Source organism: Dyadobacter sp. CECT 9275, assembly GCF_907164905.1.
GTDB classification, from domain to species: Bacteria; Bacteroidota; Bacteroidia; order Cytophagales; family Spirosomataceae; genus Dyadobacter; species Dyadobacter helix.
The window spans coordinates 403701-634386 of the sequence record NZ_CAJRAF010000004.1 but is presented as its reverse complement, the minus strand read 5'-3'; the positions used below and the strand labels follow the sequence as shown (position 1 = coordinate 634386).

Here is a 230686-nt window from a genome sequence, read left to right as displayed (position 1 = left end):
GCAAGTGCTACAGATGGGAAAAACGCCCATTTATTTCCCTCCGAAAGCTGTGAGGCCCCGTCGGAACGCCCGGTGACGGTCAGTAAATATTTGTCGTTGTATGAATAATTGACACGCCCCATGAAGGAAAGCAGCGAGCGCTCCACAAGCGAACTACTAATGGATGTAATGGTACCGGTGTTTAATGCGTACCAGTCCGAATTATAAGGCAGGTCTTTTACGGCAGTCATGTAAGCCTCGTTGCGCTGGTAAAACGTACTTTGTAATGCCGTTATGCCAAACTTGTGTTTTCCAAAACCTCCATTGTAGGTAATGATGTTATCCAGAGTGTAGTTACCCTGCGTCTTGTTGTCATACTGCGCGCGTGGTTTATTACCTATCTGCGATTTGGACCAGGTTCCCCGGTAATCACCTATCCTGTCGGAACCAAAGGAAGCCGATAGAGATGAACGGATGCTGAGCCCTTTCAGCGGAATGTACTCAACATAGGCATTTCCCATCACCGTCTGGCTGTTGGTCTGCAGTTTGGAGTTACTTGGATCCACATCCGCCAGGGGATTAGGTACCTGCTTGTCGTTAATACCCATCCAGATAGCCAGCCCGTTGACGTTGAGATCCTGATTTTCGGATGGATTGGCGAGGTCAGTATAGTAGGGTACTCCTGATGGGCGGGCACGATAAGCACCCCTCAATGATTCCATGGATCCGACATTCTGGCTGCTATAAGTTGCATAGGAAGTGAACCCCACCTTAAAATGCTCTCCGAGTTTGCTGTCCAGCCCTGCATTGAGGTTATATCTCTTAAAACCGGTGTAAAGTACATTTCCGTTTTCGTTCAGGTAACCAGCCGAAAAACGATAGGTTGTTTTGTCAGTTCCTCCTGAAACACTTACGTTGTGGCTCATCTGTAATGCGGGATCCGTGATGAGATCCACCCAGTCCGTCGATTTACCCGAATTAATTATCTCCATTTCGGCAGCGGTAAACGTTGCCCCCACGGCACCTTCCAGAATCCTGTCGGTATACGTGTTTTTATAAAACTGCTGGGCATTCATCAGTTTGGGTAAATGGGCCGGTACTTTATAACCCACATAAGCGTCGTAACTCACTCTTGGCTTCCCTGAAAGACCTTTTTTTGTGGTCACAATGATCACACCGTTTGCTCCCCTCGATCCGTAAATGGCGGTAGATGAGGCATCTTTCAATACGTCCATGGATTGTATGTCATTGGGGTTCAGGTTGTTAAGGTTCCCGCCCATCAGTCCGTCAATGACCACAAGAGGCTCCGTGGAGTTATTGACCGTGTTTTCCCCGCGGATGGTAATGTTATACGGTGCACCGGGTTTGTTGCTCGACTTGGTGACCGTGGCCCCTGCGATCTGCCCCTGGATCGCCTTTGTCGCCATTACCGGGTTGGCACGAGTAATATCCTGGGTTTGGATGGAAGCCACTGCGCCGGTAACATCTGTCTTTTTTATTTCGCCATAACCTACCACCACAATCTCATTCAGCGACATGTCATCAGCTTTGAGGATAATATTAAAAGAGGTACGGTTGCCGACAGGGATTTCTTGTTTTACATGTCCTATGAAGCTGAATATCAGAACACTGTTTTCGTCAGGAGCCTCAATTTGAAAATTTCCGTTTTCATCAGTCGAAGTACCGCGCTGCGTCCCTTTCACTACCACGTTTACGCCTGGAAGTTTCTCCCCCGACTCGCTGCTGACCGAACCCGTTACCTTGATGTCAGCCACTTTGCGTACTACATTTTCCGTGATCATATTGCTGAGCCGGGCGGTCAGATCTGCCGGGCGCTCCGCGGACGGGCCGCCGGAAGAACCCGCAGGCTCGACATCGTGCAGCGATGTTTTTTTCTGCAGTGCTTTTTCCGACAAGATTACAAACGTTACCTGATTCACTTTTTTCGCTTTCAGGCCAAATGGTTTTAATATCTGGGACAGGCTTTTTTCTGCATTATTGCCAAACAGGAGCGCTGTGGGAGCAACAGTGATGCCTTCCAATAGTTTTTCTTCGTATAAGATATCCAGGTCGTAGTGCTTTTTGTATTTTACAAGCGCTTCCCGCAATGTGATTTTGGACGGCTCGTACTGGGCCGAAGGATTGGTTCCCACGGGCAGGTGCGAGACACTCGCCAGCACCGAAGGGCACGGAGCTGCGAGTAGTACGGCTGCGACACTTACAGACAGTAGTGATAAACGTAACGGTTGTTTCATAATTAATGAGGGGTTAAGATTTAGTAGGTTAGGGTATATGTTTCCGGAGTTTTACCGGTGCCGGGGATGATTCTGACTCCAAGGATATCGGACATGACCTGCAAAAAGTCGTCGGCGGTCTCCGCTTTGAATGTTCCACCCAGGGTACGTTTTGACAGAGACGAATCGGCAATGATGATCCGGACTCCAAAGGTTTCATTCAACTGGTCGGCAATCTGGGAAACGGGGGTGTCCTGAAACGTAAAGTGGTGGTCTTTCCATCCTGCATGCGCCGCTACCGACTGATTGTGGCTGAGCGTAAGGCTTCCCTGTTTGGATACCGTCACCACATCTCCCGGGCTGATTACCAGTGGTTTTGTGTCCTTGTTCTTTAGTGAGCGCAGCTGTACGCTGCCTTTATTCAATACCACCTTACTTCCTCTCGCCCGGCTGTAAACCATAAACTCGGTTCCCAAAACCTGTACTTCCAACTGGTCTGGTGTGCGAACAATGAAGCGGCGGTTATTGGGCAGGTGTGTGACCGAAAACTCGGCTTCTCCGGATAATTGTACCTCACGGGATTTCTTTCCAAAGTCAAACCGGGGAACTGTGAGTGTTGAATTGGCATTTAAAACGACGCGGCTGCCATCCTGTAAAACCAAACTTTTGAGCTCACCATAAGCTGTGGTGTACTTTTTGTGTAAAATGGAATCCCTGAACAGGTATCCTGTTACCACCAGTAAAAAAGTTACGGAGGCGGCAATACCCATCAGCCAAAACCAGTTACGAGGGGTGGCGGGAGGGGTTGGGGTATGAGATTCAGGGGCTATGGATTTTCCAATAAGCCGAAAATAGGCCGGATCGGTGTCTGCAATGATCTGGGGATTTTGAAGTTCCCATTCTTCCAGCCACAAAAAATACAATTCCTGGTTTTCCGGAACCGACAGGAAATCCAGGATCATAGATTTCTGCGGAGCGGTGGCACGGCCTTCAAACAAAGCCCTGACCGTCTGTTTATATATTGTCTCATTCATCGTTGAAAATTTTAGGAATAAAAGATGCCTGACCTCAGGGTTTAGATAAGGAAAGTGCCTAGCAGCGTAGAAAGCATACCATAGTTGCGTAAGGATTGCCTTAGGAGGGCAAGCACTTTGGTAATATGGCCCTCCACCGTTTTGGTGGAAAGGTTCAGTTCCTCAGCAATTACAGGGTTTTTCTTGCCTTCAAACCGGCTCATGACAAAAACCTTTTGGCCCTGAGGAGAGGCAGAGCGGATTACCTCTTCAATCTTTACGTATAGCTCGTGGAACTGCAGCAGTTGTTGGGGGGTATCAGGCCCGGGTGTACCATTGGTTTCCACGAGAAATTCAGACGGTTTTTCCCGGCTGAATTCCGCACGCAGGTAGGCATAGGCTGCATGCCGTACCGTGGTAAAGAGGTAGGCACGGTAGGAGGTTTGAATTCCTAAATGCAGATTCTTCTGCCAGAACTGGCTAAAAATCTCCATTACAAGGTCCTCAGCAACTTCTTTGGAATAAACAAACCGCACCGCATGGCTGCAAAGCGGCTGGTAATATCGTTTGAAAAGCAACTCGTATCCCTTTTCCCGGTCTACCTCGAAGTTTTTCCGGATCAGTTTTTCCGAATCTATCATCCCCGAAGACTTCACATCCGACAGCAGATTAAGATGACTTACCTGATCTGTTGGTAGGAAATTCGATTCTTTGACGCCCATAGGTGACAGGATATTATAGAATAATTATTATATATTTTATTTAAAAAGTAAGAGAAGTTTTTTGGCTTTTACCCTTGCCATTTTTGTGATTATTTCAATAAATTTTGAAATCATAACACAAAATGTATCCTGGCTGCCGTACCACCACCTGTAATAGTACACCCGAGCCCTTCGAATTGGCCTGGTTTTGAATAGATTATTTCTTTGCTACACTTTGAATGCATCTGCCGGGCGGGTATTGCCTGGTGCCTGCTTTTGGCCAAGTATGGCAAAAGGGGAGATTAGGTGAGAAAAGTAAATCATAGCCCGAAGGCAGGGCAGGGGATGGGATGGTTGATGTACCTGTTGGGTTGAAGGAATATTCAATCCGTTGCATTCCTCCATTTCTGTGGGGTAACACCAAATTCCTGTTTGAAAATTCTGGCAAAGTATCCTGGGTCCTCATAGCCGCAATCCATGGCAACCGATGCAACACTGTTGGCTGGATCCCGTAACAACGCCTTTGCTTTTTCAAGGCGGATCATCCGGATAAATCTGTTGGGAGAACATCCTGTGAGCGCATCCAGTTTTCGATGTAGTTGGGAATGGCTCATGAAAACCAGCTTGCTGAGTTTCTCGACGGTAAAGTCCGCGTCGGTTAGGTTTTGCTCTATGGATTCCCTTACTTTTTTGACAAAACGGTCCTCCATGGCCTGACTGCCCATTTTATCTTCAGGGCCCGCTATTTCCGGGAATGTCTGATTCTGCAAGCCTGCTTTTCTGAGGTAATACTGTTGCAGGTTTTTACGCATTTCCAGCAATTTCCTGATCCTTACCCGCAGTTCTTCGGCGTTAAATGGTTTTTCCAGATATGCGTCAGCACCCTGCTGCAATCCTTCTATTTTACTGGAGACATCGGCTTTTGCCGTCAGCATGATCATGGGGATGTGGCTGGTGCTTTCGCTTTGGCGTAATTTTTGCACCAGTTCAAAGCCATCCATGAAGGGCATCATTACATCGGTGATGATCAGGTCGGGAATCATTTCCAGGGCTATTTCATAACCTTCCCGGCCGTCCTTGCCAACGGCAAGCTGGTAGTTGGGCAGGCAGGAGGCCAGGTAGGCCACCACGTCTGCATTGTCCTCCACCAGCAATATCAAAGGGACAGTGGAACTCGTTTTTGTAGTCTCAGCTAACGGGAGCTGCGGTTCAGGGTATACTTCTGAGGTACTTTGTGTTTCAAAATTGGCAGATGAATTTTCTGATGCAGTATATACTTTCTTTACCGGCAATGTTACCGCAAACTCACTCCCTTTGAGCGCACCTGCCGGTGGACTTTTAACGGTAATTTCCCCTTTCATTAATTTAACCAGCTCTTTTGTAAGCGCCAGGCCAATGCCCGTGCCTTCCATTTTGCGGGTATGGCTATTGTCCAGCTGGTAAAACCGGTCGAAAACAAACTGCAGCTGATCTTCCGGGATACCGATTCCCGTATCTTTTACTTTAATTGTTAGCAGAGAGTAGTCGTTGAATGCTGTATTTTCAGCTACACTGATATAAATGTTCCCTTTTGCTAGGGTGAATTTGATGGCATTGGAGAGCAGGTTGGAAACAATCTGTTTGATTTTTTCCTGGTCGTATTCGATAAACAGTGTATCCAGCTCTGTCAGAAAATGAAGTTGCTTTTGCTGGCTTTCCGCCAGGGAATGAAAGGATTCAACCAGGTAACGGAGAAAGTGTATTACATTGCCGTGTGATACGTGCAACTGCATTTTACCGGTTTCCAGTTTGGAGAGATCCAGCAGCTCGTTCACAAGGTTCAGCAGACTTTTGCCATTGCGTACGATCATATCCATCCGGGTTTCAAACTGTTCTCCCGGTTTTTCGATCACCTGCTGTGCTATTCCCATGATCACCGTCAACGGAGTGCGGAATTCATGGGTAATATTGGTATAAAGCCGCGTCTTGACGGTATTCAGCTCTTTCACCCTTTTAGCTTCCAGTTGCTCAAATGCTAACTGTGATTGCAGTTTGGCCTTGTTAATGTTAAATTTCAGAAATGTCCTGAAAACGAGTATCAGCAGCAAAGCATAGATCCCATAAGCCCACCAGGTTCTCCACCAGGGGGGCAGTACTTCTATTTTTAGCTCGGCGATATGATCGCTCCATATACCCTGGCTGTTGCTTCCCTGTACCATGAACACGTAATTTCCGGCTGGCAAATGCAGGTAGGTGGCCGTTCGGCGGTTACCACTCTCTACCCATTCACGATCTATGCCCACCAACTGGTACCGATATTTGTTCTGCTGCGGAGCGGTAAAATCAAGGGATGAAAGTTCAAGTGTTACCACATCCTGCAGATGACTTAGCGTAATGGATTTCGTCTGTTCAATGGTTGCTCGCAACACGCCGGTAGTATCACCGGGCATCAGGGTTTTGTTTCCGATCTGAATGCCTGTGATATAGACATGGGGTGTAAAACTGGAAGCCAGGACCTTTTTTGGGTCAAATATGTTAAGGCCGTTCACACCTCCGAATACCAGATCGCCAGTAGTTAGCTTTGCAAATGCATTGGTGTTGAATTCATCTGCCTGCAGCCCGTCGCTGGTACTGAACATCTTGATAACGGACTCACCATTACTTTTTCTCCCCTTGGCTAACATACAAAATAGTCCCCGGTTGGTACTGCCCCATATATTTCCTTCTGTATCTGCCAGCGTTCCGTATACCACATCATTAGGCAAACCCTGCCTTGTTGTGAAATGAACGAAGCTACCGGTTGATTTCTGCATGCGGTTCACGCCCCCGCCTTTGGTACTGATCCATAAATAGTCAGGGTCGGAAGGGTCGTCCATAAACCAGGAAACGTAGTTATAGTTCAGTGACCGGGCGTTTCCCGGTTCGTTTTTAAACCATTGCACATCCGGCGGAGTTACATCGTTTTTAAAGGTCAGCCGGGCAAAGCCGTGTTCGGTACCGATCCAGAAAACACCTGATTTGTCCTCGTAAAATGCGGTTGTCTGAATAGTGGTCGCACTGCCTGCCCGTGGTTGGGTATTTAATATAAACCTGGACAACCTGCCGGTGACAGGGTCAATTCTTGCCAGAGATCCATTGGCTCCACAAAGCCATATCCTACGTCTGCTGTCCTGGATCAGGGGCTGTAACTGCTCGGTAAGCGTCGGGTTCACTGGCTCCTGATAACTGGCTTTTAGTTTGAGTCCCTCGGAATATCGCTTCAATTTCAATTGCCCAGGGAAATATACCCAGTAATCCCTGTCATCAATGGCCTGCAGTAAGATGATGGGAGGATTGCTGCTCACCAGATGACCCAGGGGATTGGCACATGCGATACCGTTTGATGATACCGCAGTCTGCGAACGCCAGCCCTGCACATATACCTTGCCGTTATTTAACGTGGTAATCCGTTGTATACTCAGTTTAGGCAGGGTAGTGGTGAACCTGTTTCCGCCGAGGCGGTATTTATAAAGTCCATATCCCAGCATTCCCACCCACAACATGCCAGACCTGTCCAGCAACATGCATTTGATGGCCAGCACCCTGCCCGCCTTTGTTAAAAAGTAACCTTTCGCCTTGTCAATCGGATCGCCTGCCTTCAGGAAGCTGAAATCATAAAATGTGCTGCCCTCTGCTCCTGTTTTAAAAGTGAAACGATTGGCGATCAGCAGGTTTCCGTCTATCCCGTTGCGGATGATACCCGGGTGCATCCGGCCGGTTGAATCCTGAAGTTCGATCACGTTGAGTGGGAAAGGCTTGGAAATGAATAACTGATAAATTCGGGTGGATATGTGAGTGCCGACTCTCTCGATAAGCCCGGTGAACCTATGGCCGTCGGTCAGCATTTCGAACGACCCGGAAGATGGGGTATATATATAAATACTTCCGTCGGTACATCCCACCCATATATACCCCTTGTCATCTTTTTCCACGCCCAGTACTTCCCGGTCTCCGGGCAGCCGAAGCTGGGTTACGAATGGCTTGGAGGCCAGGTTGCTACCAAGTGAGACGATATTGAGTGGGGCACCCTGCGGGCAAATGAGTATTTGGTTATTGGGAAGTTCTATCATCGACGATACGATCCGGTTGCCGGAGAGGCAGGACTGGCTGCCGGGCTGGTGCGAGATCCGGAAGAAACGACCTGATATTTTATCGTACACATTCAGACCTGCGTCGTGTGTCCCTATCCAAAGCCTTCCCTTGCTGTCTTCCAGTAAATTGCTGACCGAATTACTGCTGATGGAACTGGAATCCTGCGGATCGGTCGTAAAGGTTTTGAATGTGTAACCGTCGTATCTGTTGAGCCCGCCCTTCGTAGCTATCCAGATAAAGCCCTCGCGGTCCTGCACCATATCATTAATAAGTCCCTGAGAGAGCCCCTGGGCAGTGGATATGAACTCATAATCAGAACCTGCCTGTCCGAAAACCAGATTTCTGAAAACGAAAAGAAGGAGTAAAAGAGTGGAATAACGGAGTTGAGTCATCCCTATAAAGATAATCTTCCGGGATAACTATATCATTACGAGCCAGGGTCTTTTTCATTAATGGCAGGCAAAAAGCTGAATTTCTCCGGATGCTGCGCAATTTGTCCGGTTTTAAAACGAGAATGTGGTAAACAATGCGGTAAATCTCCTCACAGAAGCACTGCTTTAAATGGGAACTTTGAGGTCTTGATGCACTGGTTTTATAAACTAAATTTAAAAACAACGGATATGAAAAAATTGTTACTGCTCCTTATTACCGTATCGGGTGTTACAACTGCATTTGCGCAGAAAAAGGCAAACGGAACCGTGTACATAGAGCACCCTGCTATTACCCTGGTAGACGAATTTATTAAGGCTACCGTCAGCGGGGATTCTGCCAAAATTGCGGGTTATCTGACTGACGACTTTAAATCCTACAACGGTACCACGGCAACCTATAACGATAAGGGAACTGACAAGGCGGCCTTTCTTAGCCTCGCGCTCCGTTACAAACGGGAGCTGGATTATTATGCCATTGAGCCTTATCCTGAGTCTTACCCTGACGCGGTGGAATATAAGAAAGATAATAAGGATGAGGTGGTTTGGGTGCAAACCTGGAGCGTTCTGAAAGGTGTGCATAAAAAAACGGGTGTAAAGCTGAACGCCGCAGCGCATCGCTTGTACAAACTCACCAAAGACAATAAAATCAAAACCATTATCAATTATAGCAACGGGCGTGTAATTGATGAAATAGGGGCAAGCTATGCTGAACGTACCAACGGTAAGATCTATAATCATCATGAAAATATCAATACCGTACGCAAATCGATGTACGCTTTTGAAATGGGGGATCTTGACAAAGCTTTAAGCTTCTTTAGTGACGACGCGAGTTTCACAAATATCAATAATGAACTTGGCAAGTCTGCCACCAAAGCAGAAATAAAGGGAAGCTGGCAAAAATTCCTCGATACCTATGAAATCAAAAGTATTGATCTATTCGGCTATCCCGATTATCTGGAATACGAAATGGATAACGGACGCGAGGTGCTGTCATGGTGGAAGTATAACCTGGTGCGCAGGTCAGACAAAAAGGCAATTGCGCTTCCTGTGCATATCAGCAACAGTTTTGATGAGAATGGAAAAATTACCGCCGAGATGGTTTATTATAGCGAGTTGCTGTTGACCAAATAGCATAAGGCTGGTATCTCTTTAAACTCTGAATTACGCCCGTCGCCTGGTATCCAACTTGGCACTAATTTCAGATTGCTCCGTATTTGGTGGTTCACAACCGGGTTCTGGCAGGTTCACTGCCTGGCTCGGTTGTTGCTGTGTTCCAGGTTACACAACAAAAATAGGCTGTTCAGGGAGCATTAATGACCGACGGGAATAGTGAAGGCCGGTTTGAACTACCATCCGGATGTCGTTTAGCAGCTTTTGGCTCGTAAATGAGGTAACTTCCAATGCTTCCGGTAGCTTGGTAATTTTTTTCGATTGAGGATACCACGGCAGGGCTGTAACGTGCCGCATGCATGAGTGGAGTGGTCACAATCAGGCTGAAATAACTGCTTTCAAAGAGTCGCAGGTAAGGACGCTCGTCCCAACCGTTGGCCATTGTTAAAAAGCTAAGGGTAGCTGGCTCGGCCTCTATTTTGCGGCCAGCTTTGGTGAGGAGCAGCATATTATCAGACAAAATGGGTCCTGGTGCTGCACGTATCAAATGGACCAACTGAGCCTCTTCTTTAATTTGTCTGCTGAAATCTTCAGTGACAGTTGAAATAACCCATCTGCTTGGAACAAACAAAAGGATGAGCGATGATAACAGAATGAGCCGGTAACCTTTTTTGCGGGGATGATCTGCATGCCAGGTGGCCAGCAGACGAAACAAATAGAGCGTGGCCAGCAAACAAAGCGACACGTCCCAGGCAAGAAAAAAATTGTAAATGGATCCCATCTTTCCAATGGATATGGCCAGTAAACCAGCAAGTGCCGCATTTATAGTGCCAATCAAAATGGCGCGGGAATAGGGCTTCGAGGATTTCAAAAGAATAAATTGCTTCCAACCGTTTCGTCTGATGCTTTTTGCATTGTATAAGGCGGCCAGGGAAGTTAGGGAAAGCAACAACTTGAGTGAGATGTTCAGGCGCAGATGACTGGAAAATTGTGCAAACACGATTTCCCACGAAAATGGGTTCAAATTGTAATTGAGTATATTTTTCAGAAAACCGCCATTTGTCAGCCAGTAACAAATACAAAGCCCGGCAAGCCCGAGCAGCAACGCGAAGCTGTACACACGGATTGTTGTTCGGGGATAGGCAAAAAGGCCAAAAATTAAACAGGCAAGAGGTGCACTCAGTAGGGTTTGTTTGGTGAAAACAGCCATAACAAACAAAATTGCCGAAAAATATTGTCCTGACCTTTTTTTGCCGGAGCGGATATAAACGGCCAGGCCTGCATACATCAACATTATGCCGAGCATATCTACCCGCATCAGACTGGCCCAGCCAATTACACTGGCTGTAGAAAATACCAGTGAAGTAGCTAAGCCGCCGCTGGCCAGACGCCATAATCGCGAAAATGAGCGTGGAATGCTTTGAAAAACCAGCAGTCCTATCAAGGCGGCAAGCCCGCAGGTACTTACCAGCGAAACAATACGGCCGCTAAGCAGTAAGTCACCAATCCCCAGGCTGACTATCTTTGAAGCAATCAGATATAAAGGTGGATAAGGAAAAATGACATAGGGGAGCCCGTCAAGCGGCCTGTAGGCGATGGTCAGGTTGGTGATTTGCTGCGACATCCAGAGCGTATGCCCCTCCCCGTAGTCCCGAAGTACCTCAACCCGCATTAACCGGAGCTGAATGGCAAAAAACAACAGGCTGCTCAGCAATGAGCCCGCAATAAGACAAAAACAAATAATTGACCGGAGGTCATTTAGAGGCTGCTTTTTCAATGTACAAGAATTTTTGCTGCGAGCATTCTCGCCCTGCTGATAGCCTGATCCATGTCATAATACCGGTATTCTCCCAGCCGTCCACAAATAAGTGTATCTGCTTCGCGCTCTGCCAGCTGTGCATATTGTTTGAATAAGGCCCGGTTCTCTGCATCTGGAAAGGGATATTCGTAATGATCCGGCAAGGTAGGTGTAATTGTCTTTTCTCTGGTGAGCAACGTACCGGAAATTTGTCGAGATATGTGCGATGGAAGCATGTGCTTCCATTCCAGCGTTCGGATATGGAGGCCATTGTGCAGCTGCGGATTGTTAACCTGCGGGCAGGGGTGTGCATAGTCAACATTTGGTAAATACTGGTGCGTGCGGACTTGTCCGCGGTACTGGAGCTTTCCTAGACGGAATCCAAAAAATTCATCAATGGGCCCTGTAAATACCAGCATACGTCGTGCCCGAAATACTTCTCGATTTTTCAAATAGTCTACATTTAGCTTCGTTGGTATTCCTTTCAGCATATTGGCCATCCAATTTGCGTAACCGTCTGTCGGAAGGCCCTGGTGCTTATGACGGCTAAACCGGGGGGCATCATCTGACCGCACGTCGAAACGCCTTGCAAGGTCCGCCGAAAGCAGGTGGGCCGGTACGCCCCATTGTTTTTCACTATACCCCTTTACGAATTTTTCATAGATTACCCGTGGCATCATAGCTAGTGAGGCCTCCTCAAAGTTTCGGGCGATACCCCGATGAGCCGGTTGCCAGGCCATGCCGACCGCCTTCCGGATATAGGCTTCGTCTACGGGCCATTGCTCATAAGCATTATCAACCCAGGACCTAACCTGTGCTTCAAATCTGTAGAATGATCCAAACCGATTTACGTAAGCCCAAAGTTCATCAGAATTTGTCCGAAAATAGTGGGGCCCGTAGGTATGCATAGGTATACCGCTCGGGTGTATCTCGTCGTGCACGTTGCCACCCCCGTGCGTGCGCCGGTCAATCACCATCACCTCCCGGTTGTTGTCGGCCAGATGCCGCGCAATGGTGGCTCCCGTCAGCCCTGAGCCAATGATCAGATAATCGACTTTCATTGGATGCTTTTAGCCTGGTTAGTCAGCATGGTTTGGATATTGCGGTACAATTCAATGGCCTTTCTTCCGAAAAGCGGCAGTTTTACGCTGGGCTCGCCGCCATACCGCTCTCTAAAACCGATCGGAACATAGGAATGTGTAACAGATTTGTCGCGTCGAAGCAAAACGGCGAGTGCCACATTGGCGAGATGAAAATCCTCAGGAATTCGAAGAATCGCACTTTGTATCGCTTCTGTTTGCATCAGCCGGTACGGAACATTAGCATCCGGGCAATCCACCCTGAATGCTAGCAGTAACATGAGTCGCAGCGTTTTTGTAACGATGATACGTTTCCAGCCATCGTCGCGGCTCGTCCTGACTCCTGAAATTACGAACGCCCGGTTACGGATTTGCCAGAAAGCAGGAAAATAGCGAGGATCACATTGCCAGTCGGAGTCAATCTGAAAAACAAAGCGGGCGCCTAATTTACCGGCGTAGTGATATCCTTCCAGGCAGGTTTGCCCATGCCCCCGGTTTGGACGGGTTATGATAACCAGGCGCTTTCCAAACTGCTCTTGCAACTGATATAATATTGCCAGCGAATGATCACGGGAGCCATCATCGATAGCCAGTACAACAAAATTCGAGCACCATTTTTCTAACTCCGGGATCCATTCCCCGATTACTTTCTGTATGGAATCCTGCTCATTGAAAACCGGAATTACCACCGCTAGTTCTGGTGGTGTAGGGTTTTGTTCACCAGTTTGGAAATCAAAATTCATTAAAATATCGTTCTGTTTGAGAAGGTATCTGGTGACATGCCTGGCAACTGGTATTTACGATGAAAGAAACCAGTAGTTGTGGTTTTAATTAAATATTGAAATAATTATATATTCATCCTTAACTGAGTAGTTGCTTTCAACAACGGGAACTATGAAAAACGGTTCAAAGTTCACCCTAAATATTGCGTTATTTAATGACAATACAACGTTATTGTTATTCACCGGTAGGAACCAGGTATTATACGGTGATCAAGTCGGTGCAATAGAGTACTATTAACTGGACGGATATAGTATTGGAAAAAGGCAATTTTTGCTGAATTAAAGAATTTTTGTTCTCTCCTGATCGTTCACAAAGTACCGTTAGATAAATGGGTTGTTGGAAATGCTAAAAAAATCACCTGTAAATGTAGGGGAAGGTTATCTTTACAAGTCGTTTGGGCAGACAAGCGCAATAGAACCGGCATTGTTAGTGCATCACTTAAGTGTAAAGATTTTATCAGAATGGGTATAGGGAGGGAGCGTTATTTGGGAAGAAAAAAGGAATACATTAAGAACTGGGGCTGGCTTCTGACGATCTGTTTCATAGCAATGACTTTTATTCCAAGGTCCTTTGACAACGTGTTATTCATGGATGGGCTGGCCTATGCCGCAATTGCCAGAAACATGGCTATAGGTCAGGGTACCATTTGGGAACCCCACTTTGCCGATTCGTTTTGGCTCCCTTACAATTATTGTTCTTTTTTTTGTGAGCATCCACCCTTGATGTTTTTTCTGGAATCTCTTCTATTCAGGATGTTGGGAGATACCACGGCAGTCGAAAATATCTACGATACGATTATTCTACTCGTAAGTATATGGCTGATCGTCTGCGTCTGGAGAAAGCTATTTGAACAGAACAGCCAGATCAGAGAACAAGCGTGGTGGCCAATTTTGTTGTGGTACGGTCTTAGAATGGTATGGTGGAGCATGCCAAACAATCTGTTGGATACAACAATGGCCGTTTTTTGTTTAGGAGCCTGTTATTTCCAATTACTGGCCATAACCAGTGGTAAATTCAGAGTTTTCTACTGGGTGGCTTCTGGTGTCCTGATCGTTTTTGCGTGTTTGACAAAGGGGCCCGTCGGGATTTACCCACTGGCGTTCCCGGCTATTTATTCTTTTATTTATGGCAGGAGTTTTTATAAAATTGCGTTAAAAGGTACTGTAACAGCGTTTGCGGTTTTGCTGTCCCTGATGTTCCTGCTTATGCAGTATTCACCTGCGAGTTATTTTCTTACAAACTATTTCCAGGGGCAGGTTATGGCAGCGCTCTTAAAGAAAAGGGAGAAGGTTGCTGATGACTGGACAGCGCACTTTCATCTCCTTAAGCTTTTGTTATTTAACATCATACCTCACCTTGTGATGCTTACAGCACTTTTTGCCGCAAACTTTTACCTGAGAGGTAAGCCATACATTTCTTCTCAATCGAAAAAAGTATGCTTTCTGACATTCCTGCTGACAGCTTCGGTGATCCTTCCCATGTTGATTAGTGTAAAGCAGGGAGACCATTATCTGCTGCCGGCTCTCCCTTTCGTTGGACTGTTTTTTGCAGCATGCTCGATTGAACTGCTCTTGCCAGTAGTATTAAATTTTTACGCTGGAACCCGTATATTATTTGTGATTTTGTCGGCCATATCGCTAAGCATGATGACATACAAACTCGTATACCCAGAACCGGATTCTATGTTTGACTTATCCAGAAGGCTTTCCGCATATGTGCCCACCGATTCTAAAGTTTATTTGCCAAATAAAATCTCAAATTGTCCGGAAATTCAAACCTCTTTTCAAAGATACAGCCGACTGTCTGTAGCCTATGATCCAAAAAGTACCAGATATCTGTTTTTTGATGACATTCATGACAACGTACTGGATTCCGTTAAACGAACGGGTGTCTATCAGATTGTCGATCTGGGGCTAAATGCTACCCTGGCAATTCACAAGTGATAGGGGTAAATCGCGGTTGTTTGCGACGAGGGGTTGAAAGAAGAGGAGTAACCCAATTTCCTTCGCGGGCCGTAGTCTGCGGAAAGTGTAACCAGTCTTGCAGCGGAAAGCGCCAAAACTTCCGGGCTGTTTCTTTGTTACTTCATTTTATTATGCGGAATTTTAGCGGCATCAATCAGATTGAAGAACTAAAAAAGTTGACCATCACGGTCTATGTTCGTAAAAGTGAACAGCTTTTAAATCAACCGGCTACCAAAGCGTTAATGTCCGGAACGCAACATCCTGAGAAAGAATTAAGGCGGAGAGAAAGACTATGGAAACAAATAAGGACGCAAAATCAATTGAGAATATTGAGCTGGTTTTTCTGAAACCGGAAGATTACGAGGAGATCAAAGAAATGATGATCGAGACCTATTCCAGTATGCCGGATGCCTATTGGAAAGAACATCACATCAGAACACTGACTACCATCTTTCATGAGGGGCAGGTGGGGATAAGGGTCGATAATGAACTGGCAGGCTGTGCCTTATCCATTATTGTTGACTACGAGAAAGTTGACACGAAACATACGTACAGACAAATAACTGGAAATTATAGTTTTAATACCCACACCAAGAAGGGAGATGTATTATATGGAATTGATGTTTTTATCAGGCCCAAGTTTCGCGGCCTGCGCCTGGGAAGGCGTTTGTATGATTACCGAAAAGAACTGTGTGAGAAACTAAATCTGAAAGGAATTATTTTTGGCGGGCGTATCCCCAATTACCATCAGTATGCTGATACGATCACCCCGAAAGAGTACATTGAAAAAGTACGGAACAAGGATATCCACGATCCTGTACTGAACTTTCAATTGTCAAATGACTTTCACCCTGCCAGAATATTGCAAGGTTATCTGGAAGGGGATAAAGATTCCAACGAATATGCGGTGCTGCTTGAATGGGATAATGTATACTATGAGAAAAGCTCTGATCGGGCCGCCTTCACAAAGTCAATCATCAGATTGGGCCTGATTCAGTGGCAGATGAGGCTATACAACGACTTTGACGAGCTCATGCAGCAGGTGGAGTATTTTGTGGATGCGGTTTCGGGGTACCGGTGTGATTTTGCGCTGTTTCCTGAGTTCTTCAATGCCCCGTTGATGTCTGATTACAATCACCTCGCAGAAGCGGAGGCGATCAGGAAGTTGGCCGAGTATACAGAGAAAATCGTGAATCGCTTTTCGGAGCTTGCCATCTCCTATAACATTAATATCATCACCGGAAGTATGCCTGAGGTTGTAGATAACAGTCTTTACAATGTAGGTTATTTATGCAAGAGAGATGGGGGAATTGAACGATTTGAGAAGTTACATGTCACACCGGACGAAGCAAAGGTATGGGGGATGCAGGGCGGCAGTACGTTAAAAACCTTCAATACAGACTGCGGAAAAATAGGTATCCTGATTTGTTACGATGTTGAATTTCCCGAATTAAGCCGCATTCTGGCCGATGAGGGAATGAATATACTATTTGTGCCCTTTCTGACCGACACCCAAAATGGTTATTCAAGAGTAAGGAACTGTGCGCAGGCGAGGGCCATTGAAAATGAATGTTATGTAGCTATCGCCGGGAGTGTGGGCAACCTGCCGAAAGTCCACAATATGGATATTCAATATGCCCAATCTATGGTTTTTACCCCATGCGATTTTTCGTTTCCCACCAATGGAATAAAAGCCGAAGCTACGCCCAATACAGAAATGATTTTAATTGCCGATGTGGACATTGACATGTTAAGGGAATTAAACCAATTTGGAAGTGTCCGGAACTTAAAAGACAGACGAACGGATATTTATTCAATAATACGTAAAACCGGGCGGAAAGATAAAATCTGACCATTGACTGGCAGCCCCGGCAGGCTGTTGATTGAAAACTTTTTACAAAAAAGCCTCCGTGCCCAAAAACGGGCGCGGAGGCTTTTTTGTCAGTATCCGGGATTTTGGACTAACGCCGGGTTAAGTAAAAGAGCAGAATTAGGAATAGGGAAAATGCGTCTGGTAACGTCACTGTTGGTTTTGTATCCCCATTTGTTTTCAAATTTTCCGTATCGGATCATATCGTTTCTGTGCCACATCTCCGAAGCAAATTCCCGCGCTCTTTCCTCGTAAATGGATTCGAGCGTCACCGCTGTGAAAGCAGTGGCCTGCCTTGCGGTTCTGATTGAGTTCACAAGAGACAAAGCAGTTGCACCCAGCGTAGGGGCGCCTCCTCTCTGAATAGCCTCTGCTTTCATCAGGATGGCGTCGGAATAACGGAAAATAGGCACATCGTTATTTTGATTTCGGTTCAAAGAAGTAGCATCCGGATGGAACTTGATATTTCTGTAACCCATGTTCCAGGCAAGTTCATCATTTCCTACATCAAAAGAGGCTACATCCTGTCTCAGCGTAACTTCCGGCGTGATATTAATCTGATAAGTGAATGGCGCCGAAGGATCAGAGCCGGAATAAAACTGGTCATATCCTTTTTTAGTGGTCGTAACCGTTACCGGTGTTCCATCGTCGTAAAACTGCAAACCGGTGAGCCATTCCTTATTCCGGATATCATTGGGATCGTTGAAATATTGATAGAATTCGGGTAAAGTGCTCACGGCGGCGTCAGGTGTAAAGGGCATTTTGTACTTCGCAACCAGCCCTCTCGGAATATCATAACGAGAATGCAGGTTGGTAGCCCTGAACGGGAAAGTGTTGGATGCCGTTGCGTCAAAAGGAATAGCGAAGATGAATTCCTTCATCTGTGGCCCGTTGTTGGGATAAAACATCTGCAGATACGAAGCCGCAGGTTCAAGGGAGAATTTTCCCGAACTGATGATCGCATCACAGGCGGCGATACAATCGGCGTAACGGGCCGTCCCCGTATATACCTCGGCGTTCAGATACATCTTTGCAAGCAAAGCCTGCGCCATATATTGGGTCGGGCGGCCGTAGGTGGTGATGTCCATCACGGTACTCAGATCGGGTAGGGCGGCTTTGATTTCCGTTTCAATAAAGGTGAAAACTTCTGCCCTTTTTACATTGGGATGAGCACTGTAATCACCATACGTGGTGATAATCGGTACGTTTCCAAAACTGTCCATCATCCAGAAATAGGCCAGCGCACGCACCATTTTCAGCTCTGCAAGGCTTTGCTTTTTGGTCGTTCCGTCCGGCATATTTGTTTCCAGGATAGAAAGAGACTGGTTTACGGTTCCGATAATGGTACTCAGCCAGGTCCAGTTTCCGGTTACTGTGCTGTGGTCTTTTGTCCAGCTGTGCAGGTGCAGATCCTTGAATTCTGCTCCGTTATACCAGTTTCCACCTTTGGCAGGGAAAATCGCTTCGTCGGTACTCAGGGTTTGCAGGTGGAAAAATTCAACTGAAATATTCCCGCGTAACGCTACATAGGCCGGTCCCGCTGCGCTGATAAACTGGGAAGCATCGGTAGGAAAAACATCGGGCGTGAGCTCCGAGGTTACCGGTACGTCCAGATCGTGACAGGAAAACAAGGTACCCATCAGAACTGCTGATAAAACTGTTTTTATATATGACTTTCTCATGATATCTAAATTTTAAAGATCAGAATGACACATTCACTCCCAAAAGGAAAGTTCTTGTTTTAGGATAAAAGTTGTTGGAATCCACGCCCGGCGCCAAGCCTCCCTGGTTGATCTCCGGATCCACACCGGTGTATTTGGTGATCACGAAAAGATTGTTCACAGAAGTGTAAATACGCAGTGTTTTGATTCCGGAACCGAGGTTTTTGAAATTATAGCCGAGGGTAGCATTGTCAAATCTCAGGTAACTACCGTTTTCCACAAAACGGGACGAATACTGGTAAGAGTTGAAATCTGCCATGGATTCATTTCCTGCATCGGCCAGGATATTGGTATACTGGGCCGTGTTCGGACGGAAAAGATCGGCCCGGGTTGCGTTGAAGATCTTATTCCCAAAGGCGCCACGCAGGAAAACGTTCAGGTCAAAATTCCGGTAACGGAAACTGTTGGACCAGCCGGCAAGTAATTTTGGCTGTGCATTTCCGATGTATTTGTAATCCACGCCAATGGAAGGCGTCGTTGTCAGCTGACCGTCGCCACCCACAAACTGAGAAACACCATCGGCATTTTTGCCTGCATATTGCAGGGAGAAAAACTGCCCGAGGGGTTTGCCCGCTTTCAGGATTTCGAGAGAGTGACTGGATTGTCCCAAGCCTTCGGGATAGGCAAGCAGTACGGAGTCACCACCGGCAAAAAGCGGGTTTGAAAGGCTGGTAACCGTATTTTTATTGTGTGCAAGATTCAGTCCCGTGGTCCAGTGAAAGGGCCCTTTGTCAAAAACCGTGGCGCTCAAACTCAGTTCCACGCCTTTGTTATTGATACTACCCCCATTGGTGGTTATTTTACCGGTTGGTACCAGTATAGGATCCACACTGTAGGAGTAAATCATACCCGTTGTGTTTTTATTGTAGAGTTCTAAAGTACCGCTCAGCTTACCGTTTAAGACAGCAAAATCAAGTCCGATATTGGTGGTTGCCGTTTTTTCCCATTTCAGATCCGCATTTGCAGCCTGTGTGGGTCCTAGAGCTGCCGTAAGTATTCCGTTGTAATAATAGGTACCCAGGCTTCCCGACAAAAACTGTGTGGTATAAGCCCCAAAACCGGTGGCGTTACCCGTTACACCATAACTCCCGCGCAGTTTCAGGTCGCTGAAGGTTTTTTGACCAGCCATGAACTCTTCCTCACTGATCCTCCAGGCAGCGCCTACAGAAGGAAAGTATCCCCACTGATTATTTTTCCCGAAAACAGAGCTGCCGTCTCTTCTGATCGATCCCTGTAACAAATATTTGTTTTTGAAATTATAATTAAAACGGGCAAAATCAGAGATCAGACGTGTTTGCTGGTATATTCCGTCGGGTCCAAAGCCGATCTGAAAACCGGAAATACCGTACGGATTGCTCAGTGCCAGGTTGTTGTAGCTGATGTTGTCAACCGGTAAATTACTTGTTGTCACCTGAAAACCCTCTCCGATGATATAATCCTGCCATGAATAGCCAGCTACCACATTCAGGGAGTGATCACCGAATTCCTTGTTCCATGTTAAAAACGTTTCAAGGATTTTGCTCGAATTGCGGTAGGAAGTTCTGTTGGCCTGGCCGTTGGCGCCGAATGACTGTTGTGAATGATAGCCCAATCCCGGCTCAGGATTGTCATACATGTTGTTATAATGATCGGTAAAATATTTGTTATAGTAGGTTCCTCCAAGAGATGTGGTGTTCAGATACGACAGGTTCAGGTTGTAAGTCAATCCAAATGGCAGTTTTAGTTCTGTCGTCAAGCTTCCTGTCAAATTATTCGTTTTTGTACTGTTTTCGCTGTTGTGGATCATCGAAACCGGGTTGTAATAATCGGTGTGGTCCAGATTTTCGAAATAACTGCCATCTGCGTTTTTAATCGGGGAAACCGGCAGGTGCAGCGCGGATTGAAGTAATACCGTGTTACGGTAGGGAATATCTTTGCCGGTACTGTTGGCATTGGTAACCGTCAGCCCGAATTTCAGCTTGTCCTTGAAAGCATATTGCTGGAGGGACAAACGGCCGATAAAACGTTGCAAAGAGCTGTTTAGCATAATACCTTCTTTCTTTACATAATTCAGGCTGGCGCTGTAGGTGGTGCGGTCGGTTCCGCCGCTGAACGACAGGTTATGGTTTGTGGAGATCGCCGTTTTTTTCTGAACAGCAGACTGCCAGTCGGTATCTGCGCCCAGGTCATCTTTGGGTGAAAGTCCTACGCCGTTTTTGTCAAGAAATTCGCGGAGCTGGGCACCGGTCATCATGTCCAGTTTGTTGGAAACTTTTTCTATTCCTACAAAACCGTTGTAATTGATTTTTGACTCCCCCCTTTTTCCTTTTTTCGTTGTAACCATGATCACCCCGTTGGCAGCCCTGTTACCATAGATGGCAGTTGCGGCAGCATCTTTCAGAATATCAATGGTGGCAATGTCGTCCGGAGCAATTGTGGCTATGTCAGCACCCGGCACGTTGTCGATCACATAAAACGGCCCTTGCGAACTGTTGATGGTAGACGCGCCACGAAGTACAACCGCGGCAGGTTTGTTGGGATCACCGTTAGCGGTGATATTCAATCCCGGTACTTTGCCCTGCAGGAGCTGGCCCACATCGGTGATCGCACCTTTGTTCATATCTTCGGATTTTACCGTACTCACAGCGCTGGTCAGGGTTTTTCTGGATTGCGTTCCATACCCGATCACCGCCACTTCGCCCAGTGTTGCATTACTTTCCGCCAGGGAAATCGTGATGCTGCTTTGCTTGCCAACCAAAACTTCCTTTGTAACAAAACCGATGTAGGAAAAAACGAGTATGTCTGTCTCCGTGGCATTGATCGTGAAATTCCCGTCAGCGTCCGTAGTTGTGCCCATTTTGCTTGCTTTCACGAGTACCGTCACACCGATCAACGGTTTGCCGTCCGGGCCCAGTACCTGGCCTTTTATCATTTCCAGGATCTGTTTTAAGGGCTCCACAGGTTTAACCTGTTTTTTGGCCTGCAGTACAACCGTCTGATCTACAATGGAATATTCAATCGGTTGATTCAGGAGGCATTTGGTCAGCGCCTCCTGGAGGCTGTTATCTTTCAGGGAAAGTGTTATCCTTTCCGATTTCTGTATCAGTTCGGTTTTGTACCAGAAGGAATAGCCGCTCTGCCTCTCAATGTCTTTTAATACTTTTTCCAGAGGAGCATTCCGTACGATCAGCGTAATTTTTTGTGCCGATGAGTGAGCGCTCACCTGCAGGCAAAAAAACACGGATAAAATAAGGATCAGTTTCATAACCAAAATGGTTCGCGTTGGAAGGAGACCGATGTGACTGTGTAGTATATACGACAGCGCCCGTCTCTTTTGGATAAAAGAGTTGTGATTCATACTTTTGTTGTTGGGTTGGTAAAAAAACGGTTTGAGCAAATTGTTTAAAAATGCTGGCTCTTTGAAGAGCGGGAGCGGTTGCAACGTTCCCGTTCTTTTTTGCATAGCTGCGAGGCAACACCAGAAAACGGAGTGATGTAAAGGTGTTTATTTCGTCATAGGCACGGTATGGTTCATGGTGTTATAATGATTGATTTTCCTTCGATCCTGTACTTTATTCCACTGAGCGACAAAATTTTCAGGACTTTTGATACATTGGTGTTTCTTGGCAGTCGTCCCGTGAAATGGTCTTTGCCCATGCTTCCTTCGTAAGTGACCTCCACGTCATACCAGCGAGATACCTGCCGCATGATACTTTCCAGGTTGTCATCTTCAAATTCAAAAAAACCTGTTTTCCAGGCTACTTCCTTGTTGATATTGATATCATCCAAAACGCGGATTGCTGGTGACAGTTCAGAAATCCGCGCCTGCTGTCCCGGTGTCAGCATTACGGATTTTCCCGCTTTGCTGACTTTTACAGATCCTTCCAGCAAAGTGGTTTTTATTGCTTTTTCGTCCGGGTAGGCCATCACATTGAAATGTGTTCCCAATACCGTTATTTCTGTTTCCAGCGTTTTTACAACGAAGGGCATTTTGGGGTTATGCGCTATTTCAAAATATACCTCGCCGGTGATGTCCACCCTGCGTTCTGTGCCGGTGAAGGCTGTCGGGAATCTAAGACTTGAGGCGGCATTCAGCCACACTTTGGAGCCATCGGGCAGAACGATGTGGTATTGGCCTCCTTTTGGCGTACTAACTGTATTATAAACTATGGCCTCCGCAGGCTTATTCCCGGCTATGTAAATCAACTCACCATTGGCTGATTTCGTAATGTTTGTATTTCCCTGACTGGCCAGACTGCCGTTTCCGGCACTGTCTAAGACAATCGTTGAACCGTCGCCAAGCGTCAGTACTGCCTTATTGCCCCCCGGAGGCAAATCGGTATCCTTTATTTCCGCCCGGCTGGCTGCTACCGGGGTTGTTGTGTTTGCCTTGCCCGACCACCACCAGTACAGGCCCACGGAGAGGAGTACCGCGGCTGCGGCAGCAATTTTTGGCCAAAACCACCTCCCGGGCCTTCTTTCTTCATCTTCCGTTACTAGTGGTCTGATTTTATGAGAAAAAACAGTTTGTAAGATACGTTCAGAAGCGCCTTCCGGCAGGGGTTGTTCATCCGTGAAAGTAAGCCAGGCATTTTCCAAGACCTCCGCAATTGCATCATCTGGATTCTGTTTCACCCACACAGCAAGTTCTTCCATTTCGTCGTCCGTGCAGGCACGTCTGAAAAACTTCTCTACCAGATCATCAATTCGGCCCGAGTGCATATTATACTGTCAGTTTCAATTTTACGTGTGTTTATTATTGGTATTATTCAAATTATAAATTCTAAAATATGCCAATTTGTAGTAAGACAAACGAGAGGAAAAAGGGGACTAGAAGAAATGTAAAAAAATATGATTTATTTTTTCATAGTTAGCAACAGGCTGATCATCAGCATAGTATCTGTGTGCTTCCGAAGTTGGGTGCGGACGGCAGACATAGCCTGCACGATATGGTTTTTAACGGTATTCGGGGATATTTTGAGCAGGTTGGCAATTTCATCATGCGTTTTGCCTTCGTCCCGGCTGAGATGATATACTGCTTTTTGCTGAGGTGTGAGCTGGTCCAGTACGCTCAGAAGCGCTTTTTCAACATCTTTGAGTACCATCAGTTCGTGGGTTTCATTATAACCTGGCAGCTTATGATGGAATATTTCGGCGACGATCAGGGTTTCATGAGCCGTGCGTTTAAAATGATTGGTAGCATCATTTTTTGCCATACGGAAAATGTACCTGTCAAAACTGTCTATACCCGCCAGAAGGTCAGGATCTTCCCAGAGCTTGAGGAAAACATTCTGGACAATATCTTCTGCCAGCATTTCCGACTCGGTCAGCCGTAAAAGATAGGTGAATAATTTGTTTTTATATCGATGGAAAAGCAGGGTAAACGCATCCTGATCGGCCTGGGAAGCAAGCCGTAGCAACTCTTTTTCTTCATAGTCCGACTGTTCGGTCAATTTCTTCACTTTAAGTTGCTTAAATCAGAGCCCTGCCAAAATATTGTTTGGCTTATTTTGTAACCGTCTAAAAAAAATCAATGCAAAGATAATATCTATTCGATTTTTATTTGGGTTATTTTTTTAATAGCTGTGATGTTCAATGCTCTGTGTCACCGAATCGAGGTAATTGGGGGCCTAAGTAGAAGTCAGCTTCCATGTCCCGCGAAGTAGGAACGGCAAGGTTGGTAGATGATACTTAATTATTATTTGGCCTTTCCGGTATATCGCACTACGTTCTTTTTTACCGTTAACTAAAAAAGGGTGAATTTCCCTGATTGTCAGTTTTTTACCCGTAAATATTTCGGAAAATATTGTTAATCTTTGGATAATATCTAAGTAAACCACTGCCACTATGAAATCAGGGCAAGTTTTGAAAAGAGCAGTTTTATGAGAAATCGTATTCAAAAAGATGGGCTGACCATCAACGCCATTGCAGGAACCTATGTGGTGTTTCTGGGCCTCGATCTTGATCAACAGAAATCCAAACAGTTTCGTGGCTTTGCCATTAAACGACTGGATCACTTGGACGGTGAAATAACCTGGCTTCGTGGAATGAAGACTTTTGAAAAAACCGAACCTCATCCGGCACCAGGCGAAACCTTCTCTTCGCTTCGGCACCCCATTCAGGGATTTCAGTGGGCAGACTACAGTGCCAAACCCGGCATCGATTATACCTATTACGTGCACTGTATGTACGGAAATCCTGAAAGTCTTGAATCAAGGATCGATGCCGAAATTTCAGTTACGACCGAAGTAGAAACCGGGCCTACACATTCTGTTTTCTTTAACCGTGGATCCGTTGCCACACAGGAATATGCACGTAGGTTCCAGAATAAAATACCCAAGATAGCAGGGCCGGGTGCTTATGAATGGCTTTCGCGCGGACTGATCGAGGCTTTGATCAAATTCATCGGACGTGCCCAATCGGGATATGCTCTTCATGGTGCCGTTTATGAATTTCAATATCCCGCAGTTCTCGATGCGATCCGGGAGGCTTCCTTGAGAGGTGCCGAGATCAGTATCCTTTTTGATGATGTAGAAGCCCATGATAAGGAAGGTAAACCAACGGGCCCGTGGGTGAGAAACAGGGAGGAGATTAAAAAAGCGGGTATCGAAGATTTATGTTCAGGAAGGAAACAGGCAAAACTGATGCACAATAAATTCTTCGTGCTCAGCAAAGGAAAAAAGAAGATCGCAGTCTGGACGGGATCAACCAACCTTACCGAGAACGGTATCTTCGGGCACTCTAACCTGGGGCATATAGTTGAAGATGAAGATGTTGCAAATTCTTTTATGCAATATTGGGAAAGACTGTCCGCTGATCCGCTTGTAGCTAAACCTTATCGGGATGAAAATATGAAGGCATCTCCCGTTCCGAAAGTTTTGAATAATGGTACGGTGACCATTTTTTCACCAAGGGGTACCGGGCTGGACTCATTAGAGTGGTATGCAAAGATCGCTGCTCAGGCAAAAAACGGACTTTTTATGACATTTGCCTTTGGCATGCATGAAAAGTTTAAGGAGGTGTTCCGCACGAAAGACGAGATGCTCCGGATGGCGTTGCTGGAAAAAGCATTTGCAAGTCCCAACGTAAAGGAACGTGACGAAAAGGATGTTCAGCAAATCCGTAATCTGCCCAATGTTGTGGTCGCGCTCGGTAACAGAATTGTGACCAACGCTTTTGATAGATGGTTAAAAGAAATGTACACAGTTGATGGCCGGGGAAAACATGTTTACTGGATACACACCAAATATATGCTGGTAGATCCTTTGGGAGATGAGCCCATCGTGGTGAGCGGGAGTGCCAATTTTAGCAAGGCAAGTACAGATACCAACGACGAAAATATGCTCATCATTATGGGGGATAAACGGATTGCCGATATCTACTTCGGAGAGTATATCAGGTTGTTTTCGCATTATAGTTTTCGGGAAGCAGTAAAGTGGGCCATGGAAAAGAAAAAACTTGGAAAGCCTGAACTTTGGACTCCGCAATTTCTTGATACTAATGATGCCTGGATGGAGGACTATTATGACCAGAAAGGCAGGCAACCGGAGCGGTATTATAGGCGTGTTTATTTTTCGGGGCCCATGGCCATTTAGGGGAATCCTTTGAGCCGGCCATAAAATGTTTTTTTAATGAAGATTGCGGGAAACGGCGATCCTTGAAAATGAATTTTGACCAACTATCAGTCACTGCTTACCCAGGCAAATTCACCCGTTTTCAGGCATTTCTGCGACAAATTGTACCGACTCAGTGTTATTGCATTCGGATACTTCCTGTTTAAAGGACAATATAAATGGAGTAGACTGCAATTTATGAACCGTTTCAATGCATTGCCAGAGGGTTTCAGCCAGAACGACCAGCTGCCGATCCGGATCGTTTCGCCTGATTTTGGTCATTTGTCCAGGCAGGCTTTGGATCAATATGGGCTTAGCCGTCGGTTGCCTTATTATTTCCTCCTTTTCGTGATGGAAGGCAGTAGTGTTCACGGTGTGGATCTGGATGAGGTAGAGGTCGGAAAGCATGAGCTGCTGTTCTTTCTGCCGCATCAGATTCAGCGGCTTCCCGCCACCGCGCATGGCAGTGATTATTACAAACTGGGGTTTGATGAAGTATGTTTGTCGAGACTGCCCAGGCAATACCCTTTTTTGCTCAATCCGCTTAACAGGCAAAAAATAAGTTTTTCGTCCGCCGCCGCAAGCAGGCTTCGCGCGGTTTTCGAGATATTAAAAGCACTGTTGAGCACATCTGATACCGCCCCAGACCTGATCCTGGCTCACCTGAACAGCCTGCTGACCGAAATTAATACAGCCTATTTTGCGGAAGAAGGAAAACCTGCGCACGACAGGATCGCCAAATTTATTGGGTTCAAGGTATTTGTTGAAAATAATCTAACGGATCATCCCACGATCCGTGTTATCGCTGAGGCCCTCGCAGTTAGCGAGGATAGCCTGTATCAGATCGTCAAACAATATTCCGGACTTTCACCAAAGGAGTTTATGACCCACCGGCTCATACTCGAGGCCAGGCGTCGTATGTATTACGGCGAACGGACTTCTGTCAAGGAACTGGCTTTCGAGCTCGGATTTAATGATCCCGACTACTTCTCTCGCCTCTTCAAAAAAGTAACCGGGAAAACCGTTGCCCGCTTTTTTCAGGATTTGTCCTGAACCCCTCGGCTTTCGTCCGGCCGTTTTAAAATCCATCTTCGGAGCTTTGTTCATCACTTTAATATATCAGATATGAACAAACAACCGGAAAAAATATTGATTACAGGTACCACAGGCCTGGTTGGCACGCGTCTGCTTCCCAGGCTGGTGCAAGCAGGATGGGATTGCAGTGCATTGGTGCGTGGCGAAAAACAGGTTCAGACAGGAGTGACGGCCGTGTTGGGCGATCTGTTTGATACAGAATCGCTTGGCGAAGCCGTAAAGGGCGTGTCCGCAGTCGTTCATCTGGCTGCTTTATTCCGCACACAGGACACTGATCTGATCTGGAAAAGCAATCTCGAGGGGACGCAGCATCTTCTGGAGGCAACGAAAAAGTATGCACCCGATGCCCGGTTCATGCTGGCCAGCACCGCCCATGTCTATCATTCTGACAGCCCACATCCCGGCCGTGAGGACGACGACCTCAGCCCGCAGCATGCCTATCCGGCGAGCAAGCTGGCGGCAGAAAAAGCGTTGCAGAACAGCGGCCTCCGGTGGTCGGTACTGAGGTTTCCATTTGTTTACGGTGATGGTGACGGCCATTTGGAAATGCTTCCACAGCATGTTTTGGGAAAATGGCATCCGGCGGCGAGAATGAGCGTCATTCATCATCTGGATATTGCCAATGCGGTAAAAATGGCTTTAGCAGGGAAATTTGATGGCCGGGTTGTTAATATTTCCGACGAAGCACCTATGTCCGTTTACGAGTTGTTGCGGCTGACAGGCACAGGCATGGAATCTTCATCGGAACCGCTGACCAATCCGTGGTACCTTCAGGTGGATAGTGCGCTGTCGCGTAGCCTGGGCTTCCAGCCCGAAGTACGGACCGTTTACCAGGCAATGCAGGAGAATTTATTGTGAGGAAATAGGGCAGGGGCAAGTTCAGTCAATATCCATCCGCGGTAGCAAATTCATTTTTATTAAAATCAAATCGTACCTCCATCCGCACTGGGTAAAGGTCTCCTTCGCTGTTGCGTTCACTCCCCCTGCTGAGTGGTGACCTGGTAAAAGCCGAGCTCATATCAATATGATTCAGTAAAAATATTGGAGGCATACATACTGCGGGCAAACCGCCGGGCGGGGCCTTTTACCGAGCTGGGACTATGGTGGTAATTGATTGCCGATAGAAAATTCTACCTTTGCGGCTGTAAATAAATAAAACAAAATGACAGAAAGTATACCTTGCCCGCAGTGCAAATCGGGCTACACCTATGAGATGGACAATTTGCTGGTATGTCCAGAGTGTGGCTTTGAATGGGATCCCAATGAAAATACCGAAAGCAATGATTCCTTCATTGTGAAGGATTGCAATGGAAATATCCTTAAAGATGGCGACGCCGTAGTAACGATAAAAAACCTGCCGGTGAAAGGGTCTTCACAAAGCATCAAGGCTGGAACAAAGGTCCGTAATATCCGCCTGGTAGACAGCGACCATAACATAGACTGCAAGATCGACGGCTTTGGCGCTATGGCACTCAAATCCGAATTTGTGAAGAAGGCGTAACCGGGAAACGCCGGGAATCGGAATAGCCAGCGGCTGAACTCTTAATTCTTTGGCGGATTCGGAACAGCGATTGCCAATGATCACTTCGATCCGTAGGGTAGAAGACCAAGGTGATTCCTGAAAATCACCTACAGTAAATAAGTTACAGAAAAGCCGGTCCCGCTTGAATGGAAGATGGGACCGGCTTTAAATATCTGGGCGTTTATACTTTCCATAAACAGGCAAGGCATCAGGCAGGTTTGGAATTAGTATTTGGTATGCCCGGAATCACAGCTAACAGATTAAATTCAGCCTTTTACCTGAAAGAACTGCTTTTGACTTTTCAAGGCCTCGTCCAGTGATTTTTGAATATAGGCAATTCCCTTCACCGCTTCCGGAGTAGAGGCTCTTCGTCCAACCTCCTCGGGTTTAGTGAAATCAATTTCCTCGATGCGTTGATTTATCCACCAAAGGTTTCCAAAAGGGTCCAGAATTCTACAAACCTTTTCTCCAAACCAAAGAGTTGTAATGTTGGTGACGGATGTAGCTCCAAGTGTTATCGCCTTTTGATATACCTGTTCAACGTCTTTCACATACAGGTTCAGGAAACTTGGAGTAGGTGCCCAGTCGTCCCTTGCATCAAAGAGCATTACCAGCGCATTGCCAATTTTAACCACTACGTGGATGATTTTACCATCCTCATTTACGATTCTGCTGTTGGGGACTTCTTCCGCATGAAAGGCAGCGTGTAAAAAAGCGATTAAGTCCGCTGACGATCGGGATATTATCCACGGCGTCACAGACGTGTAATTGTCTGGTACAACTTTAATTTTTTGTGCTTCGTGATTTTGCATGATTGTATTCTTAGATTGTGGAGCGAAGCTAAAAATGGTGTGTGACAGCCTTATGTCAGGAGTATCAAAATTTATTTTTCCTATGCATACTCTAAATATTCCTAAAGGCTGATGTTATGAGGAATGAACGTTGTGTTTCATGGAAAATGAGACCGGAAAATGCATGAACTGTACGGTCAGTAACCGCCGCGATGGATCGCATACTCAGTTTGAGGAAACCTTGTGTTGCTGTTTTCTTTGCACTGATACACGGGCTTTTGCACGGCCTCATAGCTATTGAGTCATGCAATATTTTTTTCTATTTTGCCGTGCTCAGCATGATGGCTTACATCCTTTTCATGGCGATTGGCTCTGGTGTCTACAGATGACTACCGCTTTTGGAAGTTTTCCCGCGCAATGTACCTGGCGTGAGAATGAGTAGTAGTTCACTGGCACAATTGGGTTTTAATGCCATTATCGCTTAGACATTTCTCAAACTGGTTAATGCCGTCGGAGTTGATGTGACGTAAACCAAAGAACCTTTAACTTATATTTTAAATACAATAACATGAAAAAGCTTATCCACATCATCATGCTGGTGGCACTGTGCAACTTTGTTTACGCGCAATCGGATGTGTACTATAATCCTAAAATCCAGTCAACCAAAAATTTGCAATACTGGAAGCCCAAAGGTAACCTGTTTGTTGGTGATTGTATGCCGTTTTCGCATAACGGGACATTTTACAATTACTGGCTTCTCGATTCCGCCCACCACGCGAGCCTGAACGGGCTCGGGGGGCATCAATGGGCATTGAGCACAAGCACCGACCTGAAAACCTGGAAGCAGTATCCGGTCGTGTTAGGTATCGACGAGCAATGGGAAAAGTCAATTTGTACCGGTTCGATCGTCGTTTACAAGGGCAAATTTTACGCGTTTTATGCTACCCGGCTTATTGATAAAGAGGGTAAAACCAACGAACAGCTGAGTTATGCGATCAGCAACGACGGGATCCATTTTGAGAAACAAAAACCAAATCCTTTTTACACATCGGCACCGGGTTACAGCAAAAGGGAATTTCGGGATCCGAAGGTTTTTGTGGACGAAAAGACAGGCGAATTCCATCTTTTTGTATCCAGCTGGCAGGAAAACCCAGTCATGGCGGATTTCGGCGGAACTTTGGTTCATCTGACATCAAAAGATTTAAAGGACTGGAAGCTGCAGGAACCGGTACTTTCCGGACAAAATTCGACGCCAGAATGTCCGGACTATTTCAAATGGAATGATTGGTATTATTTGATTTATGGCATCGGTGGCGATACTTACTATGTCAAATCAAAGTCACCCTATGGTCCCTGGGAGGAACCTGCTACACAAGCTTTGGTTGAAGGCTGGGTTAACGTAGCCAAAACGGCTAATTTCAAAGATAACCGGCGTATCGTTTCGGGATGGATTCCTTCCAGGCGTGACGACAAGGACGAAAATGGCGAATCTTTTGGGGGGAATCAGGTTTTCAGGGAGTTAACGCAGCTTGCCGACGGAACACTGTCCTCAAAATTCCCGGCAGAACTTATCCCACCAACCGGCCCTGCACTTCCGATAAAAATCTCCGCTGATCTGAATGCAGCGCTCGAAGCAAATAATATAGTTTCGATTAATTCGCCCAATGGAACCGGGGCCGCCCACCTGGCCGGAATCCCACGTCGGTGCAGGATTACGATGGAAATCGAGCCGACAGGACGGAACGAAGAATACGGTTTTGTTGCCAGGTCGGACGAGAAGGCCGACAAAGGTTACAGGATCACTTTCTCAGCCATCAACAAAATGGTACAATTGGGCGATACCGAAATCAAAGCTGTCGACGGATTGGATAAACCCATGAAAATAGACCTGATCCTGCATGACGATATCATTGATTTGAACATTGATGGTAAAAGATGTATCGTAAACCGGACGGTGGAGCAAAAAGGCGGCTACTTTTGGCTATATGCAAAACACGGTCAGGTTAAATTCAAAAATGTAAAAATAAGTCCGATTATTTCAGAATAATGAAGTCGGTGGGTAGTTGCCCGGATGAGGGATATGGTTGATACAAAACTTGCGGTAGTCATCGGGAAATTGAATGAACAGAACAGAATTGACCTAAAGGGCAAGCGGGCACTGCGGACTGACAAACTGTTTACGAATTGATCTTATTTGTGAAAGTACAATGTGCTTTGGAAGTTATACCTGCAGGTGTATTGAAATTTTACCACCAGCCCCTGAATCAGGCTAATGGTTTCGTGTCACCTCTTAGATCACTATCTGGGCTTGGACTTTGCTCAGCCTGACAACTCCCCCAGTGTTATCGAGCAACGCCCGCTGACTTTGTTTTTTATGAACAAAGGTCACCCTCTCAGCCTAGTATTAACACGTGCCCACCTACTCATCTTTCTGTAATCTAATACTAAACAACAAGCCCGCACATAGGAGCATGGCCAGTGCGGAAAGGCGAAACATGATGCTGAGATCGATGTTTCCGTCACGCAGAAATCCTGCGGCATATAGCCCTATGCCACCGATGATGCAACTGCAGAAATTGAGAATGCCATAACCCGTAGCCCGATAACGAGGGTCGGCAATGAGACAGAGTATGGGCATCATGTTGGCATCACTGAATGCTTTCATGAATGCATAGATCATAAAACAGCCAATAGCTATGGTAAGATCCGGGGTAGTGCTTCCCAGGAATACACAGGGAGCGGAGACAAGCATACCCAGGGCTGGAACGAGCAGCCTCGCCCTCGGATTTGTGCTGCTCCATTGATCGGCCAGCCAACCGCCTGCGAGTACTCCAGCCAAACCCACGGTATGTATGTAGCCCGTTGCGTACAGCCCGGCTTTGCTTTGGCTCAGGTTAAAGTGTTCTTTATAAAATGTCGGGAGCCAGCCAACGATCATCCATCCGGCTACACCGAGAAGTCCCCAGAAACCAAGTGCTCTGCGGAATGCAGCACTGCGGAAAAGATTGGCCAGTCCGTCCATCAGGTTTACCGATGCCTCCGGGCCAGAATCTGACGCATCAGATCTCTCCGGTGCGTCTTTCAGCACGGGTGCGAGTATGAGCGTATACACGATCCCGACAATTCCGAATAAACTGAATGCATAGTTCCAACTGTGGTTCTCAGCAAGCATTCCACCGATAAACCCCAGACTTTGTCCGGCCATAATCCCGGTCATGTGCAGGCCTGTTGCGAGTGAGCGGGTTGAACCCCGGTGGTAGTCCGAGATCAGCGCCAGCGCGGCCGGAATATAACACGCCTCGCTGATACCCATGAGTACCCGCGTGGCCAGTAATTCGGGGAATGTACTTGCATGTGCAGTCAGCCATGTTACCACCGACCAGATGAGCAGGCTGAACACAATGACTCTGCTTCGGTTAAACCTGTCGGCCATATATCCTGCAAAAGGACTCAGGAGTCCGTAGACCCAGAGGAAGGCCGATGTGAGCAGCCCGAATTGCCCGTCAGTCATCGGGATGGATTCGACGATGGAACTCCGCATCGTGGTGATCATGATGCGGTCCAGGTAGTTGAGGCAGCCCACGAGGCACAGCATGGCTACAAAAAGCCATGCACGTGCGGTGGGTTTATTTTCAGCCGTTGTGATTTCAGATTTGAGATCTGTCATTCTTGTAAGCTTTGTCTCGTCAGTGGATTAGTAGCCGGGATTCTGCGTGATATTCGGCGTATTGTCCCGTACCGATTGCGGGATTGGGTAAAGGTATTGATCTCTGCTTTTGACATTGGCAGCCATCCCAAACTTGCCCAGATACGTTTTCATCACATCCAGCGCCCGATCCGTCCTTACCAAATCGAACCAGCGAAGGTTCTCAAAACACAATTCGCTGCGCCGCTCAGCCTCCATCCACAGCCGGTATGCCGCCTGAGAAGGTACATCCGAAGCAGTTTTTGCCGCAAGGCCTGCTCTTTTCCGTACATCGTTCAGGATTTTGAAGGCTTCTCCGTTACTTTCATAGCCAATCTCGTTCAATGTTTCTGCATACATCATCAGCACGTCCGTGTAGCTGAGTGCAATCCAGTCTATGTCCCAGTCGTTGCCTGCTACCACCGTTCCGTTCTGATATTTCTGGCAAGTGGGCAATGTGGTGATTACCTGTCCCGATTTATGAAGCCATTGCGACCGGATAGCAACGCTTTTCCTGACATCTCCTTTTTCGAAACTGTCGGTCAGGTCTGCAGTAAGAAAGAGGTTGAATGGGGAGCCTCCGAATGGGAGGCCACCTGCTTCTACGGTAACCGGCGCAATGTCGTTAGAGGCATTTCTTGTGGGAAAGGGATTGCCGTTTCCGCTGGCACCAGCCTTAAACTGGATGGAAAAGACCTGCTGTTTTCCGCCTTCCTTCGCGAAGCTGTATATGTCGCTATAACTCGCAAAAAACTCAAACTGCCCAGATGAAATCACTTCTGAAAACGCCTGCCGGGCCTTTGCCCATTCCTGCTTTTTAAGCGGATAGCCGCTTCGGAAAAGGTACACTTTCCCCAGGTAACCCTTTGCTGCCCATTTGGTAGCACGGCCTTTATTTGTATTATCGTAACTTTCCGGAAGGAGCGCCGCCGCCTCGGTAAGGTCGGTCACGATCTGATCGTATATTTCCTCCGCAGTGGCCCGGTTGGTCTTGTAGCTTTCATCGATGGAAAGTGAACGTGTGACTTTTGGCACGCCGCCAAACAGCCTTACCAGGTCGAAGTAAAACAAGGCTCTGGTAAACTTGGCTTCACCTTCATATTGCTTACGCTTTGTGTCTTCCATGGTAACGTTCGGCAGGGCTTCCAGTATCCGGTTCGAGCGCGTGATATTGGAATAATAGGCTGCCCAGGCCGTAGACAGCACGGGCAGGGTAGGTGTTACCTCGAACCTGGAGATGGGGCCATCGTCATAGGCCGTTCCCTGGAAGGCATTATCGCTTCTTGCTTCCGTGAGCATATAAGACGATTGTGCATTGACCCAGACGTTGCGCAGCCCATTGTACGCACCCAGAACAGCCTGGTTGATGTGGGTTTCGGTTTTGTAAAATCCTTCCACGCTTTTATCGGAAACGGGAATGAGATCAAGGCTGCTGCATCCGGAGAGCAGGCAGGCCAGGACGGCATATATTTTTGTTTTCATGGGTTTAGAATTTCACGTTTAAACCAAATGTATATGTCCTCGCAAGCGGATAGGTCGCATCGAAATCTCCGCCCGGAATGGTATTGCTGTTGGAATAGGTTCCGGTCTGCGGGTTTTTATTGTAATGATCATGCATGAATACATTATCAATGCTGGAATAGATGCGCAGGCCGCTGATACCCCGTACTTTTTTCAGGATCTTTTCAGGCACTTTATAGCCCAGGGATATGGTACGGATCCGCCAGTATTCAGCACTTCTGAGCCAGAAGGACGAGGGTGTGGTAAGATTGGCCGTAACAGCAGCACGCGGCACCCAGCCATTTCCCGGCTGCTCCGGAGAGCGCCAGCGGTCGCGCCAGTAGCCGTCAACATTCCCGCGCGACTGACCATGCTGGCCTACGGCGAGGTTCAGTAGTTTATTTCCCCACTGTCCGTCTGCCGATGCGGTTAGATCAAAATTGGCATAGGAAAAGCTATGCTGCATGCCCCAGAATACCTTAGGACTATTGTTTCCGATGATCGTACGGTCGTTTTCGTTGATCACACCATCGCCGTTGATGTCCTTGTATTTGATATCGCCCACGTTCTGCACCTTGTAGTGAGGGTACGCATCCAGTTCGGCCTGGTTCTCAAAGATACCATCCTGTACAAAAGCGAAATAACTACCGATCGGCGACCCAATCTTGGTGATCGTGGTGAAGCCGTCCGTAGTAGCATAGATCGGCTCACCGCCAGGGCCGAGCTCAATGACTTTGTTCTTATTATGAGAAATATTGAAAGATGAGCTCCATTTGAATTTCCCGGTGAGGTTCAAAGTGTTCAATTCCAATTCCACACCTTCATTGCGGATGGCGCCGATATTCATACGTGTCGACGAAAAGCCGGAGATGGCCGGGATCTGAACGTTCATGAGCAGATCGCGCGTGTCGGAGCGGTAAAAGTCGACGCCGAGCAGGATCCTGTTTTTGAAAACACCGAGATCAACCCCCGCATCGAATGTGTAGGTTCGTTCCCAACCCAATTCACGGTTGCTGAACGATCCTGGACTGAACCCGGAAATGACTGTCTGGCTTGATCCGAGAACGTAGTTAGTCCCCGACAGTGTACCGATCGCAGAATAGTCGCCGATGTTATTGTTCCCTGCCACGCCGTAGCTGGCGCGGAGTTTTAGCTCAGAAATCTGTTCGGTATTGCGGAGGAATTCTTCCTGGGAAAGACGCCATCCAACCGATGCCGCAGGAAACCATCCCCAACGGTTATCGGTCCCGAATCTGGAACTTCCGTCCCGGCGTATGCTGGCAGAAACCATGTACTTATCCTGCCACGAGGCATTTACCCTACCTAAAAACGACATCAGGCTCCATTCCGTCTCGCTGGATGACCCGGCGCTGAGCACCGTACCCATATTCAGTGTTTTGATCTCATCGTCGGGAAACCCGGTTTTGGACAAAGAAGTATTCACTAGTCTGTCCTGCTGATAGGTGAATCCGGCCAGCGCGTTGATACTCCATTTTTCCTTGTTGAGATCGTAGGTAAGCGTGTTTTCATTGAGGTAATTTTCCCTTGTAGCCGTGGCTGCCGAGCCCACGTGACCTGTGCCGCGGTTGATGTTGTTGGGTTTGAAATACTGATTGAGGTCGGACAGATAATCGGTGCCGAAAGAGGTACGGAAGCGGAGGTTTTTGGCAATGTCGACCGTTGAATACAGGTTCGCGCGTACGTTACGGCTGTTGGTTTTATTCGTGAGCTGGGTCGCCAGCGCAATCGGGTTCAGGTAAAATGCGGCATGATAAGTGTAGTATCCGCCGTCCTGCGTTTGCTGGTTCAGCCCCACAATGGGTGCCACCCGGGCCGACCTGCTCACGGGTCCCTGGTTTCCGTCACCATCCGAATCATTTTTTGTCATCGATGCGGCCGACAAATTCAGGCCCATGTTAACTCGGCGTCCAAGCTTGCTTTCAACGTTAGCCCGGAAAGCAAGCCGGGAATAATCTGATCCCAGTATGATCCCCTTCTGGTTAAAATAATTTCCCGAGACATAGTATTTAACCATTTCATTGGCGCCCGATGCCGAAAGCTGGTAATTCTGAACAGGGGCCGCCCTTGAAATCAGTTCCTGCCAGTCATTGTCGGGAAAAGATTTGGGATCTGTAAGCCACTTAGGGTCTATCCAGTAATTGGCGTTTGTCCTTTTTTCGTTCGGGTCTGTTGCTTTTCCTCCCTGAAGCACCCAGGTATTGTTACGCTCCTCAATGGCAAAATCGATGTATTCGTCGCGGTTGAGCACATCCACTTTGCTGAAACGTTTTTGAATGGCGTAATAGGTGTCAAACTGAATAGATGGTTTGCCGGTTTTTCCGGATTTGGTGGTGACGAGCACAACACCATTGGATCCCCGTGAGCCGTAAATGGATGCTGAAGCGGCATCTTTCAGTACTTCAATGGATTCGATTTCGCCCGGGTTGATATTATCCAGGCCTGAGTTGATGGGGAAGCCGTCCACCACGTAAAGCGGTGCGTTTGAATTGTTGATTGAATTGACACCACGGACACGTACTGCCAGGCTTTTGCCGGGACTTCCGCTGACTTCCTGCACGCGCACACCGGCCAACTTACCTGCCATGGCATGATCCAGGCGGCTGGTCGGACGTTCGTCCAGGTCGTCGGCCTTGATTTTGGCAATAGCGCTGGTAACGGCAGAGCTTTTCTGTGTACCATAACCGATCACGACCACTTCTCCCAGGCTCTGCGCAGTTTCTTCCAGAGATATGGAAAGCACGGTCTGATTGCCTACGACAATTTCCTGGGTAGTAAACCCGATAAAGGAAAAGACCAGTGTTGCGCCAGACTGCACAGTCAGTGTAAATTCTCCGTTGACATCGGTCACGGTTCCGTTTGTGGTTCCCTTTTGCATGATGCTTACGCCGGGCAGCGTTCCTCCGTTTTTACTGCTGGTAACTTTTCCTTTTACGGTTAAGTCTGCTGCGGAAAAGGCAGGTGTCCCTTTTGCGCTGGCCGCAACCGGAAGCGCAGCCATAACGAAAATCAGACAAATCATCAGCAGCCTGCTCTGGCCTGCCCACGATCGGGCAAACCAGGCGCTGGTGTTAAAAATTTTCATATTTTTGAAGGTTATTGGTGAGAATTCAAGGCACTTATAGCACTTTTCAAAAAGGGGTTGTTCGAGCAACTCCTTTTTTATTGACCCTCAAAACGTAGCTTAAAGCTTGCTTTTCAGGTCCTTCATCGGAATCACAGCCAGATAAATACTGGTTTTTCCTTCGTGGGACGAATAGTAGGACACCCAAAGCTTTTTATCGTAAATGACCAATCCCGGGTAACTGTTATCACCGCTGGATGGGAAATGATAAATCTCTTTAAACGTCCCGGCCGCTTCTCTTGTAAATAAACCAGTGTAGACGTTTGTCCCGTACACCCTTGTTCCGGCGATGATGTGACCATCGTTGGTGAAAATAAAATTGGGTCCGCCTAATCGTACGTTCATTTTTGTGAATTTCCAATCCGCAAACGGCGCTTTGCTGGTTGCCCAGGTTCCCATCATATCTTCCAGCTCCCTTCGCACCATTACGTGCATTGTTCCGCTTTTGTCGAAACGGATGGTGGCCTCGTTCGGAAATCCGTCGATCTCTAGTTTCGATACTTTTTTAAACGCCTTTCCGTCTTTCGTTGCTACAAGATACATGGCTGAAGGTCCTCTTCGCTCTTCCGGTCCGATCTGATAGTCAATGGCATAGCCGGTTCCCTTGTACCAGGTTACGCGCCAGTACCAGCTGCCCCAGGAGGCGATGCCCGGATCCGTGATCACCTTTTCGGGCTCGCTGAATGTTGTGCCGGTTTTATCGGAAAAAGATACGTGGGGATTTCTGCCCAGCAGCTTGCGGTCTTTGTAAATGGAACCACCGATTATAATCATCAGTCTGCCGTCGGGCGTGATTGACAATTTAGGGTCTCTTAGGTCTACGCCTTCTTTTTTCAAAAGAGCCGCACTTTCCCACTTGATGCCATCGGCAGATTTCAGTATCCTTACGGTACCGTCCACATTCTCGGCACCCGGTACATGACCCGATCCTTCCCGAAACGAGCAGTAAAAATTGTTTTTGAAGCGGATCAGGTCTGTAAAGGCGCTATGCTGCGCTCCATCCCAGATTTTTACGGGCTTTATTTCCTCGGAGGTTTGTGCCCGGACCATGTTACTCATGATCAGGCACACAAGGAATATCCATTGTGCCGTTCTCGTACAGTTTTTCATTTTAACGAATTTATATGGTTTAGTAATCAGTTACTTATTGTTGTTTTTTTATACGCAATATGCCGTATGCAGCGGCTATCTGTACGTCCTCGTTCGCCGCATCAGCTTCACTTTGACTTCCCCCCGGCAGTGGGCGAAGGGGAACCCTTACGTGGAGCAAATTGAGCAGCAGTGGCAAATCTGACCGGTCCGGCCGGGCGGCCAGGGCACGGCAGAGTTCTATCCGGGAGGATTTGTCCTGTGTTTCTTTGAGCCCAAGCAATTTTGTTTTGACACACTTGGCCAATTCAGTCTTGTTGTTTGAACGGTTTAGTGTGTACGCTGCACCCAACAGGTATGGATAAGCTACGGAAGTCTCAGGTTCCTTTAACGCCTTCATTGCCACGGGCGGCCACTTCGCCGTGGGAAAACCAGGTACGAATCCAAGGCTGTATGCTGTGATTTTTCGGAAAGCAGGATTTTCCTGTTCCAACCCGGAAAGCAATTGGTCAAAATTCGCATGTGCACCACGATGTTTTGGCAGGCAATATCCCCAAAAGGTAAAAGCTGCAAGGTCCGTGTTGCTTTTCAAATCACTCTCAACCAGTTTGCTGTCAAGGTTTTGTAACGAAAAGCCCAGTTTGGAGAGCGTTTCCGCAGCATGAATACGCTCCGGGCCGCCGATGTCTAGGTACGCGTTCCTGATTTTGTTCAGCCATTTTTCGCGCGTCTTTTCTGAGTCCGAAAGCCGGTATTTACATCTCCAGAACCCAATCCTGTTTTGCGGGGTCTGCTCGAAGGCAGCGAGCTGATCTTCAGTGTAGCGCATGGCTTCCTCCCGATAATCAAGTTCGATGAGAAACTCAATAGCATGAACCTTTACCCAGAAAGCAGGCGATAATACGGCCTTACGCAACACAGAAAGGCTTTCCCGTTCCGTGGCGTCTGCTGCTGCGCCAGGGAGAGCATAGCTCATAGCAAACAATAGGGCCGATATCCGCACGCGTAGTTTCATACGTTCAACAACCTGAATTCGTCAAGCATTTCAAAATATCCTTCCTGGACAAGGTCATTTCTTAGCGCAGCCATTTCCTGCTCGCTTAGGTTTCTGAGTGGTGTCCGGCAGGGGCCGCAGTCGATGCCGCTCAGTTTCAGGATCGCCTTGCCGCCTACAATGGCGTTGACATATTTCAGCATCACCATCACAATCTTTATCGATTTCATCTGATACATACGTGCGGTCTCGAAATCGCCACTGTCGTAGGCATCAATGATCTTCTGGTAAATTTCCGGAATGAAGTTGAAAGTGGTTCCGATGGCTCCTTTAACTCCCAGAATCAGTCCGTTGATGAGGATTTCATCGTGCCCGTGCAGTACGTCAAAGCGCCCGTCCTGCAAAGCAATACACTGGTGCATATCCATAAAGTCGGTATTGGTGAACTTCACTCCAACCAGGTTTGGGATGGATTTTGAACCCAACTCAAGGAGTTGATTTACTTTGATATGCGCACCAGTGGCCACCGGTAAGTGATAATAATAAAAGGGAAGTTCGGGAGCTGAAAGCGCCACCTCCCGGCAGTAGCCAGCGATGACATTGACATCGGAAGAAGAGAAAAATGATGGTGCCATACAGGCAATGGCATCAGCACCAATGGATTGCCCATGTGCCGCAAGCTCCTGCGAAATCTTTACGCTGGTACTTCCGACATGAATGATGACCCGGAAATTGTCGTCCTGAAAGGGCATCCAGGCTTCGGCCATTTCCTTCCGTTCGGAAACGGAAAGCATCATCCCTTCACCGGACGAACCGTTTACGAAAACGCCCGCGACACCTTGCTGTTTGAGCCGTGCAGCGTAACTGGGAACGGTGGACGGGTTGATTTCCCCGGCTTCAGTAAAGGGGGTAAAAACGGCAGCAATCAGACCGTTGAGTGGTTTGAAGTTTTTCATAAAACCTGATTAGAATTTATTTTTTCCGGTTTTCCCGGTTTCATTAAAGTGGTTGATATAGTCAATGTAAGCGCTCAGGTGATCCTCAACGGCGTTGCGGTATCCCTCAATATCGCGTGCCTCAAGATAGGGGATGAGATCGCGGTGGCGCACATAACGCCTGTTGGAAGAGCCAGCCTTGTTGAATTTGTCAAAATAGTCGAAGTTTTCGTTGACGTATTTGAACACAGGAATAATAATGTTAAGAAAATCCAGCATGACCCTGTTTTTGGAAATTGCGTAGATTTTGGAATGGAAGGCACGCTCCATTTCTATATTCACCTTGAGGCTATCGATGACGTCTTCTTTTGCAACAATCTGTTTTAGTTCTTCAATGTCCTGATCGGTAATGTTATGGATGATGATCTTGGCGCATCCTATTTCCAGGGAAACCCGCATGCCGAGAAGATCAAGGATGGTTTCCTTGCTCAGCATGTGCGGATTAATTACTTTCTGAAAGCCGTACATTACGTTGGGCTCGGCAATGACCATTCCCCGGCGTTTGCGACTCTCGATAATACCCAGCATACGAAGCCTGCTGAGTGCCTCCCTTACTACATTGCGTCCTACATCATATTTTTCGGCCAGTTCAAGTTCGTTAGGGATTTCTGTACCCGATTTCATCTCATTTTCACGGATGTCTTTAATAATCAGGCTCTCAACCCAGTCAACCAGTGTGGTGTTTTTTGGAGGTGCAATCATGTTTAAAAGTAGTATATGTCCTATATGTCCTACAAATATAAAACTTGATTTATATTTTCCGATTTCATTGGGAATATTTTTTTAACATTCGGTGATATGTTTGGAAGTTATGGAGAATTTCCAAACGCAATGAAGGGAGGTTTTGAGCCTCAACTTAAGTAGTGTAAGATCGGTTGCTTTATCGGCGCCGACTGCACTGGCAGCATAACTGCGTCTGTCAGCAAGAATAGTTTTAATACTTTCCGCGGTGTTTTTGACATGATAATTCGTAACTATATATCCATCGTTACTGAAATGCTGCCAGTATAAATCGTTTTCATTAACTGATTTTTAGAGTTTGTGCCACCAAATAATTGATTGCAGCGATCTAATAAAATTAGATGGTAGAGCTGGTCAGGAAGATGACTCAGGTCAGGAGCCGAAATGATAATACTTTGATGTAGCGCTTGATATTAATGTGCTTAAGCAATATTTATGTCATCTTTTCAAATGATCCGGCTCATACCCTGGTATGGTCAGATGTAGTTGATTTGCCTGAACAACTAAATCTAAAAATGGAACTTCAAACGAAAACACAGACCTTGCTTTCCCTTTGGAAAGAAGCGAGAACACGTTTCTCCAACCAATTAAAAAGCCTTCAACCCCAGGACCTGCTCCGGAAATTGCCTCTGACGCAAAATAGTGTTGGCTTTCTGATCCGGCATGTGGGAGACGTAGAATTGTTATTTGCAAAGAATGTTTTTGGCAGCAAGCTCTCTGTGAGTGCAAAAACATTGATTGCACAGCATGATACAGGAGAATGGACGGATCTTTCCAGCTTGCTTGAATATGTGTCTCATTCGGCCGAAGCATTGGAAATCGCTATTGGTCTGCAAAGTGATCAGGATTGGGATACTGAGATTGTGACCAAAGAGTTTGGAGTGAAAACAAAAGCGGAATCGCTCGGCCGGATCATATCCCATACTGCACACCACGGCGGTCAACTGGCCATTATACTCAAATATGCAGATCACGAGAAATAGCAGCCCTGAATATCAATTAATGTCAATTACCTGCTCGCTGCAATATTGAGATTTACCTTGCGACCAGATCAGTTGTGCCAGCCATTGACCTTTTTCTAAAATCTTGGTCGAAATGGCATATACTGGTTTGTTGCTTGGATTGACTTTGAAAGAGATATTTTCAAGGCTTGTAGAAGATTTGGAGAATACAATTTCTGCTTTCGTAAAATACATGGGCAAAACGAAAGTTACCTGTTGGGAATTGGGTTGGTAAGTCATATCGCAGAATGGTAAATGTTGGATAGAAATTGAATTTGATCCTGATTATCAGCAGAACAATATTATAGCTGTTCCCGATAATGTCTCATGATCTTGGTAGTGGGCATACATGATATTTCTCAGAAAACCGGTTTCAGATTAAAGTGTTCCACCTTTTTATAAATCATGATTGTGATCAGGCTGAGGGCAGTTTAATGTCATTATCCATTCGCTGTATTGAAGCTAATTTTGTGAATCAATTATCTGATTTAGAAGGATATGGATCGACTTGTGTATCTTTTGGTAATCCTTGCAACTGCATGTAGCCCTGAAATCCAGACCTACTCTGCTTATGACAAAAACATCAATGTAGCACAGTTTCAAACCTATCAATGGTCAAAGCCTGTGCAGACAGACGGTGAGCGGTACCCTTTTTACTACAATGAGATTAACGAGAAAAGAATCAAAGCAGCGGTAAATGACTTGTTGGCAGTCCGGGGTTATGTGCTGACTGACAGCAGCGCTGAGCTTAGACTGGATTACACAATCACTGTTGAAGATCGATCTGTATTCTTGCCCGATCCTTACGGATATATGTATTGGGGGCATTATATGCGACCTCGACCCGACATCTTTAACTATCGGGAGGCTACCCTGGCAATCGATGTTTTAGATTCGTCCAACGGGCACTTGCTGTGGCGTGGGTGGGCGGTAGGCGCCTTGGAAGTTGTTATCTATGAAGGTAGTGATATCGATGTGGTAATCAAATCTGCTATTGCCAAGATTTTCAAGGACTTTCCAATGTCAGCAAAGAGAGAAAATATAAAGATGACCATCAAGGTACATTAATATACACGGATGGAATGTTGTTAGCTGTCATTTCGAGTTTGGACAAATCATGAAACGGGCTAGCTAAAATTTCTACCTGTCCCTATATACGCACTGAACTCTTTGACTCAGTCTTAAAATCCGCCGTCCTATGGCTATTTTTTGATCCGAGTCTTCCCCTTGCTTTTTGTTCGGTTAACTATGCTACCGGACGTTGGCGGCAAGTTCCTGACCACATCGGTATAGACCAACGTCCAGTATTTTCGGGTTGTGCATCAAGTTTCTAAGCAGTTCGGCTGCAGCGTAGGACGCAGACCAAACGCCATACCGCAATGCCGTCAGAAATACTCCTTCATCAGGAGCATTAGCTGTTGGGCTTCCGTGTTATTTAGCGTGAATAGCCTCCTGACGGGCGTTGGAGCATTGCGGTAGGAGAGGCTTACTGCCTTGAATAGATCAGGCATCGGCAATTTTCATCACAACGCGTCCCTGAATTTCACCTGTCTTCATATCAGCAAAAACATCATTAATATCTTCCAAACGGGCTGTAGATACGGTGGCTTTTACTTTACCATCCAGAGCGAAGTCTATCGCTTCATGCATATCCTTTCTTGTACCCACAATGGAACCGCGAATAGTAAAGCGGTTAAGTACTGTTTCGAAAATGGGCAGGTCAAATCCACCCGGGGGCAAGCCGTTCAATGCAAGAGTTCCTTTTCTTCTCATCACAGAAATTCCTTGTTTGAATGCGATGGGGGATACTGCCGTAACCAATACACCATGCATCCCGCCGGTTTCTTTCTTTAAGTACTCGCCCGGTTCATTTTCTAATGCATTGACAGTCAAATCAGCTCCAAGACTTTTTGCCAGGTCCAGTTTATCATCCGCAATATCAATGGCGGCTACGTGCATGCCCATGGCTTTGGCGTATTGTACCGCAAGGTGTCCAAGACCTCCAATACCGGAGATTGCAATCCATTCCCCTGCTTTTGTTTCGGTTTCTTTAATTCCTTTGTATACAGTCACACCTGCACAGAGAATTGGCGCCATCGCGATCATGTCTGTTCCGGCGGGTAATTGCGCGACATACCGGGCATCGGCCAATACGTATTCAGCATAACCGCCGTCAACACTATACCCCCCGTTTTGCTGGGTCTCGCACAGGGTTTCCCAGCCTGTGGTGCAATAGTCGCAGCACCCGCATGCACTATATAACCAAGGAACGCCGACGATATCACCTTCTTTTACATTGGTAACTTCCGCGCCCACTGCGGCCACGTAACCTATGCCTTCATGTCCCGGGATCAAAGGAAGCTTAGGTTTGACAGGCCAATCGCCATCCGCTGCGTGCAGGTCGGTATGACAAACGCCACTGGCAACGACTTTCACAAGGATTTGGTAATTACCGGGTGTTTTAACCGGCATTTCTTCAATTTGCAGGGGTTTTCCGAACTCACGGACAACCGCGGCTTTCATGGTTTTTGGGAGCATCGCAACAGGAATTTAGAATCCGACTTACTTTGAGGTGGTAAATTTCAGTTCTTAATACTCTTATTGTCAGGAGGACAGTCATTCAGGAAACTGACTTTTGTCAGTTTGGGGTACCACGAGGGCTAATTCCGAATACTCATTAACTTCTCATGTTCAAAGACAGTTATTAAACTCCCTTTGATATTCGGTAAGGTACTCTTCTTTAAAATCCGATAAGTTACGAATTACAGTTTGCGTTGCTGTGCCGTAACGGCCTGAACTACTCTTTTCCGCACGGAAGTATAAGCCAGGTTCAGCCACTGGTGTTTCCTGTCCTTTATCCTGGGTTTGAAGGATCATATTGGGCAGAAAGCGCATCCATAAATTGTTCCAGGGAAGTCATCATTTTGAAGCGATAGCTGCTTAGATCGAAACAAATCAAGATGAAATTATTTTAAGAGCCAGGTTATCAGGCAGGACTCACGAGAGTCGAGTTCCGGAAACCTGCTTTGCTCATAACACTCTCATCTCATGATTCTGGGTAGTTCGCTTTTGAGGTTTGATCCTTGGAACCCTTCTGGATCAAATGCAGTTCCGGATTGCACACCAGCTTATTTCTAAATTCATCGAACTTATCTTGCGTTTCACGTTTAAAATCTTCAAACGAATCTTCGACGGTTTGCTGAAGATCTTCGAAGATGTCCTCACCCAAATGCAAAATTTTCCTTCGGGTTCTGGCTCCGCTGTTGGGAGCCAGCAATACACCAACAATCAGCCCCGCTCCTGCGGCAACCAAAACACTGAGCAGCACACTTGTCTTTTTCATAATATGATTAGTTAATCTATACGTGGAACTGAGTTCAAGGTTAATTATATGCCAATTTACGGCAGCGTCCAGAATTGGCTACCAACGTAATTGATCCATTACATTTCTGTGAATTTCAAGATCCGTTTTCATTTTAAAAAATTGTCTAAGTTTAATATCGGCCTTAGCACTTGCCTTATTTCAAAACTATCTTGTTTATGGTTGTGAGGGAATGACACTAATCAGCTACTCCACTGACTCTTATCCGGTATGGGTGTGGTTAAGCTAGACGGTCAACCCAGGATCACCATCGGGGCTTTGAGCTCGATTTCAACCCTCTCTTTGTGGTAAACCAGCAGAGGAACCCGGGTATCCACCGTTAATTTCTTTGTCATCGAAGGGTTGAGGAGCTTTTCAAGAAAGCCTCTGCGCTGGTTGGATACGATCAGTAAATCTGCCTTGACCTGATCGCAATAATTTTCCAGCCGGTCCATGACATAGTCGCTATTTAGTATCGTAATCTCACCACGACCAATACCAAGTTCACGCTCGATTTCATCAATATACTGCCCGTCTGGCTGGATGTTGAGCTGCTCATCGGAATTGACCTTTACGAGTCGGAGCTTACTTTTTAGCTGTTTAGTCAGAGCGATGACATCGAGCAATATATCTCTCTCATCAAATTCAAGTTGAGTAGCATAAACAAACTGATCGAACTGAATCACCTCATTGCTTGGCGGTATAATGAGAACCGGGCAATGTGCATGCAGTGCAATACCGGTAGCAGCGCTTCCTATCAATCTGTCGAGAAACGCTGCATGACCAGTTCTTCCGACTACGATCAGATCGGCGGAGGTTTCTTTTGCTTGTTTGAGTACAGCCGTTTCTACGCTGCCGATTTCCCATATGCCATCCGCCCGATAGCCTTCCCGTTGAGCCCGGGACACTCGTTCTTTTAAATTTGCACGGTAATCGTCTTCCAACTGCTGATAGATCGGCGCAGTAACGATGGATTCAGGGATCATAAAATCTCCTACATAAGGCTGGTAGGCGTACATGATCAGGAGCTTCGCACCGGTCTTGGCTGCGATTTGCTTGGCTGCCTCTAGTGCCTTGTCGGCGTTTTGAGAAAAGTCAATTGGTACTAAAATCGTTTTCATAGGATATATTGGTTTTAATGGAAAGCTCTGATTCAATGTATTACAAAGTTCGTCGCGGCGGGTCCGCATAAGAATGACGAACGTCATATCGTTTCAGAAGCGTGGTCAGTCGCATATACTCTGTTGACCGATAGCTTTGCCTTTCTAAGTATAAGCTGGTATATATGAGCGGAAACAATACAGTCAATTCCATTTTTGACATCGATTTGTCACCTAAGCCGGGTAAAACCTACTGGGCTGATGGTAACCGGGAATGGCGTGAGAAATTTATTTACTTTCTTCTCATAGACCGCTTTCATGATGATCTTGAAAGAGCGCCTGAGGAAAAACCCAATAGACAAACCGGTTTTGGGAATGCAGATCAGCTTCAGAGAATTTGTGGCGGGACGCTCAGCGGGATAACCCGTCACCTGGACTATATCCGGGACCTGGGTTGTACGGCATTATGGCTGAGCCCGGTGTTTCAGAATAATGCCTTTTCTTACCACGGATATGCCGTGGAGAATTACCTGGAAGTCAACCGGCGATTTGGAACGAAAAAGGATCTTGAAGAGCTCGTAGAAAAAGCACATGATTATGATATCAAGGTCTTTTTGGATATCGTCTTGCACCATTCTGGGGATAACTGGACTTATCCCGGCGATGAAAAGTATTACTATTATCAGGGTGCAGTATTTCCATTTGAGTCTTGGCGCTCCCAGAATCTCCCTGTCCCGATTGAATTGAGAAATCCGGAGCTTTACTGGCGAAAAGGGCAAATCCGAAACTTTGATGCCTATCCCGAAACGCGCGAAGGCGATTTTGCCAATCTTAAGAGCTATAAAAATGACGCTTCACCAGAGGCTTTGCTGGTGCAGCAGATTCTGACCAAGATACATTGTTACTGGATCAGGGAAACAGACATCGACGGTTTCCGGATTGACGCAGTTAAGCATATGGGAGAGGAAACCGTCAGTCAGTTTTGTTCACACGTACGGGAATACGCCTACAAGTTAGGGAAACGTAATTTTTTCTTTTTCGGAGAGTTTGTCGGTCCCGAAGAGATGTATAACCGGTATATCGGCCCGAAAACTTCTGTGATGGTAGAAGATAAGGCCATTTATTTCGGGCTCAATTCTGTCCTGGATTTTCCACTTTACCATATTTTGGCAGATGTGATTCGTGGGGTATCTAAACCACAAAAGCTCGTCGAACGTTACGAATCGCTCCGCCAAGGTGCAATGGGCAGAGGTGAGTTTGGTGAGTTCCTGGTAACCTTTATCGATAACCACGATCAGCTGGGGCAGGTAATAAAGCGGCGATTCGGTAAAGAGACCTCTGAGAATCAAGTTATTGCGGGGATTGGTTTTTTGCTGTGCGCACTGGGTACGCCCTGTATTTACTATGGCACCGAACAAGGGTTTGACGGCTCTGGTGAAAAGGATTTCAATGTTCGTGAAGCGATGTTCAGCTTAGAGGACCCAAAAGTAAATGCCTTAAACAAGTCCTGCCGGATTTACCAGCAGATCGCTGCTTTGGCCAGGCTCAGAAAAGAAAATGCGGCCCTCAGGTTCGGACGCATGTATATGCGCAAACTTTCGGTGGATGGCAAAAATTTCATGCTTCCCACATTTGAAAAATGCTTGCTGGCATTCTCAAGAGTCCTTTATGACGAAGAAATTGTGGTTGCTTACAACAGCTCTCAGGATGAGTATGATGAAGAGTACATCCGGGTAGACCCTCTGCTGAACCCGCAGGGAAGCTCACTTAATTTTATTTACGGGCAGCACGGAAGCGTGAATGTACTTTTGAATGAAGAGGGAAACAAGCATTTTATTAAACTGAAACTGGAACCCGGTCAATTCGTTGTCCTGACTAATAAAGCTAGCAGCTTATGATGGTATGCTATTTTGATTGACATATACTCTGTGAAATCTTCAATATGGGAAAACAGAAATCTGGTTTGGTTATCATTGTCTCAGGACTGCCTGGCTCCGGTAAGAGCTATTTTGCCCACAGATTAGCCGAAGTGCTTAAAGCGGTGTATTTAAACAGCGATAAGATTAGAATTTCGCTTCAGGCCAGAGGGAAGTATACACTGGATGACAAAATGTATATATACCAGGCTATGTCGAAGCTGACTGAAAGGCATCTGAGCAGGGGCGAAACGGTGATAGCAGACGCCACTTTTTATCATCACGCCATGCGAGACTTGTTCTCTGGTATTGCCTTAAAACATAATTGCAGGATTGTTTTTATTTTGGTCATAGCCAGTGAGGAGCTGGTGCGTGAGCGGTTGGCTATGCCAAGAGCGGAAAGCGAAGCAGATCTCGGGGTATATCAGAGTATGAAAGGACTCTTTGAACCTTACCTCAATGAACACCTGATACTTCATTCTGGTACTGACAATATCTCAGAGATGCTCACACTAGCAACTAGTTACCTGCGGCAATATGAATGAGCGAGAGATTCAAATATTGGCCGAAAAGGGCATTTATAACGGAAAACCACTTTGTGCACAATTGGAAGAAACGCACATATCCTGGATCCTGCTTTCTGATACATTCGCGTTCAAGATCAAAAAGCCGGTTAAGCTTTCCTTTCTGGATTTTTCGGAATTATCGGTAAGAAAGACACTCTGCGAAAAGGAACTGAATCTGAATAAACGATTTTCGCCCATTTATCTGAAAGTACTGCCAGTCAATCACGGTGAAAATGGATATGAGATTGGTGGAGGACACGGAAACCCAGTTGACTATGCGGTGATGATGGAGCGGCTACCAGCCGAAAAGAGAATGGATCGCCAGCTTTCCGCAGGAAAAGTAGGTAGTAATGAAATGATAGCATTGGCTGAGACAATTGCGCAAATGCATCGTGACGCTCCGGTAGTGTACCTGTCGTTTGACCCATGGACACAAATTGCGACATTCAACGACATCGCCGGCATACGGCCCTTTATCTTAAAGCACTCCAGCCCGGGCTACCTGGAAATCATTGATCATGCGATTGCATTTAGTAACGCATTCATTCATCAATATGAGGGCAGGATCAGGGAACGGCAAAGGCTTGGATTTGTAAGGGATATTCACGGCGATTTGCACAGTGGCAACATCTTTATTAGCGACAAACCGATCATTTTCGACTGCATTGAATACAATGATGCTTTCCGGCACATTGATGTGCTGAGCGATATCGCTTTCTTGTGCATGGACCTGGAAGCTTTTGGCCATGATGCGCTATCTGAAATCTTCCTTTCTGTCTATTGCGACCGTTTTCCTATCTTTCAAACGGCTGCCGATAACCTCATCTTCCTTTATTATAAATGCCTGCGCGCAAACATACGGGCGAAAGTAAATGCGTTAAGTGCCATGGAATCAGAAGATATCGCCGGTTTTCAGAGACACCTTGAAGCGGCAGAAAAATATCTTCGTGTGATGAATGATAATTTACTTCAAATGCAAGAATAGGCTGATCATTCTCATAGAACAGACTGGTTAGGCTCATATTTCTGGACTTTTGTGGTTGCTACTTTTGTTATAAAAGTTTGATTTTTCGATTGTTGACAGTTTAGGTTGGAATCATTTCAACATCTTATCCCAAGTCTTATGAGAACAAGCCAAAACAATTTGTTAAAAGTGGTTGCCGGTTTTTTTGTCAAAGCACAGCAGAAACCCCAAACTGGTGTTCTTGGGAAATCTGAGGACTTTGACACATTCTTCACCCGGATCAAAGCGAATAGCCAAAGAATCAAGTCAGCATAAAATGGGAACCACAAGTATTTACCCTCAAGTCGCGTCGACTTTAAGAGAAAAGCGGACTTTTTCCGTTACGTTCAAAGTCACGATTGCAATAGCTGCACTACTTTGTTTTATCTATTTAACGGGCCGCTTATACCTTTACCTTAAATTCACTGATGAGGTAGCAGAGCTATTCAGTCACTCAAAAGACATATCATCCAGCAAGTTTGCAGCCAAGCAGCTTGCCGGACTTCCTCGGCCGGTTGAGAATTATTTCCGACATGTGCTTAAAGAAGGTCAGCCGTATATTAGCAATGTTCATCTGGTTCATGATGGTTTGTTCAAAACCGATCTAAAAAAGGATTGGATAGCCATCTCAGGGGAGGAATATTTTACCGCTGATAAGCCCGGGTTTATCTGGAAAGGAAAAACGACATCCTTCACTGCGAGGGATATGTTCATTAAGGGCAGGGGTAGGCTGGTAGTCTCCTTATTTTCACTGTTTACGATTGAAAACCAAACTGGTGAGAAGTTTGACACAGGGGAGCTCATGCGTTGGCTTGGGGAAAGTGTTTGCTTTCCAACCAATTTACTGCCAAGTCAAAATTTGAGATGGCTGCCTATCGATGACAATTCCGCTAAACTTGAATTCGAGTATGGGAATTTATCCGCTTCTTTCACCGTCATCTTTGACGCCAGCCATCAAATCGCCGAATTGCGTGGATTACGTCATATGGGCGATGGGCCAAAGCAACTCTGGGTCACCAAGGTAAGTCATTACAAAAGTTGGAATGGTGTTTTGATTCCCACAGTTCTTGAAGCCGGATGGGAAATTGAAAAAAAATATTTGCCTTACGCCCGGTTTACCGTTCAAGATCTTACCTATAACGGCGGGTTCTGAGTAACGAACCCAGCTCATATTCTTAGCTGACCTGCATCATATATGCGGGCATATACCTTGATGACCTTTGCATTTAGATCTTGCACGCCAATATTTAAATGTTTTTATCATCATGTACGTCAAAATGATCCGAAGCTTGCCGTTAGGTGCTGTTTTTGAGCAGCTCGGCAGTAATGTAAATGGTCTGAATGAGGACGTCGTCAGGGAACGACAAAAGCAAAATTTGAAGAAAGCTATTGGCGACTCAGAGCTCAAAAAAGCCCTGAGGATATTCATCAGGCAATTTACCAGCCCACTAGTGCTTCTGCTTGTGATCGCCGTCATGCTTTCTGCTGTTCTGGGAGAGGTTTCAGATACTTTGATTATCTTTTTCATTCTTGTAATCACGGGATTACTGAGTTTCTGGCAAGAGTTTCACGCAGGCAAAGCGGTTGAGAAACTCCGGGAGATGATCGAAATCAAAAGCCTCGTTGTTCGCAATGGGGTTGAGCAAATGGTTAATACAAATGAAATTGTACCCGGTGATATTCTCCATCTAAAAGCCGGTGACATTATTCCCGCAGACTGCCGGATAGTCGAAAGCAATGAGCTCCATGTGAATGAAAGCAGTCTGACCGGCGAAAGTTATCCGGCTGAAAAAACGGCAGGTATAACAGATGAATCAGCTCCACTTGCAAAAACATTCAACTGTATTTGGGAAGGTACCAATGTTGTCAGTGGTACTGCAACCGTAGTAGCGGTTCACACGGGTAACGAAACCGTTTTTGGCAAAATAGCCGCCAGTCTTTCAGAGACACATGAAACAGCATTTGAGAGGGGCATCAAACAATTTGGTTACTTCCTGCTGCAGATTACCGCCGTCCTTACGCTGATCATTTTTGCAGTCAATATTTATTTTCACAAACCACTTTTAGATTCGCTGCTATTTTCTCTGGCATTGGCAGTTGGGATGGCGCCTGAGCTACTGCCTGCTATTATGACAGTCGCTATGTCGTCCGGAGCAGCAAGGATGATGAAAAAGAAGGTTATCGTTAAGAAACTTTCTTCCATTTTCAACTTGGGAGAAGTAAGGATCTTATGCTCAGATAAAACCGGAACCATCACAGAAGGCACCGTGATAGCGAAAGACTTTGTAAACGTATACGGTAGATCGGATGAGCAGGTCCGGCTGTTTGCATTTTTGAATGCCTCCATGCAGCAAGGTTTTACTAATCCGGTGGATCAGGCGATCTGCGCGATGGATGTCGGTCAACACGGTTATGTCAAGCTCGGAGAAATACCTTACGATTTTATCCGAAAAAGGCTGAGTATTCTGGTGGGCTTTGAAGAGAAGGCAACCATCATCAGCAAAGGAGCCTTGGCTAACATTCTTGAAGTTTGCAAATTTGTGCATTCGCAGACCGGAGGATTGCAGCAGCTGGAAGATCGGATGCGACACGATATCAATGATCGTTTTGAAGGTTTTTCCAAAGAAGGCTATCGTGTACTCGGTATCGCATCAAAAGTGTTTGGTGGAAATAAAATGAGCCGCGAGGATGAGACAGAAATGACATTCATGGGTTATCTGCTATTGGAGGATCCATTGAAAGAATCCAGCGTAGCTTCTATCAAAAGGCTTGGCGAAATGCAGGTGCAATTCAAGGTCATTACCGGAGACAACCGCTATGCGGCAGCGCATGTTGCGCAGCAACTTGGTATTAACCAGCCTCAGATCCTGACGGGTGATGAGCTGAACGAAATGTCACCTGAAGCGTTGCTAAACAGAGCGCTGAGCGTTGATGTATTTTCAGAAATTGAGCCCCATCAGAAGGTTCGCATCGTGAAAGCACTTCAAGGCGCAAACCAGGTGGTCGCCTACATTGGTGACGGGATTAACGATGTAGCAGCAATTAATGCCGCCGATGCGGGTATTTCAACGAATAATGCCGTAGATGCGGCCAAGCAGGCGGCTGACTTTGTTCTCCTGGAAAAAGATCTTGCAGTATTGGCCGATGGAATCCAGGAAGGGCGAACCTCTTTTGTGAACTCCATGAAATACATTTTCATCACAACCGGTGCCACATTCGGTAATATGTTCAGTGTTGCTGCGGCGTCACTGTTACTGCCTTTTCTGCCCATGCTGCCAAAGCAGATTTTGCTTACCAACTTCATCACAGACTTGCCCGCTTTGGCAATTGCATCTGACAATGTAGATCAACAGCAACTTGCCACGCCCGGCCGGTGGAATATGAAACTGATCCGGAATTTTATGATCGTATTCGGGCTGCATAGTTCCGTTTTTGATTTTCTCACGTTCTATGTACTGTATTTTCATTTTCACCTCAGCGGGGCTGCTTTTCGTACGGGTTGGTTCCTTGAATCGGTGATAACTGAGCTGCTGATCCTGCTGGTAATTCGTACTAAGCTATCTTTTTTTAAAAGCAAGCCCGGGAATTTGCTGCTGGGCATCACTGTTTTTGCGCTAGTGCTGGCCATTTACCTTCCCTGGTCTCCATTTGCCCTTTCCCTGGGCCTGACTTTTGTTCCGCTCACGCAGGTTTTGGTCTTACTCGGCATCCTGACTTTTTATATGATCACTGCCGACTGGTTAAAGGTTTGGTTCTTTAGATTTAATAAAGCCTGATTAGTACTTACCGTATTTCGCCTGCTCTCCGGACTGACATTTGTCAATCCGGAGAGCAGGCCAAGAATGCAGCGGTTTTTGAATACCTGCGGAAGCTCCTTGTGACGCACATTTGCTTGCTTTATTTTAAGGAAATCTGCACCTGCAATGTCCAAAAACCGAGTTTTTTACTCAACGGAGCGATGGACGATAGTAGCACTGCCAACACTGCGGCCATGGTGTCCGGCGTGGACATAAATGCTCGTTTCAGCCACTCCGCCATACATGCACCGGCTGGAAACAGCAGATAGCATTGCCCATCCAATGACCTGACCATTATCTACCGCCACAAGCTGAGGTTAGCATTGCCCATCATTTAGAAACTTGCCTGTCAACGCTTCGGTTTCGGGTGCTTGCGTTTCATAGATTGCATCTCCGGTGTCAACGGCCTGCGGGTAAATCTCTTTGATTGCTGACCAGTCCGATGCAGTAAGATCGCGGATGGTAATAGCAGTTAGGCAGGTAGTTTTTGATTAATAACGTCGCGGCTATAATCCTTGAATTTTCTTAATTATAATAATGGATTGATAATTAGTAGCAGCTGGAGCCTAGTTTACATGCAGCGCCATCAGTTGCAACAAGTTTCAATTCCACTTTTTTCGGTGCAGAACCACAGCATGAGGTATTTGCCATAGTCTTCACGCAAGCCTGGTTTCGCAAGAGTGCCTTGCACTACGTAAAGTCCGGGACCAGATTGACAATGAAATTATCGCTTTCCGCCAATAGTTCGCCTGGGTACATTTGGCGCGTATCGAACTTAGAATTGCCAAATTCGATTTTCACAACTGCGTTGGGATTCAGCGACAATGACTTTTCAACCAGGTTCACGATTTTAAGCGCCTTACTAACTTGCATCGAGCGATCCACTTCTTTTACTGTTTGCTCCCATAGTTGCAAGATTACTTACTCGTTTTTGTCCCAGCTATTGTCCCGAAAACCAAAAATGCCCCTCCAATTGCTTGAAACGGCATATATTTCTCTCAACCGTTGAAAAAATAAAAAAAATTCCAATTCTAATTGAGTTGAGAAATTTGAATGATTACAATGGTAGCTTTGAAAATTTAATAGCGGATAAGATTTTAAAATCTAAAATAAAACCAAATGAAATAACTTTCAATCGAACTCTTGAAAGTGGCAACTTTCTATTTATCCTTGATGGATACGACGAAATTTTTAGCAGTAAAAAGCAAATTATTAATCGTGAAATCGAATTATTTGTAGATGCATATTCTAGAAATAATTTTATAATTACATCTCGACCGGGAAGTGGAATTGAAAACTTCCCTCGCTTCTACGATTTTGCTGTAAAGCCGTTGACAGATGACGATGTTAAAGGATTTATAAGTAAAATAGTGAAAGATACTGAGCGAAAAAGTCGAATTTATTCCCTGATAAAGGATCCCAAAAATAATGGGTATTTGGAGTATCTAAGAAATCCCTTATTGCTATCCATGTTTATAATGACTTTTGAAAATCACCCTGAAATTCCAAATAAAAAGAGTTCATTCTATAGAAACGTTTTTGATACACTTTACTCGAAACATGACGGGTGGACAAAAAATAGCTTCCCAAGGGAAAAACTGACTAAGCTTCAACAAGATGATTTTGAGCAAATACTTCGTACATTTTCCTATCTAACGATGATTGAGGGACATTTCACTTTTACCTATGAATATATAAGCGATAAGTTGACTAGGATCAGGAATAACGTAGATGTCACTTTTATTGTTAGTGACTTAATATCTGACCTAAGAACTTCAATTTCTATTTTGCTACTGGATGGGTTTGAGTATTACTTTCCTCATAGATCAATGCAGGAGTATTTCGCAGCCCTTTTTATTAGTAAGCTTCCCAGCGATAAAAAGAAAATTGCGTATAATAATTTATCAGTTACATTTAGGAACTCAAGTAATGATAACAATTCCAATTTCTGGAGTCTTTGTACGGAATTAGACGAATCACTTTTCAATAAATACTTTCTGATTCCTAATTTGCAGAAAATTTACAATCGGATTAAGGGAAAGAATGGAAGACATTTACTTGATGAGTATATAAAAATATGCGAACCACTTTTATACCCATCAACAATAATAAATGATAAAGTGACCGAAACAAGGCTCTTTACAGAAGATAATTTCAATACTTCTATCTTGGAATTTATAAAATCTAATCATTCCCTATATATTTATATATTTGTAAGAGAAAATAAAGAATTAAATCAAGTATTAATAAATATTTTTAGTGAAATTTCTTTGAAACCGGATATACTTAATAGTATCTATGTAAGTAAAAATGAAAATTTGTTTGAAATATTATTAGAAAATGAAATTATACCAATAATTGAAGATTTAAGATCTTTCTTAGATGTAACAATTAAACAATTGAAGCAAAATATTAAGAAACAAAAAATATCAATTGATGATCTATTAAAGTCGTAACCGGCACAAATACAGCAATATCCTACTTTATTTAAAAAATAATATGTTTTTCATTTTTTAAACGACTATTGAATTTTAATTTTTTGATATCTCAGGTTCTTTTATATTTTTCATTAAATAGATATTCCCACCAAAACCAAAATTTTAATGGATTGATGTTAAAATTTAGACACAATATGGAGTTAGTTAGATTGCGAGTACGATATTCGTTCTCGCTACTTGGGAAAAATGAGATAATATGTAAACTGGTGCCCAACCATTGGTACCGACATTTTCTAAAATTACGATCCGTAGCATTTCTGCATTAAACATTCTTGTGCGTGTCTATGATCTGTGGGTATTCATAAACTCAGATAAACGCACCTCACTTCTATCACGCCAATTACAAATTAGACCATCATCTCCACATGTTTCAACTTGCATTGTCTTTGAAAGCAAAATTCCAACGTTAATAGTCTCATACAAAGAACAAATTGCATAGAGCTCACTACCGTTCTGAGTTATGAGAAATAAATGTGAATCTGCCGGTCGTTGAATATTTAAACTGTTAAAAATGTCTCCATGAATAATATTGGAAAATTTATTTTCGCCTCCATTAATTATCCAGTTCCGAATGTCATCAAAGCATGAATTCTTGGCCAGTAAATCACCATATAAGTATGCAGTAAAATTAAATGCCATCTTCGCATAAATTCTGAAAAAATTATCTCCCATAACACAATTTTGTTGTGATTCGACTCTTGAAGAACTGATCTGATATGTATCCGTTGAATTTTTATGAATGAAACTTTTTGCAATTTCTTTTAGATGATTTTGATTAATGGAGAAATTACAGGAATCACTTTGCACCGTATATTAATCGAAATGTTCTTCTATTCCATCTTGAATTCCAAAAAAGATAATATTTTCTGGCAAACGGTTATCTATTATTCTCTTTATCTGTAACGTTTCAGGATTTTGCAAGTTTCTATGAAAATTATCAAGAATGGCGTTACTCTTATCTGGTTTATTGTTATTTATTATAATTTTTATCTCGCCATTATTAAGATTTAATTTGAATTGAGGAATCAAATATGGGGTTCCTTTTTGCATATATCCCAAACTAAATTCTGAATCGGTTGAATCTCGGAGAAGGTGAACCTTGCTACGTGATTGGTACTTTGGGTTGAGGCTACCCCGTTTACCTGGCCCAAGAAATTGCCTCGGGAGGCTTATGAGGGATTCTCTCAAAAACTCCTGTTCTATCTTAGAGATATCATTATTAAATTGAGTACTAACATATTCTTTAGGTAAAGTTTTCATCCCTCCTATACCTGCCATCAAAATATGCTCTGCCGATTCATATGTTAAATCTTCTCGATTTATGTAGTAAATGCACATATGAAATAATTTTGTTTATATTTAAATATCAATAACATTACGGAATAAATTAAGAAAAGTCAATATCATACTGTGTAAAGTTTATCACTTAGAAAAATATCCAATTCTCCTTTCCATACATTTTCCCGTCCTTTCCCACCCCCCTCCCTCGCCCCATCTTCGCTAAAACAACCAGCGAAGCATGTCTGTCAAACAAGTAATTAAACGTAAAGTAGCCATGGCCTGGCTGCGCTCTGATGACGCCCAGGGGAATCCGTCTGTCCATTCGGTTAAATACCGGCGTCTTGATGGGAGCATCGGTTATAAAAAAAGGGTGTCCAAAAGCTTTAAGAATCTGCCGGGGGAATCTGGTTTCAGAGGTAATCTGAACACCAACAACGAGTTCCTGTTTGTCAACCACGAGAAAGCAAACCAGCCTTTCAGAATCAAGATCGATCTGCTTATAGAAGTGGACGGTCACATTATTGACCATACCAACGGAGAATATGCTGCAGCTAGGTAGTAATCTTTGGCTCTTAAATGAAGGCAAACCGACTGCATCGGTTTTACAGATGTCCGGTGGTGGCATCGATACCAGCTTCGGCAGCAGCCTGTGGCCACAGTTTGATTCGCTGGACCATATCCGCTGGGGAATCGGCGACAACCAGCCCAACCTGATGCGAAAGGTCATCCATAGAAACAGCATCGTTCGCCCGCTGTTGGAATCCTTACGGGATATGATATACGGCAGCGGGATTGGTTTCTTTAAAAGGATGGTGGGCGCGGATGGTAAACCGCAATTGATCCCCTATACTGACAACCGCCTGGAAGAATGGAGCGAGGCCACCGAATTGTCTGATTATTTCATTTCGGCCATCAACCAGCGGATTGACAACGCCAATATTTTCACCCGCTGGCAGTGGGATCCGGTTGCTGGTTGGTTTACCCTTTCGGTCTCTGATTCGTTTGTTACCCGTATCGGTAATACAACCGGCAAAAGTGCAGAGTACCATGTGAATCCTTACTTTGGCCACATGAGCTACTTTCAGCCGACTGAAACCGAAAGGATAAAAGCCTTTAACCGGCTGGATATCGACTACAACAAAGCCCGTACGGTTACCATCAGCCACGCCAAAGAGAACATTGCCGGACAACCCCACTACGCTTTTCCCAGCTGGTGGTGTGCCCAGGATGCCATTGAGCTGGCAAATCTGATCCTAGCCTTTCATAAAAACGGGATCCTGAATGGCTATAACATCAAATACCTGATCCGTATGCCGCAGGATTATTTCGACCGGGAAGGCAACCGTAACGCTGACGCCAAGGATGTGAAAGCCCGTTGGAGCAGCTTTTCGGATAACCTTTCCAAGTGGCTGGCCGGTCAGGAGAATGTCAACAAAACCATGCTCATTAAGTATTTAAGGGGCAGTGATGGCAAGATGCTCGACAATGTGGACGTTGTACCTCTCAAAAACGAGATGTCCGATGACGCTTATGACAAAGTCTGGAAGAACTCCAATCAGTCGATAGCCAACTCAATTGGTATACTGCCTACCTTGGCGGGTGTGAACCCAGGACAGGGAAACGACAGCGGTAGTCAGATCCGGGTGATGGCAGACTTTCAAAGTGAGTACAGAACACCGATCCACCGGTATCTGACGCTTAAACCGATCAATCAGAACCTAAGGATTATGGGATACCGGGACGTAGTGGCCGCTGTCAAAGGTGTGCAGCTGACCACACTGGACACGGATCCGAACGGAAAACAAGCAAGCTTAAACACAGGACAATGATGCTGGTAACACTTGAAACCCTCAAAAAACACATCGGCGGTATTCAGACCAAACTCAGCTTTGATACTGTGCTGCCGTTTGTCAGGACCGCTGAGCGTGACTTTAAAAGAAGTATCGGCGCTGAGCTTTATGATTTTCTTCTTTCGGACACCAGCGAGCTGCGTGAATGCGCCGAAGGCTGCATCTGCTGGACGGCCTATGATATGGCCCTGCCACACCTGAAACAGCGGGTGGGTGATCTGGGTATGGCCAAAAACTCACCGGCTAATACCATCGCCATCACCAAATGGGAGTATGTCGATACGCGCGAGGCCAACATGGCCATGGCGGATCTGTTCTTTGAATCCTTCTGGCTAACCCTGGAAGAAACCCGGCCACAAGTCTGGACGGATTCAGAATCCTATAAAATCAGGCGAAGCCTGTTTCTGAGAAGCGCAGATGAGCTGGGTAGTTATGTGCCGCTGGTGGGCAGAAACCGTCGTTTCTTTGGCGAGTTGGTTAAATTCATCCAGCGTGCTGAAAGTCTGTACATTGCTGACAGTATAACAGAGCCGGTTTTGGAAAAACTTAAAACCCGCTACCAGGACAGCAGTATTACTTTAAGTACTGTTGAAAACACACTGATTGAAAAGATCCGTTTTGCGCTGGCTTACTTGACGCTGCATGAAGCTTACCCGTACCTGCCTCTTTTGGTGGATCATGAAGGGGTGCGGCAGATCCGAAAGAAAGACGGGATCCGTGAGGAAGACATTGCTGATAAATCCTACCGGCAAGCCCAGCGCCGCCAGCTCTGGCAGGATGCACAGCTCTACCTGGCCCAGCTCAGAAAGTTTATGGACCAAAACGCATCAGCGGTCCAGTTTCCTGAATATTACACCGCCAATTTGATAGAAGAAGAAGCGGAAGATTACACACACAAACCACATATCCTGTTATGAAAAAACTGTTTTTATTCGCGCTGCTTTCGGTACTACACTTAGCGGCCAGCGCACAGATCACCGTCCAGGTACCGATCCCGGATACACTGGTGGGAAAGAATTATCTAAAAACTTACGTCCGTCAGGCGCTGGAGGAGTTGAGCAGCATCCCCGAAAAAGAGACCCAAGAATCTGATCCCAACCTTTCACCCTGCGAGTTTGGGCCGGAGCTTAAAGCGGTTTCAAGCGTAACACCGCTTTCTTTGATCGCCACTTTTCACGGGGTCAATGTCTTCAAGATCGCCTGGAAGATCAAAGATGCTTCGGGCAAAACGGTCCGCTCTGGTGAGCTTGAGCCGCAGAACAGTACACCAGGTATCTCATTTTCATCATTACCTGCCGGATCTTACACGCTGGTTTTTACAGGAAAAAGCTGCTCTTCCGCTCCCAGTGAAAAGGGTTTTGTGATTCCGGAAAATACAGGTTCTGTGCCGCAATTACCTGTTGGAAATAGTGATTTAACGCATAAAGTGATCACCCGTGGTCTGCCCGAGCACATGGATATCCGTTTTTCAGGAAAACCAGGTGATTGGATCCTTGATGATGTGGCCACACCAGGCTTGGAAGAAGGCTACGAGTTCCGCTACATGATCAATGCCCAGCTTTTAACCCAGGGCGTGCCGCTTGCGGGTTACAAGCTCCAAAGTAATGGACCACTCCGGATCTGGAAAATGAAAACCCGTATTGGCCTTGAAACGGTAAACAAGTGGTCCGACAAGGATAATACCTACTACTATTCTACCACTGCGGGGACCCCGTTTAGTTATAACAGCTCAGCTGCTATTTACACCAGTGTTTTTACAGGTACGGATATTGGTCAAAAAACCGGGTTTTTGAATTTTATTCCCCAGGCTTACGATCCGTCTGTGCAAGGTACCCAATGGGCGGATTTTGCTCCGGATATGCAGTTGCCCAAAAACCGTTTCTGGGTCGCATACATCGGCGAGTGGAACATTGACCTGCTGCGCAGGAAAGGTGTTACCCACTTCTCACACTTTCAACTGCCCTGGAATGATGCCGATGGAAACAAAGAAGTTAACCTGCTGAAAGATGCCGGGCAGACTTACAACGATGTTCCGCGTATTGAGCACTTCATGCATCTTTCTGAGAGTGGACCCGACAACTGGAAAGACGGCTATAATACAAAATACTGGCCTAATGGCCCTTTGACACCTGAACAGGCGATCCAGAAAGCAAACGAGGCTGATATCTCAGACGCTATCTGGATTGGGGAAAGTCTGGAAGGCAATTCTGTGATGCCACAGGAGGCTGATATGTGGCGGCATTTTTACAAAAGGCTGCGTGAGCGCTACGAAGAGCGGTTTGGAAAACGTGGTATACCTTACCTGATCTGTCATAATTACTTTCAGTTCTGGCCGGAATCTGTAAATCTGGCTACTGGCAGACAAGCCGCCAAAAACCTGATGCGTCTGCCGGTGGAGCAGCTGCCTTGTAAGAATTTTACACCAGGTGGTACGCTGGCAAGTACCAATCTGATCGTGGATGCGGTTTACCTGAATGCGCCCGATATCCAGAATGATGCCATTTATCAGAGCCTTTTTAAAATGGAGCTCATCAAAAGGATGGGTTACAAGGCGGGCATCTTTTCTTTTGGGGTTCACGAATGGCGACCTAATAATTTTTACGAGTACGTTTATCCGGACGGCAAATACTACCACCAGGACAAAATCCCGCTGGATCCGAATGTAATGATTGCTTACAGTTTTCTGAGCCATATCTACGGGAACATTTATGTGGAATGGGGAGCACCCGCTAAACAAAGCAGCCGCAGTTTTGACCCGCAGTGGAGCAAGGGCATTTGGTATCCTAACGGTGCCAGCAGTCCACAGGGCGGTTTTCCGCATTTTGTCAAACCTGGTCAGAAGGCATACGCTGGTTATACCGGCAGCGCGGATCTGTCTTACTTCGGGATTAAACTTTACCATGACACTTTCGCAAAGGTTGACGGCGGAGAAAAGAGGTATCTGCGTTTTAGGATTGATGACGGGGCTTGGATCAATCCCGCTCAGGATTTTGCAGATGAGATCGTTGATGCGTATCATGACAAGCGTGGCTTTGTGCTTTCACAGAGCAAGGACGGCAGAACTGCCTGGTTTTATCTGAACAGTTTTGCTGATAACCGCTCACACCGGATCCAGGTGGAGCTGCCTGGTGGAAGCATCATCACAGACACCGTATCTGCAAACGGAATCCACGCCACTATCCAATGAAAAAAATACTGATCATTTGCCTGGTGGTGATACTCGCTGCCCTGGCCGCGCTGTGGCTTTTTCAATGCAAGAACACCGTATTAACATCACAAACGGCAAGTTTCAACTACTCAGACAGTCTCGCACACTATCAAAAACAGGCCCGGCAACATGCTGATTCGGCTGCTTACTACCATGAACAGATCCAAATATCTCAAACGGCTTACGATAGTCTTTTGCCTGGCAGCTCCGGCTTTGACAGCCTACGGGCAGCTTACAGACGAAATCTTGAAAGACAGATTCAATCAGGCGGTACTCGATAGCGCGGTGCGTTATGAGCTGCTTAAACCGCTGACGGCAAACCTCCAAAAACAAAGTCTGCACCTTCAAAAACAAAACCATGCGCTCAGCATGCAGGTGCAGATCATGTCCTTTCGGCTCAGCACTCTGCAAAACACCTTTGCAAAACAGCTCACCGCTGAAAGGCGCAGACGGCGGCTGATCATTGCAATCAGCGCCGCAGCTGTAACGGGTACTTTATTAATCAGGTAACAAGATGAAAAACACTTTTCAAACCGTGTTGGCCAGCATGACTGACAAACATTTTCTGACGCTGTCGGCTGCTTTTGCCGGATTTAAAACAGTGCTGGACACTTACTTTTTTTCGGACTGGCAGTTTGTGCTCTTTCTGATCATCATGATCATGGTTGATACCGCTTTGGGGACTTGCCGCGCCTGGAAGAAAAAGAACCTGGAATCAAGGGCCTGGGCCAGGCTTTTTGAAAAGCTGCTGCTCTATGGAGCCGTGCTGATTATGTCGCACGTGCTGATCCGTTTTCCCATCTCAGGCAGCGCCACCGGTCTTTTTGACTGGGTCGATGATGTGCTTTACTGTGCGATCATGGTCCGCGAAGCGCTGAGCATCTTTGAGAATGTCGGGGAGATCAAACCGGATCTGTTGCCTGCCTGGATTCTGGCCAGGCTCAAAAAGTTTGATGAATCCGGGCAGTTTAAAGATTTAATGTAACATGCAGATCATCATCACCCGCCGCTGGTTAGGCGAGAACTCAACGCTGAGCACCGTCACCATAGACGGCAAACCGCATCATTTTATTTTGGAAGACAAAGACAGGGGTTTGCGTTCGGATATGTCAGCGGATGAAATCAAAGCGCTGAAAGTACCTGGCAGAACAGCGATTCCGACAGGATCCTACCAGGTGCTGATCACCTATTCCAACCGTTTTAAAAGAAGTCTTCCCATACTCAAAGACGTTCCGGGTTTTTCCGGGATCCGGATCCATGCAGGAAACCAGCACATCCATACCGAAGGCTGTCTTTTGCCAGGCCGCACCTGGTGGCCTGATGGAAACGAGTTTGTAGTGGGCAATAGCCGCAGGGCAAGTGAGCAGCTGCAGACAGCCATCACCGAAGCGATCAGCCAGGGGCAAACCGTCAGGCTGACTGTTCAAACCGATTATCCGGTATGAAAAAGATCAGTTTGAACCGGAAGGTTTATCATTTGCCAGAAAACTGGACAGAAGTTAAGAAAGAGGATCTGCCTGTGCTTTTACGCCTGCTTTACACCCAGCCGCCTGGTGGAAGTACCTACCTTGAAATACTCAGGATTGCGCTCGGTCACACAGAAAAAGAATGGTTTAAGCTCATGCGCCACTATTTTGGCCCCAAACGCAGTGAAAGCCAGGTCAACCGGAATGCAAACATACTGGCTGAAACTATGAACCTGGTCAGCTGGATGTGGCAAGCGGATCTAATCATACCACCTTTTGAGAGTTTTCAGGTCAATAGCCAGCCCTGGCTGCTTTTTGAGGAAGGTTTTAAATCCATGAGTTTTGGTGAGATGGCAGATGCGCACATACACGCCCAGGCTTTTATCAAACAGCTCATAGCGGGTGAGCAGCGTCTGAACCTTTTGGTGGCCAGCGTCTGCAGGCCAGAGCTGTCGGGCGATTACAAAAGTGATCCTGAGTGGAACGGGGACAGAAGAGAACCTTATAACGAGCACGTTACCCGCCTGCGGGCTGAGTCCCTTAATGACAATTATGCAGCTGAAAAGATCCTGGTGCTCATGTATTTTCTGGGGAGTCTGAAAGAGTTCTTTTCCTTTTATGATCTCTTTGAAAATGACGGATCCGCCCCGCCCGTAGCCGAAGATTATCCAGGGCAAAGCCTGGTTAAAAACCAGCACCTGCTTTCTGAAAAACACATCTTTGGTGGCATGAGTGCCACCAAAGCCGCCAACGTACATGAGGTTTTCCAGTTTTTAGAAGAGCACAGAAAAGACATCAAAGCACAAAACCAGCGAAGCAAACAAGCCCATGAATCCTACTGACCACATATTTTGGCCTTATCTTTTGCCCATTTTGCAAGAGCAGAAAAACCGTAACGGTATCGTCTATATTCAAATGTCGGATGCCAACGGCATGGACCGGCTGATGGGAGATAGCCGCAGTGAAGACGTTTATCCGGGCATTTATGTGCTCCGTCCCAAATACGCAGGGCAGCTCATTGACAACCACCTGATGCTGTTAAAGTTTGATCTGACCCTTTTTGTGTTTGTCCAGGGGCGGCCAGATGATTATGAGTCAGAAGATCTGGCCTATCAGCATGCGGAAACCGTCGTATCCGAAATCGTCAAACATTTGCAGCACGACCGCTTTGAATACCGTAATTACCTAGAATTTGATTCAATCCGCATCGAGCCGGTGATCTATTCCACCGGAGTTGATGCGGCTTATGGGTATGAGCTGAAAATGAAGCTGGGGCTGGCGGGGAATGAGGTGTTTTGTTGAGTGCTATTGAAAATCATCTTTTCCTCCCACCTTTTTTGACTATTTGTAAATCAATTAAATTGGGTAGCTTCTCATTTAAAAAATTGTTGAAATCATTTTCAGTAATCGATTTTAGAATGGCTTCAGCTAGCAAATAAACTTTTGTTTCTTTTAACTTTGGAAAATAATGATCAGGCTGAGAATCAATCACTTTTGCATGAAGTATAGCAGTTTTAAAATACTCAATAAACTTTAAAGGATGGTATCCTCCGAGTTCCAAATTGGCTAATTCACTTTTATACTCCTGACAAGCACTTCCTGGTATAAGCTCAATTTCTGATTTTTTATGTAAGTAAAGCCATACCTCGAAGCATGGGTTACTTAAAACCAGATTCCAATTAGCATGTTGGTCACAATAGTAAGCAATTTCTCTAATTTGATCTTCCGACCATCGATCGATATCCATTACAAACCATAATTCATCTTCTTCATTTAAACCTTCTCTTTCAACATACTTTATTGCCCTATCAAGAACCCATTTAGGGGCAGATTTATTAGCGTGAATTAGTGTAAGTTCGGCTTCGGTTACTATTTCTTCAATAATGTCCACGGATAATTTCCGAGAAAAATGTCGAAATAAATTAAAATATGCTGGTTCAGTTTTTTGCCCTTCGCATGCAATGGCAAATAATTTATAGTCTCTAACCAACTCAACTGGTGTATCTCTTTTATAACCTCTTTTCTTACGCATGAGTAATATCCCAGTTTAGATCATCCAAATTAGCGACAAAAGGAATAGCTCCAAATCTTCCTTTCAGATATCCCTTCCTGATATCTAGATCATATCTTGGCTTAAATTCACTAAGAGAGTATAGCTGGGAGTTTCCAACTTTGGCATTTTTTTCGGCAAACCATATTTCGTCTTGACGAAATATGTCAAGATCTAATAAATTTGACTCATGAGTTGTAAAGATGATCTGTCCCCTGGTTAATTCTTCTGCTAAAACCTTATCTATTAGTGCCTTTAATAAGGTCGTATGAAGGCTTTGATCTATTTCATCAATAAAAAATGTTATATCTTCCTTTAAAATTCCTCGGACCGCAGGCACGAGATCCAATAGTCTTTGAGTACCATCAGATTCATCGTTAAGAACAAATGGTACAATTTGATTATCTCCATTTAGATGCTCGGCAATCGGCCGTTTAACAACATATCTACCCTTATCCATTGTAACCATTACATCGCCACTTTTTGTGGTTAATATGACACTTTCAACTTCAGAAGTTAGGTCTTGGATTATTTCTAATTTTATTTTTTCATTTTCCTCTCCAAAAAACTTATCAATTTCAATTTCTTCTATTCCCAGTGAAACAACCCCAGTATCTAGGCTCTTTAATAGATTGTTTGTGAAAATATGAAAATCTTCTGATTTTACTAACTGACGGATCAGGCCCTGATATTTACTACCTGGGTGAATGATGACTATTTTATTAAGAATAATATCTCTAACTTGTTGAAATTCCTTGATTTTTATTTCATCAGCTTTCCCTAGAAATAGTTCATTAGGTTTTAGAAGATTTTCTTCCATCAATTCAATCAATAATTTCTGTTTAGGTGTTTTATTAAACTTATCAATAATTTTTAATGTTGACCTGCCCAGTTTGTTTACGGATCTTTCAAATAGCAATTTATCCTCAAAGTTTACATTAACCTCATAAAGCCATTCATTTACAATAAATAACCTATTAAAGCTAACTCCATAGGAGTAAATCTTCTTATTATGAATAACTTCTAATTCGAATGACATGGGAAGCTCCTTATTAGCCTCTTTTAATTTGAATTTTTTGTCATTTACCGACTGAGAAATGCCTCCTAGTTCGACAGCGTTTTGCAAAAACTCGATTGCCTTAATAAGGTTAGATTTACCTGCTCCATTGGCACCATAAATAGCTGCCGCCCTTAAAACATCAACTTTGCCAAATCTGTAAACATGGTGTTTATGCCCCTTGAAGGAACTAGCAAGCATATTAAATTCTACCTCGCTGTCGAAGGAGAGGAAATTGCTTACGACAAATCTCACTAACATATCATTTTCATTTTTTTTGGTCAAAATAACGAAATAATCTCTTAAGTGTAAAAAAAAACTAAAATTCACATTTTAAGGGAGTATTTATTAACTGTCTTTTACCAAATAATCTTGAAGTTAGAACAATTTCTGTCCTTTGATCTTAAAGGTTATTGGACGAATCTTACAAAAAGTTACTTGATTCATGATCGACCCATCCGCCACCAACCTATCCTTTCTGCCTTTAAAATTCAGCAGAAACAAGCTTTCTCATACCATTGAAGCCGCTGATCCGGCTCTGAGCAGCCGGGTGGGGCTCAAATATTACCTGTCACTCTTTGTTCCCGAGTTTGCTTTTAGCTCTAATTACCAGGAGCTGCATACCTCCGAAGGCAGGGAAGTTCCGGTCAGCTCTCAAAGTGGTGTGCAGGTCTTTGCTGGTGCTGAGTTCAGATACAATACCGGTCGCAACGGAAAGATTGACGGACTGCTGTCTTATCTCAAACCCCGCTGGCAGCAGAAAACCATGAGCCTGTCGCTTTCTCAGACCACTTCTTATTACCTACGGGAAGCCATTTCAGGCGGAGAACCCGCAGTGGATGTTTCTTTGGATCTTGCCAAAACCTATGCCATCAAAGCCGGTCTTTCCAATGAAGACTTTTACGCTTATGGAGATAACTTTTTTAAAGGTTGGCAGGCTGAAAACCGTCAATTCCTGATCTGGCAACCTGATTATAAAACGGTATCCTATACCCAGGAAGAATACCTGTATTTCCTTTTGAACTTTACACCCATGCCCACAGAGGTATGTCTGCGAATGAGGTGTTTTTATGCAGATGGCTCCTTTTCTGATCCGGTTACGGTTATGAGCCTTTCGGATCCGCTGCTTTGTTCGGTGGTCTGCTGTCCGGTGGGTGCTGCTGTTTTGCAGGTGGATCCTTTGGCGGTTTCTTATGAGGTGTGGCTTTGTAATGAAAATGGATGGCGGTTTTCAGCTACCCGCACCTGCCAGATCGACCGCAGTTATCAGCTTGCAGACCGCTGTATACTCTTTGTCAACAGCCTGGGTGGCTGGGATACCTTGCGGCTTTTGGGCGAAGGTTCTCGCACTTTGAAAGTAGCCCAGACGGTAGCAGAAGTAGAACGGACCGCATCGGCCAGCACAGATTTTTCAGAGCTCAAAATCATAAGCATTGAAGGAGAATATGAGATCCAGGTCAGTACGGGGTATTTTCGAAAGGATGCCACTCACTATCTGCGTTACCTGGATGAGCTGCTGCTGTCGGATGAAATGTATCTGATCACAGACAAAGGACACAGACCTTTGCAGCTTGTTACAAATACGCTTGTAGATACCTTGGATAATGCGGATTTGATCGCCCGCAGTTTCAGCTTCCGGATCCTGGATACGGTGGAAAACTACTCAGAGCTGCCAGCCTCTGAGCCTACCTCTCAGCGTGCCACCCGCTGGCGGGGACTGACTTTGAAACATGTGCTGGACGGCTACGGAAAACGTACCGGTAAGCTGGTTTTTGAAAGACTTGAAAAGGTATACCTGGATGACAACAGTCTGGTAAAACCCTACACCGTCAAAGCAAACGTTCAGGGTGATCCGGATTATCAGCCGCCGATCAGTGACGGCTCAATCATCGCAGGATCCACGCCTTATCCCAATGTGCGGATCGAGCGCCTGGGCAGTTTTAAGCGAAGTAATTGTGAAGCGGGATATTTAGGCGGAGAAGCAACGGTGATTGTGCCAGCCGGGAAATACGGCGGTGAAACACCTGGCAGCTCGGATGCTTTGGCAGAAGCTGAATTTGCCAGTCTGAATACTCAGAGCTACGCCAATGAGTTTGGAAGTTGCGCAGTCAACAATGTGCCGGTTTATGTAGCGCTTTTCCATAAAATTCCCATGGAGCTTAGCCAGAAGGTGATCGGCTCGTCTGATTACGGTCCTGTGGTGGATATCCGCATCAGCGGCAGTGAGATCATAACCAACACCACCGGAAGCAGTCCGCCAGTGGTACGGGTCAGTGAAAGCACCGTCATTCCAGGCACCTTCAACATTCTTTGTGAGGTGGAATACTCCGGAACCCCAAACCGGGCCTGTAAGCTCAGGATCCCTTCCAAAAGCCGGGATATCACCGTGAGCAGTGCAGGATTTTATCTTTTTGACAATGTGCAAGTTTATAGTACCGATGCACCTTTAACTATTGAAGTAACCAACTTATGATCCGATTAAACGGCCAGCAGGTGCTGGTAGTAGCCAAAGAAAGTGTCAAGTACAGTCTGATCAATCCGCACTTGCTTTATGACAGTATACCCAGCTCACAGGCACAAATACCAACCTTCCCGGCTGTGAGAGAAAACCGGGCAGTCTTTGATTATTACGATGAACCGCAAGCTGGGAATTACCTGCCTGAGCTGCTCTACCAGCATTTTCACAACGGGGATCTGATCCGGGAAGGTTATTTTCTTTTAACGGAAGCATCCCTGGAAAACGGCTACAAAGGGGCTTATTCCGACAAGCTCGGGCTTTTCTTTGGGCAATACCAGAACACCAACATCCGCGAAATGGATTTTGGAAGTATACCCAAAACACTGCCTTTATCTCCCTTGAACCAGCTGGAAGGAAAGGATGCTTACTGTTATCCCACGATCCTGAATGATTTCTTTTACGGGCCAAATGGGGCAGGGATCGGGTATTCTGGACGGATCAACGACTATGCAGGATCCTATACCGCTGGTCCGAAAGTACCGATGTTTTTTGCGGGCTGGGTTTTGCAAAGGCTGGCGGCTATTACGGGGATCCGGGTATCAGGCATTTTTTTTACGCATCCCGTTTGGAGCAAACTGATTTTGTTTAACCTGAAAGAAGCAGAGTCAGAGAGCATCACCATAGCCCACCATTTACCGCCTTTAACGGTCACTGAGTTTATTTTAGAACTTCGTAAAATTGCCAACCTGAAATTTGAATTTAATTCAGTGGAGCGCTCTTTGAAGATCGATTTCTGGGAGGATTCACTTTTACAACCCACCCAAAGAAACTGGACAGCCAAAGCCGTAAAAGGTGAGATCAAAACACCTGAGACCAACACGCGTATTCAGCTGGCCATGCAAATGGATGGTAATGATGGAATGACCAAAGACAAACCGGCTTTCTTTGCTGATTATGTCTCAGAGGAAACGGAAGGCAACAGAAACGGCATCGCCCAGGTGAACATGAAGTTTTCATCGCTGGCCGTGGACGAGTCCACCGGTTTACCCATCTGCAAACAGGAAGGGCAAAGCAGCCAGAGGGTGTCTCAAAAGGGCATCCTCTTTTCGTGCATTTTATGTTAATATATTTTGGAATATAGTTCTAAAATTCGATTAATTTCTTTTGCCTATTTGCTTGATTTTTATATCTTTAGATATAAATAATTATGACTAATGGCAGGAAAACAACCTACTTTTAAGCCTTACAACCAGCAGCAAATCATACTATTGCCTCCCAGTTTGGAGGAGTTGGTTCCAAAATCTCATCCGGTCCGCATTGTTAACGAGGTGATCAACAAAGTCAACCTGGGCCCTCTAAATTCAGCTTACAAAACCACAGGAGCTTCGAGCTATCATCCACAGATGCTGCTTAAAGTGTTGGTTTACGGTTATGTAAGTAATGTATATTCCAGCCGAAAACTTGAAGCTGCCTGTAAAGAGAGCATCTACTTTATGTGGGTAAGCGGTATGAGCTATCCGGACCACAATACAATCAACCGTTTTAGAGGTGTTCGTTTAAAAGAGGCATTAAGGAGCGTTTTTGAGGAGGTGGTCCTACTTTTGGCGCAGGAAGGTTTATTAAGCATTGAGGAGATTTTCATTGACGGCACCAAGATTGAAGCCAATGCTAACCGCTATACTTTTGTTTGGCGAAAAGCGATTGCGACCAATAAGGAGAAGATGAAACAGCAATTGAAGCACATCTGGGAATATGCCCAAAGTGTTGCCGCAAAAGAGGATGAGCTTCCTGATCCACCAGACTTCACCACCATTGACACAGAAAAAGTACAGTCTACCGTAGACAAGCTCAATGAAGTGGAAAATTCGGTGAAACTGACCACCCCAATTCGGTTTAAACTGACCACCTGTTCCGGGCGAAATTGACCACCCCATTTCGGATCAAACTGACCACCTGATTCCGGAGTAAACTGACCACCTGAGAGATTAGAAAATGCTGTAGAATCAACCATATTTTTGGCACGAACCAATCGTGTAAAAGGTATGGCCAATTCGACAATCAGCATGAGCAAAATAAGACAGATTTTACGGATGTACAGCCAGGGCCGCAGCAAGCTCTGGATAGCGGAACAGACAGGTGTTTCCCGCAATACCGCTAAGAAGTACATGACCACTTTTGATGCGAGCGGACTTACCTTTGAACAGATCAACAGCCTGAATGATAAAGAGCTGGATGACTTTTTCGGAACGGTTAAACAGCAGCCACCGCAAGACAGATTGTTGAATCTGCAACGTTGTTTTCCGCAAATAGACAAAGAATTAAAACGGACAGGTGTTACCCGTCATATGCTTTGGGAAGCCTATAAAAAGGAATTTCCGGAAGGATTTGCTTATACCCAGTTTTGCTTTCATCTGACCAAATGGAAGGCCCGCGTTAACCCTGTGATGCATCAGGACCATAAGGCCGGCGATAAGCTGTACATCGATTTTGCAGGTGTTAAATTAAGTATTGTAGATAAAGAGACTGGTGAATTAACTGAGGTTGAAGTGTTTGTGGCTATCCTGGGAGCGAGTCAACTCACTTACGTGGAAGCAGTCAGTAGCCAGCAAAAAGAAGATCTGATCGCAGCTTGCGAGAATGCACTTCATTATATCGGTGGTGTGCCGGCAGCAATTGTTCCGGATAACCTTAAAGCTGCTGTTATAAAAAGCAATAAATACGAACCTACGCTGAACGAGGCCTTTGCCGATTTTGCTGATCATTATGGGACTACGATATTACCTGCACGCGCTTACCGGCCAAGAGATAAGGCGTTGGTGGAAGGTGCTGTCAAAATCGTTTACAGCCGTATTTATGCGCCTTTAAGAAAGCAGGTTTACAACTCACTGACAGAGTTAAACGCAGCTATATTGATTGCTCTCGAGGCTCATAATAACCAACTGCTTCGGGGCCGTAATTACAGTCGCAGACTCCAGTTTGAAGAAATTGAGCGCAGTGCTCTGGCCCCGCTTCCGATCCTGCATTATGAGTTCAAAAAACAGCTACATGCCACTGTAATGAAGAACGGACATGTCTGCCTGAGCGTTGACAAGCACTATTATAGTGTCCCATACCGGTTTATCGGCAAGAAAGTCAAGTTGTTGTATTCCAATTCTGTGGTTGAAGCATATTATCATTACGAACGTATCGCCCTTCATAAAAGGCTTAAAAGTCCCTATAATTATTCTACCGATAAAGAACATCTGGCCAGTACACACCGCTTCGTAACAGACTGGACACCAGATCGATTCTTGGAGTGGGCTTCCTCGATCCATGAAGATGTCAGGTTGTATATTCTTAAAATCCTGGATCGCAAACAGCATCCCGAACAGGCCTACCGCTCCTGTATTGGTATCCTCTCTTTTGCGAAGAAAGCTGGTGAACAACGCCTGATCAGCGCGTGCCAAAGGGCTTTAAGCTATGGTATCTACAACTATAAAACAATCCAGACTATACTGGAAAAAAATATGGATCAATATGAAGACAGCCTGTTTGCAGACGAATTACCCATGCCCAAACACGATAATATCAGAGGCGAAGACTATTATCAATAATCCTTTAAACAATTAATAAAAATGAACACAAACACTTTGGAAAAGTTACGCAAGCTAAAATTTTACGGCATGTTCCATGCCTTTAAAAGTAGCCTGGAAAGTGGAAAGACTAATGATTACACGGCGGATGAGCTTTTAGCTCATCTAGTTGACGCTGAATGGGATGACAGAAATAACCGTCGGGTCGAACGCCAGATCTTGTACGCACGGTTCCGCTATAAGGCCATGGTCGAAAATATCCACTATCATGCTGATAGAAGTATTGACCGTAATCAGATCATGCGCCTAGCAGAATGCTCCTTTATTGGCCGAAATGAAAACCTACTGATCACAGGCAGTACCGGAATCGGTAAAAGCTATGTAGCATCTGCGATTGGTCATCAGGCATGTATACTTGGCTACCGCGTAATGTATGCCAGTACTCCCAAATTGTTTGCCAAACTCAAAATGGCCAAGGCGGATGGATCCTATATCAAAGAAATTACAAAAATAGAACGGCAACAACTTCTTATCCTGGACGACTTTGGTATCCAGCCGTTCGATGCCCAGAGCCGGGCAGCACTGATGGAAATCATAGAAGACAGGCACGGAAAAACATCCCTGATAATTACTTCTCAGTTGCCTGTTAGCAAATGGCATGAAGTAATAGGAGAAAAAACCATTGCTGATGCCATTTTAGATCGTATAGTACATGATGCACACCGGGTTGAATTAAAGGGGGAATCAATGAGAAGAAAACGAAAAACGGAGCTCGAAACCAGCTACGAATAATTATAACTTTTATTTACTAATTTTGAATCGCTTCTACTAGCATTTTCTACTACCGGCCGCCAGTTAATTAGGTGGTCAATTTGCCACGGAATCAGGTGGTCAACTTCTCCGAAATACCCAATCCAGACCAGTCAAATCACCAAGCCCCGTTTCAGCGATACGAAGAACCCCATCAATATAGGTCAGATTTTTGAAACCATTTAAATTGGTGATACCTGAGCCCTCGATCAAAACACGACCGGGAAGTTCTTCACAATCGGGATAATCTGCTAGAAAATCATTGACATCCGTTTGGTTGTAAAAAGACTGGTCACCAGTTGGACACTGCGCAAGAGCTTGGAGGCTTAACAGCAAAAGGCTGCCTAAAAAGTAAATTTTATACATAAGTAGGTGAGAAATTTTCGAAAAATAGTCTTTCGGTTACAATATAAAAAATATCTTGTAGTATTTTTTTGATAATATTATTTCGAAGCTTTATACAAAAAAAATGCAGTGGCCCAAATTTGTATTCTTCAATAAAAGACAGGTAACGATAAAAGAGTTTTGGAGTGAAGCCTAAAACTGTTTGTACTATAGAGTGCCACCGCTTTCGACCGTTCCTGTCCTTGGCAGCAGTCACCGTATTGGCTCATTTTGCCAATTCAATATTTATTAGCTATGAAACAGGAAATAAATCTTAAAACTCCCATTACTTATTATGGCGGCAAACAAAAAATGCTTCGCCACATCCTTCCCAGGATCCCACAACACAAGCTTTATGTCGAGCCGTTCTTTGGCGGCGGGGCTGTCTTTTGGGCAAAGGCTCCTTCACCGGTTGAAGTCGTCAATGATATCAGTAACCGGTTAATGACCTTCTACAGAGTACTCAAATACGACTTCGAAGAAATCCAGCGCCTGGTTGATGAAACCTTTCATAGCCGGGCACAGCACAAAGAATCGGATCAATTTTATGTTTCTCAGTTGCAGGATGTTACCAATCCCGTTGCATGTGCCTGGTCGGTTTGGGTTCAAAGTAATATGAGCTTTGGCAGCATGATCGGCGGTGGTTTTGGTTATGACAGGCGTGGAACCTGCGCTTTGAAGCTTTTTAATCAAAAAAATCGATTCACCGAGGATTATCAGCGGAGGCTGAAGCGAGTGACCATTGAGAGCTATGACGTGCTCAAAGTCATTAAGGCTTATGATAGCCCCGAAACATTCTTTTACCTGGATCCTCCCTATGTGTCCTCGGATCAAGGACCCTACAAGGGTTACACCGAACAGGATTTTATAAATCTGCTGGAAGCTTGCTCACAAATGAAGGGTAAGTTCCTTTTGAGTAGTTATCCGGAAAATGCACTACAGGATTATCGCAGCCGCTTCAAATGGAAATCCGAGGATCATACCAAAACGCTGGCCGTGGATGGTAGACGAAAACAACCCAAAACAAAGGTGGAGTGTTTGACTTGGAATTATTGAATTAAATCTTCTTAAGCAAACTGAGGGACATTTAGCCCCTCGGTTTGCTTAGCTGGCGACTTTTAATTCACCCCAACTTTTCATAGTTTTTAGTAGTCTTTTTTCTCGAACCCTGCCGTAATTCTTAAGGTATTTAGTACTGGTTAAACCCAAGCAGGCAGCAACATCATCTCCGGACATCAACATTTCGTTTATAGCAAGATCACAGAAGGTCTTTCGTGCAACTTTAGTAGTCAGCCGTAGAGGGATTCCGGTGTAAACCGCTATCTGCTTCAATGTATCATTTCTTTTCTGGTTACTTTTAACCGGTAGTTGCCGTAGTTCATTATTATACCTTTTCAGGATTTCTACGGCGGGTTCCAGTAACTTTATTGAAAACTGTTTCTTGGTTTTTTGTCTTTTACCTCTAAGGAAAAGAGCACCAAGGTATGGCTCAATTAGAAATTCTTTTTTACTATAGTCACAGTGGTGCATCCCGGTAAAGCAGTTGAATACGAAAGCATCCCTCTCCTCACTTAATGTATTTGCACTTTGCACACTTATGTGTCCAGTTTCTACAAGGTTTTGAAAATCAAATGTATAAAGTGCTTCCAACTGACTAATTGAGAGGTGTGTTGTATCAATATAATCTTCGGATTCAGCTTTACCAGGCATGATTTCTTGGAGGCATCCCAAGTTGGGACACATCCCTTTCCTTTTGGCCCAGCTTAACATTTGTTTTGCAAAACAGGACACTTTTCTTGCAAACCTTTCTCCGCTTCGATTGTCGTCAATCATGAACTCGAATAATTCAGAAAAGAAATTATTGGGAATCTGCACAGGCTTTACAACGGCTATTTTACTAGCAAAATCCAAAATGTGACGTGAGTAGTTCTTGTTCACATTGTAGGTACTGAAGGTAATAGCTTTTTGGGTGGCCTGCTTTTGTCTGTGTTCCAAAAAAGCAGTACTGATTTCTTTAATTGAATAGGTGAATTTTCTTTTACTTAAATAATACTCCTTTACAATTTGAGGGGAAACGTGGTCATACTTGGTATTAAGGATGTCAAACAATCTCAGTAGGCCAGTCGATACTTCCGCAAGCCGTTTGTTCGCCTTGCCTATACGTTGACTGTTTCCAACAAGAATTTGGTTAATGGAATCCCACTGGGATTTTGGGCAGCTAATTTTTGTAGAACCAATTTCCAGATCCTCAGTTTCAATAATAATTCTACACTGGATAGACCCAACAGGGTCACTGTTAATAATTTGATTTTTGGCTTCAGATTTACGAAACCAGAACAACACTTTCATTGTGGGAAGGAAATTAATCACGGTACTCTTAAATTGGTGTGTTAGGGAAAAATGCCGTAACCGGCACTATTTAGCCGTAACCCAATACGTAACCGCAATTTGATAAATGATTACAAATGCTGTAAAACAAAGACAACTACCTAGTTAACTAAGTAGTTGTTCGCCCCATTTTGGTCATTTAATGATATTTTGCAGAGAGGAAGAGATTCGAACTCTCGATACAGTTACCCATATACTACCTTTCCAGGGTAGCCCCTTCAACCACTCGGGCACCTCTCTATTTGGTTAATCAGGGTGCAAACATAATCTTTCTATTTTTTATTTACAAATGAAAGTGTGTTTTAATGGATATTTGGTCCCACCTGCTACTCTGGCACTTCTGAGTAATGGTGTTACAAAAACTAAATCCGACGGGCGTACTGCCAGGTTTCATTCGGTTAAATGAAAAGTATCAAGGCGGCCTAGCTTAAAACGAGTTCATCCGTCATACGTCTGAATTCCTTTATTGCTCTTTTGATCTGTTTGTCCATCACACCGCTATATTGGATCTGTAAGGTTCTGGCCTGTTGCTCATTAAGTCTTTTTAGTTTCCAGAACTGCGGATGGCTTTCTCCGATAGGCAGTCGGAAATCGTCGTCCTTAGGGTCCATTACCAGTACCTCAACCTGTATTGTGCCTTCTGAACAAAGCAGGGAGTGTACCTCGGTCACTATTATTTTCAGTAACCGTCCGGTTTTAAGTGTAACTGTTTTTTCGTGTTTCATGTGCTAAATCGTTATTGCCGGGTTACAAAGGTACCAATCAAAACTTTGGTTGGTGCCGGGTTAACAATAAGATAACAGGAGAGGGAAAAGGGCGTGCTGACCGGTGTTATGCAGGGGACTGCACTTCGGTTTCAGGAACATGTAGGAGGATACTAACAGCGGTTGATATATTTTCCTGTAAGAAGGTAACGGTTTAAAAACGGAGTTATCTTTTAAAGTGCTATATTGTAAGTATCTGCAACTATCAGGGCCGTGAAAGTTCTGGCAATCAGGTGAAGCCAGTCTGGAACGATATTTTTATATCGTGGCAGGACGCCGGGAGTTGTGTCTGTGTTATGCATACTAACATACTTTTTATGAAAAAGCTGATAATCATACTATTCTTTACTTTGTTTGCACTTCCGGAAATGCTGCTCGCGCAGACGGAGGACAACGGGAAACGATCTTCTCAGAATCATACCTACCACAGGAAAACCCGGAAAACCACCCAGGTTAGCGGGGCAGATAGCTTAACAAAGGGAACAGGGGCCATTCTGAATGACAATGGTGCCGTAAACTCCACCGGCACTATACAGGGGAGCAGAAGCAGCACCGGGCGTCCCGATGCCGATTCGACGGTGAGTTATACCGTTAAAAGAAAAAGGAAAACGATTTATGTGGAAGGTGCCGGCCCGGCTGATACCGGTAAAAAGACAAAAAAACCGTAGTTGCAAAACAAAGGTACCCAAGCCAATAATTTTACCGCTCTGAAAACAAGACCAGAACCCGCCGGTTTTTGATTCGGTTTTCCTCTGTATCGTTTGGTGCGGCCGGGGAATCGGGTCCTTTCCACGAAAAGTGTATTTGCCCTGGGCGGATACCTTTCTGCTTGAGATAAGCTACCACTACCCGTGCGCGGTATTCCGATAATATTAAGTTTAGCTGCCTCTTTCCGACGTTGTCAGAATAACCGGTGATCTGGGCCTCCAAGTTTGGGTGGCTGATCATAATCTGTGATAGCGAGTCGAGTATTCCTTTTACTTCCGGTCTTAAATGATAGCTGCTCTGATCGAAATACAAGGTTGCGGTACCAGACCTTACTACTTTTTTCTGGCCAGTATCCGACGGCTTCAAAGTAGGGCCGCTTACATGAGCAGGAGCCATATCCGGCTTTTTCAGCCTGACGGATTTTAGATTAATTCCCGGTTCAAGCACCATCCGTTCATTGAGCAGGATCTGTCCGTCTCCGCTTTTTGCAATGAACTGGTATTGTCCCGCCCTGATATTCAGGCTAAGAGAGGGAAGGTGCCCCCCTCGTTTGAAGGAAAAATTAGTTTGGGCCGTTTGGCCGTTGGTAATTTCATAATCAATATCCAGGTTCTGAGGTACATCAAAATCCAGTACCAAGGGGTGGAATGACTTCAGTAATTTAATCTTGTAAAGTTCTTCCAGATTGTCGGGCTGGTCGTTAATCAATGTTCCAATATAATCCTGATACCCGTCAGCACTGACGATGAACGCAATTTTATCCTGCTGGTCGAGGTTGTAAGGGGTGAAAGCTTGGGTCGAGTCCGCATCAAAACATTGTGTCCTGTTAGTTCTGGTATAGGTAAGGCATACTTTCGCCGGGATCCTCTGACCATTGTGAGCAGCTTTTATCTGGAACAGCGCCATTTTATTAACTGGGGAGCGTTTGGCGGAATCCGTGGTACCTGGTTTTACCTTGGTGACCATCGAAACCTGCTGCGAATCGCTGGCAATCATTGGTACCCGGATTTTGAATCCTGTGCTGGTTTCAATTTTTCCAACGATGTTTACCGGTATAATGGCAGTATGAAACCCTTTCGCTTCAAACGCCAGAAACCTGGTTCCGCTGTCCATTCGGAGATCAAAGTTTCCTTCCGCATCACTTTCTCCCAGGGCTATTTTCCTGTCCTGCATCAAAGCCGTGGCTTTAATCTTTAAATCAATTCCGGTCTGTACATCAAAACAGCTCCCGTGAATCCTTATTTTTTCGTCGGCTACTAACTTCGCCGACCTGTATGGTTCCTGAGGCAATAGTAAAAACGACCAGAAAACAGATAACAAAAACATGATTGAGAGGTCAGGGATGGGTGTTATGAAAAGGGAAGGTACTGTGAGTTTTTAACTGACAAATTGATTAAATGGCTGATTCCGGTATTTACCAGGGTTTTATATTAACTCTTTTACGCTATTTACCGACGGATTGATGCAGTGTTAAATTTACAAAACACCTGCTTTGACAACGTTACTTAGGGTGAATTGTTTTTAGATTCCACCGAATGTTTGAATACCGGTTGGCTGGAGAAATGGCGCTGTCGTCACAGGTCATACGATTAAATGGTATCTTTGTAAAAAATCAAACACCTGATAGTACTTTATGACATTCAAATCTCTTGGTCTTTCCGAATCTCTCCTGGAAACAATCACCCAACAGAACTATACGAAACCCTATCCGATACAGGAGGCGGCTATTCCGGCCATACTCCGTGGGAGCGACGTGCTGGGAATAGCTAAGACGGGATCCGGAAAAACAGCGGGTTTTGTTTTGCCAATTCTGGAATGGTTTCAAAGTAAGGGGGCTCCGCGCAACAGGTCAATCCGTGTATTGGTACTCGTTCCGACGCGCGAGCTGGCCGTTCAGATAGCGGTTGTGTTTCAGACATTCGGAGAAAGGCTACCCAGGAAAGTAAAAACGCTGGCCGTATATGGCGGTGTGTCCATTAATCCACAGATGATTGGTTTACAGAATGTTGAGATACTGGTGGCTACTCCGGGAAGGTTGCTGGACTTGCTGTCTCACAAAGCGCTGACGATCGGAGAAACGGAGATTCTGGTGCTGGACGAAGCGGATAAAATGCTGAGTATGGGGTTTGCTGAGGAGATGAAGGATATCTTTTTCCTGCTGCCCAAAAAGCGGCAGAGTATACTTTTTTCTGCCACCTTGGGTGATGAAATTGAAGCCATTCATAAAAGCATACTTCGGAACCCGGTTAAAGTTGAGATAGAAGAGGAGGAGCAGAATCTGGACCTCATCAGGCAAACCGGATATTTTGTTGATCCCGACAGAAAAGGGCCTTTGCTGCGATACCTCATTAAAACAAGAGAAATGAAGCAGGTACTGGTATTTGTATCTGCAACCCGAACGGCTGATAATCTTGTCGAAAAGCTTTCCAAAAATGGTATACAGGCAGCCGCTATGCACAGCGGGAAAAGCCAGGGAGCCAGGACGGAGACATTAAATCGGTTTAAAACAGGCAGATTAACCGTTCTGGTGGCGACCGACCTGGTTGGAAGAGGAATTGACATCCGGTTTCTTCCTTTTGTTATCAATTATGAATTGCCCCGTTCTCCCAAGGATTATGTACACCGCATCGGAAGAACAGGACGTGCCGAGGCTCCCGGGGAGGCTATTTCCCTGATCATACCCGAGGATACGCATCATTTTAAAATTATTCAGAAGAAAATGGGCAAGCGGGTGGAAATGAAAGAAAGTTATGACCTGGATTTGTCAGGTTACTGATTGACTTATTCCCCGATAATTGTTTTTTCTCATCGCACCCGATTGCCCGGTGCAGCGGATGTCCTATGTGTCGGAACAGACAGGCTTATATCTCAAAGGTAGTCTGTCAAAACAAAACAGGTGGCTGAATAGTCCAAAATGCCATTTTGAGCATACTAACTAATAGGTATCCGAACTTCCACTTCGGAACACCGTATTCAACGACACCGGATAATTTACTATGAAACGCAGAGATTTTCTTTCAACCAGTATAGGCGCATCCTTACTTGGCCCCCTGGAAGCGCTGGCTGAGCCCAAAGTAACATATCTTGAAAGTGAGGATCTCACCGGAAAAGGGATTGTGGCAGATGGTTACGCGCTGAATTTTATGGCGCTGGGAGACTGGGGTCGAAATGGTGAATTCCTTCAGCTGGAAGTTGGTAAACAAATGGGAGCCTGGGCAGGTAAACACCGGAATAATTTTGTGGTTTCCGTAGGAGATAATTTTTATCCCAAGGGGGTAATCAGTGAACATGACCCGCTTTGGCATTATTCCTTCGAAAATGTTTACACGGCCTATGCGCTGCAGTGCGACTGGTACGCAATCCTGGGAAACCACGATTATATGACCGACCCCGATGCTCAGATACGGTATGGCAAGATAAGCCGTCGCTGGAAAATGCCTGCCCGCTATTATGCCAAGGAAATACCCATCGGCAAGGAAAACGGGAAATTGCTGATGGTGATGATTGATACCAACAAGATGATATTTGAGGCTGATAAAGCGGAAGCAGAAAAGCAGATTGAATGGATAAATGATACGCTAAAACAAGCCTCCGCAGATGTAAAGTGGAAGATAGTGGTGGGGCACCATCCTTATTATACGGTGGGGCCGAGGATCAGCAACTACGAAACACTGGCCATCAGGGCTGCTTTGAGCAAAACTTTTGAAACACATAAAGTAGACGTATATCTCTCCGGGCACGAACATTCCATGCAGCATCTTAAACCGGAAGGTTATACGCATCAGTTTATATCGGGCGCCGGTTCAGAAATCTCTACTGTTACAGCCGGAGTATCTTACAGTAAATTCCAGGCTGCGGAAAATGGCTTTATGTATTTTTCTATGGATACAAAAAGGCTGAATGTAAAGGCGATAAACCATGTCGGAAACGTATTGTACGAAACAGAATTAACGAAATAATTACCGTAACATACTAGCTATCAATACTGTATATTTTTGAGTCCTTCTCGGCTGGTTTGTTAGCTGCGAAGGGCTTTTTTGTGGATTAAAACTGTGATTTGTACCTGAAAATGATACCTCAGCAGCCCTTTTACAAAATCCACTGGTATGAATGAGAAAAATATACTGTTGCATTAAGCACGCCTTGTCTGGTAAAGCCGGTTGCAGAATTTCTGGTCGGTGCCGAAAAAGAGGTCGTGGAAGACCTTTCTCAAAGTAACAGACAGCTGCGGCCTCGGTGCCTGCATGGTATCTGAAAGTTCAATCGGATTATTTGCCTATCTTTGCGTTCCCGAATACCTCAAATAGTCCTATGCCAGTACAAAAATATAACGACCGCGTACGTGTAAAAGTGAAAAGGAGTGCCGATACCTGGATAATCCTGGAACACGAAAACATACGTAAGGGCGCCACGGTCAAGTTTACGGGCAAGGTTAAATGCCGTAATGAAAAAACCGGTGAGGTAAAGTATTTCAGCGAAAATGGCTGTGAGCTGGCCTAGATACTTTTTTATCTGCTTCTTCTCAATTTACGTGACTCTGGTGATTGCTTCTTCCGGGATTTAGTATGCGGGTCTGCCTCCCGGCTGATCTGTCCAAAGTATTTTTCTTAATTGCTGAAACCTGATTTTTACCGTTAACTAATTTGCGCGCAGCGCGTTGCAACCTTCCTTTGCCTGTTCTGGTCTCTGGGCTAATGCCAATCCATTTTAGGGTTGACAATAAAACAGGGATTATTTCAACTAGAACGGATGAGCATCTTGGCCGGGGAAATTAACTACAATAAGCTCATGGTATGTTTGCTGGTATGGATAGCATCTTCCATGCCGCCATTGTGCGCACAGCCTTCCTGGCAGTTACGCACCGTGGAGGACGGTATTAAGATCTATACCCAAACCGTGGCTGACTCAAAAGTAAAAGCACTCAAAGTGGAGTGTGAAGTGAAAGCGACCGCCTCACAGGTGGTTGCCTTATTACTGGATATTCCGGCATCGGAGCGTTGGGTATGTCATACCCGATCTTGTATCCTTCTCGAGAGGGTATCTCCGTTGGAACTGTATTATTATACTGAGGTCAGTCTGCCCTGGCCTTTAAGCAATCGTGATTTTGTAACACATATGCGTATTTTTCAGGATCCGGCCACAAAGGTTGTCACAGTGGAGGCTCCGTCGGTCGCAGGGAAAGTGGCTAAGAAAAACGGAATTGTCAGGGTGGAACATTCAATAGGAAAATGGATTATTACACCCTTGAAGGGAGGCGACCGGGTAAAACTCGAATATAGTCTTCTGGTGGACCCCGGGGGGATTATTCCCGCTTGTGTGGTGAATATGTTTGCGACAGAAGGCCCGCTGCGTACTTTCAGGAATATGCGCAGGCAGTTGCAACTTCCCAAATACAGGAATGCCGATGTCGGTATCTCCTGACCCCGGAATCTGCAGGGCGGTGCTCTCAGTTGAAATTGGTGATCATTTTATCTGTACATGTTTACAAATCGATTGATCACTACCCAGGATGCTACCCACATTAGCCCGGCGTAAATACCGGTTTTTCAGTAAAAGTATTGAAATCAGCCAGATACTATCTGATTTTTTTAAAACCAATGTTTCTTACTCTGGCGGTTGTAAAGTTCAGCATGGTAATCGCGCCGCTTTTGTTTCGCTCGAAATGGACAATAACAGATGAATTCTGTATAGCGAATCCATCCTTGTAAGTAGGTATCAGTCCATAGTCCGCACCGGAATAACGGTGAATGATGAGCCGTCCTTCACTCAGGCCGACGGTTAATCTGGCGTCTGTTTGGTCTGAGTAATATTCCCCGGTATACTCCTTCAGAACCTGTGGATTCTCCATGGCGGGTGCTACGGCTTCGTAAACGATCGTTCTGGAACCACCGCTGAGCCTCAGTCGTTTTCTCGGTCCGCCCAGCACTTCCAGCCGTGCCTGTCCCTGCATAAATTCATCCTCTGCAATTGGAGTCAGTATACCTCCTTTATTGGCCGTCAGTTGATTGTCTTTCACGGTCAGCAGCAAACCGTTGCCCGTAAGGATATCCCGGTACCACCCGGTATAGCGTTTCAGTTTTTCTGCTGCAAGGGTGATCGGCTCCGGATTTTGATATACCCTTTTCACGGATTTGTCTTCTATCAGCAGATTGCGCAGCTCGGCGGTTCCGTCATGCATTCCGTCGAATTCAGCCGTGTTGGCCAGCCAGGCAATGGATAGGTCCAGTTCAGGATAGTATTCTAAAATGGAACGATACCCTGCCGTTGCCCCATCATGCGTAATGCTGAGCCAGCCACGGAGGGAGTCCACACGTAAACCCGCGGCGTAAGTATTGGCCTGACCGCCGTTCAACGGCTTGACACTGAGTTGCCTGGCCAGCAGAGAAGGATTGCCAAGTTTTCCCGTCACGTAATAGCGGTTCCAGCGCAGCAGATCTTCGGCTGTGGTCAACAGGCCCCCGTTTCCGTAAACATTTTCATTAGGCATGTCGGTAAAGTAGCCATCCTCGTTTTTTCCATACGCAACGGCACGGTTCAAGACCACCTTTTTAAGGTCCGAGCGCCATTGGGTATGTGTCATCCCCGCTGGCTCAAAAATAGCCGAACGCGTAAATTCAGCCAGGCTTTTGCCACTGACCCGCTCCGTGATGATGGCCAGCAGCACATAATTGGAATTGCTGTACAGATATTCATCACCGGGCCGGTGATTTAAGGAGGGTTGGTGGCTGAGAATATAGAGCACGTCGCGGTTGCTGTATGTTTTGGTGCTTCTGGGCCAGTCGGATAGCGCCATGATGCTGCCCCAGTCTTTTAAACCGCTGGTATGCTGCATCAATTGCTGTAACGTGATCGGGGTTCCGTAATCGGGGAGTTCGGGTACATATTTCCTGACGTCATCATGCAGAGACAGTATGCCAGATTGTTCCAACAACAAAATAGCCGCTGCGGTAAATTGCTTGGAAACCGAACCGGCTTCTATAACTGACTTGGTGGTTAACGGAACCTGATGTTCCAGGTCGGCCGTGCCCCAGGCTCTTGAAAAAATCACCTGCCCGTTTCGGCTTACAGCCAGTTGGCAACCCGGATTAGCGGGTTTGTAAAGCTCGAATATTTTCTCGATCAGTGCTACGGTATCCTGCCGGGTTTGGGCGGTAGAAGCTGCATGGGCAGAGATGAAAAACAGCAATAGCAAAATCTTTTTCATGATACTGAATCTTCCGGGATTATCTTGTTCTGTAAATCAATCCGTAAAGAAACCAATCTTCCTCCTGGAAAAGAAGAACTCTGCCCATTTACATTTTTCTATGTTAAGACAGGCCGGTAAAACCACGTCGGGCTGGATCTCCTATTTCGCCAATTGCAAAAGTGAATAGATGAGATAAAATGTAATGATATATTTTGTTTAAATATTTATAAAAATATCGGGCAATTCAGAAAGTAGAAGTTTGATAAAATACATGGTATTGGAACTGAAATATGCTTTTTGATTTATAATATTCAGACACCATTTTTATTCATTTTATTTTTTGATAATTGAATTAAACATACCTGATTTGTGTGAAATTGGATAATTTTCATGAATATTTAAATCAAAAAGATGTAGCTGTTATTTGAATAAGTGCCGTTTTTTATTGTCGCTATAAAATGATTTATATTAAATATGTTAAATATATAAATATCTGAAATTTAAACAATTATCTAAAAGATTGTAATCTTTTAAGTATTTAAAAATAACAATATTGTTCATGTAGTGTATTTTGAGATAAACACCGTACTAGTGTATATGGTAGTCAAAAAAAGTGGATTATAATTTAAAATTTTATCCTATTCCATGAAACGTTTATCTTTATTCCTAAATACCTTTTTATTCCTTGTTCCCGTTAGCCATTTATTCTCCCAGATAGTACTTCGACAGCCCCCCGAAGCAGGTTTTGAAACACGTATTAAGAGATTTGTTGATCAGTTAGAATTGATTGATACGCATGAACATTTTGGGAATGAATTTATTGCTGATCCCAAAAAGTCCGTCGATTTCATGCTTTTGCTGGCGCTTTATTCCGATGATGATATCAAATCAGCAGGGATGGGAAAGGCGCAATTTAACGAGCTGCTTACTGACAGGTACTCGGTTGCAGACAAGTGGAAAATAATCAAACCCTACTGGGAGTTATCCAAGAATACTGCCTATAACCGGGTGGTGCTGCTGACGATTGACAGACTGTTTGGTATCAAAGACCTCAACGACGATACGGTGGTACTGCTTTCTGAAAAACTTAAAAGCTCATACAATGGAAAGTGGTACGATTATGTGCTGGGTGAGAGAGCAAAAATTAAGTATGTGATACAGGATGTGGGCAGTGGACGTTCCAAAGATTCACGGTTCAGGTATGTTGAAAAATTCGATCAGTTTATCAGAATTCATTCCAAAGAGGAAGTTACCGCGCTGGGAGGTAAGTACAGCACAGAAGTAACTACCCTCGATTCCTATGTAGACATGCTGGGGAAATCGTTCCAGGAGGCGATGGGAAGAGGAATGATCGGGGTGAAATCGGCACTGGCATACCACCGGCCCTTAAAATATGAGCGTGTTCCCAAGCCCGTGGCCGACAGCGTTTTTCGGATGCTGATGAATAGCCCAAACGATAAGATATTCGAATTCAAGGATATAAAACCCTTTCAGGATTATGTCATGCATCAGATCATTCAGCTGGCAGGCAAATATGACATTCCTTTCCAGTTTCATACCGGGTTGCAGTCCGGTGACGGAAATATCATTGACAATGCGAATCCTGCGCACATGGCAAATTTATTTCTGGAGTATCGGGACGTTAAATTTGTGCTGTTCCATGCCGGTTTTCCCTATGGAGGTATTTTGTCGACCCAAGCCAAAAGTTTCAGGAATGTTTACATTGATATGTGCTGGTCGGCGGTTATCTCGCCGTCTTACAGCGAACGGTATCTGCATGAATGGCTGGAAACGGTACCCTCCAACAAGATCATGGCATTTGGCGGTGACTATCACAACGTGGAGACTGCCTACGGACATTCGCTCATGGCCAGAGCCATTGTGTCAAAAGTATTGACGGAAAAGGTGAAAGCGGGGTATCTCACCGAGTCAGAATCCCTCGCAATCGCCAGGCGCCTGCTTCATGACAATGCCATGGATCTTTTTAAAATCAAATAAAGTAGGATTGGGCGGGGATGGACGCTGGTAGCGTCGATTTCATATTTCAAAGTGATAACATCGAAACTCCTAACAGTTTACTGCTTATATTGAGGGCTTAATCCGGCAGTACTAAATTTCCCGATAAAGGCCGGTATCTGTTTAAAGGTTTGATGCTTAAAATAGTGCTTTATGAAATTCATTATCTCTTTTTTGGTTGCTTTCGGTTACTTCATCGGGCGTGTATGGGCACAAGAAGCCAGCCCCGTTTTTACTTCCGGTACCGAAGGGTTTAAAAGCTTTCGTATACCGGCAATTGTGCGGACACCACAGGGGGAATTACTGGCATTTGCGGAAGGCAGAGTGCAGGGAAGCGGAGATTTCGGGGATATTGATATCGTACTAAAAAGAAGTAAAGACGGAGGCAAAAGCTGGTCCGCGGCAGAAACTGTGGTAAATTATGATAAGCTGCAGGCTGGGAACCCGGCTCCGGTGCTGGATTTGCTGGATCCTCGTTATCCGAAAGGCAGGCTGTTTCTTTTTTACAACACCGGAAATAACCATGAAAACGAAGTAAGGAAAGGAAAGGGGCTGCGTGAGGTATGGTATAAATCATCTCTGGACGGCGGTATCACCTGGTCTGAGCCGGTAAACATCACGACCCAGGTGCATCGCCCGAAACAACCACAGGTGAATCCGGATTATAACTTTCAGCAAGACTGGCGGAGTTACGCCAACACACCGGGACATGCCATGCAGTTTTCGGGTGGCAGATACAACGGCCGGATCTACGTGGCGGCCAATCATTCGGCGGGGGAGTCACACCCGGAGTCCGAAGATTATCAGGCACATGCATTTTATTCCGACGACCACGGCGCAACGTTTAAGCTGAGTGACAAAATTGGTATTCCGGGGTCCAACGAAGCATCAGCTGCCCAGCTTTCAGATAACCGGCTAATGCTGAATGCCAGAAACCAGAAGGGCGACGTGAAGGCGAGGATTGTTGCCATCAGTAAGGACGGAGGAGTGAAATGGGATACTACGTATTTTGATAGCAACCTGCCGGACCCGATCTGCGAAGGAAGTATTCTGACTGTTGGTAAAAATAAAGGGAAACATATCCTCGCCTTTTCGAACGCAGCCGACATCAAAAACAGGAATAATCTGACACTCCGCATCAGTTATGACGAAGGAAAAACGTGGGCAAAAAATATCCTGATCGGCTCGGAGCCTGGTAGTGCGGATTACACGGCGTATTCGGATATTGTGCAGACTGGAAAGAAAACAATCGGTGTGCTGTATGAATTTGACGACTACAGGCAAATCGTTTACAAAGAGGTTAAATGGTAAATATGCGTGGCAGCAGGGGGAGCACCCTGCTGCTGGTTTTCATTCGCTATCGAATTCAAAAATTTTCTGTCAGTGAATTTATTACTGAAAAGCTGCGTAGACGTTCCTGTACGACGCTGATCTGCGGGAACCCCTTTGGACCACTGTAATAATTCCACCTTACGGCGATTTCTGGTATTTGCTTTACAGATTTGCCCTATCCACTTCTGCAATAAGCACAATGCGTTATTAATTGGTGTAATAAGCAAACATTTTATTGACTTTGCCCGCATCATTAAAAAACATCACTTCAATAGCTTTTTTGTTCAATACAGATTTGTAGTAGAGTGCTACGGAGCCGATACCCTCCGTGACCTCATAAAGCTCAAAATGCAGGTCAGGTATTTTTGTCATCGCTTTCTTCCAATAGTCGGCCACCGCTTCTTTGCCTTTGAGCGTACCATTTCCTGAGCCCAGAGCCATTTGAATCATTGGGGTAGTAATTTCTATGTCATCGGAATAATGACTTAGAATATCCTCCATATTATGAGAATTCCAGGATTTAATCCAATTTTCGGCGAATTGCTTTGCTTCCATACAGGTTTGATTTTTTATCTTCCAAAAGTAATGATTAACAACAGAATTGCCTGAATCATCGGGCCCAGTAATGCCGGATTTGATAGGCATGAACAGGTTGTCCTATACAAATTTAGCTAAAGAACTAGGGACAGTACCATACTTCCTTGCGGTGCCATGGTTAAATACTCGCTTGCTCATGAGCCAAACCTGGTTGTATTTTTACGCAGATACTCCATGGCTTCTTTCACAGCCTGTGCTGAACTTTTAGGATTAAACCCTAATGCTGTCCTGGCTTTGGAAATATCAAAGTTTTGCTGAAGTCCGGAAAACATAGAAATATCTTTAGTGGTCAGCAGCGGTGCTTTGCCGCTAATTTTGCTGGCTATTTCCATCAGCCAGGCCATGGCGAACAAAATTGGTTTGGGCACCGGGGAGGGCAGTTTGATCTTGAGCTCAGGAAAAAGGTCCTGGGCCATTTGGGTAGTTTGTCTTATAGACATGCATTTTTCATTTGCCAGAATATAACGTTCACCATCCCTGCCTTTGGTGGCTGCTAAATAACAACCTTCTGCCACATCTTTCACATCGATCCAGTTTAACGTGATGTTGGTTTCAACCGGGATTTCCTTTTTTAAAATCAAGTTAATAATGTTATAGGAAACGCTGAGCGGCGCGAATGCCTCTCCACCGATCATTGCTGCGGGCAATACGGCTACCAGTTCGATGTTGTACTTTTTTGCCAGTTCAAATGCCAGCTTTTCGCCATCATTTTTTGAATTGTAATACATATCCCGGCGGTCGGGATTATAACCATTGCTTTCTTTAGCGGGAAGTTTGGAATAATCAAGAGCGGCTATTGAACTCACATACACAATGCGTTTCACACCCGCTTCTGCGGCCGCCTCCATCTGAATTCTGGTTCCGTCCAGATTGACATCATAGATCTCTTTTTTCGGGTCTTTCGCCCAAAGTTTGAACGCTGCGCCCACGGCATAAAAAGTCTCCACGCCCCGCAGTGCATTCACCATTGATGTTTTGTCGGTAATATCGGCCTCTACCACTTCACAGTTCAGTTCCGCAAATGGTGACGTGTTTTTGATGTTACGAGCCGCCGCCCGCACCGGAATGCCTTTTTTGATCAGCAGTCTCACCAGGTTGTTGCCCAAATGCCCGTTTGCACCGGTTACCAAAGCCAAATTTTTCTGTGCCATAATTTTTTGTTTAAAATGATGACACAAAATTCAGTATCTGCTTTTTAAGACCACTTCGCAAATGTTACTTAATGATCGCCTTGCGTATCCGGCTGAGGCTTTTGGCATTCATGCCTAAAAAAGAAGCGATGTATTGAAGCGGGACATGGTGGATGATCTGAGGGTAGTCGTTTATTAATTTCAGGTAGCGTTGTTCGGCGGACAGGGTTGCCAGTTCTTTCGATCGATTTTCGTTATAGGTTAATGATTGCTGGAAAACTGAAATGCTGAAATCTTTGAAAACAGTACTGTTTTGGGTTAATAAATCCAGATTTGTCTTTGTAATGCGCAGTAGTTCACATGCGGTAAGGCATTCTAAATTCTCACCTGACTTTGTCTGGTTAATAAAATTCGGATACGACGTGATGAAGCCCGGCGGGCAATTGATATGTGTTGTGACCTCATCACCGTTATCGTTGTAGTGAAATAACCGTACAAAACCTGAAACCACAAAATAAAGGTAACCAGGGATTTTGCTCTCTTCCTCAATCACCCGGTTTTTAGGGAAAACAACAGGTTCAAAATATTGCTCGCACAATGCACGATCCGTATCGGACAGTATCACGGTTCGGGAAATAAGTTTAAATAATTGCTCATGCATTTGGCAAATTTAAATAATCGGCTTCCTGTTCAGCATAAACAAAACTGAAAATGTTTCAGAAGCTTTCCTTACCTCAATAAGGCCGGAAAACGGTTGGGTCTCGCGCAAAATCCGGGTTATCAATAGCAGAAGGGCTTCAATTAGCCCTTCTCAGCTTTTTTTACGTACTTGTGAACGTAAAAATTCTGTTAAAAATCTGTATTTTATGAAGTGTTCCAAGAGTTTTACCTGGTATCTGTTTGGTGTTTTTTTTACAATTTTTTCAACGCAGTCCTATGCTGTACCGGCTCTGCTAACGGGCAGGCTGACTTGCGAATACATGGAAAATCCGCTGGGGATTGATATCCGGAAACCCAGGTTAAGCTGGACGCTGGAATCGGTGCTGCGGAATCAGCGGCAGACCGCTTATGAGGTACTGGTCAGTGATAATCAAAAAGATATTGCAGGCCTTAAAGGAAACGTCTGGCAAACGGGCAAAGTGTCTTCGGATCAAAACCTGCACGTTGAGTATAACGGAAAAGCACTGAGCGCTTTCAAAAGGTACTACTGGCGGGTAAGGAGTTATGATACAAACGGCCAGCCGTCCGAATGGAGTAAAATTGCGTGGTTTGAAACAGCCATGCTCCAGCCAGAGGATTGGACTGCGCAATGGATTGGCGACGGCAGCAAACAATTTGAAAAGGATGAGGATTTTTACAAAAATGACCCCATGCCTTTGTTCCGGAAATCATTTGATACCCGAAAAAAATTAACTGCTGCGAGGTTATACATCGCCGGGGTGGGTTACTATGAAGCCTATCTGAACGGCCGTAAAGTGGGAGACCATGTGCTGGATCCGGGTTGGACATCTTACGAAAAACAGGTTTTATATTGTGTTTATGACGTTACAGCCCTGCTTAGGCCGGGTACCAATGTTGCGGGTGTTATGGTAGGTAACGGATTTTATAATCCGTTACCTCTTCGTCTTTTTGGAACTTTCAATATCCGTAATGCTCAACAGACGGGTCGGCCGGCCGTAAAGGCTGAGATCCGGCTGGAATACGCGGATGGTTCCACGGAAAAGATACTGACCGACGAAAGTTGGCAAACTGCGCCGGGACCGGTGGTACGCAATAGTGTGTACCTGGGTGAACATTACGACGCCCGCCTGGAGAAAAAAGGCTGGGCTTCGGATAAAACAGTTTCGGGCTGGAAAAATGCTTCCGTAACAAATGGACCATCGGGCCGGCTGACCGTACAGATGCAGCCACCCATCAGGGTAACCAAAGTAGTAAAGCCGGTCAGCGTAAGGGAAGTGCGGCCCGGTGTTTTTGTATTTGATATGGGGCAGAATTTCGCCGGTGTTGCCCGGATCAGCGTGTCAGGAAAAGCGGGAAACCTTATTAAATTGAGATATGGCGAAGACATCCTGAAAGATGGTTCGCTCAATGTGATGACCACGGTCACCGGACAAATAAAATCGGGAAGGGGAGGGCCGGGTGCTCCGCAGATCGCCTGGCAGGAAGACAATTATACGCTGAAAGGTGAAGGAAGGGAAGTGTGGGCACCACGGTTTACATTCCATGGCTTCAGGTATGTGGAGGTAACCGGCTGGGAAGGTACCCCCGGGCTTAATGACATTGAAGGACTGCGTCTGAATGCAGATCTGCCTCAGAACGGAAATTTTGAAAGCTCGAGTACTTTGTTTAATAAACTGCTTGATATGGCCCGGTGGACATTCCTGAGTAACGTTTTTAGTGTGCAGTCAGACTGTCCTGCCAGAGAAAAACTGGGTTACGGGGGAGATATCGTCGGTACGGCTGAATCGTTTATTTACAGTTTTGATATGGCCAATTTTTATGTAAAGGCCGTTGCCGATTTTGCAAATGACCAGCGGAAGGAAGGTGGTATCACAGAAACGGCGCCATACATTGGTATAGCCGATCGTGGCCCCAAAGACAGCGGTTCGGGGCCGCTGGGCTGGCAGCTTGCTTTTTCGTTTCTTCAAAAGCAACTTTACGATTTTTATGGCGATAAACGGATCATTGAAAACAATTATGAAACATTCAAAAAACAGGTAGACTATCTCCGTACCCAGGCATCGGAAAATTTTTTTTACAGAGATATCAGCGATCATGAGGCGCTGGATACCAAGCCCGAAGCATTTACAGCTTCCTGTTTTTATTACCACCATGTTAAACTTTTATCGGAATTCGCCGGTATTATAGACAAAAAGGAGGATTCAGTTGCGTATGGGAAACTGGCTGGTACTATTAAAGGTGCTATTTTAGAAAAATATCTGGTGGGTAATTCGGGAAGGTTTGACAACGGTACCCAGTCGGCGCAGATTTTCGGGTTATATTACAGTCTGGCACCGGAGGCACAAAAGAATGCGGTAATGAAGCAATTGGAATCCGAAATTGCACGTCACAAGGGCCACATCTCCACGGGCCTTTTTGCGACCAAAATGTTGTTTAATGTACTCAGTGATCAAAACCGTAACGACCTTGTCTATCTGGTCATGAACCAGCGGGAGTTTCCGGGCTGGGGGTATATGGTCGACAAAGGCGCTACCACGATCTGGGAAACCTGGGCCTATTCCGACAATATTTATTCTCAGAACCACCCGATGTTCGGCTCTTTCGTAGAGTGGTTTTACCGTTCCCTTTTAGGTATCAATGCTGTTTCTGCGGGTTTTGAAAAAATAAAACTTAAACCACAGCCCACCGGCGATCTCACATTTGCAAAGGGATCCTACCAATCTGTTCGCGGCATTATTTCCAGCGACTGGAAAATAGAAAACGGGCGTTTTATCTTTAAGGCAAGTATCCCAGCAAATACCAGGGCGGAAATCTGGGTGCCATCCAAAGAGGGACATGAGGTACTGGAAAGTGGTGCCACAACGGATGCCTCTAAAGGGTTACGGTTTTTGAGATACCAGGACGGATATGCTGTTTTTGACGCAGGCTCAGGAAATTTTATTTTCACATCACAATTGTAAACATCAGGCTTCCTGACCAGGACTCCCGGAGCAACCGATAACCGGCTGCACCGGGTGTTTTTTATGCTGGCCTGTTTTACATTCTGATATAAATGGTTACGGATTATTTATCAATGTTTTGGTAAATGAGGGTATATTCTATTGGTCAAACTTGATTTTTTCTATATTTCTTCTGAGTTTCCTGTAAAAAGGAGTATAAAACTCGCCGGGTTGCATCTTTTTGATATTGCCTTTGTCCTAAACCTGATAATATGCTTTTTATATCTTATCCAAGAAAGGCTGGTGGTCTGGTTTTCTTGCTTTTTCTGTTTGGCAACCTTTTTTTATTACCATCTTCTCATGCACAGGAAATAGACCTGCTTCTGAAAGGAGGGCACGTAATTGACCCTAAAAATAATATTGATTCCCCTATGGATGTGGCCATTGCGGGAGGGAAAATTTTACGTGTTGCGGTTAACATTCCGGCCGGGAGTGCCAGGAAAGTGGTGGATGTAAAAGGATACTTCGTGACCCCGGGCCTGATAGACATGCATGCCCATATTTTTAACGGTACCAATCCGGACGCCTATATCGCAGACGGTTTCACTAGTTTGCCGCCGGATGGTTTCACTTTCCGCACAGGTGTAACTACCGTGGTGGATGCCGGATCTTCGGGATGGAGAAACTTTCGCAAGTTTAAAATACAAACCATTGACCGCTCACAAACACGGGTACTGGCGCTGCTGAATATCGTAGGAACCGGCATGGCCAGCCGTTTTGAAGAGCAGGATGTCTCAGATATGAATCCCGAAATGACTGCCAACATGATCATGAAACTGTTTCCCACATACATCGTAGGGATTAAAGCTGCGCATTTTTGGGGAGATTACCGCCAGGTGGAGCGTGCTGTGGAGGCCGGAAAACTGGCTGATGTACCTGTTATGGTAGATTTCGGAGAGCACCAGCCGCCGCTTTCAATCGAAAAGCTGTTTAAACAATACCTGCGTCCGGGGGATATTTTTACGCATACTTTTTCATACGGGCCTGCCAACCGGGAAACGATAGTGGATGAAAGCGGAAAGGTCAAACCGTTTGTGTTTGAGGTACAGAAGCAAGGGCTGATTTTTGATGTAGGGCATGGTGGAGGTGCTTTTTCATGGAGACAGGCCGTTCCCGCGTTTCAGCAAGGTTTTAAACCCAACGTGATCAGTACCGACTTACATACTGATAGTATGAATGGGGGTATGAAGGGGTTAGATAATGTCTTATCAAAGTTCCTGAATATGGGAATGTCCTTGTATGACGTCATCTTGCGGGCTACATGGAGCCCCGCACAGGTGATCAGGCGTCCGGAACTTGGGAGCCTCAGTGTTGGAACAGAGGCGGATGTGGCGGTTTTCAATCTCAGAAAGGGGGACTTCGGTTATCTTGATGTCAGAAAGCTGAAACTAAAAGGAGACAAGAAACTGGAGGCAGAGCTGACGATCCGGGCCGGCAAAATTGTGTGGGATCTTAACGGCCTTAGTGCTGAAACATGGGATTCGGAAAACGCCAGGTAAAATTTAAAATGAGTTGATGTGAATTATTCGGGGATGTATTTTTGGGTCAAAAGAAAGTCTCTGACGGCAGCTACGCTTCTGCTGCTATCCTGTGATTTCGGTTTTGCCCAGCAATATGATCTGCTCATTAAAGAGGGCCATGTTATAGATCCTGCAAACGGAATCAGTAAAGTCATGGATGTGGCTGTCAGGAAAGGTAATATAGCCAAAGTTGCCGAAGCAATACCCGAGCCGGATGCAGAAAAGGTGATTTATGCCAGGGGACTATATGTTGCTCCCGGTTTTATTGATACCCATACCCACGTTTTTGTGGGAAGTGAGGCTAATGTTTTCGCTAACGGAATGAACAGTGTTTCACCGGATGACTTCACTTTTCGGTCGGGTGTAACTACGGTTGTAGATGCGGGTACCTCCGGCTGGAAAAATTTTCCGCTATTCAAAAGGCAGGTAATCGATCTGTCCAAAACAAGGATACTGGCATTTTTGAATATAACAGGAGGGGGAATGACGGGTTCTGCAACGGAGCAGAATCTGGAAGAGATGAATGCTGATTCGGCAGCAAAAGTGATCCGGGAAAATCTGGAAACACTCGTTGGAGTGAAAATAGGGCATTATCTGGGAAAAGATTGGGGACCTTTTGACAAAGCAGTGGCTGCGGCTGGCAAAAGCGGGACACCCTTGTTTGTGGAATGTCACCTGCCGGAATACAGCCTTGCCGACCAGCTTGCCAGGATGCGGCCGGGAGATATGATCACCCACACTTTTGAGAATATTGCCGAGCGGATGCCCATCATTGGAGAAGATGGGAAAGTAAGGGCGTTTGTAAGAGATGCCCGAATGCGGGGTATTCTGTTTGACCTGGGACATGGCGGAGCAGGTTTCTGGTTTGACCAGGCGATACCGGCCGCAAAGGAGCATTTTTATCCCGACACGTTCGGTACGGATCTGCATCGTTTCAGTATGAATTCTGCCATGAAAGATATGCTCCATGTGATGTCGAAATTTATGGCGCTGGGTTTAACGCTTGACGAAGTCATACTCAGGGGTACCTGGAATCCGGCCAAAGCTGTCAGGCATCAGGAACTTGGAAATCTGGGGGAAGGAAAGGTAGCCGATATCGTAATTCTGGGCGTGAGAGAGGGAAAGTTTGGATTTGTCGATTCTGCCGGAAACAGTATTCAGGGCAATAAAAAACTCGAAGCGGAATTAACCATACGGCATGGCAAGGTGGTTTGGGATCTGAACGGTATGGCTGCGAAAAACCAGCTGAGAACTTTTGGGTCAGAGAAATAGCATAACTAGTTGAATAATCATAATCCCTAATATTCTAATCTTAAATAACATCAAATGAAACGAAGAGATGCACTGAAGGATCTGTCATTGTTGCCGCTGGCTGGCGGCATGATGCTTCCCAAAATACCGGAGAAGACAACGAGCGTGATTGATGCGGCTGCGAACAAGGAAATCTATCAGTCAATTGGTGTTGAGCCTATTATAAATTGCCGTGGTACGTTTACGATCATTGGTGGATCGATCGAAAGGCCTGAAGTACGCGCGGCCATGGACGCTGCTGCGCAATCGTTCGTCCAGTATGACGAGCTTGCTTTTGGTGTGGGAAAACGGCTGGCAGAGCTTACAGGTGCCGAATGGGGCCTGGTGTCTTCGGGTTGTGCGGCGGGTATGAAACACATTACAGTAGCCTGCGTAACGGGAGGGAATCCTGAAAAACTGATTCGTGTGCCTGACCTGACTGGTTTTGAAAAAACTGAAGTGATCATCCCCAGGTATTCGCGTAACGTGTATGATCACTCGATCCGTAACGTGGGTGTGAAAATCATTACGGTAGACAGTATTGAGGAACTGGAAAGGGCCATCAGCCCGCGAACGGCGATGATCTACATAGCCGCTGGCGGCCCGTCGGAGTCGGGGCCGTTTTCAACTGAAGCCATTGCAAAAATTGCGAAACCCAAGAATATTCCCGTCATGGTGGATGCCGCTGCGGAAGACCTAACCATACCGAATGTCCATTTGAAAAGCGGAGCTACTGTGGTGGTTTATAGTGGTGGCAAGGTAATGTGCGGGCCTCAGTGTGCCGGTTTGGTATTAGGGCAGAAAGATCTGCTGATGTCAGCGTGGCAAGCAAGTGCTCCTCACCACGGGCCCGGGCGGGACAACAAGGTAGGTCGCGAGGAGGCGATGGGTATGGTGGCTGCAGTGGAGGCCTGGACCAAGCGGGATCACGCCGCCGACTGGAAAAAGTGGCTTTCCTGGCTGGACAATATTTCCAAAAAACTGTCGACGCTTGATGGTGTCAAAACCACGGTGTTTGAACCCAAGGGTTTGTCAAACCGCACCCCTGTCCTTCAGGTAAGCTGGGATCCATCCAAGCTGCATATCACGGGGGAAGAAATTGCGGAGACTTTCGGACGGACCAAGCCACGTATTGCGTTGGGAGGGAGCAGCCGTGATGCCAATCATACCTCCGTTTCAATCACTACAGGGCAGATGCAGCCCGGCGAGGACAAAATTGTGGCCGACCGCCTTTTTGAAACCTTATCTCAAAAACGCCAGCCGAAAAAAACCGAACTTGCCGCCGCTGGAGCGGATCTTAAAGGCCACTGGGATGTGGATCTGGAATTTTTTACAAGTACAAGCAAGCAAACTTTTATCATCGAACAGGATGGCAACTGGTTGCAGGGATCTCATAAGGGGGAGTATTCGGTACGGGAGCTCAACGGTATCATAGAAGGAAACGAAATTAAGATAAGAACTACCGACCGTCAGCCGGCAGATTCCATTACCTACATGTTTGCGGGTACTGTGAAGGATAACGTTATCACGGGCTCCGTGTACATGGGCGAATATATGACGGCTAAATTTACCGCCAAACGTCATACCTTCCGAGGTAAACGGGAGAAATTCATGATCCCAGGAGGTCCTCCGCTGGCGACGTAGTTTTCAGTCGGCAGTTTTCAGTGGGCAGTAAGCAGTGTGCGGTATTGGTTATCGGATAGTGCTTACTGAAAAGTTAAAAGTTTACAACTGCCCACTGTTTACTGCCTCCTAAAAACCGCCCACCGCAAAACTGCCTGCTAAAAACTCAACTTCCCACCCCTAATGCCTTTCTGACTGCCGGTGCCACCACGGTGCCGTAAAGTTCAATCGAACGGAGGATCTTGTCATGCGGCACCGCTCCCATGCTCATTTGCATCAGAAAACGGTTGTGCCCGAAAAGTTCATGTTCATACAGGATTTTGTCGATCACCTGCTGGGGGCTACCTACCATAAGATATCCTTTCGGATCACGCATCGCATCAAAATAATCCCGGTTAATACCCGACCAGCCTCTCTCGCGGCCAATGCGGTTCATGACATCCGCAAAGCTCGGGAAATAATCGTCTCCTGCTTTTTGTGAGGTATCCCCGATAAAACCCTGGGAATTGATACCAATGGCTAGTGATGCAGGATTGTGCCCGGCTTTTTGTGCGACATCACGGTACAAATTTGTAAAAGGGACAAACCGATCCGGTGTTCCGCCTATAATCGCGAGAGCCATGGGAAGGCCCAGAGATGCCGCCCGTGCCACAGATTCCGGCGTTCCGCCAACCGCCACCCACACCGGAAGTTTTTCCTGATAAGGCCGAGGATATACCCCCAGATTATCGAGCGAAGCTCTGTGTTTCCCTTTCCATGTGATTTTTTCTTTCTCGGTCAGTGCAATCAGCAATTCAAGTTTTTCGGAAAACAAAGTATTGTAATCTTTCAGGTCGTAACCAAAAAGCGGGAAGGATTCAATAAACGATCCCCGTCCGGCCATGATCTCCGCACGGCCACCGGATAACAAATCCACCGTAGCAAAATCTTGAAAAACCCTGACGGGATCATCTGAGCTCAGCACCGTTACGGCACTGGATAGCTTAATTTTCTTTGTTTTAACCGCTGCGGCAGCCAGAATAATCGCGGGTGATGAAACCACGAAATCGGGGCGGTGATGTTCACCTACTGCAAACATATCCAGACCGACCTGTTCCGCAAGCTCAATTTCTTCCATCAGATTTAGAACGCGCTGGTGTGCTGAAATTGATTTCCCTGTAACGGGATCTGCCACATTATCGGCAAAAGTATAAAGACCTAATTCCATGTTCATCTATTGTTACAAACGTATACTTTATCCCCAACACCGGAACAGACTTTCTTGTTTCAAACTTTATATCACTTCCGTATTCTTATTTACCGGCGCTGGCTGGGCTGCATATTAGATTTTCTTTAAAACTTAAAAACAGTTTGTTGATTACTGAAAGAAAATATCACATTTACATCACTTTACAGATGCAGGAACTCAACGTGTACATCAGATATTGGCCAGGACGAGAATGGTCAAAGTGGCATTTCAAATGTTACCATTAATGAATACTTAGATGAAAAATTTTCTTTCTGCCAGGTACCTTCCGCAATTCCTCCATAGGGCTGGCATGCCCTTTATCCGGGAAAATTCCAGGATTATTATCCGGTTTCTATTTACCGTGTTCTTTATCGGTTTAGGGATATGGTTTATCAGACATGAGCAAACCGAGATGATGGAAGTCCGTAATGTCCTTGTCTCAGCATCTGTTTCATGGGTTGTAGCGGGGGTGCTTTTTACATGCATATACATTGTTTTACAGGGGTTTATGTATGTAAGTTCGTTCAGGGTAGTAGGCAAAAAGGTTGACCTTTACGAGGCAGTTATCCTCTTTCTGAAAAGAAATCTGGTTAGTATTTTTCTTCCGGCGGGCGGCATTTCCTCACTTGCATTTTTTAGCCGGGATATTGAAAAAAAGGGAATCAGCAAAACGCAGATCCATTTCGCTTCGTCAGTTTATGCATTTATTGGGATCGTATCTGTGGTGGTTGTAGCCGTTCCTGCATTTCTTTATGCATTGTCTGTCGGTGGCGTAAGTAACGGAGAGTGGCTTGGGTTGTCTGGTGTTTTTCTGGTTATCGCTTTGTTAACAGGTATTTACAGGTCGCTGCGGAGGCAGGGAGTCGCTTTTAAGCTATTAATAAAATGGGTCCCTTCTTCAGAAATACTGATCCGCGAAATTCTGTCCAACCAGATTGATGTCAAAATGATATGGGTCACGCTTGGTTATAGCGTACTCATCGAACTTGCAGGAATCGCGCACTTATATATTGCCATGCAGGCGCTGCATGCAGAAGCCTCATTGTTCCCAGCGGTCATGGGGTATACCGTTTCGGTTATCTTCCTGATCATTTCACCGTTTTTAAGAGGACTTGGCGCGCTTGAAATCTCCATGGCTTTCATACTCACCCGTTTCGGATACAGCAGTATCGAAGCCGTCTCTATTACTTTTCTTTACAGATTTCTGGAATTCTGGCTGCCGTTGCTGGCTGGCCTGATCAGTTTTATGGCCAGAGCGGGGAAATTGCTGATGCGTATTTTGCCGGCTTTGGTTTTGTTGATACTGGGAATGATCAATATCGTTTCTGTACTCACGCCAGCCATTGGCACAAGGGTAAGGATTCTGGAGCGATACCTTCCTGGTGAGGCCATTACGATTTCCAATTATTTTGTTCTTGCGTCGGGGCTGTTTCTGTTGGTCACAGCCGCTTTTATGCTCAAAGGGTTACGTATTACCTGGTATTTTGCTATGTTTCTGAGCGTGGTTTCGTTGATCGGTAATCTTTCAAAAGCCATTGACTATGAAGAGTCCATAGCGGCGGTGCTTGTCATTGTTATTCTTTTTGTTTCCCGTAAGGAATATTACATCAAAGAGAACCCGCATTTGCGGAAAATTGGCTTGAGGGCAACGGTGTTCAGCATGGTCCTGGTGTTGCTGTATGGTATAACAGGTTTTTATTTTCTGGACAAACATCATTTTGGTATTGATTTTAATTTCGGACAATCTGTTCGGTATACCTTTCTGAATTACTTTCTGATCGATATAAATTCGCTGGTTCCGTTGGATTCATTTGCCAAAAATTTCCTTTACTCCATTAACATAAGCGGTTTTGTTTCCATTTGTTTTCTGATTTATACATTGGTGCGGCCCTACGTTGTAAAGGATACACTTTCGGCGGAAGATATGGAACTCGCACGGGAGCTGGTAAGTACCTGCGGGAAGTCTGCCATGGATTATTTTAAAACATATCCTGATAAAATAATTTATAGACCGGCAGAACTCAATGCCTTTTTAGCCTATCGAATCTGGGGAAATTTCGCTGTTGTACTGGAAAATCCTGTGGCGCGAAACGAAACAGACATGAAACAGTGTATCGCGATGTTTGATCAGTTCAGCAGGGAATGCGGGCTCAAAAATTTCTATTACCGGGTACCTCAGGAAAGTTTACCGGTTTATGAGGCACTTGGCAGGAAGAACCTTTTTCTGGGGCAGGAAGGAGTTGTAAACCTGGATACCTTCAGCCTGGAAGGCGGAGCTAAGAAATCTATGCGGAATGCATTGAAAAAGGTAACCGACAAAGGTTTTAAAGCAGTTGTGTATCCCGCACCGGTTAAAGACGGTCTTCTGCAGCGGATTAAGGCGGTGTCTGATGAATGGCTTTCCGAGGCTGGACGGCACGAACTGGTATTTTCCCAGGGTATGTTTATATGGGAAGAACTTAAAAATCAGACCATTATCACAGTTGAAAGTCCCGAGGAAAAGATCGTAGCCTTTGTGAATATTATCCCTGATTATGCGCCGGGAGAAGGTACGTATGATCTGATCCGGAAAACGGCTGATGCGCCAAATGGTGTCATGGATTTCATCATGGTGGAAATGTTTCATTACCTTAAATCAGCAGGATACACTTCTGTAAACCTGGGTTTGGCGCCCATGTCGGGAATCGACGCGGCGGAGAGCCTCCCGGAGAAGTCCATGAAGTTTGCCTATGAAAAGATACGTTCATTTTCCCACTATAAAGGCTTGCGGGATTTTAAAGAGAAATTTGCCCCGGTATGGCACAATAAGTACTTGATATACAGTGATGATTACGATTTGATACAGGCGCCGTCTGTCCTTAACCATATTATAAAACCATGAAATTAAATTTCTTTTTGTCCCTGATGCTATTATTGCTGGGACCGACTCTAGAAGTGAAGGCTGAAAAATCGGATTCGCTGGAATACGGAATGTTTGGTAAAATCCATGTATATCCTCCTTTGGCGGCACCTACCTCTTTTGTAATATTTCTTTCCGGCGATGGGGGCTGGAACGATGGGGTAATAAATATGGCCAGACTGTTGACGGAACAGGGCGCACTGGTGGCAGGGATTGACCTGGTACATTACAGCAAAGCTTTACGAAACACCAATTCCGCGTGTTATTATCCAGCGGGAGATCTGGAAGACCTCAGCCTGAGCTTACAAAAGAAGTATAAATTTGAACACTATCTCAAGCCACTACTGGTGGGCTATTCATCCGGTGCAACATGGGCGTATGGCGCAATGGCTCAGTCTCCGGCTGCTACTTTCAAGGGAGTTATCGCAATGGGATTTTGCCCTGATGTGGAAACGGACCGCAGTTTTTGTATCGGAAATGGGCTGAAATCTCACGTTCTGGTCGAAGGGAAATCTTATTATCTGGATAGAAATCTGAAATTACCTGCGCCTTTTATTGTGCTGAACGGCGTGATGGACCAGGTTTGCAATTATCGGAAAACAGATAGCTATATGAAAAATATGCCTTCGGCTTCTCTTGTTTCGCTACCGGCTGTGGGACATGGTTTTTCTGTGGTATCCCGCTGGGCTCCTGCGTTTATAAAAGCTTTTAAGGAGATAGAAAAGCCTGTTTTTGATTCTGATAAAAAGGACAACGGGCAAAATGAAATCCACGTTTTGAAAACTGAAATTCCTGTGGATCTACCATTATATCCCATGGTATCTTCTTTGCCGGGTGATGCGATGGTCTTTATGTTATCGGGAGATGGCGGCTGGACAAGCTTTGATAAAGGTGTTGCAGCGGCATTGGCCGCCAAAGGTTTACCGGTTTTAGGAATGGATACCCAGCAATATTACTGGAAACCGAAAACTCCGGAAAAGGCTGCGGAGGACATTTCAAAAGCACTGGATTATTATATGCGTCTCTGGAAAAGAAATGAGGTTATTCTGCTGGGATATTCTTTTGGTGCCGGTGTCGCGCCATTTGTAGCTTCAAAGCTGCCGCCCGGCTTAAAGGAAAAATTGCAGTCGGTATGGATGTTATCTCCGGATGAAAAAACGGATTTTGAAGTTCATTTAACGGACATGCTGAATCTGGGAAGGAGCGCTGCTCCTTATGACGTGATCGGTGAAATAAAGCGTATTGAGAAATACAAGCCGATTTGTTTTTTTGGGAGTAAGGAAGATCAAAACCGTACTGCCGTTTTCAGGTCGAATGGTTTTAACGTGATGATTATTCCCGGCAGTCATCATTTTGATGATAATTATGAACTGATCGCACAGGAATTAATGAAAGGTATCCCTCCCCATAAATGACGCAGAACAGTAGCCGGGGTACTTGTATTTTGGCTTATCCGCAACTTTTGCGCCGATGGCTTCCCATCGCAATCATCTTTGCATAGCCCTTAGTGACGCCTAAGAGGCAGCCTCTGGAGGCTATTGTCTGCGTTACATCCTGTTCAAAAAATCTTCAAAAAAAATCAACTTTTTTCTAAACGGCTGAAATCTTCAGTTTCCCTCCAGAATTGGGAGACAACTTTGAAACGTCGAAAGGGAAGACCAGTCGGGATTTCAGCAAATCCTGACCGTGTCAGACCGAAGGCATTATTTCTTACTTTCTAACCATGCTTAATGCCATGTTTCAAACTCGAAATTTTAGAAAATTAGCTCCTGTTGCCGTGATAGCGGCTGTTTTAGGTGGAAGTTCATACGCGGCCTTCGATCATTTTGCCAAACCTGATACCATCTCGACCTGGGTAAACGCAACTCCGGTCGTAAAGACAAGAATGGGCGAGAAACCCGGTGAAAATACGGCGATGATCCCAGCAGATTTTACCTATGCTTCGCAAAAGGCCACAGCTGCGGTGGTACATATTAAATCAACCCTTAAGCCCGAACGTACGGTGAGCCAGATGGAAGTACCCGATGCTTTTAAGGATTTTTTTGGTGATCGTAATCCTTTTGAGCAGCAGGCGCCTCAGGGAAGAGGGGAGAAGCCGCAGGCAACCGGCTCAGGTGTGATCATTAATCCGGACGGTTATATTGTAACCAATAACCATGTGATACAGGGTGCTGAATCACTGGAAGTTACGCTGTCTGACAAGCGAACATTTAAGGCAAAAGTGATCGGTTCGGACCCGAATACGGATATCGCACTGATTCAGATCGATGCCAAAAATCTGCCATCGCTGGCATTTGGAAATTCGGAAGGTGTGAAAGTGGGGCAATGGGTGCTGGCAGTGGGTAATCCCTATAATTTAACCTCCACCGTAACGGCCGGTATTGTGAGTGCAAAGGGTAGGAATATCAACATCCTGAGCGAAAATGCAAAGGCTCCGGTGGAATCATTCATTCAGACCGACGCCGCTGTTAACCCAGGCAATTCGGGAGGTGCACTTGTAAACCTGAACGGTGAGCTGATCGGAATCAATACGGCCATTGCCAGCCAGACAGGGTCTTTTGCCGGTTATTCTTTCGCCGTTCCGTCCAGCATTGCACACAAAGTGGTGGAGGATATTTCCAAATTCGGAACCGTGCAGAGAGGGTATCTCGGCGTGGGTATCAGCGAAGTGGACGGTGCCAAAGTAAAATCGTATGATCTGAAAGTGTCTGAGGGGGTACGGGTTGAAAGTTTTGCAGACCAAAGCGCAGCTAAGGAGGCCGGTGTTAAAATCGGAGATGTGATCACCAAAATTGACGGTCAGATGATCGAGTCGGTTCCGCAACTTCAGGAGGCAATTGCACAGCATAAACCCAACGACAAAGTTAACCTGATGGTGAATCGCGATGGCGTTGAAAAAGCCATTACAGTATCCCTGAAAGGCAGCGCAGGTAATACTTCGGAAAATGCCGGTAAAGCAGCTACGCTGGATAAACTTGGAATTGAATTGCAGGATTTGAGCAATAAAGCGAAAAAGGAGATCGGCGTGGAACAGGGTGTGCAGGTGAGCCAGATCTTCGCCGGCAAAATCCGCCAGGGTACGGATATGGAAGAAGGTTTTGTCATTACCAGGATTGATAACAAGCCGGTTACGAGCGTCGCCGAGGCCATCAAAATACTATCGGATAAGAAAGGCGGAGTGATGATTGAGGGGGTATACCCAGGCAAACCGGAAACACAGTACTATGCCGTTGGTTTGTAGGAAGTGATAGGGCAGCTGTTGCAGGGTTGGGTACGGGGTTTTCCGCCCTGCCAGCTTGCCTTTCTTATCAAAAAATCCATTGAATATTTTAAGATCAGTTAATCGGAGAAAGCAATGAAAAAGTTAGTGAACCTGATGGGCCTGCTTATGGTGATGAGTATCCCATCGTTTGCAAAAAACAGAAATTTTCAGCTTCCGGCACAGGCTCAGACCTACAACTGGATGTATCCGGACATGAAAACATCTCAAAATCCCATGTACAACAATGCGTTTGCAAGGCAGAGGATACAGCGTGCTTTTGACGCGGCCCTGGGACAAAAAGGTTTGACCAGAAACACCCAGAACCCCGACCTGCTGCTGCAGTTCCATACTTTCACCCAAAGGGTAAGGCGTAATTATTATGGCGGAGGAGGTGGTTATGGCTATCCCATGATGGGCTGGGGACGCTGGGGCTGGGGAATGCCTTTCGGCTATTACGGAGGGGGATATCCTTACAGTACCACCAGCACCAATGGTACGCTCGTACTGGATGTGACCGATGCCAAAACCGGAGAAGTACTGTGGCAGCAGGCCATCACTGGAGATGTCAGTAATTTTAACAGGCTGGACAGGCAGATCAACAAGGGGGTGAAAAAGCTGATGAAAAGCTTCCCCGACCGCCAGGTCTGAGGTAATAAAAACTGCCCGGAAAGTACAGGGATGTGGAAAGGAAGGACGGAACTTTCCGGCGGTTTTTGAATGGAGCCACACAAACGATGTGGTGTTTTGAACAGACAAGTAAATGAAACAAGTGATATGAAAACGCTTGACAGCAGATTTCTGAGAGCCTTTAGGGCTTTGGGAATCAACTCGAAAAAAGAAGGTTTGTTGCTCGCAGTTTTGCTTTTCGGAGGTACATTCCCGGTAGCTTTTGCTCAAAATGAAACAACCATTGGATCGGAACAATTAAAGGAAACCGATAAGGGAATTGTATCTGCCATTGCACCGTATAATGAAGATGTCAGGGAAAACATTCTGATTGTAAGCCAGTATCCGCAAATACTTGCGAAACTGGGCCAGATACACGACCAGGCGAGCCAGGCTTTTCAGGCTAGTATCCGGGATTTTAATCAGAAAAAACAAGGTTGGTTTTACAACGTTTCCAGGTATCCCAAGCTGATGCATGCATTGGCAACTCTGCAGGAAGGGAAATCCAGGAAGGAAACGGATGCACTGGTAACAGCACCGGATAATGAGCTCAAAGAAGCAGCCTGGAAATTGTATGATCATCACAAAAAAGACCTGATCGTGGTGGATAATCTGAATCAGCAGGCGGAACGTTCTTTTGAAGATCTGATAGAGGGGTTGGATTCAAAAAGCCAGGATGCTTTTTACAAACTGCTGGATATGCCCGACGTGCTTTCTTTGCTCAATGATCACATTGATCTCACCGTGCGCCTGGGAGACAGCTTTAAACAAGATCCGGAAGGTGTCCGGCAAAGCCTGGCCAATGAACACGACTCTCTGGAAGCGCTGAACAAACAGGAACTTGCCCAGTATAAAGACGATCTGTCGCAAAATCCGCAGGCGGTTGAAGACCTGCGCAAGGCCAGTGAGCAGTATGCTAAAGAAAACGGTTACAGCTATCCCGCGCCGGCCTCTGATACCGTTGTGAATTATTATGGTTACAATCCTTATTCCTATTGGTTTGGCTATCCTTACTGGTATGGATCGGCCATGTGGTATCCTGGCTCGCTGTGGAATAGTACCGGTTTTTACTTTGGACTGGGTGGTTCGCCGGTGATATTCGGATTGCCTTCGCTGGCTTTTTCAAACTGGTTTTTTGGAGGTGCTTACCGGTATTATCCTCATTTATACCGCCAGTACGATCATTATTATCATAACAATATTTCTCAACACCGCATTGTGGCAGCGAATAACAGCGGTTTTATGGGGGTGGCCAGAAGACATTTTAATCCTGAATATACCGGTCGTTCGGCCTGGATATCCACTCCCAATGTAGCCAGAGACGGTGCCAGAAATGCAGGTTCGAGGGTGGTTACTGTTGCTCCGCGCCAGAATTCCTTTAACCGCAATAACGCTGCTACTTATCACGGCCAGTCCTGGGGCGGATACAGTCGGGGCGGATTTAGCGGAGGGATGAGTTCCAGAGGCGGATTTGGAGGCGGAATGCGGGGTGGTCGTCGTTAGTATTGTTTGTTGTTTGTTTAACGGGTAAGTCGGTTTGTGGCTTACCCGTTTTTTTAATACGCCTGCATCTATTTTTTATGCCGAAGCTGAAGTCGTTTTTACAGGGCTTCGGTATTTGTCAAAATTGATGAGCAGTACACTGCCCAGGATGATGATCAGCCCCGATATCTGGGTAAGCGAAATACTTTCACCGCCAAACAAAATACCCAAAAGTACGGCAACCACAGGGTTAACGTATGCATAGGTACTTACCTTGGTGGCAGGCTGCACTTTAATGAGCCATACATAAGAGCTGAAGGCCACAATGGATCCAAAAATAACCAGGTACAAAACCGATAGCCAGGCGTTCAAGGGAACCGCGGAGATATCAAACGAGGATAATTCGCCGGAGATAAAGAGCCCGGGGATAAAAGCAACACCTGCGGTCATCATTTGCCAGGAAGTATTTACAGTGGGGGAAGTATTACTGGCGTTGTATTTGGCATACAAAGAGCCTCCTGCCCAGGCTGCCGCACTGAACAGTATCAGCCCCATGGCAAATAGATCCCGGCCGCTGTTGATGGAGTGCATGGCACTGGTGACCCTTTCGGAAAAAAGTAAAATCACGCCACCAAAACCAATAACAAGACCCAGAATCGCCAGTTTGTTGTTCAGATTTTCCTGCCATTTTGGTTTGTCAAGCAGTACAAACCAGAGCGGTGCCGACGAGATCAGAATGGCAACCATGGCACTTGGCAGAAATTGTTCTACCCAGATCACAATCCCGTTCCCCACAAATAAGAGAAGAAAGCCCGTAATAGCAGAAGGGATGATTTTCTTTCCCACCAGAATTTTTTCTCCCTGTATGACCGACCATCCCATCAGCAGTATACCTGCCGCGATAAACCGGAACGCACCGAGCAGAAAAGGAGGAAACCCCGACAAGGCTTTCTGTATGAAGAAGTAAGTGGAGCCCCATACGATGTACACAATGGCGTATGCCAGTATGATCATGAATGTGGAAGGCGTTTTGCTGTCTTGTAAAACCATAATTTCCCTATTTTTCCGGAATGACTGACTGTCGTTCTTCTTTTACTGTTTCTATACGTTGAATTATATTCTAAAATTAGGTAAAAGTAGAGAACATAGGGTTTTGGTAGCGGATCATTTGAAATTTAATTATTTAACGTCAAACGGGTTGTCCTTATCCATTCCTCTCCTGTGATACGTCCATAACTGCGCTGACTGGAACCAGGTATCAGAATCTGACGGTAGATGGTCAATCAATCTTATTTTATGTCTAAATTTGCCTATGCACCCGGTTAGGAGTACCATTCAGCTTTTGAGAATACCATTCTCGTTTTTTCTGATGCCATTGTTTTTGTTTGCATTAAGTCAGGCAGAATCCGTGCTGGTATCCGAAACCATCTGGTCATTTCTGATCATTCACCTGCTGGTATATCCTGCCAGTAACGGATACAATAGTTTTGTGGATCAGGATGAAGAGAGTATCGGTGGCCTGGAAAAACCACCCAAGCCGACCATCTATCTTTTTTATGTAACCCTGGCGTTGGATTTTACAGCAGTACTGCTGGCTGTTCTGCTGGTCAATAAGGCTTTTGCAGTTTGTCTTTGTCTGTATATCATTGCTTCGCGTGCGTACAGTTCGCGGATGATCAGGTTAAAGAAGTATCCTGTTGCCGGATTTCTGGTGGTCATGTTTTTCCAGGGTGCTTTTACGTACTACATGGCAACCGTGGCAATTACAGGCAGCATCCCCGAGGTATCCGAAGCTCATATTTTCGTCTGGCTCGGATGTTCCTTTCAAATCGCCGGAGCGTATCCGCTCACGCAGATCTACCAGCACCAGCAGGATCTGAAAGATGGTGTGGTAACCCTTAGTTATAAACTTGGTTACATCGGTACCTTCTGTTTTACTGCACTGATGTTTCTGTTATGTAATGTTTTTTACTTTTTATACTTCAGCAGTAAAGGAAATGGAATGATTTTTTATATCCTCCAGCTGTTCTTTTTGCCGGTCATTGTTTATTTTGGATATTGGTTTTACATGGTGATCCAAAGTCATAGCCATGCCAGTTTTAAAAATACAATGCGTATGAACCGTATTGCCGCGCTTTGCATGAATAGTTGTTTTGTAGTACTAATCATTATCAGTCAGTTCCTTTGAGTTACCTATCAGCAATTGCAACGGCGGTGCCCGAAAACTGTTTTTCGCAGGAAACCCTTACCGATTTTTACATCAGGTCAACCAATGACCTGATGAGTAAAAGAAAAATAAAGATAGTATCAGGAAAAACCGGAATTCAGACCCGTTATTCCGTTCTCTCCGATTTTGATAAGGCGTACGAGGATTATACCTTTTTTAGCAAATCCGCTGATCTTTTGCCGGAACCTACGCTGTCCGACAGAATGAAAATATACGCGCAGCAGGCCACGGAGTTATCCTTGAAAGCTGTAAACGGCCTGGAGGGAATCCATGATTTCAAGGAGCAGATCACCCATCTGATCACCGTCACCTGCACCGGATTATTTGCTCCCGGGCTGGACATTGAGCTGATGAGAGCGCTCAGTTTGTCCCCGACCGTTCAGCGGAGTTCAGTGAATTTTATGGGGTGTAATGCGGCGATACTGGCTCTTAAAAATGCAGACGTTATTTGCCGGACTTTCCCTGCTGCAAAGGTGCTGATCGTATGTACGGAGCTATGTACCATCCATTTCCAGAAGCAGTATAACGACGATTACCTTTTATCGAACCTGCTTTTTGCCGACGGAGCTGCTGCGGTCATCGTTTCAGGTAAACCGGACGGGATGTATCAGCATGCCGTGCAGATGGAAGAATTTAATTCCATGGTACTGCACAGCGGATATGATGATATGGCCTGGCGGCTTTCGGAGACGGGTTTTATCATGAACCTTTCTTCCTATGTACCCGGCCTGATCAGGGAAAATATCCGCGCAATGCTACTGGGCGCCGGGTTGAATATTGACCAAATAAAACACTGGGCGGTACATCCGGGCGGTAAGCGGATTATTGATGATTTCGCGCTGGCGCTGAATCTGGATAAATGTGCGATGTCGGATACCTATAAAATCCTTAAAAACTATGGCAATATGTCTTCGCCAACCGTTCTTTTTGTCTTGAAAGAGATCCTGGAAAAAGCAAAATCCGAACACCGGAATGAACAGATCCTGGCAGCTGCATTTGGCCCTGGCCTCACGATAGAAACTTTAAAGATGCGGTATGTTTAAAAAAAGGAGTCAGAAGAAGGAGCTCCTTGACGCGGAGGATATTCCACCTCAAGACCTCTTCGTTAACCTGAAAGAGCTTGATTTTATTAACAAATGGCTGGGTGGGTATGGAGTTTCTTTCTCGGCTCTAAAAAAGGTACTGAGCCGCTCAGAACATTTGTCGCTTGTTGATATTGGCAGCGGGGGAGGAGATACCCTTAAAAGGATAAACACCTGGGCGCAAAAGGGAGGTTTTGATCTGGCACTGGCGGGCGTTGATATAAAACCGGTGTGTACAGCCTATGCAAAACAGCACGCAGCTGACCCTGAAATAAACTTTTTCTGTGATGATTACCGGAATATGGACCGGTATGTCAGGACAATAGATATCATTCATGCTTCTCTTTTCTGTCATCATTTCTCGGATGAGGATCTTACGGAGCTAGTCAGATTTGCACTTGCAAAGCGTTGTGTGCTGATCATCAATGATCTGGAGAGGCATCCTTTGGCCTATTATTCTATCAAATTTCTCACTGCGCTTTTTTCGAATTCTTACCTCGTGAAAAATGACGCACCGCTTTCTGTGCTGCGTGGATTTAAGAAAAAGGAGTGGAAGGCAATTGTTGAAGCTGCGGGTGCGATGCATTTTACGATCCGTAACAAATGGGCTTTCCGGCATGAAGTGATCGTTTATGGAAACAGAAATTAAAAAATACGATTGTGCCATTATAGGTGGCGGATTGGGCGGGCTCTGTCTGGCGATTCAGCTCGCTGATGCGGGTGTTTCTGTTGTTTTATTCGAAAAAAAGAGATTTCCTTTTCATAAAGTCTGCGGTGAATATATTTCCATGGAAAGCTGGGGTTTTATTGAAAAGCTGGGAGTACCGTTGCGTGATATGTCTCTTCCCCGCATCACGGAGTTAGGGATAAGTTCTGAAAAAGGTTTCATGTTGAACCGGCAGCTGGAACCCGGTGGTTTTGGAATCAGCAGGTATACTTTGGATCAAAAATTATATGAAAAGGCCATTTCAAAAGGGGTAAATGTTGTAGAGGGAGCCAAGGTAAATGGCATTGAGCATCAGGACGGTATCTGGGAAATAGAAACATCCTCGGGGAAGTTCAGGGCAGACATTACCTGTGGTAGTTACGGTAAATATACTCCCTCGTTTGTACAGCAGCTTCCTGGTTATGAGGACGTGCAAAAGGCTGGTAAGCCGAATTACATAGGCGTAAAATACCATGTCCGGACGGATCTGAATGTGAACCGCATAGAGCTGCATAATTTCAGGGACGGTTATTGCGGAATTTCCAGAGTGGATGGCGGCAGGTATTGTATGTGTTATCTGACTTCGTCAAAAAATCTTCATGATTTCGATATGAGTATCAAAACCATGGAAGAACAGGTTTTATATAAAAATCCGTTTCTCAAAAGATATTTTACCGGATCGGATTTCCTTTTCAGCCAGCCGCTTGTGGTGAGTAATGTGGAGTTTCATAAAAAACAAACGGAAGTGAATGGTATGTTCCTGCTCGGTGACGCAGCGGGCTCTATTACGCCGTTATGTGGCAATGGGATGAGCATGGCTATGCGGAGTTCCCAATTATTAGGCGCAGAGCTGATAGGATATTTTCGAAACAAGACTTCCAGGGACGATATTGCAGATCGGTATCAGGTTGCGTGGAACCGTCATTTTGGAACCAGGATTAGAGCGGGGTATTATCTGCAGTACCTCTTTGGTAAAAGAACCCTGACGGATATTTCCCTGCGCCTTTTAAATCAATTACCTCAGGTTACGGACAGGTTCATTGCCCTTACACACGGTGACAATTTCTGATCATAAAGTTTTTCGTCTGAACGCCATAAAGTATTCGAATAGGCAGGTATTTATAAGAAGCATGAGCATGCCATAAAAAATATCTTCCATTGGAATGGTTACAATCCGAAGTGCCATATTTTCATTGTCGTTATACCATACAATAGGTTTTTCAAGACCGGTTCCGGTCAGTATTCCGTTTACAATAAAAAAGGGGAGCAGCAGAAACATGTGCACATAATAAAATTTACTGAGCCATTTTAGCCTGAAAATTAAACTCAGTACCAGGGTAATACCTAAGAAAACGGAAGTATAAAAAGTATAAAGCCGATCGTAAAAAAGGAAGCCTCCTGCAAGTGTGAGCGTCAGGAATATCAGCGTAATTAATTTTTCATATTTAAGGGAAAATGTGTTGGAAAGGTACAGCCGGAAGCAGTAATACGTGAAAAGACAGGCATAGGGAATACAGATGAAAAACAGTATTTCTTCGATTGGCAATCCCCAAAAATAAATCCCCAGAAGATAATCCGGATTAAAACCCCATACCTTGATATGCGTAAAATGGCTATCCCAGATAATAAATGGAATGGTGGTCAGGATAATGGCGCTCCATAAGGAAGGATATTGTTTATAGAGCTGTATTTTAGGATGAAAGGAAAACAGCAAAGGGACGGATAGCGCCCCAAGGTCCACGAGCAGGTACAGATAATTCATTTGACAGACGTCTTTCTTACTTCCCGGAAATACTTCAAGGGTACCCACAGCATACCAAAACATTCCCCGTCGTGTTTGCCGGTGTGTTTGTGATGCATTTTATGCGCGCGGCGAATGGCTTTCAGATAAGTGGAGTCTGAATTTCTGAGTATTTTGAAACGCTGATGAATAAATACATCGTGAACCAAAAAATAGGCAAAGCCATACATTGTAATGCCCAGGCCCACCCAAAACAGTGCATTGAAATGATTACGCAGACCGACAAACAGGCAAATGATGCCAGGTATTGCAAAAATGAGAAAGAAAAAATCGTTCTTTTCAAAAAATCCCTGGTCGTCGCGTTTATGGTGATCACTGTGTAAAAACCATAACATTCCGTGCATCAGGTATTTATGGGCAATCCAGGCAACGCATTCCATGCCCATAAAAGACAATAGCACAATCAGAAAGCTAACCAACGAGGAATTCATAAACTTTTGGTTTGGGATTCAATTTTTTCAAGTACATCCTGGATACAGATTTTAAACCATTCGGTATAGGTTTCGGATCTTGCAGTGAGGTCTGCCAGCAACTCGGTTCGGGATATGTATTTGTAACTTTCAACTTCGCTGATATTAATGTCAGGTTTTTGATCGGTAATTCCCCAGAAGACATGATCCAGCTCGTGCTCGGTGAGTCCGTTTTCCAGGGCAGCATGGTATTGGAAGGAAAACAAAAAGTGGAGTTCAGCCTCTATTCCCATTTCTTCCAGGAGCCTGCGGTTGGCTGCGCGAGTGGTATCTTCTTCCGGCAGCGGATGGCTGCAGCAAGTGTTTGTCCACAATCCGCCGGAATGGTACTTGTCGTAACGGCGTTGCTGCAGCAGGAGGTCACCTTCGGTATTAAAAATGAATACCGAAATAGCCCGGTGCAGAGCTCCCTTTTCATGTGCTTCCATCTTGGGCATCAGGCCCACAGGCGTATCATTTTCATCAACCAAAACTACCTGTACATTCATATATTATTAGGAGTTAGTATTTGTTCACCATCTTATCAACGGCCCCGGCGGCGGAATGATACATATTCAGGGAACAAAAACTTTTCATAAAAGATCAAACTGGTGACGTAAAAGTGATTGTAACATCAGGCCTATTTTATTGCTGTCAGGAATTCTGATCCTGGCATCCATTACCTTTTCCGGTGGAGTGGCCTTGATTCTCAGAAATAACTTGTGGTAATAAAAGTAAGCCAGGTATACCCCTCGCCGGGAGCTGGTAGGTAATTTTTTGATACCCATCAGCGCATTGCTGAAATCCGACTCTATTTCTTTTTGTATCTCCTCCTTGTCGTGCGCCGAAAAGTGATTGAAATTTACACCGGGAAAATAGGTTCTGCCCAGTTCCTGGTAATCGGCTTTCAGGTCGCGCAGGAAATTTACCTTTTGAAACGCCGCCCCCAGTTTCATGGCATAGGGTTTCAGTTCCTGGTACAGATCATTATTGCCTTCGGTAAATACCCTCAGACACATCAGCCCCACTACCTCTGCAGAGCCCAGGATGTACTGATTGTAGGAATCACTGTTGTGCTCGGTTTTCCGGAGGTCCATTTCCATGCTCAGCAAAAAGGTATCGATCAGATCCCAGCCGATGTGATATCGGTGAACCACTGCCTGGAAACTGTTGAGGATAGGGTTGATACTGATTTTCTGGGTAATGGCTTCCACGGTATCGTTCCGCATTTTTTGGATCAGGAATTCTTTATCGAAACCATGGAAGCTATCCACAATTTCGTCGGCAAGCCTTACAAATCCATAAATTCCGTAAATCGGTTCATGGAATTCTCTTTTTAGGAAATAAATACCGAGCGAGAAGGAAGTACTGTAAAGCTGGGTGGTTACCTTGCTGCATGTTGCGGATAAATTGTCAAAAATGATTTTCATACGTCATTTCTTTAGGGTTTTCAGCATTTCATGGGCTGCAATCTGTCCGGAGATCACAGATGGAGGTACACCAGGGCCAGGTACGGTAAGCTGGCCTGCATAAAAGAGGTTGTTTATTTTCTGACTTTTGATTTTTGGTTTAAAAATCGCCGTCTGCATCAGTGTGTTGGCCAGGCCATAAGCATTTCCCTGGTAGGCGTTGTAGTCGTGCACAAAGTCGGAAACGCAATAGCTTTTTTTATAAATGACATGGGAGCGGATATCTTCACCTGCAAATTTTTCGAGGCGTTCCATCAGTTTGTCATAGTATTCTTCGCGTATTGCATCGTTATCCGTGAGCCCTGTTGCGATGGGCATCAGGATAAATATATTTTCCATTCCGTCTGGAGCAACCGATTCGTCGGTTTTTGAAGGACAACTTACATAGAAAAGAGGCTTTAACGGCCACATTTTATCTTTATAGATATGCTCGGCATGTGCTTCGAAACTTTCGTCGAAGAATAGGTTATGGTGCCGCAGCCGATCGATTTTTTTATGAACACCCAGGTAAAATATCAGGCAGGAAGGAGCCATGATCCGCTTTTCCCAGTAAGATTCCGGGTAGGAACGGAATACCTCAGGCAGCAGCTGGCTTTCAATATGATGGTAATCGGCCGTTCCAATCACCCCGTCGGTAGGCAGCAGCATATCCTTTCCTCTTACACTGACGATGGTATGATCTGAAACCGTGAGCGCTTCAACCGCATGTGATGTTTTGATGTTTACGCCATTGCTCCGGGCAATTTTCAGAAAGGATTCCGCTACCTTTCCAAAGCCGCCCATGGGGTAGTAGGTCCCCTGCTTGAGCCCCGCATAATTCATAAGGCTGTACATAGCCGGTGTATCCTTGGGCATGGCTCCCAGGAACAGCACGGGAAACTCCATCAGTGCCAGCAGGCGCGGGTCTCGGAAGTGCTGCCGCACATGATCTTTAAAGGACGAGAATACCTGTAGCTTGAAAGCATCTCTGGCCAGCTTCAGGCTCATGAATTCCAGGATCGAATGGCTGGGCTTATACACCATTTCGCCCATGCCGATTTGGTACTTTAACGCACCATCGTCGATAAACTTTTGCAGTTGCGCGCCTGCTCCTTTTTCTGTATCTTCAAAAAGGTTGCATATTTCTTCGAAGTCCGCTGGGATATCCCATACTTCATTGCCGCCAAAAATGACGGCAAAGCCCGGATCCAGCTTTTTCAATTCATAGAAATCCGACGTCGTATGGCCAAAAATGTTATAAAATTTTTCATACACATCAGGCATCCAGAACCAGCTGGGGCCCATATCAAAAGTGAATCCCGCTTCTCTCAGGACACGGGCCCGGCCGCCGGTGGTTTCGTTTTTTTCCAGAACCGTTACACGAATATCATTTTTAGCCAGCACCGCGGCGGCTGCCATGCCGGCAAAGCCTGACCCAATAACCGCCACTGATCGTTTGATTGTCATTTAGTTTGAAGTGTTTAACAAGTCCAGAAGATTATCAATATGCCTGAGTACCGTTACCTTATGTTGCAAATCTGTTTCTTGAATACCGTCCGTTTTTCCTGAGACACACAATCGGACCTGACCAAAGTCGTTGATAAGATTCTGGATAAACCGCTCTGTTTCTTCCTGTGGCCGTTGCCTGACAATAAATGTACAAATATGTGTGGGAAGGCAATTGTTGATCACATTTGATAAATCGTGATAGGGCACTCTGGCGCCAAGATAAACGGCTCGGTGGCCCTGTTGCCGGATCATATAGTAAGCAAACAAAAGGCCGATCTCGTGGTCTTCGTCTTCGTTGAGGAACAACACCCATGTCTGCGCCGGATTTTCCGGAATAGGCAGCTGGTCAATGGCACTAAAGAGTTTCCTGCGTACAATATTGGACAAAAAGTGTTCTTGCGAAGGCAGCAGGTCGTCCTTCGTCCACATCAGCCCCGTGCGTACCAGCATCGGATAAATGAGCTTCATGTAGGTATCTCTCATGCCCAAATGCCTGATCGTTTGGTCGATTAACCCATTGATTACCTTTTCGTTATAGGTGGCAATGGCGATAAGTGCTTGGCTGATAACGGGGTTCAGGTATCTGTCGTCCGTGTAAGATTCCTGTATGGCTTTTTCTATTTCATTTCTGATCTCCTCATTACTGAGCCTGCTGATGTGTGATATCTTCATCCCGCGATCCAGTAGTACGCACACGTTGAGCAGCTTCTTTAAATGATCGTCGTTATAAAACCGGATATTCGACTCTGTCCTCTCTGGCTGCAACAGGCCATAGCGCTGCTCCCATATCCTGATGGTATGCGCTTTGAGGTTGCTGAGCCTTTCCAGATCCCGAATCGAGTAGGTTGACATTTTGTTTAACTTTTTTCAAAAATAGTTAAACAAAAATTAAAAACTAGTATTTTAAGGATATAAATAAAAAATGCTGGCAGATCCGCGAAAGTGGTATCGAATAAGAAGGTACCCGGCCTGGTACTACTCGCGGCGGGAAGATGTCGCAGGATCTTTTTGCTTCATGCGGTTTTTTAGGTCAGATAATCAAGGTGTTTGAATAAAAAATAAATGAAATTTTGTATCATGGTATCAATAATATCATTAGATTTGATACTGAAAGTATCTTGTTGTTCAATCATTGTTATCAGGAGTTATGGAAAATCAGGAAATTTTTTGGGCTGTTAATATCAAATACCTCAGGTTACGCCAAAAGTTAAGCCAGGAGGCCTTGGCCGAAAAGCTGGGGATATCCAGGGTGAAGCTCAATGCGCACGAAAGCGGGAGGACGGCAAATCCGACCATAGATGACCTTATTAATTTTTCCGAATTTTTCAGGATGAGTATTGATAGCCTGCTAAAGATAGATCTTTCAAAGCTTTCTGAACAAAAACTGAAAGACCTTGAAGAGGGGAGTGAGTTGTTTATGAAGGGCCATAACATTCGTGTTTTGGCAATAACAGTGGATAGTGAGGAAAAGGAAAACGTAGAATATGTTCCTGTGAAGGCGAAAGCGGGCTATCGGTCCGGGTATAGTGACCCTGAGTTCCTCGCCACTTTGCCAAAGTTTAATATCCCGAATCTGCCGCGAAATGGCACTTTCAGGATGTTTCCAACTGTAGGCGACAGTATGCTGCCCGTGCCTGAGGGAAGTGATATTGTTGCGCGTTACATTCAGGACTGGACCAAGGTAAAGGATGAAACGCCGTGCATCGTTATTCTGAAGGGGGATCAGGATTTTGTTTTTAAGCAGGTCTCCATTAATAAGGACGGCACCATGCTGTTGCAATCTTTTAATAAACAGTATTTTGCCTATACCGTTCCGATTTCTGAGGTAATAGAGCTGTGGGAATATTATAGCTTCCATAGTAAGCAACTGCCCGAACCTCAGACAGATATGCAGCAGCTCATGAAAATGCTTCAGGAGATGCAGTCGGAGATCAAAACACTGAAGAGTGGCGCTGGGATTCGATAGTGTAGTTAAGTGGCTTCTTTTTTTTATTATATTTTAATGTACATCCCTCTTAGGCTGGTTGGAAGCATTGTTGCGCTCTGAAAATACCTATAAAGTATTATTTTTACACTATAATCGCATTATTTTTACTTTTTGGCAAGGTAAGTAGTTGTTTTTTTATCGTAGAAATAGTTAAAATATAACGATAAAATAAATCTATTTAGTGATTCGTATTATTTAAATAGTACAAATTGTGCCGTAAAAGTCACCCCTCGGATGCAAGGATACACCCCATATTTTGGAGAGGTCGTACCCTTTATTTTCTGAGTGTCTGATGCCGATCTAATTTAGTTGAGTAAACCATTTGTCTCAACTAGATATGATTAGAGCATTAAAAATTATACTATCTTCTTTTTCCCTTTTCCTGAGTTTAGAATATCATGTTTTAGCGCAGAGCCCTACGGCAGCAGCAAAAGGATTCAATGTGTTTGTTAAGGGAGATGTTTCTTTGTTAGGCCGCGAGGCCGAAGGTGCCGTGGCCGCAGGAGGAAATGTTACCACAGGTACCTATCAGATCAGCCCCAGTACAAGTCAGCCTGGCTTTTATGTGGGCAATGCGCCCATTGGTCTGGCAGTACGCGGTGGCCTGAACCTTTCGTCGGGAGATCTTAAAATAAACAATAGCAATTATATTAAAATTGGAAATGTAAGCAGCCCTACTAACCTTAAGATCTGGTTTAAAGATGGAAATGGTGCCAACGCAAATATCCGTGTTACCGGCTCATCTTCAGGATACGACAGTGAGCCCAGGGTCAGTCTTAATTCAAATGCAAATTCCTGGGGAAGTCCGGCAGTGGATGTGGGTAACCCGGTTGCCGAAAATATATTCGGAACAGGTGCAGGGCAGATTGATATCGACGGGGCATTTACCGCATTCGTTGAAAAATCTGCCGGGATGAAATCACTGACGGATAATTTACCTATTATAAACGAGAACAATGTCGCGGTTCCGGGTCCTTATGTTACGACGGGTGTTTACAGCAACAATCCCAAACTTTCTGTAAATGCCAATGGTGTGAATGTACTGACTGTAACGGCCGAAGTATGGAATTCTATTTCACACTTTAATATGGACAATGTGCCTAGCGGGCCTGCTATGGGCAGTGAGACGTCAAACAGCTATGCACTGATCATTAACATCGTGAATTATGCGGCGTTCAACAAAAGCCTTGACTTCCCGAATATGGGACTTTCCGATGCACAGGGAAGCCAGGTGCTTTATAATTTCCCGGATGCCACGGGAGACCTGGTAATTTCCGGGAACAATACGATCAAAGGAACCATTTTTGCGCCGCAGGCGAATCTTACAAAAAACGGCAGTAATAATATTGACGGGCAGGTGATAGCGAAATCCTTTGTGCACAATGGCGGGGAAATTCACTGGCGAAACTTTGTGTCCTCGGTACCGCTGACCAAACCCGATCCTAAGATAACCATCACTGCATCATCTTCCTGCGTGAAGGATGCTCCGTGGCTGCATTATGAGGTGACGCCTGATTTTGACGCAACCGGATTGACCGCTAAAATCGAGTGGCTCAACAAGGATGGTGAAATTGTAAAAACCGAGTCGGGACTGGGATTAAAAGGCGACTTATTGTATCCGGGTGCCGCTGTGGACCAAAACGGGAAGGGAATAGCCTGGCCGGGATGGAAGCAGGTGAGCGGTGTGTGGCAGGAAACGAGCGATCTGACGGCCAGCATCAAAAAAACAGGTGCGTCCGTTCGAATTACGCTCCCACCTGATGCGACGTATTCTATTACCTATCCTCAGACCACGCAGACTTGCCGTACAGAGCCTCCGACTGATTCGTCTCTGCCTGTGACTTTGTCCTCTTTCACTGCTGAAAAAGAGAATTGTACCGTAAAACTGGCGTGGACGGTAGCTGAAGCCAAAAACTTCTCACATTTTGAAGTGGAACGCTCTGCCGATGCCAGAACCTTCACAAGGATAGGTGATGTAAAGTTTGATACGGGCATCAGTAAATATGCCTTTACGGATAATCCTTTTGCTTCGGAATCCGCCGCAGCCCGTAACCAATACTATCGCCTGAAACAGGTGGATATGGATGATACCTTTGAGTACAGCACCATTAGGGCTGTCAGCGCCGGAAGCTGCGGTAACCTGGGAACCGCAGAAGCTTATCCCAATCCTGCTGTAAACGAAGTGAATGTAAAAAGCACATCTGCTCTGAAACAGGTTGAAATCCTTACACAAGCCGGTGCTTTGGTTTATCATAACAGTTTTAAAACAAAGTCGGCGGAAGCAAGCATCGGCATCTCAAATCTACAGAGAGGCTTGTATCTGCTAAAAGTTACTAACCAGGAAGGTACCCGGATTATCAGAATGGTGAAAGAATAGTATTACCTTTATTCAGCGTTGTGAAGTTAGTTTGTGCAGGCCGTGGGAAACCATGGCCTGTTTTTGTCAGGTGAGTTTTCTTCCTTTCCATTCATAGGATTTTTTTTGAGCTGCAAGCCCAAAAAAGCAAACGTATAAAGGATAAATCAGCTGGGTTAGCGGAATGAGATAAACAGATCGCTTTTTTTGGAGAAACGAAAGAACTGACCCCAGGAAAATCCATTCCGGGATACATTTAAGAGCCCATAAACCAGCCAGTTGTGCATTACTGATCTCTCCCATAAAAAACAGTACCGTTGCCATTAGGAGTGAAAAATTGGAAAGGAAAATGTACAGCGCCAGGAAAAGAGGGGTTCGGCTCTGGTAGTGCTTCCATTTGCTGGCCCATCGTTTACGCTGCCGGAAGAATGATGACCAGTTACGATGCGGTTTTGTGTAGACGATCGCACTTTGGTGTTTAAGAAATCGGATCTTTTCCGGGAATTTGGCTGCTATTTTATGCATCAGGAATTCGTCGTCGCCGGATGCGATATGGTTTACGCCTTCAAAGCCATTCACTTCCATGAAAGCACTTTTTTCGTAGCAAAGGTTAGCGCCGTTGCACATACTTGGGTACCCAGCCTGAATGGACGCCGCTCCGCTGGCAACGAGGCTGGCAAATTCTATTGCCTGAAGATGATCAGTGATTGTACGTTCGGGTTCAAAGGTGACCGGGCCGCTGATGAGTTTGGCTCCCGTCGTGTGATGGTAGTGGCCTATCGTATGCAGCCAGGCGGAGCCCATGCGACAGTCGCCGTCCGTGGTGACGATCAGATTTCCTTTGGCAATGGCTACTCCCCTTTCAATAGCTCTTTTTTTTGGAGATTTGGTTGTATCGTCAGCCGGCGTAATCAGCTTCACATCACAGGAATGTGTTTGGATAAATGCCCGTACGATCTCCTCGGTTTCATCGGACGAACCGTCATTCATGATCAGAACCTCGAACCGGTTTTGAGGGAATGTTTGCGTCTGCAGGTCAGTTAATAGGTTTCTTATATTCTGAGCTTCATTCCGGACCGGAACGATCACGGAAATAAAATCATTACCGGTTTCCGCCGCATCGAAGTTTACTTGGATTTTTTTCCAGAGAAAGGTAAGTAAAAGTGTAAAAATGGTATAACTGCCTAAAACGATCGCGCAGAGGAGTGCCAGCGAGTCGCTTGTCAGTATTGCCCATAGGAATGTTTTCATAGTATCAGGTTTTCCATTTATACTTCCAGATAAGGTACATACCGATCAGAATGGGGCCAAGTACATTCAGTATCCAGATCAGGAAAGTTGCGGCAATAATCTGCTCTGGTGGCAATCCGAATTGCCTGAAAACAAACAGTGCGGTAAATTCCCGTAAGCCTAGGTCGCCCAGCACGTTAACAGCCGGAATGAGGGTTTTGGCAAGGAAGATCAGCGTTACGCAGGCTGATAGGGTGAGGTAGTCCAGCGGAAAATCAAACAGTGAAAGCGTTAATACAAACTGAGTAAGAAACACCATGTATCTGGCAGCCCCCAGCACCAGGGCCAGCAAAAGATCCATCCCCGTGTATGCTCCAATGATGCGGAAGTAAGAATGGAGCTTTTTCTGCCAGTCTTTTTCAGGGTTGTAGTTCAGGATTCTCTTTCTGGCAACAACCACCAGTACACCTCCTGATAACACGACGAAAATGACGATCGAAAGAAGATTTGCCCCTAAGGCGCTGAGCTTTAACGACTCTCCGAAATAGAGCCAGCCAAAAGCCCCGGCCACAACCGAAACATAAAACTGGACGCCGTTAGACACCACCGCCGCGCCTATGGTTTCCAGCCGGTTATCTGCTTTGAGCGAAGCCACTCTTCCGGCAGTGTCACCTACCTGGGCAGGCGCGGCAACCCCTACGGCCAGGCCAGTCAGCGTACTTCTGAGAGCTTCCCGGAAACTCAGTTTCACTACTTTGCCTGCCAGTTTCTGCCATTTAAGACTTTCCAGCGCCCAGTTGAGTGGGACCATTAAAAAGGTAAGCAGGAATGTTCCGATATTATTACCGGCCAGAACGGTAGTCAGCACTTTACCTACATCCCCGATACCTTTTTGTTCGGTACTGAAGGTTTTATATATGTAGCTGAAAATAAGTAAAGTAGTCAGTACCTTCCCCGCCCGGATCAGTTTTTGCCAGTTGGTTTTTTCTTTTGACGTGGTGAGTTCCTTATCTTGCAGCATGATAAAAATGCAGCAGGCAAATGCTACCGAAAAGGTGATTATTGGCGTAGATCCCGGGACCCAGGTGATGGGTTACGGGGTGATATCGGTCAAAGGCCAGCAAATTACATTGGTTCAGTATGGTGTGATTCATTTGAGCAAATATAATACCCACGAGCTCAAACTGAAGAAAATCTTTGAACGGATCACACAGCTCATTACCGAATACCTTCCCGATGAAATGGCTATTGAAGATCCATTTTACGGTAAAAACCCACAGTCTATGCTGAAATTAGGTCGTGCCCAGGGTGTGGCTATGGCAGCAGCTCTGTCAAGGGATATCCCAATCGTGGAGTATTCTCCCAAAAAAGTGAAGCAATCGGTAACGGGGAGTGGCAGCGCATCAAAGGAGCAGGTAGCCTATATGCTGGAAAAAATCCTGAAGATGGAGCTTAGCCGGGAATTTATGGATGCTACGGATGGTATCGCCATCGCCATTTGCCATCATTATCATGCCAACACACCGGCATCCGTTTCTTCCTCCAAAGGTACAAAGTCCAAAAAAGGAGGATGGGGGGCTTTTGTCAGTGAAAACCCCGATCGTGTGAAGTGAGCATTTGTATCTCTGGAATATTTAGAAAAGCCCTTCTCTTAACCAATCCGCAAAGCTGTATCCGATTGGTCCTCCCATCGCAAAGTAGTCCCTTGCATCCTGCTTCCAGCTAATAATCGATATTTTCTAGTAATAAGACATTTTTTTATATCAAAAATACCATTAAATGAAATTAATCTCAGGATTAAAGAAATTTTAATGGTATTAATCTAATGTTTGTTTGAATTTACTAAACGATTGTTTGTTAAAATCAAACAATCGTTTGATTTGTTATTTTACACCAGTTACCTTTGTAAGGTTAAAAGTTGCAGCGGGGCCTGTGTAAGGGAAATTAGGTTTTAACAAAGGAAAATAACGGGGTAATGGAATATAACACGAAGCAGATACAGATCATCGAGGTCGCAGAGCGGCTGTTCGCGAATAAAGGTTTTGCCGGGACTTCGGTCAGGGATATAGCACAGGAGGCAGATATCAACGTATCGATGATATCCTACTATTTTGGTTCGAAGGAGAAGCTTATTGAAGCACTTTTTAATGTCAGGATGGTAGAATCCCGGTCGAGAATGGAGAATATCCTTCAGAACGAGGAATTGACACCGCTGCAAAAAGTTAATATCTGGATTGACACTGTGATAGACAGGCTGATGGGGAATCAGTGTTTTTACAATATTATGATGCGTGAGCAGCTCTCTGCGGAACGGACTCCCATTATATCTGACCATATTCTTGAGCTTAAACGAAGGAATATCGCCCTGATGAACACCTTGATTACGGCAGGGCAGGAATCGGGCGTTTTTAAGAAGAATATCGACCTTGGCCTCATGACGACTACTCTTTACGGGACCATTAACCAGGCAATTGCTACGCAGGATTTTTACAAAAAGATTAACAATCTGGAAGCGCTGTCCGACGAAGAATTTCAGATATACCTCAAAAGAAAACTCAGTGTACACCTGAAAAGTATATTTAAATTAACTGTATCCAATGAACATCACATTCAGAATTAAAAGAATGGCTGCAGGAGTACTTGGAATGGTACTTCTTGTTACCGCCACTCATTCATATGCCCAGTCGCCGCGCACACTTACGTTGGAAGAAGCTGTTGAAATGAGTTTGAAAAATAGTAAAGAATTAAAACTGAGCCAGACTAACGTTGACCTGGCAGGCCTCAGCATCCGTCAGATCAGGGATAATCAGTTGCCTTCCCTGAGTGTGTCGGCATCGTATCTCCGGTTAAATACACCCAATGTGGGCCTAAAAATCGGACAAAACGGGAATGACAGTACCAGCTCCTCCTCCAATCTCCAGGTACATCAGGCTATGTATGGTATGGCAAGTGCTTCTCTGCCACTGTTTTCTGGTTTCCGATTTAAGTATGGTCTGGAATCCGCCCATTATCTTGAGCAGGCTGCAAAACTTGACGTGGAAACCAATCGTGAAGCAATCATACAGAATACGATCGCTGCTTACAGTAATTTATATAAGGCCAAAAAAGCGGTGGACCTGGTCAGTGAAAACCTGAAAAGCGAACGGGAGCGGGTGACGGAGTTTACCAACCGCGAAAAAAACGGCTTGCTTGCCCGGAATGACCTGATGAAGGCAAAATTGCAGGAATCAAACGTAGAGTTGGCGCTGTTGGACGCCGAAAATGACCTGAAAGTTACCACGGTGAATATGGACCTGCTACTGGGATTACCCGAGAATACAGCTATTCTGGCGGATTCCAATAGTTTTAATGCTTTAAAGGAAGCAGGAAATGTAATGGATTGGGAGCAGAAAGCACTGGCAAACCGGAAGGATATTGCAGCAAATGCGATCAGACAGAAAGCGGCGAATGCAGACATCAAAGTTGCCAAAGCGGATTATTATCCAAGTGTGGCGCTCACTGGCGGATATGTGGCCCTTAGCATACCTGGTGTGGTGACCGTGCCAAACGCGATGAACGCGGGTATTGGGGTGAAATATGACATTGCTTCTCTCTGGAAATCGGGGGCTAAAATGGCGGAGGCGCGTACAAGAGCATATCAGGTCAAAACCAACGAGGAGATCATCCTGGACAAGGTCCACCTTGAAGTGAATACAGCCTTTTACAATTATGTATTGAGTAAGCGGAAGATCGATGTTTACGCAAAGGCGGTGGAACAGGCGGATGAGAATTACAGAATTACCAAAAATAAATATAATAACAGCCTTGTAACGACCACCGAGCTGCTGGACGCTGACGTGGCTCAGGTCCAGTCCAAGATCAATTATGAAGCTGCCAAGGCAGACGCCATCGTAGCATACAAAAAACTGGAACAGGTTGCGGGGGTGATTAATTAACTAAAAAAATAGCGATATCCGCTGGTATTGCTGTTCATTTGAACCAATTCAATTTACGAAAATTCAATTCTTGGAAATAGATGGAAACGAAACAAAACACCGCACTCGGAGAAGATACAGCTCCCAAAAAGACGAACAAACGCTTTATTATTATTCTTGGCTTGCTGGTACTGGTAGGCGGAAGCTGGGGTTTTACGAAATATAACCATGGCCTGCACCATGAAGAAACGGATGACGCACAGGTGGATGCCAATATAAGTCCGGTAATCCCGCGTATCTCCGGGTATGTTACTGAAATCAAAGTAAAAGATAACCAGCTGGTTCACAAGGGCGATACGCTTATTGTACTGGATAACCGCGATCAGATCATTAAATTAGAGCAAGCCAAGGCAGGGTTGCTGGGTTCGGAAGGGAACCTCACCGTTGCTAATGCAACCACAACGGCATCAGCAGCGGCCGGAATTACCTACCAGGCGAACGTGTCGGTAGTGGCGGCGCAGATAGAAGAAGCAAAAGTGAATGTATGGAGAGCGAATCAGGATTTTGCCCGTTATGAAAATCTGATCAAAGATCACTCGATCACACAGCAGGAATTTGAACAGGCACAGGCTACCAAGCAAAAGGCGGAACGCGCGCTGGCCGTTCTGGTGGCGCAGAAAAATGCTGCGGAGCGCCAGGCAAAAGCCGCAGGTTCGCAAACCAACGCCACTTCCCGGCAAAAGGCAGTTGCCGACGCGAACATTAAAGCGCGCCAGGCCGAAATCGCCAATGCAGAGCTTAATCTTTCCTATACTGTTATTACAGCTCCCACCAACGGAAGGGTTTCCAAAGTAAATGCACAACTGGGGCAATATCTGCAGGCAGGACAAACGCTGTTCAGCATTATATCCGATACCGAACCGTGGGTTGTTGCCAACTTTAAAGAAACACAACTGACCAAAATGAAGCTTGGGCAGAAAGTGAAGGTTCACGTGGATGCATACCCTGACCACGAATTTGAGGCAAAAGTTGCTTCATTTTCACCTGCAACCGGTGCACGTTTTGCGCTGTTACCTCCTGATAACGCCAGTGGTAACTTTGTGAAGGTGGTTCAGCGGCTGCCTGTAAGGATAGAATTTGACCAGCCTCAGGATAAATTCCTGTCGCAGCTTCGCCCGGGCATGAATGTATTCGTGGATGTGGAGCTTAATTAAAAGTTCACAGTCTGAAGTAAACCGTGTGCCGTTTTTGACGCATATAGTTTATTAGTGGAATCGACTTCAAATCAATAAAATGGAACTACAACAGGAATCATTGGTTGAATACGGTTTCAGGAGGGTGATCATCACCATTACTGCAGTGCTTTGTGCTCTCCTGGAAATTGTAGATACCACAATCGTAAATGTGGCGCTGAATGATATGCGCGGAAATCTGGGAGGTACATTATCAGAAGTAAGCTGGGTGATTACGGCATACGCCATTGGTAATGTGATCGTTGTGCCTATGACGAGCTGGCTCTCCCAGCAGTTCGGACGGCGTAATTATTTTGCGGCTTCAATCATTATTTTCACTGTGTCATCCTTTCTATGCGGTCAGGCGGACAACATCTGGGAGCTTGTGTTTTTTCGTCTGATCCAGGGCTTCGGAGGTGGTGCGCTACTGGTGACGGCTCAAACGCTTATCACAGAAAGCTACCCACCCGAAAAACGAGGTATTGCTCAGGCTATCTATGGGCTGGGTGTTATTGTAGGCCCCACGCTTGGCCCTCCGCTGGGCGGTTATATCGTTGACAATTACAGTTGGCCCTACATTTTTTACATTAATATTCCGCTTGGTGTCATTGCGGCACTTCTGACAGTGGAATTCGTTAGGAGCCCCAAATTTGCAAACAAAAAATCGGCAAGCGAGATTGATTACTGGGGGATTGTACTGCTGGCCATCGCGGTAGGTTCTTTACAGTACGTATTGGAAAGAGGGCAGGAGGACGACTGGTTTAATGATGAGATCATTGTGATACTGAGTATATCAACGGTACTGGGCTTTTTCTTCTTCATCTGGCGGGAGCTCACCTATCCCAATCCGATTGTCAATCTCAGGGTACTGAAAAACGGTAATCTGAGTGTGGGGACTGTCCTTTCCTTTATTCTGGGATTTGGGCTTTACGGTTCTACATTCGTGATTCCACTGTATACACAGGCCACACTGGGATGGACAGCCACGCAGTCGGGTATGCTCATGGTTCCGGCGGCTATCGTCACCGCCATGATGATGCCGATCGTTGGTCAGCTTCTTCAGCGTGGTGCCAAGCAGCAGTATCTGGTGGCTATTGGCATGGTAGCATTCTTTATTTACAGTTACTGGGGATATCTGATACTCACGCCTGATACTGGTAAAGATGCATTTTTTAATATGCTTATTGTGAGAGGTATAGGATTAGGATTGCTTTTTGTTCCGATTACAACACTGGCACTTTCTACGCTGAAAGGCAAAGAAATAGGCGAGGGTGCTGCTTTCACAGGTATGATGCGGCAGTTGGGAGGATCATTTGGAGTGGCCGTTATCACCACTTTCATTGCCCGCCAGAATATGCTGCACCGTAACGACCTCGTAAGCAAGCTGGATATCAATAATCCTGCCGTGCAGCAGCGGGTAGAGGGTTTGCAAAGAAATTTTCTTGGTAAAGGAATGACGCCAGAAGTAGCGCTTAAAAGTGGTTATAAAATTCTTGACCTTACGGTCAGCAAGCAGGCACTGGTGATGTCTTACATGGACGTGTTCCTGTACCTGGGACTCATGTTTCTTGTCTGTGTTCCTTTCGTTTTATGGACAAAAAGCGGAAAATCCAAAGTGGACACTTCGGCCGTCCATTAAGCAGGAGTGTAATCAGAATCTAATCAGTTGTTTATATAAGTAAGTGTAGTAGTATTTTAGAAGAAGCTCCCAGCATGAGTATGGGAGCTTCTCTGTTTTATAATAGAAGGAAAAGATATATCTATCCGGCCACATATACTATCTTTAAATTTTTAATCTTTCCAAAACAATATACCGCATGAAGGAGGAACGCCAGTTGCGACAGGTCCAGGTGACGCGTTACGTAACTCCTCTCAGAGAAGGAGGGTCGCTCCCGGCTATTGTAGAAGCCGATGATGATTTTCTGTATGTGCTTAAGTTCCGGGGAGCGGGTCAGGGGGTGAAAGCGCTGATTGCAGAGCTGATCGGAGGGGAGATAGCGCGCTATCTGGGGCTCCGGGTACCCGAAATGGTATTTGCGGAGCTGGATGAAGCCTTTGGCCGTACCGAGCCCGACGAGGAAATTCAGGATCTGCTACGGGCAAGCGAAGGCAGAAATCTGGGAGTACACTATCTTTCAGGAGCTATTACATTTGATCCGGTGGTATATCCCATTGATCCTTTGCTGGCTTCCAAAATAGTATGGCTGGATTGTTTCCTGACCAATGTTGACCGCACCGCCCGGAATACCAATATGCTGATGTGGCACAAGGAGCTGTGGCTGATTGACCATGGTGCAGCCCTTTATTTTCACCATTCCTGGCAAAACTGGGAAGAGCAATCCCGAAGACCTTTTGCCCAGGTAAAGGATCATGTCCTGCTGCCCTATGCCACCGAACTGGATATTGTGAATGAGGAGTTCAGAAGTAAATTAACCCATGCGCATATCCGCGCTGTGGTGGCCCTCATTCCGGACGAATGGCTTTTGAAAGATCCTACCTTTGAAAGCGCAGCAGCATACAGGGATATCTACATCAGCTTTTTGGAGAACCGTCTGGCAGAATCTGAAATATTAGTAAAGCAAGCACAGTATGCAAGAAAGACACTTATTTGAGTATGCAGTGATCCGGTTGGTACCGATTGTGGAGCGTGAAGAGTTTCTCAATGTGGGTGTGATACTGTATTGTGCAAGCCAGCGCTTCCTGAAAGCCTCGGTAGATGTAAATGAAAAAAGAATTAGAGCTTTCTCCGCTGGTTGTGACCCTGAGGAAATCAAAGTTTACCTGGCATCGCTCCAAAAAATATGCGATGGAGGCCGGGAGGCCGGGCCTATCGGGCAATTACCGGCTGCTTCGCGTTTCCGCTGGCTAACTGCCCAGCGAAGCACGATATTGCAGACTTCCAGGGTTCATCCGGGTTTTTGTACGGATGCGGCTGAAACGCTTGAAAAGCTGTATAAGCAGTTGGTTATTTCCGAATGATTGTTGAACTTAAAATCTTTGATCGTGCCAAAGTCTGCGTATGATGCTGTTGTAGTGGGTTCGGGGCCGAATGGCCTTGCAGCAGCCATTACTTTACGGCAGGCCGGGTTAACCGTTTTACTGATCGAGGGCAGCGAGCAAATCGGGGGAGGAATGCGGTCCAGGGAACTGACACTACCAGGCTTTGTTCACGATGTCTGTTCGGCAGTTCATCCTATGGCCAGAATATCTCCTTTTTTCAGTTCACTCCCGCTTCAGCAGCATGGCCTTGCCTATGCGGATCCGGAAATTGCCGCTGCTCATCCGCTGGACGACGGCTCCGCGGCTGTTCTCCGGCATTCCTTGAAGGATACTGCCGATGGCTTGGGGACTGACCGCCAACCTTATCTGGATCTGATGGAACAGTTGGTGAAGGATATCCCCAAGCTCCTTCCGGAATTACTCAGTGCATTTCCCGTGCCCAGGCACCCCATTGCTCTTGGCCGCTTTGGCCTTCAGGCAATAACTACAGCCTCCCATCTTTCGGGTAGGTTTAAAACCATGCAGGCCCGTGGGTTATGGGGGGGGATGGCAGCTCACAGTATGCAGCCACTGGATCATCTGCTTACCTCGGGAATCGGCCTGATGCTCATGGGTGCCGCTCATCTGGCCAACTGGCCGGTTGTTAAGGGAGGCTCTCAGTCACTGGCCAATGCACTTTTATCCTACTATGGGTCCATAGGGGGGGAAGTGCAAACAGGTTTTTGTGTTAAGGATCTAGAGGAATTACCGACTTCAAAAGTAGTATTAATGGATGTAACACCCAGCCAACTGTTAAAAATTGCCGGGAAAAATCTGAGTGGACGTTACACTAAAAGACTGCGCAAGTACAGATACGGAATGGGGGTCTTTAAAGTTGACTGGGCACTAAAGGAGCCGGTCCCTTTTTCCAATCCCGATTGCAGACGGGCAGGCACTGTGCATATCGGAGGGAGTTTCGAAGAAATAGCCGACTCGGAAAAAAAAATTGCCAACGGGAAGGCGGCAGAAAGGCCTTTCGTATTGTTTTCACAACCTAGTTTGTTTGACACTTCAAGGGCACCTGAAGGATTACATACCGCCTGGGCTTATTGCCACGTTCCTTCCGGACTAAGCCAGGACCAGACGCGCGTTATTGAGAACCAGATGGAGCGCTTTGCTCCCGGTTTTCGTGAAACCATCCTGGCGAGGCATACCATGAATGCATCAGAAATGGAAGCCTATAACCCCAACTATGTGGGCGGAGATATTAACGGAGGCGTCCAGGATATCTGGCAGCATTTCTCACGCCCGGTTCTGAGCACCTCGCCCTACCGTACTTCTGCTAAAGGGCTCTATCTCTGTTCGTCCTCAACACCTCCAGGAGGAGGCGTGCATGGCATGTGCGGGTATCACGCAGCTATCAGGGCCTTGAAGGATATTTTCTAAACCGTGCAAGTAACGGCCCGCACAGGCTAACATGACGTTAATTTTTTTTGTATTTGATCGGTCTTTTATGTAACTTTTGCAATCTTTTTTGCGTTTGTATTTTATTCAGAAATAGTTTTTTACTTCTCTTCGTGATCGATATCATTCACTTTCTTGATACTGATCATTTGTTGTTTATGCGGATTTGGGGAATTTTATGATATGTTCTTCTGTGGAATTGCGCCTCAATTCATTCGAACATTGCTTCGTTCAGTTCTCCCTAAAAAGGTCAGGCGTGTAGTTGACATTCAGTATTTGTAAGCTAAAAGAGGAGTGAATCATGAAAACTGACAACGAAATTAAAACAGAGATATATGCTATTCTCGCTGAAAAACCTGCTCTGAGGGAATCTTTGAACAGGATAGACATTTCCATAGAAAATGGAATAGCTATCCTGGTGGGGAGTATAGACAGTCACCAGAACCGGAACGATTTGTTGGAAGTATTAAGCCGCTATGAAAATCTGAGCATCCTTACAGACCTTACAGTGGATCCGGATATGATGGAAACGGATGCTGATTGCCAACTGGCAAAAACCATTAAAAATGCCTTACACTCCACTTTTATTCATGATGATGAGATTGAGGTAAAAGTGAGCCGGGGAAGGGTTTTTCTGGAAGGTAAAGTTTATTCCGAAACGGAGCGAAATCTCGCTTTTCAATCTGTCGACCGTATTTTTGGTGTCAGAAGGATATGCAATAACCTCACTTTTCCTAGAAACAGCATGCGCTGACATTCTGGAACAGATGGTTTAAACTGAGCGGGTTTTATGCCACCCGCTCAGTTTTTGTTTTCGGATAATTCCTTGATGCTAACAAGGGCATGGTCCCAGGCTTCGGTCATCATGTCAAAGTAATCTGCACCCATATCCACCGATATATCAAGTGTAGTCACGTTGTTGTTTTCGGAAAGGACATAGGTCTCCTCACTTCCTGCAAAATCTTTTGCTGCTTCACTTTCATAGTCTTCTTTTCCCCCTTCCAGCATTCCGGTGTAGGTAACCGAAAGCATTTTGGAAGGTTCATTAATCATGACCGTACCGATAAGCCCGTTTTCTGAGCCATCCTTAAAAATGACCTTGCTGCCTACTTGCCAGTCGGTTACGGCCACCGTTCCTTCCGAGAAGCAGGCGTACCAGATGCTGTTATAATTATCCAGCATGAGCACGTCCCAAACCTTTTCTTTTGAAGCATCAATAGTGATTGATTTTTTAATTCGTTTCTTTTCCATAGTTTATCAGATCAATGTGAAATTCTGTGCCTTCATGGTTTCGGCGATTATTTTTCAAGTATTGCTTTCAAATTGTGAAGGCCGTCGGACATGTCTTTCCCCAGCATGTCCTCCATGCTGATAAATACCAGCATAATATTCATCGGGTAAGCCATGCTGCTGCTGAACTTCCAGTTTACTTTGGTTTGAGTATCAGAAATGGCCTGTGTTGTCATGGAAGCGTTGGCTTGTCCTTCAAATGGCTTGATAAAATGAAGATGCGAATCAACTGCCTCCCCGTCCACTACTTTGGTGATTTCCTGTTCGCCTTTTCCCACTTCGTCCATGGTACTTTCCCAGGTGGTCACAAAACCTTCGGTTCCGTCTGTGCCTTTGAATTCCCTTTTCACCTGCGGATCTCTCATTACCCACACACTGTAGTAGCTCTGGTTTTTGAGGAGCCTGATGTAGTCAAAAACTTCCTGTTTGGGCTTATTGATGGTAACGTTGCGTTCAATGGTATAGTCCTTTTTGGTAAAAAGTGCAACCACCAGCAGCAGGATAATAATAGCCGCTATGACAATGAGGATCTTCTTTATTATTTTCATTTTCTGTTTGGTTTAGAACTGAACGTTGCATTACTCCGCGAAACGGCTGCTGTCCACATAGTTGATCATCCACTGGATGCCGAATTTGTCCTTAAAACTGCCGTAATATGCTCCCCAGAACATATCCTGAAGCTCCATTTCAATAAAACCGCCTTCGGACAGGCCGCTAAACAGCCTGTCGGCTTCCTCGCGGCTATCTGGTGAAACACAGATGTACACATTATTCCCGACTGTTAGTTTAAAGCCCATGGATTCCGTTGCGTCCGTTCCCATGATCATATTGCCGCTCCCGATGGGCAAGGAAATATGCATGATTTTGTCACGGTCCTCAATAGGAGTTTCCTGGCCTGGCGCGCCCTCGCCAAAACGTTGGACCATCGTAAACTCTCCGCCAAAAACGGATTTGTAAAAATTGAATGCCTCTTCGGTGTTGCCGCTGAAATTAAGGTAAGGATTAATAGTTGTCATGCTTGTTGGTGGTTTGGTTGAAAATAGTGTGATTTAATTTATTGATTATGAAGTATATTACTAACTCTTTTCGAGCTTTCCTGTAAGATTGGAAACAGATTCTTTACTGAAATTTCAATAAATTTTATTAAATTATTTTAATACTGATTATTAATTTTTTACGCCGGGTTGCACAGTAAGTATTTGCCTGGCATGTTGCCCGAATTGATGTGGATTTGGTCGGGCAAAAGCTCTGCACGGAATCCTGAGTTGTTTAGTATGCCGATTACTGCTGATGCATTTATCGTGCCTCTTAGAGTCTGTATCCTTAATATTTTATCGCAATCCTCCAGATCGAAGTTAACCGAATGATAGCTGAAGAATAGGTGTATCTGATGGAGTATCAACTCCGCCTGACGCTGATTCATCACATTAGTTTTAAAAACCTCTACCATTGTCTCGTTTTTTGTCTGACCAGGAGTAAATACAAAGAGGTTCCTCTTATTTTGCGATCAGCAGGGCATCGTAATTTCTACGGTAAACGTAAGCCAGGAAAATATTTCCAAGAAGCAGGAATATGGCGACAGGCAGCCCCTCAGGAGCAAGAAAGGCGTGAAAGGCAAAAATATTGATCGTAATAGGCAGCAATACCAGCGTAACCAGAGAAATAAAGCGTCCTGAGATTAAAAGCAGTCCGCAAATCAGCTCTATACTTTTCAGCATGGGAATAAAATAGCCTGCTGCGGCAATGCCTTCATTAAATGTTTTGACGGGACCATGGAGCTCCGGCTGCGGAACGAGCTTAAAAAGCACGGCTATTGCGGAAGCTGAAAAAATTAAGCCCATGAGTATTCGGACAATCATTACGGCAATTTTCATAAATCTTTGATTTTGACTTTAGATACTGGTTCTTTACGTTATCTGACTTGTGTTATGTTTACTTTTAAAATGACATCCGGATTTTCAAAATCCGGACACATGCCGTTAATTTTCTTTGAAATCATTGGCTTTCATCAATTTGGTACAGGGTTGCGATCCTACAAACTAACTGTTATTTAACCACTTTTAAGGATGCTGTTTCAGACAAAGTGAGGGGGGAATTGCGACATTCGGTAAGGGGCGGGTATCTTTCCGAGCCCGATTTATTTGTAAGTCACGCCGTCTATTTAAATGATGGGGGGGGCAGATATCCGGTCTTTTTACTACATTCAGGATTTGAAAAAGTGAAGAAAAATGCGAAAAACGTTTTGGATTATTGCCATCTTGATAGGCTGGAACCCGTCTGATACGATGGCGCAGTTATCTTCCGGAATGAAACTTCAAACGGGAGATCTGCTATTTCAGGATCTGGACTGTGGGCCTTTATGCGATGCTATTGAGCAGGTCACAAAAAGCTATCAGGGTAATCATTTCTCACACATTGGCATGGTATATGTTCGTCAGGATAGTATTTATATCATCGAGGCGATTGGCAATGAAGTGCAGCTTACCCAATTGAGTAAGTTTATGAGCCGAACTTCCAATAAAGTGCTCGTGGGAAGGGTGAAAGAGAATTACAGGTCATTGGTAAACGAGGCTGTAAATTTTTCTGTTGCAAAACTAAAAACACCCTATGACGATACTTTTCTGTATGCAAATGGTAAATACTATTGCTCTGAGCTGATATACGACGCTTTCAAGGAAGCCAACCATGGAAAGGATTTCTTTAGGCTGGAACCCATGACCTTTAAGCAGCCGGGGAAAAATGAATACTTCCCGGTGTGGGTGGAGTATTACGCGAAATTGGGAATACCGATACCCGAAGGCAAGCCAGGGATCAATCCGGGTGGGATTTCTACCGCTGGCCTGCTGGATTTTTTGAATGAATAATCTGTAATACATTTGCCAAAGACCAGGGCTGGTCCCGCAAAGTTTTATTTAATACCAAGCATCAGACTGGCTCCGCCTGCGCTGGTAGTAGGAAGTACTCCATTCCATTTGGCCACCCATTCCTGTTGTATCAGTAATGGGGTGAGTGTTTTCTGACGGAGCTGATTTGCCTCCGCTTCTGCACGCGCTTTAATGAGGGTGGCTTTGGCTTGCCCTTCCGCTTTCGCGATGAGTACCTTGGCTTCGGCCTCAGCTTGTTTAGCCATGTTTTCGGCTTTCAGGCGGGCCTGAATGGACGTATTTTTTTCGTCGATCATCTGCCTCAATGAGGGTGGAGGCGTAATAGCCGAAGTCAGCTGATCGTATACAAAGCCATCCTTTCCCAGGGTTTTGGTGAGTACGTTCTGCACACGGTCCTCAAACACTTCCCGGTTGGACATCACGCTGTCGGATGTGAAGGAGTTGGCGGCAATCCGGTACGCATCATATATGGTATTTTTCATAAATCCTTGCTCGATTTCTCCCAGAGGCCTGCGGTATTGACGGTAAATCTGAGGAACCTTGTCAGGGTTAATGTGATAGTTCAGTTTAGGGTCAACTTTGAACTCGGCGGCATCCTGTGTAGTAATTACAAAAGAGTCGTAGTCAACACTTTGGGTATAAGTTGGAAACTCGATGATCTTTGTAGTCCAGCTATTGTACCATACGCGCCCGGTTACGAGGGTGATATTGTCGACACCTTTGTCTGACCCGTACAGGTTTATTTTGATCCCGACATTTCCTGCGTCTATGTTTTCAAAAGTGAATGGTTGAAAAAGTAGTACAAAAAGCAGTACTACAAAACCAATGATTCCGGTAATAATATTTCTTCTCATGCTGATCAGAGTTTGGATTTAAGATGGGTGATCATTTTATTTAATTCAACAAAGAACAGGTAAATCGCAGCGCCAATGATAGCAAGTCCGGCTATAACCATCAGGTCGGATTGTGCATTGACCAGCCGCAGTGCGTAGGTAATTGCAAAAAGTATTGCGATAATTTTCAGGATAGGTAGCATCATTCTCTGGATTTTGTTTTTACAAAGGAACTGCGGAGGAGGTTATGTAAAATACAAATTTTTACAGATGGTCCCAGCTGTTGTCGAATGTATGCTGGGCTACACCAGTGCAATGATTGCCAATATAGGCCATGGAACGAGATTTATTATAATTTGAGCATACTCAGTTATCAAACGGGAAACGGAATGGCTCAGGCAGGTGTATTCAAAATGAAAGAGGACCAATCCTCAGAAATCCGGATTTTTAAGGATCAGGTATTGGAGATTGTTCCGGATGCGGATTTCAGGTTTAGTCTGGTAATCCTTAAGGATGGGAACAAGTACTTTCTGTGCGGAACAGAAAAGGACATTTGGGAAGCCTTGGAGCGAACGGAATAGCGTGGATATAGTGCAGAATGAGGGAATTGTGTAATCAGGTTTTATGCTGAACGGCTACTCAGGCCTCGCTCCTGAGTACAGGAAGACAGAGCGGCCCGCTTTTCCTCTGGAATTGCAGACGCCAACGGTGTCATTAGACAGTGGCCTTAGAAATCAGGTACTGTCAGTTTTTCATTTTTTCCGCGAGTTCTATCACATTCTGTACCTTCATTTTAGCCAGAATGTTTCGCTTTAAAGCGCTTACCGTACTATTGTGAATACCCAGGCCGCTGGCAATTTCACTGATCCTGCTGCCTTTGATCAACCCGTCGAGTACTTCACGTTCCCGGGGTGTCAGACTCACATTTGCTCCTGTGTATTGCTCGTCGTTGCCGGTGATGATATCGTTCATCAGCTTTTGCCTGAGCTGAGGGCTCAAATATTTTTCGCCCTTAAGCAGCGAACCGACGGCTTCGGTGAAATCGGCAAGGGAAGCATATTTTAATAAGTAGCCATCCGCGCCGGCCCGTATCACAGGAAGTGCTAAACTGTTTTCATCCTTATGGGAAAACACAAGGATTGCCATGTCAGGATACTTTTGCCGTATCCTTTTGATATTCAGTAAGGGGTTCTCGGTAGAGTGGTTGGATGCCTCAATAACCAACAGATTAAATTTTCCTGTTTCCAGCTGTTGTACCGCTTCGGAAGGGGTACTGGTTTCTGTAATTACTGCATCAGGAAAAACTTGGTTAAACATTAATGTTAAGCCGTATCTGATTACGGGAAACGGTTCAGATATTAAAACTGTGACCATAGAAGAGTTGCGATCGTCGGATTTAGCTTCCTGAAAAACAGAATATTCCTGTTTTAAGAATTTGCTAAGCCGGACGAAATATTAAAGGTTCAAGATTTTTTAGATATCCGTTAATATTACAGTATGCAACATTACCGGACTGGGTTATTCGTTGTATTGGTACTTACTCTAAAGCCTTAACGCTTTATAAGCGATCATTGACCTGCAAGGTTATGAAAAAAATCTTCCCCGGACACAAAAAACAACTGCACGGAGTAAATTAGTTTAACAAACCTTTCACCATAAACAGAATTAAACGGAATCTTATTGCAGATGGTGGATCTAAGATTGTATTATCTTACTATTGTACCAAAATTCCTTAACAGGGTGGGTGCTGCAGTGTGAGGTAATTATTGCCAAGAGTGAAATTCATACCAATTACTTTGTACTTAAAAATTTTGCGCACTTTTTAGGTAACTTTATTTGAATAGTACCAAAATTTAATAGAATTAAAACATTAATTTGATCTGAGCAAATTTGAAATAATCCGGGTAAGATTTCTTAAAAATTTTTAATTCTTACTTTAAAAGCCTGTTTGATCCATTTTATTTTCAAATCTGAGGAACTCTTTGCCCAGAATGTTGAGAAAGTGTGAATGTTTGTCTCATGCGCAATGTCAGAATAGTATAATTCCGACGGGACATTCGGCGTGAGCGGTTTGTCTATTTTTAACCGTCGGGCTCATTCGAAGTCTCAAAACAATTGATTTTACCACTTATTTAAGTGCGGATACACTCAAATTCACAGTAAGTTTGTCTGACATGGTCAAACTTTTGCCGCCCACCCCAAAATCCCTCCTGTTTAAGTCAAACGAACCTTTGAAGATATATCCGTTGTCCTGGCGTGTAGCGGTGAAAGGAAAAGTAATGGGTTTGGTGATATCTTTAATAGTCAGATTGCCTTCCATCACGTAATTGCCTTGTTTACCAGTCACTTTGGCGGATATGAAACGCATCCTGGGATATTTAGCGGTATCAAAGTAACCGTCTTTGCTCAGGTGCTTGTCACGAAGATTATTATCAGTATCCAGGGAATTCGTAAGGACGGTAACGTTGAATGACGACCTGGACAAATCCGAAGTTACAAATTCAATACTACCCTCAATGTCCTTGAACTGACCCGTAGTACTTACGCCCAGGTTCTTGATAACAAATTTTACTTCCGAATCTTTGGCCGATATCTTAAGGCTTTGTGCATGTACACCCAGGCAGTAAACCGACAGGCAAATCAGCAATATTTTGGATTTGATCATAATAAGGCTTGTGCGGTTACCGAATCACGAGTTGTTTAGGGTAGCGACGCTGGATTAATTTTATGCAGCAATAAAGTTACTCAAAAATGACGGAGAAATATCACAGGCTCCATGTGACGGATTTGCAGAGTACAACTCGAACTCATTAAAGGCAGGATGAATCCTCCTTCACAATGTCTGCTGGTGCCCGGTATCTACAAAAAATATTAAAAAGATTATCTGATTTTCAGTGATTTAAGTACACGAACGTCTTTTCCCCTAAATTTGGCCCCGATCACCGAATTGTTAAGGACTTTCTGAAATTCTCGGATGACGTAGTTAATCTGCTTTTTTGTTATCCCGCTATATTCCCACTGTAGTAATCGTGACTTTACGGAGTCGTATCTTTTGGATTTCCAGTACATCGGGTGGCTGGTACCTATTGGAAGCCTGAATGTTTTGTCCTGAGGATCCTTTACAAGTATTTCCATACCTGTCAGTAATTGTTCTGTATTTTGAGCCAGTTGTCCGTCGAGTACAACTTTCGCTTCCCGGCCCCCTTCAAGGAGCAGGATCTTTTCGTGAATCATCTTTCGTTATCTTATAAAATTTTTCTGACAAAATGGTTAAAAATTATGCCAGAAATTGGGATTTAGTAGTTATTAGACCCTTTTTAACGTATTTGGTAACGATTTTCGTCTAAAAAATCGCAAATTTCCGATATTGATATTTTTTTTAATAGCTAATGTAGCTGGCCGCCTTATTAAAGTTAAAATTCCTTACGAAATGTTCAATTGGTATATGACGAATATTATTGAAGCAAATGAAATAGCAGATGTGCTTGCGACCGGAGATACGGTTGTTATCGATGCACGGGGAGGGGCCGATGCACTGGATCGTTTTAATGCGGGTCATCTGGAAGGCGCCCTTTTTGTGGACCTGGAAACGGACTTGTCGGAGAAATCTGTAAACGCGGCTGAAGGTGGTCGTCATCCGCTGCCGGAAGTTTCAAAATTCGGCGCCTTGCTGGGTAGGCTTGGTATCGGCCCCTCCACCCGGATTATTGTTTATGACGACAAACGCGGTGCTATGGCAGCAGCTCGTTTCTGGTGGATGATGAAGGCTGTGGGGCATCGGGAAGTAGCTGTTGTGAGCGGCGGGCTGGAGGCAATTGTCCAGGTGGGGCTGCCCATTACGACGGACTTCCTTGAACTGCTGACAGAACTGGAGGACTATCCGGTAACGGAGTGGCAATTACCAATTGCCGAAATGGAACAGGTAGCAAATGCTGCGGGAAATCAAGGATGGATTGTGATTGACGTACGGGAAAATTACAGATACCAGGGGATAAGCGAACCGATTGATCTGGTAGCGGGGCATATTCCAGGTGCTGTAAATATACCTTATCTGGATAATCTTGATGGTGAGGGTAGATTTCTCCCTGCTAAAGAATTGAGGGATAAGTATGCAGGAATATTAGGCGAAACCGACCCGCAAAATATCATCGTGCACTGCGGTTCGGGTGTAACGGCCTGTCATACCCTGCTGGCATTGGAAGAGGCAGGTATGTCAGGAGCAGGTCTTTATGTGGGTTCCTGGTCGGAATGGTCCAGAAATGGCCTCCCAGTTGCCGTAGGTGAAGCATAGAGATCAGCCATCCTCCGGTGCTGGTCTGGCTCCGGAGGATGAAAGGAAAACCGGAACGCTAAACCCGGAATTGGGTCAGATGGTGATCGAGATGTTTATAAAACATATTATTCCATTCTGTAATGTTCAGTTTGCCAAAAGAATGTGACTCTCTCCCGTCAAAATAGTCGGCCCCCAGCTCCTGTGTTCTTCTGAGGTAGCTGATCAGCCTTTCTTTTTCTAATGCGAAATCACGGTCATCAGTGATCCGAAAGTCAGAAGCCGTCGGTGAATTTCTTTGATATGGTTTTTCGCCTACGACGGCATTCTTAAGAAATGATTTCATAATCCATCGCATCAAAGCACCGGGGCGTTTGTGGTTGTTGTCAAAAACATATTCATAAGAGACGCAGCAGTGAGCCAGCATTTGAGCGGCGGTCATTTTGCCCCATTCCGGTATCGTGTCTTTTGTTAGTTTGTTGATCCGTTCAATTACAGCATCTGTAACGGCTTTGCTAAAGATATTGGGAAGTGCCATGCATTTTTTGTTTTAAATATATAGAATTTTGCTCCCTAAAAGGATTTAAAACTGTCTATAAATTAAATTATATTTAGGTTCTGGCGTCGCTGGATTTTATTTCCGTAAATTTGCCTCATGAACAGTAAATCAACATACAGCAATCTCGTCTCCTGGTACCTAAGGGTATACCCGGTGGGATAGTTATTATGTTGATATTCAGATATAATGCAATCCGCCTGGTATCCAAGCCCGGCGGATTTTTTTATTTCAGGTTAGCCGGCTGCGGTACCTGAAAGGACAGAGCGCCAAGGTACTGTCGCTGAATTTTTTTGAGGTCATGATATGATAAAATAATGAAGGTATGATTCAAAAGATATTATACAATTACCGTGTTTCTTTTAGTGGTTTAAGTCGGGAAATCTGGTTGCTGAGTTTTGTGGTACTTATTAACAGATGCGGTTATATGGCTGTTCCGTTTATGAGTATGTACATTACCCAAAATATGCACCGGAGTATTTCCGACGCAGGCCTGATCATCACCTTGTTTGGTGTTGGGTCAGTACTGGGCGCTATGGCCGGAGGTTATTTTACGGATATCGTTGGTTTCAGACCGGTACAGATAATCAGTCTGGTAATCAGCGGGCTGTTGTTTGTTCTATTTGGTGAAATAGATGACTTCGGGGAGATTTGCTTACTGACGGTTGTGCTGAGTTTTTTCGTAGAGGCTTTTAAGCCGGCCAATCATACGGCGATCGCGTCTTATGCAACAAATGAAAATCTTACCAGATCCTATTCCCTCAACAGGCTCGCTACCAATCTGGGGTTTGGCTTTGGTACTTCGGTAGGAGGCATTCTGGCAGCAATCAACTACCACCTGTTATTCTGGGTAGACGGTGTGGTTTATATTCTTGCCGGTCTGCTGATCTGGATTTTATTACCTTCGTCAGGGAAAATCATTCAGAAAAAACCGGAGGATTTGTCGGGACCGTCGCCCTGGCAGGATCCGTTTTTTGTCCGGTTTATCATATTGGTGACCGCTTATATGCTCAGCTTTCTGGTGTTGTTCCGGCTTGTACCGGTGTATTGGAAGGAGCATCTGCATATCAATGAATCGGTGATCGGTCTGCTGATCGGGGTAAATGGAATCATCATCGGGCTTTTTGAAATGGTTTTAATTCAAAATCTGGAGGGGCGCAAAAATGGTTCCTGGTATATAGGGCTGGGTATTATCTTTACGGGCGCTTCTTATGTAATGTTAATGAATACAGGTTTCATGCCTGTCATAATTGCCGCCGCTACGGTAATACTGTTTACGGTAGGAGAAATGCTGACGATACCCTACATGGCTACCATCGTAATGAGCAGGGCGTCGGAACATAACCGGGGCAAGTATTCCGCGGCGTATGCTATGTCTGGAGCGGTGGCGCAGATCATCGGTCCGGCTCTGGGCGGTTTTATTGCGGAGAAAGCGGGCTATGATGTACTCTGGTGCAGTCTTGTCGGATTGTGTGCGGTGTGTGCCCTGGGTTTCCGATTTATCTTCCGCAAAGAAACTGTTGTGCAATCCAAACGGATCTGATCATTCAGTCGCGAGTTAATCCCCTTTGGAAATAAGGGTTTTCTGAAAATAACCATTTTTTAAAGTGAGCAATATACTTCCTGGAATTAAACAGTTTGATCTTACGGGGAAATCGGCCGTCGTAACCGGTGGTTCAAAAGGGCTGGGATATGCTATGGCGGCGGGGCTTGCTTCTGCGGGTGCCAGGGTTATGCTCGTCAGCCGTAATGCCGTGGAAGCAAGTGCTGCTGCTCAGTTGCTCCAAGAGCAGCATGGGGCGGAAGTGCATGCTTATGCGGCGGATATCACGCAACAGGATCAAACGGAAGCGATGGCTCTGGAGGCTATCCGTGTTTTCGGCCAGATCGATATTCTCATCAATTCTGCCGGAATTAATGTCCGGGGGGCGATTGATGAACTTTCTCAGCTGGATTTTAAGCAGGTCATGGATGTAAATGTAACCGGTACCTGGCTTTCCTGCAGAGCGGTGGTACCGTTTATGAAGAAAAATAAGTCGGGTAAAATCATCAATCTGGCAAGTACCCTTGGGCTGGTGGGACTTGCCAACCGCACGCCGTATACGGCCAGCAAAGGAGCCGTTGTGCAAATGACCCGTGCGCTTGCGCTTGAACTTGCACCGTTTGGGATCAATGTCAATGCAATCTGCCCCGGCCCGTTTCTGACGGAGATGAATATTCCTGTTGCGAACAGCCCGGAAACAAAGGATATTATTCTGGGTGCAACCGCGTTGGGACGATGGGCGGAACTCCGCGAAATTCAGGGTGCGGCTATTTTCTTGTCAAGCGAAGCAGCCAGTTATATGGTGGGCTCTATTCTGACTGTAGACGGAGGATGGACGGCGCGGTAAACCTGCCTGACGACAAAAGCCACGAGGGTACTTCATCATCAGGCAGATGCACCGGGAACTTAACCGGGCTAATATTTAAGCTCTGTTGTAATAAACTCCAGGATTCCTGTTCCAATATTTTGCAAATCGTGCACGGCAGTCCCGTTTGCTTTGATATTCCAGAATGCGGTCTGGTTTTTTGAAAATGTAAGATGAACCTGGCTGCCATCCAGCTGGTTGGACAAACCGACGCCATCCTGCAGCACGGTCCAGAAATAATCGTAATTATGACGGTGATAGTGAATCCTTTCTCCGGGTTGCAGGGTGATGTGCCATACTTTAACCTTGTCGTTTTCAAACAGTAAGGTATGTCCGACATGATCGTTGTGCAGGTTCTGCTGCAATTCTTCATGCAACTGTTCCGCAGTTGGGTTGGTATAAGCTGACATGTGATCTGGCAATTTTTTGGTTGTAAAAACGGTTCGGTTTTATTAGAAAGCAAGGAGTTACATGCGATCTACTTTGATTCTTTTTGGAAGAAGCTGCTCATATAAAGAAGTTGGTATTGCACCGCATTGGCCCAGTATGGCCAGCTGTGTGCACCCGGACGGGTAATATAGTCATGGGGGATACCCCGATACAGCAGCTGTGCATGCAGGTTTTCATTTACTTTGAAAAAGAAATCATCTACGCCACAGTCAATGATTAACGCAAGCGAATTGGGCGTCAGCAGATGCAGCAGACCAGCTACTGTGTTTTGTTCCCAAACCTGCGGCTGTTCCGAATATTTTCCTATCCTTTTAGCCATGTCCCAGTTGTTGGGATACGAACGGATATCAAGACCGCCACTCATGCTTCCTCCTGCACCAAAAACATCCTGATGCTTCATGGCCAGGTATAGCGCACCGTGTCCGCCCATGCTCAGGCCAGTAATGCCACGCCCCTTACGATTTTTGATGGTCTTGTATTTCTGATCTACAAATGCCACAAGCTCTTTGGAAACATAGGTTTCGTACTGATAGGAGGGGTCCACGGGGCTATCCCAGTACCAACTGCTGAAACCGCCGTCGGGGCAGACAATGATCATATTATGAATATCAACTGCCTTTTCAAAACCGGGGGCTTTTTTTAGCCAGCCCGCGTAATTGTCACTGTATCCGTGCAGAAGATAAACAACGGGTAATTCTTTCGCGGAGGAATAATTGTCAGGTGTAATCACGACGGCCTTGATGTTTTTTTTCATCACCGCACTGTAGGTGGTGACGGTATCAATAATGGCGGCCTGCGAAATGAAGGATACTAAAAGCAAAAAGCTGATGCCGAAGTAAAACTGTTTCTTAAACATAAGGGATTTAGGTTGGAATAAGGAGGCAAGATAGCAATAACAAAGTTTTTACTCAAAACGAAGTAGAAAGAGATTATACGTAGCCTGCCGTTCCGCATAGTTGTTTAATCATTATTTTCAATTGGCGATGGTTCTCTTGGATAGTTTTGAATTTCGTAACTTTACTTTATGAAACAGATCACCACAGTTCAGGAGTTTTATGAGGATATCTCTCAGCTTATCCCTGAAAGAATCCAAAAGGAAATCGGGCATTTCAATGTTTTCAGAACGGAAGAACTGCTCGCTTCCAAGCAGCGACAGATGCCTTATAACAGGAGGGCTTATTACAAAATAAGTTTGATTCTGGGGAAAAACAGAGCTGAATATGCCGATAAAATTATCGACATCGAACACAACGCATTGCTGTTTGCAACTCCTCAGATACCTTATAACTGGCAGCCGCTGGATGATAAACAGTCTGGGGTATTTTGTATTTTTTCGGAGGATTTCTTCACGCAGAGTACCAGCGGAGTACGGTTAGCAGAGCTGCCGGTTTTTCAACCAGGCGGCAATCCCGTCTTTTTCCTTCAGGCGGATCAGGTGGAGGAGGTTAAGAGTATCTTCGGTAAAATGATACGGGAACTGGAATCCGACTATGCGTACAAGTATGATCTCATCCGGAACTATATTATTGAACTGATTCATACTGGGCAGAAATTGCAGCCTATGACTGCCCTGCATCCGGAAACCAACGCAACGCGCCGGGTGTCATCCCTGTTTATGGAGTTGCTGGAAAGGCAGTTTCCGGTGGAGCCGCCGCATCAGCGACTCCGCTTCCGTTCGGCAAAAGATTATGCCGACCAACTGGCGATCCATGTCAACTATCTCAATAAGGTATTGAAGGAGATAACCGGAAAGACCACTACCGATCTTATTGTGGAGAGGATCGTGACGGAGGCAAAGGTGCTACTGAAACATACTGATTGGAATGTGTCCGAGATCGCCTATTCGCTGGGTTTTGAAGAGCCTGCACATTTTAATAACCTTTTTAAAAAACATACTTCCCTCACCCCAAAGGCATTTCGGGCATAGATTTGAATTTTGTAAGTTTTGATTTGAAAGCCGCAAAGACCGTCCCGGTGGCCTGATATACCTTTGTTCCATCAAATTTTAAATCAAATGAAGATGGAAACAACAAATAAAATAGCACTGGTAACAGGTGGCAGCAGAGGATTAGGGAAAAATATGGCCCTTCGGCTTGCCGAAAAAGGGAATGATGTGATCGTGGTGTATCGCGGTAATGAAAAAGAGGCCGTGGAGGTGGTGGGAGAAATTGAAAAACTTGGACAAAAAGCGGCTGCCCTGCAACTCGATGTAGCTGCTCACAAGACTTTTGACGAGTTTTTTCTGAAACTGTTGGAAGTGCTGAAAACCGGATGGGGCAGGACCAACTTAGATTTTTTAGTTAACAACGCAGGTATAGGACGGTATGCTGCCATCGCAGATACCACGGAGGAGGATTTTGATGATCTTATGAATATCAATTTTAAAGGAGTGTATTTTCTTACACAAAAGGCACTTCCGTTTCTTGCCGATGGTGGCAGGATCGTAAACCTTTCCACCGGCCTGGCTAGGTTCTCCACGGCTGGATATGCTGCTTATGCTTCCATGAAAGGTGCCATAGAGGTGTTTACAAGGTATCTCGCAAAAGAATTAGGGCACCGCGGAATCACTGCCAACGTGGTTGCTCCGGGCATTATCCATACCGATTTTACCAAATCCGCATTTGAAGGAAATCCGGGTATGGAGGAACATATCAATTCGGTCATCGCACTGGGCAGGGTTGGGATGCCGGAGGATATAGGCGGAATCGTTGCCTTTTTGTGTTCCAAGGATGCAGGCTGGATCAATGCGCAGCGTATTGAGGCTTCGGGCGGCATGTTTCTGTAATGAACCGGAATTCGGATAAGATTTCAGTAATCTTATCCGAATGTTGATAATCGGCTTTGGAAAAGTGTCAGGTGTTCGCAAAACTTACCCGGTCCTGTTTTAGGGCCTGTTTGCTCCGCCTGGTTTCACAGAGCATTGCTACATTGAAATGTTGGTATAGAGTGTATTTAATTGGGCTTCCCCCGCGGGGGCATTTGGTACTATCACTGGGCCGGAGATGTTGAAAAAACAAAAGTGTGTATGCCTCTTATCCTGAGTTTCTAGGCTGTCTGGATACATATTATTCATTGTGAGGTATTTAGGTAAAGTTCTGCCTGTTCGTCAGTTACAAATGGAGATGTTTAATATGTAACATACCGGTTATTAAAAGTGCCGTCGGCATAAAGGTCAATCATAGCATAGCCCGGTTTTGTCTGGCGGTATTTTCCAAACCAGTAGTTCCCGCTCACCGCGCCGTTGCAGCAATAGGTTATGTTATTGTATTCTACTTTGTCGTGCAGGTGAATGTGCCCGCTGATCGCAAGTTTTACGTTGGGGTAGGAGTAGAAAAGTTTGGTGAGTTCATGGCAGTCTGTGTGCATCCAACTGCCGGGTAACTCCCAGCCACCGTTTCTGACGTTCTGGCCATCCAGAAACACACATGCTGACAGAATGGGAACATGGGATACTACCAGAATGGGTATCTTTTTATCCGTATTTTGAAGGTCCGCTCTAAGCCAGGCCAGTTGTTTTTCATCCAGTAGGGCGGTGTATCCGGCTCCTTCGGCTTTGGCGTGGATACTGTCCAGAACAATGATATGCCAGCCATTCCGATCCAGACTGAAATAACTCCTTTGTAATTCCAGCAATTCCAGAGCCCTGGCTTTGCCGTCATAAAATGCGGTTACCTTATCTTGCTTACACCAGATATCATGATTTCCGATACAGGATATCATCGGCAGCCCGTTTTCACTTTTTAAAACCTGATGAAATATTTCCCATTCGCGTGTGGATTTATCTGCTGAAGTATTTCGGGCACCCATTACGGCATCTCCGCCATTGATGATCATATCGGGTTTGTCCGGCAGGTTCTGGACATGATGAAGGCATTTTTCAAAGCCGAGAGCGGCCCGTATTCCTTTCTTTATGTGAATATCCGTGAGATGGGCTATTCTTAATACTGGTTCTGCATCCTTTTCCCCTTTGGCGAGTGTCAATTCGGGCAATGCAAAGCCGCCAGCAATGAGCCCGATACCTTTCAGTAAATTTCTTCTCTGCATATTTTTGCTCTTGGTTATGCAAAGATGCCCGCGTAGTATTACTCTGCTATATACCTTTCATTAACAAATTGTTATAAAAGGGATAGGTGGTGCCAATTTGCCCTTTCAAGAAGGTATCCTAAGAAAAAAATCGTGTTTCATCATTAAGTTTTTCCGGTTTGATGTCTCTTATTAAGAAAAACATCGGGACGGAAGTTTTCCGGTCTGATGGTTCATCCTAATTGTCCAAAAATCTACCTTAATTTCAGATCTACATGAAAAGCATCTCACTGTTCCTTTTCCTTTCGCTTTTGGTCCTGTTGCATACAAATGCAGTTGCGCAGACTGACGTGAGCAAATACCGGGTTGTCTATAAAGGAGAATCGGGGCCGGGGGTAGGGAAACATATCGTTTTTATTGCCACAGACCATGAATACCGGGGTGAAGAATCTCTGCCTGAATTTGCCCGGATACTTGCCAAACGCTACGGATTTACCTGCACGGTGATATTTGCGCTGGATGACAAAGGAAATATTCTTCCCGGCAGTTCCAATCTGAAAGGACTGGCAGTGCTGGACAAGGCCGACCTGATGGTACTCTTTACCAGATTTTCCAATTTCCCGGACGAGGAAATGCAGCATTTTGATAACTACCTGAAAAGAGGCGGGTCTATTGTGGCTTTCAGGACCTCCACGCATGCTTTCAGAAATAAGGAGAATCCTAAATGGGGACATTATTCCTATGATTATGACGGTCCGAAGGCCGCCTGGAAAGACGGTTTTGGAGAATACGTCCTGGGCGAGACCTGGGTATCTCATTACGGTACCAACCACAAACAGTCCTCAAAGATCCTGATTGAAGACAGTAAGAAAAATCATCCAATCATGACAGGTGTAAAAGATATGTGGGTACAGTCGGGAGGGTATACGGCCTATCCCAAAGGAGAAGTTTTGGCGCGCGGGCAGGTATTAAACGGTATGACCCGGGACTCCGAGCCAGACAAAACCAAGGAGCTGCTGGCCGTAGCCTGGACAAAAAATTACAAAATCGAGGGAGGGAAAACGGGCCGGTCCTTTACAACCACACACGGCGCATCTGAAGATATATTAAATGATGGCTTCAGAAGAATGGCTGTGAATGCTATGTTTTGGGCCATGGGCATGGAGAAAAGCATCAAGCCTACCAATAATATCGCCTTCGTGGGCCCTTACAAGCCGACCACTTTTAACTTTGACGGATATAAAACGAATGTGAAACCGGCAGATCTGGCCGGCTGGGATTCACTGATCATGCCCGGTGAGGTTTTTAAGAGGAAAAGCAAATAAGACTCATTATCCTGTACTGTAACCGGGAAAACCCTGCTTCAATTCCTGGTTACAGTACTAGGATTTTTAATTCGGCGTAACCGGAACAGTGAGCAGGATCCGGGTGGAGTCGGACTGATCCCCGGAAGCTTTCCCGATTCCAAAATCCGCACGATTAATGGCAAACCGGCCACTGAAAATGGATTTGCCGTTTTGATGTACAAAGTTAAAAGGTATCGCGACGATTTTTACAACACCATGCAGTTCCAGGTGCCCCGTTACCACATAACCAGAATCTGATTTTGCCACACTGGAGGATCGGTACCGGATCAGCGGAAATTGTTCAGCATCAAACCATTTGTCGCTTCGGGCATGTTTGTTCTTTAATTTATTGCCGGTGTTAATGGAAGCTACCTCTACGGAAACATCAAAACCGGACGCCTCCGGATGCTGCTCGTCAAAATGAATCGTCCCGCTCAGATTTTCAAAATTTCCATGGGCATATTTGCCGTCAAACTGAATGGAAAAATCCGGATTGATCTTCCATTCGGTGATCGTCCAGGCGGAAAACGAAGCAAGTGCGCCGGTTGAAAAGATCAACCCGGCGATTTTTAATTTTATCTTTTTCATGGCTGTATAAAAATATGATGCAGCCTAAATTACACTACAAAATGAAATCAGCCAGCCGTGAGTTATTATCCGGTAAAAAAGGGCAGGGTTATTTTTCCCAAAGGCTGTCGGTGAAATAGTGCCGGCAGTCAAGGAAATTATGATTTACAATGAACCCGTTTTCTTTGGCCAGGCTATTAATCTGTTCAAAGGTATATTTCTGAGATAACTCCGTCCATATCAGTTCATTCTGCTGAAAGCTGAATTCTTTTCCCAGTGCCTGTATCCAGACTTTTTGCGCAACCAGGCTCACAAGATAGCTCTTCACTTCGCCCGAAATGGGGTCATAATGACAATAAAAGTCAAACTGGCTGACCTGAAAATTGGCTTGTAATTCTCTGTTGATCCGTGTCAGTAAATTGAGGTTAAAAGCTTTTGTGATGCCATGCGGGTCATCATAAGCATTCCGGATCACTTTCGGGTTTTTTTGTAAGTCAAACCCAATAAGTAGTTTATCCCCGGACGACATGGCTGCATAAAAACTGCTGAGCAGTTCGCTTGCTGCTTCCGCGGGATAGTTGCCTATATTACTTCCCAGGAAAAGAAAAAGATTGGGCGTGGCAGCATCGGAAATCGCATGGAACATGGAAAAGTAATCTCCGGCCAACGGTTTCATTTTCAGCTCCGGCAAAGCTTCTATCATATTCTCCTGCAAATCAGCAAGAGCCTGTTCGGAAATGTCAATAGGGACATAGGTAAAATCAATCCCCGTTTCGAGTAGTTTCTTTAACAGCTGGCGTGTCTTGATACCATCGCCTGCCCCAAATTCAACAATATTAAATGGTCGGCCGAAGTTGAGGCTATCGATGATCTGAGCACTTTGAAGCGAAAGGATTTCAAATTCGCATGCTGTGGGATAGTATTCCTTCATTTGCATGATCTTGCGGAAGATAGAACTTCCGGTATCGTCATACAAAAATTTGGAGGAGATAAATTTAAGATCAGCCGAAAGACCATGATCAATTTCAACTGCAAGGTTTAGATTTTCTTCTACAATTACAGCGGCATCGTCAGCCTGACTGAGATCATAGAGTGGTGTGGTTGTCGAACGCATACGATGTTAAATTTCCGAAGCTAATTATTTTCTTTCAGGCACCTATCTGGCCAGGCGGATACCCGTAAATTGCCAACGTTCATTGGTATGGAAAAAGTTGCGGTAAGTTTTACGGCTATGCCCCGGCGAAGTGGCCACCGATGCTCCCCGTAAAACCATCTGATTGATCATGAACTTGCCATTGTATTCACCAACGGCACCTGCTGCGCGGGTAAAACCAGGATAGGGGAGATAGGCACTGTTGGTCCATTCCCATCTCGCTCCCCAGTTCAGGCGCTCCGCCGCCGCCTCCCATTCAAATTCCGTGGGAAGCCGCATGCCCTTCCATTGCGCAAATGCAGCTGCTTCAAAATAACTGATATGGCTTAATACCGCCTTGGGATTTACTTTTTGAAGACCTTCCAAAGAATACTGAAACCAGGTTCCGTCAATATTATGCCAGTACAGAGGGGAACTGACCTGGTTATCATTTACCCAGGCCCATCCTTCATCCAGCCAGAGATTGAAATCCTGGTATCCACCAGCCGCCATGAAGTTAAGATACTCTTCGTTGGTTACCAGTGATTTACTGATGCTGAAAGGATGGAGATATACCTTATGGTTGCCCAGCTCATTATCGAAGCAGAAGCCGTTACCTTTGTGGCCGATTTCATATATCCCTTCTCCCATGTCGACGAACCCTTCTTCGGTATTTTCGGGATCAAATAAAGTGCCGCCAATTTTGTAAACCGGGAAAATGGGGTTGTGGCCAAGGATATATTTAATATCTGTGATCATCAGCTCCTGGTGTTGCTGTTCATGGTGGAGGCCTAGTTGTACTAAATCGAGCAGGCGACTGTCATCTACAGATTCCAGTATAATGGCCATGTGCTGGTCCACATACTGACGATATGCATACACGGTTTCGATCGTGGGGCGGGTGATATTTCCACGGTTGGTGCGCAGAATACGATTGCCTACATTATTGTAATAACTGTTAAAAAGATAGCTGAAATCCGAATGGAAAATCTGGTACCCTGGAAGGTAGTTTGATAAAATAAATGTTTCGAAAAACCAGGTGGAGTGTGCCAGGTGCCATTTGGGCGGGCTTACAAACGGAACGGGCTGGGGCACATAGTCCTCTTTTTCAAGTGGTTCGCATATTTTTTCGGAAAGATTTCTGACCAGGATATATTCTTCCCGAAGGTCAAGGGCGGTTAATTCGGCGATGTTATTTTCTGGTTGCATTGGCTGCGTAATTTTGTAGTTCCGAAATACTGCTGATTTTTAAAGTTAGGGCCTGTTCCTTTCTCATCATAAGGGCGTAGGCATTATTAAAGCCAATGGGTTTAAGCCAGCTTAGGCCGTATTGCTTCTGGAATTCTGTCTTTACGTAATCATAAACCTGGTCGCGGTGCCCCATCAGAGGTGCAAGGGTTTGTTGATTCGGTTGTAAAATTACCAGTAAACCGGTTCCCGTATATTCGGGGTACATATCAATTTCATGGTTGACCAATGCATCAAAACAAATTTTCGTTCCACCCAACCCTGTTCTTGTTTCAACGCTAAGGTCGGTCATTCCCTCAATCAGCATCTTGTACATACTGATCAGTATATATTGTTCACCAAAAATTTTGGAACCTAATCTTACAACTCCCTTCCTGCCGTTCCGGGGCGGTTTGTACAGGCCCACCTTTTTCAGAAACTCCTGCGCTACTTTTTCGGGATGTTTTTTTTCGTAGTCCACCTCGTAATTCAGTCCTGTCATGATGGTATCATTAATCTGGCCGGAAAGTATATCAAGGACAGCCCCTAATTCTGGATACTTCCGGAGCATATCCGTTCTGACCAGCGGTGCGGCATAGTAGGGTGGAAAAATGGTTTTATCATCTTTGAGTGTTACAAGGTCAAACGCCTTCAGGCGGCCATCGGTACTGTACCCGCTGATCACGTCAAGCCGTTTTTCGTAAGCGGCTTTGTACATCACGGCATCACTGATCACTACCGTGGGAATATCAAAATCGTATCGGGATCTGAGGCCAAGGTATCCATCCTCACGGCCCATGAATTCCGGGGTAAAGCCAGCGAGTATCTTCGTTTCTGCCTGCCTGAGTAAATAAAGTGAAGATATCGGCAGCAAAATAAACGGTAGTATCACCCAGGTCTTCCGCAGGGACCGGAGCCTTGTTTTCTGCAAAACGGATAACAGCAAATCGAAGAGTATGGCAAGTAAGGCAGCCGGAATAGCCCCGGCGAGGATCATATTGCTGTTGTTTAGTGCAATTCCCCCGAATATGAATTCGCCCAACCCGCCTGCCGCAATGTATGCAGCAAGCGTAGCCACCCCTACATTCACCACCGCTGCCGTACGTATGCCTGCAAGGATCACCGGCATGGCCAGCGGAAGCTGTACACGGAACAATACCTGCCAGTAATTCATGCCCATCGCAGTGGCCGACTCAATGACTGCCTCATCAATTCCCGTTATACCTGTGTAGGTGTTGCGGATGATGGGCAGCAGCGCGTAAAGAAAAAGGGCCGTAATTGCCGGGAGCGGTCCTATCCCCAGAAAAGGTATCAGAAAACCCAGAAGGGCGATACTGGGAATGGTTTGCAGTATTCCGGCCGTTGCGAGGATCAGGGAGGCGAGGTTTTTCCTTTTGATCATCACAATTCCCAGGGGGAGGCCAATCGCCACGGCGATGAGGAGAGAGGTGCAGGTAAGTCCTATGTGCGCGATGGTCTGGCTCAGAAGCTTGTCAGACTGCTGCAGCATAAAGGCTCCTAAACCTTGCTGTGTTTCACCCATTTTTTAACTTGATTTTACGGTATCCTTCCAGTATATCTGCCACACTGGCCCTCCTGGTTTCCCCCATTTTATTCCGGATATCTAACGCCGTTATATTTTCTTTGGTTAGCATATCCATTGTTATCCAGATGGTTGTCGTTTCGGAGATTTCATTCGCTCGCGTATTTGATTGGGCAGGAGGCAGGGAATACCAGATATCACACAGTCGAATGTGGTTCCACTCCAGTTGCAACTGCTGCTTTTCCAAGAAACTGCTGACAAATTCATTTTCGGGATGAAAAAGAAGGTCTTTCGGAGTGCCTGTCTGGACAAATTTCCCCTGATCCATTAAACAGATCTGGTCGCCGAGCTCAAACGCTTCGGTTACATCATGGGTAACAAGAATGATTGTCTTTCCGGCAACTTTAATAAGCTGAGAAAATTCTTTGCGGATTTCCGCACGAGTCACCGGGTCCAACGCTCCGAAAGGCTCGTCCATGAGAATCACCGGCGGATCTGTTACCAAGGCCCGTGCAATGGATACCCGCTGTTGCTGTCCGCCGCTGAGTTCGTCAGGCATTTTGTTCCCAAAGGTATCGTAAGGTAACAGGAGCTGCGCCAGTATGCTTTTAGTCTTCGATCTGATTTTTTCCTTGTCCCATTTAAGTAATTCCGGAACAACGGCCACGTTCTCAGCAACGGTATAGTGCGGGAACAACCCGTTATTCTGGCTAACATATCCGATACTTCTCCTGAGCACCTCAGGCTTAACCGTCCGGATGTCTTGACCATTTACCCAGATCTGCCCCGACGACGGCTCTATGAGGCGGTTGATCATTTTCAGGGTTGTGGTTTTGCCACAGCCGCTGGTACCCAGTAACACCATTACTTCTCCTTTTCCGACTTCAAAAGAAACGTTATCTACCGCTCTGTGGCTGTTAAAGTTTTTTGAAATGTTACAAGCTGCAATCATTTATAAATATTTATTCATCAAGATTCATGAACAGGTTATTCAGTGATTCGGAATACGTGGGATGTGCAAACATACTGTCACGTAGTTGCTCCCAGGTGATACCTCCCAACATGGCCATCTGCAAAACCGCTATTACTTCGCCGCCCTCGTTTGACAACACCGCCGCACCAAGAATCTTACCGGTTTCTTTGTCCACAATCGCTTTCATCATTCCCCGGGTGTCGCCTGTTTCAATGGACCGGGCAACCCAGCTGTTCGGCAATGTGGCAATTTTTACTTTCAGCTTCTGTTTTTCTGCCTCCTGCTGTGTGATTCCCACGCGCCCAAGCTGAGGGTCCGTAAACATGCAGTATGGTAAAATTCGGTCACTGGTTTTTCTGTGAGCGTTATGCAGCAGATTACCTGCCACAATACGGTAATCGTCATACGAAACGTGGGTAAATGCGGGCCCTCCCTTCACGTCACCGAGGGCGTATACACCTTTTACAGAAGTTTCAAGCTGATCGTTCACTATAATAAAACCTTTTTCATCAGTTTTAATTTCCGATGCTTCCGGTTTCAGGACGGCAGTGTTCGGAACACGGCCTGTTGCCAGCAAGACGTGCGTATAAGTGCGTTCCGAAACCTTGGTGCCGGATTTCAGTCGGGCAACTATCCCATCCTTACTGTTCGCAAAGGACACTACCTTTGTATTTATCTGTATATCCAGCCCTTCATCTGTCAGGATTTTAGTCATCTCCTCCGCTATGTCCGTATCTTCCCTTAACATGATCCGCTCAGAGCCTTCGATAATGGTAACGGCGCTTCCAAACCTTTGATACATCTGGCCAAATTCAAGGCCGATATAACCTGAACCCACCACCAGCAGTTTTTCAGGTATTTCTTTTAAATCAAGCAAGCTGGTCGAGGTAAGGTATTCAATGTCCCCGATACCCGGAATGTCCGGTATTTTGGGTTTGAGTCCTGTATTGACGAAGATCTTTTCAGCCGAAAGTAACTGTTTTTTTCCATCGGTAAAAGTGACCTCAATCTGCTTCACACCGCAGAAAGCGGCCTCTCCGTACAGCACATCCAGATTTTTGGTTTCGGCCATAGATTCCTCCACATTGGAACGCATCCGGAGAACAATCTCTTTCTGTCTTTCGATGACTTTTTGAATATCTACCGTTACACCGGCTGCGAATATGCCCAGGTGGCCACTTTGGCGAGCCCCCCAGGCCGCCTTGGCAGACGCTACCATGGCTTTTGTGGGAGAGCAGCCATCGTTGACACAAGTACCACCCACCCAACGCTTTTCGATCAGCGCTGTTTTCAGGCCCGCTTCGGCCAGTTTTTTGCATAGGGGCGTTCCCGCTTGTCCCGAACCGATAACGATAGCATCATATTTTTTTGTCATAAGTATCCTTGGTTTGAGTACTTTTTCAATGGTCGGCTGAGTGAGTATTGGTTGGTAGAATAAATTCGTTCTTCATCCTTGCTCAAGGAAAACAACAGTCACTATCTTCAACCAGGATATACGGTCAACCGGCCGTTATCTGGCCATTCCATACAGCTTTTTTGTTTTTGTCTGTACTGTTTGAGCTTCTTCAATAAAAGTGTGCCTGTGATCTGATGGTGTAATATTTTGGCTATCATCACTGATTTTAGTTACTTTAATATCAGGATAAGAGCGCATTGACGAGTGTTAATTTACTGAAAATATGAACAAAGAGAATAAAGTATAATGAGATGTTCAGGTAAATTAGGAGTATCTTGTAGCCGTCAAAATATCTCACACTTAGATACTTATTTTAGGAGGCCCGTGTTATGAATTTTTTGGATGGCGAACTATATAACTTGCTTAAAAACGATAAAAGTTTTTTCGATTTTATACAGGATTTCGCGGAAGATGGTTTAATTGTAGCTGAGAAGGACGATGTATCTGATATATGGGCAGATAAAAGATTTAAAAAGGTAGTAGGGCTGGCAAACGACGGCTTGTCCGGATGGTCGTCGGGGATTTACCCCACACTTCCGCAAGAGCTGACGCAAGCTTTTTTAGGGTTGAAGGATATTCATTTCCAAGCAGACAGTCCGGTGTTTCTCAGTTTCGAGTGCCGGGATACAATGGGTGCCAAAAGCCTGATGACCCTGTATGTCAGGTTATTTACACTTCATGAGCAAGATTACTATTTGGCAGGGATTCAGCTCAGGAGTGCGGAGCCTTTTTCCGGACCGCAGGTATCCGACCAGGTTTATCATTCAGTAGAAAACAGTACTGCATTTTACCTTATACGCGTAAATGCCTTGGGGCATTATGTAGCCGTCAATAACCATTACTGCGAGTCGTTCGGCGTGGACAGAGAACATGTTCTCGGAAAGCTCTCCTCCAATGAAGTAATAGCAGAAGACAGAGAATTGTGCTGCGAGGTGGCGGAACTTTGCGTCCAAAAACCTGGTAAGCCGCATTTTGTTTCGTTACGGAAATTGTTACCCAATGGTGAAATGAATACCATCAATTGGGAATTTACAGGCCTTGCCAACGCCGACAATGAGGTATACGAGTTACTATGTATCGGTTATGACGTAAGCAGGGAAGTGAAAATAGAGCAGGATCTTTCGGTATTACTGGATAATATGACTGATGTTTTGTTCTCTATTTCCCCTGAGGGTATATTTACCTATGTATCGCAGAGCTGGGAAAAAATCTACGGATATGCCCAAAAAGAGACAATCGGAAGGCATTTTGCTGAATTTATTCATCCGGATGACATTGAAAAATGTTTTAAGGCCCTAAGAGCTACAGCAAAAAGTGGTGTTCCGCAGTCTCCCGTTGAACATCGTATCCGGCATCAGAATGGCAACTGGTACTGGAGTTCCACCATGGCCAGTGTGGACCGGATAACAGGGCAGATCATTCTTACCAGCCATGACATCACCGAATTGAAATATTCCCAGGACAAGTTCAGAGAGCTTGCGCTGGTTGCGTCCAATAGTAAGGATGTCACCATCATTACGGATAAAAACGGATACGTTACATGGGTGAATGATGCTTTTGCCCGGCAGACGGGTTATGCCATAAACGATATACAGGGTAAAAATGCCCTTGATTTTTCAATCGGGCCGGAAACGGATACCTCGGTTGTTGTGAGGATCAAAGCAAAGTGCCGGAAACATCAAATGGTGGGCGAAGAACTTCTGGTTTATGGGAAAAACGGAGAACCTTACTGGATAGAACTGGCGGTAACGCCTGTACTGAATGAAGCGGGTGCATGTACCAACTTCATTGCTATTGAAAGGGATATCACCGCTCATAAAAAGGATTATACAGAGCTTAAAAGGACCCGCGAAATACTGGAACAAACCAGTGCGGTGGCGCGTGTGGGTGGCTGGGAGCTGGATTTGAGAAAGGGAAAACTGTACTGGTCGCCAGTTACGAGGGAAATTCATGAGGTATCTCCCGATTTTGTGCCGGATCTTAAGTCCGCAGTGAAATTTTACAAGGAAGGTTCGAGCCGGGAAGCGATTGAGAAGGTAATTGCAATGGCAATTAATAAGGGTGAAAACTGGGATGAGGAATTTCAGATCATATCTGCTATGGACAGGCCGGTATGGATACGTTCCATCGGGAAGGCCGAAATGGAGGGAGGTGTTTGCGTAAGGCTGTACGGTACTTTCCAGGATATTACGGAAAAGAAAGCCTCAGAGGAAGAACTCCGCAAATCGGCCAAGCTACTGGAGCGCCTTACCAATCAGGTACCTGGTTCTTTGTATCAATTTCAGCTATTTGATAATGGCTCGGTCCGTTTTCCTTACTTCTCCGAAGGGCTTAATCATATTTTTTCAAGGGAGCCCCACGGTTTAAAACGTAACGGAGTGCATATTTTCTCTATGATCCACCCCGAAGATCTCCCCACTTTTTTAGAAAGAGTGAACATATCCAAGCAGACCCTTGAGAAATGGGAGCTGGATTTCAGGCTGCTGCTGTCGGATCATCAGGTAGTATGGATCCGGGGTGAGGCAGTTCCGGAACGTTTGGAGGATAGTTACCTTTGGAGCGGTTATCTCAATGACATTACGCAGAGGAAGATTGAGGAAAATGAAATTCTGGAATCGGAGGCCAAGTTCAGAAGCCTTTACGACCATACCGGCGATGCGGTTATACTTTTTGATAAGACTGGTTTTCTGGATTGTAACCCGGCAGCATTAAGTTTGTTTTCGTTCGAAAATACTGAGGATTTCAAAGCGTTTCCCATGGATAAGCTCATGCCGGAAGAACAGTTGGGTGGACATAACTCCCTGACTGCCATGATGGGCATGATACAGCAGGTACGAAGTGCTGGGAATCATTCATTTGAATGGACATTCCTGCGGAAAAATGGCGAGCCTTTTGTGGCAGAAGTGTTGATGAACAGGATTACGATCGGTGGAAACGAGTTGTTCCAGATTGTGATAAGGGACATCACCCGTCGCAAACAGGCTGAAAACGCTATGTTGGAAGCAACGGAACAAGCCGAAGCAGCCAGTAAATCCAAGTCGGAATTCCTGGCCAATATGAGCCACGAAATACGGACCCCGCTGAATGGAGTGGTAGGTTTTACGGATCTGCTCATGAAAACCAACCTGGATGAAACGCAGCGCCAATACATGTCTATGGTGCTGCAGTCGGCCAACTCCCTGCTTGACATCATTACCGATATTCTGGATTTCTCAAAAATTGAAGCAGGAAAACTGGAACTGGTTGTTGAAAAAACAGATATGCTTGAACTGTGCGACCAAGTAGCGGATATCGTTACCTATCAGGCGCACCACCGGCAGCTTGAAATGCTGTTGAACATTGCACCGGATATCCCCCGTTTCATATATGCAGACGCTATTCGTCTGAAACAGATCCTGGTGAATCTGCTGAGCAACGCTGTTAAATTCACGATGTCCGGTGAGATTGAACTGAAAGTGGAGCTGTTGGGACAACCTCAGCAGGACTTTATGGCGTTCCGTTTTTCGGTGAGAGATACGGGAATAGGTATAGAACCACAAAATCAGAGAAAGATTTTCGAAGCTTTTTCGCAGGAGGATTCATCCACTACCAAACGTTTTGGCGGTACCGGCCTAGGGCTTACCATTTCCAACCGGCTTCTGGAGCTGATGCACAGCAGGCTCCAGCTCAGCAGCGTTGCAGGGGAGGGGAGCACCTTCTTTTTTGATGTAACCTTCCGTACTGTTACCGGAGAGGAAAGCCTGCTGTGGAATAACCAGGCAGGTATTCAGAAGGTCCTGATCATTGATGACAACATACATAACGGAAGGATACTCAGAGCTATGCTGCTGAATAAACAGATACACACCGAATGTGCCTGCAGTCTTGATGAGGCTTTGAAAATTATTGAAGCAAAGGAAAAACTGGACGTTATTCTGCTGGATTTTGGTATGCCGGGTATAAAAGGTCCCGAACTGGTTGAGAAAGTGACAGAGGCCGTCAGAGCGAATTACGGTAAGGAAATTCCGGTGATTTTGATGAGTAACACGCCGGACGAGGAGACAGTCAGACGGGAGGGAGAAAGGCTGAAAATACATAACAGATTATTGAAGCCCGTAAAAATACAGGAATTGTTCCAAACCCTTTCTGACCTTGAAACGACGTGGGTATATGCCTCGCAAAAAAATGTACAAGAAACTGACGAAGCCGAATACAGCACTTCATTTCCGCAATACAAAATATTGATTGCTGAGGACCAGCGGATCAACATGATTTTGGTCAAAACAATGCTGGATAAGATTTTGCCAGGTGTGAAACTGACGGAGGCCACCAATGGGAGAGAAGCTGTCGAAAAGTTTGTGGCGGAAGGACCCGACCTGGTGTTGATGGATATTCAAATGCCTGAAATGAACGGGTATGAGGCGACCGGAGAAATCAGAAAACTCGCCTTGGGTAAAACGCTTCCTATTATAGCCCTCACGGCAGGTACTGTGAAAGGGGAACGGGAAAAATGCCTTGAAGCGGGTATGGACGACTACATTACTAAGCCGGTAGTCAAAGAGACGCTGGAAAAGGTACTTAAAACATGGCTTCTCAATGAGCGGGCGGTATCAGAACAAGAGAAGTAAGAGTTTTGAAAAAGAATGGGACTCTAATATATATTTCACCATGGAGAATGATTACTTACAAAGCGTAAAAAAGCAGTTTGAATATTACAAGTTGCTGGCTGATAAAACGATCACCCAATTGCCGGACGAAAAGCTTTTTTGGCAGTTTAACGAAGAAAGTAACAGTGTCGCCATGATCGTTAAACATTTGTCGGGAAATATGCTGTCGCGCTGGACCGACTTTCTGACCAGTGACGGAGAAAAGGAATGGAGAAACCGGGACGCTGAATTTGATAACGATATCAGGACCCGGCAAGATATGCTGGCCAGATGGGAGCAAGGCTGGCAATGCCTTTTCAGCGCGCTTAACTCGCTGGATACACCACATCTGGCGCAGGTTATTTACATCCGGAACCAGGGGCATACCGTAATGGAAGCGATTAACAGGCAGCTTGCGCACTATCCCTATCATGTGGGGCAGATCGTGTTTATCGGAAAGATGGTACAGAACGAAAAGTGGCAGTCACTTTCAATTCCGCGTGGGGCCTCTTCAGGTTATAACGCCGATAAATTTGCTCAGCCCCAAAGAAAGGAACACTTTACCGACGAATACCGGAAATAGGTACTACAACCGCTGGTGGGTATTTTTATCCTGTTTTTCTCTTTTGGTATTGTCAGTTGATCTGTTTCTAAATCATTCTTCACTCCCCTATCATTTTGCGTTATGTTACTTCGCCTGAAATCCCTGATCATTTTAATGTTGATTGTTTCACTGATGCCTGCCGGCAGTATTGGACAGTCTGCAACTCCTGGAAAGTATAAGGTGATCGGTTACGTTGGAGGATTCCGTGGGCTGGTTGCGGCTGAACAAATAGACGTCCAAAAGCTCACGCACATAATGTATGCCTTTGTGAATGTCAAGGATAGCCTGGCAGTACTCACTAACCTGGCGACGGATTCTACCAATTTCAGAAAACTGAACCTGCTAAAACTCAAAAACCCGGATCTTAAAATTATCATTTCTATTGGTGGTTGGGCGTGGAGCGAAAATTTCTCTGATGCCGTACTTACCGAAACTTCCCGACAGGCTTTTGCCCGCTCCGCTGTTGAGATTGTGCGCCAGTATAATCTGGATGGTGTGGATATCGACTGGGAATATCCGGGTATGCCGGGTGAAGAAGGTAACGTTTACCGGCCCGAAGACAAACAGAATTTTACGCTGATGTTTAAATCATGCCGCGAAGAACTGGATAAACTGGCTGCAGAAACCGGTAAAAAATATGAACTCGCAACCGCCGTGGGTGGCTCCCAGTCGTTTATTGACCATACCGAAATGGGCGTGCTGGAAAAATATCTTGATTTTATCAATATCATGACCTACGATTACGGCGGCAAAAATGGAACCGTTGGCCATCATACCAATTTATACGCATACGGTGATTTTGAAGATGTATCATCGGCTGATCGTTCGGTACGTAATTTCATCGCGGCCGGAGTACCTCCTCATAAAATAGGACTAGGTGCGGCCTTTTACGGCAAAGGATGGCAGGCTGAAAGTGCGGTAAACAATGGTCTGGGGCAAAAAAGGGTGAAAACCGTACAAGGTGGGGGTTACACAAAACTGAAAGATACGGTCATTAACCAGAACGGAAATGTGAGATACTTTGATAAAAAGGCGAAAGCGCCTTATCTCTTCAATGCAGCCACCCATACGCTGATCAGCTACGACGATGAAAAGTCAATCAAGGCGAAGTGTAAATATGTGAAAAAACATAAACTGGCCGGGATTTTCTTCTGGGAGTATTTCAATGACCCGAAAGGATATTTATTGGGGCAGATTGATAAAAGTTTGTGACCAGGTCTACCTTATTTTTCCACTGTCCTCAGCCATTCCCTGATCACATTTTGTAATAACTTTTCTTTGGATCTGGCATCTTCCAAATCGGTAAAATAAGCCAGCCTGCGGCCGTCGGTATATTCCCCTTCCAGTAGACCTGAGGTATCCTTTATTTTTGCTCCGCTTGGGAATACCAACAAAATGCGGCCTTTGTGAAGGTTAAATACCGCTATTTCCCTTTTGTACTCCTTGGGGTTGAAGGGTGGCATTTCGCCGGTGTAATAAAAACTCGTATTGTTCCACTTGATCCGCTCCCCGATTTCTGGATCGGTACTTAGTATGATTTGTCTGATGCTTTCAACTATAATGGCCAGAGCAGGGTCCAACTTTTGGATATGCTCATTTACCTTGATCTTGTCTTTTTGTTGCTGAGGTTCTGTCATATTAGCCTGTTTTTCTGCAAAGTTATACCGAATCTATCAGCAAGGAGATGTGCGAAGTTGCCATAAAAGAGGGTGATTCAGGACAATTTTTTTGTATGAAGTTACAAATATTACTGAAACGGTGATATTTGCAGGATTTACAACAATTGCCCTGCACTAACACGAAAACTATGAAACGATTCTGTTATTTTCTCTGCTTCCTGATCCTCCCTGTTTTGAATGCGTGTTCCCCCAAAACAAAAGTCGAAATCGTGAAGAGATATCCCCCGCTGGATCACCTGGCACCGGTGGAATTAATCCGGAGGCACGATGAGGAACCGGAGGACAGTGAATTATTGGCATCTCTGATCATCAAAAACGGAGAATGGGAGAACGCAAGAGATTACGAGTCGCTTCTGTTTAAGGCAAAAGCAATGGCCAGGGAATTGGGCGGCAATGCAGTGAAAGTCACCCAGCATCAAAAGCCGTTTTCTCCTGCAATGCGTGTTCCGGTTGGAGGAATGATGTATCCTTACAACCCCAAGCATAAAATGCTGATCGAGATTTTAAGGGTAACGTATGACCAGAACAATCCTAATTAACAACCAACCCCAGCAAATCACTTTTTGTCAGCGTCTTTAGAATATTCTGGTCCGTTTTGATGAGGTCATCCGCGAGTTCCTTTTTGGTTTCCTGCAAAAGCATGATTTTTTCCTCAATGGTATCCGGACAGATCAGTCGGACGGCAATTACGTTTTTCTGCTGTCCCATCCGGTGGCTCCGGTCAATGGCCTGGTTCTCAACGGCGGGGTTCCACCATGGGTCCACAATGTAGACGTAGTCGGCTTCTGTAAGGTTAAGGCCTGTTCCGCCCGCTTTCAGGCTGATCAGGAAAACACGTACTTCCGGATTTTGCTGAAAATTGTTAACCGCACTTTCTCTATCCCGCGTTTGTCCGGTGAGGTATTCGTGGCCTATATTTTTTGCCCTGAGTTCGGTGCGTATCAGGTCCAGCATGGTAACAAACTGTGAGAAAACGAGAATCTTGTGCTGCCCGGCTTTTCCCTCGATCTGTTCAAGGAGTACTTCAATTTTGGAAGAGCCGTCGCCATAATATTCCTCGTCGTTCAGTAACGCAGGTGAATTGCATATCTGCCTCAGTTTTGTCAGCCCCTGCAGTACATGAAGCCTGTTTCGGGTGATATCACCTTCCAGTTTGGTATGGATGTAATTGTAAAATTCCTTTTCGTAGGCATTGTAAACCTTGCGCTGTTCATCTCCCATTTCACAGTAAAGTACCATTTCTGTTTTGTCGGGCAGTTCCCGGGCAACCTGTTTTTTGGTCCTTCTCAGAATGAATGGATTAATTCTTTTTCTGAGATCGGCCGCGGCCTCTTCATCCTTGAACTTATCAATAGGCGTCAGATAATGGTTCCGAAACTGCGTGAGCGATCCCAGCAAGCCCGGGCAGGCAAAGGAAAGCTGGCCGTAAAGATCCAGTGTATTATTTTCGAAAGGGGTACCTGTCATCACTATTTTATTTCGTGACTGCAACAGACGGGCAGCCTTGTAGCGCAGGGATTCAGGGTTTTTTATCGCCTGCGACTCGTCCAGAAAGATATAATTGAACACATAGTTTTTCAGCAAATGAATATCCGAAAGCATGGTGCCGTAGGTAGTTAATACGATCTCATAAGAACCGAAATCATCCGTATTTTTAACGCGGGAATTACCATGAATGGTTATTATTTTCAGGTCAGGAGCAAACCGTGCTACTTCGGTCTGCCAGTTGAATATCAGGGAAGTAGGGACAACGATCAGATTGGTATTCACTTTCACTCTCCTGCGCTGGGACAGAATAAAGGCAATGATCTGAACCGTTTTGCCCAGGCCCATGTCGTCAGCCAGGCAACCTCCAAAGCCGTATGTATCCAGGAAGTTCAGCCAGTTAAGTCCTTGTTTCTGATAGTTACGCAGTTTGGTCTTTAATTCCTTCGGTACTTTAACGTTGTCGATTTTTTCAAATTCCTCAAATCCGGACCGGATAACCTTAATTTCATTCCGTACTTCATCGGCTATTATTTCTTCATCGTACAGATCCAGGATGCTGTTAAAATTGATTTTTGGGATCTGGATACTTTCGCCGTTCAGCTCACCTGCGGCAAAGTATTTCTCCATTTTCTGTAACCATTCACCGGGAAGTATCCCCTGGGTTCCATCCCCCAGTGCGACAAATTTTGTTCTGTTTTTTACAGCTTTCTGAAGATTTTTCAAGGATACTTTTTGCCTCCCGAAACGGACATCAAGCGTTGAGTCAAACCAGTTGATACCACTTGTTACCTGAACCGTTACTTTCGGTTTGTAAGCATTTAGCCTGTTGCCGGTAATCTTGTTAAAACCAAGTACATTGATGTCCTGGTTTTTCCATTCTTCAAAGGCTTCCAGGAACCAGTTTTCGTCCAGAAACGTGTGTTTATGTAAAAATACTGCATCTTCCGGTTCCTGACCGGCAAAATCGGGATGCAGGCGGATGAGGGCGGATATAAACCGCAACTCCTCATCAGGGTTTCGTTGGACTGTAAAAGGATTACCATGGGAATCGACGGAGTAAATCTGTTTTTTTGTAAAAACCGGAACCTCGGCCTTCCCATATTTCATGACGGGCGTGAGCAAAACATAATTCCCAAATTCGGACAAATAGATGATCTTTTCCACTTTTTCATCAAACCCGTTATCCCTGAGCTGTTTTTTAGTGGCAGGTTTCAGGAAGGAATAAATAATGCTGATCCTGTCTTCCAGGCGGGATAAAATATTTTGTCGGAACGCCTCAAACCTGGATTCATGAATAATGATTTTCTGACTTTGTTTCCTGAAAAAATCAATTATCCTTAAGAAATCGGGATTGCCGATCAGATGCAGTGTTTTGCCGGTTTGTACAAAGTAGTCAAAGCGGGTGACCAGTGTTTCCAGGTTATATTTTTTCTCCGCTATTTCCAGATATCCGCTTACCTCGTAAAAATTGTTTTTTAAACTTACCGTCAGCTGAAGATTGAGCGGGGAGTGGAGTATTTCAATCCTTGAAAGAGATGATGCGTTGATATTCTCTGAAACAGAAGGGTCGTGGGCGTAGAAATCGAGCTGTTGCGGGTTTGCCAGTATCGTTTTAAGTGTATCGATATCCTGTTTTGGCAGTTTTTCCCGGAACTGGTTCCTGAACCGCAGGAAAGATGAGTAAAACCGGATGAGCGCGGGATCCTGATGTCTCTGAAGCTGATCAATTACATCTGTTATCTCCACCGGATTTTTGATCTTACCGTCTTTGGTACGGGCTGCGGAGTATAGTTCCAGAAAAAAATGATCATAGTACTTATTCCGGCCCAGTACGGCAATCGGTACCTCGTCCTGCGATGTGGCCACATTCATTCGATCAGGTGTTTTCCCGGGTAAAAGCTGATGCTCAAAATGCCTGACAGTTTCGGTATTCACGGCAATCAGCTCCCGCATGATGGGTACTATCCGGGCGGAGCGGTTGGCATACTGCACCTCAAAGTAGGTGTCAGGATTCGGCTCGTTCTCAAGCCCGTAATCCTGAGCAAATTCCCGCATTCGGGCATGGCGCAAGCTTGTATCAAAGAACAGCCGGATCTCCTTTCTATCCATCATGTTATAGAGTACCTGGGTCTGGTGCAGGCACAACTTGCCCGCGACTGCCCGACAGGTGCAGAAGAGCTGCAGGTGGTTTTCCGGTTGCTTCACAATGACTTCATACCAATCAGAAGTGCCCTGAGGTACCAGAAAGGTAGCTTCGTTCAGGCGGATTTCTTGCGGCTGAAGATCAAAAAAACCACGTTTCCCGGTTTCGGGAACGTCAGAACAATACCGTAGAATGGCGGCATTGGTGAGGCTGGAAACGCTCAGGTCTGGAATGATAAATTCGTGCATGGCCAATAGGTAGGGGTATGATTTTATACCAGTTCTGCTTTAAAAGCTCAAAAACAAAGTAAAGCACTAAAATGCATATATGCCGGAATATGGGAAATTCTTTGTCTGGTTAAATGTATGCGCCTATTTTTACCGATTCAATACCAGTTTATTTTTCAGGTCATCCCAAAATTTTATCCGCCTTTTTAATGACATACCATTAAGTTCAAAGGGGGAGCGTAACATGAATGAAAACATTAAAGTCAATTATTTTCCTGTTATCAGCGCTGTTTTCAGGGCTTTCATCTGTTAAAGCGCAAGATACAGCTGCTGACTCACTACCGGTTTCGGCGCGGGATTCATTTAATCTGGCAGCAGACAGCCTGGATAAACCCGTTTTTGTGTTGGTGGATACCCTCCGTTATCGTTTCATTGGAGACGGAAATTTTACCCGGGGGAATGTGAACAGGAGCTTGATGGTGCTCCGGGCCGAAATTCTGGCCACCGGACCGCTGATCAGTATAGCAACCAACCCGCGTTTTACTTACGGTAAACAAAACGGCGTACTGGCCGAACGAGACTCTTATGTAGATCTGTTTATTGATATTTTCAAGAAAAAAAGAACCTATGTATTCGGGCTCGGCGTATTGGAAACCAGTAATTTAAGGCGGATAGACCTACGGCAGATGGCCGGTGCGGGGTTAGGTTTCAGGATGTTGCGAAGTAAAAATAATAATCTGAGCTTTACGGATGCTATCCTCTATGAATCCACTAATTTCAGGGAACTGCCGACAGTTACAACCATCCGGAATTCGTTCAGGATTAAAGGCAAACATTCATTTGCGCTGGATAAGGTAAGGCTTAACCATATCACTTTTATCCAGCCAGCACTCAACGACCTGTCCAATGTGAGGTGGAATACTATTATTTCTGTCGAACTTCCGATTAATAAATGGGTGACGATCCGAACCAGCTTTGAGAATTCGTATGAAAGTGTGGTGGAAACCACACGGAAAAGGAACGATTCCCGCATTACTTTCGGAATTGCAGTCGGTAATAAATGAACCGGATTTTCTTTGGAATAAATATCATTTTCCGTTTGTCAGGGACAATACCCGGTTCCTTTGTCTTTATTGGTGAGCAATGTTAAAAATTATTAAATGCTTCACATGATTATGATGAACCTGTAAACTGCTTTCCATAGAACACTTATTATCCAAACGCCGACAATGAAAGAAACAGAAGATAACCGCCGTAATTTTATCAAGTCTTCATTAAGTACCGCTGCCGGGCTGATGATGTTGCCGGAAATTCCGGTGAAACCTGCCATCGTGCAGTCGCCAGCCATTATTACGTCTTCGAAGGGGCGCCCGGCCGCTTCGCGTATTAAATTTGCCGTGATCGGGATGAACCACGGACATATTTATGGCCAGGTGGAGGCGGTTGTGCGCGGTGGAGGCGAACTGGTATCTTTTTATGCCAGGGAAGCAGACCTGGCGTCAGCATTTGCCAAAAGGTATCCTCAGGCGAAGCAGGCGAAAAATGAAAATGAAATTATTGAGGATAAATCCATACAACTGGTTCTCAGCGCAGCCATACCTGACGAAAGAGCTCCGTTGGGGATCAGGGTCATGAAAAGCGGGAAAGATTTTATGGCGGATAAGCCGGGCATCACTTCACTGGAGCAACTGGCCCAGGTGAGAAAAGTACAAAAGGAAACCAAAAGGATCTATTCCATTATGTACGGTGAAAGGCTTGAAAACCGGGCAACCATCAAGGCAGGTGAGCTGATCAAAGCGGGAGCGATCGGTAAAATTGTTCAGACGATCGGCTTGGGGCCGCACAGGGAAAATCCGAAAACAAGGCCGGAGTGGTTCTATGACAAGAAACGTTTTGGCGGGATTATCTGTGACATCGCCTCCCATCAGTTTGACCAGTTTCTGTTTTTTACAAATTCAACCAAAGCTGAAATCATAGCGTCTCAGACCGGGAACGTTAATCATCCACAACATCCTGGATTTGAAGATTTTGGAGATGTAATGTTGAAGGGAGACGGCGGTGCGGGGTACATCCGTGTAGACTGGTTTACGCCGGATGGCCTGAATTCCTGGGGTGACGGCCGGCTCACTGTGATAGGTACCGAAGGGTTTATCGAGATCAGAAAAAACGTTGATATTGGCGGACGGGACGGAGGAAGCCACTTATTCCTTGTTAACCAGAAAGAAACCAAATACATTGACAGTACAGGAACGCAGCTTACTTATGGCAGTAACCTCGTGGATGATGTGCTGAACCGCACAGAAACCGCTATGTCGCAGGAGCACTGTTTCCTGGCCACCGAACTGGCACTGATTGCTCAGAAAAATGCAAAAAAGCTGGTGCTAGGATAAACATTTTTTTATTCTACTTCTATATTAAATGAGGCGTTCATAACCAATTTACCATCAAAGGGTTCGGGCCTTCCTGGCATGACGAGCCCTTTGATTTTGGTTGTTTTTCCTTTGCTCAGTAAATCAAAAACATGTTTGTCGCTGAGCGTTTTGCTCATCATTTCAAAGGGTATCTTAAAGCCGCAAACCTGGAAATTGGTACAGCCATAGGCTGTTTTCCCCTTTTTTAGTAACTGATTTTTACATTTCGGGCAGTTTAATTCCTCTATTGCTATCTCAGGTTTCGGGGTTTTCGGTTTAGTTTCCTTTTTTGGTTTTTCCTCTGCCTTTTCCGGGATTTCCACTGCAATAGCGATCATTTTTCCGGTGGTACGCTTTACCTCCTGCGTAAGGTTAACTACCATATCAATGAGTTCCTGCTTGAAGGTATCCATGGCATATTCACCTTTTTCGATCAGCCTCAGCTTTCCTTCCCAGATACCCGTGAGTTCAGCGCTTTTCAGCAGCTCCACCTGAATGGTATCAATCAGGTCCATACCGGTCTGCGTAGCCAGCAGATTCTTTTTCTTTTTCTCAATATATTTCCTCTTGAAAAGCGTTTCAATGATATTGGCCCTGGTGGACGGCCGGCCAATACCGTTATCTTTCAGAAGTTCACGCATTTCCTCGTCGTCTACCTGCCGTCCCGCGGTTTCCATCGCGCGCAGCAAAGTAGCCTCGGTGAAGGGCTTGGGCGGAGAAGTTTTGCCATGATGTATCCGAGGCTCGTGCGGGCCTGTTTCTCCCACCTCGAAATTGGGCATTACCTTTTCTTCCTCCGGATTTTCTTTTTTTGCGGTGTTGTCATTGGCATATACTTCGCGCCAGCCCGGTTCCAGGATCTGTTTTCCCGTGGCTTTAAATTCTAGCTGACCTACCTTCCCCAGCACCGTGGTATTGGATACCTTACATTCCGGAAAGAAGGCAGCCAGAAACCGCCTCACGATCATGTCATATATCCTCTTCTCGTCAATACCAAGGGCAGAAGGGAGCACGCCTGTTGGGATAATAGCATGGTGATCTGTCACCTTTTTGTCGTCAAATACTGCCTTAAGTTTAGGTATGGGGCTAGACAGAATTGTCTGGGTATACTGGCTATAATAGGTCAGTTCCCGCATGATACCTTCTATTTTAGGGTGCAGATCCTCGGAGAGGTAGGTTGTATCGACACGAGGGTAGGTAACGAATTTTTTCTCGTACAGGTTCTGGACATGTTTCAGCGTATCTTCTGCCGAATAACCATATTTTTTATTGGCTTCCACCTGAAGCGATGTCAGGTCAAACAGTTTGGGGTTCCCCTCTTTTCCTTCTTTTTTCTCAAATGCCGTAATCTCAAAAGGATGTTCGAGCAGGTAGGCAAGGCCTTTTTCTGCTTTTTCCAGTTTTTTTAGCCGGTCAATGGTGGCCGTAAATTCCGTTTCGCGGTAAATGGTTTTTAATTCCCAGTACTCTTCAGAAACAAACGAGTTAATTTCCTTCTGCCGCTGAGCTATCATCGCCAGAGTAGGCGTCTGTACCCTTCCTATGGACAAAACAGCTTTTCCCTGGCCATATTTTTTTGTAAAAAGTCGGGTAGCATTCATGCCCAGAAGCCAGTCGCCGATGGCCCGGGCGCTGCCTGCCGCATAAAGGTTGTCGTACTGAGTGCTTTCCCGCAGTTTGTCAAAACCTTCTCTGATGGCAGCTTCCGTAAGCGACGATATCCATAACCGTTTTACAGGAGCCGTACATTTGGCTTTCAGCAGCACCCAGCGCTGGATCAGCTCTCCCTCTTGCCCTGCATCACCGCAGTTAATAACCTCATCGCAAGCCTTCACCAGATTTTCTATGACTCCAAATTGCTTAAGAACACCGGCGTTGTCGATCAGCTTAATGCCGAAACTGGGCGGTATCATCGGAAGGTCTTCCAGCCGCCACGATTTCCAGCGGTCAGTATAGTCATGTGGTTCTTTAAGCGTGCAGAAATGGCCGAAGGTCCAGGTAACCTGGTACCCGTTTCCTTCATAGTAGCCATCTTTTCGCTGTTTGGCCCCAATCACCTCCGCAATATCCCTGGCAACACTGGGTTTCTCAGCTATACAAACTTTCATAATTATTTTCCGATTTTTACCCGATCTTTTCTGAATGCACGCATCCCATCAGTTCTGATTTTTCGGGGCGACAAATATGGCGAAATTTATTGGAACCGACGATTCGGGTACCAGGCACTTACAGCACATTTTAACAGGTCAGGAGTTTAAGCCCTGAGAAATTCGGGAGAAAAGCACAGGCGGATTCTGTTAAAAAAATACCTTAATCTATCTTTGCCTAAATTCTCTTGCATGAATTATTAGACAAACTTATGGACCATATTTCCGTTGTTGCATTCGACGCCGACGACACCCTTTGGGTGAACGAACCTTACTTCCGGGAAACGGAGGAGAAATTTTACAGCCTGCTGGAAGACTACCTGCCCCGGCATACCATTTCACAGGAGCTTTTCAAAACAGAGATGGATAACCTGCCTTTATACGGATATGGTGTGAAGGGATTCATGCTCAGCATGGTGGAAACGGCACTGAGGGTAAGCGAAGGAACCATGGACGTACGTGTGATTGAAAAAGCGCTGGAATATGGGAAGGAACTACTGGCGAAGCCGATTGAAGTGCTGGAAGGTGTGGAGGAGGTACTTCAAAAATTAGCGCCCCGTTACAAACTCGTAGTGGCCACAAAAGGCGATTTGCTGGACCAGGAGCGGAAACTTAAAAAATCAGGTATTGATCATTACTTCCACCACATCGAAATCATGTCCGACAAAAAGGTGGCGGATTATAAAAAGCTGATCCGGCATTTGGACATCGGTGCCGATGAGTTTCTGATGATCGGAAATTCGCTTAAATCGGACGTGCTGCCCGTGCTTGAACTGGGGGGGCATGCCGTGCACGTCCCTTATCACATCACCTGGGTACACGAGCATATTGAGCATAACGTGCATCATGAGAATTTTCGTCAGTGTAGCCAAATCAGAGATATCCTCCCTTTTTTAGTAAGGTAAAAGGTCCTTATCGGAACGTATATCCCTTTGATAATTGGCTATTACAATCATCAGTCACGCCGATTTTCCTGTGAACAGTCCTTTAGGGACCATCGTTTTGTTTCAGATGTTGACTGACAAAAATGATCTCTGGTACCGTGCATGCTGTTTTTCATTTTGAGTAGGTCTGCGGCTACATAATCTTATTGCATATATCTCCTAAAGGGGCAATAAGTAAACTAATGTTATTCGTCTGACCAATTTCTATGAAAGCGTTACCGCTCGTTATTCTTTTGTTTTTATTCAATCTGGGGTTCATTTTTTATAAATCCGAACCGACTCCCGCCACTACGCTGGTAAAAGATGAGGCGTTAAAACTTGTGGCGGATGAACAACAGCAAACCATATCCGTATTCAGAGCGGGTGGGAAAACACCCATTCTGGTACAAAATGTTAAACAAGATTTCCGGCCTTATCTCCATCCCATTGTAGCGCCTGACGGGAAGGGTATCCTCACAGAATACAGTCCGGGGCATCATAAACATCAGACGGGTATTTACTGGGGGTATACCCGCGTCAATGGCCGCGACTATTTCCATCATCCCGACAAGGATTACTGGAGAAAGGTATCTTCCTCTGTAGTAGTGGCGCAGGGTGATGAGGTGAAATGGCAAACCGTTTACGATCTGCTGGATTCCACAGGAAAAGCAGTACTGACTGAAACCCAAAACTGGTCGATGCGTGAAAAGGACGGCAAATATCTGCTGGATCTGGAATGGAATGGGGAAGCACAGACCGACGTTACCATTGGAAAATATGACTACGGAGGGCTTTTTGTAAGAATGCCATGGAAACCGGGTATCAATGGAGAAGTCGTGAATGCCGCCCGGCAGAAAAATGAAAAGGCAGAGGGCCAGCCTGCCATGTGGGTAGACATTGCCATGCAGGTGGAAGGGAGGAATGATCTTGCGCATATTGCCATTTTTGATCATCCTGAAAACAAGGGATATCCGCAAACCTGGCGTGTTGACGGCCAGCTCGGTGCCGGTCCGGCTCGTGCACGTAAAGCCGACTGGCATATTAAAAAAGGCGAAACGGAAGTGATTCGGCATGAGTTGGTTGTTTACTCAGGCGTGCTCAACGATGTGAAACTGACGGAGACCTGGGAGGAATATTCGGGGAAAAAGGGGATGTATTCCACCGCTGCACTTTGGGCTATTGCGCAAAAAGAAGGCAGGGAAGCTAAGTTTCTTTCCCCCGCCGAAGCCGTTGCGGCCATGACAGTCAAGGACGGGTTTAAGGTAAATGTATTTGCAGCTGAACCCATGATGACCCAGCCGATGGCTTTCTGCTGGGATGATAAAGGCAGGCTGTGGATTGCCGAGAACCGCGACTACGAGTCGCGTGGGAAAGGGTTTTCTAATGCAGGTGATAGCAGGATACTCATTCTGGAAGATACCGATAAAGACGGCGTTGCAGATACACGGAAGGTGTTTATGGAGGGTATTGCTTTTCCTTCGGCCATAGCCGTTGGTTTTGATGGTGTGTTTATCGGCGCGCCGCCCAACCTGCTTTTTGTGCCGGATAAGAATGGAGACGATAAGGCAGACACCGAGGATATCCAGATCCGGCTGACGGGCTGGGGAATTCGGGACAGACATGAAACGATCAACAGCTTTCACTGGGGGCCTGACGGCTGGCTGTACGGTTTACAGGGCTTTGCAACGCCATCCAAGGTTGGGAAGCCGAAGGGGCAGGGGAAGATTTACCGACACAATGATCCCTTCCCTGAAAACATTCCGGTGGAAGATGGCGTGGATATCAACGGGGGAGTGTGGCGGTACCATCCCACACGGGATAAGTTTGAGGTAGTGGCACATGGTTTCAGCAATCCATGGGGAGTAGATTACGACGCCAAAGGGCAGCTGCTGATCACGGCCTGTGTGATCCCTCACTTGTGGCACGTGATTCCTGGAGGTATTTATCACCGGCAGGGCGGCCAGCATTTTAACCCATACGTTTACAGTGATATTAAAACAATTGCTGATCATAGCCACCGCTCCGCACATGGTGGGGCGCGGGTATATCTTTCCGATGCCTTCCCCAAAGCCGAATATGGCAAGATATTCATGTGTAACATTCATGAGCATGGGATCCTTTCCGATATCCTGGAAAAGAAAGGTTCTGGGTTCAGCGGGAAACATGGCGATGAGTTCCTGATGGCGAATAATGCCCAGTGGGTAGGTTTCAGCATGGAGATAGGGCCGGAAGGAGGGTTATATGCCCTGGATTGGCACGATGCGGATATATGCGGGTCGGATGTGCTGAACGAGAACACCGGACGGGTTTTCAGGGTGATGCCAAAGGTTTCGCAGGCGGAAAACTGGGAGGGAAGATATGGTGACCTCAGTAAAATGACGGATGAAAAGCTGGCTCAGCTGCAAACCAGCAGCAGCGAATGGCACGTACGGCGAGCGAGGATTGTTTTACAGAACCGCGCTTCACATAAGCCTATTTCGGCGGATGCAGTAAGCGTTTTAAACAAATTGTACAACACAGCTGCCAATGCCGACCACCGTCTGAGGGCCATGTGGGCATTACAGATCACCAATAATCTTAAATCGGCAGATTTGCTGGCTGCACTGAAAGACCGCGACGAGTATATCAGAAGCTGGGCGATACAATTTTTATGCGAAGAGATGAAACCAGGGGAGGAGGCGATCAGGAAATTTGCAGATATGGCCCGAACCGATCCGTCCCCGGTTGTGAGGTTATACCTGGCCAGTGCTTTGCAGCGCCTCAGCCCGATGAGCAGATGGCAGATTGTGGAAGGGCTGGCGTCTCATGCCGAGGATTCGGAAGACCATAACATCCCTAAAATGCTGTGGTATGGCGCCGAACCGCTGGTGAAGTCTGACCCGGCAAAGGTACTTAAGCTCGCGTCAGCCTCTAAGATACCGATGTTCGCGCAGTTCAGTGCGCGGCGGGCTGTTGATGCGGATGCGGTGGATGCATTGGTTGCATCTCTGACGATTCCTTCCCCGGCCCGGATCCATTTGCTGGAAGGTATGCGCGATGCTATTGAAGGCAGGACGGATATTAAGACACCCGGCGGTTGGGCAGCTGTTCATGCGAAATTAAAGCAGGCAGGTGGCCCCCAGGCAGCCATTGCTTCGGAAATAAGTCAGCACTTTGGAGGGACAGAAGCAGCCCGGAATCTGATGGCGACTCTGAAAAATACAAGTTTGCCGTTGGTACAAAGGCAAAAGGCCATCCAGGCACTGGCTACGCAGCAGCGGGCGGAGCTTTTGCCCGAACTCCCCAGGTTGCTAAAGGATGACCAGTTAAGATTTGATGCTTTGCGGGCAGTGGCTTCTTTTGATCATGAGCCACTCGGAAAACAGATACTGTCTCAGTATGCCACCCTTTCAAAACCGGAAAAGGCCGAGGCAATCAACACCCTTGCAGCCCGGCCCAAATATGGATGGTTGCTGACGCAGGCAATCGCCAAAAAGGAAATTCCCAGAAACGATATAGCCCCTTACATAGCGCGACAACTTCGGCGCGTAGTGGGAAGCGGTTTTGTAGAAGTATGGGGGCCTATTGACCATGTAGCCCTGGATGAAAAGGCTTATACCAAATACCGCACTTTACTTTCAGACAAAGCCATAGCCGCGGGTAACCCTGCCAAGGGAAGGCTGGTTTTCAAAAATACCTGCTGGCCCTGTCATAAAATGTATGGTGAGGGGGGGATCATCGGACCGGAGCTAACGGGTTCCAACCGCTCCAATCTGGATTATCTGTTAGGGAATGTGTTGGACCCAAGTGGGGAAATTCAGGATGATTATAAAATGGTGGTTATTACCACCCGTGACGGACGGACTTTTGTAGGTAATGTTGCCAAAGAAACAGAGCGCCAGATTACCCTCCGGGTGGTGGGGCAGGATGCAGTGGTGGTTAACAAGTCGGATGTACAGTCCAGAGAAGTTACACCCACTTCTATGATGCCATCGGGACTTTTTGAAACACTTTCGGAAAAGGAGATCATTGATCTGGTAACCTATATGCGTACGAAAACGCAGGTTCAGTTACCAAAATAAAAAGGTTGATAGTTCTTAAAATATCATGTATTTATATAGGTATATCCCCCGGCTTGGTCAGTAAAAATGGAACTGTTCAGATCTGCTGGTTCGCAAGGTTAGCTATTTCGGGTTTATTTTTATAGATGGTGGCAGTTAGTTATGTGAATACCCTGTCTTTTGAATAACATTAATTATTCTTATTTGTAAAATATGGAAAATCAAGATATCACCAGGCGCCAGTTTCTGGGAACCTCTTCCCTTGCCGCAGCAGGTTTGGCACTGTTTTCGGGATCTGCTTTTGGTATGCCTGCCTACATAAAAAATCTCGGCAAGCCTAATTCTCTTTTTAAAGGTGTTCAGGTGGGAGTCATCAGTTATTCCTGGAGAAGTATGCCAAGCAGTGCCGAGCAGGTTCTTCAGTACTGTGTCGATAGCAACATCAGTGCCATAGAACTTATGGGGCCTTCGGGTGAGTCCTTTGCAGGAGCGCCTGTGGCTCCATCAAGGCCAGGCGGACGGCAGGAGCTGACAGCCGAGCAAAAAGCGGAACAAGCCGAATACCTGGTTAAGCTGGCCGAATGGCGGGCCAAAGTCCCAATGGACAAATTTGTGCAGCTTGGGAAAATGTATAAAGATGCCGGTGTGAAGATTTATGCCTTTAAACCTTCGGCACTTGGTGCTAATAATACGGACGCCGAGGTAGATTATGCATTTCGGGCAGCCAAAGCCATGGGGGCCAACCAGGCTAATATAGAACTGCCGAATGATCCGGCACAAACGAAACGTCTGGGTGATATTGCCGCCAGAAACAAGGTTTATGTAGGATACCACGGGCACACCCAGCAAACACCGACCTGGTGGGATGTGGCACTTGGACAGTCAAAATACAATGCGATGAATTTTGATATGGGCCATTATGTTGCTGCCGGTTTTGATCCCATCGAGCTGATCCAGGCCAAGCATAGCCATATCGTGAGCATGCACGTAAAGGACCGAAAGTCCAAAGCTAACGGAGGTGCCAATGTACCCTGGGGAACAGGAGACACGCCGATCATTGGAGCACTTCAGTTAATGAGAGACAAAAAATATAAGTTTCCAGCTACTATCGAACTGGAGTATGATATTCCGGCTGGTTCGGATGCTGTGAAAGAAACAGCCAAGTGTGTAGAGTATGCCCGCAAAGCTTTGGGGGCATAAGTCAGCATTCATCAAAATCCTGATCACAAGATTCCTCGTTCACTGAGGAGCATGTGATCAGGATTTTGTTTTTAAAGGTATGGTAGGTCTCGTGTCTTTTTTCCTACTTCGCACTACTAATCACTACATCGTCAATATAAAAGGCTGACTCACTTACCTGCTCGTCTGCTCCGGGCAGGGGTGGCTCCGGGGTTTCGTTCGGTGTGGAGCGATCCGGCTTATTACGGTATTTCCCGGTTCGGAAAGATATCCGCTCAACGGATTTTACAGCTTCCGAAAGCATGGCTTTTTCCAAAACCAGTTTGTTATTGAGGTACAGGTCATAACTGCCTTTATTTTCTGTACGCACAACAATTTTAAAGGTATACCATTTTCCTTCCTCATATCCTGGAAGAAATACCTTCTCCACACCATTGAAAGCCACCAGTTTCCCTTTTTCATCAAGTCCTATTCTGACCGGCCTGCTGCCATGTCTGTCAGTAATGTCTACTTCAAGCTCTCCGGAAGTTTGTCTGGCAAAAATACTGAAACTGATTGTGGCTTGAGTACCCTCCTGAAAAACGCGGATAGCCCTGGCATAATCATAAGGATCGCTATCTTTTAATATCAAACTTTTATTGGCATCGGATGGGAAATTGGCGATATCAACCGGCGCCCATTTGGGTGCATAAATATTCCAATCGATGATATCTCCGCCTGGTTTCAGATGATTAAAATTGTCCTTCACCGGGCCGGTAACTTTATATCGTACTGGTAAAGGAATCCGGCTGACCCAGGCATCTTCCTTGTTCACCGTGTAGGTAAGCCACATGTTGTTGCCGTCAGGAATCCCATTGCCTTCCGCGATACCACGGACATAACAAGGGCCGAAATCTTTCCATCTTCCAAAAAAACGTCTGGGCGGCACTTCGCCATGTACAACCAGCAAATGGTCAAAAATAACACCATCGTCACTTGTGGTAATGATCAGCGGATACCTGTATTCCTGGGTGGCTATAGGGTTGAAACTCATGGCATACCTGCCGTCTTTGGTTCGCTGCCCCCAGTTTTTCCCTCCGGGCATAATGAGTGAGGGTACCTTCACAGGCGCCGACCAGATTTTTCCTTCATCGGCCGACAGGCTTGCGTAGGAGAATTTGTACAGTCCCACCACTTTGCCGTCGGCGCGGTGGAAGTAGGAGAGCGCCTCAATACGCTCCTGATGGGTTGTATCTGTTTTTCCATAAAATCCATCCAGTCCTCTGTCTTCGTCCCACCACTGGCGGGTTTTTAGCTTGTCGGAAAGTAATGCTTCACAGGCTTTGACAAATCCTGCATCGGGTGATTTTTTATAAAAAGGGTAGGAGGTATTACTTTCATTCCAGTCGGCATGGCTGGAATATCTGATGAAATAGATCGGCCCGTATGTCCCGTTTTTATAAATCTCCCGCACTACCCGGCCAATCCCTCCTTCCTTAAACGGATCTTCGGTATGTCCGTAAAACGCCACCGTGAGTAATCTGCCGTCTGGAGCGACGTAAAATCCCATTCGCTGATGCATCATATAACCGTCGTATCCTTTCGGGAACTGCACACCTGGCGGGGCCTGATAGGGAGGGAAAATTACTTCAGGCTTATTCCAGTCACGGCCATTGGCTGAAACCATGAGTAGTGTCTGGCCTGGCTTAATGTGCTCATCTACGGGATTGCTGAGGTACTGCTGGTAAAATTTACCGTTCCAGTAAGCCAGATTGGACGCATGATTATAAGTCCATCCAAAGCCGTCGGCCATTTCAGGATGTGTGCGGTTTGCCCTGAGGGTTTGCCTGTTTTCCGTGCCTATGGCATATCGTAAAGCCCCGTCCTGCAAATTAGGATTGGCAATTTCTCCACCTATGTATCTTACCGGTTCGTAGATACTGCCGGTTTGTGCAACAGCATGTCCGGCACAGAGTAGCGTTAGTGCTATAAAATATTGGGTTACATTCTGACATTTTAACATGTTCATAGGCAGGGTTGGAAATGGGCTTGTCTGAAACAATGGTAATACCATCAAATTCGGAAAAGAGACCATACAAGAACAAATGAAGCATTTTGAAAAAAGCCGCAAAAAAAGCTACGAAAAATTTCCTACGTAAGAAATATTTCCTACCTTTGATCCGTTATTAATGAAAACGAATCAAATGGAACCTACAAAATCGGAATTGGAAATATTACAGGTATTGTGGCAGCATGGCCCGTCGACGGTCAGGTTTGTTAATAATATTTTAAATGAGGAAACGCGTCCGGTTCAGTACTCTTCGACACTTAAGCTGATGCAGATTATGGTTGATAAGGGAATATTGGACAGAGATGAAAGCGTGATGAAACATATTTACAGCCCGGTGGAGGAAGAAGGTAAAACCAAAAATCAGCTTTTGGAAAAATTTGTGGATTCGATGTATCATGGTTCCGCATCCAGCCTTGTCATGCAGCTTTTTGGTAACAAAAAAACGTCAAAAGAAGACCTTGACGAGATTAAGGCATTCCTGAAAAAACTGGAAGAATAATTTTCCCAACAGTAGCCATTCTATTAGCCATGTACTTTACATTTTTAAACCAGCCCGGTTACCAGAAGTTCATCCAGGCCGTTTGTCTGACCTTTCTACATTCAATATGGCAGGGAATGCTGCTGGCTATTTTAACCGGGCTGGTTTTGATGTTCAGTGCCCGAAGTCGTCCCGTAATACGTTATAACCTGTTCTGCTTCTTGCTTTTGCTGTTTTTTGGAGTGAATGGATACACGTTTTACAGTTTGTATGCAGATGCGACCGAAAGCGTATCTGCTGCTCAGGAAGTACCAGGATCGGCCATTTTTCCTCACAGCCAGCACGATATCCTGGCAGGCTATCTGCCTCAGCAATCATTTCTGATGGAAATTATCCAACGTGTAATGCAATGGTGCAATGACCATTCTGTCTGGATCGTATCTCTGTGGCTTGTTGTTTTTTTGGTGAAAACAATCCAGGCGGGTACCGGGCTGGTCTATGTGAATCGTATCACCCGCTCCAAAACGCACGCCGCGGATGTAGCCTGGCTGGAAAGGCTGGAGGTATTGAAACATAAGCTGGGGATCAGCCGTAATATTGTTTTGCTTGAATCGGAAATCGTTACGGTTCCCATGGTCGCGGGATTTTTGAAACCCGTCATTTTGTTGCCTATTGCGCTGGTCAGTCATTTGCCTGTGAGCCAGGTTGAAGCTATCCTCCTGCACGAATTGGCCCATATTCGTCGGGAAGATTATTTCATAAATCTGGTACAGACCTTCTCGGAGAATATTTTTTTCTTCAACCCTGCGGTGCTTTGGCTGTCTGACCTGATCAGACAGGAAAGGGAACATTGCTGTGATGACCTGGCGGTGTCTCAGATGGAAAACAAATCGGTACTGGTGAATGCGCTGGTTGGGTTTCAGGAGTACAACCTGACGACTCACCAGGCTGCGCTGGCCTTTCCTGGAAGTAGGATGGGTAAAACGGGGAATCATCTCTTGACCCGTATCAAACGAATTATTTACAACAACAATAAATCTTTAAATGCCATGGAAAAATTATTTGTAACTGCAAGCCTACTCGTATCGGCAATGTTGCCCGTCGCGATTTCTCCGTCACAGCAATCCGCTGAACCAAGCAATGTCATAACCGCAACTATTAAACCCATTACGGCACAGCTTGCTGTGGACGTTGTCCCCCGGTATCTTAATGATACGCTGCCCAAAAGGGGTGTAACGAGATACGGCGACAAAAGTACTTATGAAATCACCCGTGAGGATAAACACTATGAAATTGAGGAGATTAACGGGAAAATCACATCGTTGACTATTGATGGAAAACAGATAGCCGAGGATAAGATTGAAACTTACGACAAGGAGATTACACCGATCCTGGAGGATATTAAAATTCACCAGAAGGAAGCGGAAGCTCATCGTTTTGAAGCAGAACAGAGAAGGGAAGAAGCTGAGACACATCGTATAGAGGCAGAAAAGTTCAGAGCGGAAGCGGATCAGCTGAGGGAGAATGCGGAGGTGCAGCGACAACGGGCCGAGGAGTACAGAATTCAGGCTGATGACATGAAAATGGCGGCAGAAGATATGCGCAAGAGTGTAGAAAAGGAAAGCATCCGTAGCCAGAAATTCAGAGAAGAAGCGGCACTTTTGCGTATAAAAGCGGAGGATTCAAGAAAGCATGCAGAACAGGCGCGGAAGGATGCCGAGGTCATTCGTCTACAGGCGGAGGAACATAGGGAAATAGCCGAAATTCATCGTAAAGAAGCTGAAAGACACAGAATCCAGGCTGAAAAGGATCGGGTGGTTTATGAAAAAATGCAGGAAGAGCTGATACAGGATCTAATCAAGGAGGGAATCGTAAAAGATCGTAATAACGTTTCTTATAAACTTAGCAATGATGAATTGATCGTGAACGGGGTAAAACAGCCTGCGGCAATACATCAAAAGTTTAAGGCTCGGTTTGTCAAGGAGAATAAGCAGGCAGTTTTTAGTTCAAAGTAGGCAGTTTGCGGTGGGCAGTGTGCACTGGGTAGTGGGCGTAACCGTGGCACGGTTGTAATAATTGGCACATTTGGGCCTGGTGAATCAACCGTGCCACGGATCATGCAACATGTAAGCAGTTTTTATTTTTAAGTAGGCAGTTCAAAGTGGGCGGTCGGCTCTGTGTTGGCAACGCTGTAAACTTTTAACTCTTAACTCTTAATTTTTAACTATCTCTAAATCAGGTACTTTTACAGCCGTAACCAATCCACCATCTTTTTACGGGTGGTTGGGTCAGGTAAGCGGCCAAAGCCTGCTCCAGTGTTGTCAAGGAGGTGCCCGACATCCGAAGTACCCGGTATGACACAGGTCACGGCTGGGTCGGCAATCAGGTACTTGAGGAAAAACTGAGCCCAGGAATGGATATCCAACTCTCCTGCCCAGGTGGGGAGTTCCTTTCCTTTGACGAGCCTGAAGAGAGCTCCCTGATCAAACGGCTCATTGATAATCACGGCTACTCCCTTATCCCTGGCCGCATTCAGCAAGCTTTTTTCTGCATTGCGTGAGCGGATACTATAATTGAACTGAACAAAATCAATGGGTTCCGTTTTGAGTATCTGTTCCAGCCTGCTGTGTGCGGCGTCGGTATAATGAGTAATGCCTATGTACCTGATTTTCCCAGTTTCCTTCCATTCCCTCAGTGTTTTCAAGTGCGTCTGCCAATCCTGCAGATTATGGATCTGCATCAGGTCTATTTTTTTTCTGTGCAGTTTCCGGAGAGAATCGTTCATTTGACTGATCCCTTCCTGCCTGCCGGTGGTCCATACCTTGGTTGCCAGAAAAAATTGATCGTTCGACTTCAGATCAGCTGTTAAATCTCCGATCACCTCCTCAGCCCTGCCGTACATCGGGGAAGCGTCCACCACTTTACCTCCTTTGTCTAACAGGTTCCCGAGGACTTCCTTTAGCGAACCTGTTTCCTGAGCCGAAGCGCCTACATCAAACTGCTGCCAGGAGCCCAGCCCCACTACAGGTAATTTTTCTCCAGTTGCAGGAATCGTCCTTTGAATCATCTGATCTTCCTTTGTATAAGCCATGGAAGGATTTAGAATTAACCCAGCCGTACCCAATCCAAGTATTTTTGTAGCCTGTCTTCTGTTCACTTTCACCTGATCGTATTTAGCATTTCTGATAAATTTAACAACAAATAGGCAGACCGGTGTTTCCCGAGAAAACTTTTGTGAAATTCAGATAGCAAAATAGTGCGCCTGAAAAATATCTGCCAAGATTGAAATAAAAACCGCGGAGGTTATACTTAACAAATTTGCATCTTTAAGCACGCAAAACAGGACCAGGACTTTCGGTCATCCAATACACTCAACATTACAAATGACAACCTATCATTCACTTATTATTGATGATGAACCCATTGCCCGGGACGTAATCCGGACTTACCTGAAAGACGACCTCTCCATTGAAACAGTTGGTGAGGCGTGTAATGGTTCAGAAGCTGTTATAAAAATACTGCAGTACAAGCCAGACCTTATTTTTCTGGATATCCAGATGCCCGAGATGGACGGTTTTGAGGTTTTGAAAGAGGTATGGCCGCATCACCGCCCTTTCGTTATTTTTACCACTGCCTTTGATCAGTATGCGCTGCGTGCCTTTGAAGTAAACGCCATTGACTACCTGTTAAAGCCATTTGACGAAATCCGGTTTCACCAGGCACTGGGAAGAATCAAGGAAAGGCTGAGCCTTCAGTCCCAGCCCAGAATGGAAGCACTGGTTACCCGCTTACTCCAGCAGCAGGCGGAAACCGGTTCAGCTCAATATTTACAGCGCATCCTGGTGAAAGAAACCGGCCGGATGCTCCTGGTAAAAACGGAAGACATAAGCCATTTTGATGCCGACGGCAACTACATTACACTTCATACAGCGGCCAAGTCGTATACCATTTACGAAAGTTTGTCGAGCCTGGAAGAACGGCTTAATCCGGCGGATTTTATCAGGGTAAGCCGCTCTTATATCATCAATATAAACTTTATAGCGGAGCTTGAAACCTATTTTAACGGAGAATATATTGTTTTACTCCAAACGGGTGAACGCATTAAATGTACCAGAAGTTACCGTGAAAATCTCAAAGTTTTTTTGACAAATCTTAAGTAATGTAAATCCTGGTGATTTCAAAAAAATAGCGGTGTGCCGGACAACTGAACCTGCGCACCGCTATTTTCTTCACCCCTCACTTTTTCGCTATCGAAACACTGATCTTATACTCTCCAAGTTCAGGTGTTTTGGATGTTACGGGAAAAGGCAATACCTGGCTCACCGTAAGTTCATAGGTATCAGAACCAAGCCTGAACGACTGGCTTGCCCCTTTATCATCTCCTTTAAAAGTGATGGCTACATCTGTTTCATTGCTTCCGTCCGAAACCGAAAACTTTACAAATGCACTTCCGGCCTGTATGCACTCTGCGTTGATCGGACAACGACTATCTTCAACGGACAGTAGTTCAACCTTCAGATCCTGACCGGACGCCCGTACGGATGATTCCTTTGCATAGGTTATGTCGGTTGTCTGTAGTTTGATTTCAGGTGTAGCAGTATCCTCTTTCTTTTCGCAGGCAATAAAAGAAAAACAGGCTAAGGCAAAAACAATAAATTTTTTCATGGCAAACGGATTTAATTGGTATTGAATGAAAGAACCGCTACCTATAAAAAAGGTTGGAAGTATTTTCGAAATTTTAATACATTTTTCTGATACAAAAAGCCACTGCCCGTTTAACATATTCTGCTTCAATTTGTTAAAATTATATTTTAGTCATCCTGCTGTTGCTGCCCAAAAAGTATTTTTTGTAATACCCGGATAAAATCCCAAATTGCGCGCCCAATTTTTCAAAAGCATCCAATGAGTACCATTTCATGCGGTATAGATTTCGGCACATCCAATTCCAGTTTGGCCGTTGCAGATCAGCAAACCGTTCAGTTAATTGCAGCCGAAAACGGCAATAGCACCATTCCAAGCGCCATGTTCTTTCTCCGAAAGGGGAATACCGCCTACTACGGCCGTGAAGCCATGAACTTGTTTCTGGACAAAACACCAGGGCGCCTGATGCGAAGCCTTAAGCGGGTCCTGGGTACTTCGGTAATGAAACAGGGTACCATTGTGAATGGAGAACACATGAAGTTTGACGCCATCATCGCGTCATTTCTGAAAAAACTGAAAGACCAGGCAGAGCTTGAGGCAGGGCAATCCATTGAGTATGTTACGATGGGTCGCCCGGTACATTTTGTTGACAACGACCCAGGGGCCGACGAGCGGGCCGAAACCGAACTGCGCGCCATTGGAGGCCTGCTCGGGTTTAAGGAGATAAGTTTTCAGTTTGAACCCATTGCGGCTGCTTTCGCACACGAAACAACCATTGGGGGTGAGAAATTAGCACTGGTGGTGGACCTGGGCGGTGGTACTTCGGATTTCACGGTGATCAGATTATCTCAAAATAACATCCGCAAAACCGACAGAACGTCTGATATCCTTGGCAATACCGGCGTGCGGATCGGAGGAAATGACCTGGATAAAGACCTCAGCTTGGCCGCTGTGATGCCGGTTCTGGGATACCGGAGTACCTATGGTGAAAAAAATCTGGAGGTACCGCTCAAACATTACCACGATCTTTCGGAATGGAGCAAGGTGAACTTTTTATACAATACCAAAAACATTTTTCAGGTAAAACAGCTCCTCTTTCAGTCGCATGATAAAAAGAGGTATGAACGACTGTTAAAAGTGCTCGAGCAGGAAACCGGGCATGCCCTGCTGGCGGCTACTGAGCAAACAAAAATTGCCCTCACGCAACTTCAGGAATTTGAAACGCCTTTCGATTTTCTGGAAATGGGCCTGTCCGAAAAAGTAAGCAGGGAGAAATTCAACCAGGCTATTGAGCAGAGGGTGAGCAAAATCAGTCAGACGGCCATGTTATGTGTGGCAGAAGCAGGTGTGAAAGCCGGCGATATTGACCTGGTCATACTCACAGGTGGAACGACGGAGGTGCCTGTGGTGCAGCACGAATTTGCGGTGCTTTTTCCTAACGCCAAAGTTTCGGGCGAAAACAAGCTATCCAGCGTTGGCCTCGGCCTTGCCTACGACAGCCGCAATAAATTTTCGTAAATTTCCGGCCTTACAACCCAGACAAAGGAATGGCTGCCAGCCAGTTCCTTTGTCTGGGGTTAATTATCCTGGCAGTGTAATCTTAGTCTACGTGCTGCCCGTTTTTGTCAAGTTTCACACGAGCACTTTCATCACCTTTCTTGACATCCAGCTCATAGTACTGCGATCGGTCTTCTCTCGTGACCAGGTAAGCATCTGTTATTTTCCAGCCTTCGAATGCATCGCTTCTTATTGCGTTTTTAACAGGTTCGGGTAAGTCTTCCACTTTCACGGAAACTTTCTCCTGTGCCGAAAAAAGTGATCGGGCCGTTTTCATCTGTACACCTGCATCAGCCCATAAGGGAGAAACCAGTAGGAATGCCAATGCTGAAACTATTATCTTTTTCATAATCTTTCCTGTTAAATTTCCCGGGGTTACACGGGTATATTTTTGTTACAATTATTATTATGCCACAAAGAGTTTATTTATAAAGTTTTGGTCAAGAGGTACTTGATGAAGTATTGTTTTCTAGCATCTCTTACGCCCTTCCTCAAAATGACGATAAAATCTTCAGATTCCTATTTCTTCTTCTTTTTCATAGCTACCGGATCCCAGTGAACAATCTTCTTCTCAAAATAGCTTTCGTTACAAGCCAATACAGGAGCCGCCGCCCGAAAACCAAATACGGGGTCTTCAATGGTTCCAATACTTCCCTTTCTGATATTTTCAAAAAAATCGGCAAAGTGAATAGCATGAGAATCTTCCTCCTGTGGGGCTGCAAATTTTATTTCTTTCACCGGCTCAGCAGTCCGCGTATCGGCAGGGTATTCAAGGTCATACTTCTTTTTAAATTCCTTCTGCTCACTCTCGGAGAAAGTATTGTAACTATCATAACCACCAAAACCTGGTGCTTTGGGGAGTTTTTTCTTTGTAAGAATCAGGTTATTTTCCGTAAATTCAATTTGACCTTCTGTGCCTATGATCCGTGTGTTATTGGCGATGGCTCCCGCGTTGGCAAAATTCACTCGTAAAACCATCTGAAAATTAGCATGAATATCGGTTTTAGGATATTCCAGGATGGATACCAGCACATCGGGTACATCTCTTCCATCTTTCCAGTAACTCAGCTCACCGGAAGAAAAAATGCGTTCGGGGCCCAGAGACCCTGTAACAAAATGAACCCCTGTAATTAAATGTACGAAAAGGTCACCCGCAACACCCGTACCGTAGTCCCGGTAATTTCTCCACCTGAAGAACCGTTTCGCATCAAAAGGCATTTTGGGGGCATCGCCAAGGTAATGCTCCCAGTCCACCGTGGAAGGTGATGCATCCGTAGGTATGGAGTAGTTCCAGGCTCCAATAGCATTAAAGCGATCATTATTGGATTCAACATAATTAATATCCCCTATCTCGCCTGCCTGAAACAACCTTTTGGCCTCTTTAAAGGAACTGGTGCTGATCCGCTGGCTTCCGATCTGCATGGTTTTACCCGATTTTTTCCAGGCTTCAATGACCGACGCTCCTTCGCTGATATGATGCACCATCGGTTTTTCGCAATATACATGCTTGCCGGCCTGCAAAGAAGCCTTGGTAATATGGTCGTGCCAATGGTCCGGTGTCACCACCAGAACGGCATCGATATCCTTTCTTCCCAGAATTTCGTGGTAATCACGGGTAGTGAAAACGTCCTTTCCATAAACCTCCTTTACCCGCGTAAGCCGTCCGTCGTAAAGGTCGGCCGCTGCCACAAATTCAACGTCTTTAGAACTCCTCAGGGCCGCTTTTGTATCCTGGTTACCCTGTATACCCATGCCGATGGTCGCAAATCTGATCTTGTCGTTCGGGCTTATTTTTTTCAGATCCCTGATGATATTGAAAGGCTTGGCAACACTCTCAGCAGCTATTAAAGCCGAACCTGCTGTTACTGTTTTAAGAAAATACCGGCGGTCTGAACTCATTGTTATGTTAAAAATAATGGGTTATCAATAAATGTCCGCCTAAAATAATGAAATTACGGATTGCCCCCACAGAAAAACGATATTATCACCTCAACCGGTATCATTCCGCATCTCAGCGGGTATACCAGGTAAAGGAGGATACTATAATTCGGTAATGACGATATCCTTATAAGCTACTTCCGCCTTGCCTCCACCATGGATCTGTAAGCCGATCAGCCCTTTTTGTGGAATGGCTTTATCTGTTTCAGTATATTTCACTGTTAACTTACCATTAAGATAGATACTGATTTTTCCGCTGTTGCTGCGCACCTCATAATCATTCCACTGAAAAGGTTTCAGGATGCTGTGCACATAGGCCGAATCCGGGGCAATCAGCGTTTTGTTTCTTCTTGACTCATCGTAAAGGCTTGCCCAGTACTTATCTCCCAAATCGGCCTGATAGCCAATCATCTCATAATCAGGATTCGTAGCACGCTTACTATTAAACTGTACCCCTGTGTTGATAAAACCTTCGGTACCGGAAAGTTTGAATTTGAGTTTAAGGATAAATGGACCATACTCTTTCTTTGTAGTGAGAAATTCATTGTGTGGAACCGTCTTTTTAAGGGAGCCGCCCACGATGGCCCCATGCTCGATCCTCCAGGTATGTACGGTGTCTCCCGTCCAGCCTTTAAAACTTTTTCCGTCAAATAACGACACCGGCTTTTTCGGTATCTGCCGGAAACCCAGAAGCCCTATACCTAAAAATAAGATACTCAGCAATAAAAGATATCCTTTCATGACAAGGTGATGTATGGTTTAAATTATACCTGCAGTGCTGTGTTGCACCCGCAATGTAAAAGCAGGGTGAGTATCCTGATCTAATCTTCAATGTCTCGGATAATCGGTGTAACTTGTCTGGCAATTAGGGTTCTCAAACCAAAACTTAGGCTTCCGAAGCAGCCAGTTTTTTCGGGTTGAATGTAAGATTGAATTTAAATATTGGGCAATTTTCCCCCACTTATTTTGCAGGAGCATCACTTAGGCACAAAATTTTAGACCATAAAATCACAGGTACGAGAAGTGGGTATCACACTTCTCATCATCAGGCATTCTGATTAAAGATTTATTTTACAGCAATATGTCAAAAAAAGAGGAAGAACCCGCTATTGGATTGACGGAGGCGAGCGAACGGTTCGAGTTATTGGCAAAGGCAACCCACGATATTATCTGGGACTGGAATCTGACGGAACAAAAAATATGGTGGAATGAGGCGCTGCAAAAGCTGTTTGGTTACTCGGAAGAAGAGATACTTCCCAGCCCCGACTTCTGGTATGACCGTATTCACCCTGAGGATCGGGAACGTGTTCTGAAACATATCAATGAGTTACTGGAGCAGGGCGGCGAAAACTGGTCGGATCACTACCGGTTCAGAAAAGCCGACGGTACCTATGCAGAGGTATTGGACCGCGGTTATACCATTAAAAAAGAAGGTGTTCCTGTCAGGATGGTTGGCTCCATGCAGGATATTACCAGAGAGGTGCAGATACAAAAAGAGAGAGAACAAAGTGAAGAACGGCTCCAGTTTGCTTTAAACTCTGCAAAACTGGGCACCTGGGAACTCAATCCTGAAAAAAATACGATATCCTGGGATGACCGGTGCAGAGAATTGTTTGGTTATCATTCCGGAGATGTGGTCGATTACCAGCATTCACTTCTCAGTATCCATCCGGACGACCGGGAAAGAATAAGCAACGCTGTGCAAAAAGCACTCACACCCGGCTCGGGTGGGGTATATGATGTACAGTTCAGGACCATAGGTGTGCACAACAGTCAGTTGCGGTGGCTGCATTGCAAAGGCCAGGCCTATTTTGATGACCAGGGCAAGCCTGAAAGATTTTCGGGTATTGTGCTGGATATAACCAGCCAGATGAAGGATCTGGAAAAACTGATGCTGTCCGACCAGCAGGCGGCCATTGCGATTGAAGGTACGGAGGCTGGGTCGTTTGTTCTGACGGTTGAAACAAATGAGATAGCTTACTCCCCCTCTTTTGTGAGAATACTGACTGGGGTTGAAACACAAAGCATGCCCCGTCCTATCATCGTCAACCATATCCACCCGGATGATGCACATCTCCGCGAAAATGCCCACAAACTGGCATCGGAAACGGGGAATCTGAATTATGAGGCACGGTTTATCTGGGAAAACGGTGCCATTCGATGGGTGAAGGTACTGGGCAGGTACCTGTATAACAATCAGGGAAAGGCCATTCATCTTTCCGGTATTGTGCTGGACGTAACCGACCGGATGAACTACGAACAAAAACTGAGAGCCAACGAGGAATATCTCAGGAGTATGATCGATCACTCACCTGTAGCCATGGCACTTTTACGCGGGCAAGAACTCGTAATTGAAACTGCAAATAACGCTTTTGCCACGCTTTTAGGCCCTTTGGAGACAATTAAAGGACACCCACTGACATTTTCTGGTGAGAAAACTCACCCTTTTGTAGAACTGCCCCGCAAGGCTTTTTTAGATGCGCAGGTATATCAGGCGAAAGAAATACTGATAAAATCATTTGATGAAGGCTTAACGAAAGATTCCTATTACGATTTTACCTTTTCCCCCATTGCAGCGGCTGACGGAACGGTGAGCGGTGTGATTGCCACGGGCATTGAGGTAAGCCAGCAGGTGCAGGCGAGAGCTGCGCTGAAAGAGAGCGAGCGCCGTTTCCGTAACCTTATAGAAGAAGCTCCGGTTGCCACATCGTTGTTTGTGGGGAAGGACATGATCATTGATCTTCCCAATGAGGCCATGATCCGGTTCTGGGGAAAAGGACCGGATGTAGCTGGAAAACCTTTGCGTGAAGCGGTTCCTGAGCTCGTCGGTCAGCCTTTTCTTGGGATATTGGATGAGGTGTTCAGGACAGGTGAAACGTATCATTCCGATGCATCTCCGGCTGATCTTGAAGTGGATGGTGTGATGGGTACCTATTATTTTGACTTCACCTACAAACCGCTCCGAAACAGTGATGGGGAGGTTTATGCCATTCTTGATATGGCGGTGGATGTTACCTCTCAGGTAGTGGCAAGACAGGAACTGATGCAAAGTGAAGAAAGATACCGGCAACTTGCCAACGAACTGGATCAGCGTGTACAACAGCGTACCATTGAGCTCCACAAGGCAAATCAGGAACTGATCCATTCCAACAATAACCTCCAGCAATTTGCCTATGCCGCCAGTCATGACTTGCAGGAACCCTTGAGGAAGATCCAGTCCTTCGGGTCGCGGCTGCATACGATGTACAATAACCAGCTGGACAGTACCGGTGTTTATATGCTGGACAGGATCCAGGACGCCAGCAAGCGGATGTCTTACATGATTGACGATCTGCTGGCTTATTCCCGGCTGTCCACCCGGGATAATGAGCTGGAGCTGGTGAATCTCAATCAGGTAGTAGCCAACGTCCTTCCGGATCTTGAAATTGCCATAAATGAGAAAAGGGCAGAGATCACAACCGGCGAGCTGCCCCTGATCTGGGGAAATGAGAGGCAGCTCGGGCAGCTTTTTCAAAACCTGCTGGGTAACGCCATAAAATACAGCAAGCCGGATACCATCCCGCTGATAACCGTAAGCAGCCGCCTTGCCGAGCCTTCCGAAACGGCGCTTATTCCGAGTATATTACCACAGACTACGTACGTACGGATAGCCATAGCAGACAACGGGATAGGTTTTGATATGAAAAATGTTGATAGGATTTTTCACATGTTTCAACGCCTTCACGGACGCAGTGAGTACTCTGGCTCAGGTATCGGCCTTGCGTTATGTAAAAAGGTGGTGCAAAACCATCATGGATACATCACAGCAAGCAGTTCGCCCGGAAATGGTTCCACGTTCATTATTTACCTGCCTCTGACCGGCAAGCCAGGTCAGGAGCCGGCGGAAAACATGGATTAATGCAGCCAGATATCGTTATACTGTTCAGGATGTCGTTTGAACTGGGTATGGACATAAGCGCAAAGTGGGATCACCATTAGTTTTTTCTGTCTGGCATGCGCGACCATTGCCTCTAGCAGAAGTTTGGAGAGGCCCTTGCCTTCGTATTCAGGATTAATTTCCGTGTGATAAACTGTCAGCCTGGTTGCGGTGATGGCCACTACCATTTCACCCACTTTTTCCTGATCGTCGTTCAGGAAAAAAGCGCCGTGGCCTCGCTCGTCCAGCTCAAGTATTATGTTGTAAGTATCCATTTTTATTTAAAATTTACAGAAGCCAAGATAGCAAAAATCTTGATGTGTCAGGATTTTTGCTCAAACCGCCAATCCTGTCAAACACGTTGTCATGGAGCTTCAAAACTCTTCACAAACGTCTCAGTGTGGAAATAACACCTTTCAATAACATATCTATACCGTTCGCTAAGTATTATTTGTTATATATGATGCAATAAGTCAAATTTGTACAAAAGAAAGTTACACGGGAATTTTATCTGTTCTTGTATCCATCTCATATCTGCGAACTTTTAAACGGATATAGTCATTACTAGTCAGTATCAATTAATTTCAGTTATAAACTCAATATAAAAAGGAAAAACGTCATGCATCCTTCATTTGGATTATTCCCCAAGAAAGCAAAATACTATACATACAATTTCCAGGGCATACTGGACAAAACGATCAGTCTTTTTGTAACCATTAATTCCCTAACTGCGTTTTATCTGATCCTGTGCAGTTTTCGGCACCTGGCTTACTCACCGGATATGGTAGACAACATCATTGCTCCGCTGATCCAGGGACTTTTACTGCTTACCTTTACATCAGCCAGTTACCTTATTAAAAATGTGGCCGGTCAGCATCTGGTGGCGGCCTGTGTGAGTGTACTCCCGTGGATTGTTGTCATTACCAACGCATTCCTTTCCGCTATTATTCCGCTTTGAGGATCTTAGTCTGGTGCTGGCCTGCGGCAACAGCTATTAATATCTGTTTCAACTCATTTATGATCAGGAATTTGTAAAAAAATTACTTCTGGAATTGCGAAAATAAAATTGAAAAACGGAATGGTTTGTCTGGGATACTTTGCAAAGTGAATATTTACTGTCATATTGGTGTTGCAGTAAATCACCTGTTCACACTTATTTCATGAAAATACTCCTTGCTTTCGTCCTGAGTTGCCTGTTTATCGCCTCTTGCAAAACAAAAGGCAAACAAGGCAACGAAATTGCCGTCAGGGATACAACCATTACGGTTGAAAATTCTTTCACCGAACTTTTCATAGATACCATTGCGCTGGACCGTTTTGTACGCGCCAATGCCCTGCAGGATAGTGTTTTCAATAAAATGAAAAGCTTTTACAACCACAGAAACTATCAGTTTGCCTGGTTTTTTCCAGATGGTATGGCCGAGTTTGTCCCAACTTTCCTAAGTCTTCAAAACGATTATATCCATTATTCAGGTGATAGCTCCCTGTATGACCCCGGCCTGGTAGCGGCTATTGATTCGCTTCGTGAAAGGAAACGGCTTAACCCGCACGATTCACTTGTGATCCAAACGGAACTCTCGCTTACCCGTCATTTTTTCCAATATACCGAGCGGGCATATTCGGGTGATCACCGTATTAATGTACAGGAACTGAACTGGTTCATTCCCAGAAAGAAAATCGACCCGGAAGCTTTTCTGGACTCCCTTCTTAAAAATAAAGGGAAAAATCTGACGGCCTACGAACCTGTTAACCGGCAGTATAACCTTTTGAAAGAGAACCTGCTGCGTTACTATGCTTTTGAAAACGAAACCTGGCCGGTAATCGAAAATGTCAAAAGGCTGAAGGAAGGAGATCTCTCACCGGCCGTCCAGGAAATTAAAAAACGACTGACTCTACTGGGGGATTTACCCAAAACGGATACCTCCGCAGTATTTGATTCAACCTTTGCAGTGGCTGTGAAATCCTTTCAGGAAAGAATGGGGCTTAAACCCAATGGAGAAATTGGACCAGCATTTCTGAAAGAACTGAATGTCCCTGTTAAGGAGCGGATCCGGCAGATGCTCATCAACATGGAGCGGATCAGGTGGGTACCGGCTACACCATCAACCGATTATATCCTGGTCAACATCCCTGAATTCCGTTTGCATGTGTATGAAAAGGGCAAGCTGGCTTTTGATATGAACGTCGTGGTAGGTTCTCAGGCCCACAATACAGTTATTTTTTCTGGTACACTTAACCAGATTGTCTTCAGCCCTTACTGGAATATCCCGCCCAGTATCCTCAAAAACGAGATCCTTCCGGGGATCAGGCGTAATCCCAATTACCTCGCCCGCCACAATATGGAATGGAACGGTAATGCTGTCCGTCAAAAACCTGGAAAAGCTAATTCTTTGGGCCTTGTCAAGTTTCTTTTTCCCAACAGTTACAATATATACCTGCATGACACCCCTTCAAAAAGCCTGTTTGGGGAGTCACAGAGGGCTTTTAGCCACGGATGTATCCGGTTGTCGGAGCCGAAAAAGCTGGCAGAATTTCTTCTGCGGAAAGACAGTACCTGGACTTCTGATAAAATAACCAGTGCTATGAACGCCGGAAAGGAGAAGTATGTAAGGTTACGCGGTAAAAATGAAATTCCGGTTTTTATTGGCTATTTCACTGCCTGGGTGGATCAGAAAGGACACCTTAATTTTCGCCGTGATGTATATGGGCATGATAAAAAAATGGCCAACAGGCTCTTTGGTGACACGGTTGCATCGGTAAGTACCTCCAGATAATAGGTATAGGCTGAAATGTATATGTTCCGAGGGGGTTAACCAGCCAGCGCCATTTTGATCAATTCTTTCCCCCTGTTACTATATGCCAGGCCCAGGGCAGCTTCTTGTCCCTCACTGCTCATTTTAGCCCAGGTTTTTCTGAGTATCCCGATCAATTTTTCATCAGTGTGTCTGGATATCAGCTCGTCATACTGAAACTCAAGGAATACCAGGCATAATGCATTTTCCATGGTCTGTACCGCCGGATTGTGCTTTATTTTCTGCTTAAGTACTATTTCCCTCACAGAATCAATCATTTCCTGATCATAACCGGCTTCGCGCAGGAAACCTTCTGCAATTTTTGCATGGTATTTGGCAAGGTCGCTGCGCCATTTCAAATAGCCCACTCTTCCTTCTGGGTAGGTATTACGGGCAATTTCCCATCGGCCTATATGCTGGCAGCGGGAAGCAAGCAGCAGGCTTTCAGCCGCTGCTGGCGAAAGTTTTTTTACCCATTCATATAATTTCAAGGCATAAAAGTATTCAAGCGGATAATCCTTTCCCTGCCAGCTGATATGCTGGGGACAACGCATATTGTAACCGTCAAATAAAGAAAATGCAACTTCAAGCTTATTCATAGATGGTGATTTAAAAACCGGCACGCTACACAAAGCTAACATTTCTTTTTTCCAAATGCTGGTAAATGAAAAAAGGCTGCAGGTACTGCCTGCAACCATTCATTCCCGAGAAAAGGCAGTTACTTACTGCTGGCGAACAGCATAAGCGGTTTTTATTTTCCTGATCTTGCCGTCACTTTTGGTCATCACGAACATATCTCCTGTAAAATCATTGTAGAGTATCCTCAGATCCACCCTTTTGGACCCCGAAATTTCGCGGAGATCGGATGACTTGCCATTTTGCATAACAATCATTTCGTGAATGGTATGATCCGACATTTCCTTATTGATATTCAGATAAAACAGTCGTCCGTTTACAATATCTCCGAATACATACTTGTTTTTCAAAGCTTTGATATTTCCATGATAAACGTATCCTCCGCTGATGGCGTTGCCGTCCACATGGTCATATGCGGCAAAGGGAGCCTGGAAATTCCCTTCCTCACTAGGTTTGATTTTATAAACATTCTTCAGATCCGAGTGTAAGATACCAAACGCACCTTCACGGACATTCCAGCCGTAGTCCTTGCCTTTCTGAATGATATTGATTTCCTCAAAATTGGATTCTCCCACCTCTGCCTCAAACATAACCGACTTACCATTTACCTTATCCCATGCCAGGCGATGCGGATTCCTGAATCCATAAGCCCAGATTTCCTTTCTTATTCCGGGATAAGGATTTTTCACAAAGGGATTGTCGGCAGGGATACCATATTGGCCGTTCGGACTGTTGTTCCCCAGCGGATCAATACGAATAATGGTACCCAGGAAAGAACGCAGGTTATGGGCAAGTTCGGGATGTTTTCCTATGGTAGCTCCGCCGTCGCCGGTTCCCATAAAAAGTTTTCCGTAGTTTGCTTCACCTTTTGAAATTCCTGGCTCAAACCCGATATCCTGTACGCCATGTACATCTCCCGGAACATTAATCCGTAATAATTCACGACGAGTACCTTCAAAAGTCGGGCTATGCACGTCGTTCATTTTCCACTCCGATAGTACCCACTGCAATTTCACCCGAATGGAATCGGCATACTCGTAATCGGCCTTCTGGCCCTTAAACGTTTCTGTATGGGTGATGTAAATAAGTCCGTTTGACAAATATTCAGGATGAAAGGCAAAACTGCCAAGGCCGGTTCCCAGCCCCGTCACATTGATGAAAGACGCTACTTTTTCCCTCAGGTCAAGGAATGTGGTGTATTGGCGGTCTTTAATCCGGTAAATAATGCCACGCTGGTCACTTACAAACAGGGTTCCGTCGTGGGCAGGGAAAGGCCGCATGGTTGCAATGCGGGTTAGGGGAGGTTTCTCGGACGTGGCGGGTAACTGAATAAAATCTTCCAGCTCAATGCGCAGGTCTGGCTTGGCTACGGGAGCAATCAGCCGCACCGGCGGTGCGGTAGCTTCCGTTACTTCGTTTACAACCAGGGGCTTAATTCCGGCTGCACGACTTTCCACGTCTATGTATGCAAGAATAGATATGATTTCAGCGGATTTCAAAAAATTAAAACCAGGCATCAGCTGTTTATATTTCTTATGCAGGTTCACGGCTCTTTTATCGCCCGAGGAAATCACCTTCGATGGATCCTGAACGAACGCCACGAGAGCCGTTTTAGATAACGCCGCAGTTACCCCGCCGAGCCTTGGGCCAATGCCGTCGTCTGCCAGGGTGTGGCAGGCAGAACAGGTGTTGTTAAAAAGTTCTTTTCCCTGTGCTATTGTTTTGGTATCTGTAGGATATTCCGAGGCTTGTTGACCGGCCACGGCACAGGGAGTGAGTACAAAGGCTGAAAGTAAGCCACAAAAAGGTAAGATGATCTTGTAAAACATTATGGTTAAATAATTCGGAATAGAATTAAAGTTGCTTGCAGTGGCAAGTATACTCAAAATCCGCCGTCCCGCCTGCACGGCATATTGATATTGAATAGATACTTCTTCCCAGTATTCTGACTTTCAGCTACAACATGGCGACTTTTGACTACACCTGTTTTCCGAAAGCTGGCGAAATTTGCAATATCAGGAAATCGGGATGCTGGCAGTTACTTGGGTAAATTGATGAGACTTTGCTATTTCTGTCAGCAATTGTGTTTAATTTGGCCCGAGGTTTTCGGATAACTGACTGTTCATATACCCGATTGTTCAGCTGCCGTGCCTCCGATTGTTCAGCTAACCGTACTATCCTGGAACAGTTCAGAAACCATATCCATAAATTCGTAAACATCAGTGATCGTGAATTCGCTGACATCATTGGCTATTTTCAGGTTCAGACTCTAAAAAAGAAGGAGAATATTCTCTTGGAAGGGCAAATCTGCAAGGCCCAGTATTTTGTGCTGCAAGGTATTTTAAGGAAGTTTTTTATCAACGAAAAAGGGGGGGAGCAAACCACCGAATTCGCCATTGAAAACTGGTGGATGACGGAAACTTTTTCTTACCTCAATCAGGCGCCTACGGAATTCTATATCCAGGCGGTTGAAAATACGCAGGTATTAATTCTTTACCGGGATGCTCACGATAAGATGCTGGAAGCACATCCAGCTATGGAGAAGTATTTCAGGTACATTTACCAAAAGGCATACGCCGCCGCACAAATGCGGATTAAGTTTCAATACGAACATTCGCGGGAAGAATTGTACCATTTCTTCCGCCGGAGCCAGCCCGAATTCCTGCAACGCGTACCGCAGTATCTGATTGCCTCCTACCTGGGTTTCACACCGGAATATTTAAGTGAAATTCGAAGAAAAAGCATTTCTTAAACCAGTTTAAGTTTTTCCGCAAACCGTTTGACCAACTTTGTATCATCAAAGATTAATCATTCAGGACAATGGAAAAACGTATCAGTATAAATGCCACGGAACCGCTGGCGTTCAAGGCAATGTATGGTTTGGAAGGATACCTGGCTAAGGCCGAAATTTCTAAATCTTTAAAGGAAATCATAAAGATCAGGGCTTCCCAAATAAATAATTGTGCCTATTGTATCGACATGCATACCAAAGATGCGATCAAAAACGGGGAGACCTATCAACGCATTTTTTTGCTGAGCGCCTGGCGGGAGGCAACAAAATTCTTTACGGAAGAGGAGCAAACGGTATTGGCCATGACTGAAGAAATCACGCTTATTCATCAGAAGGGATTGACAGGGGAAACCTATCAGCAGGCCACGAAATTTTTTACGGAAACGCAAATCGCACAAATCATTATGGCTATCGTGACCATAAATGCATGGAACAGGATTGCTGTCAGTACGCATCAGCAAATTGAATAGAGGATTGTTTTAGCAGGCGGTTTTTAGTGCAAAGTAAGCTAACGTACACTCGTTCAGCTTCATATAGCCTTGGTTGTAAACGGGGTACTGCTTACTAAAAACTGCCTGCTCCTAACCACATGAATCTGATAAGCTATTTATGTTCTTCATTTTTGAGAATTGGCTTGGCGCGCCAGTCGGCATCGGGACCAAAGCGCATGTGAATGTGGGCCTTGTCCAATTTGGCATATTCCGGATAGTGGTAAATCATCCGGTTAGTAACAAATAAAACGGGAGGGGAAATCAGAAAGACCAGTATCAACGTAAAAAAAGCGCGTTTTAAAGCCACCCTTCCTATGGGTGCGGTAACGGCAAATGTATCCTGCTTTTCTCTTGGAACCGTGAGGATAAAGTAAGTTGCCAGCATGGCATTCACCGTGATCACCCATTCGGTCAACAGGCGGGATGAACCCCAGCCGACCAGCGCCCTTTCAAAATTACCCATGATCATCAGCCACAGCAGCATCAGAAAAACCAACTGGCCTCTGCCCAGCCAGCTGGCGGGGAGGAAAGACAGGGGTTCCTCCCTGTGTCTTCTTATTACTTTGACAAATAGAATCACCAGTAAAACCCAGGTCACCCGGTACCAGGTTTCGGCAGTAAAACTTAGGAAGTCAACTCCTGGAAACCGGCCAATATAGGGTACATCCCAGTGTGCGGCTACTGCCTGTTCGGATCCGTCGGGCATCCGGGTTATTACCTGCCAGTTTTCGGGACCCAGCCGATCACTCCATTCCTTGACATTTTTGAAAAGATTCACATAGGGTATCGCGAGCAGGATAAAAAAGACAGCAATAGCTTTTGCAGTGCTTTCCCGGTACAGTTTTACACCGGGCAGAGTACTGCGGCCTGGTAGAATTTGCTGCTGTCTCAGGAGCCCAATAGCCACGGCGATTGCAATGCCGTTGACGAAACCATAACTTTGTTCGAGAAAGCTATGCCAGTTTTGCTGCTGCCAGTCGGCCCAGGCGAGGACCGTCTGTTGGAAAAGCGGGCTAGCCCCATCCATTCCTTTTCCCAACAAAACCTGGGGATTACCCCATGAAGTGAGCCACAGCTTGATCCACTGAATGCCAGAAAAGCCCAGCCCACCAATGGTACCGCCCACCAGGCCTGCGTAGAGCACGGCATCAAAACGGTAGCGCTTAAGCCATACAACGGCTCCGATGAAAACACCTAGGATACCCGCCCAGTCGTCACCCCGCGGAGGAGTCATTCGTAAACCTCCGATATTTGTAAAAAACAGGCTTCCCAGAACAGGAAACAATAAAAAACTCAGTATCCATCCTGACGCCATACAAACCAGCAGTGAAGCTCCGCTCCTGAATTTTCCATATCTGATAAAATAAGCCGTAATTCCTGCAACAATGCCAGCTACCCAGCCAATATGCTGAGGATAATCACCAAACCATTGCGGCCAGTTATTTAAAAAGTTGTCGGGATCAAATGCAGGCATATTACTTCCTGCCTGCATGTAAGTTACATCTCCCAGCTTGTAGGTGAGCAAAGATGCCAGGGATTTATCCAGCCCGCTGGTTTGCAACAATTGCTGGGTTCCGAACCCCAAGAGCGCGCCACCCAAAATGAAAACAGGCAACCAAAATGTATTTTTTTCCTTACGATCCGTCAAATCAAAAATACCTAACCCGGCCAGAGCAAAAAAGGCAGCAAAATAATCTGCATCAAACCAGTACAACGGGCTCTTGTGCCGGGACCAGGTATGATCAAACTGGATTTGGGATTGCAGAAAATTGGAAAGAGGATCCTCCACGAGATCCTGAATAAACCAGGCAGCAAATACAAACACTATAGGACGAAAAAGTCCGACAAGTGTTTCTTTGTCTGCAACTGCCGGAAGAGCCGTGCCGATACTTCCCAGGGCCGCCCATAGGAAGCCGATCAGAAATAGGCAGGAATAACCATACCACTGCGACGGCCAATGCCCGCTCTGGGTATATGCGATCACCTGCATGTAGGACATGGAACCACCAAAACCCCATCCCAAAGCTCCAAAGAAGCCAAAATATAATACTCTGCCGCGCCAGTCTTCCCGGCCCGAAACCAAGGATACCGTAAGTGCGGCCAAACACCCTGCAAAAGCGGCGCCGTATTCATGGCCAAAATTTCCACGGATGCCCCAACCGATTGACAAGGCAAGGCCGGTTAGCAGTACAGGATAAAACCTGAACGATCGAAATTGAGAGGTAGGTTGAAATAGCATGAATGGAATACTTTCTGCCTTCAAAATCAGGCCAGTTATTCTGTAAATTTTAATATAAGTTTAAGATACCTAAAAAAATAGTTAAATAACTTGTACCTTAGTTTTGTTGAAATACTATGAACGTTCAATTGATCCTTTGAATCATGGGGAGGCTTTTTTATACGGTACTATTGCTGCTGTCGGTATTTAGTAACATACAGGCGCAAAATTCAATCACTCAACTTCCAGACCTGACGGGTAATGCTACACTGCAGATAGGGTATACGCTTTTGAATGCAGATTTTCCGGTGGAACTGGATATTTTTCACTCCTTTCCTCAGCACGAGATTACCCACATGAAGGACTCTCTGCATCACAACAGACGAACATTGTCCATTTCATGTCCCGTAAAAAATGTCGAAAATACGGTGTTTCTGACACTTAACGGATTTAAGTTAAGGCTCTTGCTGGTTCCGGGGGATACTGTGGGGGTGATTTTAACCGAGGATCCCAATGTTTCCGATCCGTACAGTAGTATTCAGTTTCAGGGGAAAAATCAGGAAATACAAGCTTATTATCTGGCTAAAAAACATGCTTTTCCCATAGAAACTGCACAACTCGCCCTGAATGCCTGTGGACAGGCAGAAGACCTGAAAATGTTCAAAACGAAAATTGACAGCCTTCACCATGCCGAAGCCGGCTTCTGGAGCAGGTATCAGGAGACACACAGGCTGCCGTACTGGTTCAAAACGTATGAGTCCGCTTCTATCAGCTATTCGGATGCCCGGCTGAGATTATACGCAATCAGTTATCAGATTGATTACCAGAAGAAAACTCAGACCATCCCAGTAACCTACCTGAGTTTTCTGGATCAGCTGGCCATCCAAGACACCAGTGCTTTCTATCAATACGACTATCTGAATTTCCTGGAAGCATTTATTTATATGAAAGCCAAAGGCGCAGCCCACACAACAGTGGGGGAAAATGAGCTAAGGGCAACAGCTAAACGTTACCTGGGGAAGGATTTGGTCACTTATTTCCAGCTCTGGCAGGCAGGAGGCGGAATACTGGGTGCTCCCGAAAATACTGCCCGGCAGCTATCAGAATTACAGGTAAACGACAGGTACAAATATCTTGTAGCTTACTTATTAGCCAAATGTGAAAGCCAGGTCAGATCATTAAAAAAAGGCGACAAAGCGCCGACATTTTTTTTGGCTGATCAGCGGGATTCATTGGTCTCGCTGGGCCAGTTTAAAGGTGAGGTCGTTTATTTGTCCTTCTGGTTTTCATCCTGCGGTGGCTGTATTCATGAAATGCCTTTTGAAAATAAAATGGTGGAAAAATTCCGGGGCCAGCCTGTCCGTATCATCAGTATCAGTATCGATACCGACCGAAAAAAGTGGCTGGCCGCCATTGATAAGTATAACCTGAAAACGATCAACCTGATTGCCAATCCTGCCTGGCGTGAAACCCTGGAGAGCAAATATAAAATCAGTGTATACCCGCACTATACACTCATTGGCGCAGATGGAAATATTATTGAGAATTTTGCAAGCCGCCCAAGCCAGAATGCTTCAGAAAAGATAGAAAAGGCTTTGGCCGGTATTCCGGCTAAAACGCCATAACAACACTTAGTACTTTTGCATGAGCGTCAGCAGTTTTCTGTCGAGCTTGTGGCCGTGCCAGTCTTCATAAGCCACATCAGAACGGTTGGAATTCAGTACCCCGAAATCGCCGGAGAATTCCCAGAGGGAAAAACCTATGCCATTGGAGGTCAGGATATCCAGTACGTCATTAAACCAGGCCAGGAACACATCATGCGGTGTTTTGTTCCAACATCCGCACTCTCCGCAATGCACACCGACGCCTTTATTGACCAGGTCTATCCAGGGTTTGTAAAATTTTTCGAGCATTTCCCTGCTTAAATACTGGTTGCCTACCTGGCCAGGCCATTTAGGATCGGGTACGTTGTTGACATCCTTCATGGCCCACGGAGCCTTGTAATGTGAAATGATCCCTGGGTGATATCCGCGGCAACTTTGGGCAATGTCCAGATCTGCGATTTCGGGGATCACGCTGGATCCTACATCATTCCCGTCCGCAATAATCAGATGCTGGCGATTTTCCTTCCTGATGGCCGCCGAAGCAGCCATAGCCACCTTTCGGTATACCTCCCCCGGAACTGAACTACGTTTGGAATGCTGATCGTTCATATCTGCACGCATACTTGGCTCGTTTACAAGGTCAAAGCTGATCCTGGTAGCCGATACATTTTTGTAACGCTTCGCCCACATGTTCCAGTGAAAGCAAAAAGCATCCAGTGCGGCCTGGTCGGTCCAGAGATTATAGGGTTCATGAAATCCGGCATTAACACAATATCCTGGCGCACGATGCAGGTTCAGGCTTACGTGCAGGTTGTGCTGTTGTGCGAGCCGCACAAGTTCATCAATTTTATCAACCGCCTGCTGGTCAATATGGTATACCTCCTCCGGGTTAATATTGCGGCTTCTGTCAAATTTTAGATAAACGGGATAGGCCATTGGAATTCTGACAAAATCAAAACCCCAGTCGCTCATCCATTTCAACTGTTCGGCTGTGGTACGCTTCCTGCCTTTTCCAGGATCAGGAGAAAAGAAATCGAGCAGATTAAACCCTTTCCATTTAGGCAGTTTGTTTTTTGCAGGCTGTTTATCTAAATCCATAAACGGCGTAGCAACCGAACCGGCCAGTGCCAATGTTCCCGTATTCCTGATAAAATCTCTTCTTAACATGCTCTGTCTCCGGTTGATATGAAACTAAAACAGGGAAACCTTGCATTTTTACCCAAGAGATTGGGGAGAAGCCTCTAATTTCCTAAGCGTGGGGCATACTGCCATTAAACGACAATCCTGCTCAGAGGTTCTTGCAACGATACATCTTCATGTGAAGTGTCAAATATACATTCTCCGCTTTTGATCAGCAGTATTTGCGGAGATTCATGCGGTACCCCGAATGCCTCTGCCACGGCCATGGATTCTCTCCGGTTGCTGATCACATCCACGATATAAATAGGTACATTGGCGTCGGGAGCAGCATTGACCTCCATTTTCAGGCGTCGGTAAGCCATCAGGCTTGTCATACACCGGGGGCTGTGTTTGTAAATGATAGAGAAATTTTCAGATTTTTTAATGGCTTCAACTTCTTTTTCAGCCGTAATATTTACCCAATTCATCATGCCGATTTGGATCCGTTAAGTTAAGTTTTTGTTTTTAAGACGTGGTCAGACTAGTAAACCTAAAACCAAATGAAATTGGTTCATCTTACTGGCCGAGCGGGTATTATCATGTTTTTTTATATTCAGTTCGTTGCAATACAGGATATATTCTTCTATAACTGATGGCTTACCCATTGCATCATAAGCGCCGTGACGTAACCACCATAAGTACCTATGGCATAGCCAAGTATCGCAAGTAAAACACCGACAGGCGCCAGAGCGGGGTGGAAGGCAGCCGCCACTGCAGAGGCAGACGCAGACCCGCCTACATTCGCCTGGCTTCCAACAGCCAGAAAGAAAAACGGGATTTTTAGCCACTTGCAGACGCCAATGAGGATCAGTGCGTGGATTACGATCCACAGAAAGCCAATGGCAAATAAACCGGGATTTCCGGCTACGGCTTTCAGGTCCATTTGCATCCCAATGGTGGCAATCAGGACGTAGAGGAATACGGTACCCAGTTTGGATGCACCCAAGTGTTCAAGCTTACGGAGTGGCGTGGCCGATAAAAAGATACCTACCAAAGTAGCGATGGCTACCACCCAGAAAAACGACGAGGTAAGACTGAATTTTTGAAGGCCGGGATAGTGCTCCGACAGGTAGGGTACGATCATATCAGCCAGCAGGTGAGATAATCCGGTTGCTCCAAAACCCACGGCTGCCAGGTAAATATAATCGCGCATGGCAGGAATACGCTGATTGGAAACCAGCTCTGCCTGCATACTATCCTGTACCTCGCTAATTTGTCGGTCGTCAGCACCTAGCAGATGATCTATCTTTCTGGAGATACCCGCGCCGTAAATCAGAACTGCCATCCATAGCTCGGCAACAAGTACGTCAACGGCTATAACCTGTGAAAATAATTGATCGCTCGGTTTGAATACTTCCCGCAGGGCAGTCTGATTGGCGCCTCCGCCAATCCAGCTTCCGGCAATGGTCGCCAGTCCACGCCAGGTTTCGTCAGCTCCCTGGCCGGCAACGGTTTCAGGACTGACCATCCCCACCATCCACAACGCCAGCGGCCCGCCAAGCATTACCCCCACAGTACCCGAAAGCATGGCTATCAGTGCCTTGGGACCAAGTTTTCCCAGTGACCGCCAGTCCATCCCCAGTGTGAAGAGAACCAGGCAGGCAGGAAGAAAATATTTGGAAACCACCGGATACAATTGCGAACCGGTACCATCAATAAATCCGAAAGAATTAAGAATCCCGGGAATGAAATAGCAAAGCAGTAGTGGAGGGATAACTGTGTAAAAGCGTTGAACGAAGTTGCCAGGTAGGGAGGCTGTATAAAAAATCAGGGCAAGAACTACCATCAGCAGGCCCAGAATAGCGGCATCATTATGAATCATCAGCAATAAGAGTCGGTAAGATTGCGAAGTTGTGTAAAATTACGGAACCTGCCTGCACTTGAATGTAAAAAATGTCGGTCTGCGAGAAATAATCAGGGATTAATGATTTGCGCCCCCTAAAACGGCCCTGTGTAAAAGCAAGGATTGGAGATCAGTGCGGCAATAAAACGTGCAAGCGTTGGAACTGCCATTTTTTCAGGATCTATTCAAATGAAATTATCGTTCGGCTTTTGCTCCGGAACGCCTGAAACAGGTAAAAACAGTAGAATAAAGCGTGCCCGTCTTTCATCTGTAGTAGGCCGGAAAATCGCTGATTTTAAATTCAACCAGTACAGAGCAGGATAGTTGACGGCATTTTAATGAGGAATATTACTAATAAATGTGCATTTTTTAATAAAATCAAACGTTAAAAGATGTAATAATTGAGAAGAACAGCATATGTTAAAGTCGGTTTTGTTTAGTATTGTAATGCTGGTGGCCATTACGCTTTTCCAGTCCTGTAGTAACAGTTCAAGTCAGGGAACAACCGAGGCCAGGCTTCCAAAGGAAGTGACCTATAATTTTGATATAAGGCCTATACTTTCGGACAAGTGTTTTACGTGCCATGGTCCCGATGAAAACAAAAGGGAAGCGGGACTTCGGCTTGATATTGCGGAAGAAGCATTTAAGGCCCTTAAAGAAAATCCATCTGCACATGCCCTTATTGCTGGTAAACCTGAATTGTCGCAGGTATATCTTCGCATCACCACCGAGGATACAACCAAAATAATGCCTCCGGTTGAATCCAATCTCAAGCTATCGCAGAGGGAGATTTCGCTGATAGAGAAATGGATTAAACAGGGTGCCAAATATGAGAAGCACTGGGCGTTTGTGGCTCCCAAGAAACCAGCTGTTCCCGAAGTGGATCATGCAGAGTGGGCCAGAAATGAAATAGATTATTTTATCCTGGCCAAACAGCAGGAAAAGGATCTATCCCCAAATGAGGAAGCAGATAAGGAAAGACTCTTGAAGAGGGTTAGCCTGGATCTGACGGGATTGCCCCCAACCCTGAAAATGATGGATGATTTTCTGGCCGATAACAGGCCGGATGCATATGAAAGGGCGGTGGACCAGTTGCTTAAAAATCCTGCTTATGGTGAGAAAATGGCTGTTCACTGGCTGGATGTTGCCCGTTATGCCGATTCGCACGGATATCAGGACGATGGATACCGGACACAATGGCCCTGGCGCGATTGGGTGATCCACGCCTTCAATAAAAATATGCATTACAATGATTTCGTGACCTGGCAGCTCGCCGGGGACCTGCTGCCCAATGCCTCCAAGGAACAATTACTGGCAACTGGTTTTAACCGGAATCATAAAATTACCGAGGAAGGTGGGGTGATTCCGGAGGAATACCGCATTTCCTACGTAACCGACCGTAATGATCTTTTTGGGAAGGCGTTTTTGGGTATGACAGTGGAATGTGCCCACTGCCACGATCATAAGTATGACCCGGTTTCGCAAAAGGAGTATTACCAGCTATTCGCATTTTTTAACAATGTCAGAGAAGTGGGGATAGAGTCGGTTATCGGCGGGCCCGAAACCTATGCCAAAAAGCCCCTGATGGAAATCAGCGATGATGATGTGAAAAACATCCTCACCTTCGTGAACAAAGCAGATACCAACCGGTTGATCGTTTCGGTAATGGGAGACCTGGATACCTTGCGTAAAACTTATATTCTGAAACGGGGCGTGTATGATGCCCCCGGCGACGAGGTGGAGGCAGGAACTCCCAAAGCCATTTTACCTTTCAGTAATAAATATCCTAAAAACCGTCTGGGGTTATCTCAATGGTTGTTTGACAAACAGAATCCTCTGACGTCAAGGGTTTTTGTGAACCAAATGTGGCAGGAGTTTTTCGGAAGGGGTATTGTTAAAACCTCCGGAGATTTCGGAATGCAGGGAGAACTGCCATCACATCCTGCCTTGCTTGACTGGCTTTCGGTGGATTTCATGGAACACAACTGGGATATTAAAAGGCTTGTCAGGCAGTTGGTAACTTCTGCCACGTATCGTCAGTCGGCGCTGGTATCTCCGGATAAGTTAAAAGCGGACCCCGAAAATGTATTTCTTTCACGTTCTTCAAGGTATCATATTGATGCGGAGTATATTAAAGACCTCGTACTGGCCAGCAGCGGATTGCTTGTAAAAACCATAGGCGGTCCCAGTGTGAAGCCTTATCAGCCCGCGGGTCTTTGGGAAGGTGCTACTTCGGGGCGTGGCCTTTTGTCGATGTATGTACAGGACCATGGTTCTAAGTTATACCGGAGAGGGATGTATACGCTGATCAAACGTACGGTTCCGCCTCCTACCATGAGTATTTTCGACGCGAGCAATAGGGATTTGTGCGAGGTAAAACGATTAAAGACAAATACCCCGTTACAGGCTTTGGTAATGATGAATGATCCTGCGGTACTGGAAGCGTCAAGGGTATTGGCTGCCCGTTTGCTGGATGAGAAGACGGATTCGAAAGAGAAAATTACCAAAGCATTTCGTCTCATTGTATGCCGTAAACCGAGCGAAAAGGAACTGGATATCCTGACCGCCTATTACGACAAACAGCTCAAAAGTATGACCGATCAGGCGGCTGCAAAAATGATTGCTGTAGGGGAGTATCCGCTCACAAAAAATATGGATAAAAAAACACTGGCATCCATGATGCGGGTGATATCAACCATATATAACCTTGAGGAGACGATTACGAAGTCTTAGGAGGGAGTTGTTAGAAGTTAAGAGTTAAAAGTTAAGAATTGGGCCGTAGGCGAAAAATAAAGATTATGGAAAAGGAGATTCTGGAACATGGATTTAATTTTAACCGGCGAAGATTTTTGTCGTCAATGAGTCTCGGGTTGGGAAGTGTGGCCCTGGGTTCTCTTTTGATGCCGGACCTTTTTAAAAGCGGCGGTGCAGATGATTCGCTGGCTCCAGGTATTCCGCATTTTGCTCCAAAGGCAAAAAGGGTTATCTATCTCTTTCAAAACGGAGCACCATCTCAACAGGAATTGTTTGACTATAAACCGAAATTGAGGGAGATGTTCGGTCAGGAGATTCCGCCTTCTGTGCGTGGAACCCAGCGTCTGACAGGCATGACAGCCAACCAGGCTTCCTTTCCTCTCGTTGGCTCGTTCACTAACTTTCAGCAATACGGCCAGTCCCGTGCATGGGTGAGCGACTTGCTGCCCTATACTTCGAAAATAGTGGATGATCTGTGTATCATAAGATCTATGTACACCGAAGCAATCAACCACGACCCCGCCCTTACCTTTCTGCAGACCGGTTCACAGCAGGGTAACAGACCAAGTATGGGTTCGTGGCTGAGCTACGGGCTGGGCAATGAAAATAAAAATTTACCAAATTTCACCGTATTGCTTTCCCGTGGTGTGGGTAACGGGCAGGGTGTCTATTCCAAGCTGTGGTCCAATGGCTTTCTGGATTCAGTGCATCAGGGAGTACAGTTCAGTAAAGGAGAAGATCCGGTGCTATACCTCCGCGATCCTGAAGGAATGGACAGGAAAGAGCGGAGAGATATGCTGGACCAGATTTCGGAACTCAATGAAATATCATACAAGGAGTTTGGTGATCCGGAAATTACTACTAAGGTTAAGCAGTATGAAATGGCTTACCGCATGCAGACGGCTGTTCCGGAAGTGATGGACCTATCGAAAGAATCGGACGATATTATTAAACTATATGGTCCCGACTGCCTTGTTCCCGGAACCTATGCGGCAAACTGCTTGCTTGCCAGAAAACTGTCGGAAAATGGGGTCCGTTTTGTACAGCTTTACCACCAGGGATGGGACCAGCATGGTAATCTTCCGTTTGAAATCACCAAACAGGCTATGGATGTGGATCAGGCATCGGCGGCGCTGGTGACAGACCTTAAACAACGCGGATTGCTGGATGAAACCTTGGTGATCTGGGGCGGTGAATTCGGGCGGACCAGTTACACGCAAGGTAAGTTAACGCCCGAGAATTATGGCCGCGACCATCATCCGCGCTGCTTTACAATATGGATGGCCGGCGGCGGGATCAAACCGGGGATCGTTTATGGTGAAACGGATGAACTTGGTTATAACATTGCCAAAGATCCTGTTCATGTACATGATTTCCAGGCTACGGTACTTCATCAGTTAGGACTGAATCACGAGAAACTGACGTTTAAACACCTGGGCCGTAGGTATCGGCTCACGGACATATCGGGGAAAGTAGTACCGGGTATTATCAGTTAGCGGGTATTCCGAATTAAACAAAACATAACAGGTCTAAACCCTAATCTTTCAATTTTTTCGAGCTTGATGAATTACAGAATCCGGACTTTTGCGGAGCAGTTATTATTTGTTTTAAATATTTTTATTGCTTTCATACTTTTCTTTGAAGATAAACTGGTGCTTCCGGCCTGGTTACAATCCGTTGGCCGTCTGCATCCGCTGATCCTCCATTTTCCGATCGTCATGCTTTTTATAGCCATGCTGATGGGGTTATTCAGGTTTAGGCCGGAAAATGAAAGTAATCCTTACTATCTCGCATTTTTGCAGAACCTGCTTCTATCCGGTGTTATCCTGGCAGGCATAACTGTCATCATGGGTTTGTTTTTATCCAGGGAAGATGGTTATTCGGGCTCCACTCTTTTGTGGCATAAATGGACCGGAGCCGGAATATTTTTCTTAGGGTCTGTCATATATTGGTTTAGGAACAAGGCCTGGTATCGCGGTAAGGTTGCTCAGGCTGTCTCGCTGCTGTGTATCGGCGGTCTTGTGGTGACGGGACATTACGGTGCAGCACTTACGCACGGCGCTAATTTTATATTAGAACCACTGGCATCGGAATCTGCTGTGGCGGCCGTTCCGGTGGAGCAGGCCAAAGTTTACGAACATGTGATAAAGCCTATTTTTGAGCAGAAATGCGTGAGCTGTCATAATCAGGATAAGCTGAAAGGAGAACTGATGCTGACGGATATGCAGTCCATACTGAAAGGAGGGAAATCGGGTAAATTATTCGTTCCCGGAAACCCGCAGATTAGCCTGTTACTGGAAAGGATCCATTTGCCGATGGAGGAGAAGGAACATATGCCTCCCTCGGGAAAAACCCAGCTTACCGCTCAGGAGGTATCGCTGCTTGCCCTATGGGTAAGGAATAACGCTGATTTTAAGCTCAAGGTCACAGACCTTGCAAATGGTGATTCATTGAGAGTACTGGCAACGAGTTATCTGAAACCCGCAACGACGAAGCAGGAGGAGTACGATTTTTCGCCGGCCGATGAGGAAACCGTTGCCAAACTCAATACAGATTACCGGACCATATTACCGCTTGCCCGGGAATCTCCTGCTCTCGCCGTAAATATCTATAACAGGAATGCATACACCTCCCGCCAGCTTGAGGAACTTGAAGATATTAAGAAGCAGATTATCTCTTTGAACCTCAACAAGATGCCGGTAAAAGACAGCGATCTGAGCATCATAGCGAAGTTTGAAAACCTGCGCAGGCTGGATCTCAATTTTACAGATATTACTGCGGGCGGCTTAAAAGCACTCGCTCCCTTGAAACATCTGCACAGCCTTACTTTGTCGGGTACAAAGGTGAGTTATCAGGATCTTTCTGCTCAGATTAACCAGTTAAAAGGTTTGAAAACCGTTACGCTGTGGGACACCGGGCTTGCAACTGAGGACATTGAGAAACTCAGAAAGGCCAATGTGCAGATAACCTTTATCGGAGGTTTTAAAGATGACGGCAAAAATCCTTTGCAGCTCAATCCGCCGCAGGTGAAGAATCCATCCATGGTTTTTAACAAGAATATTTCCGTACAATTACGGCATCCGATCAAAGGTGTGGAAATAAGGTATACCACAGATGGTACCATCCCCGATAGCTTAAATGCTCCGGTATTCAGTCACATGGATATTCATCAGAACACCCAGATAACAGCCCGTGCGTTTAAGAAAGGGTGGTATGGCAGTGTACCCATTATTTTTGACTTTCTAAAAAATACCTACATCCCCGATAGTGTCAGGCTGTTGCTTCCACTGAACCGTGTACACCAGGCGGAAGGGGCACATACATTTTTTGATGGAAAATTGGGTGCAATTGGAGCGAACAACCCGGCCTGGGCAAACAATTGGGCCGGTGTTCGTGACAATGACATGGTGCTGGTATCCGGGTTTAAACAACCGGTAACCATTTCATCTGTAGGCCTGCATTACATGATCGAGGAAGATACCGGCATTTTCCCCCCTGATGTAGTTGAGGTTTGGGGCGGGAACGATCCCACACAGCTCAAATTGTTAACAAAATTTAAGGCGGCTCTGCCCTCAAAAGGAGATAGGCCATCACTGAAAATGACGGCGGGTAACTTTAAGCCACAGCAGGTTACCTGGTTGAAAATAGTAGCGAAACCTTTGAACTCAATCCCGGATTGGCACCGGAATAAGGGGAAAAAAGCACTTTTACTGGTGGATGAGATGTTTATTAATTAGTTGGCGGTGGGCAGTATAGAGTAGGCGGTACCTAGCTGAACCGCCTACTCTATACTGCCTACTGCTTACTTAAAAATTATGCTTTTTCAATCCGACGCCACATCTCGGCGCAGGCACGGGCGTTATGGTAGGGACATTTCCAAAAGCTGATCTTGTCGCCTTTTACCTGTGTACCGTCCTCCTTTACGGAGCCATACCACTCGCCGTTTTTGGTATCTATCAACTTATCGTTAATATACGCCCAGCTTTTTTGTGACATAACCTTATATCGGGAATCTTTTGTCAGCTGATAGGCATTATAAAAACCTACCATTTGCTCCGCCAGTACCCACCAGCTGCGTTCGGTGTTGGTATGGCGTGTTTTGGGATCGAATTCATAGGCGAGAGCTCCGTCAGAGCCAAGCCCTGTAGCAGCAGCGGCGGCCATTTTTATCGAAATCTGTCTGGATTTTTCGATCAGACTCTTATCATGTAATATCTCTGCGGTTTCAAATAGAAGCCAGGAGGCTTCGATATCATGGCCATAGGAGATAATATTGTCTTTGGGTTTCCAGTCCTGGTCAAAGAAAAGCTGCATGCGGCTGGTTTCAGGATTAATGATATGTGTCTGAATGGCCGTCAGCATATTTGCTGTTTGTTTTTTGAGCATTTTGTCCGGCCATACGCTGTATAAGTTGGTATAGGCTTCCACCAGATGCAAGTGTGTATTCATACTTTTTATCCAGGGGCTTTTGCTCAGAATATAATCATCCGTTGCAGCCCAGTTGCGGGCAAACGCCTCGCGGTAGCCTCCGTTGATTTTATCAAAAGCGTGCTTTTCGATCAGGCTATAAATCTCCTTTGCTTTGAGAAGCGCGGGCGGATAGTTGGTAATGCGATAATACTCACTGAGCCCGTAGAGTGCAAAAGCGTTGCCATATATCTGTTTACGCGCATCACCGGGTGTGCCGTCCGGATTAACCGACCAGTATACACCGCCAAACTCCGGATCAAAAAAATACTTCACAATCTGCTGATAAGCTCTGTCGGCCAGGGTTAAGTACTTGTGTTCTTTTAAAAGCCGGTGGGCCAGGGAGAAGGTCCACAGTATCCGGCTATTTAAAACGACAGAACGTGCGGCCTCCGGAGCAGGCCTGTTGTCGTAGGTTACCCGGCCGTAAAAGCCTCCCTGCTGGGTATCAGGGCTATATTTTTCCCAATAACTCAGGATACTCTTAAATTCCTTTTTGAATGCCTCAGCAGTAAATGGAGTCATGTGATACAGGATTTTATCACAAAAGTGTAGGACGGAGTAAAGTTACTGGCAGGGGAGTATTAAAATGAAAAGAGGCTGACCAACCGGCCAGCCTCGCACACTGAGGTCGGAGAAGTACGTAATATTTTACAGTATTCACCTGATCAGAAATTTAAAAGGTATTACAGAACCCTGAAATGAAGTATCTCGCTCTATAAAAGCAGTTTTACACCCAATTGTTCAGCAGCTCAGTTATTGGATATCAAAAAATTGTTCCTGTACATTCCATCCTTCCAGTGAAAGCATTGGGGCGGAGGTTTGATCTTCCGGGTAATCCAGTATTACTTTTTTGTTTTCACCTGGTAAAACGGAAACGTAGTTATCGGAATAAAAAACCGGGAGAATCCGCTTTTTGGATTGTGAATCAACAACGGAAAGTCGGTTGAAGAATGCAACCGGGTTATCTGCCGGATTGGACAAGGTAACTTCGATTTGCCCTTTTCCGATTTTCCTGATTTTTGTTGTGACGGACACCTCCTTCATGTTTTTAAGGCCCGAATATTCTCCTTGTGAATCCGGCAGCCAGTAAAGGTTGTCACTCACAACCTCCTTTTTAAGATTGAGCAGCCTCAGTGAAAGAAAAACGCCCTCTTTTTTAGCAATTTCTCTGATTTGCTCCTGGATGGACATGATCATCCGTGTAGTGGATGGGCCAATTTCTACAAATACCTGTCCAAGGCTTTTCTCATTTCCTTGTATATCGATGGTCTTCATCACAAGCATCAGGTCATATTCGTGTTTAAATGTATTGTTGATCAGGGCAACTGTAGAATCGGCCGGATTGTACATAACATGCAATGGCTCACTTCCCGAATGCAAACCATACAAACAAGCATTGGGGTCCAGGTAATAATCATACATCTGCCCTCTGAGGGCCGTCCAGGGGTTTTGCGTTTTCCAAATAATCACTCCAGTATACCAGTCCCACATGTGGGAGCTGAAACCTTCCATCAGCGCCCGGTACTGGTCATAATTGGCCAGCTGTGCTTTTCTGCCAAAATCCTTTACGTTTTTAGGCTTACCGTAGGGGTCAATGTATTTACCGTAGCCTATGTATTTGTGGTAATCCCAGACCGAATCTACCTTTTCTCTTTGGGTTTCGGAGGAATATGAAGGCGCGATCAGATTTTCCTTTGGAAGGAAACGTTCGAGAGATTCTACATCACCGACACCCACCGAACCGATTTCTGAATTGAAGGGCCAGGTTCTGTAATTCCAGAATTTTGTAAGTGGCTGAATACCATAAGGCCCGTCGCCGTTACCTCCCAGGAAATTGAAGGACATATCGTCCGAATTGGAATAATCAACGAACCACCGGGTACCATCCAGTTTTGGGAGAATGGAGTCGCGCAGGGGAAGCATAATGTCTTCTGGCAGGGTAATCTCATTTCCTCCGCACCACATGGCCAGTGATGGAAAGTTGCGGATCATTTTGATCTGGTCGGCAGCGGAACGTAGAAAAAGAGCGTGATCATCAGGGTATTTCCTGCGCGTCCACTGGTCGTCGGCTTTCATAGGGTCAAGCCAGCGCCCGTTGCAGTCACCTGAACCCCAGAAGTCCTGCATCACCAGAATCCCGTAAGTATCACACGCTTCATAAAATTCGGGTCTTTCGGTAAGTGCGCCGCCCCAGATCCTGAGCAGATTGAGGTTCATGTCCCGGTGAAAACGTACTTCCGCATTGTAGCGCTGGTCCGAAAACCGGAGCATGGCATCAGAAATGATCCAGTTCCCGCCTTTGATAAAAACGCGTTGTCCGTTGACTGAAATTTGTTTGCTGCGGGTCACTGCGTTCCAATCGGCCTGTATTTCTCTGACACCAATTTTCATTTTCTCGGTATCCGAAATCTGGCCACTGGTGGCGAATTGCAGGCTCACAGGATACAGGTCTTGTTTTCCATAACCGTTGGGCCACCAAAGTTTTGGATTCTTCAGGGTTATGTCCGGCAGACTGATTTCCTCCGTTGTTTTTGGTTTTAAGGAGACTTCTTTTGTTATTTTTTGTCCGTCGATCAGAAATTGCAGTGTACCTTTTACCAACGTGGTACCCGGATTTTCCAGTTCAGCGGTAACCCGGATGGTGGCCGGTTCCTGGGGCCCTTCCGGATTTCGCTTACCCGGTACCCGTGTTACAATGTGCGGGTTGTTTATGTTGACTTTGCCTGTTTTTTCGATAATTACTTTGTCCCAGATGCCGGTATTACGGTCTCTCACGGGCTGTATCCAGTCCCAGCCGGCAGCATACTGGTGTGATACATTCCGGGCAATTGTTCCGTCGCCGCCTTGTCCTCCATTGGCGTTACCAACGGGGTCTGGAGGGTAAACGATGACCGCTAGCCGGTTAACTCCTTTTGTTTTCAGTAAAGAAGTGATGTTATACGTTTGCCGGAGGAACATCCCGTAATGCGTTTCCTTATTGAGTTTCTTACCATTCAGGTATACATCCGAAATGTAATTAACCCCTCGTAAGTGTAACCAGACCTCCTCTCCCGATTGAGCAGTTTCTTTAAAGTCTTTTACAAACCAATAGGTATAATAATCGCGGCCGGTATTAAAAATATCAGGAATCTTCTCATTGTTCAGGCCATAAAAAGGATCCGGAATTTGCTTATTGTGCAACATGGTAGTCAGCACCGTTCCGGGTACCACTGCATTTTGCCAGCCTGTTAATGGAAATGTGGGATTACTGATTGCTGGCCCGGCAGCTTTCTGTGACCCGATGGGGCTGCACAACCAGCCGGTATTAAGTTCATATCCGGTTTGTCCTTTTGCTAAGGTACTCAGGAATAGAAAAATGAGCGTTATTGGAAACAGGGGAAGTTTCATGAAAATTAATTGGAATAGAAGTGATTTTAGAGCAAATATATTCCAGGCAATAGGGTGAAAACAAGGCGAGTTAGTAATTAGTTAAAATGTTTACGAATATTCACAGTATTATTAAATTTATTTTAAAACAAGACGGATACCCATTTTTGGCGGGCCAAAAAAAACCGAGGCTTCGCAGATGGGAGCCTCGGTTCAGGTGTGTGGTTTTTATAAAATCAGCAAGTTTACTCTGTTTCCTGGTGCTCTTCCAGGTCTTCATGATTGTCGCCACCGAGGCTGTAATAGTTATTTTCCTCATCCTCGCGGCCAATGAGTTCGTCCTCGTCGTCCAGTTCCGCACCGGGGATATCCAGATCATCGCCCACCATGTCATAGGGGAAACTTTTCTCATTCCATGCTTCGGGGTCGGGATTTCTGGATTTTATTCTTTCGGTATTTTCGGGGTCGATATCCTCTTCAATCAGTCCCTGATTGAAAATATCTTCCGAAGCCGGATAATTTCCGGGCAGGTCATCGTCATATATATCGTCGTCGTCTTCTCCTGGTTTCATAACTTTATGGTTTAAATGGTGATTGGAGTATTCATGCTCATCCGGTATCATTTGGTCAAATTCGGAATCATTTACAGTCGAAACTATGACAATGATCAGGATTTCGGAGAATGATTTAAAAAACCATTCCAATTGGTTCTTTTAAATAAATGACCGTATAAATGGAGTAACAATGTGCCTTTTTGTTTCTTTTGACGTAATACAATCAAGCAAGGTCAGTTAAAATTAATCGTTAAACTCTAATCAGTATAATGCAGAGATCATTATCAAAAGCAGCCATATACGTAGTTATGGCAAGTGCAGTGGCGGGCCTGGCGTTTTCGGGCACCTCCATCAAAACGGACGGTGTTGCCGGGCCGGGTAAAAATGTGGATGCCAAAGAAATAAAACTTCCCGCAGGATTCACCGCAACCATTCTGGCCACAGACCTGGGCGCCACCAGGCACATAGCAGTTAATAAAAGCGGGGATATTTTTGTGAAACTATCGAAGCTGAAAGATGGGCACGGCATGTATATGCTCCGTGACACCGATAAAGATGGTGTTTTGGATGAGAAAAAAATGTTTGCGGGTTACCCAGGAACGGGGATAGCTATCAAAAACGGTTACCTGTACAGCTCTTCCAATACCGGAGTTTTCAGATATAGGTTGAATGAAAAAGAAGAAATCATCGACCTTGAAAATCCTGAGGAAATCGTGGCGGGGCTGGTTGACAAGGGGAGAGATAACGCAAAACCGCTGACGCTGGATAATCAGTCCAACCTATATGTAACGGTAGGTTCTTACAGTGACAACTGTCGCGAAGCGGGAAAAGGTACCGGTATGTCGCCATGTACTATACTTGATTCGGCCGGGGGGATTTGGAAATTCAGCGCGGAGAAACGGAACCAGACATTTAAGGATGGGCAACGGTATGCCACGGGAGTGAAAAATGCCGTAGGAATTAACTGGGATAATAAAACCAATTCCCTCTATGCTACTTCGCATGGGCGCGGAAAATTTGATGATATGTTTCCTCAGTATTATACCCCAAAACAAAGTGCAGAGCTGCCGGCAGAGGCATTATACAAGTTGAAACAAGGAGACGATGCCGGCTGGCCCTATATCTATTATGACCATTTTCAAAACAAGAAAATTCTGGCACCAGAATATGGCGGTGACGGGAAAAAGACTGGCGGAGAGAAGGCTATCAACCCCGTAGCGGCATTTCCTGCGCATCTGGGGCCCAATGCACTGATGTTTTACACAGGTAACATGTTTCCGGCTAAATACAAAAACGGAGCTTTCATCGCATTTCACAGCCAGTCGCCAGAGCTGAAGAAGGGTTATTTGGTAGCCTTTGTTCCTTTTGTGAATGGCAAGGCGGGTAAGTGGGAAATTTTTGCGGACAACTTTGCAGGAACCGACCTTGTCAAGCCAACCGGGCCTATTCAGCACCGTCCCTGCGGCTTGGCGCAGGGACCTGACGGGGCGCTTTATGTTTCGGATGACCTGAACGGAACCATATTCAAGATTACTTACAAGAAGTAAAACAACGGAGGGCAGAAGATCCTTTTTGCCCTCCGTTGTTTATAAAGACATTCCCCCGTCAACGTATATGTTCTGGCCGGTGATATAACTGCCGGCATCCGAACATAAAAGCAAAGCGACTGTTGCGCACTCTTCTGGCATGCCGGTCCGGTCCATCGGAATATCCATTTTCTTCAGCAGTTTCTCATCTATTGGTGGCAGTTCTTCCTTAATGCGGGGCGTGTCGATGACACCGGGCGCAAGGTTGTTGACCGTCACACCCTTGCCTGCCAGTTGGGATGCAATATTCTGTACCAGATTTAACGAGGCGGATTTTGTTGCGGCATAAACAGCCATGAGCGGATGAGGCCTTTCCTGCTGAACGCTTCCGATGGTTACTATTCGTCCCCATTGTTTCTCTATCATGGCAGGAGCAAACCGCTGCATCATTTGTAAAGTGGCCCTGAAATTGGTTGTAACCTGCAGATCAATCTCTTTAGCGCTAATTTCGAGCCAGTCAACAGGAAGCTGTAGAGACGCATTGATCACCAGGATATCCAAGTGATCTACCAAAGCACTTACTTTTTTATATAACCCTGCCACTGCCTTGGGCCGGGAGAAGTCGGCTTGCAGGATATTCACACCGTTTCCATATTTTTTTATCTGCCGCGCTACCTTTTCTGCGTCTGTCTTATCACCCCTGTAATGCAGTATGATTCTGGCACCGTACTCAGCCAGCGCCAGCGCAATAGCTTTCCCTATGCCCTGGCTGGATCCCGTGACAAGGGCGTTTTTTCCTTTTAAGTTGAATTTGTTCTTTAGCATGACATATATCGTTTTCATTTAAGAAACCAAAATAATGCCAACGTTCTTTATATCAACTAGATCAATACCTGAGAGCTCCCTCTCTCGTAAGTTTTAATTTGTTCAAGGAATTCTTCTGAAATAGGCATGGTGGAGCTCGTTTTGTAATCAAACAATGCCATTGTTGTGCAGCCGGTTGTGTTGATCTCCTCTTTGTCTTGTACAATACTGGTGATCATGTAATCAATGGTAAAAGTATTGCTGCTTATTTTTGAGGTCCTGACGAAAATGCGGGCGGGGTCGGGGAAAAGTATGGGCCTCAGGTATTCGATATGTGCACTGCTGAGAATGATGCCTTTTTCTTTCCAGTTCCACCTGAATGCCTTCAGCAGGTAATATATCCGTCCCTGTTCAAAGAAAGTAAGATACACCGCATTATTCACGTGATGCATGTGATTCATATCGCTCCAACGGATGTCGAGCTTCATGTTAAAGACAAATTTGTCTTTTTCTTCATCAATGTTTAACATTTCAAATCATTTTTATAGTGAGCGTACAAATGTTTGATTACAAATCTACGAATGTGTGGTAATAGCACTTTGGATGGTCCAAGATAGCAGCCTTTTTCCTGTTTTCCATCATAAAAATAGGAAACAATTATCAGATTTGTTGCTTATGGTTACAATTTATTCCTACAAGCCTATCGATATTGTTTTAATTGCCTTTTTTAGCAATTTATAGATGATCAGGGCGGAACCTCCGACGCGGACTAACCGGTGCTGGGATGCGCCGGTGCAGCAACCTGCCTCATCCCTTGTTATGAATAAGTTTACTTTGCCAGGCTTATTTAAAGCAAAACCCGAATTCAGCATCATTTCAGACACATCACCCGGGTTTCATTCAGAATATTCAGCAAATTAAAAATCGGTATCCGCTTTTTTAAGGTCCAATTCCTTGATCCAGATATTTCTGTACAGCACGTCATGTCCCTCCGACTGGAGTTTAAGCCCCCCCGGAGTGTCCGTTATGCCTTTCCCTCCGTTATTTCCTCCGTCCATTCCTGAGAAACGGCCTCCCCATACCTGCTTGATCTGGTGGTTTTTGTGGACTTTTTTGCCGTTAAAATATAGGGTAACCATGGGTTGTTCCACGAGCTTTCCTTCCTTGAACCGTGCTGCACGGAAAACAATGTCATAGGAGTTCCATTTTCCTATGCCGTTGTAGGCATAGTATGGCGATCTGGACTCGTTGATCACAGCGGCCATACCATGCGACGTGGTATCACCATCCAATACCTGGATCTCGTAGCGGTTTTGCAGGTAGACACCACTGTTCCCCCCGGGTTTGGTAATCAGAAATTCAACATGTGCCCGAAAATCACGGAATTGTTTATTCGTCACGATATCCGCTGAGCCATACAGCCCACCGGCCGAAGCGGGGTCGTTGCAATTGATGACGGTTCCCTTGTCCACCGGATCGGGAACGACGGTCCATTTGATGGGAAGCGTAGCCTTTAGGCGAGGGCCTTCCCAGTAAGTCCATTTTTCATCCAGCATTTTGCGGCTTCCGTCCATATATACTACGGCGCCCTTGATCGGAGCAGTACCTACACCCACCTGGGCATGTAGAGCCGGAAGGGCCAGTAAAGAGATACCAAAGCCTAAGACAACGTTGTTGAGATTTCTTACGAGTCGATTCATCAGATAATGATTACTATTTCAGTATAAAAATTTTGTTTCCGGCTTATCCGGTAAGTCCGCATCTTAATAAGTCAGCAGGTATTGTGAGTTACTGTTCTGCTGACTATTTCGTTTTTACATAAAAGTGTGGCATGTTACCCTTGGCGCTCATGCGTTCTTCGATACTTATCTCCGGAATATGGCGGATAAGGTCCAGCAATTTTTTATAACCATAATTGCGGGAGTCAAAATCAGGCTGTTTTTTAAGGATCATACTTCCTAAAACGCCCAGGAAAATCCAGCCGTCTTCTTCTGCTATGTCATTGATACTGTCAGATATCAATTTAACAAGGCGTTCATCAATTTTAGCGACCACCGGGGCGGCTGGTGCCTCCTCCTTCAAAGGTTTGTTTTTAGCCGTTTTTTTGGCAGGAACTTCCGGTTTGGGCTCCTTTTTAAGTATTTCGATGTAGATGAATTTGTTACATGAAGCGATAAAAGGTGACGGCGTTTTTCGCTCCCCGATCCCGAAGACCAGCATACCGGCTTCCCTTAGCCTGGTGGCGAGCCGTGTAAAGTCGCTGTCACTGGAAACAATACAAAAGCCGTCGACCCTTCCTGTGTACAGAATATCCATCGCATCAATGATCAGCGCCGAATCCGATGAATTTTTGCCAGAGGTATAACTATACTGTTGAATGGGCGTTATGGCATTTTCCAGCAAAACGGTTTTCCATCCCGAAAGGGTGGGCTTGGTCCAGTCGCCGTATATCCGCTTAAAGGTTGGCGTGCCGTATTTGGCAATTTCTTCCAGCATCCCTTTTATGTTTGCATAGGGTACGTTATCTGCATCGATCAGTACTGCAAGCCTTAATTCTTTATTTACCTCCATGATCAGGATTCGTTATTTTAAGTCGAATGTTGAAGCAGCAGGCAAGGTCGTTAATTATAAGTGGATTAAAAAGTATGTTTCGGGATGGATGTTTCAGACCTGTACCCGCCAGAATTTTCCGATACCGAAGCAAGCGCCCGGGTGATCGTGATTTTCAAATTTTTTTGTTCTAAATTCCGTGTATCCGGGAGTATCTCATCAAATTATCGTCTTTGTAAATAGAAAGTCATTCAGGATATTACCGGATTGCCAAATCATAAATGTAGAAAATGTCTTATTTTAATATTGATTCGTCAAAACAAAATACTTTTGATGCGATCGTCGTCGGTACAGGAATCAGTGGGGGCTGGGCTGCAAAGGAGTTGACGGAAAAGGGGATGAGGACCCTTGTGCTGGAGCGCGGCCGTGACGTAAAGCATATTGTGGATTATCCTACCACCCACATGCAGCCTTGGGAGTTTGAGCATCTGGGACAACCTTCCCTGGCTATGCGGCAGCAGAACCCGATCGCCAGCAAACATTATATTTTCAAGGAGGATGCCATGCATTTTGTGGTAAAGGATGCCGAGCACCCTTATGTTCAGGATAAGCCTTTTGACTGGATGCGGGGATATCAGGTAGGAGGGCGGTCGCTGTTATGGGCCAGGCAGACGCAGCGTTGGTCTGACTTTGATTTTGAAGGACCCATGCGTGACGGATTTGCGGTAGACTGGCCCATCCGGTATAAGGACATTGCTCCCTGGTATAGTTATGTAGAAAAATTCGCAGGTATTTCCGGTAATAAAGATGGGCTTCCTCAGCTTCCGGACGGAGAGTTTCTGCCGCCGCATGAAATGAGTTGTGTTGAGAAGCATTTTAGCGAACAGGTAGCAAAACACTACAACCATACACGTCCGATCATTATCGGACGAGCGGCACATATCACCGAACCGCAGCCCGTTCATCTGGAGCAGGGACGGGCCAAATGTCAGCACAGGGTGATGTGCCAGCGTGGATGTCCTTTCGGAGGATATTTCAGTACTAATTCCTCCACCTTACCCTGGGCGGAGAAAACCGGAAAACTTACCCTACGGCCCCATTCCGTGGTACATTCCATTATTTATGATGAAAAAAGAAAAAAGGCCACAGGTGTGAGGGTAGTAGATGCGCTGACGAAGGAAATGACGGAATACTATGCCAGGATCATTTTTCTGAATGCGTCTGCCATTAATTCCAATCTGATTCTGTTGAATTCAAAGTCAGGCCGGTTCCCCAGCGGCTTGGGAAATGACAACGGGCTGATGGGAAAATTCATCGGGTTTCATAATTACCGGGGAAGGGTGAGCGCAGATTACGATGGTTTCCATGCATATACCACTGACGGGCGCAGACCGAATGGGTCCTATATTCCTCGGTTCCGGAACGTTTTCAAACAGGAAACTGACTTTTTACGTGGTTATGCGGCCTCTTTTTCGGCCTCAAAAATGGGAAGTCCGCAGGAGGGGATTGGGCAGATACTGAAGGAAAATCTGTTCAAACCTAGTGAAGAAGGCTGGACCATGGGCGCTCAAATGATGGGGGAAACGTTACCCAAGGAAAGTAATTCGGTGAGGCTGGATACCTCATTGACCGATGCCTGGGGCATTCCGCAACTAAGGATGTCAGTGGAATTTGACGATAATGATATGAAAATGGTACAGGATTTCTACGAACAATTGAGTGAAATGCTGGATAAGTCGGGATTTACTAACATCAAAACGTCTGATACCCGGCGAAACCCTGGCAGCGAAAACCATGAGATGGGGGGCGTGAGAATGGGAAAAGACCCCAAAACGTCGCTTCTCAACAAATGGAATCAGTTGCATGCCTGTGCCAATGTATTCGTAACGGATGGGGCCTGCATGACCTCTACGGCCACCCAAAATCCTTCGCTTACCTACATGGCGCTCACGGCCAGAGCCGTAGATCATGCCGTTGGTGAAATGAGGAAGGGGCATTTGTAAGAAGCGAAGCAGCGAGAGATGATTTTTAAGGTATGGCATTTTTTAATATTAAAATTTCCTTTCCAGAGGTATCTCTAGACCATTCGAAATAGGTGTCGACCCATTTATAAGTTGCGTCCCATACCGAAAAGAAGTTGGTATCTTTCCGGTCAAACGGAACTGTATAAGCAGAATTTTCACAAAAGTCGATAGCGATTAAAGCATATTCCGAGGCCTGGGTTTTGGTGTTTCTGCGGTAACCCGTGAAAAGTATTTGCGATTTACCGGGTGACAAACCCACCGCACGTGAATCAAAAATCTGGTACCCGGTGAGTTGATGGGGGCTCTGCGGACTGCTGACGTCGAAATGATAGAGGTCGAGCGTCTGAACATTCAATATCACATTTGTACCGATGAGCAGATAGCTGCCCCCCGCGATGGTCCGTATGGAACGGCTTTCCTCCATCGTATGTATTTCCTTTTTTTGCATAGGCTGCCCGTTTTCGCCATCAAGCCACTGATAGGTATTGAAGTTATCCCCACGGCGGTTCACTTTTTTCACCGCAGCCGTTTCGCCTTCATCGGTTATGAGGTACATATTTTTCGAAGCTGCAAGCACGGTTGGTTTTGGCGTATCTTTGAGAAACAACGCCTGCCAGAAATACGGGACGGGGCTGTTTTCTTCGGGTAGTACAATGTTTTTGCGATTATGTTTTACTACAAAATAGGCGGTTGATATTTTTCTGCTGCCACCGCTTATCAGCCAGTTCCAATAGCTCTTTTGTTCAAGGTGGCGGTCTATCTCCAGAAGCCCGGAAGTTGCCGTATTCTGCTCTTTTCCAATCGAGTTAAAAACAAAAAGTTTTAAAAATCTTAAAATTTCGGCCATGATATGGTCATGTAAAGTCTTCTGCTATCAGTTGAGTATTGTATGTGGATCGTTTACCGAGGCAGGGTTTCCTCCGGTTGGGTTGTTTAATCTTTGTTTGCTTTTGTGGACTGCTCATCAGCTACTCCGTTGGATACCTTCATCATAGAGCGGGACCAGACCGCGTACAAGCTGCTCCAGGCTTCTTTTGTTTCGTCATTCCATAATTCACCAGGGCTGTGTTCCAACATCCAAAGCAGGGCAGTACCCACTGTTTGATATTGTCCCGGGAGCGTACCATAGTGTGCATGGCGCCGGGCCAGAGCATCTATTTCATGCTGAATGCTGGGCACGTTTTGCAGATGTGCCACCAGAAAGGTGAGCATATCCATTATTTTTTTCTCCTGCTTTTCCTGGTCGTTCTTGAACAAGGGCCTGAGACCGGGATCCAGGGCAAAAAGTTTGCTATAAAATAGAGCTCCGGCATTTTCGGGATGCCTCAGAATATGGCTCCACGAATTTTTGATGATTAGAATATCACGGTACGTCATGGGTGTTTTATAATGATGGTCAGAATAATGTTGTCCGGCAACGGCACCGGTTGTGCTGTTTTGACTGGATAATGCAAACCTAAGCCCGGCAGAAGGCTGTTCCTATTAGTAGGGGTATACAAGAAGTGGACGCCTCCGAAAAGCAGGTATACAAAAGGTATACAAGCTTACGAATGGGCTTGAAAAGTGCCTTAACGGGCAGAAAACAGTGTTTATTCAAATGGTCGCCTGGGGTCGTTTACTTTCGCGGGCGCCAAAATACAGCCCATTTTCACAGGGTATCCCGGTGAAAATGGGCTGGTTTCCATGCGATTTTATGGATAAGTGATCCCGATGATCCGTCTTTTAAATGGACATCAGGTAATCGGCTAAGTTACTTTCTTCGGGAAGGTTAAGCTTTTTGCGTAGCCGGTGGCGGGCGGTTTTAACGCTGTCGGGGGAAATGTTTAACAGCGTGGCCGCTTCCTTCAGGTTAAGGTTGAGTCTGACCAGCGCACAGAGCCTGAGTTCCCCAGCACTTAATTCGGGATACGCAGTTTTAAGCTTAGAAAAAAAATCTTTGTGAACTCCTTCAAAGTACATTTTAAATTCATCCCAATCCTTATCCAGGTTGAAACTGTAATCGATCAGATTGATGAGTCTGCTAAACATGGGCGTATTTTCATCTTTTTGTCCGCTTTTAAGTGCCAGCGAAACCGTTTGTCTGATCTCTTCGAGGATACTGTTTTTCTGGATCAGATTCAGTGTATGTGTCGTAAGCGCCTTATTGCGGAATTCGAGTTCGGTTTGCAATTGCAGTTCTCTCTCCTTCTGATTGCGCAGCTCAGTCTCAGCCAGTACTTTTTGTATCTGATGTAGTTCATTTTCTTTCTGTACTTTCAGGCGCTGTCTGTTGAAGGCAAGAACAACAAGGATAAGTCCGGCGGCCAGGCCTAGGGCCACCGTATTACGCGTTGCATAACCAAGGTCTTTTTCTTTTTCTAAAAGTTTTATCTCGATTTCCTTTTGTTCCGTTTCGTAATGGACCCTCAGATTGGCGATTTTATTTGCGTTTTCGGCATTGAAAATCGAATCCTTTAACGTGGCAGCAAGTTTTTGGTAGTGAAAAGCGTTGCTATAATCTTTGTTGGAACCATACACGGTAGCCAATCCCTCGTATGACCGTTGCAACTGTGGGCGTAATCCCATCCCCACTGCAAGATCTGCTGCTTTTTTGTAACTGTCCACAGACTCCGAGAACCGGTTCAAAGCAGCCAGTACGTTCCCGCGACCATTATAGGAGCTTATCATCAGCTTTTTACTTTGATACTGCTCATTGATTTCCAGTGCTTTCTGGTACTCAGCCAGGGCATGGGTGTAGTCTTTTTGCTGGAAATAGGTTTCGCCCAGGTTATTATGGCAGATAATCTGACCGTTGGAATCTTTTAATTTTTCAAATATCCCGACCGCCTTGTTAGCGCTGGCTATTGCCTCGGGGTATTTTTTCTGTTTGCAGTAAATAGAACCTGCATTGATGTAGTAGCCCGCCATCGATTTTTGGTCTCCGGTTTTGGTCCATATCGCCATAGCCTGCGTGTAGGAAGCCAGTGCTTCTTCGAAATTCTTCTGGTTTTTATGCACGTTTCCGATGCTGTTCAGCGTGCCAGCGATTCCGCTCTGATACCCCAGTTCACGGAAAATGGCAACGGCCTGGAGATAATGGTCCAGCGCTTCGGTATAGTTGCCCTGTTCACCATATACGAGCCCCATTCCTGACAGGATTTTGGCTATCCCTGCCTTATCTCCGATTTGTTCGTATGTCTTTTTACCCTTTTTATAAGTGGCAATGGAAGAAATGTAATCCGATTTTTGCCAGTGATAAACCGCAATTCCCTGGTAACTTCTCGCCTGGCCCCGGAGGTAATTTAGTTTCTGTGCTAACTGTAATGCCTTTTCAGAGTAATGGATGGTGTTTTCTGGTGCAGATGCCCAGTACTCCATGGCCAGGTCCACCAGGAGGTTCACCCGGGAGGTGTCTTCCGAAGATTTCCGCAGAAGATTTTCCAGACTATCGATTTTAGAAGATTGCGCGAAAACGGGTGCTGTAAAAAGCAGAAACAAAAGAGAAATACTGATTTTCATGAGACGAATCCGCCATTAGATTTAGGTTCCGCCAAATATAGAAGAAATTATAAGGCAAAGCCGCATACTGTAAAAAAGAACGGGACACTATTTAGTTAACGTAGTTCTCACAGAGTAGGAGTATACAATCCCGTATGCGCGGACTACTTTTGAAATCCGGCCGGGACTTTGCACATGGCAAAAGTAACCCGCCTCTCCCGCGCTTTCCTGTTCATTTTAGTATTAGAAAGATTTCTATTTTTTTTAAATAGAATAACTACAAAATTATTGAATAACGAAATTACTTTTGTTGAGATCATCACCTGTTACCAGATTCAAATTAATATGCTTGGGGTGAATTGAAAGGCAGAATCCAGTCCGTAAAGATTTTAAATCATGTGTTAATAGTTTTAAGTAAGTGTTAAAGTAGTTACATTATTTAATTTGAATAATTTTAATTTTAACTATAAATAAATATACAAACACCAGTAGCGGACACCCTCATGAAAGAAATTCTTATTGTTGAAGATCATCCCATTGTCAGTATGGGAATTGAAATGCTGATCCATGATAATATACCGGAGACAATCGTTCACAAGGCTGCAACATTTGCACAGGCTGTTGAAATTGTTGCGCGTAAGAAATTATCTCTGGCAATCATGGATATCAATATTCCGGGTGGTGGAAATGCAGGTATGATTAGGGGATTGCGCATGAAACATAATACCCTTCCTATTCTGGTTTACACCGGCCGGGATGAAAAGACACATGCCGTTTCCTATATCAAGGCGGGAGCCAACGGATTCATTTCTAAAAGTTCGGAAGAAAAAGAAATGCTTACGGCTATAGAAACCGTTCTGGCTAAAAAGAAATATTTCAGCAACGAATTTTGGGAAGTTGTAATTACCAATTTTTCAGACAATACACCCTTGGGAAGCAACCCGATGGAATCGCTTACAAAACGAGAGATTCAAATAATGGAAATGTTGCTGGAAGGAAAATGGACAAAAGAAATTGCCGAGGAACTGGAACTGAAAGTAACTACGATCAGCACGCACAAATTACGAATATTTCAGAAAATGAACGTGACAAACGTGATCGATCTCTTCAAGAAAAAGCAACAATATACA

187 protein-coding genes, 1 tRNA gene and 1 pseudogene (2 of these 189 only partly in view) are annotated in these 230686 nt (G+C 45.6%); 95 read left to right on the top strand and 94 right to left on the bottom strand.

All coding sequences use genetic code 11. The features are described 5' to 3' along the window. The 4 genes from KOE27_RS28360 to KOE27_RS28345 form a co-directional block, all read right to left on the bottom strand. Nucleotides 1-2234: the 5' portion of a SusC/RagA family TonB-linked outer membrane protein gene (locus tag KOE27_RS28360; RefSeq protein WP_215242215.1), read on the bottom strand. Its footprint begins 1174 nt before the window's first position; only the first 2234 of its 3408 coding nucleotides appear in the window; its start codon is at nucleotides 2232-2234; the stop codon falls past the left edge of the window. Nucleotides 2235-2254: 20 nt separating this feature from the next. Further along, complete coding sequence (locus KOE27_RS28355) at nucleotides 2255-3247, bottom strand: FecR family protein (RefSeq protein WP_215242214.1); 993 nt, start codon at nucleotides 3245-3247, stop codon at nucleotides 2255-2257. A 41-nt stretch (nucleotides 3248-3288) separates the two neighbouring features. Beyond that, nucleotides 3289-3948 (bottom strand): RNA polymerase sigma-70 factor, encoded by a 660-nt coding sequence (locus tag KOE27_RS28350; RefSeq protein ID WP_215242213.1) that lies wholly within the window; start codon nucleotides 3946-3948, stop codon nucleotides 3289-3291. 362 nt (nucleotides 3949-4310) lie between these two features. After that, a complete protein-coding gene (locus KOE27_RS28345) occupies nucleotides 4311-8429 on the bottom strand; it encodes a hybrid sensor histidine kinase/response regulator transcription factor (RefSeq protein WP_215242212.1) in 4119 nt (1372 codons plus the stop codon). Between the two features lie 228 nt (nucleotides 8430-8657). Between KOE27_RS28345 and KOE27_RS28340 the strand changes: the two genes are divergently transcribed. After that, nucleotides 8658-9599, top strand: coding sequence for a nuclear transport factor 2 family protein (locus KOE27_RS28340; RefSeq protein ID WP_215242211.1), 942 nt, complete (start codon nucleotides 8658-8660; stop codon nucleotides 9597-9599). Between the two features lie 169 nt (nucleotides 9600-9768). On the opposite strand, the gene KOE27_RS28335 is transcribed toward KOE27_RS28340, so the two are convergent. The 3 genes from KOE27_RS28335 to KOE27_RS28325 are packed head-to-tail and all read right to left on the bottom strand — an operon-like array spanning nucleotide 9769 to nucleotide 13198. Next, nucleotides 9769-11355: a hypothetical protein gene (locus KOE27_RS28335; RefSeq protein WP_215242210.1), complete on the bottom strand. Its 1587-nt coding sequence runs from the start codon at nucleotides 11353-11355 to the stop codon at nucleotides 9769-9771. Beyond that, entirely contained in the window at nucleotides 11352-12437 is a 1086-nt protein-coding gene (locus KOE27_RS28330; RefSeq protein ID WP_215242209.1) for an FAD-dependent oxidoreductase, read from the bottom strand. Before KOE27_RS28330 ends, KOE27_RS28335 begins: the two co-directional genes overlap by 4 nt. Next, nucleotides 12434-13198: a glycosyltransferase family 2 protein gene (locus KOE27_RS28325; RefSeq protein ID WP_215242208.1), complete on the bottom strand. Its 765-nt coding sequence runs from the start codon at nucleotides 13196-13198 to the stop codon at nucleotides 12434-12436. Before KOE27_RS28325 ends, KOE27_RS28330 begins: the two co-directional genes overlap by 4 nt. A gap of 501 nt (nucleotides 13199-13699) precedes the next feature. Between KOE27_RS28325 and KOE27_RS28320 the strand changes: the two genes are divergently transcribed. Together KOE27_RS28320 and KOE27_RS28315 are read left to right on the top strand one after the other, a co-directional pair. Next, the gene (locus KOE27_RS28320) at nucleotides 13700-15181 is read left to right on the top strand and encodes an ArnT family glycosyltransferase (protein ID WP_215242207.1); all 1482 of its coding nucleotides are present in this window, start codon (nucleotides 13700-13702) and stop codon (nucleotides 15179-15181) included. A gap of 313 nt (nucleotides 15182-15494) precedes the next feature. Continuing rightward, the gene (locus tag KOE27_RS28315) at nucleotides 15495-17054 is read left to right on the top strand and encodes a carbon-nitrogen hydrolase family protein (protein WP_215242206.1); all 1560 of its coding nucleotides are present in this window, start codon (nucleotides 15495-15497) and stop codon (nucleotides 17052-17054) included. 89 nt (nucleotides 17055-17143) lie between these two features. Here the strand turns inward: KOE27_RS28315 and KOE27_RS28310 are convergent, their stop codons facing one another. The 4 genes from KOE27_RS28310 to KOE27_RS28295 all read right to left on the bottom strand — a co-directional run bounded on the left by KOE27_RS28310 (nucleotide 17144) and on the right by KOE27_RS28295 (nucleotide 24234). Then, on the bottom strand, nucleotides 17144-18754 hold the full coding sequence (locus tag KOE27_RS28310; protein WP_215242205.1) for a RagB/SusD family nutrient uptake outer membrane protein: 1611 nt from the start codon (nucleotides 18752-18754) through the stop codon (nucleotides 17144-17146). A gap of 19 nt (nucleotides 18755-18773) precedes the next feature. Beyond that, nucleotides 18774-22037 carry a TonB-dependent receptor gene (locus KOE27_RS28305; protein WP_215242204.1) on the bottom strand — a complete coding sequence of 1088 codons (3264 nt, stop codon included), beginning with the start codon at nucleotides 22035-22037 and terminating at the stop codon, nucleotides 18774-18776. Nucleotides 22038-22303: 266 nt separating this feature from the next. After that, nucleotides 22304-23494: a FecR family protein gene (locus KOE27_RS28300; RefSeq protein ID WP_215242203.1), complete on the bottom strand. Its 1191-nt coding sequence runs from the start codon at nucleotides 23492-23494 to the stop codon at nucleotides 22304-22306. 134 nt (nucleotides 23495-23628) lie between these two features. Continuing rightward, nucleotides 23629-24234, bottom strand: a complete 606-nt coding sequence (locus KOE27_RS28295; RefSeq protein WP_215242202.1) for an RNA polymerase sigma factor — start codon at nucleotides 24232-24234, stop codon at nucleotides 23629-23631. Between the two features lie 420 nt (nucleotides 24235-24654). On the opposite strand from KOE27_RS28295, the gene KOE27_RS28290 reads away from it, so the two are divergent. The 4 genes from KOE27_RS28290 to KOE27_RS28275 all read left to right on the top strand — a co-directional run bounded on the left by KOE27_RS28290 (nucleotide 24655) and on the right by KOE27_RS28275 (nucleotide 28981). Next, nucleotides 24655-26367, top strand: coding sequence for a phospholipase D-like domain-containing protein (locus tag KOE27_RS28290; RefSeq protein WP_215242201.1), 1713 nt, complete (start codon nucleotides 24655-24657; stop codon nucleotides 26365-26367). A gap of 216 nt (nucleotides 26368-26583) precedes the next feature. Further along, nucleotides 26584-27438 carry an AraC family transcriptional regulator gene (locus KOE27_RS28285; RefSeq protein ID WP_215242200.1) on the top strand — a complete coding sequence of 285 codons (855 nt, stop codon included), beginning with the start codon at nucleotides 26584-26586 and terminating at the stop codon, nucleotides 27436-27438. Between the two features lie 72 nt (nucleotides 27439-27510). Then, on the top strand, nucleotides 27511-28338 hold the full coding sequence (locus KOE27_RS28280) for an NAD-dependent epimerase/dehydratase family protein (RefSeq protein WP_215242199.1): 828 nt from the start codon (nucleotides 27511-27513) through the stop codon (nucleotides 28336-28338). Between the two features lie 304 nt (nucleotides 28339-28642). Beyond that, the gene (locus tag KOE27_RS28275; RefSeq protein ID WP_215242198.1) at nucleotides 28643-28981 is read left to right on the top strand and encodes a zinc ribbon domain-containing protein YjdM; all 339 of its coding nucleotides are present in this window, start codon (nucleotides 28643-28645) and stop codon (nucleotides 28979-28981) included. Between the two features lie 287 nt (nucleotides 28982-29268). Here KOE27_RS28275 and KOE27_RS28270 read toward each other — a convergent pair whose 3' ends face one another. Beyond that, on the bottom strand, nucleotides 29269-29814 hold the full coding sequence (locus KOE27_RS28270; RefSeq protein WP_215242197.1) for a VOC family protein: 546 nt from the start codon (nucleotides 29812-29814) through the stop codon (nucleotides 29269-29271). A gap of 547 nt (nucleotides 29815-30361) precedes the next feature. Here KOE27_RS28270 and KOE27_RS28265 point away from each other — a divergent pair. Beyond that, nucleotides 30362-31840, top strand: a complete 1479-nt coding sequence (locus KOE27_RS28265; RefSeq protein WP_215242196.1) for a family 43 glycosylhydrolase — start codon at nucleotides 30362-30364, stop codon at nucleotides 31838-31840. Nucleotides 31841-32212: 372 nt separating this feature from the next. Here KOE27_RS28265 and KOE27_RS28260 read toward each other — a convergent pair whose 3' ends face one another. From KOE27_RS28260 to KOE27_RS30085, 8 genes and pseudogenes are all read right to left on the bottom strand, one after another. Continuing rightward, a complete protein-coding gene (locus KOE27_RS28260) occupies nucleotides 32213-33460 on the bottom strand; it encodes an MFS transporter (RefSeq protein WP_215242195.1) in 1248 nt (415 codons plus the stop codon). A gap of 27 nt (nucleotides 33461-33487) precedes the next feature. Then, a complete protein-coding gene (locus KOE27_RS28255) occupies nucleotides 33488-34960 on the bottom strand; it encodes a RagB/SusD family nutrient uptake outer membrane protein (protein ID WP_215242194.1) in 1473 nt (490 codons plus the stop codon). Between the two features lie 4 nt (nucleotides 34961-34964). Further along, nucleotides 34965-38081 carry a SusC/RagA family TonB-linked outer membrane protein gene (locus KOE27_RS28250; protein WP_215242193.1) on the bottom strand — a complete coding sequence of 1039 codons (3117 nt, stop codon included), beginning with the start codon at nucleotides 38079-38081 and terminating at the stop codon, nucleotides 34965-34967. A gap of 99 nt (nucleotides 38082-38180) precedes the next feature. After that, nucleotides 38181-39230, bottom strand: coding sequence for a hypothetical protein (locus KOE27_RS28245; RefSeq protein ID WP_215242192.1), 1050 nt, complete (start codon nucleotides 39228-39230; stop codon nucleotides 38181-38183). A gap of 34 nt (nucleotides 39231-39264) precedes the next feature. After that, nucleotides 39265-40224, bottom strand: coding sequence for a hypothetical protein (locus KOE27_RS28240; protein WP_215242191.1), 960 nt, complete (start codon nucleotides 40222-40224; stop codon nucleotides 39265-39267). Further along, nucleotides 40221-41159: a dihydrodipicolinate synthase family protein gene (locus KOE27_RS28235; RefSeq protein ID WP_215242190.1), complete on the bottom strand. Its 939-nt coding sequence runs from the start codon at nucleotides 41157-41159 to the stop codon at nucleotides 40221-40223. The genes KOE27_RS28240 and KOE27_RS28235 overlap by 4 nt, the downstream gene beginning before the upstream one ends. Before the next feature lie 9 nt (nucleotides 41160-41168). Then, nucleotides 41169-41900, bottom strand: coding sequence for a FadR/GntR family transcriptional regulator (locus KOE27_RS28230; protein WP_215242189.1), 732 nt, complete (start codon nucleotides 41898-41900; stop codon nucleotides 41169-41171). Nucleotides 41901-41981: 81 nt separating this feature from the next. Next, nucleotides 41982-42182 (bottom strand): annotated as a pseudogene (locus KOE27_RS30085) (trypsin-like peptidase domain-containing protein); the annotation flags it as partial. Nucleotides 42183-42454: 272 nt separating this feature from the next. On the opposite strand from KOE27_RS30085, the gene KOE27_RS28220 reads away from it, so the two are divergent. Further along, on the top strand, nucleotides 42455-42922 hold the full coding sequence (locus tag KOE27_RS28220) for a DinB family protein (RefSeq protein WP_215242188.1): 468 nt from the start codon (nucleotides 42455-42457) through the stop codon (nucleotides 42920-42922). Nucleotides 42923-42934: 12 nt separating this feature from the next. Here the strand turns inward: KOE27_RS28220 and KOE27_RS28215 are convergent, their stop codons facing one another. Further along, nucleotides 42935-43180, bottom strand: a complete 246-nt coding sequence (locus KOE27_RS28215; protein ID WP_215242187.1) for a hypothetical protein — start codon at nucleotides 43178-43180, stop codon at nucleotides 42935-42937. A gap of 258 nt (nucleotides 43181-43438) precedes the next feature. Here KOE27_RS28215 and KOE27_RS28210 point away from each other — a divergent pair, with 258 nt between their 5' ends. Further along, nucleotides 43439-44008 (top strand): DUF4136 domain-containing protein, encoded by a 570-nt coding sequence (locus KOE27_RS28210; RefSeq protein WP_215242186.1) that lies wholly within the window; start codon nucleotides 43439-43441, stop codon nucleotides 44006-44008. Nucleotides 44009-44443: 435 nt separating this feature from the next. Here the strand turns inward: KOE27_RS28210 and adhP are convergent, their stop codons facing one another. The 3 genes from adhP to KOE27_RS28195 all read right to left on the bottom strand — a co-directional run bounded on the left by adhP (nucleotide 44444) and on the right by KOE27_RS28195 (nucleotide 47422). Beyond that, nucleotides 44444-45478, bottom strand: coding sequence for an alcohol dehydrogenase AdhP (gene adhP / locus KOE27_RS28205; RefSeq protein ID WP_215242185.1), 1035 nt, complete (start codon nucleotides 45476-45478; stop codon nucleotides 44444-44446). Nucleotides 45479-45986: 508 nt separating this feature from the next. Beyond that, a complete protein-coding gene (locus tag KOE27_RS28200) occupies nucleotides 45987-46283 on the bottom strand; it encodes a YtxH domain-containing protein (protein WP_215242184.1) in 297 nt (98 codons plus the stop codon). A gap of 272 nt (nucleotides 46284-46555) precedes the next feature. After that, nucleotides 46556-47422 (bottom strand): universal stress protein, encoded by an 867-nt coding sequence (locus KOE27_RS28195; protein WP_215242183.1) that lies wholly within the window; start codon nucleotides 47420-47422, stop codon nucleotides 46556-46558. 164 nt (nucleotides 47423-47586) lie between these two features. Here KOE27_RS28195 and KOE27_RS28190 point away from each other — a divergent pair, with 164 nt between their 5' ends. The 5 genes from KOE27_RS28190 to mgtA all read left to right on the top strand — a co-directional run bounded on the left by KOE27_RS28190 (nucleotide 47587) and on the right by mgtA (nucleotide 54662). After that, a complete protein-coding gene (locus KOE27_RS28190) occupies nucleotides 47587-49299 on the top strand; it encodes an alpha-amylase family glycosyl hydrolase (RefSeq protein WP_215242182.1) in 1713 nt (570 codons plus the stop codon). 44 nt (nucleotides 49300-49343) lie between these two features. Beyond that, nucleotides 49344-49862: an AAA family ATPase gene (locus tag KOE27_RS28185; RefSeq protein ID WP_215242181.1), complete on the top strand. Its 519-nt coding sequence runs from the start codon at nucleotides 49344-49346 to the stop codon at nucleotides 49860-49862. After that, nucleotides 49855-50868, top strand: coding sequence for a phosphotransferase (locus KOE27_RS28180; protein ID WP_215242180.1), 1014 nt, complete (start codon nucleotides 49855-49857; stop codon nucleotides 50866-50868). Before KOE27_RS28185 ends, KOE27_RS28180 begins: the two co-directional genes overlap by 8 nt. Before the next feature lie 295 nt (nucleotides 50869-51163). Next, complete coding sequence (locus KOE27_RS28175) at nucleotides 51164-52039, top strand: DUF6544 family protein (protein WP_215242179.1); 876 nt, start codon at nucleotides 51164-51166, stop codon at nucleotides 52037-52039. 112 nt (nucleotides 52040-52151) lie between these two features. Next, on the top strand, nucleotides 52152-54662 hold the full coding sequence (mgtA, locus tag KOE27_RS28170; protein WP_215242178.1) for a magnesium-translocating P-type ATPase: 2511 nt from the start codon (nucleotides 52152-52154) through the stop codon (nucleotides 54660-54662). Nucleotides 54663-54829: 167 nt separating this feature from the next. On the opposite strand, the gene KOE27_RS29800 is transcribed toward mgtA, so the two are convergent. Continuing rightward, nucleotides 54830-54955 carry a hypothetical protein gene (locus KOE27_RS29800; protein WP_229253030.1) on the bottom strand — a complete coding sequence of 42 codons (126 nt, stop codon included), beginning with the start codon at nucleotides 54953-54955 and terminating at the stop codon, nucleotides 54830-54832. 418 nt (nucleotides 54956-55373) lie between these two features. Further along, complete coding sequence (locus KOE27_RS28160; RefSeq protein ID WP_255574002.1) at nucleotides 55374-55598, bottom strand: DUF6428 family protein; 225 nt, start codon at nucleotides 55596-55598, stop codon at nucleotides 55374-55376. Between the two features lie 62 nt (nucleotides 55599-55660). Between KOE27_RS28160 and KOE27_RS28155 the strand changes: the two genes are divergently transcribed. Further along, a complete protein-coding gene (locus tag KOE27_RS28155; RefSeq protein ID WP_215242176.1) occupies nucleotides 55661-57139 on the top strand; it encodes an NACHT domain-containing protein in 1479 nt (492 codons plus the stop codon). Between the two features lie 855 nt (nucleotides 57140-57994). Here KOE27_RS28155 and KOE27_RS28150 read toward each other — a convergent pair. After that, complete coding sequence (locus KOE27_RS28150; protein WP_215242175.1) at nucleotides 57995-58519, bottom strand: hypothetical protein; 525 nt, start codon at nucleotides 58517-58519, stop codon at nucleotides 57995-57997. 181 nt (nucleotides 58520-58700) lie between these two features. Here KOE27_RS28150 and KOE27_RS28145 point away from each other — a divergent pair, with 181 nt between their 5' ends. From KOE27_RS28145 to KOE27_RS28105, 9 genes are all read left to right on the top strand, one after another. Beyond that, a complete protein-coding gene (locus KOE27_RS28145; protein WP_215242174.1) occupies nucleotides 58701-59021 on the top strand; it encodes a hypothetical protein in 321 nt (106 codons plus the stop codon). Next, complete coding sequence (locus KOE27_RS28140; protein WP_215242173.1) at nucleotides 59005-60291, top strand: hypothetical protein; 1287 nt, start codon at nucleotides 59005-59007, stop codon at nucleotides 60289-60291. Before KOE27_RS28145 ends, KOE27_RS28140 begins: the two co-directional genes overlap by 17 nt. Continuing rightward, nucleotides 60288-61229, top strand: coding sequence for a DUF6712 family protein (locus tag KOE27_RS28135; RefSeq protein WP_215242172.1), 942 nt, complete (start codon nucleotides 60288-60290; stop codon nucleotides 61227-61229). The genes KOE27_RS28140 and KOE27_RS28135 overlap by 4 nt, the downstream gene beginning before the upstream one ends. Further along, nucleotides 61226-63499: a hypothetical protein gene (locus KOE27_RS28130; RefSeq protein ID WP_215242171.1), complete on the top strand. Its 2274-nt coding sequence runs from the start codon at nucleotides 61226-61228 to the stop codon at nucleotides 63497-63499. The genes KOE27_RS28135 and KOE27_RS28130 overlap by 4 nt, the downstream gene beginning before the upstream one ends. Before the next feature lie 174 nt (nucleotides 63500-63673). Next, nucleotides 63674-64030 (top strand): hypothetical protein, encoded by a 357-nt coding sequence (locus KOE27_RS28125; protein WP_215242170.1) that lies wholly within the window; start codon nucleotides 63674-63676, stop codon nucleotides 64028-64030. Nucleotides 64031-64034: 4 nt separating this feature from the next. Then, nucleotides 64035-64505, top strand: a complete 471-nt coding sequence (locus tag KOE27_RS28120) for a bacteriophage holin (RefSeq protein WP_215242169.1) — start codon at nucleotides 64035-64037, stop codon at nucleotides 64503-64505. A gap of 1 nt (nucleotide 64506) precedes the next feature. Continuing rightward, on the top strand, nucleotides 64507-64965 hold the full coding sequence (locus KOE27_RS28115) for a DUF5675 family protein (protein ID WP_215242168.1): 459 nt from the start codon (nucleotides 64507-64509) through the stop codon (nucleotides 64963-64965). Then, nucleotides 64962-65828, top strand: a complete 867-nt coding sequence (locus tag KOE27_RS28110; protein WP_215242167.1) for a hypothetical protein — start codon at nucleotides 64962-64964, stop codon at nucleotides 65826-65828. The genes KOE27_RS28115 and KOE27_RS28110 overlap by 4 nt, the downstream gene beginning before the upstream one ends. Nucleotides 65829-65859: 31 nt before the next feature. After that, nucleotides 65860-66288, top strand: a complete 429-nt coding sequence (locus tag KOE27_RS28105) for a hypothetical protein (RefSeq protein WP_215242166.1) — start codon at nucleotides 65860-65862, stop codon at nucleotides 66286-66288. Between the two features lie 13 nt (nucleotides 66289-66301). Here KOE27_RS28105 and KOE27_RS28100 read toward each other — a convergent pair whose 3' ends face one another. Both KOE27_RS28100 and KOE27_RS28095 read right to left on the bottom strand, forming a co-directional pair. After that, nucleotides 66302-67018 (bottom strand): RloB family protein, encoded by a 717-nt coding sequence (locus KOE27_RS28100; protein ID WP_215242165.1) that lies wholly within the window; start codon nucleotides 67016-67018, stop codon nucleotides 66302-66304. Then, nucleotides 67011-68354, bottom strand: a complete 1344-nt coding sequence (locus tag KOE27_RS28095; protein ID WP_215242164.1) for an AAA family ATPase — start codon at nucleotides 68352-68354, stop codon at nucleotides 67011-67013. The genes KOE27_RS28100 and KOE27_RS28095 overlap by 8 nt, the downstream gene beginning before the upstream one ends. Before the next feature lie 184 nt (nucleotides 68355-68538). Here KOE27_RS28095 and KOE27_RS28090 point away from each other — a divergent pair, with 184 nt between their 5' ends. The 5 genes from KOE27_RS28090 (at nucleotide 68539) to istB (ending at nucleotide 74915) form a co-directional block, all read left to right on the top strand. Next, on the top strand, nucleotides 68539-70566 hold the full coding sequence (locus tag KOE27_RS28090; RefSeq protein ID WP_215242163.1) for a DUF5977 domain-containing protein: 2028 nt from the start codon (nucleotides 68539-68541) through the stop codon (nucleotides 70564-70566). Then, complete coding sequence (locus tag KOE27_RS28085; protein ID WP_215242162.1) at nucleotides 70563-71675, top strand: hypothetical protein; 1113 nt, start codon at nucleotides 70563-70565, stop codon at nucleotides 71673-71675. The genes KOE27_RS28090 and KOE27_RS28085 overlap by 4 nt, the downstream gene beginning before the upstream one ends. A gap of 90 nt (nucleotides 71676-71765) precedes the next feature. Further along, complete coding sequence (locus KOE27_RS28080) at nucleotides 71766-72476, top strand: transposase (protein ID WP_229253029.1); 711 nt, start codon at nucleotides 71766-71768, stop codon at nucleotides 72474-72476. Nucleotides 72477-72593: 117 nt separating this feature from the next. Continuing rightward, entirely contained in the window at nucleotides 72594-74144 is a 1551-nt protein-coding gene (gene istA / locus KOE27_RS28075; protein WP_215236846.1) for an IS21 family transposase, read from the top strand. 21 nt (nucleotides 74145-74165) lie between these two features. Beyond that, nucleotides 74166-74915: an IS21-like element helper ATPase IstB gene (gene istB, locus KOE27_RS28070; protein WP_215236847.1), complete on the top strand. Its 750-nt coding sequence runs from the start codon at nucleotides 74166-74168 to the stop codon at nucleotides 74913-74915. A 99-nt stretch (nucleotides 74916-75014) separates the two neighbouring features. On the opposite strand, the gene KOE27_RS28065 is transcribed toward istB, so the two are convergent. Then, on the bottom strand, nucleotides 75015-75299 hold the full coding sequence (locus KOE27_RS28065; protein ID WP_215242161.1) for a hypothetical protein: 285 nt from the start codon (nucleotides 75297-75299) through the stop codon (nucleotides 75015-75017). Nucleotides 75300-75572: 273 nt separating this feature from the next. On the opposite strand from KOE27_RS28065, the gene KOE27_RS28060 reads away from it, so the two are divergent. Further along, nucleotides 75573-76373 carry a DNA adenine methylase gene (locus tag KOE27_RS28060; RefSeq protein WP_215242160.1) on the top strand — a complete coding sequence of 267 codons (801 nt, stop codon included), beginning with the start codon at nucleotides 75573-75575 and terminating at the stop codon, nucleotides 76371-76373. Between the two features lie 48 nt (nucleotides 76374-76421). Here KOE27_RS28060 and KOE27_RS28055 read toward each other — a convergent pair whose 3' ends face one another. The 4 genes from KOE27_RS28055 to KOE27_RS29935 all read right to left on the bottom strand — a co-directional run bounded on the left by KOE27_RS28055 (nucleotide 76422) and on the right by KOE27_RS29935 (nucleotide 78771). Then, complete coding sequence (locus KOE27_RS28055) at nucleotides 76422-77666, bottom strand: site-specific integrase (RefSeq protein WP_215242159.1); 1245 nt, start codon at nucleotides 77664-77666, stop codon at nucleotides 76422-76424. A 192-nt stretch (nucleotides 77667-77858) separates the two neighbouring features. Then, nucleotides 77859-77945, bottom strand: a tRNA-Ser gene (locus tag KOE27_RS28050). A 182-nt stretch (nucleotides 77946-78127) separates the two neighbouring features. Next, nucleotides 78128-78430, bottom strand: a complete 303-nt coding sequence (locus KOE27_RS28045) for a hypothetical protein (RefSeq protein ID WP_215242158.1) — start codon at nucleotides 78428-78430, stop codon at nucleotides 78128-78130. A 212-nt stretch (nucleotides 78431-78642) separates the two neighbouring features. Beyond that, nucleotides 78643-78771, bottom strand: coding sequence for a hypothetical protein (locus KOE27_RS29935; protein ID WP_255573997.1), 129 nt, complete (start codon nucleotides 78769-78771; stop codon nucleotides 78643-78645). 15 nt (nucleotides 78772-78786) lie between these two features. Between KOE27_RS29935 and KOE27_RS28040 the strand changes: the two genes are divergently transcribed. Next, on the top strand, nucleotides 78787-79137 hold the full coding sequence (locus KOE27_RS28040) for a hypothetical protein (RefSeq protein ID WP_215242157.1): 351 nt from the start codon (nucleotides 78787-78789) through the stop codon (nucleotides 79135-79137). A 31-nt stretch (nucleotides 79138-79168) separates the two neighbouring features. Here KOE27_RS28040 and KOE27_RS28035 read toward each other — a convergent pair whose 3' ends face one another. After that, nucleotides 79169-80503, bottom strand: coding sequence for an OmpA family protein (locus tag KOE27_RS28035; protein ID WP_215242156.1), 1335 nt, complete (start codon nucleotides 80501-80503; stop codon nucleotides 79169-79171). A 307-nt stretch (nucleotides 80504-80810) separates the two neighbouring features. Between KOE27_RS28035 and KOE27_RS28030 the strand changes: the two genes are divergently transcribed. The 4 genes from KOE27_RS28030 (at nucleotide 80811) to KOE27_RS28015 (ending at nucleotide 84598) form a co-directional block, all read left to right on the top strand. Further along, nucleotides 80811-81953 carry a DEAD/DEAH box helicase gene (locus tag KOE27_RS28030; RefSeq protein WP_215242155.1) on the top strand — a complete coding sequence of 381 codons (1143 nt, stop codon included), beginning with the start codon at nucleotides 80811-80813 and terminating at the stop codon, nucleotides 81951-81953. Between the two features lie 220 nt (nucleotides 81954-82173). Continuing rightward, nucleotides 82174-83136, top strand: a complete 963-nt coding sequence (locus tag KOE27_RS28025) for a metallophosphoesterase (protein WP_215242154.1) — start codon at nucleotides 82174-82176, stop codon at nucleotides 83134-83136. A 352-nt stretch (nucleotides 83137-83488) separates the two neighbouring features. Beyond that, nucleotides 83489-83677: a hypothetical protein gene (locus KOE27_RS28020; RefSeq protein ID WP_215242153.1), complete on the top strand. Its 189-nt coding sequence runs from the start codon at nucleotides 83489-83491 to the stop codon at nucleotides 83675-83677. A gap of 249 nt (nucleotides 83678-83926) precedes the next feature. Continuing rightward, nucleotides 83927-84598, top strand: a complete 672-nt coding sequence (locus KOE27_RS28015) for an START domain-containing protein (RefSeq protein WP_229253028.1) — start codon at nucleotides 83927-83929, stop codon at nucleotides 84596-84598. Between the two features lie 154 nt (nucleotides 84599-84752). On the opposite strand, the gene KOE27_RS28010 is transcribed toward KOE27_RS28015, so the two are convergent. Further along, complete coding sequence (locus tag KOE27_RS28010; protein ID WP_215242152.1) at nucleotides 84753-86381, bottom strand: serine hydrolase domain-containing protein; 1629 nt, start codon at nucleotides 86379-86381, stop codon at nucleotides 84753-84755. 627 nt (nucleotides 86382-87008) lie between these two features. Here KOE27_RS28010 and KOE27_RS28005 point away from each other — a divergent pair. Both KOE27_RS28005 and KOE27_RS28000 read left to right on the top strand, forming a co-directional pair. Then, the gene (locus KOE27_RS28005; protein ID WP_215242151.1) at nucleotides 87009-88361 is read left to right on the top strand and encodes an amidohydrolase family protein; all 1353 of its coding nucleotides are present in this window, start codon (nucleotides 87009-87011) and stop codon (nucleotides 88359-88361) included. 171 nt (nucleotides 88362-88532) lie between these two features. Continuing rightward, entirely contained in the window at nucleotides 88533-89690 is a 1158-nt protein-coding gene (locus tag KOE27_RS28000; protein WP_215242150.1) for a sialidase family protein, read from the top strand. Between the two features lie 228 nt (nucleotides 89691-89918). On the opposite strand, the gene KOE27_RS27995 is transcribed toward KOE27_RS28000, so the two are convergent. The 3 genes from KOE27_RS27995 to KOE27_RS27985 form a co-directional block, all read right to left on the bottom strand. After that, on the bottom strand, nucleotides 89919-90356 hold the full coding sequence (locus KOE27_RS27995) for a nuclear transport factor 2 family protein (RefSeq protein WP_229253027.1): 438 nt from the start codon (nucleotides 90354-90356) through the stop codon (nucleotides 89919-89921). Nucleotides 90357-90442: 86 nt separating this feature from the next. Then, nucleotides 90443-91459: an NAD-dependent epimerase/dehydratase family protein gene (locus KOE27_RS27990; RefSeq protein ID WP_215242149.1), complete on the bottom strand. Its 1017-nt coding sequence runs from the start codon at nucleotides 91457-91459 to the stop codon at nucleotides 90443-90445. A 64-nt stretch (nucleotides 91460-91523) separates the two neighbouring features. Continuing rightward, a complete protein-coding gene (locus tag KOE27_RS27985) occupies nucleotides 91524-92099 on the bottom strand; it encodes a Crp/Fnr family transcriptional regulator (RefSeq protein WP_215242148.1) in 576 nt (191 codons plus the stop codon). A 205-nt stretch (nucleotides 92100-92304) separates the two neighbouring features. Between KOE27_RS27985 and KOE27_RS27980 the strand changes: the two genes are divergently transcribed. The 4 genes from KOE27_RS27980 (at nucleotide 92305) to KOE27_RS27965 (ending at nucleotide 99572) form a co-directional block, all read left to right on the top strand. Further along, entirely contained in the window at nucleotides 92305-95079 is a 2775-nt protein-coding gene (locus KOE27_RS27980; RefSeq protein WP_215242147.1) for a family 78 glycoside hydrolase catalytic domain, read from the top strand. Nucleotides 95080-95330: 251 nt separating this feature from the next. Then, nucleotides 95331-96617 carry an amidohydrolase/deacetylase family metallohydrolase gene (locus tag KOE27_RS27975; RefSeq protein WP_215242146.1) on the top strand — a complete coding sequence of 429 codons (1287 nt, stop codon included), beginning with the start codon at nucleotides 95331-95333 and terminating at the stop codon, nucleotides 96615-96617. An 18-nt stretch (nucleotides 96618-96635) separates the two neighbouring features. Beyond that, the gene (locus KOE27_RS27970; protein ID WP_229253026.1) at nucleotides 96636-97910 is read left to right on the top strand and encodes an amidohydrolase/deacetylase family metallohydrolase; all 1275 of its coding nucleotides are present in this window, start codon (nucleotides 96636-96638) and stop codon (nucleotides 97908-97910) included. A 54-nt stretch (nucleotides 97911-97964) separates the two neighbouring features. Continuing rightward, nucleotides 97965-99572 carry an aminotransferase class V-fold PLP-dependent enzyme gene (locus KOE27_RS27965; protein ID WP_215242145.1) on the top strand — a complete coding sequence of 536 codons (1608 nt, stop codon included), beginning with the start codon at nucleotides 97965-97967 and terminating at the stop codon, nucleotides 99570-99572. Nucleotides 99573-99717: 145 nt separating this feature from the next. Here KOE27_RS27965 and KOE27_RS27960 read toward each other — a convergent pair whose 3' ends face one another. Continuing rightward, nucleotides 99718-100758 carry an LLM class flavin-dependent oxidoreductase gene (locus KOE27_RS27960; protein WP_215242144.1) on the bottom strand — a complete coding sequence of 347 codons (1041 nt, stop codon included), beginning with the start codon at nucleotides 100756-100758 and terminating at the stop codon, nucleotides 99718-99720. Nucleotides 100759-101035: 277 nt separating this feature from the next. Between KOE27_RS27960 and KOE27_RS27955 the strand changes: the two genes are divergently transcribed. From KOE27_RS27955 to KOE27_RS27935, 5 genes are all read left to right on the top strand, one after another. Then, complete coding sequence (locus KOE27_RS27955) at nucleotides 101036-103660, top strand: phosphatidylglycerol lysyltransferase domain-containing protein (RefSeq protein WP_215242143.1); 2625 nt, start codon at nucleotides 101036-101038, stop codon at nucleotides 103658-103660. Then, nucleotides 103657-105093 carry an AcvB/VirJ family lysyl-phosphatidylglycerol hydrolase gene (locus tag KOE27_RS27950; RefSeq protein ID WP_215242142.1) on the top strand — a complete coding sequence of 479 codons (1437 nt, stop codon included), beginning with the start codon at nucleotides 103657-103659 and terminating at the stop codon, nucleotides 105091-105093. The genes KOE27_RS27955 and KOE27_RS27950 overlap by 4 nt, the downstream gene beginning before the upstream one ends. A 320-nt stretch (nucleotides 105094-105413) precedes the next feature. After that, nucleotides 105414-106919, top strand: a complete 1506-nt coding sequence (locus KOE27_RS27945) for a Do family serine endopeptidase (RefSeq protein WP_215242141.1) — start codon at nucleotides 105414-105416, stop codon at nucleotides 106917-106919. Between the two features lie 114 nt (nucleotides 106920-107033). Next, on the top strand, nucleotides 107034-107588 hold the full coding sequence (locus KOE27_RS27940) for a DUF4136 domain-containing protein (RefSeq protein ID WP_215242140.1): 555 nt from the start codon (nucleotides 107034-107036) through the stop codon (nucleotides 107586-107588). 126 nt (nucleotides 107589-107714) lie between these two features. Beyond that, nucleotides 107715-109109 carry a hypothetical protein gene (locus KOE27_RS27935; RefSeq protein WP_215242139.1) on the top strand — a complete coding sequence of 465 codons (1395 nt, stop codon included), beginning with the start codon at nucleotides 107715-107717 and terminating at the stop codon, nucleotides 109107-109109. A gap of 75 nt (nucleotides 109110-109184) precedes the next feature. Here the strand turns inward: KOE27_RS27935 and KOE27_RS27930 are convergent, their stop codons facing one another. Beyond that, nucleotides 109185-110138, bottom strand: coding sequence for an EamA family transporter (locus tag KOE27_RS27930; RefSeq protein WP_229253025.1), 954 nt, complete (start codon nucleotides 110136-110138; stop codon nucleotides 109185-109187). Between the two features lie 292 nt (nucleotides 110139-110430). Here KOE27_RS27930 and KOE27_RS29795 point away from each other — a divergent pair, with 292 nt between their 5' ends. Genes KOE27_RS29795 through KOE27_RS27915 form a run of 4 tightly spaced genes read left to right on the top strand, consistent with a single transcriptional unit; the run spans nucleotide 110431 to nucleotide 114172 of the window. After that, nucleotides 110431-111276 (top strand): UbiA family prenyltransferase, encoded by an 846-nt coding sequence (locus tag KOE27_RS29795; RefSeq protein ID WP_229253024.1) that lies wholly within the window; start codon nucleotides 110431-110433, stop codon nucleotides 111274-111276. After that, the gene (locus tag KOE27_RS29790; protein ID WP_229253023.1) at nucleotides 111273-112358 is read left to right on the top strand and encodes a type III polyketide synthase; all 1086 of its coding nucleotides are present in this window, start codon (nucleotides 111273-111275) and stop codon (nucleotides 112356-112358) included. The genes KOE27_RS29795 and KOE27_RS29790 overlap by 4 nt, the downstream gene beginning before the upstream one ends. Further along, the gene (locus tag KOE27_RS27920; protein WP_215242138.1) at nucleotides 112351-113046 is read left to right on the top strand and encodes a methyltransferase domain-containing protein; all 696 of its coding nucleotides are present in this window, start codon (nucleotides 112351-112353) and stop codon (nucleotides 113044-113046) included. Before KOE27_RS29790 ends, KOE27_RS27920 begins: the two co-directional genes overlap by 8 nt. Then, nucleotides 113030-114172, top strand: coding sequence for an NAD(P)/FAD-dependent oxidoreductase (locus tag KOE27_RS27915; RefSeq protein WP_215242137.1), 1143 nt, complete (start codon nucleotides 113030-113032; stop codon nucleotides 114170-114172). The genes KOE27_RS27920 and KOE27_RS27915 overlap by 17 nt, the downstream gene beginning before the upstream one ends. Here the strand turns inward: KOE27_RS27915 and KOE27_RS27910 are convergent, their stop codons facing one another. The 6 genes from KOE27_RS27910 to KOE27_RS27885 form a co-directional block, all read right to left on the bottom strand. Beyond that, nucleotides 114173-114865 carry a lycopene cyclase domain-containing protein gene (locus KOE27_RS27910; protein WP_215242136.1) on the bottom strand — a complete coding sequence of 231 codons (693 nt, stop codon included), beginning with the start codon at nucleotides 114863-114865 and terminating at the stop codon, nucleotides 114173-114175. Then, nucleotides 114862-115335, bottom strand: a complete 474-nt coding sequence (locus tag KOE27_RS27905; protein WP_215242135.1) for a sterol desaturase family protein — start codon at nucleotides 115333-115335, stop codon at nucleotides 114862-114864. The genes KOE27_RS27910 and KOE27_RS27905 overlap by 4 nt, the downstream gene beginning before the upstream one ends. Continuing rightward, nucleotides 115332-115862 (bottom strand): isopentenyl-diphosphate Delta-isomerase, encoded by a 531-nt coding sequence (gene idi, locus KOE27_RS27900; protein ID WP_215242134.1) that lies wholly within the window; start codon nucleotides 115860-115862, stop codon nucleotides 115332-115334. The genes KOE27_RS27905 and idi overlap by 4 nt, the downstream gene beginning before the upstream one ends. An 84-nt stretch (nucleotides 115863-115946) precedes the next feature. Beyond that, entirely contained in the window at nucleotides 115947-116783 is an 837-nt protein-coding gene (locus KOE27_RS27895; protein WP_215242133.1) for a phytoene/squalene synthase family protein, read from the bottom strand. Nucleotides 116784-116786: 3 nt separating this feature from the next. Then, nucleotides 116787-118268, bottom strand: a complete 1482-nt coding sequence (locus KOE27_RS27890) for a phytoene desaturase family protein (protein ID WP_215242132.1) — start codon at nucleotides 118266-118268, stop codon at nucleotides 116787-116789. Further along, nucleotides 118269-119162, bottom strand: coding sequence for a MerR family transcriptional regulator (locus KOE27_RS27885; protein ID WP_215242131.1), 894 nt, complete (start codon nucleotides 119160-119162; stop codon nucleotides 118269-118271). Between the two features lie 295 nt (nucleotides 119163-119457). Between KOE27_RS27885 and KOE27_RS27880 the strand changes: the two genes are divergently transcribed. Next, nucleotides 119458-120276, top strand: coding sequence for an XRE family transcriptional regulator (locus KOE27_RS27880; RefSeq protein ID WP_215242130.1), 819 nt, complete (start codon nucleotides 119458-119460; stop codon nucleotides 120274-120276). Between the two features lie 358 nt (nucleotides 120277-120634). Beyond that, the gene (locus tag KOE27_RS27875; RefSeq protein ID WP_215242129.1) at nucleotides 120635-122674 is read left to right on the top strand and encodes a choice-of-anchor A family protein; all 2040 of its coding nucleotides are present in this window, start codon (nucleotides 120635-120637) and stop codon (nucleotides 122672-122674) included. A 66-nt stretch (nucleotides 122675-122740) separates the two neighbouring features. On the opposite strand, the gene KOE27_RS27870 is transcribed toward KOE27_RS27875, so the two are convergent. Together KOE27_RS27870 and KOE27_RS27865 are read right to left on the bottom strand one after the other, a co-directional pair. Then, nucleotides 122741-123904, bottom strand: a complete 1164-nt coding sequence (locus KOE27_RS27870; RefSeq protein ID WP_215242128.1) for a glycosyltransferase family 2 protein — start codon at nucleotides 123902-123904, stop codon at nucleotides 122741-122743. A 4-nt stretch (nucleotides 123905-123908) separates the two neighbouring features. Continuing rightward, nucleotides 123909-124904, bottom strand: a complete 996-nt coding sequence (locus KOE27_RS27865) for a lysylphosphatidylglycerol synthase domain-containing protein (protein ID WP_215242127.1) — start codon at nucleotides 124902-124904, stop codon at nucleotides 123909-123911. A gap of 7 nt (nucleotides 124905-124911) precedes the next feature. On the opposite strand from KOE27_RS27865, the gene ruvC reads away from it, so the two are divergent. The 9 genes from ruvC to KOE27_RS27820 all read left to right on the top strand — a co-directional run bounded on the left by ruvC (nucleotide 124912) and on the right by KOE27_RS27820 (nucleotide 134226). Further along, nucleotides 124912-125496 carry a crossover junction endodeoxyribonuclease RuvC gene (gene ruvC, locus KOE27_RS27860; protein ID WP_215242126.1) on the top strand — a complete coding sequence of 195 codons (585 nt, stop codon included), beginning with the start codon at nucleotides 124912-124914 and terminating at the stop codon, nucleotides 125494-125496. A 362-nt stretch (nucleotides 125497-125858) separates the two neighbouring features. Beyond that, nucleotides 125859-126503, top strand: a complete 645-nt coding sequence (locus KOE27_RS27855; protein WP_215242125.1) for a TetR/AcrR family transcriptional regulator — start codon at nucleotides 125859-125861, stop codon at nucleotides 126501-126503. After that, nucleotides 126481-127818: a TolC family protein gene (locus KOE27_RS27850; RefSeq protein ID WP_229253022.1), complete on the top strand. Its 1338-nt coding sequence runs from the start codon at nucleotides 126481-126483 to the stop codon at nucleotides 127816-127818. The genes KOE27_RS27855 and KOE27_RS27850 overlap by 23 nt, the downstream gene beginning before the upstream one ends. An 80-nt stretch (nucleotides 127819-127898) precedes the next feature. Next, complete coding sequence (locus tag KOE27_RS27845; protein ID WP_215242124.1) at nucleotides 127899-129011, top strand: HlyD family secretion protein; 1113 nt, start codon at nucleotides 127899-127901, stop codon at nucleotides 129009-129011. 79 nt (nucleotides 129012-129090) lie between these two features. Beyond that, a complete protein-coding gene (locus KOE27_RS27840) occupies nucleotides 129091-130668 on the top strand; it encodes a DHA2 family efflux MFS transporter permease subunit (RefSeq protein ID WP_215242123.1) in 1578 nt (525 codons plus the stop codon). Between the two features lie 178 nt (nucleotides 130669-130846). Then, nucleotides 130847-131641 (top strand): HipA family kinase, encoded by a 795-nt coding sequence (locus KOE27_RS27835; RefSeq protein WP_215242122.1) that lies wholly within the window; start codon nucleotides 130847-130849, stop codon nucleotides 131639-131641. After that, complete coding sequence (locus KOE27_RS27830) at nucleotides 131619-132008, top strand: DUF3037 domain-containing protein (RefSeq protein WP_215242121.1); 390 nt, start codon at nucleotides 131619-131621, stop codon at nucleotides 132006-132008. Before KOE27_RS27835 ends, KOE27_RS27830 begins: the two co-directional genes overlap by 23 nt. A gap of 24 nt (nucleotides 132009-132032) precedes the next feature. Further along, complete coding sequence (locus KOE27_RS27825; protein ID WP_215242120.1) at nucleotides 132033-133454, top strand: phytoene desaturase family protein; 1422 nt, start codon at nucleotides 132033-132035, stop codon at nucleotides 133452-133454. 319 nt (nucleotides 133455-133773) lie between these two features. Beyond that, nucleotides 133774-134226 (top strand): BON domain-containing protein, encoded by a 453-nt coding sequence (locus KOE27_RS27820; protein ID WP_215242119.1) that lies wholly within the window; start codon nucleotides 133774-133776, stop codon nucleotides 134224-134226. 47 nt (nucleotides 134227-134273) lie between these two features. On the opposite strand, the gene KOE27_RS27815 is transcribed toward KOE27_RS27820, so the two are convergent. From KOE27_RS27815 to KOE27_RS27800, 4 genes are all read right to left on the bottom strand, one after another. Further along, the gene (locus tag KOE27_RS27815; protein ID WP_215242118.1) at nucleotides 134274-134723 is read right to left on the bottom strand and encodes an SRPBCC family protein; all 450 of its coding nucleotides are present in this window, start codon (nucleotides 134721-134723) and stop codon (nucleotides 134274-134276) included. Between the two features lie 47 nt (nucleotides 134724-134770). Continuing rightward, nucleotides 134771-135310 carry an SRPBCC family protein gene (locus tag KOE27_RS27810; protein ID WP_215242117.1) on the bottom strand — a complete coding sequence of 180 codons (540 nt, stop codon included), beginning with the start codon at nucleotides 135308-135310 and terminating at the stop codon, nucleotides 134771-134773. 30 nt (nucleotides 135311-135340) lie between these two features. Beyond that, nucleotides 135341-135778: a VOC family protein gene (locus KOE27_RS27805; RefSeq protein WP_215242116.1), complete on the bottom strand. Its 438-nt coding sequence runs from the start codon at nucleotides 135776-135778 to the stop codon at nucleotides 135341-135343. A 480-nt stretch (nucleotides 135779-136258) separates the two neighbouring features. Further along, complete coding sequence (locus KOE27_RS27800) at nucleotides 136259-136636, bottom strand: DoxX family membrane protein (protein WP_215242115.1); 378 nt, start codon at nucleotides 136634-136636, stop codon at nucleotides 136259-136261. Nucleotides 136637-136990: 354 nt separating this feature from the next. Between KOE27_RS27800 and KOE27_RS27795 the strand changes: the two genes are divergently transcribed. Further along, nucleotides 136991-137626 carry a YiiX/YebB-like N1pC/P60 family cysteine hydrolase gene (locus KOE27_RS27795; protein WP_215242114.1) on the top strand — a complete coding sequence of 212 codons (636 nt, stop codon included), beginning with the start codon at nucleotides 136991-136993 and terminating at the stop codon, nucleotides 137624-137626. 44 nt (nucleotides 137627-137670) lie between these two features. Here the strand turns inward: KOE27_RS27795 and KOE27_RS27790 are convergent, their stop codons facing one another. Continuing rightward, the gene (locus KOE27_RS27790) at nucleotides 137671-138501 is read right to left on the bottom strand and encodes an SPFH domain-containing protein (protein ID WP_215242113.1); all 831 of its coding nucleotides are present in this window, start codon (nucleotides 138499-138501) and stop codon (nucleotides 137671-137673) included. 5 nt (nucleotides 138502-138506) lie between these two features. Beyond that, entirely contained in the window at nucleotides 138507-138686 is a 180-nt protein-coding gene (locus KOE27_RS27785) for a hypothetical protein (RefSeq protein WP_215242485.1), read from the bottom strand. A 183-nt stretch (nucleotides 138687-138869) separates the two neighbouring features. On the opposite strand from KOE27_RS27785, the gene KOE27_RS27780 reads away from it, so the two are divergent. Continuing rightward, entirely contained in the window at nucleotides 138870-139061 is a 192-nt protein-coding gene (locus KOE27_RS27780) for a hypothetical protein (protein ID WP_215242112.1), read from the top strand. 163 nt (nucleotides 139062-139224) lie between these two features. Here KOE27_RS27780 and KOE27_RS27775 read toward each other — a convergent pair whose 3' ends face one another. The 3 genes from KOE27_RS27775 to KOE27_RS27765 all read right to left on the bottom strand — a co-directional run bounded on the left by KOE27_RS27775 (nucleotide 139225) and on the right by KOE27_RS27765 (nucleotide 141714). Further along, nucleotides 139225-139854: a response regulator transcription factor gene (locus KOE27_RS27775; protein WP_215242111.1), complete on the bottom strand. Its 630-nt coding sequence runs from the start codon at nucleotides 139852-139854 to the stop codon at nucleotides 139225-139227. 754 nt (nucleotides 139855-140608) lie between these two features. After that, nucleotides 140609-141145, bottom strand: coding sequence for a YceI family protein (locus KOE27_RS27770; protein WP_215242110.1), 537 nt, complete (start codon nucleotides 141143-141145; stop codon nucleotides 140609-140611). 215 nt (nucleotides 141146-141360) lie between these two features. Next, on the bottom strand, nucleotides 141361-141714 hold the full coding sequence (locus KOE27_RS27765; protein WP_215242109.1) for a hypothetical protein: 354 nt from the start codon (nucleotides 141712-141714) through the stop codon (nucleotides 141361-141363). Nucleotides 141715-141910: 196 nt separating this feature from the next. Here KOE27_RS27765 and KOE27_RS27760 point away from each other — a divergent pair, with 196 nt between their 5' ends. Beyond that, complete coding sequence (locus tag KOE27_RS27760; protein WP_229253020.1) at nucleotides 141911-142771, top strand: sulfurtransferase; 861 nt, start codon at nucleotides 141911-141913, stop codon at nucleotides 142769-142771. A gap of 58 nt (nucleotides 142772-142829) precedes the next feature. Here KOE27_RS27760 and KOE27_RS27755 read toward each other — a convergent pair whose 3' ends face one another. After that, nucleotides 142830-143288 carry a DUF1569 domain-containing protein gene (locus KOE27_RS27755; protein ID WP_215242108.1) on the bottom strand — a complete coding sequence of 153 codons (459 nt, stop codon included), beginning with the start codon at nucleotides 143286-143288 and terminating at the stop codon, nucleotides 142830-142832. A gap of 343 nt (nucleotides 143289-143631) precedes the next feature. Between KOE27_RS27755 and KOE27_RS27750 the strand changes: the two genes are divergently transcribed. Together KOE27_RS27750 and KOE27_RS27745 are read left to right on the top strand one after the other, a co-directional pair. After that, nucleotides 143632-144849 (top strand): MFS transporter, encoded by a 1218-nt coding sequence (locus KOE27_RS27750; RefSeq protein WP_215242107.1) that lies wholly within the window; start codon nucleotides 143632-143634, stop codon nucleotides 144847-144849. Nucleotides 144850-144913: 64 nt separating this feature from the next. After that, a complete protein-coding gene (locus KOE27_RS27745; RefSeq protein WP_215242106.1) occupies nucleotides 144914-145696 on the top strand; it encodes an SDR family NAD(P)-dependent oxidoreductase in 783 nt (260 codons plus the stop codon). Between the two features lie 68 nt (nucleotides 145697-145764). On the opposite strand, the gene KOE27_RS27740 is transcribed toward KOE27_RS27745, so the two are convergent. Together KOE27_RS27740 and KOE27_RS27735 are read right to left on the bottom strand one after the other, a co-directional pair. After that, nucleotides 145765-146124 (bottom strand): cupin domain-containing protein, encoded by a 360-nt coding sequence (locus KOE27_RS27740; protein ID WP_215242105.1) that lies wholly within the window; start codon nucleotides 146122-146124, stop codon nucleotides 145765-145767. A gap of 68 nt (nucleotides 146125-146192) precedes the next feature. Beyond that, a complete protein-coding gene (locus KOE27_RS27735) occupies nucleotides 146193-147020 on the bottom strand; it encodes an alpha/beta hydrolase (protein ID WP_215242104.1) in 828 nt (275 codons plus the stop codon). Nucleotides 147021-147188: 168 nt separating this feature from the next. Here KOE27_RS27735 and KOE27_RS27730 point away from each other — a divergent pair, with 168 nt between their 5' ends. Beyond that, nucleotides 147189-148091, top strand: a complete 903-nt coding sequence (locus KOE27_RS27730) for a helix-turn-helix domain-containing protein (protein WP_215242103.1) — start codon at nucleotides 147189-147191, stop codon at nucleotides 148089-148091. A 93-nt stretch (nucleotides 148092-148184) separates the two neighbouring features. Then, nucleotides 148185-148949 carry an SDR family NAD(P)-dependent oxidoreductase gene (locus KOE27_RS27725; protein ID WP_215242102.1) on the top strand — a complete coding sequence of 255 codons (765 nt, stop codon included), beginning with the start codon at nucleotides 148185-148187 and terminating at the stop codon, nucleotides 148947-148949. Between the two features lie 341 nt (nucleotides 148950-149290). Here KOE27_RS27725 and KOE27_RS27720 read toward each other — a convergent pair whose 3' ends face one another. Next, nucleotides 149291-150208, bottom strand: coding sequence for a metallophosphoesterase family protein (locus KOE27_RS27720; protein ID WP_215242101.1), 918 nt, complete (start codon nucleotides 150206-150208; stop codon nucleotides 149291-149293). Between the two features lie 254 nt (nucleotides 150209-150462). On the opposite strand from KOE27_RS27720, the gene KOE27_RS27715 reads away from it, so the two are divergent. Then, nucleotides 150463-151512, top strand: coding sequence for a ThuA domain-containing protein (locus KOE27_RS27715; RefSeq protein ID WP_215242100.1), 1050 nt, complete (start codon nucleotides 150463-150465; stop codon nucleotides 151510-151512). 66 nt (nucleotides 151513-151578) lie between these two features. Here the strand turns inward: KOE27_RS27715 and KOE27_RS27710 are convergent, their stop codons facing one another. The 6 genes from KOE27_RS27710 to KOE27_RS27685 form a co-directional block, all read right to left on the bottom strand. After that, a complete protein-coding gene (locus KOE27_RS27710) occupies nucleotides 151579-152121 on the bottom strand; it encodes a YceI family protein (protein WP_215242099.1) in 543 nt (180 codons plus the stop codon). Nucleotides 152122-152209: 88 nt separating this feature from the next. Continuing rightward, on the bottom strand, nucleotides 152210-153214 hold the full coding sequence (locus KOE27_RS27705) for an L-histidine N(alpha)-methyltransferase (protein WP_215242098.1): 1005 nt from the start codon (nucleotides 153212-153214) through the stop codon (nucleotides 152210-152212). Between the two features lie 42 nt (nucleotides 153215-153256). Continuing rightward, complete coding sequence (gene egtB / locus KOE27_RS27700; protein WP_215242097.1) at nucleotides 153257-154441, bottom strand: ergothioneine biosynthesis protein EgtB; 1185 nt, start codon at nucleotides 154439-154441, stop codon at nucleotides 153257-153259. Beyond that, nucleotides 154425-156002: an ABC transporter permease/substrate-binding protein gene (locus KOE27_RS27695; protein ID WP_215242096.1), complete on the bottom strand. Its 1578-nt coding sequence runs from the start codon at nucleotides 156000-156002 to the stop codon at nucleotides 154425-154427. Before KOE27_RS27695 ends, egtB begins: the two co-directional genes overlap by 17 nt. Then, entirely contained in the window at nucleotides 155995-156954 is a 960-nt protein-coding gene (locus KOE27_RS27690; protein WP_215242095.1) for an ABC transporter ATP-binding protein, read from the bottom strand. The genes KOE27_RS27695 and KOE27_RS27690 overlap by 8 nt, the downstream gene beginning before the upstream one ends. A gap of 10 nt (nucleotides 156955-156964) precedes the next feature. Beyond that, nucleotides 156965-158350: a mercuric reductase gene (locus KOE27_RS27685; RefSeq protein ID WP_215242094.1), complete on the bottom strand. Its 1386-nt coding sequence runs from the start codon at nucleotides 158348-158350 to the stop codon at nucleotides 156965-156967. 410 nt (nucleotides 158351-158760) lie between these two features. Between KOE27_RS27685 and KOE27_RS27680 the strand changes: the two genes are divergently transcribed. From KOE27_RS27680 to KOE27_RS27670, 3 genes are all read left to right on the top strand, one after another. Then, entirely contained in the window at nucleotides 158761-163038 is a 4278-nt protein-coding gene (locus tag KOE27_RS27680) for a PAS domain-containing hybrid sensor histidine kinase/response regulator (protein WP_215242093.1), read from the top strand. Nucleotides 163039-163078: 40 nt separating this feature from the next. Next, nucleotides 163079-163639: a DUF1572 domain-containing protein gene (locus tag KOE27_RS27675; protein WP_215242451.1), complete on the top strand. Its 561-nt coding sequence runs from the start codon at nucleotides 163079-163081 to the stop codon at nucleotides 163637-163639. Nucleotides 163640-163741: 102 nt separating this feature from the next. Beyond that, nucleotides 163742-164872, top strand: coding sequence for a glycoside hydrolase family 18 protein (locus tag KOE27_RS27670; RefSeq protein WP_215242092.1), 1131 nt, complete (start codon nucleotides 163742-163744; stop codon nucleotides 164870-164872). 11 nt (nucleotides 164873-164883) lie between these two features. On the opposite strand, the gene KOE27_RS27665 is transcribed toward KOE27_RS27670, so the two are convergent. Continuing rightward, nucleotides 164884-165297 carry a DUF1801 domain-containing protein gene (locus KOE27_RS27665; RefSeq protein ID WP_215242091.1) on the bottom strand — a complete coding sequence of 138 codons (414 nt, stop codon included), beginning with the start codon at nucleotides 165295-165297 and terminating at the stop codon, nucleotides 164884-164886. Nucleotides 165298-165467: 170 nt separating this feature from the next. Between KOE27_RS27665 and KOE27_RS27660 the strand changes: the two genes are divergently transcribed. Then, nucleotides 165468-165878 carry a hypothetical protein gene (locus tag KOE27_RS27660; RefSeq protein WP_215242090.1) on the top strand — a complete coding sequence of 137 codons (411 nt, stop codon included), beginning with the start codon at nucleotides 165468-165470 and terminating at the stop codon, nucleotides 165876-165878. Here KOE27_RS27660 and KOE27_RS27655 read toward each other — a convergent pair. Then, nucleotides 165871-169218 (bottom strand): DEAD/DEAH box helicase, encoded by a 3348-nt coding sequence (locus KOE27_RS27655; protein ID WP_215242089.1) that lies wholly within the window; start codon nucleotides 169216-169218, stop codon nucleotides 165871-165873. The genes KOE27_RS27660 and KOE27_RS27655 overlap by 8 nt on opposite strands. A gap of 227 nt (nucleotides 169219-169445) precedes the next feature. On the opposite strand from KOE27_RS27655, the gene KOE27_RS27650 reads away from it, so the two are divergent. Together KOE27_RS27650 and KOE27_RS27645 are read left to right on the top strand one after the other, a co-directional pair. Next, nucleotides 169446-170261 (top strand): DUF481 domain-containing protein, encoded by an 816-nt coding sequence (locus tag KOE27_RS27650; protein ID WP_215242088.1) that lies wholly within the window; start codon nucleotides 169446-169448, stop codon nucleotides 170259-170261. Between the two features lie 165 nt (nucleotides 170262-170426). Beyond that, entirely contained in the window at nucleotides 170427-171587 is a 1161-nt protein-coding gene (locus tag KOE27_RS27645; protein WP_215242087.1) for a Gfo/Idh/MocA family protein, read from the top strand. Between the two features lie 8 nt (nucleotides 171588-171595). Here the strand turns inward: KOE27_RS27645 and KOE27_RS27640 are convergent, their stop codons facing one another. Then, nucleotides 171596-173716 carry a DNA topoisomerase 3 gene (locus KOE27_RS27640; protein WP_215242086.1) on the bottom strand — a complete coding sequence of 707 codons (2121 nt, stop codon included), beginning with the start codon at nucleotides 173714-173716 and terminating at the stop codon, nucleotides 171596-171598. A 251-nt stretch (nucleotides 173717-173967) separates the two neighbouring features. Between KOE27_RS27640 and KOE27_RS27635 the strand changes: the two genes are divergently transcribed. From KOE27_RS27635 to KOE27_RS27625, 3 genes are all read left to right on the top strand, one after another. Then, on the top strand, nucleotides 173968-174660 hold the full coding sequence (locus KOE27_RS27635; protein ID WP_215242085.1) for an HAD family hydrolase: 693 nt from the start codon (nucleotides 173968-173970) through the stop codon (nucleotides 174658-174660). Nucleotides 174661-174905: 245 nt separating this feature from the next. After that, nucleotides 174906-178739 carry a PVC-type heme-binding CxxCH protein gene (locus tag KOE27_RS27630; protein WP_215242084.1) on the top strand — a complete coding sequence of 1278 codons (3834 nt, stop codon included), beginning with the start codon at nucleotides 174906-174908 and terminating at the stop codon, nucleotides 178737-178739. A 192-nt stretch (nucleotides 178740-178931) separates the two neighbouring features. Then, complete coding sequence (locus KOE27_RS27625; protein ID WP_215242083.1) at nucleotides 178932-179918, top strand: sugar phosphate isomerase/epimerase family protein; 987 nt, start codon at nucleotides 178932-178934, stop codon at nucleotides 179916-179918. Nucleotides 179919-180021: 103 nt separating this feature from the next. Here the strand turns inward: KOE27_RS27625 and KOE27_RS27620 are convergent, their stop codons facing one another. Continuing rightward, nucleotides 180022-181905 carry an exo-alpha-sialidase gene (locus tag KOE27_RS27620; RefSeq protein ID WP_229253019.1) on the bottom strand — a complete coding sequence of 628 codons (1884 nt, stop codon included), beginning with the start codon at nucleotides 181903-181905 and terminating at the stop codon, nucleotides 180022-180024. A gap of 175 nt (nucleotides 181906-182080) precedes the next feature. On the opposite strand from KOE27_RS27620, the gene KOE27_RS27615 reads away from it, so the two are divergent. Both KOE27_RS27615 and KOE27_RS27610 read left to right on the top strand, forming a co-directional pair. Further along, complete coding sequence (locus KOE27_RS27615) at nucleotides 182081-182446, top strand: BlaI/MecI/CopY family transcriptional regulator (RefSeq protein ID WP_215242082.1); 366 nt, start codon at nucleotides 182081-182083, stop codon at nucleotides 182444-182446. Between the two features lie 29 nt (nucleotides 182447-182475). Beyond that, complete coding sequence (locus KOE27_RS27610) at nucleotides 182476-184440, top strand: M56 family metallopeptidase (protein ID WP_215242081.1); 1965 nt, start codon at nucleotides 182476-182478, stop codon at nucleotides 184438-184440. Between the two features lie 230 nt (nucleotides 184441-184670). Here KOE27_RS27610 and KOE27_RS27605 read toward each other — a convergent pair whose 3' ends face one another. After that, nucleotides 184671-185516, bottom strand: coding sequence for an aldo/keto reductase (locus KOE27_RS27605; protein WP_215242080.1), 846 nt, complete (start codon nucleotides 185514-185516; stop codon nucleotides 184671-184673). Nucleotides 185517-185808: 292 nt separating this feature from the next. Between KOE27_RS27605 and KOE27_RS27600 the strand changes: the two genes are divergently transcribed. Further along, entirely contained in the window at nucleotides 185809-186585 is a 777-nt protein-coding gene (locus tag KOE27_RS27600) for a LytR/AlgR family response regulator transcription factor (protein WP_215242079.1), read from the top strand. Between the two features lie 76 nt (nucleotides 186586-186661). Here KOE27_RS27600 and KOE27_RS27595 read toward each other — a convergent pair whose 3' ends face one another. After that, nucleotides 186662-187090 carry a hypothetical protein gene (locus tag KOE27_RS27595; RefSeq protein ID WP_215242078.1) on the bottom strand — a complete coding sequence of 143 codons (429 nt, stop codon included), beginning with the start codon at nucleotides 187088-187090 and terminating at the stop codon, nucleotides 186662-186664. Nucleotides 187091-187327: 237 nt separating this feature from the next. Here KOE27_RS27595 and KOE27_RS27590 point away from each other — a divergent pair, with 237 nt between their 5' ends. Then, a complete protein-coding gene (locus tag KOE27_RS27590) occupies nucleotides 187328-188584 on the top strand; it encodes an Hsp70 family protein (RefSeq protein ID WP_215242077.1) in 1257 nt (418 codons plus the stop codon). Nucleotides 188585-188666: 82 nt separating this feature from the next. On the opposite strand, the gene KOE27_RS27585 is transcribed toward KOE27_RS27590, so the two are convergent. From KOE27_RS27585 to KOE27_RS27575, 3 genes are all read right to left on the bottom strand, one after another. Beyond that, entirely contained in the window at nucleotides 188667-188972 is a 306-nt protein-coding gene (locus KOE27_RS27585) for a hypothetical protein (protein WP_215242076.1), read from the bottom strand. A gap of 170 nt (nucleotides 188973-189142) precedes the next feature. Then, nucleotides 189143-190522 (bottom strand): Gfo/Idh/MocA family protein, encoded by a 1380-nt coding sequence (locus KOE27_RS27580; protein ID WP_215242075.1) that lies wholly within the window; start codon nucleotides 190520-190522, stop codon nucleotides 189143-189145. Between the two features lie 141 nt (nucleotides 190523-190663). Next, nucleotides 190664-191302, bottom strand: a complete 639-nt coding sequence (locus KOE27_RS27575) for a 3-keto-disaccharide hydrolase (protein ID WP_215242074.1) — start codon at nucleotides 191300-191302, stop codon at nucleotides 190664-190666. Between the two features lie 340 nt (nucleotides 191303-191642). On the opposite strand from KOE27_RS27575, the gene KOE27_RS27570 reads away from it, so the two are divergent. Further along, on the top strand, nucleotides 191643-194459 hold the full coding sequence (locus KOE27_RS27570) for a PAS domain-containing sensor histidine kinase (protein ID WP_215242073.1): 2817 nt from the start codon (nucleotides 191643-191645) through the stop codon (nucleotides 194457-194459). Here the strand turns inward: KOE27_RS27570 and KOE27_RS27565 are convergent. After that, nucleotides 194456-194752: a GNAT family N-acetyltransferase gene (locus tag KOE27_RS27565; protein WP_215242072.1), complete on the bottom strand. Its 297-nt coding sequence runs from the start codon at nucleotides 194750-194752 to the stop codon at nucleotides 194456-194458. The two genes, KOE27_RS27570 and KOE27_RS27565, sit on opposite strands and share 4 nt — an antisense overlap. A 344-nt stretch (nucleotides 194753-195096) precedes the next feature. Here KOE27_RS27565 and KOE27_RS27560 point away from each other — a divergent pair, with 344 nt between their 5' ends. Both KOE27_RS27560 and KOE27_RS27555 read left to right on the top strand, forming a co-directional pair. Further along, nucleotides 195097-195435 (top strand): hypothetical protein, encoded by a 339-nt coding sequence (locus KOE27_RS27560; protein ID WP_215242071.1) that lies wholly within the window; start codon nucleotides 195097-195099, stop codon nucleotides 195433-195435. Between the two features lie 202 nt (nucleotides 195436-195637). Then, complete coding sequence (locus tag KOE27_RS27555) at nucleotides 195638-197251, top strand: L,D-transpeptidase family protein (protein ID WP_215242070.1); 1614 nt, start codon at nucleotides 195638-195640, stop codon at nucleotides 197249-197251. 35 nt (nucleotides 197252-197286) lie between these two features. Here the strand turns inward: KOE27_RS27555 and KOE27_RS27550 are convergent, their stop codons facing one another. Both KOE27_RS27550 and KOE27_RS27545 read right to left on the bottom strand, forming a co-directional pair. Beyond that, nucleotides 197287-197868: a DUF4202 domain-containing protein gene (locus KOE27_RS27550; RefSeq protein ID WP_215242069.1), complete on the bottom strand. Its 582-nt coding sequence runs from the start codon at nucleotides 197866-197868 to the stop codon at nucleotides 197287-197289. Nucleotides 197869-197991: 123 nt separating this feature from the next. Then, the gene (locus KOE27_RS27545; protein WP_215242068.1) at nucleotides 197992-199734 is read right to left on the bottom strand and encodes a PQQ-dependent sugar dehydrogenase; all 1743 of its coding nucleotides are present in this window, start codon (nucleotides 199732-199734) and stop codon (nucleotides 197992-197994) included. Between the two features lie 305 nt (nucleotides 199735-200039). On the opposite strand from KOE27_RS27545, the gene KOE27_RS27540 reads away from it, so the two are divergent. Then, a complete protein-coding gene (locus KOE27_RS27540; RefSeq protein WP_229253018.1) occupies nucleotides 200040-200657 on the top strand; it encodes a Crp/Fnr family transcriptional regulator in 618 nt (205 codons plus the stop codon). Nucleotides 200658-200725: 68 nt separating this feature from the next. After that, nucleotides 200726-201166 (top strand): carboxymuconolactone decarboxylase family protein, encoded by a 441-nt coding sequence (locus KOE27_RS27535; protein ID WP_215242067.1) that lies wholly within the window; start codon nucleotides 200726-200728, stop codon nucleotides 201164-201166. A 133-nt stretch (nucleotides 201167-201299) separates the two neighbouring features. Here KOE27_RS27535 and KOE27_RS27530 read toward each other — a convergent pair whose 3' ends face one another. After that, complete coding sequence (locus KOE27_RS27530; RefSeq protein ID WP_229253017.1) at nucleotides 201300-203357, bottom strand: hypothetical protein; 2058 nt, start codon at nucleotides 203355-203357, stop codon at nucleotides 201300-201302. Nucleotides 203358-203569: 212 nt separating this feature from the next. Here KOE27_RS27530 and KOE27_RS27525 point away from each other — a divergent pair, with 212 nt between their 5' ends. Then, a complete protein-coding gene (locus KOE27_RS27525) occupies nucleotides 203570-205030 on the top strand; it encodes a TlpA family protein disulfide reductase (RefSeq protein ID WP_215242065.1) in 1461 nt (486 codons plus the stop codon). A gap of 6 nt (nucleotides 205031-205036) precedes the next feature. Here KOE27_RS27525 and KOE27_RS27520 read toward each other — a convergent pair whose 3' ends face one another. The 3 genes from KOE27_RS27520 to KOE27_RS27510 form a co-directional block, all read right to left on the bottom strand. Continuing rightward, nucleotides 205037-206176 (bottom strand): glycoside hydrolase family 5 protein, encoded by a 1140-nt coding sequence (locus KOE27_RS27520; protein WP_215242064.1) that lies wholly within the window; start codon nucleotides 206174-206176, stop codon nucleotides 205037-205039. Nucleotides 206177-206280: 104 nt separating this feature from the next. Further along, nucleotides 206281-206619, bottom strand: a complete 339-nt coding sequence (ytxJ, locus tag KOE27_RS27515; RefSeq protein WP_229253016.1) for a bacillithiol system redox-active protein YtxJ — start codon at nucleotides 206617-206619, stop codon at nucleotides 206281-206283. Between the two features lie 152 nt (nucleotides 206620-206771). Beyond that, nucleotides 206772-208010 carry a DUF819 family protein gene (locus KOE27_RS27510; RefSeq protein WP_215242063.1) on the bottom strand — a complete coding sequence of 413 codons (1239 nt, stop codon included), beginning with the start codon at nucleotides 208008-208010 and terminating at the stop codon, nucleotides 206772-206774. Nucleotides 208011-208448: 438 nt separating this feature from the next. Between KOE27_RS27510 and KOE27_RS27505 the strand changes: the two genes are divergently transcribed. The 3 genes from KOE27_RS27505 (at nucleotide 208449) to KOE27_RS27495 (ending at nucleotide 214522) form a co-directional block, all read left to right on the top strand. Beyond that, nucleotides 208449-210764 (top strand): PSD1 and planctomycete cytochrome C domain-containing protein, encoded by a 2316-nt coding sequence (locus KOE27_RS27505; RefSeq protein WP_215242062.1) that lies wholly within the window; start codon nucleotides 208449-208451, stop codon nucleotides 210762-210764. Nucleotides 210765-210829: 65 nt separating this feature from the next. Then, nucleotides 210830-212281, top strand: a complete 1452-nt coding sequence (locus KOE27_RS27500) for a DUF1501 domain-containing protein (protein ID WP_215242061.1) — start codon at nucleotides 210830-210832, stop codon at nucleotides 212279-212281. 66 nt (nucleotides 212282-212347) lie between these two features. Continuing rightward, nucleotides 212348-214522, top strand: a complete 2175-nt coding sequence (locus tag KOE27_RS27495) for a c-type cytochrome domain-containing protein (protein WP_215242060.1) — start codon at nucleotides 212348-212350, stop codon at nucleotides 214520-214522. Between the two features lie 76 nt (nucleotides 214523-214598). Here KOE27_RS27495 and KOE27_RS27490 read toward each other — a convergent pair whose 3' ends face one another. The 3 genes from KOE27_RS27490 to KOE27_RS27480 all read right to left on the bottom strand — a co-directional run bounded on the left by KOE27_RS27490 (nucleotide 214599) and on the right by KOE27_RS27480 (nucleotide 219193). Next, nucleotides 214599-215777 (bottom strand): AGE family epimerase/isomerase, encoded by a 1179-nt coding sequence (locus tag KOE27_RS27490; protein ID WP_215242059.1) that lies wholly within the window; start codon nucleotides 215775-215777, stop codon nucleotides 214599-214601. 231 nt (nucleotides 215778-216008) lie between these two features. Further along, nucleotides 216009-218642, bottom strand: coding sequence for a glycoside hydrolase family 2 protein (locus KOE27_RS27485; protein WP_215242058.1), 2634 nt, complete (start codon nucleotides 218640-218642; stop codon nucleotides 216009-216011). Nucleotides 218643-218866: 224 nt separating this feature from the next. Beyond that, complete coding sequence (locus KOE27_RS27480; RefSeq protein WP_215242057.1) at nucleotides 218867-219193, bottom strand: hypothetical protein; 327 nt, start codon at nucleotides 219191-219193, stop codon at nucleotides 218867-218869. Between the two features lie 251 nt (nucleotides 219194-219444). Here KOE27_RS27480 and KOE27_RS27475 point away from each other — a divergent pair, with 251 nt between their 5' ends. Then, nucleotides 219445-220722 carry a PQQ-dependent sugar dehydrogenase gene (locus KOE27_RS27475; protein WP_215242056.1) on the top strand — a complete coding sequence of 426 codons (1278 nt, stop codon included), beginning with the start codon at nucleotides 219445-219447 and terminating at the stop codon, nucleotides 220720-220722. A gap of 39 nt (nucleotides 220723-220761) precedes the next feature. Here the strand turns inward: KOE27_RS27475 and KOE27_RS27470 are convergent, their stop codons facing one another. From KOE27_RS27470 to KOE27_RS27455, 4 genes are all read right to left on the bottom strand, one after another. Beyond that, complete coding sequence (locus KOE27_RS27470) at nucleotides 220762-221526, bottom strand: SDR family NAD(P)-dependent oxidoreductase (RefSeq protein ID WP_215242055.1); 765 nt, start codon at nucleotides 221524-221526, stop codon at nucleotides 220762-220764. A 56-nt stretch (nucleotides 221527-221582) separates the two neighbouring features. Continuing rightward, on the bottom strand, nucleotides 221583-222035 hold the full coding sequence (locus KOE27_RS27465) for an acyl-CoA thioesterase (RefSeq protein ID WP_215242054.1): 453 nt from the start codon (nucleotides 222033-222035) through the stop codon (nucleotides 221583-221585). Between the two features lie 387 nt (nucleotides 222036-222422). Then, on the bottom strand, nucleotides 222423-223205 hold the full coding sequence (locus KOE27_RS27460; protein WP_215242053.1) for a 3-keto-disaccharide hydrolase: 783 nt from the start codon (nucleotides 223203-223205) through the stop codon (nucleotides 222423-222425). Between the two features lie 103 nt (nucleotides 223206-223308). Continuing rightward, nucleotides 223309-224076, bottom strand: coding sequence for an NYN domain-containing protein (locus tag KOE27_RS27455; protein WP_215242052.1), 768 nt, complete (start codon nucleotides 224074-224076; stop codon nucleotides 223309-223311). 269 nt (nucleotides 224077-224345) lie between these two features. On the opposite strand from KOE27_RS27455, the gene KOE27_RS27450 reads away from it, so the two are divergent. Beyond that, nucleotides 224346-226058, top strand: a complete 1713-nt coding sequence (locus KOE27_RS27450; RefSeq protein WP_215242051.1) for a GMC oxidoreductase — start codon at nucleotides 224346-224348, stop codon at nucleotides 226056-226058. A gap of 25 nt (nucleotides 226059-226083) precedes the next feature. On the opposite strand, the gene KOE27_RS27445 is transcribed toward KOE27_RS27450, so the two are convergent. The 3 genes from KOE27_RS27445 to KOE27_RS27435 form a co-directional block, all read right to left on the bottom strand. After that, nucleotides 226084-226926, bottom strand: coding sequence for a hypothetical protein (locus KOE27_RS27445; protein ID WP_215242050.1), 843 nt, complete (start codon nucleotides 226924-226926; stop codon nucleotides 226084-226086). A gap of 86 nt (nucleotides 226927-227012) precedes the next feature. After that, nucleotides 227013-227456 carry a globin domain-containing protein gene (locus KOE27_RS27440; protein ID WP_215242049.1) on the bottom strand — a complete coding sequence of 148 codons (444 nt, stop codon included), beginning with the start codon at nucleotides 227454-227456 and terminating at the stop codon, nucleotides 227013-227015. Between the two features lie 345 nt (nucleotides 227457-227801). Further along, complete coding sequence (locus KOE27_RS27435; protein WP_215242048.1) at nucleotides 227802-229577, bottom strand: tetratricopeptide repeat protein; 1776 nt, start codon at nucleotides 229575-229577, stop codon at nucleotides 227802-227804. Nucleotides 229578-230059: 482 nt separating this feature from the next. Here KOE27_RS27435 and KOE27_RS27430 point away from each other — a divergent pair, with 482 nt between their 5' ends. Then, on the top strand, nucleotides 230060-230686 hold the 5' portion of the coding sequence (locus tag KOE27_RS27430; protein ID WP_215242047.1) for a response regulator. It continues 6 nt past the right edge of the window; only the first 627 of its 633 coding nucleotides appear in the window; its start codon is at nucleotides 230060-230062; its stop codon lies off the right edge, out of view.

Bases quoted from the DNA above. Each gene is read 5' to 3' on its own strand.
- KOE27_RS28355 (WP_215242214.1), bottom strand. From the start codon at position 3,247: ATGAATGAGACAATATATAAACAGACGGTCAGGGCTTTGTTTGAAGGC.
- KOE27_RS28350 (WP_215242213.1), bottom strand. From the start codon at position 3,948: ATGGGCGTCAAAGAATCGAATTTCCTACCAACAGATCAGGTAAGTCAT.
- KOE27_RS28345 (WP_215242212.1), bottom strand. From the start codon at position 8,429: ATGACTCAACTCCGTTATTCCACTCTTTTACTCCTTCTTTTCGTTTTC.
- KOE27_RS28340 (WP_215242211.1), top strand. From the start codon at position 8,658: ATGAAAAAATTGTTACTGCTCCTTATTACCGTATCGGGTGTTACAACT.
- KOE27_RS28330 (WP_215242209.1), bottom strand. From the start codon at position 12,437: ATGAAAGTCGATTATCTGATCATTGGCTCAGGGCTGACGGGAGCCACC.
- KOE27_RS28325 (WP_215242208.1), bottom strand. From the start codon at position 13,198: ATGAATTTTGATTTCCAAACTGGTGAACAAAACCCTACACCACCAGAA.
- KOE27_RS28320 (WP_215242207.1), top strand. From the start codon at position 13,700: ATGGGTATAGGGAGGGAGCGTTATTTGGGAAGAAAAAAGGAATACATT.
- KOE27_RS28315 (WP_215242206.1), top strand. From the start codon at position 15,495: ATGGAAACAAATAAGGACGCAAAATCAATTGAGAATATTGAGCTGGTT.
- KOE27_RS28310 (WP_215242205.1), bottom strand. From the start codon at position 18,754: ATGAGAAAGTCATATATAAAAACAGTTTTATCAGCAGTTCTGATGGGT.
- KOE27_RS28305 (WP_215242204.1), bottom strand. From the start codon at position 22,037: ATGAAACTGATCCTTATTTTATCCGTGTTTTTTTGCCTGCAGGTGAGC.
- KOE27_RS28300 (WP_215242203.1), bottom strand. From the start codon at position 23,494: ATGCACTCGGGCCGAATTGATGATCTGGTAGAGAAGTTTTTCAGACGT.
- KOE27_RS28290 (WP_215242201.1), top strand. From the start codon at position 24,655: ATGAGAAATCGTATTCAAAAAGATGGGCTGACCATCAACGCCATTGCA.
- KOE27_RS28285 (WP_215242200.1), top strand. From the start codon at position 26,584: ATGAACCGTTTCAATGCATTGCCAGAGGGTTTCAGCCAGAACGACCAG.
- KOE27_RS28280 (WP_215242199.1), top strand. From the start codon at position 27,511: ATGAACAAACAACCGGAAAAAATATTGATTACAGGTACCACAGGCCTG.
- KOE27_RS28275 (WP_215242198.1), top strand. From the start codon at position 28,643: ATGACAGAAAGTATACCTTGCCCGCAGTGCAAATCGGGCTACACCTAT.
- KOE27_RS28270 (WP_215242197.1), bottom strand. From the start codon at position 29,814: ATGCAAAATCACGAAGCACAAAAAATTAAAGTTGTACCAGACAATTAC.
- KOE27_RS28265 (WP_215242196.1), top strand. From the start codon at position 30,362: ATGAAAAAGCTTATCCACATCATCATGCTGGTGGCACTGTGCAACTTT.
- KOE27_RS28260 (WP_215242195.1), bottom strand. From the start codon at position 33,460: ATGACAGATCTCAAATCTGAAATCACAACGGCTGAAAATAAACCCACC.
- KOE27_RS28255 (WP_215242194.1), bottom strand. From the start codon at position 34,960: ATGAAAACAAAAATATATGCCGTCCTGGCCTGCCTGCTCTCCGGATGC.
- KOE27_RS28250 (WP_215242193.1), bottom strand. From the start codon at position 38,081: ATGAAAATTTTTAACACCAGCGCCTGGTTTGCCCGATCGTGGGCAGGC.
- KOE27_RS28245 (WP_215242192.1), bottom strand. From the start codon at position 39,230: ATGAAAAACTGTACGAGAACGGCACAATGGATATTCCTTGTGTGCCTG.
- KOE27_RS28240 (WP_215242191.1), bottom strand. From the start codon at position 40,224: ATGAAACTACGCGTGCGGATATCGGCCCTATTGTTTGCTATGAGCTAT.
- KOE27_RS28235 (WP_215242190.1), bottom strand. From the start codon at position 41,159: ATGAAAAACTTCAAACCACTCAACGGTCTGATTGCTGCCGTTTTTACC.
- KOE27_RS28230 (WP_215242189.1), bottom strand. From the start codon at position 41,900: ATGATTGCACCTCCAAAAAACACCACACTGGTTGACTGGGTTGAGAGC.
- KOE27_RS28220 (WP_215242188.1), top strand. From the start codon at position 42,455: ATGGAACTTCAAACGAAAACACAGACCTTGCTTTCCCTTTGGAAAGAA.
- KOE27_RS28215 (WP_215242187.1), bottom strand. From the start codon at position 43,180: ATGACTTACCAACCCAATTCCCAACAGGTAACTTTCGTTTTGCCCATG.
- KOE27_RS28210 (WP_215242186.1), top strand. From the start codon at position 43,439: ATGGATCGACTTGTGTATCTTTTGGTAATCCTTGCAACTGCATGTAGC.
- adhP (WP_215242185.1), bottom strand. From the start codon at position 45,478: ATGCTCCCAAAAACCATGAAAGCCGCGGTTGTCCGTGAGTTCGGAAAA.
- KOE27_RS28200 (WP_215242184.1), bottom strand. From the start codon at position 46,283: ATGAAAAAGACAAGTGTGCTGCTCAGTGTTTTGGTTGCCGCAGGAGCG.
- KOE27_RS28195 (WP_215242183.1), bottom strand. From the start codon at position 47,422: ATGAAAACGATTTTAGTACCAATTGACTTTTCTCAAAACGCCGACAAG.
- KOE27_RS28190 (WP_215242182.1), top strand. From the start codon at position 47,587: ATGAGCGGAAACAATACAGTCAATTCCATTTTTGACATCGATTTGTCA.
- KOE27_RS28185 (WP_215242181.1), top strand. From the start codon at position 49,344: ATGGGAAAACAGAAATCTGGTTTGGTTATCATTGTCTCAGGACTGCCT.
- KOE27_RS28180 (WP_215242180.1), top strand. From the start codon at position 49,855: ATGAATGAGCGAGAGATTCAAATATTGGCCGAAAAGGGCATTTATAAC.
- KOE27_RS28175 (WP_215242179.1), top strand. From the start codon at position 51,164: ATGGGAACCACAAGTATTTACCCTCAAGTCGCGTCGACTTTAAGAGAA.
- mgtA (WP_215242178.1), top strand. From the start codon at position 52,152: ATGTACGTCAAAATGATCCGAAGCTTGCCGTTAGGTGCTGTTTTTGAG.
- KOE27_RS29800 (WP_229253030.1), bottom strand. From the start codon at position 54,955: ATGCTATCTGCTGTTTCCAGCCGGTGCATGTATGGCGGAGTGGCTGAA.
- KOE27_RS28150 (WP_215242175.1), bottom strand. From the start codon at position 58,519: ATGTGCATTTACTACATAAATCGAGAAGATTTAACATATGAATCGGCA.
- KOE27_RS28145 (WP_215242174.1), top strand. From the start codon at position 58,701: ATGTCTGTCAAACAAGTAATTAAACGTAAAGTAGCCATGGCCTGGCTG.
- KOE27_RS28140 (WP_215242173.1), top strand. From the start codon at position 59,005: ATGCTGCAGCTAGGTAGTAATCTTTGGCTCTTAAATGAAGGCAAACCG.
- KOE27_RS28135 (WP_215242172.1), top strand. From the start codon at position 60,288: ATGATGCTGGTAACACTTGAAACCCTCAAAAAACACATCGGCGGTATT.
- KOE27_RS28130 (WP_215242171.1), top strand. From the start codon at position 61,226: ATGAAAAAACTGTTTTTATTCGCGCTGCTTTCGGTACTACACTTAGCG.
- KOE27_RS28125 (WP_215242170.1), top strand. From the start codon at position 63,674: ATGAACAGATCCAAATATCTCAAACGGCTTACGATAGTCTTTTGCCTG.
- KOE27_RS28120 (WP_215242169.1), top strand. From the start codon at position 64,035: ATGAAAAACACTTTTCAAACCGTGTTGGCCAGCATGACTGACAAACAT.
- KOE27_RS28115 (WP_215242168.1), top strand. From the start codon at position 64,507: ATGCAGATCATCATCACCCGCCGCTGGTTAGGCGAGAACTCAACGCTG.
- KOE27_RS28110 (WP_215242167.1), top strand. From the start codon at position 64,962: ATGAAAAAGATCAGTTTGAACCGGAAGGTTTATCATTTGCCAGAAAAC.
- KOE27_RS28100 (WP_215242165.1), bottom strand. From the start codon at position 67,018: ATGCGTAAGAAAAGAGGTTATAAAAGAGATACACCAGTTGAGTTGGTT.
- KOE27_RS28095 (WP_215242164.1), bottom strand. From the start codon at position 68,354: ATGTTAGTGAGATTTGTCGTAAGCAATTTCCTCTCCTTCGACAGCGAG.
- KOE27_RS28090 (WP_215242163.1), top strand. From the start codon at position 68,539: ATGATCGACCCATCCGCCACCAACCTATCCTTTCTGCCTTTAAAATTC.
- KOE27_RS28085 (WP_215242162.1), top strand. From the start codon at position 70,563: ATGATCCGATTAAACGGCCAGCAGGTGCTGGTAGTAGCCAAAGAAAGT.
- KOE27_RS28080 (WP_229253029.1), top strand. From the start codon at position 71,766: ATGGCAGGAAAACAACCTACTTTTAAGCCTTACAACCAGCAGCAAATC.
- istA (WP_215236846.1), top strand. From the start codon at position 72,594: ATGGCCAATTCGACAATCAGCATGAGCAAAATAAGACAGATTTTACGG.
- istB (WP_215236847.1), top strand. From the start codon at position 74,166: ATGAACACAAACACTTTGGAAAAGTTACGCAAGCTAAAATTTTACGGC.
- KOE27_RS28065 (WP_215242161.1), bottom strand. From the start codon at position 75,299: ATGTATAAAATTTACTTTTTAGGCAGCCTTTTGCTGTTAAGCCTCCAA.
- KOE27_RS28060 (WP_215242160.1), top strand. From the start codon at position 75,573: ATGAAACAGGAAATAAATCTTAAAACTCCCATTACTTATTATGGCGGC.
- KOE27_RS28055 (WP_215242159.1), bottom strand. From the start codon at position 77,666: ATGAAAGTGTTGTTCTGGTTTCGTAAATCTGAAGCCAAAAATCAAATT.
- KOE27_RS28045 (WP_215242158.1), bottom strand. From the start codon at position 78,430: ATGAAACACGAAAAAACAGTTACACTTAAAACCGGACGGTTACTGAAA.
- KOE27_RS29935 (WP_255573997.1), bottom strand. From the start codon at position 78,771: ATGCATAACACAGACACAACTCCCGGCGTCCTGCCACGATATAAAAAT.
- KOE27_RS28040 (WP_215242157.1), top strand. From the start codon at position 78,787: ATGAAAAAGCTGATAATCATACTATTCTTTACTTTGTTTGCACTTCCG.
- KOE27_RS28035 (WP_215242156.1), bottom strand. From the start codon at position 80,503: ATGTTTTTGTTATCTGTTTTCTGGTCGTTTTTACTATTGCCTCAGGAA.
- KOE27_RS28030 (WP_215242155.1), top strand. From the start codon at position 80,811: ATGACATTCAAATCTCTTGGTCTTTCCGAATCTCTCCTGGAAACAATC.
- KOE27_RS28025 (WP_215242154.1), top strand. From the start codon at position 82,174: ATGAAACGCAGAGATTTTCTTTCAACCAGTATAGGCGCATCCTTACTT.
- KOE27_RS28020 (WP_215242153.1), top strand. From the start codon at position 83,489: ATGCCAGTACAAAAATATAACGACCGCGTACGTGTAAAAGTGAAAAGG.
- KOE27_RS28015 (WP_229253028.1), top strand. From the start codon at position 83,927: ATGAGCATCTTGGCCGGGGAAATTAACTACAATAAGCTCATGGTATGT.
- KOE27_RS28010 (WP_215242152.1), bottom strand. From the start codon at position 86,381: ATGAAAAAGATTTTGCTATTGCTGTTTTTCATCTCTGCCCATGCAGCT.
- KOE27_RS28005 (WP_215242151.1), top strand. From the start codon at position 87,009: ATGAAACGTTTATCTTTATTCCTAAATACCTTTTTATTCCTTGTTCCC.
- KOE27_RS28000 (WP_215242150.1), top strand. From the start codon at position 88,533: ATGAAATTCATTATCTCTTTTTTGGTTGCTTTCGGTTACTTCATCGGG.
- KOE27_RS27995 (WP_229253027.1), bottom strand. From the start codon at position 90,356: ATGCCTATCAAATCCGGCATTACTGGGCCCGATGATTCAGGCAATTCT.
- KOE27_RS27990 (WP_215242149.1), bottom strand. From the start codon at position 91,459: ATGGCACAGAAAAATTTGGCTTTGGTAACCGGTGCAAACGGGCATTTG.
- KOE27_RS27985 (WP_215242148.1), bottom strand. From the start codon at position 92,099: ATGCATGAGCAATTATTTAAACTTATTTCCCGAACCGTGATACTGTCC.
- KOE27_RS27980 (WP_215242147.1), top strand. From the start codon at position 92,305: ATGAAGTGTTCCAAGAGTTTTACCTGGTATCTGTTTGGTGTTTTTTTT.
- KOE27_RS27975 (WP_215242146.1), top strand. From the start codon at position 95,331: ATGCTTTTTATATCTTATCCAAGAAAGGCTGGTGGTCTGGTTTTCTTG.
- KOE27_RS27965 (WP_215242145.1), top strand. From the start codon at position 97,965: ATGAAACGAAGAGATGCACTGAAGGATCTGTCATTGTTGCCGCTGGCT.
- KOE27_RS27960 (WP_215242144.1), bottom strand. From the start codon at position 100,758: ATGGAATTAGGTCTTTATACTTTTGCCGATAATGTGGCAGATCCCGTT.
- KOE27_RS27955 (WP_215242143.1), top strand. From the start codon at position 101,036: ATGAAAAATTTTCTTTCTGCCAGGTACCTTCCGCAATTCCTCCATAGG.
- KOE27_RS27950 (WP_215242142.1), top strand. From the start codon at position 103,657: ATGAAATTAAATTTCTTTTTGTCCCTGATGCTATTATTGCTGGGACCG.
- KOE27_RS27945 (WP_215242141.1), top strand. From the start codon at position 105,414: ATGTTTCAAACTCGAAATTTTAGAAAATTAGCTCCTGTTGCCGTGATA.
- KOE27_RS27940 (WP_215242140.1), top strand. From the start codon at position 107,034: ATGAAAAAGTTAGTGAACCTGATGGGCCTGCTTATGGTGATGAGTATC.
- KOE27_RS27935 (WP_215242139.1), top strand. From the start codon at position 107,715: ATGAAAACGCTTGACAGCAGATTTCTGAGAGCCTTTAGGGCTTTGGGA.
- KOE27_RS27930 (WP_229253025.1), bottom strand. From the start codon at position 110,138: ATGGTTTTACAAGACAGCAAAACGCCTTCCACATTCATGATCATACTG.
- KOE27_RS27920 (WP_215242138.1), top strand. From the start codon at position 112,351: ATGTTTAAAAAAAGGAGTCAGAAGAAGGAGCTCCTTGACGCGGAGGAT.
- KOE27_RS27915 (WP_215242137.1), top strand. From the start codon at position 113,030: ATGGAAACAGAAATTAAAAAATACGATTGTGCCATTATAGGTGGCGGA.
- KOE27_RS27910 (WP_215242136.1), bottom strand. From the start codon at position 114,865: ATGAATTATCTGTACCTGCTCGTGGACCTTGGGGCGCTATCCGTCCCT.
- KOE27_RS27905 (WP_215242135.1), bottom strand. From the start codon at position 115,335: ATGAATTCCTCGTTGGTTAGCTTTCTGATTGTGCTATTGTCTTTTATG.
- idi (WP_215242134.1), bottom strand. From the start codon at position 115,862: ATGAATGTACAGGTAGTTTTGGTTGATGAAAATGATACGCCTGTGGGC.
- KOE27_RS27895 (WP_215242133.1), bottom strand. From the start codon at position 116,783: ATGAAAATCATTTTTGACAATTTATCCGCAACATGCAGCAAGGTAACC.
- KOE27_RS27890 (WP_215242132.1), bottom strand. From the start codon at position 118,268: ATGACAATCAAACGATCAGTGGCGGTTATTGGGTCAGGCTTTGCCGGC.
- KOE27_RS27885 (WP_215242131.1), bottom strand. From the start codon at position 119,162: ATGTCAACCTACTCGATTCGGGATCTGGAAAGGCTCAGCAACCTCAAA.
- KOE27_RS27880 (WP_215242130.1), top strand. From the start codon at position 119,458: ATGGAAAATCAGGAAATTTTTTGGGCTGTTAATATCAAATACCTCAGG.
- KOE27_RS27875 (WP_215242129.1), top strand. From the start codon at position 120,635: ATGATTAGAGCATTAAAAATTATACTATCTTCTTTTTCCCTTTTCCTG.
- KOE27_RS27870 (WP_215242128.1), bottom strand. From the start codon at position 123,904: ATGAAAACATTCCTATGGGCAATACTGACAAGCGACTCGCTGGCACTC.
- KOE27_RS27865 (WP_215242127.1), bottom strand. From the start codon at position 124,904: ATGCTGCAAGATAAGGAACTCACCACGTCAAAAGAAAAAACCAACTGG.
- ruvC (WP_215242126.1), top strand. From the start codon at position 124,912: ATGCAGCAGGCAAATGCTACCGAAAAGGTGATTATTGGCGTAGATCCC.
- KOE27_RS27855 (WP_215242125.1), top strand. From the start codon at position 125,859: ATGGAATATAACACGAAGCAGATACAGATCATCGAGGTCGCAGAGCGG.
- KOE27_RS27850 (WP_229253022.1), top strand. From the start codon at position 126,481: ATGAACATCACATTCAGAATTAAAAGAATGGCTGCAGGAGTACTTGGA.
- KOE27_RS27845 (WP_215242124.1), top strand. From the start codon at position 127,899: ATGGAAACGAAACAAAACACCGCACTCGGAGAAGATACAGCTCCCAAA.
- KOE27_RS27840 (WP_215242123.1), top strand. From the start codon at position 129,091: ATGGAACTACAACAGGAATCATTGGTTGAATACGGTTTCAGGAGGGTG.
- KOE27_RS27835 (WP_215242122.1), top strand. From the start codon at position 130,847: ATGAAGGAGGAACGCCAGTTGCGACAGGTCCAGGTGACGCGTTACGTA.
- KOE27_RS27830 (WP_215242121.1), top strand. From the start codon at position 131,619: ATGCAAGAAAGACACTTATTTGAGTATGCAGTGATCCGGTTGGTACCG.
- KOE27_RS27820 (WP_215242119.1), top strand. From the start codon at position 133,774: ATGAAAACTGACAACGAAATTAAAACAGAGATATATGCTATTCTCGCT.
- KOE27_RS27815 (WP_215242118.1), bottom strand. From the start codon at position 134,723: ATGGAAAAGAAACGAATTAAAAAATCAATCACTATTGATGCTTCAAAA.
- KOE27_RS27810 (WP_215242117.1), bottom strand. From the start codon at position 135,310: ATGAAAATAATAAAGAAGATCCTCATTGTCATAGCGGCTATTATTATC.
- KOE27_RS27805 (WP_215242116.1), bottom strand. From the start codon at position 135,778: ATGACAACTATTAATCCTTACCTTAATTTCAGCGGCAACACCGAAGAG.
- KOE27_RS27800 (WP_215242115.1), bottom strand. From the start codon at position 136,636: ATGAAAATTGCCGTAATGATTGTCCGAATACTCATGGGCTTAATTTTT.
- KOE27_RS27795 (WP_215242114.1), top strand. From the start codon at position 136,991: ATGCGAAAAACGTTTTGGATTATTGCCATCTTGATAGGCTGGAACCCG.
- KOE27_RS27790 (WP_215242113.1), bottom strand. From the start codon at position 138,501: ATGAGAAGAAATATTATTACCGGAATCATTGGTTTTGTAGTACTGCTT.
- KOE27_RS27785 (WP_215242485.1), bottom strand. From the start codon at position 138,686: ATGATGCTACCTATCCTGAAAATTATCGCAATACTTTTTGCAATTACC.
- KOE27_RS27780 (WP_215242112.1), top strand. From the start codon at position 138,870: ATGGCTCAGGCAGGTGTATTCAAAATGAAAGAGGACCAATCCTCAGAA.
- KOE27_RS27775 (WP_215242111.1), bottom strand. From the start codon at position 139,854: ATGGTCACAGTTTTAATATCTGAACCGTTTCCCGTAATCAGATACGGC.
- KOE27_RS27770 (WP_215242110.1), bottom strand. From the start codon at position 141,145: ATGATCAAATCCAAAATATTGCTGATTTGCCTGTCGGTTTACTGCCTG.
- KOE27_RS27765 (WP_215242109.1), bottom strand. From the start codon at position 141,714: ATGATTCACGAAAAGATCCTGCTCCTTGAAGGGGGCCGGGAAGCGAAA.
- KOE27_RS27760 (WP_229253020.1), top strand. From the start codon at position 141,911: ATGTTCAATTGGTATATGACGAATATTATTGAAGCAAATGAAATAGCA.
- KOE27_RS27755 (WP_215242108.1), bottom strand. From the start codon at position 143,288: ATGGCACTTCCCAATATCTTTAGCAAAGCCGTTACAGATGCTGTAATT.
- KOE27_RS27750 (WP_215242107.1), top strand. From the start codon at position 143,632: ATGATTCAAAAGATATTATACAATTACCGTGTTTCTTTTAGTGGTTTA.
- KOE27_RS27740 (WP_215242105.1), bottom strand. From the start codon at position 146,124: ATGTCAGCTTATACCAACCCAACTGCGGAACAGTTGCATGAAGAATTG.
- KOE27_RS27735 (WP_215242104.1), bottom strand. From the start codon at position 147,020: ATGTTTAAGAAACAGTTTTACTTCGGCATCAGCTTTTTGCTTTTAGTA.
- KOE27_RS27730 (WP_215242103.1), top strand. From the start codon at position 147,189: ATGAAACAGATCACCACAGTTCAGGAGTTTTATGAGGATATCTCTCAG.
- KOE27_RS27725 (WP_215242102.1), top strand. From the start codon at position 148,185: ATGGAAACAACAAATAAAATAGCACTGGTAACAGGTGGCAGCAGAGGA.
- KOE27_RS27720 (WP_215242101.1), bottom strand. From the start codon at position 150,208: ATGCAGAGAAGAAATTTACTGAAAGGTATCGGGCTCATTGCTGGCGGC.
- KOE27_RS27715 (WP_215242100.1), top strand. From the start codon at position 150,463: ATGAAAAGCATCTCACTGTTCCTTTTCCTTTCGCTTTTGGTCCTGTTG.
- KOE27_RS27710 (WP_215242099.1), bottom strand. From the start codon at position 152,121: ATGAAAAAGATAAAATTAAAAATCGCCGGGTTGATCTTTTCAACCGGC.
- KOE27_RS27705 (WP_215242098.1), bottom strand. From the start codon at position 153,214: ATGCGTTCGACAACCACACCACTCTATGATCTCAGTCAGGCTGACGAT.
- egtB (WP_215242097.1), bottom strand. From the start codon at position 154,441: ATGCAACCAGAAAATAACATCGCCGAATTAACCGCCCTTGACCTTCGG.
- KOE27_RS27695 (WP_215242096.1), bottom strand. From the start codon at position 156,002: ATGGGTGAAACACAGCAAGGTTTAGGAGCCTTTATGCTGCAGCAGTCT.
- KOE27_RS27690 (WP_215242095.1), bottom strand. From the start codon at position 156,954: ATGATTGCAGCTTGTAACATTTCAAAAAACTTTAACAGCCACAGAGCG.
- KOE27_RS27685 (WP_215242094.1), bottom strand. From the start codon at position 158,350: ATGACAAAAAAATATGATGCTATCGTTATCGGTTCGGGACAAGCGGGA.
- KOE27_RS27680 (WP_215242093.1), top strand. From the start codon at position 158,761: ATGAATTTTTTGGATGGCGAACTATATAACTTGCTTAAAAACGATAAA.
- KOE27_RS27675 (WP_215242451.1), top strand. From the start codon at position 163,079: ATGGAGAATGATTACTTACAAAGCGTAAAAAAGCAGTTTGAATATTAC.
- KOE27_RS27670 (WP_215242092.1), top strand. From the start codon at position 163,742: ATGTTACTTCGCCTGAAATCCCTGATCATTTTAATGTTGATTGTTTCA.
- KOE27_RS27665 (WP_215242091.1), bottom strand. From the start codon at position 165,297: ATGACAGAACCTCAGCAACAAAAAGACAAGATCAAGGTAAATGAGCAT.
- KOE27_RS27660 (WP_215242090.1), top strand. From the start codon at position 165,468: ATGAAACGATTCTGTTATTTTCTCTGCTTCCTGATCCTCCCTGTTTTG.
- KOE27_RS27655 (WP_215242089.1), bottom strand. From the start codon at position 169,218: ATGCACGAATTTATCATTCCAGACCTGAGCGTTTCCAGCCTCACCAAT.
- KOE27_RS27650 (WP_215242088.1), top strand. From the start codon at position 169,446: ATGAAAACATTAAAGTCAATTATTTTCCTGTTATCAGCGCTGTTTTCA.
- KOE27_RS27645 (WP_215242087.1), top strand. From the start codon at position 170,427: ATGAAAGAAACAGAAGATAACCGCCGTAATTTTATCAAGTCTTCATTA.
- KOE27_RS27640 (WP_215242086.1), bottom strand. From the start codon at position 173,716: ATGAAAGTTTGTATAGCTGAGAAACCCAGTGTTGCCAGGGATATTGCG.
- KOE27_RS27635 (WP_215242085.1), top strand. From the start codon at position 173,968: ATGGACCATATTTCCGTTGTTGCATTCGACGCCGACGACACCCTTTGG.
- KOE27_RS27630 (WP_215242084.1), top strand. From the start codon at position 174,906: ATGAAAGCGTTACCGCTCGTTATTCTTTTGTTTTTATTCAATCTGGGG.
- KOE27_RS27625 (WP_215242083.1), top strand. From the start codon at position 178,932: ATGGAAAATCAAGATATCACCAGGCGCCAGTTTCTGGGAACCTCTTCC.
- KOE27_RS27620 (WP_229253019.1), bottom strand. From the start codon at position 181,905: ATGAACATGTTAAAATGTCAGAATGTAACCCAATATTTTATAGCACTA.
- KOE27_RS27615 (WP_215242082.1), top strand. From the start codon at position 182,081: ATGGAACCTACAAAATCGGAATTGGAAATATTACAGGTATTGTGGCAG.
- KOE27_RS27610 (WP_215242081.1), top strand. From the start codon at position 182,476: ATGTACTTTACATTTTTAAACCAGCCCGGTTACCAGAAGTTCATCCAG.
- KOE27_RS27605 (WP_215242080.1), bottom strand. From the start codon at position 185,516: ATGGCTTATACAAAGGAAGATCAGATGATTCAAAGGACGATTCCTGCA.
- KOE27_RS27600 (WP_215242079.1), top strand. From the start codon at position 185,809: ATGACAACCTATCATTCACTTATTATTGATGATGAACCCATTGCCCGG.
- KOE27_RS27595 (WP_215242078.1), bottom strand. From the start codon at position 187,090: ATGAAAAAATTTATTGTTTTTGCCTTAGCCTGTTTTTCTTTTATTGCC.
- KOE27_RS27590 (WP_215242077.1), top strand. From the start codon at position 187,328: ATGAGTACCATTTCATGCGGTATAGATTTCGGCACATCCAATTCCAGT.
- KOE27_RS27585 (WP_215242076.1), bottom strand. From the start codon at position 188,972: ATGAAAAAGATAATAGTTTCAGCATTGGCATTCCTACTGGTTTCTCCC.
- KOE27_RS27580 (WP_215242075.1), bottom strand. From the start codon at position 190,522: ATGAGTTCAGACCGCCGGTATTTTCTTAAAACAGTAACAGCAGGTTCG.
- KOE27_RS27575 (WP_215242074.1), bottom strand. From the start codon at position 191,302: ATGAAAGGATATCTTTTATTGCTGAGTATCTTATTTTTAGGTATAGGG.
- KOE27_RS27570 (WP_215242073.1), top strand. From the start codon at position 191,643: ATGTCAAAAAAAGAGGAAGAACCCGCTATTGGATTGACGGAGGCGAGC.
- KOE27_RS27565 (WP_215242072.1), bottom strand. From the start codon at position 194,752: ATGGATACTTACAACATAATACTTGAGCTGGACGAGCGAGGCCACGGC.
- KOE27_RS27560 (WP_215242071.1), top strand. From the start codon at position 195,097: ATGCATCCTTCATTTGGATTATTCCCCAAGAAAGCAAAATACTATACA.
- KOE27_RS27555 (WP_215242070.1), top strand. From the start codon at position 195,638: ATGAAAATACTCCTTGCTTTCGTCCTGAGTTGCCTGTTTATCGCCTCT.
- KOE27_RS27550 (WP_215242069.1), bottom strand. From the start codon at position 197,868: ATGAATAAGCTTGAAGTTGCATTTTCTTTATTTGACGGTTACAATATG.
- KOE27_RS27545 (WP_215242068.1), bottom strand. From the start codon at position 199,734: ATGTTTTACAAGATCATCTTACCTTTTTGTGGCTTACTTTCAGCCTTT.
- KOE27_RS27535 (WP_215242067.1), top strand. From the start codon at position 200,726: ATGGAAAAACGTATCAGTATAAATGCCACGGAACCGCTGGCGTTCAAG.
- KOE27_RS27525 (WP_215242065.1), top strand. From the start codon at position 203,570: ATGGGGAGGCTTTTTTATACGGTACTATTGCTGCTGTCGGTATTTAGT.
- KOE27_RS27520 (WP_215242064.1), bottom strand. From the start codon at position 206,176: ATGTTAAGAAGAGATTTTATCAGGAATACGGGAACATTGGCACTGGCC.
- ytxJ (WP_229253016.1), bottom strand. From the start codon at position 206,619: ATGATGAATTGGGTAAATATTACGGCTGAAAAAGAAGTTGAAGCCATT.
- KOE27_RS27510 (WP_215242063.1), bottom strand. From the start codon at position 208,010: ATGATTCATAATGATGCCGCTATTCTGGGCCTGCTGATGGTAGTTCTT.
- KOE27_RS27505 (WP_215242062.1), top strand. From the start codon at position 208,449: ATGTTAAAGTCGGTTTTGTTTAGTATTGTAATGCTGGTGGCCATTACG.
- KOE27_RS27500 (WP_215242061.1), top strand. From the start codon at position 210,830: ATGGAAAAGGAGATTCTGGAACATGGATTTAATTTTAACCGGCGAAGA.
- KOE27_RS27495 (WP_215242060.1), top strand. From the start codon at position 212,348: ATGAATTACAGAATCCGGACTTTTGCGGAGCAGTTATTATTTGTTTTA.
- KOE27_RS27490 (WP_215242059.1), bottom strand. From the start codon at position 215,777: ATGACTCCATTTACTGCTGAGGCATTCAAAAAGGAATTTAAGAGTATC.
- KOE27_RS27485 (WP_215242058.1), bottom strand. From the start codon at position 218,642: ATGAAACTTCCCCTGTTTCCAATAACGCTCATTTTTCTATTCCTGAGT.
- KOE27_RS27480 (WP_215242057.1), bottom strand. From the start codon at position 219,193: ATGAAACCAGGAGAAGACGACGACGATATATATGACGATGACCTGCCC.
- KOE27_RS27475 (WP_215242056.1), top strand. From the start codon at position 219,445: ATGCAGAGATCATTATCAAAAGCAGCCATATACGTAGTTATGGCAAGT.
- KOE27_RS27470 (WP_215242055.1), bottom strand. From the start codon at position 221,526: ATGCTAAAGAACAAATTCAACTTAAAAGGAAAAAACGCCCTTGTCACG.
- KOE27_RS27465 (WP_215242054.1), bottom strand. From the start codon at position 222,035: ATGTTAAACATTGATGAAGAAAAAGACAAATTTGTCTTTAACATGAAG.
- KOE27_RS27460 (WP_215242053.1), bottom strand. From the start codon at position 223,205: ATGAATCGACTCGTAAGAAATCTCAACAACGTTGTCTTAGGCTTTGGT.
- KOE27_RS27455 (WP_215242052.1), bottom strand. From the start codon at position 224,076: ATGGAGGTAAATAAAGAATTAAGGCTTGCAGTACTGATCGATGCAGAT.
- KOE27_RS27450 (WP_215242051.1), top strand. From the start codon at position 224,346: ATGTCTTATTTTAATATTGATTCGTCAAAACAAAATACTTTTGATGCG.
- KOE27_RS27445 (WP_215242050.1), bottom strand. From the start codon at position 226,926: ATGGCCGAAATTTTAAGATTTTTAAAACTTTTTGTTTTTAACTCGATT.
- KOE27_RS27440 (WP_215242049.1), bottom strand. From the start codon at position 227,456: ATGACGTACCGTGATATTCTAATCATCAAAAATTCGTGGAGCCATATT.
- KOE27_RS27435 (WP_215242048.1), bottom strand. From the start codon at position 229,577: ATGAAAATCAGTATTTCTCTTTTGTTTCTGCTTTTTACAGCACCCGTT.